This is a genomic window from Mesorhizobium sp. M0028 (assembly GCF_040323855.1).
GTDB lineage: Bacteria > Pseudomonadota > Alphaproteobacteria > Rhizobiales > Rhizobiaceae > Mesorhizobium.
In genome coordinates, this window is record NZ_JAMYVG010000004.1 from 54,820 (window position 1) to 280,892 (window position 226,073).

217 protein-coding genes and 6 pseudogenes (2 of these 223 only partly in view) are annotated in these 226,073 nt (G+C 62.4%); 144 read left to right on the forward strand and 79 right to left on the reverse strand.

Annotation, left to right across the window (positions count from 1 at the left end; all coding sequences use genetic code 11):
- A protein-coding gene (locus NKJ93_RS10675; protein ID WP_352588959.1) for a LysR family transcriptional regulator crosses the window boundary here: on the reverse strand, positions 1–607 show its 5' portion. It extends 284 nt beyond the left edge of the window; only the first 607 of its 891 coding nucleotides appear in the window; the start codon lies at positions 605–607; its stop codon lies off the left edge, out of view.
- Between the two features lie 152 nt (positions 608–759).
- On the opposite strand from NKJ93_RS10675, the gene NKJ93_RS10680 reads away from it, so the two are divergent.
- The 3 genes and pseudogenes from NKJ93_RS10680 to NKJ93_RS10690 all read left to right on the forward strand — a co-directional run bounded on the left by NKJ93_RS10680 (position 760) and on the right by NKJ93_RS10690 (position 2,910).
- Positions 760–1,143 carry a DUF1330 domain-containing protein gene (locus NKJ93_RS10680; RefSeq protein ID WP_352484075.1) on the forward strand — a complete coding sequence of 128 codons (384 nt, stop codon included), beginning with the start codon at positions 760–762 and terminating at the stop codon, positions 1,141–1,143.
- A gap of 102 nt (positions 1,144–1,245) precedes the next feature.
- The gene (locus NKJ93_RS10685; RefSeq protein ID WP_352548684.1) at positions 1,246–2,088 is read left to right on the forward strand and encodes an SDR family oxidoreductase; all 843 of its coding nucleotides are present in this window, start codon (positions 1,246–1,248) and stop codon (positions 2,086–2,088) included.
- A gap of 190 nt (positions 2,089–2,278) precedes the next feature.
- Positions 2,279–2,910: pseudogene (locus tag NKJ93_RS10690) on the forward strand (IS5 family transposase).
- Here NKJ93_RS10690 and NKJ93_RS10695 read toward each other — a convergent pair.
- A complete protein-coding gene (locus NKJ93_RS10695; protein WP_352496673.1) occupies positions 2,907–3,821 on the reverse strand; it encodes a LysR substrate-binding domain-containing protein in 915 nt (304 codons plus the stop codon). The pseudogene NKJ93_RS10690 and the gene NKJ93_RS10695 sit on opposite strands and share 4 nt — an antisense overlap.
- A gap of 97 nt (positions 3,822–3,918) precedes the next feature.
- Here NKJ93_RS10695 and NKJ93_RS10700 point away from each other — a divergent pair, with 97 nt between their 5' ends.
- From NKJ93_RS10700 to sbmA, 3 genes are all read left to right on the forward strand, one after another.
- On the forward strand, positions 3,919–4,128 hold the full coding sequence (locus tag NKJ93_RS10700) for a hypothetical protein (protein ID WP_352496674.1): 210 nt from the start codon (positions 3,919–3,921) through the stop codon (positions 4,126–4,128).
- Between the two features lie 112 nt (positions 4,129–4,240).
- Complete coding sequence (locus NKJ93_RS10705) at positions 4,241–5,395, forward strand: YbfB/YjiJ family MFS transporter (protein ID WP_352588963.1); 1,155 nt, start codon at positions 4,241–4,243, stop codon at positions 5,393–5,395.
- A 119-nt stretch (positions 5,396–5,514) separates the two neighbouring features.
- On the forward strand, positions 5,515–6,792 hold the full coding sequence (sbmA, locus tag NKJ93_RS10710; RefSeq protein WP_352588966.1) for a peptide antibiotic transporter SbmA: 1,278 nt from the start codon (positions 5,515–5,517) through the stop codon (positions 6,790–6,792).
- Between the two features lie 26 nt (positions 6,793–6,818).
- Here the strand turns inward: sbmA and NKJ93_RS10715 are convergent, their stop codons facing one another.
- Positions 6,819–7,805: a polysaccharide deacetylase family protein gene (locus NKJ93_RS10715; protein WP_352589242.1), complete on the reverse strand. Its 987-nt coding sequence runs from the start codon at positions 7,803–7,805 to the stop codon at positions 6,819–6,821.
- Positions 7,806–8,008: 203 nt separating this feature from the next.
- On the opposite strand from NKJ93_RS10715, the gene NKJ93_RS10720 reads away from it, so the two are divergent.
- On the forward strand, positions 8,009–8,674 hold the full coding sequence (locus NKJ93_RS10720; protein WP_352484127.1) for a tetratricopeptide repeat protein: 666 nt from the start codon (positions 8,009–8,011) through the stop codon (positions 8,672–8,674).
- A gap of 6 nt (positions 8,675–8,680) precedes the next feature.
- A complete protein-coding gene (der, locus tag NKJ93_RS10725) occupies positions 8,681–10,114 on the forward strand; it encodes a ribosome biogenesis GTPase Der (RefSeq protein WP_352496677.1) in 1,434 nt (477 codons plus the stop codon).
- A 14-nt stretch (positions 10,115–10,128) separates the two neighbouring features.
- On the opposite strand, the gene NKJ93_RS10730 is transcribed toward der, so the two are convergent.
- The gene (locus tag NKJ93_RS10730; RefSeq protein WP_352515631.1) at positions 10,129–11,046 is read right to left on the reverse strand and encodes a LysR substrate-binding domain-containing protein; all 918 of its coding nucleotides are present in this window, start codon (positions 11,044–11,046) and stop codon (positions 10,129–10,131) included.
- 120 nt (positions 11,047–11,166) lie between these two features.
- Here NKJ93_RS10730 and NKJ93_RS10735 point away from each other — a divergent pair, with 120 nt between their 5' ends.
- The 7 genes from NKJ93_RS10735 (at position 11,167) to NKJ93_RS10765 (ending at position 16,718) form a co-directional block, all read left to right on the forward strand.
- Complete coding sequence (locus NKJ93_RS10735) at positions 11,167–12,486, forward strand: MFS transporter (protein WP_352588969.1); 1,320 nt, start codon at positions 11,167–11,169, stop codon at positions 12,484–12,486.
- 107 nt (positions 12,487–12,593) lie between these two features.
- Positions 12,594–13,778, forward strand: coding sequence for a cell wall hydrolase (locus NKJ93_RS10740; RefSeq protein WP_023716851.1), 1,185 nt, complete (start codon positions 12,594–12,596; stop codon positions 13,776–13,778).
- A 255-nt stretch (positions 13,779–14,033) separates the two neighbouring features.
- Positions 14,034–14,432: an AtpZ/AtpI family protein gene (locus NKJ93_RS10745; RefSeq protein ID WP_023716852.1), complete on the forward strand. Its 399-nt coding sequence runs from the start codon at positions 14,034–14,036 to the stop codon at positions 14,430–14,432.
- Positions 14,433–14,502: 70 nt separating this feature from the next.
- Positions 14,503–15,261: a F0F1 ATP synthase subunit A gene (locus NKJ93_RS10750; protein ID WP_023716853.1), complete on the forward strand. Its 759-nt coding sequence runs from the start codon at positions 14,503–14,505 to the stop codon at positions 15,259–15,261.
- A gap of 67 nt (positions 15,262–15,328) precedes the next feature.
- On the forward strand, positions 15,329–15,553 hold the full coding sequence (locus NKJ93_RS10755; protein ID WP_006206606.1) for a F0F1 ATP synthase subunit C: 225 nt from the start codon (positions 15,329–15,331) through the stop codon (positions 15,551–15,553).
- Positions 15,554–15,634: 81 nt separating this feature from the next.
- Positions 15,635–16,216 (forward strand): F0F1 ATP synthase subunit B, encoded by a 582-nt coding sequence (locus tag NKJ93_RS10760; protein WP_023716854.1) that lies wholly within the window; start codon positions 15,635–15,637, stop codon positions 16,214–16,216.
- Between the two features lie 10 nt (positions 16,217–16,226).
- On the forward strand, positions 16,227–16,718 hold the full coding sequence (locus NKJ93_RS10765; protein WP_352588971.1) for a F0F1 ATP synthase subunit B: 492 nt from the start codon (positions 16,227–16,229) through the stop codon (positions 16,716–16,718).
- 250 nt (positions 16,719–16,968) lie between these two features.
- Here NKJ93_RS10765 and rnhB read toward each other — a convergent pair whose 3' ends face one another.
- Entirely contained in the window at positions 16,969–17,664 is a 696-nt protein-coding gene (rnhB, locus tag NKJ93_RS10770; protein ID WP_352588973.1) for a ribonuclease HII, read from the reverse strand.
- 167 nt (positions 17,665–17,831) lie between these two features.
- Positions 17,832–18,986 (reverse strand): PA0069 family radical SAM protein, encoded by a 1,155-nt coding sequence (locus tag NKJ93_RS10775; RefSeq protein WP_352483734.1) that lies wholly within the window; start codon positions 18,984–18,986, stop codon positions 17,832–17,834.
- A gap of 151 nt (positions 18,987–19,137) precedes the next feature.
- Between NKJ93_RS10775 and NKJ93_RS10780 the strand changes: the two genes are divergently transcribed.
- Together NKJ93_RS10780 and NKJ93_RS10785 are read left to right on the forward strand one after the other, a co-directional pair.
- Complete coding sequence (locus NKJ93_RS10780) at positions 19,138–19,641, forward strand: glycosyltransferase (protein WP_023716858.1); 504 nt, start codon at positions 19,138–19,140, stop codon at positions 19,639–19,641.
- 189 nt (positions 19,642–19,830) lie between these two features.
- Entirely contained in the window at positions 19,831–20,805 is a 975-nt protein-coding gene (locus NKJ93_RS10785; protein ID WP_352588976.1) for a phytanoyl-CoA dioxygenase family protein, read from the forward strand.
- A gap of 33 nt (positions 20,806–20,838) precedes the next feature.
- Here the strand turns inward: NKJ93_RS10785 and moaB are convergent, their stop codons facing one another.
- From moaB to NKJ93_RS10815, 6 genes are all read right to left on the reverse strand, one after another.
- Positions 20,839–21,381, reverse strand: coding sequence for a molybdenum cofactor biosynthesis protein B (moaB, locus tag NKJ93_RS10790; RefSeq protein WP_352588979.1), 543 nt, complete (start codon positions 21,379–21,381; stop codon positions 20,839–20,841).
- Positions 21,368–22,270 (reverse strand): 4-(cytidine 5'-diphospho)-2-C-methyl-D-erythritol kinase, encoded by a 903-nt coding sequence (locus NKJ93_RS10795; protein WP_352589245.1) that lies wholly within the window; start codon positions 22,268–22,270, stop codon positions 21,368–21,370. Before NKJ93_RS10795 ends, moaB begins: the two co-directional genes overlap by 14 nt.
- A 26-nt stretch (positions 22,271–22,296) precedes the next feature.
- Positions 22,297–22,482: a membrane protein gene (locus tag NKJ93_RS10800; RefSeq protein WP_023674078.1), complete on the reverse strand. Its 186-nt coding sequence runs from the start codon at positions 22,480–22,482 to the stop codon at positions 22,297–22,299.
- 80 nt (positions 22,483–22,562) lie between these two features.
- Positions 22,563–23,420 (reverse strand): S49 family peptidase, encoded by an 858-nt coding sequence (locus tag NKJ93_RS10805; protein ID WP_023716862.1) that lies wholly within the window; start codon positions 23,418–23,420, stop codon positions 22,563–22,565.
- An 87-nt stretch (positions 23,421–23,507) separates the two neighbouring features.
- On the reverse strand, positions 23,508–24,308 hold the full coding sequence (locus NKJ93_RS10810; RefSeq protein ID WP_352588982.1) for a tRNA1(Val) (adenine(37)-N6)-methyltransferase: 801 nt from the start codon (positions 24,306–24,308) through the stop codon (positions 23,508–23,510).
- The gene (locus tag NKJ93_RS10815) at positions 24,308–24,532 is read right to left on the reverse strand and encodes a putative signal transducing protein (protein ID WP_023716864.1); all 225 of its coding nucleotides are present in this window, start codon (positions 24,530–24,532) and stop codon (positions 24,308–24,310) included. The genes NKJ93_RS10810 and NKJ93_RS10815 overlap by 1 nt, the downstream gene beginning before the upstream one ends.
- 160 nt (positions 24,533–24,692) lie before the next feature.
- Here NKJ93_RS10815 and NKJ93_RS10820 point away from each other — a divergent pair, with 160 nt between their 5' ends.
- A complete protein-coding gene (locus tag NKJ93_RS10820) occupies positions 24,693–25,709 on the forward strand; it encodes a polyprenyl synthetase family protein (protein ID WP_023716865.1) in 1,017 nt (338 codons plus the stop codon).
- Positions 25,710–25,734: 25 nt separating this feature from the next.
- Here the strand turns inward: NKJ93_RS10820 and NKJ93_RS10825 are convergent, their stop codons facing one another.
- A complete protein-coding gene (locus NKJ93_RS10825; RefSeq protein WP_198030447.1) occupies positions 25,735–27,171 on the reverse strand; it encodes an MFS transporter in 1,437 nt (478 codons plus the stop codon).
- A gap of 104 nt (positions 27,172–27,275) precedes the next feature.
- Here NKJ93_RS10825 and NKJ93_RS10830 point away from each other — a divergent pair, with 104 nt between their 5' ends.
- Positions 27,276–27,881: a TetR/AcrR family transcriptional regulator gene (locus NKJ93_RS10830; protein ID WP_023716867.1), complete on the forward strand. Its 606-nt coding sequence runs from the start codon at positions 27,276–27,278 to the stop codon at positions 27,879–27,881.
- 18 nt (positions 27,882–27,899) lie between these two features.
- Here NKJ93_RS10830 and NKJ93_RS10835 read toward each other — a convergent pair whose 3' ends face one another.
- Positions 27,900–28,022, reverse strand: coding sequence for a hypothetical protein (locus NKJ93_RS10835; protein WP_352483732.1), 123 nt, complete (start codon positions 28,020–28,022; stop codon positions 27,900–27,902).
- Between the two features lie 323 nt (positions 28,023–28,345).
- Between NKJ93_RS10835 and NKJ93_RS10840 the strand changes: the two genes are divergently transcribed.
- Entirely contained in the window at positions 28,346–30,121 is a 1,776-nt protein-coding gene (locus tag NKJ93_RS10840) for a tetratricopeptide repeat protein (protein WP_023716869.1), read from the forward strand.
- A 64-nt stretch (positions 30,122–30,185) separates the two neighbouring features.
- Positions 30,186–31,130, forward strand: coding sequence for a glycine--tRNA ligase subunit alpha (locus NKJ93_RS10845; protein WP_023716870.1), 945 nt, complete (start codon positions 30,186–30,188; stop codon positions 31,128–31,130).
- On the opposite strand, the gene NKJ93_RS10850 is transcribed toward NKJ93_RS10845, so the two are convergent.
- Complete coding sequence (locus NKJ93_RS10850; RefSeq protein WP_023716871.1) at positions 31,127–31,300, reverse strand: hypothetical protein; 174 nt, start codon at positions 31,298–31,300, stop codon at positions 31,127–31,129. The genes NKJ93_RS10845 and NKJ93_RS10850 overlap by 4 nt on opposite strands.
- 277 nt (positions 31,301–31,577) lie before the next feature.
- Between NKJ93_RS10850 and glyS the strand changes: the two genes are divergently transcribed.
- Positions 31,578–34,160, forward strand: a complete 2,583-nt coding sequence (glyS, locus tag NKJ93_RS10855; RefSeq protein ID WP_352483731.1) for a glycine--tRNA ligase subunit beta — start codon at positions 31,578–31,580, stop codon at positions 34,158–34,160.
- 29 nt (positions 34,161–34,189) lie between these two features.
- On the opposite strand, the gene NKJ93_RS10860 is transcribed toward glyS, so the two are convergent.
- Positions 34,190–34,633 (reverse strand): hypothetical protein, encoded by a 444-nt coding sequence (locus tag NKJ93_RS10860; protein WP_352548670.1) that lies wholly within the window; start codon positions 34,631–34,633, stop codon positions 34,190–34,192.
- Positions 34,634–34,792: 159 nt separating this feature from the next.
- On the opposite strand from NKJ93_RS10860, the gene NKJ93_RS10865 reads away from it, so the two are divergent.
- The 3 genes from NKJ93_RS10865 (at position 34,793) to NKJ93_RS10875 (ending at position 37,974) form a co-directional block, all read left to right on the forward strand.
- On the forward strand, positions 34,793–35,773 hold the full coding sequence (locus tag NKJ93_RS10865; protein ID WP_352548669.1) for an L-threonylcarbamoyladenylate synthase: 981 nt from the start codon (positions 34,793–34,795) through the stop codon (positions 35,771–35,773).
- Between the two features lie 18 nt (positions 35,774–35,791).
- Complete coding sequence (locus NKJ93_RS10870; protein WP_352548667.1) at positions 35,792–37,222, forward strand: FAD-binding oxidoreductase; 1,431 nt, start codon at positions 35,792–35,794, stop codon at positions 37,220–37,222.
- Between the two features lie 185 nt (positions 37,223–37,407).
- The gene (locus NKJ93_RS10875; protein WP_023674094.1) at positions 37,408–37,974 is read left to right on the forward strand and encodes a DUF6101 family protein; all 567 of its coding nucleotides are present in this window, start codon (positions 37,408–37,410) and stop codon (positions 37,972–37,974) included.
- A gap of 172 nt (positions 37,975–38,146) precedes the next feature.
- Here the strand turns inward: NKJ93_RS10875 and ubiA are convergent, their stop codons facing one another.
- Positions 38,147–39,130, reverse strand: a complete 984-nt coding sequence (ubiA, locus tag NKJ93_RS10880) for a 4-hydroxybenzoate octaprenyltransferase (protein WP_352588985.1) — start codon at positions 39,128–39,130, stop codon at positions 38,147–38,149.
- Positions 39,131–39,286: 156 nt separating this feature from the next.
- On the opposite strand from ubiA, the gene purD reads away from it, so the two are divergent.
- Positions 39,287–40,564, forward strand: coding sequence for a phosphoribosylamine--glycine ligase (gene purD, locus NKJ93_RS10885; RefSeq protein WP_352547529.1), 1,278 nt, complete (start codon positions 39,287–39,289; stop codon positions 40,562–40,564).
- A 21-nt stretch (positions 40,565–40,585) separates the two neighbouring features.
- Here the strand turns inward: purD and NKJ93_RS10890 are convergent, their stop codons facing one another.
- The gene (locus NKJ93_RS10890) at positions 40,586–41,746 is read right to left on the reverse strand and encodes a glycoside hydrolase family 25 protein (RefSeq protein ID WP_502898258.1); all 1,161 of its coding nucleotides are present in this window, start codon (positions 41,744–41,746) and stop codon (positions 40,586–40,588) included.
- A 554-nt stretch (positions 41,747–42,300) separates the two neighbouring features.
- Between NKJ93_RS10890 and NKJ93_RS10900 the strand changes: the two genes are divergently transcribed.
- Together NKJ93_RS10900 and NKJ93_RS10905 are read left to right on the forward strand one after the other, a co-directional pair.
- Entirely contained in the window at positions 42,301–44,064 is a 1,764-nt protein-coding gene (locus tag NKJ93_RS10900) for an acyl-CoA dehydrogenase family protein (RefSeq protein ID WP_352588988.1), read from the forward strand.
- Positions 44,065–44,100: 36 nt separating this feature from the next.
- Positions 44,101–44,853: a crotonase/enoyl-CoA hydratase family protein gene (locus NKJ93_RS10905; RefSeq protein WP_352483724.1), complete on the forward strand. Its 753-nt coding sequence runs from the start codon at positions 44,101–44,103 to the stop codon at positions 44,851–44,853.
- 72 nt (positions 44,854–44,925) lie between these two features.
- On the opposite strand, the gene NKJ93_RS10910 is transcribed toward NKJ93_RS10905, so the two are convergent.
- The 4 genes and pseudogenes from NKJ93_RS10910 to pdxH all read right to left on the reverse strand — a co-directional run bounded on the left by NKJ93_RS10910 (position 44,926) and on the right by pdxH (position 46,509).
- The gene (locus NKJ93_RS10910; RefSeq protein WP_023716881.1) at positions 44,926–45,225 is read right to left on the reverse strand and encodes a hypothetical protein; all 300 of its coding nucleotides are present in this window, start codon (positions 45,223–45,225) and stop codon (positions 44,926–44,928) included.
- Between the two features lie 71 nt (positions 45,226–45,296).
- A complete protein-coding gene (locus NKJ93_RS10915; RefSeq protein ID WP_352547692.1) occupies positions 45,297–45,659 on the reverse strand; it encodes a type II toxin-antitoxin system RelE/ParE family toxin in 363 nt (120 codons plus the stop codon).
- A 31-nt stretch (positions 45,660–45,690) separates the two neighbouring features.
- Positions 45,691–45,864: pseudogene (locus NKJ93_RS10920) on the reverse strand (CopG family ribbon-helix-helix protein); the annotation flags it as partial.
- Between the two features lie 27 nt (positions 45,865–45,891).
- Complete coding sequence (pdxH, locus tag NKJ93_RS10925; protein ID WP_352588991.1) at positions 45,892–46,509, reverse strand: pyridoxamine 5'-phosphate oxidase; 618 nt, start codon at positions 46,507–46,509, stop codon at positions 45,892–45,894.
- Positions 46,510–46,548: 39 nt separating this feature from the next.
- On the opposite strand from pdxH, the gene NKJ93_RS10930 reads away from it, so the two are divergent.
- Together NKJ93_RS10930 and NKJ93_RS10935 are read left to right on the forward strand one after the other, a co-directional pair.
- Positions 46,549–47,010 (forward strand): RT0821/Lpp0805 family surface protein, encoded by a 462-nt coding sequence (locus NKJ93_RS10930; RefSeq protein ID WP_352588994.1) that lies wholly within the window; start codon positions 46,549–46,551, stop codon positions 47,008–47,010.
- Between the two features lie 103 nt (positions 47,011–47,113).
- Positions 47,114–48,043, forward strand: a complete 930-nt coding sequence (locus NKJ93_RS10935) for a DnaJ C-terminal domain-containing protein (protein WP_352588997.1) — start codon at positions 47,114–47,116, stop codon at positions 48,041–48,043.
- Positions 48,044–48,333: 290 nt separating this feature from the next.
- Here NKJ93_RS10935 and NKJ93_RS10940 read toward each other — a convergent pair.
- Positions 48,334–48,510: pseudogene (locus NKJ93_RS10940) on the reverse strand (hypothetical protein); the annotation flags it as partial.
- Positions 48,511–48,644: 134 nt separating this feature from the next.
- On the opposite strand from NKJ93_RS10940, the gene NKJ93_RS10945 reads away from it, so the two are divergent.
- Entirely contained in the window at positions 48,645–48,974 is a 330-nt protein-coding gene (locus NKJ93_RS10945; RefSeq protein ID WP_023716887.1) for a hypothetical protein, read from the forward strand.
- On the opposite strand, the gene NKJ93_RS10950 is transcribed toward NKJ93_RS10945, so the two are convergent.
- From NKJ93_RS10950 to NKJ93_RS10970, 5 genes are all read right to left on the reverse strand, one after another.
- Positions 48,971–49,486, reverse strand: a complete 516-nt coding sequence (locus tag NKJ93_RS10950; RefSeq protein ID WP_051409559.1) for a hypothetical protein — start codon at positions 49,484–49,486, stop codon at positions 48,971–48,973. The genes NKJ93_RS10945 and NKJ93_RS10950 overlap by 4 nt on opposite strands.
- A 110-nt stretch (positions 49,487–49,596) precedes the next feature.
- Positions 49,597–50,793 carry a gluzincin family metallopeptidase gene (locus NKJ93_RS10955; RefSeq protein ID WP_023716889.1) on the reverse strand — a complete coding sequence of 399 codons (1,197 nt, stop codon included), beginning with the start codon at positions 50,791–50,793 and terminating at the stop codon, positions 49,597–49,599.
- A gap of 53 nt (positions 50,794–50,846) precedes the next feature.
- The gene (locus NKJ93_RS10960) at positions 50,847–51,635 is read right to left on the reverse strand and encodes a TfuA-like protein (protein WP_023716890.1); all 789 of its coding nucleotides are present in this window, start codon (positions 51,633–51,635) and stop codon (positions 50,847–50,849) included.
- 2 nt (positions 51,636–51,637) lie between these two features.
- Positions 51,638–52,870, reverse strand: a complete 1,233-nt coding sequence (locus tag NKJ93_RS10965; RefSeq protein WP_023716891.1) for a YcaO-like family protein — start codon at positions 52,868–52,870, stop codon at positions 51,638–51,640.
- Positions 52,867–55,893 (reverse strand): ATP-binding protein, encoded by a 3,027-nt coding sequence (locus tag NKJ93_RS10970; protein WP_031193359.1) that lies wholly within the window; start codon positions 55,891–55,893, stop codon positions 52,867–52,869. Before NKJ93_RS10970 ends, NKJ93_RS10965 begins: the two co-directional genes overlap by 4 nt.
- Positions 55,894–56,543: 650 nt before the next feature.
- Between NKJ93_RS10970 and fabI the strand changes: the two genes are divergently transcribed.
- Positions 56,544–57,362: an enoyl-ACP reductase FabI gene (fabI, locus tag NKJ93_RS10975; RefSeq protein WP_352589000.1), complete on the forward strand. Its 819-nt coding sequence runs from the start codon at positions 56,544–56,546 to the stop codon at positions 57,360–57,362.
- Positions 57,363–57,393: 31 nt separating this feature from the next.
- Positions 57,394–57,981: a histidine phosphatase family protein gene (locus NKJ93_RS10980; RefSeq protein ID WP_352483722.1), complete on the forward strand. Its 588-nt coding sequence runs from the start codon at positions 57,394–57,396 to the stop codon at positions 57,979–57,981.
- 76 nt (positions 57,982–58,057) lie between these two features.
- Here the strand turns inward: NKJ93_RS10980 and NKJ93_RS10985 are convergent, their stop codons facing one another.
- Complete coding sequence (locus tag NKJ93_RS10985) at positions 58,058–58,960, reverse strand: AfsR/SARP family transcriptional regulator (protein ID WP_023716895.1); 903 nt, start codon at positions 58,958–58,960, stop codon at positions 58,058–58,060.
- A 371-nt stretch (positions 58,961–59,331) separates the two neighbouring features.
- Between NKJ93_RS10985 and NKJ93_RS10990 the strand changes: the two genes are divergently transcribed.
- The 3 genes from NKJ93_RS10990 to NKJ93_RS11000 all read left to right on the forward strand — a co-directional run bounded on the left by NKJ93_RS10990 (position 59,332) and on the right by NKJ93_RS11000 (position 63,490).
- Entirely contained in the window at positions 59,332–60,042 is a 711-nt protein-coding gene (locus tag NKJ93_RS10990; protein ID WP_023716896.1) for an N-acetylmuramoyl-L-alanine amidase, read from the forward strand.
- A 169-nt stretch (positions 60,043–60,211) separates the two neighbouring features.
- Positions 60,212–61,423 carry a YcaO-like family protein gene (locus NKJ93_RS10995; protein WP_198030448.1) on the forward strand — a complete coding sequence of 404 codons (1,212 nt, stop codon included), beginning with the start codon at positions 60,212–60,214 and terminating at the stop codon, positions 61,421–61,423.
- A gap of 24 nt (positions 61,424–61,447) precedes the next feature.
- On the forward strand, positions 61,448–63,490 hold the full coding sequence (locus tag NKJ93_RS11000; RefSeq protein WP_084642385.1) for an AfsR/SARP family transcriptional regulator: 2,043 nt from the start codon (positions 61,448–61,450) through the stop codon (positions 63,488–63,490).
- A 22-nt stretch (positions 63,491–63,512) separates the two neighbouring features.
- On the opposite strand, the gene NKJ93_RS11005 is transcribed toward NKJ93_RS11000, so the two are convergent.
- On the reverse strand, positions 63,513–63,980 hold the full coding sequence (locus tag NKJ93_RS11005) for a hypothetical protein (protein WP_031193363.1): 468 nt from the start codon (positions 63,978–63,980) through the stop codon (positions 63,513–63,515).
- A 214-nt stretch (positions 63,981–64,194) separates the two neighbouring features.
- On the opposite strand from NKJ93_RS11005, the gene NKJ93_RS11010 reads away from it, so the two are divergent.
- The gene (locus tag NKJ93_RS11010) at positions 64,195–65,862 is read left to right on the forward strand and encodes a hypothetical protein (RefSeq protein ID WP_352589003.1); all 1,668 of its coding nucleotides are present in this window, start codon (positions 64,195–64,197) and stop codon (positions 65,860–65,862) included.
- An 86-nt stretch (positions 65,863–65,948) separates the two neighbouring features.
- On the opposite strand, the gene NKJ93_RS11015 is transcribed toward NKJ93_RS11010, so the two are convergent.
- Entirely contained in the window at positions 65,949–66,212 is a 264-nt protein-coding gene (locus NKJ93_RS11015; protein WP_023716902.1) for a DUF1344 domain-containing protein, read from the reverse strand.
- Positions 66,213–66,488: 276 nt separating this feature from the next.
- On the opposite strand from NKJ93_RS11015, the gene aroC reads away from it, so the two are divergent.
- Both aroC and ribB read left to right on the forward strand, forming a co-directional pair.
- Positions 66,489–67,604 carry a chorismate synthase gene (aroC, locus tag NKJ93_RS11020; RefSeq protein ID WP_352589006.1) on the forward strand — a complete coding sequence of 372 codons (1,116 nt, stop codon included), beginning with the start codon at positions 66,489–66,491 and terminating at the stop codon, positions 67,602–67,604.
- 154 nt (positions 67,605–67,758) lie between these two features.
- Positions 67,759–68,859, forward strand: a complete 1,101-nt coding sequence (ribB, locus tag NKJ93_RS11025; protein WP_023716904.1) for a 3,4-dihydroxy-2-butanone-4-phosphate synthase — start codon at positions 67,759–67,761, stop codon at positions 68,857–68,859.
- Positions 68,860–68,917: 58 nt separating this feature from the next.
- On the opposite strand, the gene NKJ93_RS11030 is transcribed toward ribB, so the two are convergent.
- Positions 68,918–70,141 carry an MFS transporter gene (locus NKJ93_RS11030; RefSeq protein ID WP_352483719.1) on the reverse strand — a complete coding sequence of 408 codons (1,224 nt, stop codon included), beginning with the start codon at positions 70,139–70,141 and terminating at the stop codon, positions 68,918–68,920.
- 118 nt (positions 70,142–70,259) lie between these two features.
- Here NKJ93_RS11030 and NKJ93_RS11035 point away from each other — a divergent pair, with 118 nt between their 5' ends.
- The 7 genes from NKJ93_RS11035 (at position 70,260) to NKJ93_RS11065 (ending at position 76,025) form a co-directional block, all read left to right on the forward strand.
- Positions 70,260–70,913, forward strand: a complete 654-nt coding sequence (locus NKJ93_RS11035; RefSeq protein ID WP_352483718.1) for a TetR/AcrR family transcriptional regulator — start codon at positions 70,260–70,262, stop codon at positions 70,911–70,913.
- Positions 70,914–71,044: 131 nt separating this feature from the next.
- Positions 71,045–71,971, forward strand: coding sequence for a histone deacetylase family protein (locus tag NKJ93_RS11040; protein ID WP_352483717.1), 927 nt, complete (start codon positions 71,045–71,047; stop codon positions 71,969–71,971).
- 3 nt (positions 71,972–71,974) lie between these two features.
- On the forward strand, positions 71,975–72,226 hold the full coding sequence (locus NKJ93_RS11045; RefSeq protein WP_023716907.1) for an exodeoxyribonuclease VII small subunit: 252 nt from the start codon (positions 71,975–71,977) through the stop codon (positions 72,224–72,226).
- A gap of 107 nt (positions 72,227–72,333) precedes the next feature.
- Positions 72,334–72,600, forward strand: coding sequence for a DUF2277 domain-containing protein (locus NKJ93_RS11050; protein WP_023716908.1), 267 nt, complete (start codon positions 72,334–72,336; stop codon positions 72,598–72,600).
- A 9-nt stretch (positions 72,601–72,609) separates the two neighbouring features.
- Positions 72,610–73,530: a pirin family protein gene (locus tag NKJ93_RS11055; protein WP_352483716.1), complete on the forward strand. Its 921-nt coding sequence runs from the start codon at positions 72,610–72,612 to the stop codon at positions 73,528–73,530.
- A gap of 81 nt (positions 73,531–73,611) precedes the next feature.
- A complete protein-coding gene (gene dxs / locus NKJ93_RS11060) occupies positions 73,612–75,525 on the forward strand; it encodes a 1-deoxy-D-xylulose-5-phosphate synthase (protein ID WP_023716910.1) in 1,914 nt (637 codons plus the stop codon).
- 206 nt (positions 75,526–75,731) lie between these two features.
- A complete protein-coding gene (locus tag NKJ93_RS11065; RefSeq protein ID WP_352589009.1) occupies positions 75,732–76,025 on the forward strand; it encodes a hypothetical protein in 294 nt (97 codons plus the stop codon).
- Between the two features lie 3 nt (positions 76,026–76,028).
- Here the strand turns inward: NKJ93_RS11065 and NKJ93_RS11070 are convergent, their stop codons facing one another.
- Positions 76,029–76,430: a GFA family protein gene (locus NKJ93_RS11070; RefSeq protein WP_352494381.1), complete on the reverse strand. Its 402-nt coding sequence runs from the start codon at positions 76,428–76,430 to the stop codon at positions 76,029–76,031.
- A gap of 174 nt (positions 76,431–76,604) precedes the next feature.
- Between NKJ93_RS11070 and NKJ93_RS11075 the strand changes: the two genes are divergently transcribed.
- The 4 genes from NKJ93_RS11075 (at position 76,605) to NKJ93_RS11090 (ending at position 79,598) form a co-directional block, all read left to right on the forward strand.
- A complete protein-coding gene (locus tag NKJ93_RS11075) occupies positions 76,605–77,414 on the forward strand; it encodes a TlyA family RNA methyltransferase (RefSeq protein WP_023716912.1) in 810 nt (269 codons plus the stop codon).
- Positions 77,411–78,652 carry a class I SAM-dependent RNA methyltransferase gene (locus NKJ93_RS11080; RefSeq protein WP_352589012.1) on the forward strand — a complete coding sequence of 414 codons (1,242 nt, stop codon included), beginning with the start codon at positions 77,411–77,413 and terminating at the stop codon, positions 78,650–78,652. The genes NKJ93_RS11075 and NKJ93_RS11080 overlap by 4 nt, the downstream gene beginning before the upstream one ends.
- Positions 78,653–78,727: 75 nt before the next feature.
- The gene (locus tag NKJ93_RS11085) at positions 78,728–79,099 is read left to right on the forward strand and encodes an antitoxin Xre/MbcA/ParS toxin-binding domain-containing protein (RefSeq protein WP_023716914.1); all 372 of its coding nucleotides are present in this window, start codon (positions 78,728–78,730) and stop codon (positions 79,097–79,099) included.
- On the forward strand, positions 79,065–79,598 hold the full coding sequence (locus NKJ93_RS11090) for an RES family NAD+ phosphorylase (protein WP_502895932.1): 534 nt from the start codon (positions 79,065–79,067) through the stop codon (positions 79,596–79,598). Before NKJ93_RS11085 ends, NKJ93_RS11090 begins: the two co-directional genes overlap by 35 nt.
- Positions 79,599–79,847: 249 nt before the next feature.
- On the opposite strand, the gene NKJ93_RS11095 is transcribed toward NKJ93_RS11090, so the two are convergent.
- The 3 genes from NKJ93_RS11095 to NKJ93_RS11105 form a co-directional block, all read right to left on the reverse strand.
- Positions 79,848–80,555 (reverse strand): NAD-dependent deacylase, encoded by a 708-nt coding sequence (locus NKJ93_RS11095; protein WP_023716916.1) that lies wholly within the window; start codon positions 80,553–80,555, stop codon positions 79,848–79,850.
- Positions 80,556–80,621: 66 nt separating this feature from the next.
- Positions 80,622–82,034, reverse strand: a complete 1,413-nt coding sequence (tldD, locus tag NKJ93_RS11100) for a metalloprotease TldD (RefSeq protein WP_023716917.1) — start codon at positions 82,032–82,034, stop codon at positions 80,622–80,624.
- Between the two features lie 128 nt (positions 82,035–82,162).
- Positions 82,163–82,687: an invasion associated locus B family protein gene (locus NKJ93_RS11105; RefSeq protein WP_023716918.1), complete on the reverse strand. Its 525-nt coding sequence runs from the start codon at positions 82,685–82,687 to the stop codon at positions 82,163–82,165.
- Between the two features lie 371 nt (positions 82,688–83,058).
- Here NKJ93_RS11105 and coxB point away from each other — a divergent pair, with 371 nt between their 5' ends.
- The 12 genes from coxB to NKJ93_RS11165 all read left to right on the forward strand — a co-directional run bounded on the left by coxB (position 83,059) and on the right by NKJ93_RS11165 (position 92,826).
- Positions 83,059–83,937: a cytochrome c oxidase subunit II gene (gene coxB / locus NKJ93_RS11110; RefSeq protein WP_023716919.1), complete on the forward strand. Its 879-nt coding sequence runs from the start codon at positions 83,059–83,061 to the stop codon at positions 83,935–83,937.
- Between the two features lie 38 nt (positions 83,938–83,975).
- Positions 83,976–85,628, forward strand: a complete 1,653-nt coding sequence (gene ctaD / locus NKJ93_RS11115) for a cytochrome c oxidase subunit I (RefSeq protein ID WP_023716920.1) — start codon at positions 83,976–83,978, stop codon at positions 85,626–85,628.
- A gap of 76 nt (positions 85,629–85,704) precedes the next feature.
- Entirely contained in the window at positions 85,705–86,649 is a 945-nt protein-coding gene (locus NKJ93_RS11120) for a heme o synthase (RefSeq protein WP_352483710.1), read from the forward strand.
- Complete coding sequence (locus NKJ93_RS11125; protein WP_023716922.1) at positions 86,646–86,813, forward strand: cytochrome c oxidase system small membrane protein; 168 nt, start codon at positions 86,646–86,648, stop codon at positions 86,811–86,813. Before NKJ93_RS11120 ends, NKJ93_RS11125 begins: the two co-directional genes overlap by 4 nt.
- A 7-nt stretch (positions 86,814–86,820) precedes the next feature.
- Complete coding sequence (locus tag NKJ93_RS11130) at positions 86,821–87,453, forward strand: cytochrome c oxidase assembly protein (protein ID WP_352589015.1); 633 nt, start codon at positions 86,821–86,823, stop codon at positions 87,451–87,453.
- A 1-nt stretch (position 87,454) separates the two neighbouring features.
- A complete protein-coding gene (locus tag NKJ93_RS11135) occupies positions 87,455–88,336 on the forward strand; it encodes a cytochrome c oxidase subunit 3 (RefSeq protein ID WP_023716924.1) in 882 nt (293 codons plus the stop codon).
- Between the two features lie 111 nt (positions 88,337–88,447).
- Entirely contained in the window at positions 88,448–88,834 is a 387-nt protein-coding gene (locus tag NKJ93_RS11140; RefSeq protein ID WP_023716925.1) for a DUF983 domain-containing protein, read from the forward strand.
- Positions 88,831–89,586, forward strand: coding sequence for an SURF1 family protein (locus tag NKJ93_RS11145; RefSeq protein WP_352589018.1), 756 nt, complete (start codon positions 88,831–88,833; stop codon positions 89,584–89,586). The genes NKJ93_RS11140 and NKJ93_RS11145 overlap by 4 nt, the downstream gene beginning before the upstream one ends.
- A gap of 107 nt (positions 89,587–89,693) precedes the next feature.
- Positions 89,694–90,698, forward strand: a complete 1,005-nt coding sequence (gene ispH / locus NKJ93_RS11150) for a 4-hydroxy-3-methylbut-2-enyl diphosphate reductase (protein ID WP_352589021.1) — start codon at positions 89,694–89,696, stop codon at positions 90,696–90,698.
- A 5-nt stretch (positions 90,699–90,703) separates the two neighbouring features.
- Entirely contained in the window at positions 90,704–91,666 is a 963-nt protein-coding gene (locus NKJ93_RS11155) for a homoserine kinase (RefSeq protein WP_023716928.1), read from the forward strand.
- Positions 91,663–92,190 (forward strand): ribonuclease HI, encoded by a 528-nt coding sequence (gene rnhA, locus NKJ93_RS11160; protein WP_023716929.1) that lies wholly within the window; start codon positions 91,663–91,665, stop codon positions 92,188–92,190. Before NKJ93_RS11155 ends, rnhA begins: the two co-directional genes overlap by 4 nt.
- A gap of 42 nt (positions 92,191–92,232) precedes the next feature.
- On the forward strand, positions 92,233–92,826 hold the full coding sequence (locus NKJ93_RS11165; RefSeq protein ID WP_352589024.1) for a histidine phosphatase family protein: 594 nt from the start codon (positions 92,233–92,235) through the stop codon (positions 92,824–92,826).
- Positions 92,827–92,831: 5 nt separating this feature from the next.
- On the opposite strand, the gene NKJ93_RS11170 is transcribed toward NKJ93_RS11165, so the two are convergent.
- From NKJ93_RS11170 to NKJ93_RS11180, 3 genes are all read right to left on the reverse strand, one after another.
- Positions 92,832–93,311, reverse strand: coding sequence for a DUF2938 domain-containing protein (locus tag NKJ93_RS11170; protein WP_023716931.1), 480 nt, complete (start codon positions 93,309–93,311; stop codon positions 92,832–92,834).
- A 146-nt stretch (positions 93,312–93,457) separates the two neighbouring features.
- The gene (locus NKJ93_RS11175) at positions 93,458–93,958 is read right to left on the reverse strand and encodes a peroxiredoxin (protein ID WP_352589027.1); all 501 of its coding nucleotides are present in this window, start codon (positions 93,956–93,958) and stop codon (positions 93,458–93,460) included.
- A gap of 83 nt (positions 93,959–94,041) precedes the next feature.
- On the reverse strand, positions 94,042–94,848 hold the full coding sequence (locus NKJ93_RS11180; protein ID WP_023716933.1) for a protein-disulfide reductase DsbD domain-containing protein: 807 nt from the start codon (positions 94,846–94,848) through the stop codon (positions 94,042–94,044).
- Positions 94,849–94,995: 147 nt separating this feature from the next.
- On the opposite strand from NKJ93_RS11180, the gene NKJ93_RS11185 reads away from it, so the two are divergent.
- Positions 94,996–95,604 carry a YqgE/AlgH family protein gene (locus tag NKJ93_RS11185; protein ID WP_023716934.1) on the forward strand — a complete coding sequence of 203 codons (609 nt, stop codon included), beginning with the start codon at positions 94,996–94,998 and terminating at the stop codon, positions 95,602–95,604.
- Between the two features lie 23 nt (positions 95,605–95,627).
- Here the strand turns inward: NKJ93_RS11185 and NKJ93_RS11190 are convergent, their stop codons facing one another.
- Genes NKJ93_RS11190 through thrC form a run of 4 tightly spaced genes read right to left on the reverse strand, consistent with a single transcriptional unit; the run spans position 95,628 to position 101,835 of the window.
- Positions 95,628–98,516 (reverse strand): EAL domain-containing protein, encoded by a 2,889-nt coding sequence (locus tag NKJ93_RS11190; RefSeq protein WP_023716935.1) that lies wholly within the window; start codon positions 98,514–98,516, stop codon positions 95,628–95,630.
- A 2-nt stretch (positions 98,517–98,518) separates the two neighbouring features.
- Complete coding sequence (locus tag NKJ93_RS11195; protein ID WP_023716936.1) at positions 98,519–99,115, reverse strand: GNAT family N-acetyltransferase; 597 nt, start codon at positions 99,113–99,115, stop codon at positions 98,519–98,521.
- Positions 99,116–99,130: 15 nt separating this feature from the next.
- Entirely contained in the window at positions 99,131–100,423 is a 1,293-nt protein-coding gene (locus tag NKJ93_RS11200) for a M16 family metallopeptidase (RefSeq protein ID WP_023716937.1), read from the reverse strand.
- 14 nt (positions 100,424–100,437) lie between these two features.
- Positions 100,438–101,835, reverse strand: a complete 1,398-nt coding sequence (thrC, locus tag NKJ93_RS11205; protein ID WP_352483705.1) for a threonine synthase — start codon at positions 101,833–101,835, stop codon at positions 100,438–100,440.
- A 127-nt stretch (positions 101,836–101,962) separates the two neighbouring features.
- Here thrC and NKJ93_RS11210 point away from each other — a divergent pair, with 127 nt between their 5' ends.
- Positions 101,963–102,667 (forward strand): hypothetical protein, encoded by a 705-nt coding sequence (locus NKJ93_RS11210; protein WP_352483704.1) that lies wholly within the window; start codon positions 101,963–101,965, stop codon positions 102,665–102,667.
- A 38-nt stretch (positions 102,668–102,705) separates the two neighbouring features.
- Here NKJ93_RS11210 and NKJ93_RS11215 read toward each other — a convergent pair whose 3' ends face one another.
- Positions 102,706–103,395 carry an HAD family hydrolase gene (locus NKJ93_RS11215; protein ID WP_023716940.1) on the reverse strand — a complete coding sequence of 230 codons (690 nt, stop codon included), beginning with the start codon at positions 103,393–103,395 and terminating at the stop codon, positions 102,706–102,708.
- A 180-nt stretch (positions 103,396–103,575) separates the two neighbouring features.
- On the opposite strand from NKJ93_RS11215, the gene NKJ93_RS11220 reads away from it, so the two are divergent.
- Positions 103,576–104,709, forward strand: a complete 1,134-nt coding sequence (locus NKJ93_RS11220) for a site-specific DNA-methyltransferase (RefSeq protein ID WP_023716941.1) — start codon at positions 103,576–103,578, stop codon at positions 104,707–104,709.
- A 65-nt stretch (positions 104,710–104,774) separates the two neighbouring features.
- On the opposite strand, the gene NKJ93_RS11225 is transcribed toward NKJ93_RS11220, so the two are convergent.
- Positions 104,775–105,386 carry an HAD family hydrolase gene (locus tag NKJ93_RS11225; RefSeq protein ID WP_023716942.1) on the reverse strand — a complete coding sequence of 204 codons (612 nt, stop codon included), beginning with the start codon at positions 105,384–105,386 and terminating at the stop codon, positions 104,775–104,777.
- A gap of 11 nt (positions 105,387–105,397) precedes the next feature.
- Complete coding sequence (gene mutY, locus NKJ93_RS11230) at positions 105,398–106,510, reverse strand: A/G-specific adenine glycosylase (protein WP_023716943.1); 1,113 nt, start codon at positions 106,508–106,510, stop codon at positions 105,398–105,400.
- A gap of 56 nt (positions 106,511–106,566) precedes the next feature.
- On the opposite strand from mutY, the gene NKJ93_RS11235 reads away from it, so the two are divergent.
- From NKJ93_RS11235 to nadE, 8 genes are all read left to right on the forward strand, one after another.
- The gene (locus tag NKJ93_RS11235) at positions 106,567–107,067 is read left to right on the forward strand and encodes a DUF721 domain-containing protein (RefSeq protein WP_023716944.1); all 501 of its coding nucleotides are present in this window, start codon (positions 106,567–106,569) and stop codon (positions 107,065–107,067) included.
- A gap of 129 nt (positions 107,068–107,196) precedes the next feature.
- On the forward strand, positions 107,197–107,925 hold the full coding sequence (locus NKJ93_RS11240; protein ID WP_023716945.1) for a DsbA family protein: 729 nt from the start codon (positions 107,197–107,199) through the stop codon (positions 107,923–107,925).
- A gap of 117 nt (positions 107,926–108,042) precedes the next feature.
- On the forward strand, positions 108,043–111,501 hold the full coding sequence (gene smc, locus NKJ93_RS11245; RefSeq protein ID WP_352547572.1) for a chromosome segregation protein SMC: 3,459 nt from the start codon (positions 108,043–108,045) through the stop codon (positions 111,499–111,501).
- Between the two features lie 109 nt (positions 111,502–111,610).
- Positions 111,611–112,582, forward strand: a complete 972-nt coding sequence (locus NKJ93_RS11250; protein WP_352589030.1) for an NAD-dependent epimerase/dehydratase family protein — start codon at positions 111,611–111,613, stop codon at positions 112,580–112,582.
- Positions 112,583–112,874: 292 nt separating this feature from the next.
- Positions 112,875–114,812, forward strand: coding sequence for an asparagine synthase (glutamine-hydrolyzing) (gene asnB, locus NKJ93_RS11255; RefSeq protein ID WP_352589032.1), 1,938 nt, complete (start codon positions 112,875–112,877; stop codon positions 114,810–114,812).
- Between the two features lie 19 nt (positions 114,813–114,831).
- Entirely contained in the window at positions 114,832–115,095 is a 264-nt protein-coding gene (locus tag NKJ93_RS11260) for an acyl carrier protein (protein ID WP_156948004.1), read from the forward strand.
- 22 nt (positions 115,096–115,117) lie between these two features.
- Positions 115,118–116,665, forward strand: a complete 1,548-nt coding sequence (locus tag NKJ93_RS11265; protein ID WP_352483697.1) for a class I adenylate-forming enzyme family protein — start codon at positions 115,118–115,120, stop codon at positions 116,663–116,665.
- The gene (gene nadE / locus NKJ93_RS11270; protein ID WP_352483696.1) at positions 116,662–117,669 is read left to right on the forward strand and encodes an NAD(+) synthase; all 1,008 of its coding nucleotides are present in this window, start codon (positions 116,662–116,664) and stop codon (positions 117,667–117,669) included. Before NKJ93_RS11265 ends, nadE begins: the two co-directional genes overlap by 4 nt.
- Before the next feature lie 54 nt (positions 117,670–117,723).
- On the opposite strand, the gene NKJ93_RS11275 is transcribed toward nadE, so the two are convergent.
- A complete protein-coding gene (locus tag NKJ93_RS11275) occupies positions 117,724–118,839 on the reverse strand; it encodes a hypothetical protein (protein WP_352483695.1) in 1,116 nt (371 codons plus the stop codon).
- A gap of 517 nt (positions 118,840–119,356) precedes the next feature.
- On the opposite strand from NKJ93_RS11275, the gene NKJ93_RS11280 reads away from it, so the two are divergent.
- The 13 genes from NKJ93_RS11280 (at position 119,357) to NKJ93_RS11340 (ending at position 133,332) form a co-directional block, all read left to right on the forward strand.
- A complete protein-coding gene (locus tag NKJ93_RS11280) occupies positions 119,357–120,484 on the forward strand; it encodes a transporter substrate-binding protein (protein ID WP_023716954.1) in 1,128 nt (375 codons plus the stop codon).
- On the forward strand, positions 120,481–121,083 hold the full coding sequence (locus NKJ93_RS11285; RefSeq protein ID WP_023716955.1) for an ANTAR domain-containing response regulator: 603 nt from the start codon (positions 120,481–120,483) through the stop codon (positions 121,081–121,083). Before NKJ93_RS11280 ends, NKJ93_RS11285 begins: the two co-directional genes overlap by 4 nt.
- A 19-nt stretch (positions 121,084–121,102) precedes the next feature.
- Positions 121,103–121,969: an ABC transporter permease gene (locus NKJ93_RS11290; RefSeq protein ID WP_352589251.1), complete on the forward strand. Its 867-nt coding sequence runs from the start codon at positions 121,103–121,105 to the stop codon at positions 121,967–121,969.
- Positions 121,966–122,886: an ABC transporter permease gene (locus NKJ93_RS11295; protein WP_352547582.1), complete on the forward strand. Its 921-nt coding sequence runs from the start codon at positions 121,966–121,968 to the stop codon at positions 122,884–122,886. The genes NKJ93_RS11290 and NKJ93_RS11295 overlap by 4 nt, the downstream gene beginning before the upstream one ends.
- Positions 122,887–122,918: 32 nt before the next feature.
- The gene (locus NKJ93_RS11300; RefSeq protein WP_352589034.1) at positions 122,919–124,562 is read left to right on the forward strand and encodes an ABC transporter substrate-binding protein; all 1,644 of its coding nucleotides are present in this window, start codon (positions 122,919–122,921) and stop codon (positions 124,560–124,562) included.
- Positions 124,552–125,496 (forward strand): acetamidase/formamidase family protein, encoded by a 945-nt coding sequence (locus tag NKJ93_RS11305; protein WP_023716959.1) that lies wholly within the window; start codon positions 124,552–124,554, stop codon positions 125,494–125,496. The genes NKJ93_RS11300 and NKJ93_RS11305 overlap by 11 nt, the downstream gene beginning before the upstream one ends.
- Positions 125,493–127,289 (forward strand): ABC transporter ATP-binding protein, encoded by a 1,797-nt coding sequence (locus NKJ93_RS11310; RefSeq protein ID WP_352589037.1) that lies wholly within the window; start codon positions 125,493–125,495, stop codon positions 127,287–127,289. The genes NKJ93_RS11305 and NKJ93_RS11310 overlap by 4 nt, the downstream gene beginning before the upstream one ends.
- A 202-nt stretch (positions 127,290–127,491) precedes the next feature.
- Positions 127,492–128,376, forward strand: coding sequence for a dihydrodipicolinate synthase family protein (locus tag NKJ93_RS11315; RefSeq protein ID WP_023716962.1), 885 nt, complete (start codon positions 127,492–127,494; stop codon positions 128,374–128,376).
- A gap of 39 nt (positions 128,377–128,415) precedes the next feature.
- A complete protein-coding gene (locus tag NKJ93_RS11320) occupies positions 128,416–129,075 on the forward strand; it encodes a GntR family transcriptional regulator (RefSeq protein WP_023716963.1) in 660 nt (219 codons plus the stop codon).
- 61 nt (positions 129,076–129,136) lie between these two features.
- Positions 129,137–130,474 (forward strand): extracellular solute-binding protein, encoded by a 1,338-nt coding sequence (locus tag NKJ93_RS11325; RefSeq protein WP_023716964.1) that lies wholly within the window; start codon positions 129,137–129,139, stop codon positions 130,472–130,474.
- Positions 130,475–130,509: 35 nt separating this feature from the next.
- Complete coding sequence (locus NKJ93_RS11330; protein WP_352494401.1) at positions 130,510–131,412, forward strand: carbohydrate ABC transporter permease; 903 nt, start codon at positions 130,510–130,512, stop codon at positions 131,410–131,412.
- Complete coding sequence (locus NKJ93_RS11335) at positions 131,413–132,234, forward strand: carbohydrate ABC transporter permease (protein ID WP_352483688.1); 822 nt, start codon at positions 131,413–131,415, stop codon at positions 132,232–132,234. It abuts the gene before it with no gap.
- Between the two features lie 39 nt (positions 132,235–132,273).
- Positions 132,274–133,332 carry an ABC transporter ATP-binding protein gene (locus NKJ93_RS11340; protein ID WP_352589040.1) on the forward strand — a complete coding sequence of 353 codons (1,059 nt, stop codon included), beginning with the start codon at positions 132,274–132,276 and terminating at the stop codon, positions 133,330–133,332.
- Positions 133,333–133,362: 30 nt separating this feature from the next.
- Here the strand turns inward: NKJ93_RS11340 and NKJ93_RS11345 are convergent, their stop codons facing one another.
- Positions 133,363–134,436: a Gfo/Idh/MocA family protein gene (locus NKJ93_RS11345; protein WP_502898288.1), complete on the reverse strand. Its 1,074-nt coding sequence runs from the start codon at positions 134,434–134,436 to the stop codon at positions 133,363–133,365.
- A gap of 60 nt (positions 134,437–134,496) precedes the next feature.
- Complete coding sequence (locus NKJ93_RS11350; RefSeq protein ID WP_352589045.1) at positions 134,497–135,153, reverse strand: GntR family transcriptional regulator; 657 nt, start codon at positions 135,151–135,153, stop codon at positions 134,497–134,499.
- Between the two features lie 224 nt (positions 135,154–135,377).
- Here NKJ93_RS11350 and NKJ93_RS11355 point away from each other — a divergent pair, with 224 nt between their 5' ends.
- Positions 135,378–136,535 carry an LLM class flavin-dependent oxidoreductase gene (locus NKJ93_RS11355; RefSeq protein WP_023716968.1) on the forward strand — a complete coding sequence of 386 codons (1,158 nt, stop codon included), beginning with the start codon at positions 135,378–135,380 and terminating at the stop codon, positions 136,533–136,535.
- Positions 136,535–137,017 (forward strand): flavin reductase family protein, encoded by a 483-nt coding sequence (locus NKJ93_RS11360; RefSeq protein WP_023716969.1) that lies wholly within the window; start codon positions 136,535–136,537, stop codon positions 137,015–137,017. Before NKJ93_RS11355 ends, NKJ93_RS11360 begins: the two co-directional genes overlap by 1 nt.
- Here NKJ93_RS11360 and NKJ93_RS11365 read toward each other — a convergent pair.
- Positions 137,002–138,069, reverse strand: coding sequence for a LacI family DNA-binding transcriptional regulator (locus NKJ93_RS11365; RefSeq protein ID WP_352494369.1), 1,068 nt, complete (start codon positions 138,067–138,069; stop codon positions 137,002–137,004). The genes NKJ93_RS11360 and NKJ93_RS11365 overlap by 16 nt on opposite strands.
- Before the next feature lie 110 nt (positions 138,070–138,179).
- Between NKJ93_RS11365 and bglB the strand changes: the two genes are divergently transcribed.
- From bglB to NKJ93_RS11450, 18 genes and pseudogenes are all read left to right on the forward strand, one after another.
- Positions 138,180–139,280 carry a beta-galactosidase BglB gene (gene bglB, locus NKJ93_RS11370; protein ID WP_352494368.1) on the forward strand — a complete coding sequence of 367 codons (1,101 nt, stop codon included), beginning with the start codon at positions 138,180–138,182 and terminating at the stop codon, positions 139,278–139,280.
- A complete protein-coding gene (gene kduI / locus NKJ93_RS11375) occupies positions 139,277–140,110 on the forward strand; it encodes a 5-dehydro-4-deoxy-D-glucuronate isomerase (RefSeq protein ID WP_051409560.1) in 834 nt (277 codons plus the stop codon). Before bglB ends, kduI begins: the two co-directional genes overlap by 4 nt.
- Positions 140,107–142,626, forward strand: coding sequence for a hypothetical protein (locus NKJ93_RS11380; RefSeq protein ID WP_352589048.1), 2,520 nt, complete (start codon positions 140,107–140,109; stop codon positions 142,624–142,626). The genes kduI and NKJ93_RS11380 overlap by 4 nt, the downstream gene beginning before the upstream one ends.
- A gap of 87 nt (positions 142,627–142,713) precedes the next feature.
- Entirely contained in the window at positions 142,714–143,982 is a 1,269-nt protein-coding gene (locus tag NKJ93_RS11385) for an ABC transporter substrate-binding protein (RefSeq protein WP_352494366.1), read from the forward strand.
- Positions 143,979–145,001, forward strand: coding sequence for a carbohydrate ABC transporter permease (locus NKJ93_RS11390; RefSeq protein ID WP_023716975.1), 1,023 nt, complete (start codon positions 143,979–143,981; stop codon positions 144,999–145,001). Before NKJ93_RS11385 ends, NKJ93_RS11390 begins: the two co-directional genes overlap by 4 nt.
- Positions 144,998–146,050: a carbohydrate ABC transporter permease gene (locus tag NKJ93_RS11395; protein WP_023716976.1), complete on the forward strand. Its 1,053-nt coding sequence runs from the start codon at positions 144,998–145,000 to the stop codon at positions 146,048–146,050. The genes NKJ93_RS11390 and NKJ93_RS11395 overlap by 4 nt, the downstream gene beginning before the upstream one ends.
- Before the next feature lie 7 nt (positions 146,051–146,057).
- Positions 146,058–147,146, forward strand: coding sequence for an ABC transporter ATP-binding protein (locus NKJ93_RS11400; protein ID WP_352483677.1), 1,089 nt, complete (start codon positions 146,058–146,060; stop codon positions 147,144–147,146).
- 507 nt (positions 147,147–147,653) lie between these two features.
- Positions 147,654–148,748: an HlyD family secretion protein gene (locus NKJ93_RS11405; protein WP_352483676.1), complete on the forward strand. Its 1,095-nt coding sequence runs from the start codon at positions 147,654–147,656 to the stop codon at positions 148,746–148,748.
- Complete coding sequence (locus tag NKJ93_RS11410) at positions 148,745–150,325, forward strand: MFS transporter (RefSeq protein WP_352483675.1); 1,581 nt, start codon at positions 148,745–148,747, stop codon at positions 150,323–150,325. The genes NKJ93_RS11405 and NKJ93_RS11410 overlap by 4 nt, the downstream gene beginning before the upstream one ends.
- Before the next feature lie 423 nt (positions 150,326–150,748).
- Positions 150,749–153,874 (forward strand): PAS domain-containing protein, encoded by a 3,126-nt coding sequence (locus NKJ93_RS11415; protein ID WP_352589051.1) that lies wholly within the window; start codon positions 150,749–150,751, stop codon positions 153,872–153,874.
- 404 nt (positions 153,875–154,278) lie between these two features.
- Positions 154,279–156,051: pseudogene (locus NKJ93_RS11420) on the forward strand (MASE1 domain-containing protein); the annotation flags it as partial.
- A gap of 30 nt (positions 156,052–156,081) precedes the next feature.
- Positions 156,082–156,741, forward strand: a pseudogene (locus NKJ93_RS33585) (sensor histidine kinase); the annotation flags it as partial.
- The gene (locus NKJ93_RS11425; protein ID WP_023716982.1) at positions 156,738–157,379 is read left to right on the forward strand and encodes a response regulator transcription factor; all 642 of its coding nucleotides are present in this window, start codon (positions 156,738–156,740) and stop codon (positions 157,377–157,379) included. The pseudogene NKJ93_RS33585 and the gene NKJ93_RS11425, both read left to right, overlap by 4 nt.
- Before the next feature lie 2 nt (positions 157,380–157,381).
- The gene (locus NKJ93_RS11430; protein WP_352483835.1) at positions 157,382–157,771 is read left to right on the forward strand and encodes a response regulator; all 390 of its coding nucleotides are present in this window, start codon (positions 157,382–157,384) and stop codon (positions 157,769–157,771) included.
- On the forward strand, positions 157,761–158,444 hold the full coding sequence (locus tag NKJ93_RS11435) for a response regulator transcription factor (protein WP_352483882.1): 684 nt from the start codon (positions 157,761–157,763) through the stop codon (positions 158,442–158,444). Before NKJ93_RS11430 ends, NKJ93_RS11435 begins: the two co-directional genes overlap by 11 nt.
- Positions 158,445–159,013: 569 nt before the next feature.
- Positions 159,014–159,994: an alpha/beta fold hydrolase gene (locus tag NKJ93_RS11440; RefSeq protein WP_502896349.1), complete on the forward strand. Its 981-nt coding sequence runs from the start codon at positions 159,014–159,016 to the stop codon at positions 159,992–159,994.
- Positions 159,995–160,043: 49 nt separating this feature from the next.
- Positions 160,044–160,406, forward strand: coding sequence for a hypothetical protein (locus tag NKJ93_RS11445; protein WP_352483837.1), 363 nt, complete (start codon positions 160,044–160,046; stop codon positions 160,404–160,406).
- A 113-nt stretch (positions 160,407–160,519) separates the two neighbouring features.
- Positions 160,520–161,269, forward strand: coding sequence for a glucose 1-dehydrogenase (locus NKJ93_RS11450; RefSeq protein WP_352589056.1), 750 nt, complete (start codon positions 160,520–160,522; stop codon positions 161,267–161,269).
- Between the two features lie 258 nt (positions 161,270–161,527).
- On the opposite strand, the gene NKJ93_RS11455 is transcribed toward NKJ93_RS11450, so the two are convergent.
- On the reverse strand, positions 161,528–161,755 hold the full coding sequence (locus NKJ93_RS11455) for a DUF680 domain-containing protein (protein ID WP_352483839.1): 228 nt from the start codon (positions 161,753–161,755) through the stop codon (positions 161,528–161,530).
- Between the two features lie 470 nt (positions 161,756–162,225).
- On the opposite strand from NKJ93_RS11455, the gene NKJ93_RS11460 reads away from it, so the two are divergent.
- The 9 genes from NKJ93_RS11460 to NKJ93_RS11500 all read left to right on the forward strand — a co-directional run bounded on the left by NKJ93_RS11460 (position 162,226) and on the right by NKJ93_RS11500 (position 168,028).
- Complete coding sequence (locus NKJ93_RS11460; protein ID WP_023716991.1) at positions 162,226–163,017, forward strand: alpha/beta fold hydrolase; 792 nt, start codon at positions 162,226–162,228, stop codon at positions 163,015–163,017.
- Between the two features lie 66 nt (positions 163,018–163,083).
- Positions 163,084–163,842 (forward strand): SDR family oxidoreductase, encoded by a 759-nt coding sequence (locus tag NKJ93_RS11465; RefSeq protein ID WP_352483840.1) that lies wholly within the window; start codon positions 163,084–163,086, stop codon positions 163,840–163,842.
- 45 nt (positions 163,843–163,887) lie between these two features.
- Positions 163,888–164,289 carry a cupin domain-containing protein gene (locus NKJ93_RS11470; RefSeq protein WP_352483841.1) on the forward strand — a complete coding sequence of 134 codons (402 nt, stop codon included), beginning with the start codon at positions 163,888–163,890 and terminating at the stop codon, positions 164,287–164,289.
- A 51-nt stretch (positions 164,290–164,340) separates the two neighbouring features.
- A complete protein-coding gene (locus NKJ93_RS11475) occupies positions 164,341–164,988 on the forward strand; it encodes an HD domain-containing protein (protein WP_352589059.1) in 648 nt (215 codons plus the stop codon).
- 270 nt (positions 164,989–165,258) lie between these two features.
- Entirely contained in the window at positions 165,259–165,780 is a 522-nt protein-coding gene (locus tag NKJ93_RS11480) for a carboxymuconolactone decarboxylase family protein (protein ID WP_352483843.1), read from the forward strand.
- A 138-nt stretch (positions 165,781–165,918) separates the two neighbouring features.
- Entirely contained in the window at positions 165,919–166,356 is a 438-nt protein-coding gene (locus NKJ93_RS11485; protein WP_352483844.1) for a CBS domain-containing protein, read from the forward strand.
- Between the two features lie 128 nt (positions 166,357–166,484).
- Entirely contained in the window at positions 166,485–167,219 is a 735-nt protein-coding gene (locus NKJ93_RS11490; RefSeq protein WP_023716997.1) for a sensor histidine kinase, read from the forward strand.
- 54 nt (positions 167,220–167,273) lie between these two features.
- Positions 167,274–167,555, forward strand: a complete 282-nt coding sequence (locus NKJ93_RS11495) for a GNAT family N-acetyltransferase (RefSeq protein ID WP_352483845.1) — start codon at positions 167,274–167,276, stop codon at positions 167,553–167,555.
- Between the two features lie 41 nt (positions 167,556–167,596).
- Positions 167,597–168,028, forward strand: coding sequence for a DUF1810 domain-containing protein (locus NKJ93_RS11500; protein ID WP_023716999.1), 432 nt, complete (start codon positions 167,597–167,599; stop codon positions 168,026–168,028).
- A gap of 66 nt (positions 168,029–168,094) precedes the next feature.
- On the opposite strand, the gene NKJ93_RS11505 is transcribed toward NKJ93_RS11500, so the two are convergent.
- The 4 genes from NKJ93_RS11505 to petA are packed head-to-tail and all read right to left on the reverse strand — an operon-like array spanning position 168,095 to position 172,362.
- Positions 168,095–169,006 carry a pirin family protein gene (locus tag NKJ93_RS11505; protein WP_023717000.1) on the reverse strand — a complete coding sequence of 304 codons (912 nt, stop codon included), beginning with the start codon at positions 169,004–169,006 and terminating at the stop codon, positions 168,095–168,097.
- Between the two features lie 26 nt (positions 169,007–169,032).
- A complete protein-coding gene (locus NKJ93_RS11510) occupies positions 169,033–170,550 on the reverse strand; it encodes a mechanosensitive ion channel family protein (protein ID WP_023717001.1) in 1,518 nt (505 codons plus the stop codon).
- A gap of 23 nt (positions 170,551–170,573) precedes the next feature.
- Entirely contained in the window at positions 170,574–171,869 is a 1,296-nt protein-coding gene (locus tag NKJ93_RS11515) for a cytochrome b (protein WP_352483846.1), read from the reverse strand.
- A 16-nt stretch (positions 171,870–171,885) separates the two neighbouring features.
- Positions 171,886–172,362, reverse strand: a complete 477-nt coding sequence (gene petA / locus NKJ93_RS11520) for a ubiquinol-cytochrome c reductase iron-sulfur subunit (RefSeq protein ID WP_031193388.1) — start codon at positions 172,360–172,362, stop codon at positions 171,886–171,888.
- Positions 172,363–172,821: 459 nt separating this feature from the next.
- On the opposite strand from petA, the gene NKJ93_RS11525 reads away from it, so the two are divergent.
- The 10 genes from NKJ93_RS11525 to NKJ93_RS11570 all read left to right on the forward strand — a co-directional run bounded on the left by NKJ93_RS11525 (position 172,822) and on the right by NKJ93_RS11570 (position 182,935).
- A complete protein-coding gene (locus tag NKJ93_RS11525; protein WP_023717005.1) occupies positions 172,822–173,406 on the forward strand; it encodes a glutathione binding-like protein in 585 nt (194 codons plus the stop codon).
- A 339-nt stretch (positions 173,407–173,745) separates the two neighbouring features.
- On the forward strand, positions 173,746–174,801 hold the full coding sequence (locus tag NKJ93_RS11530; RefSeq protein WP_352589062.1) for an alpha/beta fold hydrolase: 1,056 nt from the start codon (positions 173,746–173,748) through the stop codon (positions 174,799–174,801).
- A gap of 187 nt (positions 174,802–174,988) precedes the next feature.
- A complete protein-coding gene (gene dgoD / locus NKJ93_RS11535) occupies positions 174,989–176,161 on the forward strand; it encodes a galactonate dehydratase (RefSeq protein ID WP_023717007.1) in 1,173 nt (390 codons plus the stop codon).
- Between the two features lie 5 nt (positions 176,162–176,166).
- Positions 176,167–176,943, forward strand: coding sequence for an SDR family oxidoreductase (locus NKJ93_RS11540; RefSeq protein ID WP_352589065.1), 777 nt, complete (start codon positions 176,167–176,169; stop codon positions 176,941–176,943).
- 32 nt (positions 176,944–176,975) lie between these two features.
- On the forward strand, positions 176,976–177,959 hold the full coding sequence (locus NKJ93_RS11545) for a substrate-binding domain-containing protein (RefSeq protein ID WP_023717009.1): 984 nt from the start codon (positions 176,976–176,978) through the stop codon (positions 177,957–177,959).
- Between the two features lie 94 nt (positions 177,960–178,053).
- The gene (locus tag NKJ93_RS11550) at positions 178,054–179,574 is read left to right on the forward strand and encodes a sugar ABC transporter ATP-binding protein (protein WP_352483848.1); all 1,521 of its coding nucleotides are present in this window, start codon (positions 178,054–178,056) and stop codon (positions 179,572–179,574) included.
- A complete protein-coding gene (locus tag NKJ93_RS11555) occupies positions 179,571–180,572 on the forward strand; it encodes an ABC transporter permease (protein WP_023717011.1) in 1,002 nt (333 codons plus the stop codon). The genes NKJ93_RS11550 and NKJ93_RS11555 overlap by 4 nt, the downstream gene beginning before the upstream one ends.
- Before the next feature lie 2 nt (positions 180,573–180,574).
- A complete protein-coding gene (locus NKJ93_RS11560) occupies positions 180,575–181,375 on the forward strand; it encodes a FadR/GntR family transcriptional regulator (protein WP_352589068.1) in 801 nt (266 codons plus the stop codon).
- A gap of 5 nt (positions 181,376–181,380) precedes the next feature.
- Positions 181,381–182,256: an aldose 1-epimerase gene (locus tag NKJ93_RS11565; protein WP_023717013.1), complete on the forward strand. Its 876-nt coding sequence runs from the start codon at positions 181,381–181,383 to the stop codon at positions 182,254–182,256.
- Between the two features lie 214 nt (positions 182,257–182,470).
- Positions 182,471–182,935 carry a cupin domain-containing protein gene (locus NKJ93_RS11570; RefSeq protein ID WP_352589071.1) on the forward strand — a complete coding sequence of 155 codons (465 nt, stop codon included), beginning with the start codon at positions 182,471–182,473 and terminating at the stop codon, positions 182,933–182,935.
- Between the two features lie 66 nt (positions 182,936–183,001).
- On the opposite strand, the gene NKJ93_RS11575 is transcribed toward NKJ93_RS11570, so the two are convergent.
- The 6 genes from NKJ93_RS11575 to NKJ93_RS11600 all read right to left on the reverse strand — a co-directional run bounded on the left by NKJ93_RS11575 (position 183,002) and on the right by NKJ93_RS11600 (position 190,424).
- The gene (locus tag NKJ93_RS11575; RefSeq protein ID WP_023717015.1) at positions 183,002–183,505 is read right to left on the reverse strand and encodes a sarcosine oxidase subunit gamma family protein; all 504 of its coding nucleotides are present in this window, start codon (positions 183,503–183,505) and stop codon (positions 183,002–183,004) included.
- Positions 183,498–186,452, reverse strand: coding sequence for a sarcosine oxidase subunit alpha family protein (locus NKJ93_RS11580; protein WP_352589074.1), 2,955 nt, complete (start codon positions 186,450–186,452; stop codon positions 183,498–183,500). Before NKJ93_RS11580 ends, NKJ93_RS11575 begins: the two co-directional genes overlap by 8 nt.
- Entirely contained in the window at positions 186,449–186,730 is a 282-nt protein-coding gene (locus tag NKJ93_RS11585) for a sarcosine oxidase subunit delta (protein ID WP_023717017.1), read from the reverse strand. Before NKJ93_RS11585 ends, NKJ93_RS11580 begins: the two co-directional genes overlap by 4 nt.
- Before the next feature lie 13 nt (positions 186,731–186,743).
- Complete coding sequence (locus NKJ93_RS11590) at positions 186,744–188,000, reverse strand: sarcosine oxidase subunit beta family protein (RefSeq protein WP_023717018.1); 1,257 nt, start codon at positions 187,998–188,000, stop codon at positions 186,744–186,746.
- Positions 188,001–188,010: 10 nt separating this feature from the next.
- The gene (locus NKJ93_RS11595; RefSeq protein WP_023717019.1) at positions 188,011–189,159 is read right to left on the reverse strand and encodes a M24 family metallopeptidase; all 1,149 of its coding nucleotides are present in this window, start codon (positions 189,157–189,159) and stop codon (positions 188,011–188,013) included.
- 74 nt (positions 189,160–189,233) lie between these two features.
- Positions 189,234–190,424 carry a M24 family metallopeptidase gene (locus NKJ93_RS11600; RefSeq protein WP_352483850.1) on the reverse strand — a complete coding sequence of 397 codons (1,191 nt, stop codon included), beginning with the start codon at positions 190,422–190,424 and terminating at the stop codon, positions 189,234–189,236.
- A 240-nt stretch (positions 190,425–190,664) separates the two neighbouring features.
- Between NKJ93_RS11600 and ehuB the strand changes: the two genes are divergently transcribed.
- From ehuB to NKJ93_RS11625, 5 genes are read left to right on the forward strand one after another with little or no spacing between them, the layout of a single operon-like run.
- Entirely contained in the window at positions 190,665–191,534 is an 870-nt protein-coding gene (gene ehuB, locus NKJ93_RS11605) for an ectoine/hydroxyectoine ABC transporter substrate-binding protein EhuB (RefSeq protein WP_023717021.1), read from the forward strand.
- A 53-nt stretch (positions 191,535–191,587) separates the two neighbouring features.
- Positions 191,588–192,316 (forward strand): ectoine/hydroxyectoine ABC transporter permease subunit EhuC, encoded by a 729-nt coding sequence (gene ehuC, locus NKJ93_RS11610; RefSeq protein ID WP_352483851.1) that lies wholly within the window; start codon positions 191,588–191,590, stop codon positions 192,314–192,316.
- Entirely contained in the window at positions 192,313–192,972 is a 660-nt protein-coding gene (ehuD, locus tag NKJ93_RS11615; RefSeq protein WP_352547624.1) for an ectoine/hydroxyectoine ABC transporter permease subunit EhuD, read from the forward strand. The genes ehuC and ehuD overlap by 4 nt, the downstream gene beginning before the upstream one ends.
- Positions 192,969–193,748 carry an ectoine/hydroxyectoine ABC transporter ATP-binding protein EhuA gene (gene ehuA / locus NKJ93_RS11620; protein WP_023717024.1) on the forward strand — a complete coding sequence of 260 codons (780 nt, stop codon included), beginning with the start codon at positions 192,969–192,971 and terminating at the stop codon, positions 193,746–193,748. The genes ehuD and ehuA overlap by 4 nt, the downstream gene beginning before the upstream one ends.
- Positions 193,745–194,488: a GntR family transcriptional regulator gene (locus NKJ93_RS11625; RefSeq protein ID WP_023717025.1), complete on the forward strand. Its 744-nt coding sequence runs from the start codon at positions 193,745–193,747 to the stop codon at positions 194,486–194,488. Before ehuA ends, NKJ93_RS11625 begins: the two co-directional genes overlap by 4 nt.
- A 127-nt stretch (positions 194,489–194,615) precedes the next feature.
- Here NKJ93_RS11625 and NKJ93_RS11630 read toward each other — a convergent pair.
- Both NKJ93_RS11630 and NKJ93_RS11635 read right to left on the reverse strand, forming a co-directional pair.
- Positions 194,616–195,046: pseudogene (locus NKJ93_RS11630) on the reverse strand (VOC family protein).
- Positions 195,047–195,154: 108 nt separating this feature from the next.
- Entirely contained in the window at positions 195,155–195,925 is a 771-nt protein-coding gene (locus tag NKJ93_RS11635; RefSeq protein WP_352589077.1) for an AraC family transcriptional regulator, read from the reverse strand.
- Positions 195,926–196,216: 291 nt separating this feature from the next.
- Between NKJ93_RS11635 and NKJ93_RS11640 the strand changes: the two genes are divergently transcribed.
- Positions 196,217–196,579: a VOC family protein gene (locus tag NKJ93_RS11640; RefSeq protein ID WP_352547628.1), complete on the forward strand. Its 363-nt coding sequence runs from the start codon at positions 196,217–196,219 to the stop codon at positions 196,577–196,579.
- Positions 196,576–196,941 carry a DoxX family protein gene (locus tag NKJ93_RS11645; RefSeq protein ID WP_352589080.1) on the forward strand — a complete coding sequence of 122 codons (366 nt, stop codon included), beginning with the start codon at positions 196,576–196,578 and terminating at the stop codon, positions 196,939–196,941. The genes NKJ93_RS11640 and NKJ93_RS11645 overlap by 4 nt, the downstream gene beginning before the upstream one ends.
- A 74-nt stretch (positions 196,942–197,015) precedes the next feature.
- Here the strand turns inward: NKJ93_RS11645 and NKJ93_RS11650 are convergent, their stop codons facing one another.
- Positions 197,016–197,258: a DUF1127 domain-containing protein gene (locus tag NKJ93_RS11650; protein WP_352589083.1), complete on the reverse strand. Its 243-nt coding sequence runs from the start codon at positions 197,256–197,258 to the stop codon at positions 197,016–197,018.
- A gap of 148 nt (positions 197,259–197,406) precedes the next feature.
- Between NKJ93_RS11650 and NKJ93_RS11655 the strand changes: the two genes are divergently transcribed.
- Positions 197,407–198,915: a winged helix-turn-helix domain-containing tetratricopeptide repeat protein gene (locus tag NKJ93_RS11655; RefSeq protein WP_352589257.1), complete on the forward strand. Its 1,509-nt coding sequence runs from the start codon at positions 197,407–197,409 to the stop codon at positions 198,913–198,915.
- 31 nt (positions 198,916–198,946) lie between these two features.
- Here NKJ93_RS11655 and NKJ93_RS11660 read toward each other — a convergent pair whose 3' ends face one another.
- Together NKJ93_RS11660 and NKJ93_RS11665 are read right to left on the reverse strand one after the other, a co-directional pair.
- Positions 198,947–199,339: a GFA family protein gene (locus NKJ93_RS11660; protein ID WP_352589085.1), complete on the reverse strand. Its 393-nt coding sequence runs from the start codon at positions 199,337–199,339 to the stop codon at positions 198,947–198,949.
- Positions 199,340–199,506: 167 nt separating this feature from the next.
- Entirely contained in the window at positions 199,507–200,355 is an 849-nt protein-coding gene (locus tag NKJ93_RS11665) for a beta-keto acid cleavage family enzyme (protein ID WP_352589088.1), read from the reverse strand.
- Between the two features lie 96 nt (positions 200,356–200,451).
- Here NKJ93_RS11665 and NKJ93_RS11670 point away from each other — a divergent pair, with 96 nt between their 5' ends.
- The 10 genes from NKJ93_RS11670 to NKJ93_RS11715 all read left to right on the forward strand — a co-directional run bounded on the left by NKJ93_RS11670 (position 200,452) and on the right by NKJ93_RS11715 (position 212,450).
- Positions 200,452–201,357 (forward strand): MurR/RpiR family transcriptional regulator, encoded by a 906-nt coding sequence (locus tag NKJ93_RS11670; RefSeq protein ID WP_352589091.1) that lies wholly within the window; start codon positions 200,452–200,454, stop codon positions 201,355–201,357.
- Entirely contained in the window at positions 201,354–202,685 is a 1,332-nt protein-coding gene (locus tag NKJ93_RS11675) for an aspartate aminotransferase family protein (RefSeq protein ID WP_352589094.1), read from the forward strand. The genes NKJ93_RS11670 and NKJ93_RS11675 overlap by 4 nt, the downstream gene beginning before the upstream one ends.
- Before the next feature lie 94 nt (positions 202,686–202,779).
- Positions 202,780–203,733, forward strand: coding sequence for a TAXI family TRAP transporter solute-binding subunit (locus tag NKJ93_RS11680; protein WP_051409598.1), 954 nt, complete (start codon positions 202,780–202,782; stop codon positions 203,731–203,733).
- Positions 203,734–203,789: 56 nt separating this feature from the next.
- Positions 203,790–206,390, forward strand: a complete 2,601-nt coding sequence (locus tag NKJ93_RS11685; RefSeq protein ID WP_352589096.1) for a TRAP transporter permease — start codon at positions 203,790–203,792, stop codon at positions 206,388–206,390.
- 31 nt (positions 206,391–206,421) lie between these two features.
- Positions 206,422–207,384 carry a DMT family transporter gene (locus tag NKJ93_RS11690; protein WP_023717038.1) on the forward strand — a complete coding sequence of 321 codons (963 nt, stop codon included), beginning with the start codon at positions 206,422–206,424 and terminating at the stop codon, positions 207,382–207,384.
- Between the two features lie 148 nt (positions 207,385–207,532).
- A complete protein-coding gene (locus NKJ93_RS11695; RefSeq protein WP_031193403.1) occupies positions 207,533–208,252 on the forward strand; it encodes a FadR/GntR family transcriptional regulator in 720 nt (239 codons plus the stop codon).
- Positions 208,253–208,303: 51 nt separating this feature from the next.
- Positions 208,304–209,278, forward strand: coding sequence for a sialic acid TRAP transporter substrate-binding protein SiaP (locus NKJ93_RS11700; RefSeq protein ID WP_023717039.1), 975 nt, complete (start codon positions 208,304–208,306; stop codon positions 209,276–209,278).
- A 143-nt stretch (positions 209,279–209,421) separates the two neighbouring features.
- Positions 209,422–209,994, forward strand: coding sequence for a TRAP transporter small permease (locus NKJ93_RS11705; protein ID WP_023717040.1), 573 nt, complete (start codon positions 209,422–209,424; stop codon positions 209,992–209,994).
- Positions 209,995–209,997: 3 nt separating this feature from the next.
- Positions 209,998–211,404, forward strand: coding sequence for a TRAP transporter large permease (locus tag NKJ93_RS11710; protein ID WP_352589098.1), 1,407 nt, complete (start codon positions 209,998–210,000; stop codon positions 211,402–211,404).
- Positions 211,401–212,450, forward strand: a complete 1,050-nt coding sequence (locus tag NKJ93_RS11715) for an L-idonate 5-dehydrogenase (RefSeq protein ID WP_352483861.1) — start codon at positions 211,401–211,403, stop codon at positions 212,448–212,450. The genes NKJ93_RS11710 and NKJ93_RS11715 overlap by 4 nt, the downstream gene beginning before the upstream one ends.
- Positions 212,451–212,578: 128 nt before the next feature.
- On the opposite strand, the gene NKJ93_RS11720 is transcribed toward NKJ93_RS11715, so the two are convergent.
- The 9 genes from NKJ93_RS11720 to NKJ93_RS11760 form a co-directional block, all read right to left on the reverse strand.
- Positions 212,579–214,321, reverse strand: coding sequence for a relaxase/mobilization nuclease domain-containing protein (locus NKJ93_RS11720; RefSeq protein WP_023717043.1), 1,743 nt, complete (start codon positions 214,319–214,321; stop codon positions 212,579–212,581).
- Positions 214,322–214,565: 244 nt separating this feature from the next.
- Positions 214,566–215,354 carry a lytic transglycosylase domain-containing protein gene (locus NKJ93_RS11725; protein WP_023717044.1) on the reverse strand — a complete coding sequence of 263 codons (789 nt, stop codon included), beginning with the start codon at positions 215,352–215,354 and terminating at the stop codon, positions 214,566–214,568.
- A 262-nt stretch (positions 215,355–215,616) separates the two neighbouring features.
- Positions 215,617–215,943: a DUF736 domain-containing protein gene (locus NKJ93_RS11730; RefSeq protein ID WP_023717045.1), complete on the reverse strand. Its 327-nt coding sequence runs from the start codon at positions 215,941–215,943 to the stop codon at positions 215,617–215,619.
- Positions 215,944–215,988: 45 nt separating this feature from the next.
- Positions 215,989–216,549 (reverse strand): S26 family signal peptidase, encoded by a 561-nt coding sequence (locus NKJ93_RS11735; RefSeq protein WP_023717046.1) that lies wholly within the window; start codon positions 216,547–216,549, stop codon positions 215,989–215,991.
- Complete coding sequence (locus NKJ93_RS11740; RefSeq protein WP_023717047.1) at positions 216,546–216,977, reverse strand: replication initiator protein A; 432 nt, start codon at positions 216,975–216,977, stop codon at positions 216,546–216,548. Before NKJ93_RS11740 ends, NKJ93_RS11735 begins: the two co-directional genes overlap by 4 nt.
- 16 nt (positions 216,978–216,993) lie before the next feature.
- Positions 216,994–217,284, reverse strand: a complete 291-nt coding sequence (locus NKJ93_RS11745) for a helix-turn-helix transcriptional regulator (protein WP_023717048.1) — start codon at positions 217,282–217,284, stop codon at positions 216,994–216,996.
- 114 nt (positions 217,285–217,398) lie between these two features.
- The gene (locus NKJ93_RS11750; RefSeq protein ID WP_352483885.1) at positions 217,399–217,923 is read right to left on the reverse strand and encodes a DUF2285 domain-containing protein; all 525 of its coding nucleotides are present in this window, start codon (positions 217,921–217,923) and stop codon (positions 217,399–217,401) included.
- Positions 217,924–217,969: 46 nt separating this feature from the next.
- Entirely contained in the window at positions 217,970–218,155 is a 186-nt protein-coding gene (locus tag NKJ93_RS11755; RefSeq protein WP_352483886.1) for a transcriptional regulator domain-containing protein, read from the reverse strand.
- 167 nt (positions 218,156–218,322) lie between these two features.
- On the reverse strand, positions 218,323–218,601 hold the full coding sequence (locus NKJ93_RS11760; RefSeq protein WP_023717050.1) for a DNA -binding domain-containing protein: 279 nt from the start codon (positions 218,599–218,601) through the stop codon (positions 218,323–218,325).
- Between the two features lie 126 nt (positions 218,602–218,727).
- Here NKJ93_RS11760 and NKJ93_RS11765 point away from each other — a divergent pair, with 126 nt between their 5' ends.
- Complete coding sequence (locus NKJ93_RS11765) at positions 218,728–218,943, forward strand: helix-turn-helix domain-containing protein (protein WP_023717051.1); 216 nt, start codon at positions 218,728–218,730, stop codon at positions 218,941–218,943.
- Between the two features lie 194 nt (positions 218,944–219,137).
- On the opposite strand, the gene NKJ93_RS11770 is transcribed toward NKJ93_RS11765, so the two are convergent.
- The 4 genes from NKJ93_RS11770 to NKJ93_RS11785 form a co-directional block, all read right to left on the reverse strand.
- Positions 219,138–219,467: a DUF736 domain-containing protein gene (locus NKJ93_RS11770; RefSeq protein WP_023717052.1), complete on the reverse strand. Its 330-nt coding sequence runs from the start codon at positions 219,465–219,467 to the stop codon at positions 219,138–219,140.
- Positions 219,468–220,252: 785 nt separating this feature from the next.
- Positions 220,253–221,188 carry a DUF2493 domain-containing protein gene (locus tag NKJ93_RS11775; protein WP_023717055.1) on the reverse strand — a complete coding sequence of 312 codons (936 nt, stop codon included), beginning with the start codon at positions 221,186–221,188 and terminating at the stop codon, positions 220,253–220,255.
- A 312-nt stretch (positions 221,189–221,500) separates the two neighbouring features.
- Positions 221,501–222,547, reverse strand: coding sequence for a DUF7146 domain-containing protein (locus tag NKJ93_RS11780; RefSeq protein WP_352589102.1), 1,047 nt, complete (start codon positions 222,545–222,547; stop codon positions 221,501–221,503).
- A protein-coding gene (locus NKJ93_RS11785; RefSeq protein ID WP_352589105.1) for a strawberry notch-like NTP hydrolase domain-containing protein crosses the window boundary here: on the reverse strand, positions 222,547–226,073 show its 3' portion. It continues 832 nt past the right edge of the window; only the last 3,527 of its 4,359 coding nucleotides appear in the window; its start codon lies off the right edge, out of view; it ends in the stop codon at positions 222,547–222,549. Before NKJ93_RS11785 ends, NKJ93_RS11780 begins: the two co-directional genes overlap by 1 nt.

The window sequence follows — 226,073 nt, forward strand, 5'->3', positions numbered from 1 at the left end:
CACAGCCGCCTGTGGGCAGTCGCAGGGGTATGCACGCATGATCGGCAAGGTCTTCAGGCGTGACCGGACGGGAGCGGCTTGCGAAGTATGAAGGCGCTACCACAACCGCCATGCGGAAGTCTGGCCCAACGCGCGCCGAGATCATGTCCTTGTCCACCTGTTCGCCAAGCCGTACACCCGCATCGAAGCGATCGGCCGCAATGTCTGCCAAGCCGTAGTCGTGGATAATCTCGACCCTGATGTCGGGATAGTCGCGCATGAGCCCGACCATGGCGGGCCAGATGATGGTCTCGCCGGCATGCTCCACGGTGGTGATCCGGACTGTGCCGGCCGGCTTGTCGCGCAGGGCGCTGAGGGCGGCAATCTCGCTTGCGATCTCATCTAACTTGGGAGCGATGCTTCGAAACAGGCGATCCCCCGCTTCGGTTAGCGAGACGCTGCGGGTCGTGCGGGTCAGCAGCCTAACGCCGAGGCGCTCTTCCATCGTCCGGATCGAATAGCTCAGAGCCGACTGCGACACGCCGAGCATGGCGGCCGCCTTGGTGAAGCTGCGCTCGCGGGCGACGGCGATGAAGGTCAGGAAGTCATCCAGGCTGTCGCGACGCATTCATCAATCCCCCTTCTAAGCTCATGCAAATTATACCATCTAATTGCATGCCGCTAAAGGAGCTAACTTCCTGACATCAAGGCCAGACGGTCAACCGGAGCAACTCTCCGCGCAATGCCTACCGTCCAACTGGCCCACTGAAGGAGAACAAAATGAAGAAGGTAATCGTGGGCGCGCTCACCGCTCTCACCATGATCGTGAGCCCGGCCGCCTTTGCTCAGGAAGCGACGGGCGCCGTCCCCCGCGCCTACATGATCGGCAGCTATGACATCAAGGATCAGGCGGTGTTTCAGCAGTACATCGAAGCCGCCTCGCCGCTCGTCACCCAGTATGGCGGCCGCGTGATCGTCTACAATCCTAATGTCACTGCCATCGAAGGAAGCTCGAGATCGGTGATCGCCATCGCCGAGTTCCCGAGCCTTGCTGACGCCAAGCGCTACTACAACTCGCCGGGATACACGGCGGCCCGGCAGTTTTTTACCAAGTCGACCGAAGGATTTCGCATCATCACCGAAGGCGCCGGCCTTCCGCAGTGATGCAGTCCGCTAGCGGATGGATACCAGCATGGGACGTCAGCCCATGCTGGCCATCCGTCCGAATTCGAGGCCGAGCTGCGGCCTAGACAACAGGAGCCCAATATGAGTGTTTGGTTCATCACCGGCGCAGGCCGGGGCCTCGGTCTGGATATCGCCAAGGCCGCGTTGGCGGCGGGCCACAAGGTGGTGGCAACCGGCCGCAACACGGAAAAGGTCGCAAGGGCCGTCGGAAAGTCCGAGAACCTCCTTATCGTCAAGCTGGACGTGACGAGCGCGGCCGACGCCGAAGCCGCTGCCCAGGCAACGCTTGACCGGTTTGGCCGCATCGACGTGCTGGTCAACAATGCGGCGAGTTTCTTTGCCGGGTACTTCGAAGAGTTGACCGCCGAACAGATGCAACTGCAGCTCAGCACCAGCCTCGTCGGTCCCATGAAGGTGACGCGGGCCTTTCTGCCAGCGATGCGCAACCAGCGGTCCGGCAGGGTCATTTCGATCTCCTCGACGGCCGGGCTGATGGGTTTCGAGTTCTGCTCGGCCTATTCAGCCTCGAAGTTCGGCCTCGACGGCTGGATGGAGGCGCTGCAGACCGAAGTCGTGCCGTTCGGCATCGAGACGATGATCGTGAACCCCGGCTTCTTCCGCACCGAGCTTCTCACGGAAGAGTCGACCAACTATGCCGCGCCTTCCGTCGAGGACTACCATGAGCGGCGGACGGCGCAGATCGCTTTCTGGCGTTCTCAAAACGGCAAGCAAGGGGGTGACCCCGCCAAGCTTGCGCGCGCCCTGATCACGCTCGCGGCTGGGGACGTGCTGCCCCACCGTTTCCTTGCCGGTGCCGATGCCATTGCCACGGCAGAGCAGAAGATTGCCATTCTGCAGCAGCAGATCGATACCTATCGCGAGCTGTCGAGTTCCCTCGCCATCGACGACAACGGCCGCAACTAACGACCCCTGCGGAACGTCCGGACTTGCCGTGCTGGTGGCTGAACACCATTGGCACTGCAATTCCGAGGTCAAGACTTCGTGGCTGCGGCACTCCCAAGACCACCTGTGAATTGATCAAATACGTCCGCTAAGAGGTCGATTGTCGACTGGCGGCTTTCCTATTGCAGAGGAATCTGATTCCAGACTCTGCATGAGCCGATATGACCTGACCGACTTCGAATGGCACGTGATCAAGCCACTTTTGCCCAAAAGGCCACGAGGTGTGCCGCGTGTCGATGATCGGCGCGTGCTATCACCAAAGTCCATGACGGCAAGGTGCAGATGATCGACACCTCTATTGTTCGCGTCCATCAGCAGGGCGCGACGGCAAAAAAGGGGGATCGAGATCATTGTCTCGGTCGTTCCCGAGGCGGGCTGACAACCAAAATCCATGCTCTTGTCGACGCCAAAGGCATGCCGATCAAACTGATGCTCACGGCAGGTCAGATGAGTGACATTACCTCGGCCGCGGACCTGATCACGGATTTGCCGGAGGGTGCCATGCTACTCGCCGACAAGGGCTATGATGCCGACGCCTTGCGCAATGCGGTCAGCGAGCGAAAAGCATGGGCCAACATCCCGCCCAAGGCCAACCGCAAGGACCCGATCTGCTTCAGCCCCTTCTTGTATAAGGCCCGCAACTTAGTTGAGCGCTTCTTCAACAAAGCGAAGCAATTCCGCCGCATCGCAACCCGCTACGACAAGCTGGCTGAGAACTATCTTACCGCGCTCAAACTCGTCGCAATCCGCATCTGGCTACGCGGTAATGAGTCTACGTCCTAGCTGGCCCTCTCGAGCGATCTGAACTGCGCCATCGTCGCCTCGATCTCTTCGCGCATCCAGGTCTTGAAATCCCTGACCTTGCGGCTTTCGCCCTTGCTGGCCGAAGTCACCAGCCAATAGCCGAGGCCGCTCTGCGCGCGTACGCCGAACGGCGCGACGAGCCGGCCGTCGGCCAGTGCGTCGGCGGCCAGCAACTGCCAGCCGAGCATGACGCCGTGACCGGCAATCGCCGATTCCAGGCACAGCATCGGATCGGTGAAGCGCGCGCCCTTCATGAAGGTGACCGGCTCCACCCCCGCCGCTTCGAACCAGCTCCCCCAGCTGATCATCGATCTTTCGTCGGTGATCGCACAGGTCAAAGCAAGGTCCTCGATCGATTTCAGCTTGCTGGCGATCACCGGTGCACAGACCGGAAACACCTCCTGCGCCAGCAGCAATTCTGCCCGCCCGCCCGGCCATTTGCCGTCGCCGAGCCGGATGGCGACGTCGATGTCCGAGCGATCGAGATCGGCAAGCCGCACCGAGGCATCGATGCGCAGGAGCACGTTCGGATGGCGGGCGAAATGCCGCGACAGCCGCGGCAGCAGCCATTTCGAGGCGAAAGCCGGCGCCACCGAAACCACCAGCGTGCACTCCGAGCTTTCATCGGCAAGCGCTACCGCCTGTGCGAGCTCGCGGAAGCCTGCGCTGAGCCGCGCGGTAAAGACGGTGCCGAATTCCGTCGCCACCAGGCCAGCTGGCGTTCGTTCGAACAGCGCCCGGCCGAGCTGCTTTTCGGTCCGGTTGATCTGCTGGCTGACGGCGCTGACCGAGACGTTGAGCTCGCCGGCCGCCGCCGCGAGCGAGCCCAGGCGGGCGACGGCTTCGACGGCGCGCAAGCCGTTGAGATGGACACGGTTCAGCATAGCCATACAGTTTTTCTAAACTCGTACGGCTTAAATCTCAATTGCCAGGCGCTGCCGAATGCCGGATTTTAGGTGGGTTACTCAGAGTGAGGAGGCAAATCCGATGAAGATTTTATCATGGCTCGGCGCCTTTTCCCCAATCGGAATGCAGCCACACCGGCATGACAGCGAGGCCACCAACTGGGTGACCGATCCGCTGTCGCATCCGGTGCTCGACACCATGTCGGAGCGCGAACTCGCCGACATGCCGTTCAGGCTGACTGCGGGTCGTACTCACTTTGAGACGGCCCCGCCAAGGACCTGCTGCGGCTAAACAAGGACTTGCTGGCACTTCAGGCGAGCCAGCCGCCGACGCGGCCGCGAACACTTCTGGCCCAATAAAAGGCGGATTGTCTCACTGGCAGGCGCACCTATGGTGCACCGCGATGAACATCGCTTCGCCCTTGCGTCTGGCAATCGCCGGCATGATCGCCCTGGCCGTCGCCATGGGCATCGGCCGCTTCGTCTATACGCCGATCCTGCCCGGAATGATGGAAGAGCTCGGCCTGTCGCCGGCCGATGCCGGCTGGATCGCATCGGCCAATTATCTCGGCTACCTCGTCGGCGCGCTTGCCGCCACCGGCGGCTGGGCGCAAGGCCGCGAGCGCCAGCTGATGCTGGCCGGCCTCGCCGCCACTGCGATCCTCGCCGGCCTGATGGGCCTGACCGGCACGATGCCCGTCTTTCTCCTCATCCGCTTTCTTGCCGGCCTCGCCAGCGCCTTCGTATTGGTCTTCATGACCAGCATCGTTTTTGGTCATCTCGCCGCAGCCGGGCGAAACGACCTGCAGGCGCTGTATTTCGGCGGAGTCGGCCTCGGCATCGCGGCGTCTTCGGCGCTGTTGGCAGTCCTCGTCACCGAACATGCCGGCTGGGCTGCGGGCTGGCTGTGGTCGGCGGTGATTTCAGCCTGCGGCTTTGCCGCCGTCGCCTTGCTGGCCGGCGGCACCTCGGCCGCGAACAGCACCACCGGGAGCGAGCCGGCATTGCCGACACACCAGTCGCTGGTGAAGATCATCGTCGCCTACGGCCTGTTCGGCTTCGGCTACATCGTCACGGCAACGTTCTTGGTCGCCATCGTCCGCCAGGGCGGCGGCGGCCGCCTCTTCGAGGCTGTGGTCTGGATGGTCACCGGACTTGCCGGTTTTCCCTCGGTCTGGCTGTGGCAGAAGCTCGCGGCTAAAATCGGGCTTTATGCCACCTACGCCCTTGGGTGCCTGGTCGAGGTGGTCGGCGTCAGCGCCAGTGTCATCATGGGCGGGCACACAGGGCCGCTGCTCGGCGGCCTTCTTGTCGGCGGCACCTTCATCGCCATCACCGCGCTTGGACTGCAGACCGGCAGGCAGCTTGCTCCGCAAGCACCACGCCGGATGCTGGCGGTAATGACGGCCGCCTTCGGCCTCGGCCAGATCATCGGCCCGATCGTCGCCGGGATGCTTGCGCAGGCATCGGGTAACTTTTTCCTTGCCTCGATCGTGGCCGCCGCCGTCCTGCTCGCCTCCGGCGCGATCGCCTGGTCGGCTGCGCCAAAATCGCCATGATTATGGTCTTGCTCGGCACCGGGCGTCGGGTAGCGGGCATTTTCTTTCCCACTAATGTGTGACTTTATGCCCGCTGAACAACGCCGCTGATTTGCGCATCGAGCGAGGATTTCCCCACAGTGTTTGTATCCTTCTTCCCGCAGCCGAAGCTGTTCTTCAGTTCGCTGGCCGTCTGGAGCCTTGCCGCTATCCTGTTCTGGTTTTTCGGTGGCGGACAGCTGGGCGCTGTGTTCGGCTTGCCGCCAGCTGCGGCTGATGCACCGCCCATTATCGGTATCGCCGTACTCTGGTCGAAGCCGTTTCTGTGGTTCTATCTCTATTTCGCTTTTTGCGTCGCCGTCTTCTATGCATTCTGGAGCTGGTATGCACCGCATCCGTGGCAAAACTGGTCGATATTGATCAGCGCGGTCATCCTGTTCCTCATCTACTTCAATGTGCAGGTCAGTGTCGCGGTCAACGCCTGGTATGGGCCTTTCTTCGACTATATCCAGGGATTGATGTCGGGGACTATTAAATCCACCGACGCAGAGTTTTATGCCGGATTGGCCAGCTTTTCATGGCTCGCGCTGATAGGAATGAATGTGCAGGTCGTCAATGCCTTCATCGTAAGTCACTGGATATTCCGCTGGCGCACCGCGATGAACAATTACTTTGTAGAGAACTGGAGCAGGCTCCGCCACATCGAGGGCGCCTCACAACGCATTCAGGAGGATACGATGCGGTTCTCGCAGATCATGGAAGATCTGGGTTCCAGCTTTGTCCAGTCGATCATGACCTTGATCGCATTCCTGCCGGTGATGATCCAGTTGCAGAGCCATATCAGCGAACTGCCAATCGTCGGTGCGATTCCGCAGCCACTGGTCGTTGCCGCGCTTGCCTGGTGCCTGTTCGGAACGATTTCGGTTATGGTTGCGGGTTTGAAGCTGCCTGGGCTGCAATTTCGCAACCAACGTGTCGAGGCTGCTTATCGCAAGGAACTCGTCTACGGCGAGGATCATGCGGACAGGGCTCAGCCTGCAACCACTGCCGAGCTGTTTTCCAAGGTCCGTCACAACTATTTCCGGCTGTACTTTCATTATATTTATTTCAATGTGGTGCGTTACACCTACCTGCAGGCCGACAATATCTTCGCCATGCTGATCCTTGGGCCATCCTTCGTGGCTCACAGGATAACTTTCGGACCCTTCCAGCAGATTTCCAATGCGTTCGGCCGAGTAACAGGATCGCTCCAGTTCCTGCTCACATCCTGGTCGACCATCGTTGAATTGCAGTCGGTGCACAAACGCCTACGCGCCTTCGAGGCGACGCTGGAAGGGGAACCGCTGCCTGAAATCGACCAGCGCTATCTGGAACGTGAGCAAGCCGGCTTGCGCCCTGAGGATCAACCGGTAAGCTGATGATGGCGGGCGGCGATCACTTGGGCTCAGCCGCCCACCGCCGCCTGCCTTTCGCCACGCCGTGAAACATAATCGCGAAAACTAACGCACTCGACGTCCGCTTTGACGCAGACCTCGCCGGCAAAGCGTTCCAGCGCGTTCCAGTAGGCGCCGTCATTCATTAGCGTGAAGTGGAAGCCGAGCTCAAGCGGAATGCGCTTGCCCTGGTATTGCGCATCGAAGGCGGCGCGGAACGCGTGATAGGTCCGGTCAGCGAACTCTTCTGCCATGCTCGGCCGCTCGAAGCCGCCGGAATGTCTGACATAGAGATTGTAGTCCATGGCGATCACCCGCCTTGAGCTCGGCCCTTCCGGGATCTGCGGCAGCGAAAAGCGCGTGATGCCGTTGACGGTCGGCGGCTCGACCGGCCCGCGCGAAACGCCGCTTGCGTCGAGCAGGAAACCGGCCGCGGGCAGCGCCTCGTAAAGCGCCTTGTTTGCCGACAGATAAGGCGCGCGAAACCCGACCACCGATTTGCGGGCGAAATCGCGCCAGCCCTTCGGTTCAGCAGCAATGCCGTTGATCGAATAGGCGTTTTCGAGAACATGCCTGAAGGCGCCAAATTCGCTCAGCCAGTCGGCCTTGCTCCAGTCCTTGCCGTCGAAATGGCCGCAGCCATGGCTGCCGATGTCGTGGCCTTCCGAGGCCGCAAGGTTGATCTGCTCGAGCCGCTCGGCAACTTCCTGTTTGGAGGCGGCAAAGCCGATATTCGATTTGCCTTCTGTCTTGCCGGGTGCGGTGTATTCCTTGCGTGTCTCGGGCGACAGCAGGAACACGCAGGAGACAAAATAGGTGAAATGCGCACCCGTGCGCGCGGCCAGCGCCCGGCTGCGCTGCCACTGCGAAATGTCGCGGGCGCTGTCGAATGAGATGATGACGATCTGCTTCGGTTTTGCCGGCGGCGCCGGCGGGTCGGCAAAAGCCGCGCTGGCAGCAAATGCGGAAAACGCAACAACGCGGGACAAACGGGGCAAAGGCATCTGACCGGGTCAAGGAATGTAGAAGCGACGCCTACCGGTGAAATATGGCACGGGTACGATCGACCTGTCGGCCGCCGTTGGCGGCGACTGCCTCGTGAATAGGCGATTTTCCTGCCGAACCCCTTCCATGCCGGCAAAATTTCGCTAAAACGCGGGCTCATCAACCGCCCCGCCCGGGGGCATGAATGGTTTTGATCATGTCGGACGACAGTTTTATCCGCGAAGTCAACGAAGAGATTCGTCGCGATCAGGCGCATGCGCTGTGGGACCGTTTCGGTCCCGCCTTGCTCGTGCTGGCCGTGCTGGTGGTGCTCGGCACTGCTGCCGTCGTCGGCTACCGCTATTGGGACGAGACCCGCGCCAACCGCTCGGGCGATGCTTTTTCGCAGGCGCTCAAGCTCGCCAATGACGGCAAGAACGACGAGGCGCTTGCCGCGCTGGAGGGGCTGGAGAAGGACGGCTACGGCGCCTATCCGCTGCTCGCCCGCATGCGTGCGGCAACCGTCAAGGCGGACAAGGGCGACGTCGATGCCGCCGTCAAGGATTTCGACGAGGTCGCCGCCGACACCAAGATTCCCTCCGGCATTCGCGACATGGCGCGCCTCAGGGCAGCGCTGCTTCTGGTCGACCATGGCTCTTTCGCCGATGTCTCCAGCCGCGTCGAGGCGCTTACCGCCGACACCAACACGCTGCGCCATACGGCGCGCGAAGCACTTGGCCTTGCCGCCTGGAAGGAAGGCAAGGCGGCGGATGCATTGAAGCTGTTCGACCAGATCGCCGCCGATGACGGCGCCCCGCGCAACACGCGCGAGCGGGCGACGTTGATGTCGGAGCTGATCCGCGGCTCGGGCGGTGTATCGTAACAACGGATGACTTTCAAAGTCGCCATCATCGGCCGGCCTAACGTCGGCAAATCGACCCTTTTCAACCGGCTGGTGGGAAGGAAGCTGGCGCTTGTCGACGATACGCCGGGCGTCACCCGCGATCGACGCGTCCATGCCGCAAAACTCTACGATCTGCATTTCGACGTCATCGATACCGCCGGCTTCGAGGATGCGGCCGCCTCGACGCTGCCCGGCCGCATGCGCGCGCAGACCGAGATCGCCATCCGCGAGGCCGACCTGATCTTTTTCACGATCGATGCCAAGTCCGGGCTGATGCCCGACGACAAGACCTTCGCCGAGATCGTGCGCAAATCCGGCAAGCCGGTTGTCGTCGTCGCCAACAAGGCCGAGGCGCGCGGCGCCCAGGGCGGCATGCTGGAGGCCTGGGAGCTCGGCCTTGGCGAGCCGATCCCGGTCTCGGCCGAACACGGCCAGGGCCTGCCCGATCTGCGCGATGCGGTGATCGCGGCACTGGGCGAGGCGCGCGCCTTCGGTGAGGACGAAGAGGCCGGTGAGGAGGAGGTCGCCGCCAGCGAGGTGCTGATCGGCGAAGACATCACCGACCCGGACGCAGAGCCGAGCTATGACGACACCAAGCCGATGCGCATCGCCGTCGTCGGCCGTCCCAACGCCGGCAAGTCGACGCTGATCAACGCGCTGATCGGCGAGGAACGGCTGTTGACCGGCCCCGAGGCCGGCATCACCCGCGATTCCATCTCGGTCGACTGGGACTGGCATGGCCGCCGCTTAAAACTGTTCGACACCGCCGGCATGCGCCGCAAGGCCAGGATCCACGAAAAGCTCGAAGTGATGTCGGTGCAGGACGGCTTGCGCGCCATCCGCTTTGCCGAGATCGTCATCATCGTGCTCGACGCGACTATTCCCTTCGAGAAGCAGGATCTGCAGATCGCCGACCTGATCATCCGCGAGGGCCGTGCCCCGGTGATCGCCTTCAACAAATGGGACCTTATCGACCATCCCCAGGAGTTGCTGGCCGAGCTGCGCGAAAAAACCGAGCGGCTGTTGCCGCAGGCGCGCGGCATGCAGGCGGTGCCGGTCTCGGCCGAGACCGGGCGTGGCCTCGACAAGCTGATGGATGCTGTCATCAGGACGCATCGCGTTTGGAACAGCCGCGTGTCGACCGGCAAGCTCAACCGCTGGCTGGAAGGCATCCTGGCGCATCACCCGCCGCCCGCCGTCGCCGGACGCCGGCTGAAGATCAAATATGTCACGCAGGCCAAGACGCGGCCGCCGGGCTTCGTCGTCTCCTGCTCACGGCCCGACGCGATGCCGCAATCCTATGTCCGCTATCTCTCGAACAGCCTGCGCGAGGCTTTCGACATGCCCGGCGTGCCGATCCGCATCGCCTTGCGCACCTCGGACAACCCATTCGCCAGCAAGGCAAAGAAGCGCCGCTGAGCGCCACTTCTCCTCTACGCCACGTTGCGCAGGACAGGCGCTGTTTGCGTCTGCGGCAACGCTTCCAGCGCCGCCTGCAGCAGGATGTCGCCAAGCCGCGCCGCCACCGGGTCGGGCTCGGCCTCCTTGCGATGCAGGAACAGCGCCATCTTGGGCAAAGCGGGCAGCCCGGCGATCCCCGGCGTCATCGCCCTGACGGTGGCCGGCAGGCCGATATCGGTGCGGATCGTCAGTCCGAGCCCGGCGGCGACGGCTGCCCAGATACCGCCAAGGCTCGGGCTGGAGAAGGCCATCCGCCATGCCAGACCAGCGCGGTCCAGGGTTTCGGTCGCCACGCTGCGGAGCAGGCACGGCGCTTCGAGCGCCACCAGCGGCAAAGGCTCGCCATCGCGCAGGCTGGTCTCGATCTGTTTTGCCGGGCCGATCCAGCGCATCTGGACGTCGGCGACATGCCGGCTGTAGGGCAGCGTCGCGCCATTGTGCCAGGCAAGCGCGATATCGAGGCTGCCCGAAATGATCCGTTCGGCAAGCTCGTGGCTGCGTGCGATCCTGGCTTCGATCTTGACCTTGGGATGGGCGCGGGCGAAGCGCCCGAGCACCTCCGGCAGGACCGCCTCGCCGAAATCCTCCTGCAATCCAAGCCGCACCCAGCCCTCCAGCTCGACGTCGTGGATGGCGGACGCGGCCTCGTCGTTGAGCTCGATCAGCCTGCGCGCATAGCCCAGCATGGTCTCGCCTGCCTCGGTCAGCGCCAGGCTGCGCCCCGACTTGCGGAAGATCGGCGTCGCCGCCTGCTCCTCCAGTTTCTTCAATTGTGCGCTGATTGCCGAGGTCGAGCGGCCGAGCCGGTCGGCGGCCTTGGCGAAGCTGCCCAACTCCATACCGGTGACGAAGCTGCGCAGGACGTCGAGATCGAATGTCACGCGTCGCATGGCAATAATCCTGATATTTGGGACATTACGTCAAAAACTTCCTGATATTCAGGACGAAGCTATGGCGATAGAGACAGCGCGTCAAGACCGAACGCAACCAGCCCATGCAGGAGCTGAACCATGTCTGCTGTCGCCACAGGACCAGATTGCAAACCGCTTCGCCCAGGCGCCGTTGCCGCCCCGTCGGAAGCGGCGGCACTTCGAGCCAATCATCGCTGGAAGGTGCTGGGCATCGGCGTCGCCGCCAATGCCTGCTTTTCCGCGACCTTCTCCGGCATTCCGGCGACGGCGGTGTTCCTGCGCTCGGGCTATCATCTCTCCAATGGCGAACTCGGCATGGCGCTTGGTCTTCTCGGCCTGGGCGTAGCGCTGAGCGAATTGCCGTGGGGACTGCTGACCGATCGCTGGGGCGACCGCCGCGTGCTGCTGACCGGGCTCGGCGCAACCGCGGTTTGGCTGCTTGTCATGGCCGCGCTGATCGTGCCGTCACCGGCCCACATTCCTGGCATCGCGCTTCTCGCCGCTGCCCTGCTGGTCACCGGATTGCTCGGCGGCAGCGTCAACGGCTCCAGCGGCCGTGCCATCATGGCCTGGTTCGGCGAAGGCGAGCGCGGCTTTGCCATGAGCATCAGGCAGACAGCGGTGCCGCTTGGCGGCGGGCTTGGCGCGCTCGTGCTGCCGTCGCTCGCTTCGGCCCATGGCTTCACGGCGGTCTTCGGACTTCTGGCGGCTGCATCCGCCGTCTCGACCTCTCTCGCCTGGCGCTGGCTGCATCAGCCACCGGTGCATGACGATACCAATTCGAGCAGCACGGCATTGCCGGCCGGCCCGGCGCCGCTGCGCAACCCGGCCGTCTGGCGCATCGCAACAGCCATCGGCCTGCTGTGCTTTCCGCAGGTGGCGGTGCTCACCTTTGCTTCCGTCTTCCTGCATGATTTCGCCGGCATGGGAACAGCCGTGATCAGCGCCAGCCTCGCCACCGTGCAGGTCGGCGCCATGGTCATGCGCGTCTGGAGCGGCCGCTACACCGACCGTCACGGCAACCGCCGGTCGTTTCTGCGTCTGTGCAGCCTGTTGAGCCTGATCGCCTTCACCGTGCTTGCGGCGCTCGTCTTGTTGGCGGCCCAATTCTTGTCAGGCCAGGTGCCGATGCTGTCGCCGGCGATCGTCGCGATGCTGGTCATGGCCGGCATTTGCGTCTCCTCCTGGCATGGCGTCGCCTACACCGAGCTTGCGACGCTGGCCGGCGCGAGCCAGGCCGGAACGGCGCTCGGCCTCGCCAACAGCCTGGTCTTTATTGCCTTCTTCCTGGTGCCGATCGCCATTCCCGGACTTCTCGTGCTCTGCTCGTGGGCAGGCGTCTGGCTGGGTGCGGCTATTTGCGCACTGATCGCCTGGCCGATCTTTCTTCCGTCAAGCGATGGCCGCAAAAGCGCCTGACTTCGACATGAGATGGGAAAACAACGTTCTAAGCTGTTAACGCCCCATCAAGGTTAATGCATCATTGTAGCTCTCCAGTGGGGTCCGTTGCGTTTCTGGAGAGTTCCGTGCATCGACGTGTTTTGACGCGGCTTGTCGCCGCCGCCGGTGACAAAAAACGTTCCTTCCTGTCTCCGTTTATTATTGGCCTTGGCATCTGGATCGGCTTTCCGACGGTCGCTGCCTATCAGGACATGACAAGCCTGGTCTCCGGCCTTGAGGCGCCGAGCGTCCGCTGGAACGCCTATGTCGAGAAGTCCGTCGCCGGCTCCGTTCACGCCGCCGAAATGCCCTTCCTCGATTCCAGCAGCACCGGCTCGCTCTCCGGCTCCGGCGTCCAACTGCCCGGCATCGGCTCCGTCTCGTTTCGCGGCAAGGGCGGCATCGCCGGCACGACGCCGGACGAGAACCGTATCACGCGTGCCGACAAGAAGGGCCGCATCATCCAGGTCTCGCCCGTCTCGCCGCCGAAGAACTTCAACGCCGGCTCGATCTTCGAGCGCACCTCCTCACTGCTCCGCCCAAGCATGGACAGCGGCCTGAGGATGGCTTTCGCCAAGCCCGAGATCAAAGGCAAGGAAATCCAGATCGCCGCCGCCTTCCACACGCGCGTCGACAAGAAGCCGGATCCCGGCGTGCCGGCGATGCTTGCCGCGCTGGTCAACAACGATCATCCCGACGTGCTGGCGACCGCCTATGCCTCGTCGGCTCCCGACTATGCCAAGGCATCGCCTTTCGAGGCCTTGCTGCAGGACGAGGACCCGAACGATGGCCGCTTCATTCCACCGCTGAGCAAGGGCGATCATTCTTGGATGCAGACGCCGCTGCCGGCGAGCGTCTTTTCCAAACCGGAGCAGGCCTGTCTCGCCAACGGCATCTATTTCGAGGCGCGCGGCGAATCCGTGCGCGGCCAGGCCGCCGTCGCCCAGGTCATCCTCAACCGCGTCCGCAACCCGGCCTATCCGAACTCGATCTGCGGCGTCGTCTACCAGAACGACAACTGGTTCAACCGCTGCCAGTTTTCCTTCGCCTGCGACGGCAGGAAGAAGCGCATCGACAATCCCGCCGCCTACAAGACCGCCCAGGATGTCGCCATGGCCGTCACAGCCGGCAAGATATTCATTCCGGAAGTCGGCTCGTCGACCCATTATTACGCCAACTACGTCCATCCGGGCTGGGCGAGGACGATGAAGAAAATGACCAGGATCGGCCTGCATATCTTCTACCGCACCTATGGGGGCGGCTGGAGCTGAGTGCTCGGGCAGCCCTTGCATCTTTCGCGGGAGAGCGGCCGATCGAAGACCCGTCGTCGTGGGGATTCGGCCGCAGCCCGCCAGAGACCGCGTCGGGCACGATGTCGCACCCAAGCAAGTAGCTGATTTATAACGAAAAAATACTTGAGCTTGAACGTCCGCTCGTGGCTTGACGGGCGCGGACCCTCTAACTATGTTGCCGGCGACTTTAAGAAGCGGACGGACGGTGACGGTCTGACCGGGCAGGGGGGTTGCGTGGCCGACAAGAATGGGCCAGACGGAACCGGAAAAACCGGCCGCGGCAAGCAGCATGAAGCCGACATCCGCGACGACGATCTTGAGCGCCGTCGGCGCGACCTTGAAGCATCGCTTGCGACAAGGCGGCCGGACCGGCTCGAGGGGAAAGACGACGCGAAAGCGGGCAGTGTGGCCGGGTACGGCCAGGCGCTCAAGCTGTCCAGCGAGTTCATCGCCGGGATAGTGGTCGGCGCGGCTCTCGGCTGGTTTATCGATCGCGTGGCGGGGACATCGCCATGGGGTCTGATAGTCGGGCTGTTGCTGGGTTTTGGCGCCGGCGTGCTCAATGTCCTGCGTTCAGCCGGGCTTGTGTCGGAATTCGGAACGGGCGACAAACCGCGCGATCCGAAAGAATGAATTGAGGCGCCGCATGCCGGCGCATTGAACAGGATACTGAAGCCGTCTGCGGCTTCGATGGGGATTTAAAGTGGCTGCTGACAAGGTCGATCCGATCCACCAGTTCCAGATTCAGCCGATCATTCCGATTCACATCGGCGGCTACGACCTGTCTTTCACCAATTCGGCTCTGTTTATGCTTGCGACGGTTGCTGTTGCATCGGCGTTTCTCTACCTCAGCACGTCGAGCCGCAGCCTCGTTCCCGGCCGCCTTCAGTCGGTCTCGGAAATGGCCTATGAATTTGTCGGCAATATGCTGAGGGACGCCGCGGGCACGCAAGGCATGAAGTTCTTCCCCTTCGTGTTCTCGCTGTTCATGTTCGTGCTTGTCGCCAACCTGCTTGGCCTGTTCCCATATTTCTTCACCATCACCAGCCACATCATCGTCACCTTCGGCCTCGCTGCGCTGGTGATCGGAACGGTCGTCGTCTACGGCTTCACCAAGCACGGCTTTGGCTTCCTGAAGCTGTTCGTCCCGCATGGCGTGCCGGTCTACCTGCTGCCGCTGGTGGTGCTGATCGAGGTGATTTCCTTCGTCTCGCGTCCGGTCAGCCTCTCGGTTCGTCTGTTCGCCAACATGCTTGCCGGTCACATCACGCTGAAAGTGTTCTCGGGCTTTGTCGTCAGCCTGAGCGCGCTCGGCGCGGTCGGCGTGGCGGGCTCGGTTCTGCCGCTGGCGATGGCCGTGGCGCTGACGGCGCTGGAGCTGCTGGTCGCGTTCCTGCAGGCCTACGTCTTTGCCGTGCTGACTTGCATGTATCTCAACGACGCCCTGCATCCCGGGCACTAACAAGGTTTCCGGCATTGCCGCCGGATCGAATTTGCAACGGAATTTTAGATCCAAAGGAGTTGAACAAATGGACGCAGAAGCAGCAAAGTACATCGGCGCCGGCATCGCATGCCTCGGCATGGGCGGCGCGGGCATTGGCCTCGGCAACATCTTCGGCAGCTATCTGGCGGGCGCGCTGCGCAACCCGTCGGCCGCCGACGGCCAGTTCGGCCGCCTGATTTTCGGCTTCGCCGTGACCGAAGCGCTGGGTATTTTCTCGCTTCTCATCGCGCTTCTCGCCCTGTTCGGCTGAATACTTGTTCGGCTGAACATTGGGAAGAATTGAACAGGCCGGCCGCGATCCTGCGGCGGGTCTGAATTTCGGGGATAGTCCATGTTCGTGACATCTGCCTTTGCGCAAGAGTCCGCGCCCGCCGCAACGGAAGGCGAAACGCACGCCGCCACCGGCGTGCCTGCCGAGGCGCACGGCACGTTCCCGCCATTCAATCCGGCGACGTACCCGTCACAGCTGCTGTGGCTGGCAATCACTTTCGGGCTGTTCTACCTCTTCTTGAAGCGGGTAGTGATGCCGCGCGTCGGCGGCATCATCGACGTGCGCAACGACCGCATCACGCAGGATCTCGATCATGCTGCCCGGCTGAAAGGCGAGGCCGATGCCGCCGTTGCCGCCTATGAGCAGGAATTGGCGGAAGCCAAGGGCAAGGCCAATGCGATCGGTCAGCAGGCCAACGATGCGGCCAAGGCGGAAGCCGAGGCTGCCCGCAAGACGATCGAAGCCGCCCTCGACCAGAAGCTTGGCGAGGCCGAGGCGCGCATATCTTCCATCAAGGCCAATGCCATGAAGGAAGTCGGCACGATCGCCGAGGACACCGCTTCGGCCATCGTCGAGGCGCTGGTCGGCGGCAAGGCCAGCAAGGCCGAGATCGCGGCCGCGGTCAAATCCGTGGCCGGGTGAGGAGCGCATCATGGACGCCACATCTCTCGCGACGCTTTGGGCAACCGTTGCCCTCATAATCTTCCTCGGCATTGCCATCTACATCAAGGTGCCGGGCATGATCGCCAAGGCGCTCGATGCCCGTGCCGACAAGATCAGCAGCGAACTCGAGGAAGCGCGCCGGTTGCGCGAAGAGGCCCAGCAGTTGCTCGGCCAATATCAGCGCAAGCGCAAGGAAGCCGAGCAGGAGGCCGCGGCCATCGTCGCCGCCGCCAAGCGCGAAGCCGACATGCTCGCCGCCGAGGCGCACAAGAAGACCGAGGATTATGTCGCCCGGCGTACCGCCTTGGCAGAGCAGAAGATCGGCCAGGCCGAGCGCGAGGCGATCGGCGAAGTGCGCGCCAGCGCCGTCGACATCGCGGTGGAAGCCGCGCGCGCGCTGCTGGCCGGCAAGATCGACGCCAAGGCCGCCGCCGACCTTTTCAACGCCTCGCTGCAGGATTTGAAGTCGAAGCTGAATTAAGCGACGTCGTCGAGAAATTCATCGAAGGCCGCCTGGGAAACCTGGCGGCTTTTTTGTTAGCGAAAGCGGCTGAGCGCAAATCTCCCCCCTCGAGGGGGAGATGTCGCCGAAGGCGACAGAGGGGGTCAGTACGTCCTGGCGCGACGCCATGTGGGACGAAAGAGAAGGTTGGCGCTTCACGCGAGGCGACCCCCTCTGGCCTGCCGGCCATCTCCCCTCGAGGGGGGAGATTACGCCTAGCCGCTTTCGCTCAATCCAGGCCCGAAAGGCCCTCTTCCTCCAGCACCTCGGTGCCGCCGAACCGGAACGGCGCGAAGGAGGCGCGGTGCAGCCGTGCCACTGGCCCGTGCAGATCGATCGCCGTGCGATGGCGCACTGTGGCGTAGCCCATATGCAACTCGAAGCCGTAATGCGCATGATGGCTGCCGCAGCCGCACATCATGCGGTCGCGCATCACCTTGGCGACGATCGAGGCTGCGGCGATCGACTGCGAGCGCTGGTCGCCCTTGATCAGCGCTCGGCCCTCGCAGGGCAGGCCGGGCGGCACGTCGCGGCCGTCGGCCAGCGCCAGCTTCGGCCGGATTGACAGGCCTGCTACGGCACGGCGCATCGCCTCCAGGCTGGCCTTGAGGATGTTGGAGGCATCGATGCCTTCGGCGCTGACCGAGGCCATCGATACGGCAAGTGCGGAGCCGAGGATTTTCAGGAACAGCGCCTCACGCTGCAAATGCGTCAGCCGCTTGGAATCATCGAGGCCGTCGGGGATGTTGGCGGGATCGAGCACCACCGCTGCAGCCACCACCGGCCCGGCGAGCGGGCCGCGGCCGGCCTCATCCATCCCCGCCACCGGCCACAGGCCTTCGGCCATCGCCTTCGTCTCGAACGAGAAGTCGGGTTTCTCGACGATTTCGAAGAGAAGCGGAGAATCGGAACGCGGGCGAGCCATGGTGCGGCGAGGTTCGCATCGGCTCCGATTCTCCGCAAGTCCCTCCGGGTCGGGCGGGGCACCGGACCAGGAGGGGGCTACCGTCTGCAAGCCCGGGGACAGGACAGGCCGGACGGGATTTTTCGCCTGTTGCCGGCCGCTTCAAGCGGCTGGCACGAGACGCTTTGTCACAGCAGCATCAGCTGCTCGGTTGCCTTGGCGGCGGGGACGAACCGGTCGGTCCTCAGCGAGCGCCGCTCGGCATTGAGGCCGAGCCGTTTGGCGGCGATCTCGAAACGGCGGCCGATCTGCCAGGCATAAGGGCCGGAGCCTTTCATGCGCTTGCCCCATTCCGAATCGTAGTCCTTGCCGTCGCGCATCGAACGGATCAGCGACATGACGTGGCGATAGCGGTCGGGATAGTGGCGCAGCAGCCAGTCCTTGAAGATCGGCGCGACCTCCAGCGGCAGGCGCAGCAGCACATAGCCCGCTTCACGCGCGCCCGCTGCCTGCGCCGAATCGAGGATGCGCTCCATTTCCGAGTCGGTCAGTCCGGGGATGATCGGCGCGACCATCACCGAGGCCGGAATGCCGGCATCCGAAAGCTGCCTGATCGCCTCCAGCCGCTTGGTCGGCGTCGACGCGCGCGGCTCCATCGTTCTGGCCAGCATCCTGTCCAATGTCGTCACCGACAGTGCCACCTTGGCCAGCCCGCGTTCGGCCATGCGTGACAGAATGTCGATGTCGCGTGTCACCAGCGCTGACTTGGTGACGATGCCGACCGGATGCCCGCGCGCCTCCAGCACTTCGAGGATCTCGCGCATGATCCGGTATTGCTTCTCGATCGGCTGGTAGGGATCGGTGTTGGTGCCGATGGCGATGGTGCGCGGCTGGTAATTATCCCTGGACAATTCCTTGTCGAGCAGCCGCGCCGCATCCGGCTTGGCAAACAGCTTCGATTCGAAATCCAGCCCCGGCGACAGGCCCATGAAGCTGTGCGTCGGCCTCGCGAAGCAATAGACGCAGCCATGTTCGCAGCCGCGATAGGGATTGATCGAGCGGTCGAAGGAGATGTCGGGCGATTCGTTGCGGGTGATGATGGTGCGCGGCTTCTCGACCTGTACCTCGGTCTTGAAGGGCGGCAGCTCCTCCAGCGAATTCCAGCCGTCGTCGAACACATGCCGGCTGACCGGCTCGAAACGGCCGGACGGATTGATGCCCGCCGACCTGCCGCGATTGCGGTCTGGGCGGACGCGCATGCCGCTCTGCTCGATCATCGCATTCGCCATCTCGGCCCTGCCAGCGCCGAAGGCGGCAATGTCGGCACGCACGATCTGTTCCATTTTGGCCCTTTCCCAGGGACTGTCCGCCCGCTGTCGAATCGCTCTGCTCATGAATGTATTCCTATCGCACCGAGTGGAACAAAGCAAGAACTTTCTCGCGGCGTGCCGCAAAAACTGGCGCTGCCCACCGCTTTCCGCTATTCGGCTAAACATGCTCAGCGTCCTGATCGAAACCCTGAATGACGAGGAGGGCCTCGCCCGCACGCTCGCCTCGCTGATCGGCGGCGCGGTCGAAGGCGTGGTGCGCGACGTTCTCGTCTGCGACACCGGCTCGACCGATCAGACGCACCGCGTCGCCGAACATGCCGGCTGCCACTATGTCAGCGGCGGCATCGCCGCCGGCATCAGGCAGGCCAAGGGCGACTGGCTGCTTTTGCTGGAACCGGGAGCGCGGCTGGGGGAGGGCTGGATCGACGAGGTCGTCGCCCATACGGCCAGGCAAACCATGGCGGCGCGATTTTCACGGGCACGCGGCAGCCGCGCGCCGTTCCTGTCGCGGGTCTTTGCCGGAAATCGCGCTCTCGCCGAAGGCTTGGTGATCAGCAAGCGTCAGGCCGCCGCGCTGTCTAAGAGCGCCCGCAGCGCCGAAGCGATCGCCCGCGGCCTGGCGACAAGAAGGCTCCACGCCGAGATCTGGGTGGCGCCGCGGAAGTGACGGCTTACCATCCCGGCCTAGGGAACGCCGCCCAAGCAAATTTTCTGGCGGGTTGTCGTTTATTGTGCATTGCACAAAATCTGGCCGGGGGTTACCATTCCCAGCGATACGGGCGAATGGGTTTGGGGTGTGCCGGAGCGGCGACGACGACTATCGTCGATGCTGTTCCCTCGACATTTGAGGACCCCGATGACCCGTTCAAGCCCTGACAAGTCCGGCGCTGCAAGCCTCGAGGCGATCGCACGCAACGGCGGTACGCTGCGCCGCATCGCCGCCCGCATTCCGACCTATCTTTCCGACCTTCGCGAGAATCCGGCATGGCTGCCGATGTTCATGCTGGCCCGCACCATGCCGGCGCGGCGGCTGCACTGGCGCGGTGCGAAGCCGGTTCGGCCGGCGCGCAATGTCAGTGAAACGATGTTCGCCGGCGTCGATCGCGATGCCGTCGTCGGCGCGCTGCGGACGGAGGGGCTCTATTCGGGCCTGATGCTGCCGGCCGCCATCCATGAGGAGATCGCCCGCTTCGCCGAGCACACGCCATGCTTCGGCAATTTCGACCGCCGGCTGGAATTCCTGCCCGAAAAACACGCCGATGCAGAAAAGCATTTCGGCCGCCCGCTGCTCAGCGGCCACTATTTCGAGCGGGTCCTCGACTGCAACGCTGCGGTCGCCGTGCAGCGCGATCCGCTACTCCTCGACATCGCAGCGCACTATCTCGGCAGCCAGGCCAAGCTGATCACCACCCGCGTCTGGTGGAGCTTTCCGACCGGTGGCGTCTCGGACGCCGACAAGAACATGGCTTCGCTCGGCAAATACCATTTCGACCTAGACGACTGGCGCATGCTGAAGTTCTTTTTCTACCTGGTGCCGGTCGACAACGACACCGGGCCGCATGTCTATGTCCGCGGCTCCCACAACCGCCGCATCCTGAAGCATCAGCTGACGCTTCTGGTCGGCCATTCGGCGGAAGAGGTGCTGGGCGTCTATGGCGAGCAGAGCCCGGTCACGCTGACCGGGCAGGCCGGTCTCGGCTTTGTCGAGGATCCGTTCGGCTTCCATATGGGTACCGTGCCGACGCGCACGCCACGACTGATGATGGAAGTCGGCTTCGGCGTCTCGCCGCCGTCGCGCCGGCGGTTTCACGGCGAGCCGGTCATTCGCTGAGGCGGGATCGCCCGGCTGATACCTCGCTCCGTCTCAGCCGCGCCGCAAATGCTCGTCCAGGCGCGGCATGATCTCGACGAAGTTGCAGGGCATGTGCCGATAGTCGAGCTGCGGCTTCAAAATGCCGTCCCAGGCGTCCTGGCAGGCGCCGGGCGAGCCCGGCAACACGAAGACGAAGGTGGCGTTGACGACGCCGCCGGTTGCCCGGCTCTGGATCGTCGAAGTGCCGATCTTGTCGTAGGAGATGCGGTGGAACACTTCGGAAAAGCCGTCCATGCGCTTTTCGAAGATCGGCTCCAGCGCCTCCGGCGTCACGTCGCGGCCGGTGAAGCCGGTGCCGCCGGTGGTGATGACGACATCGATCGCATCGTCCTTCGACCAGCCCAAAACCTTGTCGCGGATCTTGTCGCGGTCGTCGGTGACGATGTCACGAGCGGCGAGGATGTGGCCGGCCTCGGTGATGCGGTCGGCCAGGGTCTGCCCGGATTTGTCGTCGGCGAGGCTGCGCGTATCTGAAACGGTCAGTACCGCGATGCGTACGGGAACGAAGGGGCGGCTCTCGTCAATCCTGGCCATGCGCCTCAGCCTCCGATGTCATGCTTCGCGTCGCGGCGACAAACCAGTCGGGATGGCGGCTGCGGATATCGACGGCCGCGCGCTTGGCCACATTGCCGGTCTCGAACAGCCCGAAACAGGTGGCGCCGGAACCAGACATTCTGGCAAAACCGGCTCCAGCCTTGTTCAGCACAGAAAGCGCCTTGCCGATGGCGGGCTGGATTGCACGCGCCGCAGGCTCGAGATCGTTGCGGGTGATCTCCAGCCAGTTGCGGATGCTGTGGAAGTCGAGGCTGCGCGGCAGCGGCGGCAGTCCCGCATTGTCGCGGCGGCCAAGCGCCTCGAACACGTCGGCCGTCGAGACGGCAGTTCCTGGATTGACGAGCACCAGACCCAGCGCCGGGAAACCCGGCACGAGCGTCAGCTCGTCGCCGATGCCGCGGGCTATCAGCGGCCTGGCTGCGAGGCACATCGGCACGTCGGCGCCAAGCGACAGGCCGATCCGCGCCAGTTCGGCATCGCCGATGTCGAGCCTCCAGGCCTGGACCAGAGCACGCAGCACAGCCGCCGCGTCGCTTGACCCGCCGCCGACGCCGGACGCGACCGGCAGGTTCTTTTCGAGCCTGATGGCGACAGCCGGCGCATGCTGGGGACCGGCCTCGCGACGCAGCGCGTCGCGCGCTTTCGCCACCAGATTATTGTCGTCGGCCGGTACCGCGGAGGCGTATTTGCCGGACACGGAAAACCCGTCGCTGTCGGCAAGTTCCGTCTCGATGCGGTCGCCGAAGCGCGTGAACACAGCCAGGCTTTCGATCGTGTGATAACCGTCGGCGCGCCGGCCGGTGACGTGCAGCGCGAGATTTATCTTGGCGTGCGCATGCGATGCCCGGATGCTGGTCTCGGAATCCACTGGCTCGGCCGCGAGGGAGACGACGGTCAATCCTTGGCCAGACGGTATTCGCCGGTCTTCGGATCCTTGACCAGCGTTCCCATCGTACCGTTGGCGGCTTGCTTTTCGGTACGCCGCACCTTGGCGGTCACCCGCTCGGCTTCCCTGACGAAGGAGCGGTAGCCGAAATAGGCGGCAATGCCGACGACGGCGAAGAAAATGATCTGCGGCATGTCAAACTCTCCCTCGCAAGGCCGGCAAGACGGCCGGTCGGGTCGGTTGATGATTTATGCTAGACGCTTTCACCGGCGTTTCAAAGCCCGAAGCGCGCCCACAGCGCGCGCTCTTCCGCCGCATCGATGACGCCGCTTGCCGCGGCGGCGGCAATATCGGGCGCCGAAAAACTCGAGCCGAACAGGCCGAAGCGGCCGAACAGGCCGCGCGGCGCGGTGATCAGCTTGAGCTGGGTCTTCGGCCCGAAACGGCTTTTCAGCACGCTGCGCATGTCGCCGAGGGCATCGACCAGCCCGAGCTCGAGCCCCTTCTTGGCCGTCCAGAACAGGCCGGTGAACAGGTCGGGATCGTCCTTGAGCTTGCTGCCGCGCCTATCCTTGACGAGATCGATGAAGGTCTCGTGGACCTCGAGCTGCAGCGCCTTCAGGCGCTCGACGTCTTCCTTCTTTTCCGGTTTGAACGGGTCGAGCACCGCCTTGTTCTGGCCGGCGGTGTGGACGCGGCGCTCGACGCCGATCTTCTTCAACAGCTCCGGAAAGCCGAACGAGGCCGACACCACGCCGATCGAGCCGACGATGGAGGACGGGTCGGCAAAGATCTCGTCGCCGGCGACCGCGATCATGTAGCCGCCCGATGCCGCCACGTCCTCGACGAAGACCAGGACCTTCTTGTTTTTCTCCGTTGCCAGGTCGCGGATGCGCCTGAAAATCAGCCGCGACTGCACCGGCGAGCCGCCTGGCGAATTGATCGAGATGGCGACCGCCGGCGCGTCGAAGGAAAACAGCTTTTCGAGAAGGCCGGCAGTCGACGCCAGCGACAGGCTCGGTCGGAACTGGCCGCCGCCGGGCATGATGGTGCCGTGCAGCCGGATGACCGGAATGGTGACGACGTTCGAGCGCCAGGATTTCGGCAGCAGGCGATTGAAAAGACGTTTCACGAGGGGGCTGTCTCCGGTCGATTTGCTTGAGGCATGTAGGAATTCGCCGGCCAACGGCAATGCCGTCACCCCGGCAATCAAAATGGATCAGTCTCCGAACAGCGACGCCAGCCCGTTATTGATCAGCTCTGCCCGTTCCGAGGGGCCATTGCCTGAATAGGCATGCAGCATCAGCGGCGGCCGGATCGACAGCTTGCCGCGTGCGCCGAGTGCTGCCCGGACGACGATGCGGATCGCTGCCGCTTCGGGGCGAGGGTGGACGGCCAGCATCTCGGCATCGCCGAAGCGGCCGGCGATGGCATAGAGGATGGCGCCGAGCTGTTCCGGCCGGGCGATGACGGCTAGCCCGCCGCCCGGCCTGACCACCGCGGCCGCGCTGCGGATCCAGCTGTCGAACAGCCCGTCCTCCGAGACATGCGCGGCCTTTCTCAGCGGATCGGGCGTCGCGCGATCCTCGGCGGCATTGAACGGCGGGTTCATGATGACGAAATCGAAGCTGTTATCCTCGAGGCCGGCGGCCGTTCGCGCCCGGCCCGACAGCGCGACATCGGCGACGAGCACCGAGGCGCGGTCGCTGAGATGCGCGTTGCCGGGATGGGCAAGCGTGGTTGTGGCGAAGGCCGCCATTTCCGGAGAACGCTCGACGAGCACTGCCTCGGCACCGGGGCAGCGCGACAGTACCGCCAGGCCGGCCGCACCGGCACCCGCGCCAAAGTCTGCAAGCCGCCCGGCGAACGAGGACGGCACGGCAGCCGCCAGCATCATCGCATCCATGCCGGCGCGGTGGCCTGCTTTTCTGGGCTGCACCAGCCAGAAGCGACCGCGATGGAAGGCGTCGACCGTATGAGCCGGCATGTCCGGGACAAGGGCAGCGGGCGACGCGGACATTATTTTTGGCGGATCTCGTTGGCGATGCCGGCATCCGTCAGGATGCGCCGCGCCGCATCGGCCTTGTCGGCATCCACCATGACACGGCGGGGCAGGATGCCGATCGAGCCGTCGAGCACGCTCATGTTCTGGTCGGCGACGAAAAAGCCGATGCCGGCATCGCGCATCAGCGATTCGACAAAGGAAATGATGACGGCGTCGTTGGTGCGGATGAGCTCTATCATCGGATGAAACTCGCAGTTTGCGGCGTTGATGTAAACGTGGACGTGATTATGTACCAGAGCCGCCGCGCCAATTCGCCTCTTGCCGCACCGGTGGCTGCCGCCCTAGAGTCTGTCCAGGGACCATGTTGCCGTCGTGCATATCGAGGTTGGGAGTTTTGCCGTGGGTGTCGTTCTCAACATTGAAAACGGGAAGCGGGAAGCCGCCTCGATCAAGGACCTTATCGACCTGACCGCCGCCGACATGGGGCGCGTCAATGAACTGATCCTGTCGAAGGCCGGCTCCGACGTCGAGATGATCCCGGAGATTGCCAACCACTTGATCTCGTCCGGCGGCAAACGGCTGCGGCCGATGCTGACGCTCGCCGCCGCCCAGATGTTCGGCTATTCCGGTGACGGCCACGTCAAGCTCGCCACCTCGGTCGAATTCATGCACACCGCGACACTTCTCCACGACGACGTTGTCGACGAAAGCGGCATGCGGCGCGGCAAGAAGACGGCGCGCATGATCTGGGGTAACCAGGCCAGTGTTTTGGTCGGCGATTTCCTGCTCGGCCAGGCCTTTCGCATGATGGTCGATGTCGGCTCGCTGGAAGCGCTCGACATCCTGTCGAGTGCGGCTTCGGTCATCGCCGAAGGCGAGGTGATGCAGCTCGCCGCCGCCAAAAACCTCGAGACCACCGAGGATGAGCATTTCGCCGTGATCAAGGCCAAGACCGCGGCGCTGTTTTCGGCCGCCGCCGAGGTCGGCCCGGTCATCGCCCAGGCGACGCGCAATGATCGCGCAGCACTCCGCTCCTACGGCATGAATCTCGGCCTTGCCTTCCAACTGATCGATGATGCGCTGGATTACGGCGGCACCAGCAAGGACCTCGGCAAGAATGTCGGCGACGATTTCCGCGAGGGCAAGGTGACGCTGCCGGTGATCCTCGCCTATCGGCGCGGCACAAAGGCCGAGCGCAGCTTCTGGAAACGCGCCATCGAGGACAATGCCGCCGACGATGCCGGACTGGAGAAGGCCGTCGGCCTGATGCTCCGCCACGGCGCAATTGCCGACACCATCGGACGCGCCCGCCACTTCGGCGAGATCGCCCGCGACGCACTGGCGCCGCTCGAGGCGACGCCGCAGAAATCGGCGCTGATCGACGTCATCGATTTCTGCATCAGCCGGGTGAACTGAGAGGCGTCGGCGCCCGCGCCTGTTCTCATCGCGCCTTTGCCGGAAGAACCATTGCTGCGAGCAGGCTGACGACGATGCCCGCCGCCGCGAGCCAGAAGGCGACCTGGATGCCGTCGGCGACGGCAATTTTCAAGGCATTGCCGGACAATTCGCCGATTTGGCTGTTCGCAATCGCAATCAGCACGGCCATGCCGACGGCATTGCCGACATTGAGTGTCGTCGAAGCCATCCCCGAGGCGACGCCTTGCTGATCATGCGCAACGCCGGAAGCGGCGGCAATCCACATTGCTGTCCAGACGATGCCTTGTCCGACGCCGGAGACGATCAGGCCGGGTACGAGGGACAGATAGCTGCTCTCCGCGGTCGCGCCTGATACCATCAATGCTGTGCCTACCGCGCCGACGATCATGCCGCCGACCAGCGTGCTGCGCGTCGAAAAGCGCGTCGCCAGACGCTCGCCGGCTTGCGTGCCGGTGGCGATGGCGACCGACGGCACGAGAAAGGCGAGGCCCGTCTGCAAGGCGGTGAAGCCGTGCACGTTCTGCAACAGCACGGTGAGGAAGTAGGGCAGCGCTCCGAAAGTGGCCATGTAGAGGAAGGTGATCGTCATGCCGGCGACGAGGCTGCGGTTGTGGAACAGGCGCAGCGGCATCAGCGGATCGGCGCTCTTCGCCTCGATCATCGTGAAAGCGATCAGGAAGAATGCCGCCAGTGCTGCACTGACGATGATTGCGGTCGATCCCCAGCCATATTCGGGCCCCTGAACCAGTGTGAAGACAAGCAAGGTCGCGCCGGCGGTGACGGTCAGCGCGCCCGGCAGATCGAAGCTGCGGTGCTCGTGCGGCTTCGGATCGCGCGGAATGATGGCGAAAGCCGCGATGATGGCGATCCCGGCCAAAAGCACGTTGACGTAGAAGACCGACGGCCAGCCGAAGGCGCTGGTCAGAAACCCGCCGGCAAGCGAACCGAGCGTCAGGCCGCTGGCGCCTGCGCCACCCCAGACGGCGAGCGCCCGGTTGCGTTCCGGTCCTTCGGCGAACAGACGGTTGATCAGCGACAGCGTCGCCGGAAACAGGAAGGCGCCGCCGATGCCTTGCACGGCGCGGGCCGCAATGATGATTTGCGGCGACCATGCGAGGCCGCCGACCAGGGACGAGAGCGCGTAGAGCCAGAGCGCGAAGATGAAGACGCGGCGCTGGCCGATCAGGTCGGCGGCCCGGCCGCCGAACAGTAGGAAGCCGCCGGTGAACACGGTATAGGCGCTGACCACCCATTGCAGGGTCTGGCCTGAAAATCCGAGGCCGGCGCCGATCTCCGGCAACGCCACGAAGACGATGTTGAGGTCGAGCGCGATGATGAGCTGCGCGAAGGCGAGCAGCGCCAGCGTTGCGCCGCGCTTCGCGCTGGTTGTTCCTTGCGCTGCCATCGCCCCGAGCGGCGCGCCTTGATCGAGTGAACTCATGCCGGTCTCCTTGTCGACAATTATTTAATGATCGACAAAGAATTGAGATTTGCAATCCGAAGTCAAGCGGATTATTTGTTGATCGACAAAAATTGGAGACCGCCATGGCAGGCAGGCCAAGGGAATTCGACCGCGACCAGGCGCTTGAGAAAGCCCGCGACGCCTTTTGGAGACGCGGCTACGAGGGCACCTCGATGGCCGATCTCGTATCGGCGCTTGGCCTCGCATCGGCGCGCATCTATGCCGCCTTCGGCTCGAAGGAGGACCTGTTTCGCGAAGCGGTGGCGCTTTACGAAGCCAATGAGGGCGGCTTCGCCACGCGCGCGCTGCAGGAAGAACCAAACGTCCGGCGCGTCATCGAGCGCATGCTTCGCGACGCCGTCGAAATCTATACGCGGCCGGGGCGGCCGCAGGGCTGCATGGTGGTGACGGCCGCGACCAATTGCGCCGTCGAAAATGACGCCGTGCTGCAATGGCTGGCGGAGCACCGGCTGGCACGTACCGCATCGATCGTCGAGCGATTGAAAAAGGCCGTGCGCGATGGCGAATTGAAGCCGGCCACCGACGCCGCGGCGTTGGGCGATTATTATGCCACGCTGATGCACGGCCTTTCGGTGCAGGCACGCGACGGCATTCCGAAAAAACGGCTGCACGATCTTGTCACCGTCGCCATGCAGGCGCTCGACGCAAGGCTTTCGCAAACGTCCTGAGTTCCGGGCCGTGACGCCTCACTTACCGGCTTGTTCGGCGGCCCTTCTGGGATTGACCTCCGGCGTCGGCGGCGGCGAACGCTGCTTCGTAGATACGATCGAGATGGCGAAGGCTTCTTCGTCGCGCGGCACTTCCAGCATCGGCGCCCCCATGGCTGGCGAAGCAAGAATTGAAATCTCATCCTGCCACGCAAAGTTGCATGGCGGAAGCTTTCAACCGATGGCGCTTATGGATCGCTTACGGCATCGGGCAAATAGCGACGCGCAGGCAGCGCCAAAGCGGACGCCACGCGGTCAAGGGTCGCAGTTCAGGCCCTTTCGGCATGGTTTATTAATTGCTTGACCCGATTGTGAATTCGGGCCGGGTTGAAGCACGACCCCAAAAAGGCCATGCTTTACCTGTAAAGATCGAGTCTACGGCGATCCCGCTGACGCGGAGATGGCGTTTGGCTGAAAGGGATATGATGCGGCAAGGATATGCGCGCTGGCTGACGGGGCTGGCAATCGCGACGGGCATGGCGATCTCGGCTCTGCCGGTCCATGCCAAACAGACCGCAGAGCCGGTCAGGATCACATCCTTCTCGGGGGCCTATCTCGCCGCCCGGATTGCCGAAGGCGACAACGACCTCGACAGCGCCGTCTCCTACTACAAGCAGGCGCTTGCCTTCGATCCGAACGATACGGGACTGCAGCAGAGCCTGATGCTGTCGCTGATCGCACAGGGGCGCTTCGATGAGTCCCTGGTCTACGCCGACAAGCTCAAGGCGGTTCCCGATGTCGAGCGCTTCTCGCGCCTGGCGCTGGCCATCGATTCCTTCCACAAGAAGGATTTCTCCAAGGCCGAATACTGGCTCAAGCTGTCGCTCGAATCCGATCTCGACCGGCTGATTTCCGGCGTCATGACCGGCTGGGCCAAGCAGGGTGCGGGTGACGCCGGCGAGGCCATGGCTTCCATCGACAAGCTGCAGGGCCCCGACTGGTTCGGCCTGTTCAAGTCCTTCCACCGTGCCTTGATTGCCGACGCCTCCGGCCTGCCCGACAGGGCGGATGCGCTCTACACCGCCACCCTGCAGGACACGGCCGCCGGCGGTGCCGCCCCCGAAACATGGATGCGCAACGCGCAGGCCTACGCCTCTTTCCTCGCCCGTAAGGGCGACAAGGCCAAGGCGCTGTCGGTGCTCGACCAGGCCGAGACATTTGCGCCCGGCAAGGTCGAGATTGCAGCCCTTCGCGACAAGATCAACAAGGGCGAAAGGATCCAACCCTTCGCTGCCGGCCCGTCGGACGGCGCCTCGGAAATCCTGCTCGATCTCGCCACCGCGCTCAACCGCGGCGGCGGCGAGCCGTTCGTGCGGCTTTATCTGCAATATGCGCTGGCGCTGCGGCCCGACAATGACGCGGCGCTCGTTCAGCTTGCCGCCGTTGCCGAGCAGTTGAAGGACGGCGAGGGCGCCATCGCGCTCTATCGCCGCATTCCCGCCGGTTCGCCGCTGAAGGAGCTTTCGGACCTGCAGCTCGGCCTCAACCTTGCCGATCTCGACCGCAACGACGAGGCGATCACCCACCTCAAGGCCATCGTCGATGCGCATCCCGACGACATGCGCGCCTATCTGGCGCTCGGCGGGGTCTATTCCTCGAAGGAGGATTTCCGCTCCGCCGCCAATCTTTATGACAAGGCGGTCGAGGTGCTGAAGACGCCGACCGCCGTCAACTGGAACATCTTCTACCAGCGCGGCATCGCCTATGAGCGGCTGAAGGAATGGCCGAAGGCCGAGCCGAATTTCCGCAAGGCGCTGGAGCTCTACCCCGACCAGCCGCAGGTTTTGAACTATCTCGGCTATTCCTGGGTCGACAAGGACATGAACCTCAAGGAAGGCCTCGCGATGATCCAGAAGGCCGTCGACCTGAGGCCGAGCGACGGCTACATCGTCGATTCGCTGGGCTGGGCCTATTATCGCCTTGGCCAGTTCGACGACGCTGTGCGCGAAATGGAACGCGCCGTTTCGTTGAAGCCGGAGGATCCGGTGCTCAACGATCACCTCGGCGACGCCTACTGGCGCGTTGGCCGCAAGCTGGAAGCCACCTTCCAGTGGAACCAGGCCCGCGACCTGAAGCCGGACCCGGACGTGCTTGCCGCCTTGCAGCAAAAGCTGATGAAGGGCCTGCCGCCGATCGAATCCAACACGGCGCAGGAAACCCCGAACGTAAAGCCCGAGCCGGCGCCCGCCCCGAAGGGGTGACCCCATCGCCTTGACGGTCGCGGAGCGGCACTCTACGAGGTGCCGCATCCCGCCGGAGGCCGCCGTGACCGTTGACATCCCTGCCCACACGCATCCCAGCCGCTCGTTCCAGGGGCTGATCCTGACCTTGCATAATTATTGGGCGGACTATGGCTGCGTCGTCCTCCAGCCTTACGACATGGAAGTCGGCGCCGGTACCTTTCATCCGGCAACGACATTGCGCGCGCTCGGCCCAAAACGCTGGAACGCGGCCTATGTCCAGCCCTCGCGCCGCCCCAAGGACGGCCGCTATGGCGAAAATCCGAACCGGCTGCAGCATTATTACCAATACCAGGTGATCCTGAAGCCCAATCCGCCCAATTTGCAGGAGCTTTACCTCGGCTCGCTGGCCGCGATCGGCATCGATCCGCTGCTGCACGACATCCGCTTCGTCGAGGACGACTGGGAAAGCCCGACACTGGGCGCCTGGGGACTGGGCTGGGAGTGCTGGTGCGACGGCATGGAGGTGTCGCAGTTCACCTATTTCCAGCAGGTCTGCGGCATCGAATGCGCGCCGGTGGCGGGTGAGCTCACTTACGGGCTGGAACGGCTGGCCATGTATGTGCAGGGCGTCGACAATGTCTACGACCTCAACTTCAACGGCCGCGAAGGCGCCGACAAGGTGACCTATGGCGACGTCTTCCTGCAGGCCGAGCAGGAATATTCGCGCCACAATTTCGAATTCGCCAACACGGTGATGCTGCTCAGGCATTTCGAAGACGCCGAGGCCGAGTGCAAGGCGCTGCTACAAGCCGGCGCGCCGGCGTCGAACGACAATCTGGCGATGCACAGGATGGTATTCCCCGCCTACGACCAGTGCATCAAGGCCAGCCATGTCTTCAACCTGCTCGACGCACGCGGCGTCATTTCCGTCACCGAGCGCCAGAGCTACATCTTGCGGGTGCGCAATCTGGCCAAAGCCTGCGGCGAGGCGTTTCTGCTGACGCAGGCGGGTGGAATGGCGGCTTAGCTCCAGGCGATTTCGACAGGGGCGCTGATTGGCAACGTGCCTTGGCCGCTTGCACCGGCTATTGTCCGCAGCGCCTGCCGGACGCCGGGCATCGAGAAGGCACCGTGCACCTGCGCTGTAAAACAGGCGCTGAGCGCGAGGATCTGCAGGAATGTCGATGCCGTTTTCATGGTCGTTCAGCCAATAGCTCTCTGCCTGAGCGTTGGTCGCTTCAGCGCTGCGTTCGGTTCATGGAAATCTTTGATCCAAGGACGGGCGGACCGGCGCGTGTCCGACAGGAGGCTGAATTTTTTCGGAAATCGCCGCTGGACGCCTTGATCGTGCTGGCCCGATCTTGCTGGGAAGGGTGACAGCAGCCGACCGAGTTGCTATGCCCCGCTTACCTCCGCCTCGATGGGGGAGGACGCCGCGAAGCGGCGGCTGTTTTTTGTCGCGTGAGCTCTTTCAATGCCTGACCTGCTTCTAGAACTTCGTTCCGAAGAAATCCCCGCTCGCATGCAGCGCAAGGCGGCCGGCGATCTCAGGAAGCTTTTGACCGACGGTCTGGTCGAAGCCGGGCTGACCTATGAGGCGGCGCGCGAATATTGGACGCCGCGTCGGTTGGCGCTCGACATCCGCGGCCTGACCGCCCGCTCGAAGGACATCAGCGAGGAGATCAAGGGCCCCTCGACCAAGGCGCCCGAGCAGGCGGTGCAAGGTTTTCTGCGCAAGGCCGGCCTTGCCTCGATTGCCGAGGCGCATGTCCATTCCGATCCGAAGAAGGGCGACTTCTATGTCGCCCATATTTCCAGGCCGGGCAGGTCGGCGGAGCAGATCATCGCCGAGCTGGTGCCGGGCATCATCCGCAACTTCCCCTGGCCGAAATCGATGCGCTGGGGGCCGGCGTCGGCCAAGCCCGGGTCGCTGCGCTGGGTGCGGCCGCTGCAATCGATCCTGTGCACCTTCGGCCCGGAAACCGAGGAGCCGGTGGTGGTCGATTTCGAGATCGACGGTATCCGCTCAGGCAACGTCACCTACGGCCACCGTTTTCATGCGCCGGGCGCCATCACGGTGCGCCGCTTTGACGATTACGTCGCCAAGCTTGAAGCGGCCAAGGTCGTGCTCGATGCCGACCGACGCAAGGAGATCATTCTTGCCGATGCCAGGAACCTCGCCTTCGCCAGCGGGCTCGACCTCGTCGAGGACGAGGGGCTGCTGGAGGAAGTGTCGGGCCTGGTCGAATGGCCCGTCGTGCTGATGGGCGAATTCGAGCAGGATTTTCTGGCCATTCCGGCCGAGGTGATCCGGCTCACCATCCGCGCCAACCAGAAGTGTTTTGTGACGCGGCCGCATGGCGCGGGCGAAGAGCTCTCCAACCGCTTCATCCTGACCGCCAATGTCGAGGCCAAGGATGGCGGCAAGGAGATCGCCCATGGCAACGGCAAGGTGGTGCGCGCCCGCCTGTCCGACGCGCTCTATTTCTGGAAGACCGACCAGGGCGACCTGCCGGATCTCGACCAGTTGCAGGCATCGGCGGAAAAGTTCGGGCTTGACCTCAACAAGCCGCTCGACCAGCGCATGGCCCGCCTCGACCATCTCAATGTGACGTTTCATGCCAAGCTCGGCACGCAGGGCGAGCGGGTGGAGCGGATTGCGCGCTTGGCCGAAGAACTGGCACCAATCGTGGTGCGCGCAATCTCCCCCCTTGAGGGGGAGATGGCCGGCAGGCCAGAGGGGGTCGCTTCGCGTGAAGCGCCGGCATCCTCGGTCCACAAGAGAGAGTCGCGTCAGGATGCACCGATCCCCTCTGTCGCCTTCGGCGACATCTCCCCCTCAAGGGGGGAGATTACCGCGCTGGCGCGTCGCGCTGCCGTCCTCGCCAAGGCCGATCTCACCACCGAGGTGGTTGGCGAATTCCCGGAACTGCAGGGCGCCATGGGTCGCAAATACGCCCTGCTGCAACGCGAGCATCCGTCGGTCGCCGCTGCGATCGAGGAGCACTACAAGCCGCAGGGGCCGTCAGATCGCGTGCCGACTGATCCGGTATCGATCGCCGTGGCGCTCGCCGACAAGCTCGATACGCTGGTCGGGTTCTGGGCGATCGACGAAAAACCGACCGGATCGAAGGACCCCTATGCGCTGCGGAGAGCGGCGCTGGGGGTAACGAGGATACTGATTGAGAACGGGATTAGGTTGTCCCTGAAATCTGTGGCCAATATCGCGTCCGAAGATATTGCAGGTCACATACGCGATCCCAAACTCGACCGACAGTTCGAAATTGCTGCGGAGCTAGAGCAGCAACTCGGAGGAGATTCGCTTACCGATCTCGTCATCGAACGCGATTCCGCAATCTCAAACAACACCTTTGAGCGTTCCGGAGAAAGGCAGCAGCAAGAGATCAACAATCTCCTCTCCTTCTTCCACGATCGCCTCAAAGTCTATCTCCGCGATCAGGGTGCGCGGCACGACCTGATCGACGCGGTGCTGGCGAGTGGCGCTGCCCCCTCATCCGGCCCTTCGGGCCACCTTCTCCCCGCTGGGGAGAAGAGGCTGGCACCGGCGTTGGCGACCTCTTCTCCCCTCGGGGAGAAGGTGGCCGCGAAGCGGCCGGATGAGGGGGCTTCGCAAAACGACGACCTTCTGCAAATCGTCCGCCGGGTCGAAGCCCTTGGCTCGTTCCTCGACACCGAGGACGGCAAGAACCTGCTTGCCGGCACCAAGCGCGCGGCCAACATCGTGGCTGCCGAAGAGAAGAAGGCGACAGCGATCGCAAGCAGCGTTGAGCCGGCTCTGTTCCGGGAGGGCGCCGAAAAAACCCTGTTCGCGGCGGTGAATCAGGCCGAGAGGCAAGCCGGCGAAGGAATTCAAAACGAAGACTTTTCCGCCGCCATGCTGGCGCTTAGCGTGTTGCGCGAGCCGGTTGATTCATTCTTTGAGAAAGTCCTGGTAAACGACGAGGACCAGGCGGTGCGCGCCAATCGCCTGGCATTGCTCGCCCGCATCCGCGCGGCGACCGACCGGGTCGCGGATTTCTCCAAGATAGCCGGCTGACGTCTGGGAAAAAATCATCGCTTGTGGCGCTATTTGGGCTGGTCGGGAGCTGCTAGCGGCGCAGGCTGCGGCGCTGCCGGCTCAGGGGTTTTGCTGGCGACCTTTGGATCGGCCTTGCTGTTCGCGGCGGGCGCGGCGGCGGTGGCCGGCGCGGCTCTGGGCGCGGGCGTTGCAAAGGCATCGCCGACGATACCGCCGCGAATGATCATCGGGCTTCCGGTGAAGCCATGGCTCGGCTGGCTCGGGATTGCCGCGACCTTTTCATCGGTGACGTTTCCATTGACGTTGGCCAGCTTCTCGCCAAGCGCGACGATCGACGGTGTTTTCGTCCGCTCGACCGAGCCGGGACTGGCCACCGTACCGACCACCGAAGGCGTCGCCGTCGTCTGCCCGAGAAAAACCAGCGACGAGGCCTGTGCCGTGCCGGCCATAACCGCCAGACCAAGCGCACCAAGGATACGCATCGAAAGCATGATAGTTCCCCTTGCCCAAGAAGACGGCACCCTAGCCGAGGGCAGTTGATGCCGGCTTGCGGGGAAACATAGCATTTTAGCGATTTGCGATTCGCCAACGCCTGGGCTTGCTCGCCCGGCGTCGCCGTATTAGGCACCCGCATCCGTGAGGTGACGACAGTGGCTGAAATTCGTACCGTCGGCGAGGCGATGGAAAGGGCGTTGGCGCTGCTCGAAAGCGGCGACGTCGTCGCCATACCGACCGAGACCGTCTATGGGCTGGCCGGCGACGCGACCAATGGCGTTGCCGTGGCTCGTATCTTCGAAGCCAAGGGTCGCCCGCGCTTCAACCCGCTGATCGCCCATATAGCCGATCCGACGATGGCCGAGCGCATCGCGCTGTTCGATCCGCTGTCGGAAAGATTGGCGCAGGCATTCTGGCCGGGACCGCTGACGCTGGTTCTCCCGCAGCGGCCCGGCAACGGCATTCATCCGCTGGTCACCGCCGGTCTGGACACCATCGCGCTGCGCATGCCGAAAGGCTTTGGCGGCGAGCTGATCGCCAGGTTCGGCCGCGCGCTTGCGGCGCCCAGCGCCAATTCCTCGGGCAGGATCAGCGCCACCACGGCCGAGGCCGTGGCCGCCGACCTCGGTCCCCGGATCAAGCTCATCGTCGATGGCGGCGCGACGCGGGTCGGGCTGGAATCGACGATCCTCAAGGTCGAAGCCGGAAAGCTGCGGCTGCTGCGACCGGGCGGCATTGCCGCCGAAGAGATCGAAGCAGTGGCCGGGACAAAGTTGCTGCGCGGCGCTTCGGACATCGAGGCGCCCGGCATGCTCGCCTCGCATTACGCTCCGGGTGCGGCGGTGCGGCTCAATGCCGGCAAGGTCGCCACAGGCGAAGCCTTGCTGGCCTTCGGCCGCCGCCGTGCCGAGGGCTGGCGCGATGCAGCCGCACTGCGCAATTTGTCGGAGACCGGCGACCTGCGCGAGGCAGCAAGCAATCTCTTCGCTCATCTGCAGGATCTCGATGGCAGCGGCGCCAAAACCATCGCCGTCGAGCCGATCCCGTTCGAAGGGCTGGGCGAGGCGATCAACGACAGGCTTTCGCGCGCCGCCGCCCCGCGTGACAAGATCGCCCCTCGTGACAAGATGGATTGAGCACCATAGTTTCCACCCATGAACGACATTTCCCCCGACCTCGATCCTGCCGTCATCGCGCGCTTTGTGACAATCGTCGGCGACAAATATGCGCTGCGCGACCAGCAGGACATCACGCCTTACCTCGCCGAGCGGCGCGGACTTTGGCACGGCAGGACGGCGCTGGTGCTGAGGCCGGGGACCGTCGAGGAGGTCAGCCGCATCATGCGGCTGGCGAGCGAAACGGGCACGCCGATTGTACCGCAAAGCGGCAACACCGGGCTGGTCGGCGCCCAGGTGCCGGACGCGTCCGGCCGCGAGATCGTGCTGTCGCTGTCGCGGCTAAACCGCATCCGTGAGATCGATACCCTGTCCAACACGGTGACGGTCGAAACCGGCGTCATCCTGCAGACGCTGCAGGAAGCGGCCGATGCCGCCGACCGGCTGTTTCCGCTGTCGCTTGCCGCGCAAGGCTCCTGCCAGATCGGCGGCAATCTCTCTTCCAACGCCGGTGGCACCGGCGTGCTTGCCTACGGCAATGCGCGCGAACTCTGCCTCGGCGTCGAAGTGGTGCTGCCGACCGGCGAAGTGTTCGACGATCTGCGCAAGCTGAAGAAGGACAATACCGGTTATGATCTGAAGGACCTGTTCGTCGGCGCCGAGGGTACGCTCGGCATCATCACCGCCGCCGTGCTCAAGCTTTTCCCCAAGCCCAAGGGGCGCGAGGTGGCGTTTGCCGGCCTGTCATCGCCGGAGGCGGCACTGTCGCTGTTCAGCCTCGCGATGGACCGTGCAGGGGCAGCGCTCACCGCCTTCGAGCTGATCGGCCAGAGGCCTTACGACTTCACGCTTGCCCACGCACAAGGCGTAGTGCGGCCGCTGGCCGGCGATTGGCCGTGGTATGTGCTGATGCAGATCTCGTCGGGCCGCTCGGCCGAGGATGCACGGGCGCTGATCGAAGAGGTGCTGGAGGCAGGCCTCGAGCAAGGGATCGTCGGCGATGCGGTGATCGCGTCAAGCATCGCCCAGGGCGATGCGTTCTGGAATTTCCGCGAAGTGCTGCCCGAGGCGCAGAGACCCGAAGGTGCCTCGATCAAGCACGACATCTCGGTACCGGTGGCGTCGATCCCGCCCTTCATCGAAAAGGCCGCCGGCGCCGTGCAATCGGTCAGTCCCGGCGCACGCGTCGTCTGCTTCGGCCACATGGGCGACGGCAATCTGCACTACAACATTTCCCGGCCGGTCGACGGTGACGACGAGGCGTTTCTCGGCCTTTACCACGTCATGAACAAGGCCGTGCACGACGTCGTGCGCTCGTTTCATGGCTCGATCTCGGCCGAGCACGGCATCGGCCAGTTGAAGCGGGACGAATTGATCGCGACGGCGCCGCCGATCGCGATCGAGCTGATGCGCAGGGTGAAGGCCGCTTTCGATCCCGCCGGCATCATGAATCCCGGTAAGGTTATCTGATCCTTTCGCCGGCCCGCGCCGGTTCGTATTCCGATAACCATCCGCCTCGGATCAGCAAAATTTAACCGACTTTCTTAAGCGCGAGGATAAGAAGCTCGCGCTAATGTTTCTCCACAACGAGGCTGGGAAAACCGGCCCGGAGATCCGGAAACACCGGCTCTCAGGAGAAACAGGAAAGGCACGATATGAACACTGGACTGAAGCCAGTCTGGGCCGGGCGCAATATGCGCCTCGACCCATTCCGCCTGCCGCAGGTGGTGAGCTACGCCACGCGCGACGACTATGGCGACGTTACCTTCACCATCGATCAGCGCGGCGCGGTTATCCGCCGCACGCTGGAGATGAGTGGCGTGCCGGCGATCATCGCTCTGCCCGCCAACGCGTTTCGCGGCGTCGCCGCCCGCGCCATGGAGGATCCGGATGGCAATGTCACAGTGACGCTTGAGCTTCTGCACAACGACCCGATGCTGTCGGTGCCGCTGCTGGTCGCCGACGATCTCGACGACGTCGCCGCCGACTGGCGCGCCTGGGCCGACGCCTACCGCCTGCCGATGCTTCTGATCGAGGCCGACGGCATTGCTCGCACGCTGGAAGAATCACTCGGCGCCGCCATCAAGGCGCTCCCGGCGCAGGACCGTCGCAAAGGTCGCGTCTCGACCATGCGCCGCCCGCGCTTCCTCGCCCGCCGCCGCGCCGGCGACCTCGGCCTCAGGCTGGTCATCGGCGGCGAGGAGCTTATTTCGCGGGAATAGGCCTGAGCGCCTCTTCCTTCTCCCCCTGTGGGAGAAGGTGGCCGAGCGGAGCTCGGTCGGATGAGGGGTGTTCCAGGGACCGCCAACGCCTCATTTCTTCCAACATCCCTCAACCGTCTTGGCGCTACGCGCCAATCCACCTTCTCCCACAGGGGGAGAAGGGAAAAGGCTCCTAAACCAGCGGCTTCAGCGCCACCCAAACCGCGCCGCCGATCAGGCCGAGGAAGATCAGCCAGCCGACCTGGTTGTTCGATCTGAACAGCCTCAGGCACTGGTCCGGATCGTCGATGTCGAGCACGCCGATCTGCCGCGCCAGATGGGCGCCGGCGGCAATCAGCCCGGCGAGCGCCGGCACCGGTGCCTGCGCCGAGGCGAAAGCAATGGCGAAGCAGACCAGCGCTCCGCCATAAAGTCCGGCAAGCCAGGCCTTGGTGTTGTCGCCGAACAGGCGCGCCGTCGAGCGCACGCCGACGATGGCGTCGTCCTCCTTGTCCTGATGCGCATAGATCGTGTCATAGCCGATCACCCACAGGATCGAGCCGATATAGAGCATGATTGCCGGCCCATCGAGATCGCCGAACTCGACCGCCCATCCCATCAGCGCCCCCCAGGAAAAGGCAAGACCGAGAACCAGTTGCGGCCAATTGGTGTACCGCTTCATGAACGGGTAGATGGCGACGATGACCAGCGAGCCGATGCCGAGCAAGATGGCCAAGCTGTTGAACTGCAAAAGCACGGCGAGGCCGACCAGTGCCTGCAAGACAACAAACATCCAGGCCTGCCGGCGCGTAACCTTGCCGGCCGGCAGCGGCCGCGAGCGTGTGCGTTCCACCTGGTTGTCGATGTCCTCGTCGACCAGGTCGTTGTAGGTGCAGCCGGCGCCACGCATGGCGAACGCGCCAAGAAAAAACAGCAGCAGATACCACGGCGACGGCAGCAGCGAGAGCAGCGGGTCCGTCGGACGCGGATAGGCGCTCGCGGCAAGTGCAGCCGACCACCAGCATGGCCACAGCAGCAATTGCCAGCCGATCGGCCGGTCCCATCGGGCAAGCTGCGCATAGGGCCACAACCCCCGCGGCAGCGCGCGATAGACCCAGTGGCCGCTCGGCGCATCGGCGACGCGGCCCTGGGCCGCTTTCGACTGGACGGTTTCCATTTTGCTGGAGTGGCAGCAGAGGCGAATGCCGTCAAGCGTCAAGCAGGCCGGATCCGCTCGCGGCGCGGAATCGCCGCCGCGGACAGCCAAATGTCTTGACCCGCCGCCCGGGGCGCAATAGCGCAGTCCTGATCGGAACGGGCAAGGAATCCAGGCATGCGTGTTTTGCTGATCGGCTCCGGCGGACGAGAACATGCGTTGGCCTGGAAGATGGCGGCGTCGCCGCTGCTGACCAAACTCTACGCGGCGCCCGGCAATCCGGGCATCGGCGGCGAAGCCGAGTTGGTGAGGCTCGATGTTTCGGATCATGCAGCGGTGGTCCGGTTTTGCCGCGAGAAAGAAATAGACCTCGTCGTGGTCGGCCCGGAAGGGCCGCTGGTCGCCGGCATTGCCGACGACCTTCGCGCCGAGGGCATCCGCGTCTTCGGCCCGTCAAAGGCAGCGGCACGGCTGGAAGGCTCGAAGGGGTTCACCAAGGACCTCTGCGCCAAATACGGCATCCCGACCGCCGCCTATGGCCGCTTCGGCGATCTGGCTTCGGCCAAGGCCTATGTCGAGAGAATGGGTGCGCCGATCGTCATCAAGGCCGACGGCCTCGCTGCCGGCAAGGGCGTCACCGTCGCCATGACGCTTGACGAGGCGCTGGCCGCGCTCGACGCCTGTTTCGACGGCTCCTTCGGCCAGGCCGGCGCCGAAGTGGTGGTCGAGGAGTTTCTCAGCGGCGAAGAGGCAAGCTTCTTCTGCCTTTGCGACGGCATCACCGCGCTGCCCTTCGGCACCGCGCAGGATCATAAGCGCCTCAGTGACGGCGACACCGGCCCCAACACCGGCGGCATGGGCGCCTATTCGCCGGCGCCGGTGATGACGCCGGAGATGATCGACCGCACCATGCGCGAGATCGTCGAGCCGACCATGCGCGGCATGGCTGAAACAGGCGCGCCGTTTTCCGGCGTGCTGTTCGCCGGGCTGATGATATCAGACAGCGGGCCGAAGCTGATCGAATACAACACCCGTTTCGGCGACCCGGAATGCCAGGTGCTGATGATGCGGCTGAAGGACGATCTCCTGGTCCTACTCAACGCCGCCGCCGACGGCCAGCTGGCGCACACCTCGGTGCGCTGGCGCGACGAGGCGGCGCTCACCGTGGTGATGGCAGCCAGGGGTTATCCCGGCACGCCGGAAAAGGGCTCGGTCATTCGCGGCGTCGAGGCAGCGGCAGGCGACGGCGTCGAGATTTTTCACGCCGGCACCGCCATCAACGGCGGCGCACTCGTCGCCAATGGCGGTCGCGTGCTCAACGTCACGGCGACCGGCCGCACCGTCGGCGAGGCGCAGAAGAAGGCTTACGCCGCGCTCGACCGGATCGACTGGCCGCAAGGCTTTTGCCGCCGCGACATTGGCTGGCTGGCGGTGGCGCGCGAGCAGGCGAACTGACGCTTCAGGCGGCCCTCAGCCTCAGCGCAGGCCGCGGCCGAATACGGTCGAGACGCTGCTGACCGCATCGGCGGTGGGGGCAATTCCAGACACCGATGCCAGGCGCTCTTCGTTTCGCGTCCAGGCAACATATTCGGCAATCCCGCGCGGAAGGCTCGGCGCCGCCTTCGCCGCAGGCATTTGAAAGCCGCTGCTGAACCTGGCCAAGCGCGTCCTGAATACCGCGACCAGTTGCTCGAGGCTCGCGGGTGCTGCCACTGTGGCATAGGTCATGGCAGTGCCGGCGAGCCCCGCCTCGCGTGAGAGCGGCACCGGTATCGAGGCGAGATAATCCGGCTGCACGTCGATCAGGCCGCCGAACGGCCACTGTGCGCGCAATTCCGTCGCGTTCATCGGCGCGACGCTGACATCGATATCGTTGGGCGTGCCCGCAACCCTGTAGGGACAGCGGAACCGGCCGCAATTTGCTCGCGCCGAAAACTGCCAGAGCGCATAGCCCTGCCAGTTGCCCATCGGAAAATGCACATCGATGTCTGGCTTATAACGCGCGTACCACAGCGGCAACCGGGACAGGAGCGGGTATTTATACTTATTGTCGGCGATATGCCTGGCGGTCGTGCCGTTGGTGTAGAGCACCGGAAAGCGGCCAACCCGACGATGCACATGGCGCACGAATTCCTCGGCATCCTCGAGCGACATCCATTGGGTGGGATCATCGTCCTCGATGTCGAGGGCAAGCAGGTCATCCGGCCCGGGTTTCACGAAATTGATGAAATTATTGGCCTGTCCCACGGGGTTGCCAGGGCGGGCGAGATGATAGGCACCCCATTTCAGGCCCAGCGCCTTGGCCACCACCTTGCGCGTCTGGAACAGTTCCTGTGCCATCGCATGGCGCTTCCAAAGCGTCTTGCACAGACGCATCTCGGTCTCGTCGCCGAAACAGAAATAGGGTGGCGGCATTCCGTCGGATGCCTTGTTGATGAAGCCGACAAGACGCTTGTCGGCAGCTAGCCGGGTCCAGTCAATGGAATTGTATTCGTAGGCGTCGACGACCAGCGCCCGGTCCGCATCCTTCCACGGTTCGGAGAAATCCGAGGCCCTTGCCGGCGTCAGCGCCAGGGTTATCGCGGCCGCGACAAGGAGAAGCGCTGAGCGGACAAGGGGGTGCGCCGGCGTTTTCAAACAGCAGGTCCTTGCTGGCCAAAGCCAGATCCTGAACCGCCATGGTTAAGGAAATGCTTTCGATCGCGGCCCGCGGATGCCACGGCTCGGACAGCTTCTCCGTCGATGGTCTTGATGGTTGTCACTGGCGAGAGGGGATATGAAACGGATTGAGCGCCGGCACTTGCGACAGCGTTCCCTCGGCCTCGCGTTTGCGATGAGGGGTCAGCGAGCATGGTGGTGAGCACAATGTGCCGCGATCCGACCAATAGGCTGCGCCGTTCTCGACCTTACCTTCATGATAGCAAAAACCGGCCGCCCGCCAAAGCAGGCGCATTCGATGCAGCGATGGGCGTCAAGTCTGCGAGCACGAGGCAATCCTATTTCGGTATTCTGCTCTATCTTGGCGAATTTAGCCTGCGTCGTGGCAATTGCAAAATCCACGTGACAAAGTTTGACGTTTACGTAAAAAGAAGATGGACAGGGAACTCCGAAAGCAGATGATTTTGCGCCGGCACGGGTCTTAACTTGGCCTGCCGGACTGAGGAGAGCCAGGCTGAGGAGAAGCGAGCGCCATGTATCGGGCACCGGTCGAGGAAATCGCCTTCACCCTGAAGCATGTCGCCGGCTTGAAGGCGGCGCTCGATGCCGGCACCTTTGGCGAACTCGGCGAAGACCTCGTCGACGCCATTCTGGCCGAGGCCGGCCGTTTCGCCAGTGAGGAGGTGGCGCCGCTCTATGAGATCGGCGACCGGCAAGGCGCGGTGCTCAACGGCGCTGCCGTCACCACGCCAACCGGCTGGAAGGAACTTTATCGCCGCTGGATAGATGGCGGCTGGAACGCGCTGTCCGCGCCGGAAGCGTATGGCGGCCAGGCGCTGCCGGCCATGCTCGGCGCCGCCGCGCTCGAAATGTGGAACTCCGCCTCAATGGCGTTCGGCATCGCTCCGACGCTGACCATGGGTGCGGTCGAAGCACTCGACAAGCACGGCTCGCAAGCGCTCAAGGCCAAATATCTGGAAAAGCTGGTCTCTGGCGAATGGATGGGCACTATGAACCTGACCGAGCCGCAGGCCGGCTCGGACCTGAATGCCTTGCGAACCCGTGCCGAGCCGGCCGGCGACGGCACCTACCGCATCTTCGGGCAAAAGATCTTCATTACCTATGGCGAGCACGATTTCACCGACAACATCATCCATCTGGTGCTGGCGCGGCTGCCGGACGCGCCGGCCGGCACGCGTGGCCTTTCGCTGTTCCTGGTGCCGAAATTCCTGGTTGGCGACGATGGCGCGCTGGGCGGGCGCAATGACGTCTTCTGCTCCGCGCTGGAGCACAAATTGGGCATCCACGCTTCGCCGACCTGCACCATGATCTATGGCGATGGCTTCGAAGGCAGCACGCCCGGCGCGATTGGCTGGCTGGTCGGCGAGGAGAACAAAGGCCTCGCCTGCATGTTCACCATGATGAACAATGCGCGTCTTGCCGTCGGCATCCAGGGCGTCGCGGTCGCCGAGGCGGCGACGCAGAAGGCGCTGGCCTACGCCAATGATCGCCGGCAAGGCAAGGCGGCAAGCTATCGCGGTGCCGGCATGGCGCCGATCGTGCATCACCCCGACATCCAGCGCAGTCTTCTGACTATGAAGGCGCTGACCCAGATTGCCCGCGCCATCTGCTATTCCTGCGCCCACGCCATCGATCTCGCGTCCGCGAGCGAGGATGCAAAGCACTGGCAGGAACGCGCCAATCTTTTGACGCCGCTGGCTAAGGCGTTTTCCACCGATGTCGGCGTCGAGGTCGCCTCGCTTGGGCTTCAGGTGCATGGCGGCATGGGGTTCATCGAGGAGACGGGGGCTGCAGCGCTTTATCGCGACGCACGCATTGCGCCCATTTACGAAGGCACCAATGGCATCCAGGCAATCGATCTGGTGACGCGCAAACTGCCGCTCGGCGGCGGCCAGCATGTGCATGGCTACATCGCCGAGCTCAAGGCCGTCGCCGATGCGGTGCGAGCGTCGAACCTTGAAGGCTTCGGCCGCACCGCCGATCGGCTCGACCAGGCGCTCGACGACCTCTCCCAGGCAACCCGTTTCCTGCAAGACCTGCAGGCCGAAGGCCGTTCGGACGAGGCGCTGGCCGGCGCCACACCTTATCTCAGGCTGATCTCGCTTGCCGCTGGCAGCGCCTATCTGGCGCGCGGTGCGCTTGCCGACCAAAACCGCATCGCGCTTTGCCGGTTCTTCGCCGAGAACCTGCTGGGCGAGGTGGGCGCGCTGAAGGAGCGCGTCATCGGCGGCGCCGACAGCCTTGGCGTTGCCGGCAAGTCGCTGATTTCAGCCTGACGTTCGCAAACGCCCGAAATTCACAAAGGACAATCCGTGACAGACCACATCCTCGTCGAACGCCAGGGCGCCATCCAGATCATCCGCATCAACCGTCCGGACAAGAAGAACGCCCTGACCCGCGCCATGTATGCGACAATGTCGGCGGCTCTTACCGGCGGCGACGCCGATCCGGCGATCCGCGTCCATGTCTTTCTCGGCGTGCCCGGTGCCTTCTCGTCCGGCAACGACCTTGCCGATTTCATGGTCATCGCCTCGGGCGGCGAAGGCGGTACCGAAGTCTGGGATTTCCTGATGGCGTTGGCCAAAGTGGAAAAGCCCATGGTTTCCGGCGTCGACGGGATTGCGGTCGGCATCGGCACCACGCTCAACCTGCATTGCGACCTGACGTTCGCCACGCCGCGCACAATATTCCGGACGCCCTTCGTCGATCTCGGCCTTGTGCCGGAGGCCGGTTCGAGCCTGCTCGCACCGCAGATCCTCGGCCGGCAGGGCGCTTTCGCGCTGCTTGGCCTTGGCGAGGGCTTTTCGGCCGAGCGGGCGAAGGCCGCCGGGCTGATCTACGAGGTGGTCGAGGAAGACGCACTCGAAGCATCGGTATTGGCGGCGGCGGGCCAGATCGCGGCCAAGCCGCCGCAAGCGCTGAGGATCGCGCGAGACCTGATGCGCGGCTCGCGCGAAGACCTTGTCGAGCGCATCGGCCAGGAAAGCCAGCATTTCCGCGAGCGGCTCAAATCCGATGAAGCCCGCGCCGCCTTGACCGCCTTCTTGACCAGGAAAAAGGCCTAGACCTTCTGGCCTTGTCTCGCATCGTGGACCCGCCGGCAGCAACCGGCGGGTTTTCTCGCCATGCTCTCTTTGTCACATCGCCATTTTTTTACATTCGGCCTGGGCCTTTGCCGAAGACGTGTCGATCATGAATGTCTTGCCTTTGGCGTCGGTCATCAACATCATGCAATGCTTGATCGGTTTCGCCATTTTCATCATTTCGGCGCTCATCTTCGCGTCGGGCATCATGGTGCCCATATGCCCATCGGGCATGATCGCCATGACCTCGCCACCCTTCATCACCGTCATTGTCCCCATCGCGTCCTCCGCAAAGGCTTGCGAAGCGAAAAGGCCGGCAAGACCGGCTATCGTGACCAACCTGAGTGAATGCATTGCGTCCTCCTGAATTTGCGCCAGCGGCGCGTTGAGCCCTTCCCTGGTTCGTCCCCGCAAGCTGGAACGTTTCACGCACACGAGATCGTGAAGTGAGATCGGAAGCGCCAGGTCTCTGGAGCCCGGGAGTTCCGGGTGGTTCGGCGCAGGCGGTATGGCCTGACCTGGGTGCCGAGCGACTTACAAGGCCTAAGCCACCGCTGGGCGGCGTGCATGACGGTGAGGATTTCGACAGTCTCGCCGTCGACGCGATGAGGGATGATATACGGCTTCGACCAAGACGAGTTCCCGTGTCCCCTTGATGCGCCCGACACGCCCCATCGCGGTTGTTCGGCGAGATGTCCCGCCGCCGTTACGATGCGCGCAATGACTCTCGCGGCGGCCTCGGGATTGTCTTTCTCGCCATGCGCGCCGATTTCATCAAGCCGCCGCAGCGCCCGCTCGGTTTAGCGGATTGACTGTGGCTTATGCCTGGCGGGTCGACTTGACGTATTTCCCGACAACAGCCTCTACCTCGCCGGCACTGGCAAAATCGCCGCGCGAGGCTTCAGCCAATCCTGCCTCTATTTCGGCGAGTTGCCATTCCTCACGGGCTACAAAATCCTCGATGGCCTGCGCAGCCACATAGGAGTCACTCCTGCGATTGAAACAGCGCGGCATCGTCCCCTACGGATAAAGCCTCACCTTGTCCCAGCCGCCCTCGGCGTTGCGCGAAAAGACGACACGGTCGTGCAGCCGGAACGGACGGTCGTGCCAGAACTCGATGCTCTGCGGCACGATGCGAAAGCCTGACCAGTGTTTTGGCCGCGGGATCTCGCCGATCGCATGGCGCGCCGTGTATTCGGCGACCGCCTTTTCCAGCGCGAAGCGGCTCTCCAGCGGCCGCGACTGTTTGGAGGCCCAGGCGCCGATGCGGCTGCCGCGCGGGCGGGTCGCGTAATAGGCATCGGCGTCGGCGTCGGTGACGATCTCCACCGGGCCGCGCGCCCGCACCTGCCGGCGCAGCGATTTCCAGTGGAAGCACATTGCCGCTTTCATGCTGCCCAGGATCTCACGGCCCTTGGCGCTCTCGAAGTTCGTGTAGAAGACGAAGCCGCCCTCATCGAAGCCCTTGAGCAGCACCATGCGCACATTCGGCATGCCCTCGGCATCGACCGTCGCCAGAGCCACGCTGTTGGGGTCGTTGATCTCGCTCTTCGTCGCATCGTCGAGCCACGCCGCAAAAAGCCGGAACGGCTCCGCCGCCTCGGTAAAGTCACCGCTTGTTAACCCGGTTTCGCTCATAGTTTTCCCAAATTTGTCGCCGGCTGGGGAGATTGCCGATTGTCGCGTATCGCGCAAGCTTTTGACAGTGGGCAATGGAACGTTATCGCTTCGGCCAGCGCCAAAGCCATGATCGTGATAATCGTCCTGCCGCTTGCCGCGTGTGGCGGCGGCGGCTTCAGCCTCGAGCAGGCGGAGGTCGACCGCTCGGTGCTGACCTCGAGCACGCCGGCCCCAGTCACGTCGCTCGATCAGGACCGCGCCTCCGACCAGGCCACGATCCGCAACGCCGTGTCCTCCGCCGACGTCGAGCAACTGGCCGGGCAGGCCGTTCCCTGGGCGAATGCCGACACCGGCTCGCGCGGCTCCATCACCGAACTGGCGGAATTCAGGGCTAACGGCGAGACATGCCGTCGCTTCACCGCGTCACGCGAAAGCTTCGACGGCGTCGTGCTGTTCAAGGGCGAAGTATGCCTGGCCGGCGGCAGCGCCTGGCGAATGCAGGACTTCAAGGCGCTCTGATTTTCCGCCAGCCATATGGTGGCAAGCCACTGGAATTTCTTCCTATGCGAGCGCATATAGGGGTAGCAAATCGTGGACTCACTCCTTCTCCAGGGCAGTAAGCATGCGCGACCCCTATGAGGTGCTGGGCGTTGCCAAGAACGCATCGGCCAAGGATATAAAATCGGCGTACCGGAAGCTCGCCAAGAAGTATCATCCAGACCAGAATCCGGATGATCCCAAGGCGAAGGACCGTTTTGCCGCCGCCAACCAGGCGTACGAGATTGTCGGCGACGAGAAGAACCGGGCGGCTTTCGATCGCGGCGAGATCGACGCCGACGGCAAACCGCGTTTCCAGGGTTTCGAAGGCGCGGCCGGCGGCGCCGATCCTTTCGCCGGTTTCCGCCGGCAGCAAGGGCCGGGCGGCGCGCATTTCGAATTCCGCACGGGCCGTCCCGGCGGCGATCCGTTCGACGGCAACAGCGACATCTTCAGCCAGATCTTCGGCGATGCTTTCACCCAGCAGCGCGGCGCCGGCGCGGGCGGCCGCCGTCAGGCCCCGACCGCCGCCGATCTCAACGTGACGCTGGACGTCACCATCGAGGAAGCCGCCACCGCGGAGAAGGTGACGGCGATGTTCCCCGACGGCCGCAAGATGGCGGTCAAGTTGCCGGCCTATGTCGAGGACGGCCAGACCATCCGCCTGAAAGGCCAGGGCGAGCAAGGGCCGGGGCAGCCGGGCGATGCACTGGTCAAGATCCGCTTTCGCCGGCACCCGCGCTACCGCGTCGAGGGCCGCGACCTGCATGTCGACCTGCCGGTGGAACTGGCCGATGCGGTGCATGGCGCCAAGGTGGCGGTCGAAACTCCGACCGGCAGGATTGCGGTCAATGTTCCCCCTTGGTCAAGCTCGGACAAGGTTCTGCGGCTGAAGGGCAGGGGCCTGCCGGAAAAGGCCGGCGGTCACGGCGACCTCTACGCGCACGTGCGGCTGATGCTGCCGGAAGGCGGCGACGCCGAGCTCGAGGCGCTGATGCGCCGGCGAAAGGGCTGACGATCGAAAAGGCCGGCGCTTGATGCCGTGTGGAAAAGCGGACTTGCGGACGCTTCTGCTATACACCGAACGTCTTGATTGGGCCAGGAGCGTTGTCGCCGAACTACTGCTCAGACGTCGCGTTTGGAGCCGCGAGCGGAAGGGCAGCTTATGGAGCTTCATAGATGAGAGCGACGTTCAAGCCACGAAGCGCCGTGAGCGTAGATCGGAGCGCTCGCGACTGCAGAACGGGAATCCCAATTTCCGTCGCAAATCTCTGGAGCTTTGTCGGCTCCTGCAACAGGGGTAGGTTAGCTTATCTCGTAAGGAATAAAGCCACCGGTTTGGTGTTTCCACAGACGGGCAAACAGGCCATCCTGTCCCACCAGTTCGTCCGGCCCGCCTTCTTCCACGATGCGTCCCTGATCGAGCACAACTATCCGCTCCATCCTGGCAATCGTGGAGAGGCGACCTGCGATGGCGATCACCGGGGTCGAGTTTGTCCGTGTGGGTTCTGTGCCCGAAAGGTAAGGCCGTAGTCACTGCCTTTACAACGAGCCGAACTGGTTGCACTGTACTGCTTCGCACCGAATTTGAGCACGGCCTTCTGCAGGAGGGATCAATGGCAGGCGTGGAATCGATATATTTCACCGTGACGGTTAGTGATAAATTTTTGAGAATAACAGACAAACTACCATTTCCCGAGCCGCCGCCGACGGAGTTTTTCCTGAAAGTCCGTGATGCCAAACGTGAGGTGGCCGTTACGACCCAAGGCAATAACGTCGGCAGTGTCGATGTCTATGTGAGCAAGAACGAGAAAGATTGGCTTGTACACGAAGAGAATATGGAGGTCGAGGCTGACAGCACATACAATATTGATGACAAAGCTTTCCCGCCACCGCCACCCTCGAAGTCGAAGCAAGAAGCCGCCAAGGAAGATACCAAGAACTAACTTTGGCTCCCCCCTCCGCGGCTTAGCCGGCCGCCGCGATGTGCCAGCATGAAGCTGTTCCCGTAAGTGTTTGGGCTGCGGTTGCCGGGAAGGTTTGCATTCAAGATGATTTCTTCGGCGAAGTCAGTACTTGTGGCAAGTTCCATGATCGGGGTTTTCTTTGTAACTCCCCACATGACGTATCCCAGGTCATCAAATCCGCATCCTGTCGCGGCGGTTTCTCGTGACGTTGGATGAAAAATGAGTAGTTTTGGTTTGTCATTGCGGTAGCATTGACCTTCAAAGGCATATCCATAGACGACAGCAATCACCTCCTTGGTTGGAATTATAGGCTCGAGGTCATCGCGTTTCTTGACAATGGACATGCGAAGTAAGTTTTCATTCAACGGCAAAGTCGCTGTTCTGTGACTAACTTTGCCCACATTATCGAAATTCAACCTGACGCCATAGAGCGTAATCTGATCCGGCGAATAGTTTTGCGCGCTGGGTGGCGCAGGAATATCGGACGACATAATGCTTCTCCCTCCAGTATTGTTTGGCGATCGACCTGGCCCACCGCCCGGGCCAGACGGTTTAAGTGGGTTGCCTGTCGGCGTTGGTGACTTTGGCATCCCTTTCTCCTTCAAAAAATCTCGCGCCAGGCGAAGTTGTCGACAAGGCTGTCAGCGAAGCGGCGCGCACGCCCGCTTTCGCAGGCAACAACCATCGCCTCGGCTGCTTCGCGATAGTCCAGTGCATGCGGATCAAGCTCTTCCCACGACCGCACCAGGATCTCGCCCACTAGGTCGCGGGCTTCTTCCAATGCCGATTTCAATGCGAAGAGGCGGCCGTCATTGGCGGCGAGTGAAACCGAAAGCAGGTCTTCGACCTCTTCTTCGGAAAGCTCACTCCTGAGATCACGAAAGTCACGCGGATCCAGATCGGACAGCCCGCGTTCGAACAGCAGCACCTGGTAGATCTCGATAAGGATGTCGAAGAGTGCGCCCGCGAAGGGCTTGGAAAGGTCATGCACTTCCGTGCTGACGTCGCTCATCCGCAGCGAGTGGCTGAACCGTCGGACCTGCTTTTCGTCGGAGAGCTCGCCGAAGCGGTCCAGTTCGTTGTTGATCAGGAGGTTGCCGCGCGTGCGCCGCAAAAGCAAATCCAGCGCAGTATCGAAGTGCAGGAGCGAGATCAGCGCGATGAAATCGGCCACTGCCTCGTGGTAGGCGAAGTATTCATGCGGCGGATCGAAACGGGGAACTCCCATGACGCCGAAAATCACCAGATGCCCGATCTCGTGTGCAACAGCATCGAAGTTGAGCGCGAAGGGCTGCGTGGTTCCGCGGGCCTCATCGATCCCCATCTCCAGAAAGCCGTAACCCGACTGGGCGTTGTCCCAGTTCAGCCGCGGCACAATCTCGAGACGCGGATAGGTCGGTTCGAAGAACCAGGGAATCTCGCGCCCCACATAGCTCTCGCAGATGTCGAGCACCCGCCGCACGCAAGCGTAGGCATGCGCCGCCTCGAACTCCGGTGTGCCCAGCGGAATGTTGTCGAAGTGCCCGTCTGGGCCGGCTACCGCAGGCGGCCTGAGGGCACCGGCGTAAGGAGGCAGGTAAGGAAACTGGTATGGCTGCTTTTCAAGCAACGGGTCGATCACATACATCCGTCGGTCGGCTGGCCCGGGGCCGATCGCGTCAGGCGGCGTGGAGACCCAAATCATCTCGGGCCGTTCGTAACCCTGAATGAAAGGAGGTTGGGGAAAAACAAGAAAGCGTGTTCCAAGGCGCGAAGCCGCGGATCCAATACCCGACTGCCATCTTGCACTGGCGCCCATGCAGGCAGTCCCACCCCTCTCCTGAAAGGACAGTCTGAAGTATTCCTGTTAGATCAAAATCCATCCCGTTCCGCAAGAACAGACCCAATGTCGTCGTCCCACAGCCCGGCCGCGCCGAGGTCATAGGCCCAAGCTTCGGTCAGGGTGAAAGGCGGGGTCATCGGCGCATGCGCCAGAAGTTCAGGGCAGCATGCAAGTTTCGCCAGCAAGCCGGTTGCGTCTTCGCGTTTGCGGTCGATCGCCGATCGGGGGAGCCAGTCAGCAAGCCGATCCAGGGCCGTTGCGGATTTGCTGGGCAGAGAAGATCGCGCCTCCGCGAGCAGCCTCGGATAGCTGCGATCGACGAAGTGCGTGTCCCGCGCCAGCACTTCCAGAGATCGCCTTTCCACGGCGTTGATGATGCCTGCTCGCAATGCCCGCTTTAGCGTAAGGCGTATGTTGATAAGCGCTTCGCTCAGGGCCGCCGCGCCGAGTTCAGTAGGACACATCGCTACCGCGACTTCATCGTCGTCGGCGAGCGGCGTCAACGCGTACCATCGGTAGATGAAGCCATGGCCCTGCATGCCGAACGCCGCCAGTTCAGCGGCGCGGAGCGCGCCCATGCTTGCCGCCCCGAACACCGGAATTCCGTTTCCCAACGCCCACAGGATTTCCTTGTGACGAACTGCCGGTACCTTCCCGAACGAACCGTCGATGAGGATTATCGCTTTCGGTTGATAGGCTCTCATTGCGCGGACGATCGAACCCTGTTCGGCGGGCGGTAGATAAACGGCGTCGAGGATGGCTGCCGCTTGGGCACGCGGCAGTGTCGGTCCGAGGAAAATGACCGGCTTGTCCGCCATCCCTATCCTCTGATGAGGTCTTTGAGCGGAGGGGCGACGAGACGGACAATCTCGATATCGGGATCCGTGCTGCTATGGAGCGGCACGACAAGGGCCGCCTGCGCTCCGGCGCGCCTTAGCGATTTGAGAACGGCGTCGAGCTTGCTGGCGCCTGAGGTCGGTCCGACGCTATCGGCGGGAAGCGTGGTGGCGTTCCCTGGCACCCGGAACGAGCGTCGACGCGTGTCCAGGTCCACTCGGTCGTACCACTCGGGATAAGCGGCACGTGTAATATCTTCACGGGCACCGGCGAGCGCGGTTACCCGGGCCTGTGCCGCCTCCATCAGTGCCTTGGCCAAGGCGCCATCATGGGTAAAGTCGCACGCAAACCCCTCGCCCGGCAGCGGCGCAATCTCCTGATGCGCTTCCGATTCCATTACGGCGCAGCGAAAGACCGGCAAATCATGATCGCCTGGGACGAGCCATATTCCGGCAACGAGATCCGCGGCTGCGAGGCTTGCCAGAATTCGCGACGAACGCGGACCGCCAATACGGGCGGGGTCGATACGAATTTCCGGAAAGGAACGTGGATACCGCTTGGCTCCTGCGATGCTCGCGCGCTCGATGATTTCTAGCGCTGCATGGGTGATCGCGGAAACTAGCGTTTGCCCGGCGGCGAGTCCGCGCGTGGATCGGGGAAACGCCACGGGATGCGGGGACGGAAGCGTGTAGATGGTATCGACCAGGGGGAGAGGAACTGGCAGCACCCGGCCGGTGAAAATATCATAACCGTCGGTCCACTGGAGTTGCAGTTGATCCCAGCCGGCGTCGAAGTCATGGACTCGGCAGCCGGCATAGAGGGCCCGAATCTCTTCTCCCAGAACGCGCGCGCTTGCGATCCTGATGCGCTCATGCGAGACCTGCTCCGCTGCCCATCCTTCGAGCGCTTCCATCAGTGCCCCGGCCGCTGCCTCTATGAGGGTTTCACCCTTGCCCTGGGAGACAGCGTTGGAGAGCGACAATGGCCGCACGGCTTGAGCAACCGCCACGCCGGCGCGATCAAGGCGGGTCAACGATCCGATCCGCGTTATGCCAAAACGTCTCCGGACGGAGAAAAGCCCGCGGGCGAGCTTCTCGGTGGCTGCGGAGTCTGTGCACTGGGCATCGCCAAGGGCGGAGAGTTCGCGGTCGAGCCTAAGACCGATCTCATTCGCAGGAATGGCAAGCGCCTGCGCAAAGCCGGTGTCGGACTTCACAGCCGGAGCCGATCGAGGTCCAGCCGCACGCGTGACGCCAGGGGTGCGGCCCGCTGTTCGGTGCTGACTTCGAGCGCTCGACGAAGGTCGGCCATCACCGCCTCCTGCGATTCGCCAAGGGTATGACGGAGCACACCGCGCTGCCGTAGCAACTCAGCAAGCCAGAACACTTGCCCACTGCTGGTCGAAGCCGCGATGATGCTATCCAGTATCGACAAGGCCTCGTCGTTGCGTCCAGCGCGTTCTAACAACTCCGAACGCATGCCCTCAAAAACGGGGGCACCCTCGTAGGTCGCGATCTCGCGCCAGCGTGTCAGCTCGGTTTCGAATGCCACTACGCCAGCTGCCGCGTCCCCGCTCATACCCTGCGCCCAGGCACGGAACAGCGCCGCCTTGGCGAGTACACCCGGCGTTGCCCGCCCGAGTTCTCCGATCCTTTCGGAGACCGCAATCACACCGGGATGGTCGTTTCGATATCGTTTCAGCTCGATCTCGAACTCCAGTGCATGCAACATGCTGTTCGGATGATTGATGTGCTCGGCCCATCGTTTGGCAGCGATTATACTTTCGGAAGCCCCATTGTCGTCGCCTACGAACCACAGGGAGAACGCACGTTCGCCCAGGCCGCAGACCTTGGCGTCATGACCTCCGTAACGGCCGCGGTTGAAACATGCGCGATCCTCGTCGTAAAGAACGAGACCCTGCTCGACGCATTTTAGGCAGTGCGAATGCAGCCCGGCATCAATGTTGGTCGCCCATGCGCAATGCAGCGACTGAAGCCGGACCTCAGGATCTGCAGAGCCTTCAAGGTCCTGCACGAGGATGTCGGATCTTGCGCGCTGTGTCTGGTAGTCGGGCGCAGTGAACCACCAACCCCAGTAAAGCGGGAACCATTCTGCACGATCCCGATCCTTAACCGTGGCGCACAGCGATACGCCGCGCTCATAGATCGCACGCGCTTGCTTGCTGCCTCTACCGAAAAGCGCTGCAACGACCGGCCCGCGAACTGTGAGGAGGCGAAGCAGCTGCTCATTCGACTCGGCATTCCTGCCGGCCTGAGCGAGTTGTTTCTCAGCGAAATCCAGCAGGTTTTCTGCCTCCTGCATTGCTGACCGAACATCGCAAGCCTCTGCCGCCTGAATAGCGTGGCGCGCCGCCTGCACAGGCTGTCCGGCCTGCCCGAAATGCCATGCCATCGTCTCGTCGGAGAGCGGCGGAACAACACCTGATTGAATGAGATTTACAACGCTTGTGTGGATTTCCTGCCGCTCGGATTTCAGGAGGCTTTCGTAGGCCGCTTCCTGGATCAGCACGTGGCGGAAGCGAATTTCCATACCGCCAGACTTCCGACGGACAATCCCGGCTTGGACAAGACCTTCGATTGCTTCGTCCAGAGGTATGGCAAGAGGCCCAAGTTCAAGCACACAAGCCAGCAGTTTCCGTCGGAACTGTCGCCCTAGGACGCTTGCGATTTGGGCGACACGTCTCAATGGCCCCAAGCTGGCGAGGCGGGCTGCGAGAAGATCCCGGAGATCCAGAATGCTATCCGCACGAAGCAACGCCTCCAATCCGGCCCGATCTGGCAAGCCAGCCTTCGCTCGTTCACGGATCCAAAGCGCCAGCTGTTCGGCAAACAGGGGCACGCCATCGCTCTTCTCGTAGATAAAGGCGACCAGTTCATCTGGTGGCGAATAATCCTCCCAGATCGTGCTGAGCAGCTCCGCGGTAGCTTGAGCAGTCAGGCCAGACAAGGCGACGGCAAGCACGTTTGGATCGCCGAAACCGTCCGGCGCGATAGCCTCGCGCGACGTTACTGCGGCAAGAATCGGCCGTGTTTCGATCCACCGGCTCAGCTTGGCGACAAGTGCTTTGGTGAGCGTGTCTGCCCAGTGAACGTCCTCGATTATCAGGAGGAGCGGTCCAAGAACGGACGGCGACGTCAGAAGTGACAGCATGGCCTCGACAACACGCGCCCTGATCTCCTCGTTCGAGAGATCGACCTGCCAGGCTTGGCCAGCGCCCCCCTCCGTCTCGCCCGCGACAAGGAATGTGATGATCTCGGCATTCAACGCGCCAAGTTCCGAGCCATGTGACCGCAGGTAGCGCGTGACCGCATCCCGATCCGGGTCGGCGTTGCCGGTCGCGTCTGCGATTGCCTTTCTGAGAGGTTCTAGAAACGGGTGCAGCGGTTCCGAATTGCCGCGCGGCTGACATTGAAACACCAGGGTCCGCACACCCTTAGCGGCAAGATCACGGCGGAACTCGGCGATCAGCCGGGATTTTCCGATCCCGGGGTCGCCATGGAGAAGAATGAACTGGCCATTGCCGTTTGCGGCTCTAACCCAACGCCGGCCACACAATTCAAGCTCGTCTTCGCGACCGATTAGCGGCGCGGAAACGCGCCGATACGCTGTGAAGCGGTCGAACTGCTGCCGGCGAGTTAATGGCCGCCACAAAAGTACCGGTTCGCCAAATCCTTTCAGGTGCCTTGGACCGATCTCCTCGAATTCGAACGCGCCCATGGTAAGCCGATAGGTGGCTTCTGCGACAGCAACACTGTTCGGCGCTGCTTCGGACTGGATGCGCGCAGCCAGTGCCGGCGCGACGCCAATAATCTCGGTGGCGCCCGGAAGGTTCGTTTTCGAAGCGTCAGCGATGACGACCACACCTGTGGTGATGCCGACCCTTACCTTGAGGCTGGATTCGGACTGTCTCGCCAGTTTCTCGCACCACTCGACAATTTCGATTGCCGACGCGACCGCACATTCGGCGGCATCTTCCCTGGACTCGGGAAAGCCGAAATAGGCGCAGCCGCCGTCGCCATGAACCCGCTCGAGGTAGCCATTGTAGTCGCTGATCAATGCAGCCGCTCCATTGTGGAGCGAACGTTGCATAGCGCCGAATTCTTCGGGGTCCAGCTGATTTAGCAGAGTGGTCGAACCAACAATGTCATAGTACAGCGCGGTCACATGCCTGCGCTCCCCTGCAAGCGACCCGGTCTGAACTCGTTCCCTGGTGGTCATCGGACGTCCTGCAACACGCTGAGAGAGCCACGCGGCTTTCTCGGATGTTATCGAAGCTCCATCGTGAGCACTAAGGCTTAGAATAGTCCCATTGGCAACGGCATAATGGGTTCCTAGCCCACCCGTCTGCTATCCGTTCGCAATCCAGTCGTGATCATCAACGCGGGCTTTCAGTTCGCTGCAACGACAGGAATGGGGTGCCTCTAGCCTAACAGGAGTGTCGGCTGGAGGAGCGCGCGTGCGGTCCACGTTTGGCGCAATCACGTCTCCAGCGCGCTCACTGGCAACGTCCGCTTCCGGGATAGGGCCGCGTCTCCGGAATGTCTTAGATTAGGCGCAAACCGGTCGTCCACAGCTCAAATCATGAAGTCGGCTTGGGGTCATGAGCGTGACTTCGGCCGCTGGCCAACGAAACTTCCGCCAAAGGGTCATCTTCCGCCGTGCCACACGGACACCAAGTGTCGTATTTTTTCACTGGCCCACGACCGCAAGGTCAAAGCGCTACAGCGTCCTTTGCACGTCCAAAGGACGCGCGGCACTGCTGAGCAACCGCTTTGTCCCCCGAACTGTCCGCTTTGAACGCTTGAAGGGGCACTGTGGCTGTGCGATAGGCACTCCACAAAGTAGAGAACCTTGCGGAGAGCGCTGACATGGCGGGTGGACGGGGCCTTATGGCCGGCAAGCGCGGCCTTATCCTTGGCATCGCCAACAATCGCTCGATCGCTTACGGCATCGCCAAGGCCTGTGTCGACCATGGCGCCGAGATCGCGCTGACCTATCAGGGCGAGGCGTTCAAGAAACGCGTCGAGCCGCTTGCGGCGGAACTGGGCGCGCATGTCGCCGGCCATTGCGACGTGACCGACCCGGCCAGCCTCGATGCGGTGTTCGCCGATATCGCCAGTCATTGGGGCAAGCTCGATTTCCTCGTCCACGCCATCGCCTTCTCCGACAAGGACGAGCTGACCGGCCGCTATGTCGAGACGACGCGCGACAATTTCCTGCGCACCATGGATATTTCGGTCTATTCCTTCACCACCATCGCCAAACGTGCCGAGCCTTTGATGACCGATGGCGGCTCGCTGCTGACGCTGACCTATTACGGCGCGGAAAAGGTGATGCCGCACTACAACGTCATGGGTGTCGCCAAGGCGGCACTCGAGGCCAGCGTGCGCTATCTGGCCGTCGACCTCGGCGCCAAGAAGATCCGCGTCAACGCGATCTCCGCCGGCCCGATCAAGACGCTTGCCGCATCCGGCATCGGCGACTTCCGCTACATCCTGAAGTGGAACGAATACAATTCGCCGTTGAAGCAGACGGTCACGCAGGAGGAGGTTGGCGATTCCGGCGTCTATTTCCTGTCCGACCTTTCGCGCGGCGTCACCGGCGAGATCCATCATGTCGATTCCGGCTATCATGTTGTCGGCATGAAGGCGGTCGACGCGCCGGATATTTCGACGGTCAAGGACTGACGCCACCGCCTGACCTCTTCCGGAAGACCTGATGTACCCGCTCGTCTATATCGTGCGCCACGGCCAGACGGCGTGGAACGCCGAGGCCCGGCTGCAGGGGCAGGCCGATACCGACCTCAACGAGCTTGGCCGCGAGCAGGCTAGCCGCAACGGGCGTAGGCTGGCCGACCTCATCGACAGGCCCGAAGATTTCGACTTTGTCGCCAGCCCGATGCGGCGCACGCGCGAGACGATGGAGCGCCTGCGCGCGGCGATGAAGCTCGATCCGCACGCCTATCGTACCGAGCCGCTACTCGTAGAATTGAGCTTTGGCGACTGGCAGGGTTTCACCTTTGCCGAACTCGAGGCGAACAATCCCGGTTCGACCAGGCAACGCCGCCTCGATAAATGGAATTTCCAGCCGCCCGGCGAGGGCGCCGAAAGCTATCAGATGCTGCTCGAACGGGTGAAGCCGTGGTTCGACGCGCTCGATCGCCAGACGGTCTGCGTGACCCATGGTGGCGTCATGCGCGCGCTGTTCCGCTTCGTGCTGGGGATGTCCGAACAAGATGCGGTCAGCATGGAAGTGCCGCAGGACCGCCTGCTCAGGCTGGACGGCTGGCGCCTGGAGTGGCTTTAGTCGTGAGCTTTCGAGAGATTGAAGCAGAATGCGATCTCGCGCTGAATCGGCGACAGAGGCGCGTAGGCGAAGTTGATCACGCCGGGATCGTCGCTGGCCTGAGAACCGGGACAAACCGTTCTCGACCGGCCCTGACATATTGCCCAACAGGTCCGGTCTCACGCGCAAGGCGCGCGAAGAGCAACTGGATGAGGGCACGCAGCTCAGGCGAAGGTGTGCTACCGCATGATGCGCGAAGTGTCCGCTCGTAGCAGGAGTAATCCTCGATCGCGCCAGCAACATCGTCTTGGGCGATGTCGCCCTGAATGAGCGCCTTGTAGATTCTCACAGAGTCGGGGTAAAAATCGAGCGCCCGCAAATAGATAGTCCGGGCTTTCCCAGGATCGTTGCGAGCCTCGCAGTGCTTGCCGATGCGGATCGCGAGTTCGATCACGTCGCGGCGCACGCGTTCAGCGGCCGGCAAGCACCAGGCGGCAATACGCTCGTGCAGAAAGAGAGGCCCCGGGAACAGGAGGAAGAGCCGCTCCAGCTCCGGTTCAGTCACGGCATTCGAGGCCAGAGCCCGTTTGAGGCGCGCCTCCCAATCGGCCAAATCCACCCAAACCCTGTCTGCGGCGAGGCGCAGCTTGCCCTCCCTCTGAATCACCAGGTCCGTCTGGCCGAGCAATTTGCGCAGACGGTGGAGCGCCTGATCGCAGGCAGCCTTCGCCTGGTCGCCGTCAAGGTCGGGCCAGAGCCAGTCCTGCAGGCCTTCGAGCGGGCAGACTTGGCCCTGGGAGATGGCCAAGGCACGAAGAATGTCGAGGGCCCGCGTCGGTGGCTTGGCGCCAAGGTCCAGTGCCGAACCGTCACGTTCAAGCCGGAACCCGCCGAGAACATACACCTTGATCGGCCAAGACAAGCTTGCCGGACGCCGCAGGGACGCAGCCAGCTGGTGGTTGCGGGTCATGGACCGGCAAAACTCGAACTGAGCATTCATCTGCTATCTCCCCACTGGCGTGCCGGATTCGCGAGCGTTCCAATCCGGACGCAGCACGATCGTCTGGGTCGGCGAGACATGCCGGATCCTCGGGTGTTGCGGCGGTTCCGGTAGCCAAAAGTGACGGTTGGCCACAACACGATGATGTTTACGAGTTCATCCACGGCATCGCTCCTCACCAAGGGATCGGGAGAACATCGGGTTCGCCTCCAGATCGGGATATGCACCGATTTGAACCGGGTCGTCGTAAGTTGCTCGTGAGCAGCACGTGATTGGCAGTCGACGCGCGGCAGACGGCTGCGAGCGGGGGAATCACGCTGCCTTCACGCGTGGCGCAGACAAAGGTGGTCTCGACCCTGGGATAACGGACGATGAACGATCCGAGATTTTTTCTCTTTGATTTGCCAAGGTCGGGACGACCTGCACCATTCAGAATTCCGGAGGAATATTATCCCGGCGTACGGGATCACTGGTATAATGCGACGTCCCGTCGAGCGGTCGATCCGATCGAAGGAATCAGGGCGCTGGTCATCCACGCGGCGGCAGGGCTAAGTTCGGCGGGCGCCATGTCCGTCATGAAAGCGCACAGGGCCAGTTGGCATTGGCTGATTCCTGGCACGGACGAAGAGCCGCATGGCAAGTTCGCATGGGCCTGTGTGCCGGAGGCAAGCGCCGCCCTCCACGTGCGAGACCATCGGTCGTATCCTGCGGTGAACGCTGGCCAGGCCAAAGTCGATGACTGGAGCCTCGCAATCCAGATAGTCAATTCGCGGAGCCGCGATGTCGTGGAGCCATTCTCGGACTGGCAGGTGGAGATTGCCGCTGAAATCGTGCGCTACTGTTGGGCGAAGTACCCAAATTTGAAACACATCGCATCGCATGCCTTGCTGGACCCTGATCGATGCAGCGATCCAGGTGCCCACTTTCCGTGGAAACGGTTCCGCGATCTCGTGCTCGACGGTGCCGGCGACACCTACCCAGCTCTGCGTACCCCCGCTGGGGTGCCGATGGAATTGCTGCCCGCCCTGCACGATGTCGCCACCTGCTGCGCGGGCTGGGATTTGCTGCCTGTGGACGACTAATCGGGCCGCACCGCCCACCGATCGCCCGTGTTGCGCATTAGACCTGCACGCGCGAAGATGCCACATCGTCTGTCGAGGCAAGCAGCCGGTTATCCGGCGCCCGGTTGGCCGATATGGTTGGCAAGCCTGCAACGGGCATTCTGCTGGGGCGCTCAGCGATGGAGGGCACGTGGCCACGGTTGCTTCGGGTTCGCTTGAAACTCCACACGAGCTCGATCCGATATCACGAGAAAATCGGATAGCGATCGCGCGGTTGGCGACGAAGCTTCGTCTTATTACTCGACTGCCTCATCCGGACGCACCTGGTGCCGCGATATATGTGGCGCAAGCGCATCCCCATGAACACGGCGAGGAGTTCCGCGACTTTCAGCCTGTCGGAGTCGCGGGCTGCGATTGGCGTTCCGAGCGGGCATTCGAAGCCTGCATCGGCGAAGCAGCCGAATATCTTTCCCAGCTCGAGTACCCGGAGGACCGAAATCCTGGGGCCGAAACGGCCGGTCGGCGCATTGATGCCTTCGATCACTATCTTGCCGGCGTCACCGAAACCGGAGGCGAGCGCCTGTGGCTAGCCGGGCATCAGGTCGGCTCATCGGAACCGGTGGCTTTGCCGGGCGAACTTTGCGTCCGCCGCGCAAGCGGCAATGGTGTTTTGCCGTACAGGCTCGGTAACGGCGTCGCGGCGGGAAGAACCCTTATAGAGGCGGCAAACCGTGCAATATGGGAACTAGTCGAGCGCGATGCCGTCGCGAGATGGTGGCACGGCGACCAGGTGGCGCATGCGATTGGCGAAGATGTATTGCGGGATAGCGGACTCCCGGACCTGCTCTCCCGATACCGGTCGGGAAAGACGACCCGGACGTGTGGCTGGGTCGATATCCGCGCAGCTGTTGACATTCCGGTCATCGCTGCCTTTTCGTTTTCTCGTGACGGGAGCGATTTCGCTTGCGGTTTCGCAGCACGGCCAAACATGGCCGATGCTGTCCACGCCGCAACGAAAGAGATGGTGCAGATGGAAATCGGACATCATCTGGTACGAGCCAAGCAACAGGTGCACGGTTTCGAGAAGCTCAATCAGGATGACCTCGCCTATATTGCGCGAAGCCAGCGGGTCACCCCCGATCATCCAAAGCTTAAAGCTGCTCCCGTCGGCTCGAAGAGTTCGTCCTTAGAAGGCAGCGACGAATTACTCCTCCTCGACTATACGCGCCAGGCACTCCTCCGTGCTGACTGTACGGCCTTTATCGTGGACCTGACGCGCGATCGCATTGGCATTCCGGTCGCCCGCGCTCTTGCCACAGGCCTGCAGCAGATTCCCCCAGGCGACGTGTTGCAATTCGACTCCGTGGGTAGGTGCATCAACTTCAACATTCCGGTACTGTAAGGCGTTTGCTGTAATCAGAGTCCCATGGACCAATATAGCCGGGCAGCATCGCGGAGCAGTGAAACGCCAAGCTTCCGTATTGAGACGCTTGGCATCTTCCGTATGTCTCATGGCGCCGTGAATTGCACCTTCAAGAGCCGTAAGGCACAGGCGCTCTTTGCCTACCTCGCATTTTGCAAGAACATGATTGAAAGCCGGGAGCGCCTCGCCGGCCTTTTGTGGGGCGAAAACAGTGAGGAAGCCGCGCGCACCTCCCTGCGTCAGCTAATCAGTGGGATAAAGAAGGACACGAAGCAGTTTCCAATACAGATATTCGACTGCGATCGGAACAATGTTTGGTTGCAGCCGATCCATGTATCAAGCGACGCGGCGACCCACATCGCCGATCTCGAACAGAATATCGTGCCCGAAGTGATGATCACGCAGAAGCGGCTGTTCGGGGGCTTTCTCGTCAATTTGAGGGACATTGATCCCAGCTTCGATATGTGGCTCTCGGTCCAGCGCGAATATCTCCACGACAGGGCCGTTAAGCTCCTCCAGGACCAGGCCCGGCGCGAGCAGAACGATGCCAAGCGGGAGAGGTTCGCCACCGCCATCCACAATCTGGACCCGACGCATGAGGAAGCCTGCCGTATCCTCATGCAGTGCCGTGCCTCACGTGGCGACACGGCGGGAGCGCTTCGCATCTACAACGACCTGTGGGAATTGCTCGGCACCGACTATGACATGGAGCCGTCACCGCAAACCCAGGCGCTGGTTGCGGAGATAAAGACGGCGGAACCTCTTCCCGCGCCTCCCAGCCACGTCCCGCAACTCGCCCCCGCTGTTCCGGCAGCAGCGCAGCTGTTCGACGGTGTAGGAATCGCCGCTCAGGCGCGCGCTGAACCCCCACTGATCCTGGTTCATCCATTCTTGCACGAGGCGGTTCATGCCATCCGTATCAATGGCTTCCGCCACGAATTGATCGCAGCCATGACACGGTTCCGGGACTGGTCGGTGAGGGAGCATTCGGCCTCCGACGATGCTCTCCCGCCAAGCGGCCGCAAGGTCTATGACTTGCTTGCCACTGCAACCGGCGAGGACGGTGAATTGCACATCGCCGTGCTGCTGCGTCGCAGGTCTGACGGCCACTACATGTGGAGCGAGAACTCGGAGATCGAGATCGGCAACTGGCATCGCGCCAGACTGCAGATCGTCCGGCACCTGGCCGCAGCGCTCGATGTTCAGATCTCGGCAGAGCGTTTGAGCACGACGGCGGGCCTCGCCGATATGGATCTCGACATCTACGACCGCTGGCTACGTGGTAATGAGCTTCTTTCGCGGTGGCGTCCGGCCGACGAGAGCCGGTCCGAGGGGATATTCCGGTCGATCATACGGAATGCTCCCGATTTCGCGCCCGCTCATGCCAGTCTGGCGCAGATCCTCAACAGCAGACATCTCATCTTCCCCGGCCTCATGCGGGATAGAAAGCGGGAACAGGAGGCCCTCAAACTTGCAAACATGGCTTCCAAGCTCGCGCCGATGGATAGCCGGACCAAGCTCACTCTGGCCTGGTCCTATCTTATGAACGAAAAGTACGAGCAAGCGATCTATTGCTATGGGCTGACGCTCAAAATGAACGACAACGATCCTTGGACGCTGATCTCATGTGCGCAGGGCCTTGCCTATTGCGGCGAGAAGGCGCTCGCAGACGAGATCGCACAAAGGGCGCTGCGGGTAGGATATGGCGCCGAACCCGTTCATTGGGCCTACCACGCCTGTATTCGCTTTCTCTTCGGCAACAGCGAGGGCGCGGTGGAAGCAGCCGATCTTGCCGAGGATGCGACCTTCTTTGTCGGCGGCTTGAAAGCGGCGGCGCTGGCCGAGCTTGGCTTGAAAGAGGCGGCTCTTGAAGAGGCGGCAGCGTTCTTCCGCCGTACCGCGGACAACTGGCATGGCGACGGTCCTGCTTCGCCGAAAGCCACGCTCGAATGGTTCTGGCAATGCCTCCCGATCCGCCTGATGGCGGACCGGGAGAGGCTACATTCAGGAATTCTGGCGACCGGGTTGCTCGACCTGGCTGGTTAGCGTTCCACCCACCGTTTTTCGCTCACCGGCAGCCACGCATCGTATAGTCGGCAACCCGCGCATAGAAAAAGCGCAACTGAGTGATCACGCGCTTGTCCTCGTCGCGTCCGCCCGGCTCGAAATCCTTGTAAAGCGCCGGAAGCGGATAGACGTCGTCTTCAACATTAGCTTTGACGATCTGCTCCGACTCCGTTACCTGGCCCTTCGGTGGCAACCGCAGGAGAAACTCGTAGTTACCTTCGATATGGTCGTCGCCCCGTACCACCGTGAGCGTCTTGAAGACGTCCGGTATCGTCAGGAGGTCCTTAAACGCCTCCCGCAACTCATCGATGGTTGTAGGCCAAGAGTCTCTGTCTTGCTGCGCCCATTCGACCAACTTCTTCCCGACAGCCTCGTAATCCTTGAAGATGGCACCTGTCTCGTCGCCATGTCTACCGAACTGAATCGGCGGGTATTTTCGATCTGGTGAACCGATATCTGGTCCCGGCATGCTTCCCTCCTTTGGTAGCGTCTTCACGCACGGGCAGTAGACCGCTAACGTCAAATACCCGCAAGGGCGATTAACTCACATCGTCAGCGTGAAAGCTTCGTGAAAATTTCACGTGACACCGCCAGAAGACAAAATCGGCTTCACGTTTTAACATATCTCCTTTCCGCTAATCGGGGCTCAAGACGGTATTAAGCTTTTTGAGGGGATGGTCGGCATGAACGATATTGGTCGTCTGGGTTTTGCTTGGAGACGACTTTCTCGCCAACTGTGGTCAGTCCGGCTCGCGCCGGTTCGTGGAGTGCTGGTCGGGCTTGCGGTGTTGTTGTCTTCCGCAGGTGCGCCCGATGCCGGCGAAGGTAAGGCGCCGCTTCAAGACCATCCGGAGCGGCGTGGCTTGGGTGTCAAGTTGGCGGGAAAAAGCTCGACGAATACTGAAGCGACACCTGGGCGCGACGCTGGCGCCGCTCCCACCATCGAGTGGGGACGGTCGCTTTTCGTGCGAAAGGCGGCCCTTCTGAACAAAATTTCCTTCACCGCCGTGATGGACCAACTCGTGGCGTCGAGCGGGGGCAAGATCGCCGACCGAAACGAGCTGTTCCGGAACTGGTGGAAAACGGCTGCTGGCGACGAATGCGAAGAACTGCGGCCGAAGCAGCCGAATGGTGGCCCGCCGTTTTCCTACGACTGTTCGCGAGCCGAAGGGATGCTCAAGGACAAGGATCCCTACAAGGAGTTCGGCGTTGGCAAAACTCCATTCATCATCATTGCCGCCGTGAATCGGGTCGATCTGCTGCGTGATTCGCTTGGCGGCGATTGCGGCGAGTTTCGCATCATAGCGGGAAAGCATCCGGATTGGGAAAATCCGGCTGCTCCCGATCGAATCCACGGCGAGATGCTGATCGCCTTCGAGGCAGTCATGCCCAATGGGGGGAAGCCGGAGCGCTGCATGGCAATCCAGAAGTTCTGGCTATCCCTTTCGGAAAAGCGGTTCTCGGACGAGGAAGTCGCGATTTGGCTGCGCAGGTTTTTCCTGGAGGGAATAACGCTCGCGGAGGACGGCAGCGTTGTTGACGGCGATGCGGTCGGTCCGACGACGTTTCAGCTGCCTCCGGCCATGCATGTCGACCATCTCGGCGCGTCGGAATCAAGCACCGGTCAGATCCGGACGAACTCGAAGCTACATGGGGGACAATGGGGGCTCCGTGAGTACCGTTTCGACAAGCCTTCGATGCGCCTGCTTCCCACGCGTACAACAGGTTCCCCTGAGCCCACTCTTTTTTCCAAAAATTCCCCGGACCCCGAAGCAACGAACAAGCTCGTTGAGCTAGTGGCAAAGTCTATTCGCACCGATGGTTCTGCGCCTGGTCCTCTGCTTGATCCCAACATTAACAGCTTCCATTTGTTGCCAAGCCTGCCCGAGCACCTGCTCGCGGCGGAAATGAACGCTGAAGATCGTTCACTCGGCGACTACGCGAAAATACTCGACGCTGAAGGACATCCCGACCTCATTGGTGAGATCGAAGGTGGTGCTACGAGAACTCTGACAGCGGAACAAATCCGAAAGCGGATTCAGTCCCTCTCCTGCGCGGGTTGCCATCAGTTTTCCAGAACGGGCAACGGCGGCTTCACCGACGACTTCAAACGCGAGGTCTGTTGGCAAATTTCCTTCGAGAACAAACACGTCACCACCGAATCAACGGATGGTGAGTACGAAATATCGGATGCTTTGAAGTTCGTCTTTCTACCGCATCGGGAATTTGTAATGCGGAAGTACCTGGCGGGAAAATATATAAAAGGAGTGTACTGGCCGGGAAACGATCCGAAGAAGGAAGACATGAGCAACGATGCGCAAGCAGCCTCGATCGGTCTGCCCCACTGCTAGAAAACCATCTGCTATCACGCGGAATGAATCCCGTTGGATATCTGTGCGGCTCCCCACGCATCGCGTAAGAAGCTTCGCAAAAGACTCTACTCGGTCGATCCGGTGTCCGGCAGTTCCATGTCGGTGACGACGTTCTCGCCATTCGTCACGTCATACGCGAGGACGATGTCCATGCCCGGTTTCAGCGCATCGAGATCGGTTTCGGCGTTCAGCTTGTAGGACTTGCCGTCGTCCAGCGTCAGCGTCAGCGCGTCCTTGTCGACCTTCTTGATCAGGCCTTCGGTCTGGCCGGCGAAGGCGGCGGTGGAAATCAACAGCGTGGCGGCAACAGCGCCAATCAGGATACGCATCATCGTCCTCTTTAATCATTGCCGGTACAGCGGCTCGGTCCAACGGAACGGAACTGAGCAGAAACCAATCGAATGTGTCAAAACTAAATCCGCCGGATCACAGTTTGACCACTGTGGAAAACGCCAATAGAAGGCAAGCTGCAGCGCCGCGTCCTCCTGGGCGCGCAACGAACGCTGTAGCACTTTTGATTTTTTTGCGCATGATCCTTTCCGAAAATCGCGCCGATTTTCGAGGTCATGCGCTAGGCCGGCTCCGACGCCGGCAGGGCTGGTTCCATGTCGCACAACACGTTCGGCCATCTCTTCCGCGTCACCACCTGGGGCGAAAGCCACGGGCCGGCGCTGGGCTGCGTCGTCGATGGCTGTCCGCCCGGCATCCGCTTCACTCGCGACGAGATCCAGGCCGAACTCGACAAGCGTCGCCCCGGCCAGTCACGTTTTGTGACCCAGCGTCGCGAACCTGACGAGGTCAAGGTCCTGTCCGGCTTTATTGTCGATGAGGACGGGGAGACGATGATCACCACCGGCACGCCGGTGTCGATGCTGATCGAGAATGTCGACCAGCGCTCCAAGGACTATGGCGACATCGCCCGCCAGTTCCGGCCGGGCCATGCCGACTACACTTACGAGGTCAAATACGGCCTGCGCGATTACCGCGGCGGCGGCCGCTCCTCGGCGCGTGAGACTGCGGCGCGAGTGGCGGCCGGGGCGCTTGCCCGCAAAATCGTGCCAGGCATGGTGGTGCGCGGCGCGCTGGTGTCGATGGGCGAAAGATCGATCGATCGCGCCAACTGGAACTGGAATTTCGTCGGTGACGCCGAAAACCCGTTCTTCACTCCCGATCCGGCGTCGGTCGCCGTCTTCACCAAATATCTGGACGGTATCCGCAAGGCGGGCTCCTCGGTCGGTGCGGTCATCGAGATCGTCGCCGACGGCGTGCCGGCGGGGCTTGGCGCGCCGATCTATGCCAAGCTCGACCAGGACATCGCCTCCGGCCTGATGTCTATCAACGCCGTCAAGGGCGTCGAGATCGGCAACGGTTTCGAGGCCGCCCGCATCACCGGCGAGGAGAATGCCGACGAGATGCGCATGGGCAATGACGGCAAACCGGTCTTCCTGTCCAACAATGCCGGCGGCATCCTCGGTGGCATCTCGACCGGCCAGGCGATCGTCGCGCGTTTCGCCGTCAAGCCGACCTCGTCGATCCTGACGCCGCGAAAGTCGATCGACAAGGACGGCAACGACGTCGAGATCATGACCAAGGGCCGGCACGATCCATGCGTCGGCATCCGCGCCGTGCCGATCGGCGAGGCGATGGTTGCCTGCGCCATTGCCGATCATTATCTGCGGCATCGGGGACAGACAGGGAGGGGAGTAGGGAGTAGGGAGTAGGGGGGTAGGGGAGTAGGGGAGTAGGGGAGTAGGGGAGTAGGGGAGTAGGGGAGTAGGTTATGCAGCTCCCGCGACAGCAATTTTTTCCTTTTCCCTACTCCCGTACTGCCCTACTCCCTTACTCCCCTATTCCCTGCGAGTGAAACGAGCGTCCATGCCTTACGACCAGAAGAAGATCGTTGAAGCCCTGCGCGCCTTCGAGCGCGGCGAGATCGTCGTCGTCATGGACGATGACGGGCGCGAGAACGAGGGCGACCTGATCGTCGCCGCCGTCCATTGCACGCCGGAAAAGATGGCGTTCATCGTCCGCAACACGTCAGGCATCGTCTGCACGCCGATGCCGCGCGAGGAAGCCAAGCGGCTCAACCTGTCGCCGATGGTGGCCGACAATGATTCTGCCCACACCACTGCCTTTACCGTCAGCGTCGACTTCAAGCACGGCACCACGACTGGCATTTCGGCGGACGACCGCACGCTGACGGTGCGCAATCTCGCCAATGGCAATGTCGGCGCGTCCGATTTCGTGCGCCCCGGCCACATCTTTCCGCTGATCGCGCGCGAGGGCGGCGTACTGATGCGTTCGGGCCATACCGAAGCCGCTGTCGACCTTTGCAAGCTCGCCGGCCTGCCGCCGGTCGGCGTCATTTCCGAGCTGGTCAACGATGACGGCACCGTGATGCGCGGCCCGCAGGTGCAGGCCTTCGCCGAAAAGCACGGGTTGAAGCAGATCTCGGTTGCCGACCTCATCGCCTACCGGCAACGCAAGGAAACGCTGGTCGAACGCGTCGCCTGTTCCGACATCGAGACGCCCGGCGGCAAGGCGCAGGTCTTTACCTATACGCTGCCCTGGGATTCCATGCATCACGTGGCGGTCGTCTTCGGCGATATCCGCGACGGCGTCGAGGTGCCGGTGCGCCTTCATTCCGAGGACGTGGTGAGTGACGTCTTCGGCACCAGCCACAGGCTGGACGCCATCATGAAGGCGATGGGTGAGCGCAAGCGCGGCGTCATCGTCTATCTGCGCGAAGGGTCGGTCGGCGTCGCCCATCAGGAGCGCAAGCGGCCGGCTGCCGGCGACCGCGAGGACCATGAAGAGGCGCGCCGGCGCGAGAACGAATGGCGCGAGATCGGCCTCGGCGCGCAAATCCTCAAGGATCTCGGCATTTCCTCGATCAATCTGATCGCCTCGCGCGAGCGCCATTATGTCGGCCTCGAAGGTTTTGGCATCCACATCGCCAAGACCGAGATTCTTTGACCGTTCTCACGATGCTGGTATGCGTCCGGCCCCCGCCTCGGGCCGGACGCACCGGAAGCTATTCCGCAGCGACCGCAGCAGCGTCGCAGGCTGCAATGTCGCAATCCGGCGCGGCAAGGCTGCGCTGGCCGGCAAGCACGATGACCAATGCGATTGTGCCCGACGCCACCGATACCCAGAACCCGTTCTGCGCGCCGAAAGCGTCCACCACCCAGCCGGCGGCGAATGAGCCGAGCGCCATGCCGATGCCAATACCGGTCATCACCCAGGTCACGCCTTCGGTCAGCACCGCCTCGGGCACGCGCCGCTCGATCAGACCGAATGCCGTGATGAAGGTCGGCGAGATCGCCACGCCGCTGACGAAGACGGCCAGTGCCAGCAGCGGCACGGTGTCGGCGACGAGCAGCGGCAGCGTGGTAAGCGCAATGATGGCGATTGCGATGGCAAGTTGAATTTGCAGCGGCACTTTCAGGTTCAGGGCGCCGATAATGATGCCGACGACGAACGATCCGAGCGCGTAGACGCCGATAACGAAGCTGGCGGCGCCCGGCTGGCCAAGCTCCTTGGTGATCGCCACTGTGCTCACCTCCGTGGTTGCAAAGGTCGCGCCAATGAAGATCAGCGCCAAGGTGAGGATCTGGACAGGCCGCAGGCGGATTGCCGAACCGCCCGAACCATGTTCCACCGGTCTGGCTCGCGGTTCGGTCGAACGCTGCAGGATGAAAGCCGTCGAACCGAGGGCGAGGAACAATGTGCTCGCGAGCACTCCCGCTTCCGGGAAAAGCGCGACGCTCAGCCCCACCGACAGCGATGCCCCGGCGATGTAGACCAGTTCGTCCGCCGCCGATTCAAAGGCGAACGCGGTGTTCAGCTCGGGACGGTTGCGGAAGATCTCAGTCCAGCGCGCGCGCACCATTGCCGGGATGCTGGGCATGACAGCAGCCAGCAGCGATGACACGAACAGCGTCCATATCGGCCAATGCTGATTGGCCGCCGCAATCAGGATCGCGAAAGCGAGCGTGGAAATCACGGTGGTCGGCACCACAATCCGCGTCTGGCCGAGGCGATCCACCAGTCGCGATACCTGTGGCGCGACGAAAGCGTTGGCAAGCGCATATGTCGCGGAGACAGCGCCGGCCAGCCAGTATTCGCCATCAGTCTGTGACAGCATCGCAACGATCCCGATCGGAGCCATGGCCATCGGCAGCCGGGCAACGAACCCGGCTGCGGCGAAGCCTATGGCGCCAGGCGCGCGAAAGATCTGGGTATAGGGATTTTGCATGGTCTGGCTCCTCGACAACGGACGGTCCGACGATTACATACGTAACGTATGAGTTTAAATAGATCATACGCCGCGTATGTCAATTGGCATACGAAGCGTATGTTAATAGGGCCAGAGCATGCACAGACCACGCAAGGAGATGATTGCCGAGACCCGCGCCAAGCTGATTGCCGCGGCACGCCAGGCCTTCGGGACGCTCGGCTATGCCGAAGCCTCGATGGATGATTTCACGGCATCGGCCGGGCTGACGCGCGGTGCGCTCTATCATCACTTCGGCGACAAGAAGGGCCTTCTCCAGGCGGTCATCGCCGAGATCGACGCCGAAATGTCGGCCCGGCTGAAGGTCGTTTCGGCCAAGCCGGACAATCTCTGGCAGGGCTTCGTCGACGAATGCACCGCCTATATTGAGATGGCGCTGGAGCCGGAGATCCAGCGTATTGTGCTTCGCGACGGCCCGGCGGTGCTCGGCGATCCATCGCAATGGCCAAGCCAGAGCACATGCATCCGCTCGATGACGGAGAGCCTGCAAAGACTGAGCGACGAGGGGACCATTCTTGCCATCGATCCCGAAGCCGCGGCAAGGCTGGTCAGCGGCGCCTCGTTGCATGCGGCGCAGTGGATCGCAAATTCGAACGATCCCGAAGCGACGTCGAAGAAGGCAGTGAAGGCGTTCAAGGTTCTTCTGGAAGGGCTGCTCAATCTCACCGGCAGGCTGCACCAGCCTGATCGACTATCGTCGATGCACCCCGAGATTGACCAGTCACCGGCCTGAGGTTGTTCTTTCCAGCAATCTGGCGGCTCGCGCTGGAACCAGCCGGCCCCGCCCGCTTAAACCCTGTTGAACATCACACCAGCGAGACGCTAAAACATGGCCAAAGCGTCGAGGCGCGCCTATATCGGGGCATGGTCACGAGACTTTACACCCATCCGATTTTCCTCGAGCACATAACCCCGCCCGGTCACCCGGAGCGGCCGGACCGTTTGCGCGCCATAGAGCGTGTGCTTGACGACGAGGCCTTCGCGGCGCTCGATCGCGTCCAGGCGCCGGAAGGCGACGAGGCAACCATCCTTTACGCGCATCCGCCCGAATTCGTCGAACGTGTCCGCACAGCGATACCGGACACCGGCATCGCCCGTATCGACGCCGATACCACCGCCAGCCCAAAGAGCTGGCAGGCGGCCGTGACTGCGATCGGGGCTGCCAACGCTGCTGTTGACGACGTCTTCACCGGCCGTGCCGACAATGTCTTCGTCGCCGCACGGCCGCCTGGCCATCATGCCGAAAAGACCACCTCCATGGGTTTTTGCCTGTTCAACACCGCGGCGATCGCGGCACGCTACGCGCAGAAGAACCATGGCGCCGACCGCGTTGCCGTCGTCGACTGGGATGTGCATCATGGCAACGGCACGCAGGACATCTTCTGGGACGATCCGTCCGTGCTCTATTGCTCGACGCACCAGATGCCGCTTTACCCCGGCACCGGGGCCGTGAGCGAAACCGGCGCCGGCAACATCGTCAACGCGCCGCTGGCGCCGCAGAGCGGCAGCGATGTTTTCCGCGACGCCTTTCTGTCGCGCATCCTGCCGGCGCTCGACAATTTTGTGCCCGATCTTATCATCATCTCCGCCGGTTTCGACGCCCACCACCGCGATCCGCTGGCCGAGATCAACCTGACCGAGGATGATTTCGACTGGGCGACCGGTCAGTTGCTCGAACGCGCCGGGCGCCTTAGCGGCAATCGGGTCGTCAGCCTGCTCGAGGGCGGCTACGATCTGCAGGGATTGGCATTTTCAGTCGCCGCCCATGTCGGGCGGCTGATGAAGGGATAGACGATGGCTGGTGAGATCAACGAGGACGTCAAGGCGATGAGCTTCGAGCAGGCGCTCGACGCGCTAGAGAGGATCGTCGACGATCTGGAGCGCGGCGACGTGCCGCTCGACCAGTCGATCCGCATCTACGAGCGCGGCGAGGCGCTGAAGGCCCATTGCGACCGGCTGTTGAAGGCGGCCGAGGACAAGGTCGAGAAAATCAGGCTGTCGCGTGACGGCAAGCCGGTGGGGACAGAGCCGTTGGACGCGGATTGAGGCGGCCTCGAACGACGATTGTGCTTGCCGGCTTTGGACATCACCATGATTGAGGATAAAACTCATCCCGTTTGAAACGGCTCCAGGACGAGAGGAGATTGCGAACGATGTGCAGAAACATCAAAACCCTGTTCAATTTCGATCCGCCGGCAACCAATGACGAGGTCCGCGATGCCGCACTTCAGTTTGTCCGCAAGCTGAGCGGAACGACGCGACCGTCAAAACAGAACCAGCATGCGTTCGACCATGCCGTCGAGGCCATTGCCGCCTCGGCGCGCGAATTGCTCGACAGCCTCGAGACGACGCAGCATCCGCGCAATCGCGAAGAGGTGGCGGCCAAGGCGAAGGCCAAATCTGCACTTCGCTTCGCCTGAGGGGACCGCGTGAGCTTCTTTCCCGGAAACGATCCGCAGATGGGCGATGCCTTCGCCAGCGATCAGATCGAGCTGATGGTCATTCCGAACGCCAAGGATATTGGCGGATTTCAGGTTCGCCGCGCCTTGCCGACGGCCAGGCGCCGGCTGGTCGGACCTTTCATCTTCTTCGATCGTATGGGTCCGGCAGTTCTTCGGGCCGGCCAGGCGCTCGACGTCCGTCCACATCCGCATATCGGACTGTCGACGGTGACTTACCTGTTCGACGGCAAGATCAGGCACCGTGATTCGCTCGGCACCGAGATGGTGATCCAGCCCGGCGACGTGAATCTGATGACCGCCGGCCGCGGCATCGTCCATTCGGAGCGCACGCCAGAAGAACTGCGCGGCGCGCCGATGTCGGTTTCCGGCCTGCAGACATGGTTGGCGCTGCCGGACGGCAAGGAGGAGGTCGCGCCGATCTTCGAAAACACCGCGGCGCTGCGCCTGCCCGAAATCGATGCCGAGGGGGTCAGCGGCCATATCGTCATCGGTGCGTTTTCCGGAATGCGCTCCCCGGTTGCGACCGCTTCGGACACACTGTACGCCGATCTCAGGCTGGCGCCGGGTGCCAGCGTGAAGATCCCGGCCGATGCCGAGGAGCGCGCCATCTATACGCTGGAAGGCGAGGTTTCGATATCCGGTGACCGCTTCCCGGCCGAGCGGCTGCTGGTTTTCCGGCCCGGCGATGAGATCGTTGTTTTATCGGAGAGCGGCGCCCATTTCATGCTGTTTGGCGGCGCTTCGCTCGGTTCGAAACGTTATATCTGGTGGAATTTCGTATCGTCCTCAAAGGAACGCATCGAACAGGCGAAAGAAGAATGGAAGACGGGCCGCTTCGATATCGTTCCCGGAGACGAGCAAGAGTTCATCCCGCTGCCCGAAAGCTGATGCGCGTTACCGCCACATTTACATTCGCCGGCCAGCGGCATATTTCACGATGAACAGAAAATCTGACCAGGCTCGCAAACAGTGAACGCAAAGCCCGATACGCCGCTTCTCGACAAGGTCCGCGTCCCGGCCGATTTGCGCACGCTTGCCGAAGGCGACCTGCCGCAGCTGGCTTCCGAGCTTCGCGCCGAACTGATCGACGTCGTCTCCCACACCGGCGGGCATCTCGGCGCCGGCCTTGGCGTGGTCGAGTTGACCGTCGCGCTGCACTACGTCTTCAACACGCCGGACGATCGGCTGATCTGGGACGTCGGCCACCAGGCCTATCCGCACAAGATCCTGACCGGCCGCCGCGACCGCATCCGCACGCTGCGGCAGGAGGGGGGGCTGTCCGGTTTCACCCGTCGCGTCGAGAGCGAATACGATCCGTTCGGCGCAGCCCACTCCTCGACCTCGATTTCAGCCGGCCTCGGCATGGCGATGGCGCGCGATCTGTCCGATGGCCGCAACAATGTCATTGCCGTCATCGGCGACGGCGCCATGTCGGCCGGCATGGCTTATGAGGCGATGAACAATGCCGGCGCACTCGATGCCCGGCTAATCGTCATCTTGAACGACAACGATATGTCGATCGCTCCACCGACCGGCGCAATGAGCGCCTATCTGGCCCGTCTGGCGTCTGGCAAGACCTATCTGGGGTTGCGCGATTTCGGCAAGAAGCTGACGTCCTATCTCGGCGAGCGCGCCGATCGCGCCATCAAGCGGGCGGTCGAGCACGCGCGCGGCTACGTCACCGGCGGCACGCTGTTCGAGGAAATGGGTTTCTACCACATCGGCCCAATCGACGGCCACAACCTCGAGCACCTGATCCCGGTGCTGAAGAACGTCCGCGACAATGCCGACGGCCCGGTGCTGATCCACGTCGTGACCCAGAAGGGCAAGGGCTACGCCCCGGCCGAGGCGGCCGCCGACAAATATCACGGCGTCAACAAATTCGACGTCATTACCGGCGCCCAGGCCAAGGCGCCCGCCAACGCGCCGAGCTACACCAAGGTGTTTGCCGACAGTCTGATCCAGGAGGCCCGAGAGGACGACCGCATCGTCGCCATCACCGCCGCCATGCCGAACGGCACCGGGCTTGACCTCTTCGGCGAAGCGTTTCCGGCGAGGACCTTCGATGTCGGCATTGCCGAGCAGCATGCGGTGACCTTCGCCGCCGGCCTTGCCACGGAAGGCTTCAAGCCTTTCGCGGCGATCTACTCGACCTTCCTGCAGCGCGCCTACGACCAGGTCGTCCACGACGTGGCGATCCAGAAATTGCCGGTGCGCTTTCCGATCGACCGCGCCGGCTTCGTCGGCGCCGATGGTGCCACCCATTGCGGCGCTTTCGACACCACCTTCCTGGCGACGCTGCCCGGTTTCGTCGTCATGGCGGCGGCCGATGAGGCCGAGCTGCGCCACATGGTACGCACCGCTGCAAGCTACGATGACGGCCCGATCGCCTTCCGCTATCCGCGCGGCAACGGCGTTGGCGTCGAGATGCCGCAGCGCGGCTCGGTATTGGAGATCGGCAAGGGCCGGATCGTCAGGGAAGGCACCAAGGTTGCGCTGCTTTCCTTCGGCACCAGGCTGCAGGATTGCCTGGCCGCGGCCGAGGAGCTTGGCGCGGCGGGGCTTTCGACCACGGTCGCCGATGCCCGTTTTGCCAAGCCGCTCGACGAGGATCTGATCCGGCGGCTGGCCCGTTCGCACGAGATACTGGTGACGGTGGAAGAGGGCGCGGTCGGCGGCTTCGCCAGCCATGTGCTGCAGTTCCTGGCCCACGAAGGGCTGCTGGAGAGCGGCCTGAAGGTGCGCCCGCTGGTGCTGCCCGACACTTTCGTCGACCATGCCAAGCCGGAAAAGATGTATGCCGATGCCGGGCTGGACAGCGCCGGCATCGTGCGCACAGTGTTCGTGGCGTTGGGGCATACCGCGCAGGCCCAGCGCGCCTAGTTGTTTCCGCGTTTCTGCAACGCCAAAAGATTCTGCTTGGCTGCAAATGCCAGTCTGAATCAAAATCTCAACTGCTTGAATCAAATTACCGGCGAACAGTCGTAAGATACTGTTTACGCTGCCATTTGGCGATTTGCTTGCCGTGTCCTTTGGCCGTTTTTCAACGCCGCCCTGCTAGAAAGCGACCGGCAGGGGAAAGAAGACCAATGAGATCGCTTTTGGGCGGCATCGCGCTAACGGCCATCTTCGCCGCGTCGGCCGTGGCCGAAACGCGCTACGACCGCAAACTCGAAGAGGCGGTGATGGGCGTCGTCGCCGGCAAGATCGGCCAAATCCGTGGCGGCTTCTCCTACAAGGAGGCGCCGCAATTCGTCGTCGTGCCAGATACCTTGCCGAAGGCGTCCATTTCCGTTGACCGGCCGCGCCCGCAGGTGTCCGGCGACAGCAGCGACGGTCTGACGCCGGCCGTTGAACGGCGGGTTTCGCGGACCATATTCTAGAAACTAGAACCACATATCCCGCACACAGCGACCATCCCTCGGCAAATCCTCGAATGTGTCGAGACCGTCGAAATGATCGATCGGGAGGTCGGCGACAGCCTCCGGCGGCGCAAGCCTCATATTGACGGCGATGCGGTGGCGACCGGCGGTATCGGCACGCAATCCGCGCCAGGCCAGGACGCAAGCGCACGTTGGACAGAAGAGAATCTCAAGCGAAGGGTGAGCCCTTCCAACGCGCGTATAGGCACTCACGGGCCCCGCAAGGCGGATGCGTTCGTCGACATAGTCATACGCCCAGAGCGTGCCGTAGCGACGGCAAAGCGTACAGTTGCAGGCAGTGATCGAACCGGGATCGCCCTCCAGGGTCCAGTGGGCTGCGCCGCAGTGGCAGGTTCCCGTCAGCATGTTCCTCCTCCACGTTTCGACGGCTAAACGGCATCTCTTCTTAGCATTGCGTCGGGTGTCGTGCGAGGTTCGACAAACAGCGGAGCGGCTGATGAGTTCACCCGCTTTTCCAACTATGCCTTGTCTCATCGCCAATATCCTTGCCATCATCGTTGGCATTCGCCATGAAGGCCGATGACTTCCCTTCCGCCAGCCAGCATTCGCCAGCGGCTCGACGAATTACTCGTCCAGCGCGGCCTGTTTGCCAGCCGCTCGCGTGCTCGCGATGCGGTGGCGCGCGGCACCGTGACGGTCGACGGCATCGTCGCCCACAAGCCGGGCCAGGCCGTTCTGCCTGAGTGCAACATCGTCGTTGACGATCCGGCGCAAGGTTACGTCTCGCGCGCCGCACTGAAGCTGAAGGCTGGTCTCGACCATTTCGGCCTCAACCCCACCGGTAGCGAAGCGCTCGATGTCGGCGCCTCGACCGGCGGCTTCACGCAGGTACTTCTCGAACGCGGCGCGGCGCATGTCACGGCGATCGATGTCGGGCACGGCCAGATCCACTCCGACATTGCCGGCGATCCGCGCGTGACGGTGATTGAAGGCCTGAATGCGCGCGAACTGTCGGCCGCCGATCTCGGCGGCCGTGTGCCGGATTTCATCGTCTCGGATGTCAGCTTCATATCGCTGAAACTGGCGCTGCCGCCGGCGCTTGCCTTGGCCAGGAACGGCGCAAAAGCCGTGTTTCTGGTCAAGCCGCAATTCGAGGCCGGCCGCGAGGCGATCGGCAAGGGCGGCCTGCTGAAGGACCCCTATGATGCGGCGCGCATTGCCGGCCTGATGCAGGACTGGCTCGATGCCATTCCCGGCTGGCGCTCGTTGGGACTTCATCTGTCGCCGATAGAGGGCGGCGACGGCAACCGCGAGTTCCTGCTCGGCGGCATCAAGGCCGTCGCGACCAAGCCTGCCAAGATCGGGCGGGCCGGGATTGAGAAGCGATGACCACGCGTTTCACAATCGCAAAATTGGGCTCGCAGGGCGACGGCATCGCCGAGACCGAGACCGGCGAGGTTTTCATTCCGTTTACGCTGCCGGGAGAGGTCGTCACCGCCGGGCGGGAGAAAGATCGCGCTACCTTGATGTCGGTGCTTGAGGCCTCGCCGCTGCGAGTCGATCCGCCGTGCCGCCATTTCGGCGAATGCGGCGGCTGCGCCGTCCAGCATCTCGAGACTGAAGCCTATCACCAATGGAAGCGCGAAAGGGTCGTGCAAGCGCTGAAGAGCAAGGGCATCGCCTGCGATGTCGGCCCGCTGGTGCCGTGCGCGCCGCACACGCGCCGCCGCGTCGTCTTCACTGCCCGGCGGAGCGAGGCGGGAATGCAGTTCGGCTTCGTTCGCGCGCTGTCGTCCGAAATCATCTCCATCGAGGAATGCCCGATCTCGCTGCCGCAGATCGTCGCTGCGCTCGACCGTTTGAGGATGCTTGCCGGACTGATCTGCACCACGACCAAATCGTTCCACATGGCGGTGACGGTGACCGGTTCCGGCCTCGATGTCGCGGTTCACGATTCCGGTAAGCTCGGCGAGAACCAGCGCCGCGTCGCCTCGAACTTTGTCATTGCCGAGAGGCTAGCCAGGCTGTCGGTCGACGGCGAGATCATTATCGAACCAAAGAAACCGGTCGTCCTGTTTGGTGGCGTCGCTGTCGCAGTGCCGCCGGGCGCTTTCCTGCAGGCGACCGAGGCCGCCGAAGAAGCGATGGCCGACATTGTCGGCCAGCATCTCGCGCGCGCCAAAAAGGTCGCCGATCTCTTCGCCGGCTGCGGAAGCTTCGCACTGCGTCTGGCCTCAAGATCGGAGGTTCATGCGGTGGAAGGCGATGCGGCAGCACTCTCGGCGCTTGACCGGGCCTTCCGTTTCGCCAGCGGCCTGAAGCGGGTGACCGGCGAACGTCGCGACCTGTTCCGGCGGCCGCTCACATTCAAGGAGTTGAATGCCTTTGACGGCGTAGTCTTCGACCCGCCCCGCGCCGGCGCCGAGGACCAGTCGAAGCAGATCGCGCGCTCCGACGTGCCGCTCGTCGCCGCGGTGTCCTGCAATCCGGTGACGCTGGCGCGGGATCTTCGCATCCTCCTCGATGGCGGTTACGCCTTGAAGAGCGTAATCCCGATCGACCAGTTCCTGTGGTCGCCGCATGTCGAGGCCGTCGCGCTGTTGGAGAAGCCGAGACGAAGGCGCTAGCAGCTAGGGCTTGAAATGCGCACCAAAAAAGCACATTTTGAGTGTACGTCGTTCAAACTGGGCTAGGAAATTGCCATGAGCACCGCAGCCTTTGAAAATTCGGCATCGCGCTTCGGCGAGGAGCGGGCGCCGTTTCTCTCGCCGAGGCGGGTAGCCGCACTGCTAGGGGTCAATATGACTGAACTGGCCGGCCTGACCGGTCTCGCGCGCAACACGCTTGCCGCCAAGTCCGGTGCGCGCAAGGTCGACGCCGCATTGAGTCCCATCGTCCGCATCCTGGCGATGGCCGGCGAGATGGCCGGTGATGAACAGCGTGCCGCGATCTGGTTCAAACATCAGCCGATCCCCGGCTGGGCGGGAAAGACCGCCTACGATCTCGTTCGCGAAGGCAAGACTGACAAGGTGCTTGCCTATCTGGAGGCAGTCCGCTCCGGCATCTATGCCTGAACCCAGGCTGACTCTATGGCGCGCTTTTGTGCCGCGCTGGGCCCATCTGCCGCTTTCCGGTGAGGGCGCGGCCCGCTTCGGCGGCCGCTGGAATCCGATTGGCACGCCGGCGATCTACGCCGCCCGGGAACTGTCCACGGCTTGGGCCGAGTACAATCAGGGTTTTGTCCAGCACCCGGCGCTGATTGCACAATTGAAACTGTCAGGCGCCCGGCTGGCCGACCTGACAGAGGCTGATACGCTGTCGAAGCTCGGTGTAACGGCCGACATTCACCGGTGCGAATGGCGTGACATCGTGGATGGAGGCTTTGTGCCCGAGACGCACCAACTGAGAGACCGCTTGCTTGGCGACGGGCTGCACGGCGTGATCTACCCGTCCTTCATGTCGCCTGGCGGCACATGCGTCGCGCTGTGGCGCTGGAACGAAAACGATGCTCCGGATCTTGAAATCATCGATCCCGACCATCGCCTGCCGAAAACAGCGGCATCATGGCTTTAGGGCAGTTCGAGCTGCGGCGGGCACACCCGCCTCCATCTCTTCCAACGTCTTCGGCTTGCCTATGTGGAGCAGGGATCCAAATACGTCCTATGGCCGTGTTAAAGGCAAGACTGGAACAGGCAGTGCGACTTGATCGTCGGTCGAACTGGTGACTTCTAGCTTTTCTCCGGCAGCGATCACAGTTTCCTCTCCCGACATAACAAAGATGCTGATCGCGCGCTGAATTCAAGGCTGCATAGCCAGACGGTGCTAGCCTGCGCCTGAAAGGACGCGCTCGACGAAGGCGGGCACCACTTGTGTCGCCGGCCCTTCCATCTGCTCGTCGAAACGGGAGGCCCAGCCGGCGCATTTCAGATTGAGTTCGGCTGTTACGGCTCCGGCCGCGCGTGCCTCCTCCACGAAACCTGCTGCCGGGTAGACACTCCCGCTGGTGCCGATGGCCACGAATAGGTCGCAGCGCGTCAGCGCCTCGCCGACCTCCTCCATGCGGTAAGGCATTTCGCCGAACCAGACCACGTCAGGCCTCAATTGACCTTTTGCGCCACACGCTGGACAGGCCGAATGGGCAGCGATGTCGTCGGCCCAGGTGCTGCTTTGCCCGCAGCTCAGGCAAAGGGCATGGCCCAGTTCTCCATGCATATGGATCAGTTTGCGCGAACCGGCGCGCTCATGCAGGTCGTCGATATTCTGCGTGACGACGAGGACGTCGCCTGGGAATTTCTGCTCGAGCTTGGCCAGCGCGGCGTGCGCCGCATTCGGCTCGACGCTGCCCATCTGCCGCCGGCGCATATTGTAGAAATCCTGCACCTTTACGGGGTCGCGCGCAAAACCTTGCGGCGTGGCCACGTCCTGCAGGTCGTATTTCGCCCAGACCCCGTCGGGATCCCGGAACGTGGCGACGCCCGATTCCGCCGAAATGCCGGCGCCTGTCAGGATGACGATTTTGGCTTTGGACATGGTCGAAGACACCGGCATCCGGAAACATCATTTGGAAGGCGATGTTACCGGAAGGCGGCAGCCGCATCAAACCCTGGTGCCGCCGACCGTCATCTGGTTCATCCTGAGATGCGGCTGGCCGACGCCGACCGGCACGCCCTGTCCGGCCTTGCCGCACATGCCGATGCCGGTGTCGAGCTTCATGTCGTTGCCGACCATCGAAACCCGATGCATGGCATCCGGCCCATTGCCGATCAGCATGGCGCCCTTGATCGGTTGCGTCACCTTGCCGTTCTCGATCATGTAGGCCTCGGTGCAGCCGAACACGAACTTGCCCGAAGTGATGTCGACCTGGCCGCCACCGAACGACACGGCATAGATGCCGTTCTTGACCGAGGCTATGATTTCCTCCGGCTCCATGTCGCCTGCCGTCATGTAGGTGTTGGTCATGCGCGGCATCGGCTCATGCGCGTAACCTTGGCGCCGCCCGTTGCCGGTGGCCTTCATGCCCATCAGCCGTGCATTCTGGCGGTCCTGCATGTAGCCGACCAGCTTGCCATCATCGATCAGCACGTTATGGGCCGAAGGCGTGCCTTCGTCGTCGACGGTCAGCGAACCTCGCCGCTCGGGCATGGTGCCGTCGTCAACGACGGTGACGCCTTTCGCCGCCACCTGCTGGCCAAGCAGGCCGGCAAAGGCCGACGTCTTTTTGCGGTTGAAATCGCCTTCCAGCCCGTGGCCGACGGCCTCGTGCAACATGACGCCGGGCCAGCCGCTCGACAGCACGATGTCGAAAGTGCCGGCAGGTGCTGGAACCGCTTCGAGATTGACGAGCGCCTGCCGCAGTGCCTCCTTGGCCGCGTGCCGCCAGCTGTCCTCGACCAGGAATTCGCCAAAATCCTTGCGGCCTCCCATGCCGTAGGAGCCGCTCTCCTGGCGGTCGCCGTCGCCGACCACCACCGATACGTTGATCCTGACCAGCGGGCGGATGTCGCGGACCATCTGGCCATCGGCGCGCACGATCTCGACATGCTGCCAGGAGGCGGCGAGCGACGCCGTCACCTGCCTGACGCGCGGATCTTCGGCCCGCAGCCATGCATCGATTTCCTGAAGCAACTTGGCCTTGGTCTCGAAGGAAGGCGAGGGGATCGGGTTTCCGTCGCCGTAGAGATGGCGGTTGGTGCGGACGGGCGCTGCGGCAAGCGTGCCGGAATAGCCGCTCTTCACCGTCGAAACGGCATCGGCGGCGCGCCGCAGCGAGGCTTCGGAGAGATCACTGGAATGGGCGTAGCCGCTGGCCTCGCCAGCGACGGCGCGCAGGCCGAAACCCTGGTCGGTGTTGAAATTCGCGGTCTTCAGCTTGCCATTGTCGAACATCAGCGCTTCGCTTTCGCTGTATTCGAGAAACAGTTCGCCGTCGTCGGCGCCGTTGATGGTCTCGGCGACGATCTGCTTGATGCGATCGTCGGAAATGTCGAATTGGCCGATCAGGCTGTTCATGGCAGGTCCATTCGCAGGAGGATTGTTTCCCACGATGTAGGCGCGAAGGCCTGCACAGACAATCTGAAATGAGATTTGCCGTGACCGCGGCCGGTCAACAATCACTGGATCGTGCTACAAGACCGCGTTCAAGGCAGGGCGGCGAAGCCGTCGGCAAAACCCTTGAGGTCGACGGGAATGCCGATGCCTTCTTCGGGCGTCTGGAAGACGATAAAGGTCGCCGACGTACCGGTCTTCAGCGTGTCGAGCAGCGGCTTTTCCAGGATGACCTCGGCATAGCAGCCGTCCTGGAAACAGCGCACGAAATAGGCGCGGCCGATATCCTTGCCGTCGACATTGAGGCCGAGGCCGTTGGGCAACAGCACGCCGAGCGGCGCCAGCACACGAAGGATTTCGGCCTTGTTGTCGGCTGTACGCAGCACGACAACGGAAAGACCCATTTCCGGGCGGTCCTCGGCGACGACGTTCTGCATCATCACGCATTGTTCGGACGTAGCACCGGCCGGCGTATCGCAGATGATCGACCACGCCCCATGCGTCGACTTCACCGTGCCGCTTGGCTGCGCGGCATTGGCCAGGCCGCCGCCTGACAAGGCTATTGCGGCGGCAACAAGGATGACCTCCGCCAAGGTTCTCGAAAGCCACGCGTTCATGACGGCTCCATTGCGAATCACGGCACTTTAAGCCGCACTAAACCCAAGTAAAGGACGAGACCCCCGCGGTCTGCCCCGACATAGGCGACAATGCGCTTTTCCGTGCCAATTTCGCCCTAATTGCGACGGTTTCGCGCGCCGCGCGGCTCATTCTGCCGGGATGCCGCTCCGGTGATTCGCGACGAGCGGTCACCGCACGAAGCTACAGCCGCGCTTGCGCGCAAAAATGCCGCACGGGTTCCGCCGCTCCTTTCTTGCGGAGGCAAATAGAGTATGGTTTGAACCAGCCTTGAATTGTCCGGGATTCCCGTCCCGGCATTATTCGGCATTCTTGCGGTCCGATCGCGAGGAACTGGGAGATGACGAGGGCGATGAGAAAATTCCTGGCAACCGCCAAAATCGTAGCTAGTGCCGCCGCCACGTTGTTTGCCGCTGCATCCGCTCATGCAGCCCAGCCTCAACCCTGGGAAACCAGTTTTCAGCCTCCGGCGACCGATATTATGAGGCAGATCGAGTGGTTCGGAAACTATTCGTTCGCGTTCATCATTGTGATCACCGCCTTGGTGCTTTTTCTGATCGCCTACTGCATTTTGAAATTCCGGGCGAGCGTCAACCCGACCCCGTCGCGCACCAGCCACAACACGCTGATCGAGGTCATCTGGACTGTCGGTCCCGTCGTCATCCTGCTCTGTCTCGCCATTCCTTCGTTCCAGCTGCTGACCGCGCAATACACGCCGCCGGAAGAAGCCAAGCTGACCGTCAAGGCGACGGGCAATCAGTGGAACTGGGATTACGAATACCAGGTCGACAACACGCTTTCCTTCAATTCCGCGATCCTTCAGGATGCCGACAGGGCTGCTGCCGGCAAGGAAGATCGCGCCGCCTATCCGCGCCTGCTCGCCGTCGACAATGAGATGGTGGTGCCTGTCAACACCATGACCCGCGTGCTGGTGACGGCGACCGACGTGATTCACGCCTTTGCCATGCCGTCCTTCGGCATCAAGACCGACGCGGTGCCGGGCCGCATCAACGAGGTGTGGTTCAAGGCCGACAAGGAAGGCCTCTATTACGGCCAGTGCTCGGAACTCTGCGGCAAGGACCACGCCTTCATGCCGATCGCCATTCGCGTCGTCTCCGATGCGCAATACAAGACCTGGCTGGCGGCAGCCAAGACCGATCTTCCCGGCGCCAACAAGGCGCTGATGGCCGAGGTCGATGGCACGAACAAGGTAGCGGCCGCCGGCAACTGATGCCGCGACCAGAAAAGATTCAGGGAACGGAGCCGACCATGGCAGACGCTGCAGCTCACGACGACCACGACCACAAGCCGTATCATGGCTGGGTCCGGTGGGTGTATTCGACCAACCACAAGGACATCGGTACGCTTTATCTGATCTTCGCGATCATGGCGGGCTGCATCGGTGGCGCCTTATCGGTCGTCATGCGCATGGAATTGCAGGAGCCGGGCATCCAGATATTCACTGGCCTGGCACAGATGGTCTACGGCATGAACGGTGACGCCGCCATCGACGGCGGCAAGAGCATGTACAATGCCTTCACCACCGCGCATGCGCTGATCATGATCTTCTTCATGGTGATGCCGGCGCTGATCGGCGGCTTTGCCAACTGGATGGTGCCGATCATGATCGGCGCGCCGGACATGGCGTTCCCGCGCATGAACAACGTCTCGTTCTGGCTGCTGCCGCCGGCTTTCATCCTGCTGATTATCTCGGCCTTCGTCCCGAGTGCGCCGGGCGCCTATGGCGTCGGTGGCGGCTGGACGCTTTATCCGCCGCTCTCGACATCGGGCCAGCCTGGACCGGCCATGGACCTGGCGATCCTTTCAATCCACATCGCCGGCGCCTCCTCGATTCTTGGCGCCATCAACTTCATCACCACCATCTTCAACATGCGCGCGCCCGGCATGACCATGCACAAGATGCCGCTGTTCGCGTGGTCGGTGTTGATCACCGCCTTCCTGCTGCTGCTGTCGTTGCCGGTGCTGGCCGGCGGCATCACCATGCTTTTGACCGACCGCAATTTCGGCACCACCTTCTTCGCCCCGGACGGCGGCGGCGACCCGATCCTGTTCCAGCACCTGTTCTGGTTCTTCGGCCATCCAGAAGTCTATATCCTGATCCTGCCGGGCTTCGGCATCATCAGCCATATCATCTCGACCTTTTCGAGGAAGCCGGTGTTCGGCTATCTCGGCATGGCCTATGCGATGGTTGCCATCGGCGCGGTGGGCTTCATCGTCTGGGCCCACCACATGTACACGACGGGCCTGTCGCTCGACACCCAGCGCTATTTCGTCTTCGCCACCATGGTCATCGCGGTGCCGACGGGCGTGAAGATCTTCTCGTGGATCGCCACTATGTGGGGCGGGTCGATTTCGCTTAAGACCCCGATGCTGTGGGCGATCGGCTTCATCTTCCTGTTCACAGTTGGTGGCGTCACCGGCGTGCAATTGGCCAATGCCGGCCTCGACCGCCCGCTGCACGACACCTATTTCGTGGTTGCGCACTTCCACTACGTGCTGTCACTGGGCGCGGTCTTCGCCATCTTCGCCGGCTGGTACTACTGGTTCCCGAAGATGACCGGCTACATGTATTCGCCGGTGATCGCCAACACCCACTTCTGGGTCACTTTCGTCGGCGTCAACCTGGTCTTTTTCCCGCAGCATTTCCTCGGTCTCTCCGGAATGCCGCGTCGCTATATCGACTATCCCGATGCCTTCGCCGGCTGGAATATGGTGTCGTCCTACGGCTCGTACATCTCGGCTGTCGGCGTCGTCATCTTCCTGTTCGGCGTCTTCGAGGCGTTCCAGAAGAAGCGGGTCGCCGGCGCCAATCCTTGGGGTGAGGGTGCGACCACGCTGGAATGGCAGCTGCCTTCGCCGCCGCCGTTCCACCAATGGGAACAGCTGCCGAAGATCAAGTAGGCGGTTGCCTCCTTTAATACGGAACCGCCGGCCGTCCGGCGGTTTTGGCCAACGGAATGATGGACTCTAAGTACGCATGGCCCTTGCCGAAGACAGACTGATTGACGAGCCGGGCTTCCGCATGTCGGAAGCGACGGCGGGCGATTTCTTCGCCCTGCTGAAGCCGCGCGTCATGTCGCTGGTGGTGTTCACAGCGTTTGTCGGCATGGTCGCCGCCCCGGTGACCATCAATCCGCTGCTGGCGGTGATCGCGATCCTGGCTATTGCCATTGGTGCCGGCGCGTCCGGTGCGCTCAACATGTGGTATGACGCAGACATCGATGCGGTGATGACGCGCACCGCCGGCCGTCCCGTGCCGGCCGGCCGCATACGGCCTGGCGAGGCATTGAGCTTCGGGCTGGTGCTGTCGGTTCTGTCGGTGATGACGCTCGGCGTGCTGGTCAACTGGTTGGCCGCATCGCTTCTGGCCTTCACCATCTTTTTCTATGCCGTCATCTACACGATGTGGCTGAAGCGCTGGACGCCACAGAACATTGTCATCGGCGGTGCTGCCGGTGCCATTCCGCCGGTCATCGGCTGGGCGGCGGTAACCGGATCGGTCAGCCTCGAAAGCTTGGTGCTGTTCCTGATCATCTTCCTGTGGACGCCGCCGCATTTCTGGGCGCTCGCGCTCTTCAAGTCGGAGGACTATGCCAAGGCAGGCATTCCGATGATGCCGAATGTCGCCGGCCAGGCTTCGACCAGACGCCAGATCTTTGCCTATGCGCTGGTCCTCGCACCGGTTGGCGTGCTGCCATGGGTTCTCGGCTTCACCACGCCAGCCTATGGCGTCGTTGCATTGCTGCTCGGCGCCGGCTTCGTCTGGTATGCGTGGAAGGTGCTGCAAATGGCCGATGACGACCGGGCGATGAAGCCGGCCAAGGCCCTGTTCGGCTATTCGCTGCTCTATCTCTTCGCCATCTTCGCCGCCTACCTTGGCGATTGCGTCGTCGCGCGCGCGCTGACCATCGGTGGAGCATGAGCATGGCCGAAAAGAAGCTTGAACTGGTCACGCTGACCGACCGTCAGCAGAAGGCCCGCCGCAATCGCTCGGCCGCAATCGGCTTCGCGCTGGCGGCGCTGGTGGTCATATTCTACGTCGCGACCATCGTGAAATTTGGTCACAGCGTCACCGGTTCGATGTGAGCTGAACATGACCAGGCAAACAGTCACCGATCCTACGAAGAAGAATACGAACCGCGTCGTCGCCGGCGTCTGCATCGCGTTCTTCGGCGGCATGATCGGCATGGCCTATGCCGCAGTGCCGCTCTACGCGATGTTCTGCCAGGCGACAGGCTACGGCGGCACCGTTAAACGGGCGACCCAGCAATATGCCGATCGGGTGCTCGACCGTGACATCACCATCCGCTTCGATGCCAACACCGTCGGCATTCCCTGGCAATTCCAGCCGGTCGCCCGCTCGATCACCATCAAGATCGGCGAAACAGCCGAGGCGCATTTCAGCGCGACCAACAAATTCAGCCGGCCCATCACCGGACGCGCCACCTTCAATGTACAGCCTGAACTGGCCGGACCTTACTTCAACAAGGTCGAGTGTTTCTGCTTCACCGACACGACGCTGAAGCCGGGCGAGACGTTGGACATGCCGGTCGTGTTCTATGTCGATCCCGAGATCGTCAACGCGCCGGAACTGAAGGATTTGAGGACGATTACCCTGTCCTATACGATGTTCCCGGTCGAAAAAACCAAGCCGGTCGCATCATCGGTGCCGGCCGACGGCCGCCGCAACAAGAGTTCAGATACCGAAGCAAGCCTCGGGGGTTGATATGGCAGACGCACACGCAAAACCACAACATGACTACCACCTCGTCGACCCGAGCCCATGGCCTTTCCTGGGCTCCGTCGGGGCGCTGGTGACCGCGATCGGCGGCGTCTGTTACATGCAATATCTCAAGGGCGGCGATTTCCCCATCTTCGGTTTCAACATCGCCAATCCATGGTTGTTCTTCATCGGCCTGCTGATCGTCATCTACACGATGTTCGCCTGGTGGTCTGATACGATCAAGGAAGCGCATGAGGGACACCACACTCGTGTCGTGTCGCTGCATCTGCGCTACGGCATGATCATGTTCATCGCCTCCGAGGTGATGTTCTTCGTCGCCTGGTTCTGGGCCTTCTTCGACGCCAGCCTGTTCCCCGGCGAGGTCCATCAGTATGCCCGTACCGCCTTCACCGGCGGCGTCTGGCCGCCCAAGGGCCTCGAAGTTCTCGACCCTTTCCATCTGCCGCTTTACAACACCGTCATCTTGCTCCTGTCGGGCACCACGGTGACCTGGGCGCACCACTCGCTCATCCACGGCGACCGCAAAGGGCTGATCAATGGCTTGGTGCTGACCGTCGGCCTCGGCATGCTGTTCACCATGGTGCAGGCCTACGAGTACATGCATGCGCCGTTCGGCTTCAGGGATTCGATCTACGGCGCCACCTTCTTCATGGCGACCGGCTTCCATGGTTTCCACGTCATCATCGGCACTATCTTCCTGCTGGTCTGCCTGATCCGCGCCATGAAGGGCGACTTCACGCCCAAGCAGCATTTCGGCTTCGAGGCCGCCGCCTGGTACTGGCATTTCGTCGACGTGGTGTGGCTATTCCTGTTTGCCTCGATCTATGTCTGGGCATCGAACGGCGCAATGATCGAACCGCACTGACATTGGCCCGAGGAAATGGGCCCGAGGAAAATGGGGCCGAGGAAATAGACAAGGCGGCTGCGGCGACGTGGCCGCCTTATCTTTTGCGGCAAATGCTCCTAGGATGACCCCATGAGCGACGACAAGGCGATCTGGCCACCAATCGATCCGATCTCGGCCGGCCTGCATGGCCGCTGCCCCCGCTGTGGCGAGGGCAAGCTGTTCTCCGGGTTCCTCACAGTCGGCGATCGCTGTACCAATTGCGGCCTCGATTATTCCTTCGCCGATGCCGGCGACGGGCCGGCGGTGTTCGTTATTCTGATCATCGGCTTCATCGTCGTCGGCCTGGCGCTGTGGATGGAGGTGACGCTCAATCCGCCGCTCTGGCTGCATCTGTTGCTGTGGATTCCGCTGACGCTGGTGCTGTGCCTGGCGGCGCTCAGGCTGATCAAGGGCGTGCTGCTGACGCTGCAATACCGCAACAAGGCGGCCGAGGGCCGGCTGGACCGCGGCGAATGAGCGAGGCATCAGGTTTGGTGGCCGGCCGGTCGCGGCCGAAACGCGCATTGGCGCTCGGCCTGGGTATCGTCGTGTCTTTGATCCTGCTGGCGCTCGGCACCTGGCAGGTTCAGCGCCTGCACTGGAAAGAGGGCCTTCTCCAGACGATCGACCAGCGCACGCATTCGGCGCCTGTGCCATTGGCCGAGGTCGAAAAGCGGTTTGCTGCCACCAGCGACGTGGACTACACGCCGGTGATAGTGACCGGCACTTTCCTGCATCAAGGCGAACGGCATTTCCTCGCCACCTGGGAAGGCCAGTCCGGCTTCGATGTCTTCACGCCGCTGCAACTCGAGGATGGCCGTTTCGTGCTGATCAACCGCGGCTTCGTGCCCTACGATTTCAAGGACCCCGCCAAGCGGCCGCAGGGGCAGGTGACGGGCAAAGTGACGGTGACGGGGCTCGCCCGCAACCCGCTGCCGGCCAAGCCCTCGATGATGCTTCCCGACAATGATCCGCAGAAGAACATCTTCTACTGGAAAGATCGTGACGCGATGGCCTCGAGCGCCGGCCTGCCGGCAGGTGCGGCGCTGGTGCCGATCTTCATCGATGCGAACGCCGCCGCCAACCCCGGCGGGCTGCCCGTCGGCGGCGTCACCGTCATCGACCTGCCGAACAGCCATCTGCAATATGCGATAACCTGGTACGGCCTTGCCGTCGCCCTTGCCGGTGTCCTGATCTCCTGGCTCCGCCGCCCGGCGAAAGACCAATGATCGCCGCCACTACCCTTGACAGGGCAGGGCCGCACACCTCATTTCGCGCCTTGAGCTCAGAAGTCATAGTCCGATCAACCGGCCTACAATCAGCGTAAGATGCAATCATGCTTCAGACAAAGCCACCGCTGACCATCCGGCTCTGCCAGCCGCGCGGTTTCTGTGCGGGCGTTGACCGTGCCATCCAGATCGTCGTGCTGGCGCTCAAGAAATATGGCGCGCCGGTTTATGTCCGCCACGAGATCGTGCACAACCGCTACGTCGTCGAAGGGCTGCAAAGCCTCGGCGCGGTGTTCATCGAGGAGCTCTCCGAGATCCCGCCCGAGCATCGCCAGAGCCCGGTCGTCTTTTCGGCGCATGGCGTGCCGAAATCGGTGCCGGCCGACGCCCGGTCCCGCAACCTGTTCTATCTCGACGCGACGTGCCCGCTGGTCTCGAAAGTCCACAAGCAGGCAATGCGCCATCAGCGGCTTGGCCGCCACGTGCTTTTGATCGGCCATGCCGGGCATCCTGAGGTGATCGGCACAATGGGCCAGTTGCCGGATGGCGCGGTCACTCTGATCGAGACCGAAGCCGACGCCGCAAGCTTCGTGCCCGCAGACCCGCGAGCGCTCGGTTTCGTCACCCAGACGACGCTGTCGGTCGAGGACACCGCCGGCATCATCCGCGCCCTGCAGCAACGTTTTCCCGAGTTGCACGCGCCGGCGGCGGAATCGATCTGCTATGCCACCACCAATCGCCAGGAGGCGGTCAAGGAAACAGCGGCCGGCGCCGATCTCTTCCTGGTCGTCGGTGCGCCTAACTCCTCCAACTCACGGCGGCTTGTCGAAGTGGCCGAACGCGCCGGCGCCTCGACGTCGCTTCTCGTGCAGCGCGCCTCCGAAATTCCGTGGAATGACATTGCCGGCATCTCGACACTCGGCCTGTCGGCGGGCGCCTCGGCGCCGGAGATCATCGTCGACGAGATTGTCGATGCCTTCCGGCAGCGCTTCGACGTAACCATCGAGTTGGCCGTGACGGCGACGGAGACGGAGGATTTTCCGGTGATGCGGGTGTTGCGCGATGTCGAACTGACGGCAGCCGACATGGCCTTCGTCAACGGGGCTGCGTAGCAACGATGGCGGTCTACACCGACGTCAATGAGGGCGAGCTCGGCGCGTTCCTCAGGAACTATCCGGTCGGCGATCTCTTGTCCTACAAGGGCATCGCCGAAGGCACCGAAAATTCGAATTTTCTGCTGCACACCAGCAGCGGCTCCTACATACTGACGCTTTACGAGAAGCGCGTCGACAAGGCTGACCTGCCGTTCTTTCTGGGCCTCATGGCCCACCTCGCCAGAAAGGGCATTTCGTGCCCGCTCCCGGTCACCGCGCAGGATGGCGGTGTGATCGGAACGCTTGCCGGCCGGCCGGCGGTCATCATCACCTTCCTTGAGGGTCTATCGCTGCGGCGGCCGACAGCTGGGCATTGCGGCGAGGTCGGCAAGGCTCTGGCGGCACTGCATCTCGCCGGCGCGGATTTCCCGATGACCCGCCCCAACGCCCTTGCCATCGATGGCTGGCGCAAGCTGTGGAACGCCGCCCACGCCCGCGCCGATGAGGTCGAGCCGGGATTGGCGGCTGAGGTCGATGCCGATTTCGCCGATTTCGAGCGGAACTGGCCGAACGGTCTGCCGCAGGGCATCATCCATGCCGATCTTTTCCCGGACAATGTATTCTTCCTCGGCGAGAAACTGTCCGGGCTGATCGACTTCTATTTCGCCTGCAACGACCTCTACGCTTATGATGTTGCCACGTGCCTCAACGCCTGGTGCTTCGAGAAGGATTTTTCCTTCAATCTGACCAAGGGCACGGCGTTGCTTGCCGGCTACCAAAGCGTGCGGCCGCTGAGCAGCGACGAGAAAGCGGCGCTGCCGATGCTGGCGCGCGGTTCGGCGCTGCGCTTCATGCTGACCCGGCTCTACGACTGGCTGACGGTCCCGGACGGCGGGCTTGTGATGAAACGCGACCCGACCGAATATATCCGCCGGATGCGCTTCCATCGGGCGATCAACTCTCCTTCCGAATATGGACTAACATGACCAAGCGCGTTGAAATCTTCACCGATGGTGCCTGTTCGGGCAATCCCGGGCCTGGCGGCTGGGGCGCGATCTTGCGCTTCAACGGTGTGACGAAAGAACTGTCGGGCGGCGAGGCTGCCACCACCAACAACCGTATGGAACTGTTGGCGGCCATCTCGGCGCTTAATGCGCTCAAGGAGCCCTGCGCCGTCGATCTTTATACCGACAGCAACTATGTCAAGGACGGTATTTTCAGCTGGATCGACGGCTGGAAGCGCAACGGCTGGAAGACGGCCGCCAGGCAGCCGGTGAAGAATGCCGAGCTGTGGCAGCAGCTCGATGCAGCGCGTAACCGCCATCAGGTCACCTGGCATTGGGTCAAGGGCCATGCCGGCCATCCCGAGAACGAGCGCGCCGACGAACTGGCGCGGCTCGGCATGGCGCCATTCAAGAAAGGGCTCGTCAAGACTGTGGCACCAGTACCAGGTTCGCAGTCAAAGCAGCCGACGACCACAAAGGCGCGGCGCTCGACCCAAAGCTATTGAATTCCGGCTGCGGGTCCGCTCTCTGGCAGGAAGAGCTCTATCATGCCGATCGCATACTACATCACGCATCCCCAGGTTCAGGTCGATGCCAACGTTCCAGTGGCGGAATGGGGACTATCCGACCTCGGGCGAGCGAGAACATCGGCAATGCTCGATCAGCCGTGGGTTGGGTCGATTCGGCGGATCGTGTCATCGGGTGAACGCAAGGCGATAGAAACCGCCGAGATACTCGGAAGGCATCTCCGCCTTGCGATCGAGGTGAGGGAAGGGATGCATGAGAATGACCGATCGGCAACCGGTTTCCTGCCGCCTTCCGAGTTCGAAGCGGTCGCCGACCAATTCTTCGCCAATCCAAACAGCAGCATTCGTGGATGGGAGCGAGCTATCGATGCCCAGCGTCGTATTCTAAGCGAGGTAGACACTGTGCTAGGCACCGACGCCGCTGTCGACGTCGCATTCATAGGTCACGGAGGTGTCGGAACGCTCCTGCTGCTCTCTTTGAGCGGTCGGGAAATCAGCCGCGAGGCGGATCAGCCAGCGAGCGGCGGGAACTACTTCGCATACGATACCGGTGCGCGTCGCGTTATCCATGGATGGCAGCCGATCGACAGGCCGGCGCAGCGCCGCGACGGCTGACTTGGCTATCGGATGAGCAGGGCGGTGCCGAACAGTCCGAGCGCGAACACCGTGTGCGACACCAGATTGAGGGCGCGGACCTGCATTGGATTGGGGCGCTTCGAAGCGGCCCAGCCGGCACCCATGCCGGGCGCCAGCAGAAACCAACCGGCGCCGACGGTGACGATGCCGAGGATAAAGGCCGGCAGGAAGGTCGGCGCGGTGAGCCAGCCCGTTCCGGCCAGCACGACCAGTATGATGCCGTAGACGATGCCGACAGCATAATGAAAGGCCCAGCCAAGTGCAGATTCATGCGCATAGGGCGAGGCCTCGCCAATGTCGTCATGGAAGACCTTGCCTTCCCTGAGATGCCAGACCCAGCGGCCGACCAGCCCCCAGTTCGGCCGCGGCTGAGCAAACGCCTTGTTCAGGAAAATCGCCCAGATATCCATAAGCGCGGTTGCGCCGATACCGATCGCGACAGCGCGCCAAAAGATGTCAGACATAACCGAGGTCCCAAAAAGCAAGCAGTCCCGAAGCGCCGACGCATGGCCCTGAAAACCGGGTCGGCTTTCGGAAGGATCATGCGCCGATGAAAAGGCGGCATCCTTTGAACGCGTAGCGCTCGAAGGCGCCCTTTGTCATCCCTGGCCTAGGCTGTCGCCAAGACGGAAAGCTGTCCGAGAATGTGAGCCGCACCGGACTCGTCGACGCCGGGCTTTGTCTCGACATTGAGTGCGGTGACCTTGCCGTCATCGACGATCATCGAAAAACGCCTCGAGCGCAGCCCCATGCCGCCGCTGGAGAGGTCGGCGTCGAGGCCGACCGATTTGGCGAAATCGCCATTGCCATCGGCAAGATAAAGTATTTTGCCTTCACCGCCGCTGAAGCGAGCCCAGGCTCCCATGACGTGAACATCGTTGACCGAGACGACGGCGATAGTGTCGACGCCGCGCGCCAGGATGGCGTCGTAATTATCCAGGTAGCCCGGCAGGTGATTATTGCTGCAGGTCGGCGTGAAAGCGCCTGGAACGCCAAACAGCACGACCGTCTTTCCTGAGAATATCTCGCCCGTCGTGATCGGCTTTGCACCGTCGGCGGTCATTGTTTTGAAGGTCGCATCCGGCAGTTTGTCGCCAACGGAGATCGTCATGATGGTCCTCGCTTGAGAATGGAAAGGGAGTGTCCTTGCGATAGCGAACTAAGGCGCGCCCGGCAACCGTCCAGACGTTGGCATCACGGAAAAGGCAGCAGGCCTTCGACCGCGCCAGCGGCACTTGTCAGTGTGTAGTGAAGGCCGCCGTCGGTTGGCGTTGTCGACGGCCTGTCGAGGATCGGCACCGTAAAGATCAGCTTGCCATCCTTTTCGCTGCGGGTCGGGGCACCGAACATGTAGTCGCGTTCGCCGGCAACGAAGAAGTCGGCGGCCTCGGGAGTGCCCGGAAAGCTCGCTTCGACAATCAGGGTTTCGTGATCGCCCGGCAGGACGTTTATTCCGAAATCGGGCGTTGCCGTGGCGGGCAGAGTTGCAAGGCCTGCCTTGACCAGTGCCGCATCCTCGGCGTTGTCGGGATCGGCGCCGGGATCGATGGTCAGCCTTGTCTGCACCGGGATGCAGATGGTTTCGCAAATGCCGAGGAAGATGTCCGCATCGATGACGGCCGGCTGGCCGGGTGCAGCAAGCGTGAACGTCACCGGCAATGAAACCGGGTGGTCGTAGCCGGCCCATTTGCCATAGCCGTCATCGTGGCGCTGCGGCGGCGGAAACGAAAGCGTCGCGTCGGCAATGTTGGTGCTGGCCGAGATGTCGATCTGTGGCGGCACGCCCGCATCGCCCGGATCGCGCCAATAGGTCTTCCAGCCTGGCTTCAGCGCAATGTCGAGGACACCTTGGAGACGCCCGGCCTCGTCGGCTTTGCCGCTCGTCACCAGCCGCACCCGGCCGCCTTCGCTATTGTACCAGGCCGACGAGGAGGCTGAGGCGGGGAGGCAGGTCGCCGACCCAATGGCCACGCCAAGCAGCAGGATTTTCAAGCTTTGCATGGCAATTATTTGATCGTCTGTTGATGGCCGCACAATGATTTCATGACGCCGCCGGCATCATATTTGCGTGACCTTTGACTTATGAGCCTGATCAAATCGGGCGCCGCCCATCTTTTCGGCGCCCTGGAAACGCGTTACCCTGTGGTCATGGATTTGTTGCGTCATAAAAAGACGGCCGCAGGACCCGGCTTTCTCGACGACCAGTTCCTGATTGCCATGCCCGGCATGAAGGACGACCGCTTCACGCGCTCCGTCATCTACATTTGCGCGCACAGCGACGAAGGCGCGATGGGGTTGATCATCAACCAGACGCAGCAGATGCTGTTTCCGGACCTGCTCGTGCAACTCGGGATCATGAACGAACTGGAGGCAATTCGCCTGCCGCCGCCGGCGCGCGACTTCGTCGTGCGCAATGGCGGACCGGTGGATCGCAGCCGCGGCTTCGTCCTGCATTCGGGCGACTACCGGGTGGAATCCTCGCTCGCCGTGTCCGACGACGTCTGCCTGACTGCGACCGTCGACATATTGCGCGCCATCTCCTCCGGCCGCGGACCCCGGCGGGCTCTGATGGCGCTCGGCTATGCCGGCTGGGGTGCGGGTCAGCTTGAAAACGAGATCGTCGAGAATGGCTGGCTGACTTGCCCGGCTAGTGCCGAGCTTCTGTTCGACGCCGACATCGACCGCAAATACGACCGGATCCTTGCCTCGATCGGCATCGATCTCGCGCATCTCAGCCTGGCTGCCGGTCACGCCTGAACCTCATTACGTCCCGAAATTTGTCACGCCTGAGTGAGCGGATACTGTTCCTTCAGCGTCTTCAGCACCTGGTCGCCCGGCATCGGCGCTCCGAACATGAAACTCTGCACGTATTCGCAGCCCATCTGCCGCAACTCCAGCGCATCGCTCTCGTCCGAAATGCCTTCGGCGACAACCGACAGGCCGAGTTCATGCGCCATGTTGACCATGGATTTGAGCAGCACCGCGCGTTTCGGCGTCGCGTCGTCGACGAAGCTCTTGTCGATCTTGATGGTGTCGAACGGAAAGCGCGTCAGATAGGCCAGCGATGAATAGCCGGTGCCGAAATCGTCCAGCGACAGGCCGATGCCAAGCTGCTTCAGCTTGGTCAGCACATGGGCGGTCTGCTCGGGATTGTCCATCACCAGCGATTCGGTGAGTTCGAGCCGGAAGCAGCGCGGTTTCAGATTGGCCCGCGCGATCACCGAGCGGACGTCGCTGACCAGGTCGCGGCGGATGAGCTGACGGCTGGACAGATTGACCGAGACCGACAGCGGCGCATCGCCGATCTGCTTTTGCCATCCTGCTAGGTCTTCGGCAGCCTGTTGCATGGCAAACAGGCCAAGCTGCACGATCAGGCCGCAGTTTTCGGCGACCGGGATGAAATCCGCCGGCGGAATCATGCCGCGACGCGGATGGTCCCAGCGCAGCAGCGCTTCGAAGCCGGCAACGCTGCCGTCCTCCAGCCGCACGATTGGCTGGTAGGCAAGCGTGAATTCGCGTCGTTCGATAGCGCGGCGCAGATCGGACTCGAACTGCAGCCGGTCGGTGCCGACGGTGCGGAAGGCTGGCCGGAACGGCTCGATCCTGTCGCCGCCGAAGCGCTTGGCTTGATGCATGGCAAGCTCGGCGTCCTTGACCATGTCCTCAGCCGAGGTCTGCGTGGAGGTCCAGGTGATCAGCCCGATCGAGGCGGTCAGCACGATCTCGCGCTTGGCGAAGGTGATCGGGTTGTTGATGGCGTGCTTGATGGCATCGGCAATGGCCGCGATGCGAGCCGGATCCTGCTCCGACAAAAGCATCAGCGCGAACTGGTCGCCGGCAAATCGCGACAGCGAATCCTTCGGCTTGAGCAGCCGGTGCAGCCGCCGCGCGATGGTCAAAAGGATGGTGTCGCCGGCCGAGATGCCGAGCCCGTCATTGACCTGCTTGAAGCGGTCGATGTCGATGACGAAGACGGTCGGGCGCACCTTCTCTTCGGTGCGGGCGATCGAGATGATCGCCTCCAGCCGGTTCATGAACAGCTCGCGGTTGGGCAGGCCGGTCAGATTGTCATGTACGGCGTCATGCAGCAGCCGTTCCTCGGACTTTTTCTGCTCCGTCACGTCGACCATGGTGCCGACGCAGCGGATGACCTCGCCGTCCGAGCCGATCACCGGCCGGGCGCGCAGCGAAAACCAGTGATAGTGCCCGTCGGCGCCGCGCAGGCGGAAGTTTTGCGACACCCGGCCGCGCCGGTGCTCGAGCACCACGTCGAGTGTCGTACGAAACGTGTCGCGGTCGTCGGCATGCAGCACCGGCAGCCAGTTGCGGGCAGGGCCGCCGAGGCTGTTGGGCGCAAGGCCGAGCTGAATGCTGACGTCGGGACGAGTGACGACACGGTCGCGCAGCACGTCCCAGTCCCACACGGTATCGCCCGATCCGGCAACCGCCAACGCCTGCCGCTCGAGGTCGGAGAACAGGCCCTGATGCAGGGCGCCGCCGGCAAAAGCGTGCTGCATCACGGTGAAGCCGATCAGCAGGATGATGAGGATCAGCCCACCGCCCAGCGCCGGCTGGGCGATATCGTTGTCCAGCATGCCGGTGATTGCCATCCACGATCCGCATAGCCACAGCAGAACCATCACCCAACTGGGCACCAGCATGATGGCGCGGTCGTAACCGCGTATACCGAGGAAGATGATCAGGCCGAGCCCGGTCAGCGCGGTGGCTGCGAAGGACAGCCTGGCAATGCCGGCGGCAACCGCCGGATCGACGATGGCAACGCCGGCGATCAGCACCAGCCCGAGGATCCAGACCAGTGCGCCGTAGCTGAAATGGCCGTGCCATCGGTTGAGGTTGAGATAGGCAAACAGGAACACCACGAAGGTCGCCGCAAGCGCCACCTCCGTTCCGGCGCGCCACATCTGCTCATTGCCCGGGGATATTTCTATGATCTTGTTGAGAAAGCCGAAATCGACGCAGATATAGGCAAGCACCGCCCAGGCTAGGGCCGCCGTCGCCGGGAACATCGAGGTCCCCTTGACGACGAAAAGAATGGTCAGGAACAGCGCCAGCAGGCCGGCGATGCCGATGACGATGCCACGAAACAGCGTGTAGGAATTGACCGAGTCCTTGTAGGATTCGGGGTCCCACAGATAGACCTGCGGCAGCTTGGGCGAGGCGAGCTCGGCGATGAAGGTAATCACCGTTCCGGGGTTCAGCGTCACCCGGAACACGTCGGCGTCGGGGCTGGTCTGGCGGTCGAGCGCAAAGCCTTCGCTGGGCGTGATCGCGGCGATACGGGTCGAGCCGAGATCCGGCCAGAACAGGCCGGAATTCACCAGCCGGAAATGCGGTGCGACAATCAGCCTGTCGAGCTGCTGATCGGTGGTATTGGCGAGCGCGAACACCGCCCAGTCGCCGGTCGAGCGCGCGTCATTGGCCTCGACCTCGATTCGCCGCACGATGCCGTCCGGGCCGGGTGCCGTTGAGACTTGGAAATTCTCGCCCTGGTTGCGGTAGATTTCAACGGCACCCGAAAGGTCGAGCGCCACGTCGTCGCGGGCAATCTTGATCGGTTCGACCGCAAACGCCGAGGATGCCGCGCAGAGCGTGACGATTGCCGCCAGCATAAGGGCAAGCAGCGACCCGTTCCGCAGAAAATTCGTCAAAATCAGCCCTTTGTTCCAACGCCCGGCGGATCGTCCGCGATTCGGGCGTATAGGTAATGGTCCTGCCAGATGCCGTTGATCCTGAGATAGGATCGTAGCAGTCCTTCGCGCCGGAATCCGGCTTTTTCAAGCACGCGGATCGACCGGGCGTTATCGGGGATACAGGCAGCTTCGATCCGGTGCAACCGCAGCGTTTCGAAGGCGAAACGCGTCACCACCTTGACGGCATCGGTCATCAGGCCGCGTCCGCTGAAGCGCTCGCCGATCCAGTAGCCGATATGGCCGCTTTGGGCGACCCCGTGGCGGATATTGCCGAGGGTGATACCGCCGGCAAGCTTGCCGCTGCTTTTCTCGAAGATGAAGAAGGCGATCGCCGTCCCCTGCGCATAGTCCTCGCGGTAGCGGCCGATACGATGCCGCCATGCGGTGCGGTCGAGCTCGTCAGGGGTCCATCGCGGCTCCCACGGCTCAAGGAAGGCGCGGCTTTCGCCGCGCAGCACCGACCACTCGCGATAGTCGTTGGTCAGCGGCACACGCAGCGTGACAAGGTCGCCCTTCAGTGCCGGCAGGTCGCGGCGAAAGAAAGGGAGCGCGAACACGACGCTCGAATAAGCTTAGACGGCAAGCTTACGGGCAGTGGTCTGCGAGCCCGAAAGCGAATCGAGGATCGCTTCATAGGGCGCGAGCGTACCCACCGGCCCGACGGCTGTAAGCGTCGGCTTCGTCGAAAAAAGCCGCGACGACAGATCCGTCAGCCGCTTGACCGTCAGCGCCGACAGCCGCTCCATCAGCTCTTCCTTGGCGATCGGCCTGCCGAACAGAAGCAACTGCCTGGCGATCTGCGAGGCGCGGCTGGCCGGGCTCTCGGCCGACATGATCAGCCCGGCGCGGTATTGGGCACGCGCCCGGTCGAGCTCCTCCTGCAGGATGTTTTCGCCGGCCTTTTGCAGCTCGTCGATGATCACAGGCACCAGCTCGGCGATATCGCTTTGTCCGGTTGCCGCATGGACCCCGAAGACGCCGGTGTCGGAAAAACCCCAATGGAAGGCATAGACCGAATAGCACAGGCCGCGTTTTTCGCGGACTTCCTGGAAAAGCCGCGACGACATGCCGCCGCCGAGGATCATCGACAGGACCTGAGAGGCATAGAAATCGCGGACGTGATAGGCACGGCCCTCGAAACCCAGCACGATCTGGGCGTCCATCAGGTCGCGGTCTTCGCGAAAATCGCCGCCGACATATTGCGCATATTGCGGGATGGTGCCGTCGGCCTTGCCGCGGAAGCCGCCGAGACGCTTTTCGACCTCGCGCACGAAATCGTCGTGCTTGATGTCGCCGGCTGCCACCATCACCATGTTCTCGGCGCCGTATTGCCGTTCGATGAAGTCGTGCAGTTGCTTCGAAGTGAAGGATTTGACGGTTTCCGGCGTGCCGAGAATCGAGCGGCCGATGGTCTGGTGGCGGAAGGCGGTCTCGGTAAAGTGATCGAAAACGACATCGTCGGGCGTATCGTGCGCGGCGCCGATCTCCTGCAGAATCACATGCTGTTCGCGCTCCAGCTCCTGCGGATCGAATTCGGAGTCCTGCAGGATGTCGGAAAGGATATCGACCGCCAGCGGCACATCGTCGCTCAGAACCCTTGCATAATAGGAGGTCGTCTCGACGCTGGTCGCGGCATTGATCTCGCCGCCGACGTCCTCGATCTCCGAGGCGATCTCGAAGGCGCTTCGCCGCCTGGTGCCCTTGAAAGCCATGTGCTCGAGCAAATGCGCCATTCCGTGCTCTTCGTCACGCTCGTTGCGTGCGCCCGACTTGACCCAGGCACCAAGGGCAACAGATTCGAGGCTTGGAAGGGTTTCGGTGGCGACTGTCAGGCCGTTCGACAGACGGCTTACCTCAACACCCATATGGCAATTACTCCCTAACGCGCCGCCCGCGTGTGGCGGCCGACATAATCTTCCACCATTTTCAGGTCGGATGGAAGTACCGTGTATTTTTCCTCGGCGCTCATCAACCCGCCCAGCCATGCGGGGAGGGCAGGCGACACGCCGCTGGCGGCTTCGACGGCCGCCGGAAACTTTGCCGGGTGCGCAGTGCCCAGCACCACCATTGGCACCTCACCGGCGGCTTTGCCAGTGGCCACATGCACGGCTGCGGCGGTATGCGGGTCGAGCAGATAGCCACTCGCCGCAAGTGTGGTGCGGATTGTGGCGGCGACCTCGCCCATGGTGGCGCGGCCGGCGTCGAATTCGGAGCGGATCTTGGCGATTTCGCCGGCCTCGATGGTGAAGGCGCCGGACTGCTTGAGCCCGTCCATGTAGCGCCGCACGGTCGAGGCATCGCGGCCGGACGCCTCGAACAGCAAGCGTTCGAAGTTCGAAGACACCTGGATGTCCATCGAGGGCGACGTGGTCGAAAAGACCCCTTTCATGCGGTATTCGCCGGTCGCCAGCGTGCGCGCCAGAATATCGTTGTCGTTCGTGGCGATGATCAGCCGCTCGATCGGCAATCCCATCTTCTTGGCGGCGTAGCCGGCGAAAATGTCGCCGAAATTGCCGGTCGGCACCGTGAAGGAAACCGGCCTGTCGGGCGCGCCAAGCGACAGCGCGGAGGAGAAATAATAGACGATCTGGGCCATGATGCGGGCCCAATTGATCGAATTGACGCCGGATAGCGACACCCGGTCGCGAAAACCGTGGTCGTTGAACATGTCCTTCACCAGGCCTTGGCAGTCGTCGAAATTGCCTTCGATCGCCAATGCTTGGACGTTTGCGGCGGTCGACGTCGTCATCTGCCGCTGCTGCACCGGCGAGACGCGGCCGTGCGGGAAAAGCACGAAGATGTCGGTGCGGTTGCGCCCGGCAAAGGCATCGATGGCGGCCCCTCCGGTGTCGCCGGAAGTGGCGCCGACAATGGTGGCGCGCTGGTCGCGCTCGGCCAGCACATGGTCCATCAGCCGCGCAAGAAGCTGCATCGCCACGTCCTTGAACGCGAGCGTCGGGCCGTGGAACAACTCGAGCACGAAGCTGTTCGGCCCGCTCTGCACCAGCGGGCAGACGGCCTCATGGCGGAAGGTCGCATAGGCTTCGCGCACCAGCCGTTCGAACACCGGCGCCGCGATCTCGCCACCGAGGAACGGCGACAGCACGCGGATTGCAAGATCGGGATAGGCAAGGCCGCGCATGGCGCGGACCTCTGCTGCGGAAAAATGCGGCCAGGCGCTCGGCAGATAGAGCCCGCCGTCGCGGGCCAGCCCGGCCAGCACCGCGTCGGAGAATCCAAGCGCGGGCGCTTCCCCGCGGGTACTCACATATTGCATCGTCACGTTTCCATTGCTGCGGGAATCTTCGCCCGCCGTAAGGTGGTGGATTTCTGCGCTGGCTCAGTCGCATTTTTGCCGCGCGGTTGATATACGTCACCGGCTTTGCGAGAGGGAAGTGCAGTTCATGGCGTTTCATTCATTCAACGGTCGTTTTGTCGCGGGTCTGGCGCTCACCGGCTTTATGCTTGCTGCCGCAGGCTGCCAATCGAGCGACAATAGCATTCTCGGCTTCGGCAAGAAGGATACGACGCCACCACCGCCACCCGACCCCAAGGTGCTTTCCAGCCAGCTGCAGGCCTATTGCCCGAAAGTGACGTTGCGTGACGGCACCGCCTTCTTCAATATCTACGCCAAGAGCGGTCCGAAGCCGAAGAAAAAAACCGATGTTGCCGCCGAGGATGCCCAAGCCGCCCAGCCGGCAGCGGACGCGGCAGGCGTCGATCAGCCGGACGATTCCGCCAAGATCATCTATCAGGCTTCGATCACCGATGTGACCCGCGACTGCAGCCGCGCCAACGGCTCCTTGTCGATGAAGATAGCCGTTGCCGGCAAGGTCGTGCCTGGTCCGATGTTCGCCCCCGGTACCATCACCATGCCGATCCGTATCGCGGTGATGCACGGCACCGAAGTTCTCTATTCGCAGCTTCACTCCTATCAGGTCCAGGTTACCGATCCCTCGAGTGCCACGCAGTTCGTCTTCACCGATTCCAACGTCGTCGTTCCGGAGCCGACGGCGCGGGACTACCAGGCATTTGCCGGGTATGACGAGGGCGCTCCGAAAGGGGCGTCGGACAAGCCGAAGAAGAAGAAAGCCGCCGCGACCAACTGAGCCGGTGCATTCGCGCCACGGCGGTTGGAGGCGGCCTCTCAGGCGTCCGCCGACCATTCCGACAGCGCGGCGATCACGCTTTTCAGTTCCGCCCAGCGGCGGATGACCGTTTCGGCACCGGCTTCGGTCAGCGCATCGGCGTGGCCGGGATAGCTGTGCGCCGCGCCGGTGAAGCCGATGACGCGCATTCCCGCCGTCTTGGCGCCGGTGACGCCATGCACGGAATCCTCGATGACGAAGGTGTTCGCAGGATCGGCCTTGAGCTTTTCCGCGGCGAACCGGAACACGTCCGGCGCCGGCTTGGTTTTCCCGGTCGGCGTTTCCAGCGACGAAAAGATACGGCCGGCAAAGAACGGCAAAAGCTGCACCTTCTCCAGCATGAATTCGATCCGCTCCGAACGCGAATTCGAACAGACGCAGCGCGGCACCATTACCGCGGCGACAGCCTCGTGCGCCCCGTCGATGGCACGCACGTCGCTGCGCAGCCGGCGATCGACCAGCTGTTCCTCCTTGTCGATCAGGGAGGCCTGGAACGGGATCCGGGACTTTTCCTCGACCCGCATCATGATGTCCTTGAAAGTCAGCCCGGCATAGACCTCGGAAATCTCCTCCGCCGATATCTCATAGCCGGCCGAGGTCAAAAGCTCGGCATCGATGCGTGCGGCGATGATTTCGGAATCGACGAGCACGCCGTCGCAATCGAAGATGACAAGGTCTGGCTGGGGCATGGTGATCCGGAAAGCGGGATGAAGGGAATGCCAAGAGGCCTTTGGTCCAAACGGCTCAGGCGGCGCGGCATACACCAACAGGCCGGGCTTCGCAAATTCGGCAGTATGCTTCACTGAATATTTACGCTGATCGGTAACCATAACGGACAGTAAACAGTAACGCGTGCCTTGGGTGTCATAATGTCTGCCGTGCGTCTTCTCGACGAGCTTTCCGATGCTCCCCAGCAATCCGAGTGGCTGGATACGATCCTGAAGGGCGACTGCGTCGCCGCGCTGGAACGGCTGCCGGAAAAATCGATCGACGTGATCTTTGCCGATCCGCCTTACAATCTGCAGCTCGATGGCGATCTGCACCGGCCCGACCAATCCAAGGTCGATGCCGTCGACGACCATTGGGACCAGTTCGACAGTTTTGAGGCCTACGACGCCTTCACCCGCGCCTGGCTGCTGGCGGCGCGCCGCGTGTTGAAGCCCAACGGCACGATCTGGGTCATCGGCTCCTACCACAATATTTTCAGGGTCGGCGCCAAGATGCAGGACCTGGGCTTCTGGATCCTCAATGACGTCGTCTGGCGCAAGACCAATCCAATGCCCAATTTCCGTGGCCGTCGCTTCCAGAACGCGCATGAGACGATGATCTGGGCATCGCGCGACCAGAAGGGCAAAGGTTACACCTTCAACTACGAGGCGCTGAAGGCATCGAACGACGACATTCAGATGCGCTCCGACTGGCTGTTTCCGATCTGCACCGGCGGCGAGCGCCTGAAGAACGACAATGGCGACAAATTGCATCCGACGCAGAAGCCGGAAGCGTTGCTTGCCCGCGTCATGACGGCATCGACCAGGCCCGGCGACATCGTGCTCGATCCCTTCTTCGGTTCAGGAACCACCGGTGCGGTGGCCAAACGGCTTGGCCGCCACTTCGTCGGCATCGAGCGTGAGCAAGCCTATATCGATGCCGCCATGGAACGCATCGATGCGGTCCGGCCGCTGGACGGCGCCAATTTGACAGTGCTGACCGGCAAGCGCGCCGAGCCGCGCGTTGCCTTCGTCACGCTGCTCGACAATGGCCTGGTGGCACCCGGCGCTACGCTCTACGACGCCAAGAAGCGTTGGGCGGCCAAGGTGCGTGCCGACGGCACGCTGGCGATCGGCGACAGTGCCGGGTCGATCCACAAGATCGGCGCTGAGGTACAGGGGCTGGACGCCTGCAACGGATGGACCTTCTGGCATTATGAGCGCAGCGGAGGCCTGACCCCGATTGACGAGCTTCGCCGCATTGCGCGGCTAGGCATGGAACGGGCAGGGGCCTGACGGTTTCTGAGTTGCGACAGATCAGTTAATGCGAAGGCTCAGCCAGTCCCTGGAAGCGATTCAAATCACACCTTGATCCCAAGACGCGCAAGGTCCGCCCTGAGCGTCTTTGCATCGGTGAACAGCACCGACTGCCAGCCGGCCGCCTTGGCGCCGTCGACATTTTTCTGGCTGTCGTCGATGAATAGCGTGGCTGACGGTTCGAGGCCGAACGCGGTGACGTGGTGATCATAGATGGCGCGATCCGGCTTGATTAGCCCGATCTCGGCTGACACGGTGATGCCGCGCGGGCGCTCCAGGAACGGAAAGCGGTCGCGCGCTTCGCGGAACGTATCGTCAGCCCAGTTGGTCAGCAGCGTCACGTCATGGCCAGTGTCGATCAGGCGCTCCATGATGGCTACGCTGTCATTATAGGCATGCGGTGCCATTTCGTGCCAATGGCGGCGGAAATTGCGGATATTCTGTTCGTGATCCGGGTACTGGGCGATCAGGAGCGTCTCTGCCTCTTCCCAGGTCCGGCCGCGATCCTGCTCGATGTTCCAATCATGCGTGCAGACATTGTCGAAGAACCATTTCCGTTCGTCTGGATCGGGGATCAAGCGGCTGAAGGGCAGGTTCGGATCATAGTGGATCAGCACTTTGCCGATGTCGAAAACGATGTGGCGGATTTCGGACATTCTTCTCTCTTTCAATGCGGCCGCTGCTTCTTCGTCGCGCCCGGTATCGCCGCTTCGATTACCTTTTTCATGACGCTCGGCAGCGCTTCCCCGGAAATTTCATGGGCCAGCGACCAGAAATGCCCGGGCGGGGCGGCGCTGTCGGTCTCCGCCTTGAACACGTCGAGTTCGAGCGCAAAATGGGTAAAGACATGGCCGATGCGTCCGGCCTGCCGCCAGTCGCCGGGGAACGGGGCTGCCGCTTCCGTTGTGGCGCCGTCGATGCGCGCGGTCCAGCCGGTCGTCGGCACTTCGGTCATGCCGCCCAGCAGGCCTTTTTCGACGCGCTTGCGCAAAAGCACGGCGCCGTCGCCCCTGACGGCGACGAAAGCGGCGCCGCGGCGCAAGGGTTTCTCGGCCTTGGGCAGGCGGACCGGAAAGCGCTCGGGATCGCCCGAGATTGTGGCGCTGCAATCCTGCCTGACGGGGCAAAGCACGCAGCGGGGCCGGCGCGGTGTGCAGATCGTCGCGCCCAGGTCCATCATCGCCTGCGCGAAGTCGCCGGGCCTTGTCCCGGGAACCATGTGCTCGACATGGCTGCGTATCTCGCTCTTGGCTTCGCCCAGCGGCGTGGCGATCGAAAACAGCCGTGAGACGACCCGTTCGACATTGCCGTCGACGACCGCGGCTGGTCGGTCGAAGGCGATCGCCGCGATCGCCGCTGCCGTATAGGCGCCGATACCGGGCAGTTCCTTCAAGCCGGTCTCACTGTCCGGAAAGCGGCCGCCTAGCCGCGCGACGAGATCGGCGCAAGCCTTGAGGTTGCGGGCGCGAGAATAATAGCCGAGCCCGGCCCAGGCCTTCATGACGTCTTCGATCGGTGCCGCCGCCAGTGCCTCGACAGTTGGCCACTTCTGCACGAACGCCCGGAAATAGGATTTTACCGCCTCGACCGTGGTTTGCTGCAGCATCACCTCGGAAAGCCAGACCAGATAGGGATCGGGCTGCGCGCCGCCTGCCAGCGGGCGCGGCGGAACGCGCCAGGGCAGGTCGCGGTGATGCGCGTCGTACCAGCCAAGCAGCCGGAACGCGATCTCGCCATTGTCTCCGGATACGGCCTTGCGGGTCTGGTCGTGCAGTGCCATTGATCGAGGGTCGGCCCTAATCCACTGGTGCTGAAGCTGGTGACTGGAGAACGCACATGGCAGGGAAAAGGCCCTTCGGCAATCCCGTTCCGGTGAGCGATCTCGCAACCGAGATCCTCGACCCGGTGCTGCGCAAGCGGGCCGGCATGTCGATCGGGCTGGTTCAGTCGTGGGAAGAGATTGCCGGGCCGCGGCTTGCCGGCCGCTCGCGCCCGGAAAAGATCCAGTGGCCACGCCGCATGCACGAGGACGATCCGTTCGAGCCGGCGGTGCTGGTGATTGCCTGCGAGGGTGTGGCGGCACTGCATCTGCAGCACGAGACCGGCGAGATCATCAACCGGGTCAATGCGTTTCTCGGCTTCAATGCGATCGGCCGGATCAGGATCGTGCAGAAACCGGTAATGACTGGCAAGGAAAAGCCGAAACCCATTTTGCGGCCGCTGACCGTGGCCGAGAAGGCGAAGCTGTCGGGCACTGTCGGTTTGATCGAGGACGACGGGCTGCGCGCCTCGCTGGAGCGGCTTGGCGCCACCATTCTAGGCCAAAGGAAGCCGTAATCTCGCGCTATCGTGATGGCATGCTCGAATTTGCCGATTGGAATAGGGGTGGCAATGCCTTAATTCGCGCCAACTCTCGCTTTTTGTAGCCTTTGCATTGCAAAATCCAACTATTGCCAGGTGATTCGTATGATCCGTTCCTTGTCCCGCAGAAATCTCTTGTCGTCGCTCGCCGCCATACCAGCGGTGGCGCTGCTTGCCGCCTGCAGCGATTCCGGCGAGAAAGCCGAGGCGCAGGATGTGAAGCCTGCGGCTCCGGCGGAACCTGCGAAGCCGGCCGCTCCAGCCGCCGCCAAAGCGCCTGAAGCTCAGGGCACGGTGGATATGGCAGCCTTGTTGAAGCCCGGCGCGCTGCCCGACATGCAGCTCGGCAAGGACGACGCAAAGGTCACCATCGTTGAATATGCATCGATGACCTGCCCGCATTGCGCGCATTTCGCCGAGACCACTTTTCCGGAGCTGAAGACGAAATATATCGACACCGGCAAGGCCCGTTACATCCTGCGCGAATTTCCGTTCGACCCCAGCGCCGAGGCCGGTTTCATGCTGGCGCGCTGCTCCAAGGACAACTATTTCCCGATGGTCGACGTGCTGTTCAGGCAGCAGGCGAACTGGGTTGGTGTGAACAATACCAAGGACGCACTGCTGCAAATCGCCAAGCTTGCCGGTTTTACACAGGAGTCCTTCGAGGCCTGCTTGACGGACCAGAAGCTTCTGGACGATGTGAGATCCGTCCAGAAGCGCGGCGCCGACGAATTCAAGGTCGATTCCACACCGACCTTTTTCATCAACGGAAAGACCTACAAAGGGGCGATGTCGATTGCGGAAATGTCGGCCATCATCGACCCTCTGCTCTGACGTTTCGGCAGCGCCGAAGCGGCTGCGCTTCGGCGTGCGCACTTCTTTGTCTTGCCGCTGGTTCTCCTTGCAAAACCGCGGAACAGTTTTGCGAAACTTGGCTATGGGTCGGCGCGAATGAAGTTCTCGCGCCTTCGCCTCCTCGGCTTCAAATCCTTCGTCGAACCCGGCGAGTTCGTCATCGAACGCGGCCTGACCGGCATCGTCGGGCCGAACGGCTGCGGCAAGTCGAACCTGGTCGAGGCGCTACGCTGGGTTATGGGCGAAAGCTCTTACAAGAACATGCGTGCGTCCGGCATGGACGACGTCATCTTTTCCGGCTCGGGAACGCGTCCGGCCCGCAACACCGCCGAAGTCACGCTGTTCCTCGACAATAGCGACCGGACTGCGCCGTCTGCCTTCAACGACGCCGATGAGTTGCAGGTCTCGCGCCGCATCGAGCGCGAGGCCGGCTCGCTCTACCGCATCAATGGCAAGGAAGCCCGTGCCAAGGATGTCCAGCTGCTGTTCGCCGACCAGTCGACCGGCGCCCGCTCGCCCTCGATGGTTGGCCAGGGCCGCATCGGCGAGCTGATCCAGGCAAAGCCGCAGGCGCGCCGCGCACTGCTGGAAGAGGCGGCCGGCATTTCCGGCCTGCACACACGGCGCCACGAAGCCGAGCTGCGGCTGAAGGCGGCCGAACAGAACCTCGAACGGCTGGATGACGTCGTCGGCGAGCTGGAAAGCCAGATCGAAAGCCTGAAACGCCAGGCCCGCCAGGCCTCGCGCTTCAAGAACCTGTCGGCCGACATCCGCAAGGCCGAAGCGACGCTGCTGCATCTGCGTTGGACGCTGGCCAAGACGCAGGAAGGCGAAGCGCGTTCGGCGCTGGCGATTGCCACCGCGCTGGTCGGCGACCGTGCTGCCGCCCAGATGGCTGCCGCAAGGGAACAAGGTATCAACGCCCACCGGCTGCCGGACCTGCGCGATGCGGAAGCCGCCGCCGCCGCCGCCTTCCAGCGTCTGTCGATCGCCAAGGCACAGATCGAGGAAGAGGCAGGCCGCATCCGCGCCCGCCAGGCTGAGCTCGACCGCCGACTGCAACAGCTCGATGGCGACCTTGCCCGCGAGGAGCGCATGGTCCGCGACAATGCGGATATCCTCGAACGCCTCGCCGCCGAAGAAGCCGCGCTCAATGTCGAAAACGCCGGCGCCGCCGAGCGCGAGGCCAGCACCCGCGCGGCTTTCGAGCAGGCGGCATCGACGCTTGCTTCGAGCGAGGCCAAGCTGGCCTCGCTGACCGCCGAACGGGCGGAGGCGGCCGCCTCGCGCAACCAGATTGAACGGACGCTGCGCGATACCGCTGAGCGCCGCGACCGCTTTGCCCGCCAGCTTGCTGATGTCGACCGCGAACTGTCGGAGATCGTCTCCAGGGTCGCCGGCCTGCCCGACCCCGCCGAGAAGCGGCTGCTCGTCGAACAGGCGCAGGCGCTGCTCGAAGGGGCCGAACGAGCCGCGATTGCCACGGAACAGGCGGTCGCCGAGGCACGCGCAAGCGAAAGTGCCGCCCGCCCACCGGTTCAGGACGCAAAGGCCGAACTGGCGCGGATCGAAACCGAGGCCCGCACGCTCGCCAAGATCCTGAACGCCGCGAGCGGCGATTTGTTTCCCTCGGTGCTGGAGCAGATCAGCGTCGAGCGTGGCTACGAGACGGCGCTGGGTGCCGCGCTTGGCGAAGATCTCGACGTGCCGCTTGATCGTAGCGCGCCTGTGCATTGGGGCCAGAGCGAAATCCAGCCCGGCGATGTCGCTTTGCCGGAACGCATAAAGAGCCTCGCTAGCGTGGTGCGCGCGCCGGCGCAACTGGCCCGCCGGCTGGCCCAGATCGGCATTGTCGATGCCGCCGACGGAAGAAAGTTGCAGACGCTGCTTGCTCCCGGTCAACGATTGGTCAGCCGCGAAGGCGCGCTCTGGCGTTGGGATGGCTTCACCGCCAGCGCCGATGCGCCGACCGCCGCCGCGCAGCGGCTGGCGCAGAAAAACCGGCTGGCCGAACTCGATGCCGAAGCGGTTCATGCCACGCGCATCCTGCGCGAAGCCGAACAGGCGCTTGCGCAGGCCGAACAGGCGCTTGCCCAGGCGAGCGAGGCCGAACGCAATGCCCGACAGGCCGGGCGCGACGCCCAGCATGGGCTGGATGCTGCCCGCAATACGCTGGCTGAGGCCGAAAAAGCCGGCGGCGAACTGTCGAGCCGGCGTGCAGCACTTGACGAGGCGCGCGCGCGTATCGTCGACAGCCATGAGGAGACGGCGGCGGCATTCGTCGAGGCGGAAATGCTGCTGCAAGACGCTCCCGATCTCGGCGATCTGCAACTGCAGCTCGAGCAGTCGGCGGCCAACGTCGCCCGCGACCGCGCCGCCCTTGCCGATGCGCGTGCCGTTCACGAGGGCCTGAGGCGAGAAGCCGAGGCACGTGCGCGCCGGCTCGACGCGATCGGCGCGGAACGGCGCAATTGGGTGGAGCGCGCCGAAAACGCCTCGACGCAGATCGCGGCACTCGGCGAACGCAAGGCAGAGGCTGAGGCCGAGCGCGAGCAACTGGCCGACGCACCCGACGAGATCGACGGCAAACGGCGCGCCCTGCTGTCGCAACTCGCCGAGGCCGAAAGCCTGCGAAAAGCTGCAGGTGACCGCTTGCAGGAAGCGGAGAACCGGCAGTCCGAGCTGGACAAGGCTGCGACCGCTGCCATTCAGTCGCTCGCCGAAGCGCGCGAAACGCGTGTTCGCGCCGAAGAGCGGCTGACCGCCGCCGACGAGCGTCGGCTGGAAGTCGAGGCGCGCATCCAGGAAACGCTGAACACGCCGCCGCATCTGGTGATCCGCCACACTGGCCTCGAACCCGACAGCCCGATGCCCGAAATGGCCGAGATCGAGCGTCAGCTCGACCGGCTGAAGGTTGAGCGCGAACGGTTGGGCGCCGTCAATTTGCGCGCCGAGGAAGAGCAGAAGGAACTATCGGACCGGCTGGAGACCATCGTCTCCGAGCGCGACGACATCATCGAGGCGATCCGCAAGCTGCGGCAGGCGATCCACAGCCTGAACCGCGAAGGCCGCGAGCGGCTGCTCGCCGCCTTCGCGGTGGTCAACGGCCATTTTCAGCGGCTGTTTTCGCATTTGTTCGGCGGCGGCACCGCCGAGCTGCAACTGATCGAGTCCGACGATCCGCTCGAAGCCGGGCTCGAGATCCTGGCGCGCCCGCCCGGCAAGAAACCGCAGACGATGACGCTGCTGTCCGGCGGTGAGCAGGCATTGACGGCGATGTCGCTGATCTTCGCCGTGTTCCTGACCAACCCGGCGCCGATCTGCGTGCTCGACGAAGTCGACGCCCCGCTCGACGACCACAATGTCGAACGCTTCTGCAATCTGATGGACGAAATGGCCGCAACCACCGAAACGCGCTTCGTCATCATCACACACAACCCGATCACCATGGCGCGCATGGACCGGCTGTTCGGGGTAACCATGGCCGAGCAAGGCGTCAGCCAACTGGTGTCGGTCGACCTGCAGGCTGCCGAAGCCATGCGCGAGGCAAGCTGAAGCATCAGCTTAGTGGTGGTCTCCACCTCGGCTTTCGACTATAGCACGACGAAATGGGCTGGATCTGCCTCTCCAGATACCCGCCCGGCTGTGCGCGTGGAGAAGCTTGTTGCCTATACTTGTCACCGGAGCCGCGGGGTTCATTGGCAGTCATGTTTGCCACCATCTGCTCAACCGGGGAGAAGCGGTCGTCGGCGTCGACAACATGAACGACTATTACGACCTGGCGCTCAAAAAGGGGCGGCTTGCCCGCCTTCTGCCCCGTAAGGATTTTTCGTTCCACCAGATCGATATTGCCGAACAGGGCGCGCTTGCGGCCGCTTTGGCCGGGAAAGGCATCGTCAGGATCGTGCATCTCGCAGCGCAGGCCGGCGTGCGTCACTCACTCGACAATCCACGGCTCTATATCCGTTCCAATGTCATAGGCCACCTCGAAGTGCTCGAATTCTGTCGCGCCGAACCGGCATTCGAGCATCTGGTCTATGCCTCGTCGAGCTCGGTCTATGGCGGCAACCGCAGCGTGCCGTTCAGCGAGGCCGATCAGGTCGACAAGCCCGTCTCGCTTTACGCCGCCACCAAGAAAACCGATGAACTGATGAGCCACACCTACGCCCATCTGTTCGGCATACCGCAGACCGGCCTGCGGTTTTTCACGGTCTATGGTCCCTGGGGCCGCCCCGACATGGCCTATTGGATGTTCAGCAAGGCGATGCTCGAGGGCAATCCGATCCGGGTCTTCAACAATGGCGAAATGTGGCGCGATTTCACCTACATAGACGATGTTGTGAAGGCGGTTGTCGCTGTGCTCGACAAGCCGCCGGCGGCTGACGTTCCGCCGAACAGGCTTTACAATGTCGGCAACAACCGGCCGGTGCGGCTGGGCGACTTCATCGACATTCTGGAAAGATTGCTCGAGGTCAAGGCAATCCGCCACAACGAGCCGATGCAGGCGAGCGACGTCGAGAAGACTTATGCCGACATGACCGCGCTGGAGCGGGATTTCGGCTTCAGGCCTAGCGTTTCGATAGGGGACGGGCTGAAGAAGTTTGTCGATTGGTACCGGCCGTACTCGAAGCAGTAATTTGCACTGCTCGCCGTGACATCGCTATCTCGATGCGAACCGGTATCACTGGCATTCGGCCCAATCCGCAACTGATCCGGCGCGAAGCTTTGAAGAACCTGGCCCATGGTGCTCGTGCGACAGTAGCTCACCGTCAAGCGTGACCTGGAGTGGGTACAAGTCGGACTGCAAAAAGCATCATACTGTCCTAACATCCTGTTAACCACATGCTCGCTGAAAAGTATCCGATTAACCTTTGAGGCGCTTATGAACGCTATGTTCTGTGGCTTGCTGTTCAGTATGAGCTGTGTAGATGTGCGGATTCGGGGGCTATTTCGGTTCAGTCCGGGATGCGGAAGCTTTGCTTGCGCGCATGACGTCTGCGATCGCCCATCGCGGGCCGGATGAACGAGGGAAATTCGTAGCGCCCGAAGCTGGACTTGGGCATGCGCGGCTGTCGGTGATCGGGATTGGTGATGGCCAGCAACCGATGTCCGACGAGACCGGCAATTTGACGATTGCGTTCAACGGCGAGATTTTCAATTACGTGGAATTGCGCGAAGGACTGCTGGCCAAGGGCCGACGCTTCCGCACGTCGAGCGACACAGAAGTTCTCCTGCAGCTGTATGACGAGATGGGCGAAGACTGCCTGTCGCTCCTGAACGGTGATTTCGCCTTCGCGATATGGGATAATCGGCGTCGGCGGATGGTGCTTGCAAGAGACCGCATGGGTGTTCGGCCGCTGTTCTACACCAGCAGGGACGGGGTGCTCTACTTTGCGTCGGAGATAAAAGCCCTGCTGAAGGTGCCCGGCGTCTCGGCCGAAATCGATCCGATCGCACTCGACCAGATCTTTACGCTGTGGGCGCCGATCGCTCCACGCACGGCTTTCCGCAACATCCACGAGCTGGAGCCGGGAAGCGTGATGATCGCGACACAGGGGCAAGTCACGGTCAAACCATATTGGCACCTAGACTACCCGTATCTCGACGCGCCATCAAAAATCAGCAATGAGGACGATGCGGCCGAAGAACTGCAGGCCCTTTTGACCGACGCGGTGAGGCTTCGCATGCGCGCCGACGTTCCGGTCGGTTCTTACCTTTCGGGCGGGCTCGATTCATCCCTCGTTTCGGCAATCGCGGCCGGCATGACTCCTCTTAAGCTGCAGACATTTTCCGTGACGTTCGACAGCGCCGAGCATGACGAAAGCGCCTTCCAGACCGAAATGGCGTTGGCGCTTGGCACCTATCATCGAACCATCGCCTGCCGTGCGGGCGATATCGCCGGTGTGTTTCCCGAAGTCATCCGCTTTGCCGAACGGCCGATCATCCGTACCGCCCCCGCCCCCCTCTATCAACTGTCCGGCCTCGTTCGCCAGGCCGGTTTGAAAGTGGTGCTGACAGGCGAAGGCGCCGACGAGGTCTTTGCCGGCTATGATGTCTTCAAGGAAGCGCGGGTTCGCCGTTTCTGCGGACGACAGCCGGCATCGCGCATCAGGCCACAGCTGTTCCGCAAGCTTTATCCCTATCTGCCGGGGCTGCAACAGCAGTCCGTGGAGTACCTGGCTGCGTTCTTCGGCACCGGCAGCGCTGCCCTGGACGATCCCCTATTCTCGCATCGGCCGCGTTTCAAGACCACATCAGCGGCGAAGATGTTCTTTTCCGGTGACCTGCGCGCGACATTGAAGGGCTATGACGCAGCCGAGGAACTGGCCAGCCGGTTGCCTGAGGCGTTTTCCCGGTGGCATCCGCTACATCAGGGGCAATATCTCGAAACCCGCTTTCTCCTGCCGGGCTACATCCTCTCGAGCCAGGGCGACCGGATGGCCATGGCGCACGGTATTGAAGGGCGTTTCCCCTTCCTCGATCATCGTTTGGTGGAGTTTGCAGCAAGACTTCCGCCGGAAATGAAGCTGAAGGGGCTGGTGGAAAAACACATACTGCGCAAAGTTGCCAAGCACTTGCTCCCGACGGCCATCGGGGAGCGCACCAAACAGCCTTACCGGGCGCCGGAAGCCCGCTCCTTCGTTGGAGCCGGAGAACTGGACTACGTGCGCGACTCGCTCAGCGAGGCGAGCATCGCCGCCGGAGGACTATTCAACGCCAAGGCGGTGGCGAACCTGCACGAGAAATGCCGCTTGCAGCCAGCGTCCGGGTTCCGCGACAATGCTGCCTTCGTCGGCATTTTGTCGACCCAACTGTGGCAGAAGATTTTCACCGGCCAAAAGGTCGGTACAGCACGAGCGGCCTGAGAAATCGAGGGAAGAAAACATCATGGTAACAATCAAGGACAAGGTCAAAACCTTTATAGTCGACAACTTCCTGTTCGGCGACTCGTCCTACGAGCTTGCAGACACGGCATCACTGATCGAGAACGACATCATCGACTCGACGGCCGTGCTGGAACTCGTAGCTTTCATTGAGGATGATTTCGGCATCGCGATGGTCGATACCGATATCGTACCGGCCAATCTGGATTCGATTGACCGTATCTCCGCCTTCATCAAGGCGAAAGCAGAAGCGCTGGCAGCGTAGGCGCAATTGGCGAGGAGCGTCCGTGCGGATCGAACATTTTCTGGCTGCCAAGGCCGCTGCCCATCCAGCCAAAACGGCATTGATCACCGAGCACAAAAGGCTGTGTTACGAAGAGCTGGACGATCTCTCAAGCCGCCTGGCCGCCGCCCTTTTCACGAATGGCGTCAGGCGCGACGACCGCGTCCTGATCTTCATGGACAATTGCTGGGAGGCTGCGGTTTCGATTTTCGCAGTTCTTAAGGCAGGCGCGACTTTCAGTCCGATCAACGCATCTACCAAGGCCGAAAAGCTTGCCTACATCATCGCCGATTGCGACGCAGCTGCGATCCTTACGCAAGCAAAACTGATGCCCTTGGTCGCCGAGGCGTCCGGATCCTCCGGCAAGACCGGCATCTTCGTGGCTTCCACCCTTGGTGCGGATAACCAATGCCCGGCAGGCGCCACATCCCTGGCGGATTGCTTGACGTTCCAAGCCAGGGAGATTGACCACCGCGGCATTGACGTCGATCTTGCGATGTTGATCTACACCTCGGGCTCGACCGGCCGGCCCAAGGGCGTGATGATGACGCACCGCAATTGCGACGCGGCGGCCGACTCAATCACCACCTATCTGCGCAATTCGCCGGACGACATCATCTTGAATGTTCTGCCCCTGGCTTTCGACTACGGGCTCTATCAGTTGCTGATGGCTGTCAGGCTCGGCGCCACGCTCGTGCTCGAGAAGTCCTTCGCTTTTCCCCAGGCGGTCTTTGAACGTATCCGCCAGGAAGGCGTCACCGGTCTTCCGCTCGTGCCCACGATGGCAGCGATGATCCTGCAGATGCGTGACCTGGCGCCGGGCTTCCTGCCCAGCCTTCGCTATATTTCCAACACGGCGGCTGCCTTGCCGCCGGCTCACATAGAACGCCTGCGGTTTCTTTTCCCCGATGTCAGGCTCTATTCGATGTATGGCCTGACGGAATGCAAGCGCTGCACCTATCTGCCACCCGAGGAACTCGACCACCGGCCGGGGTCGGTCGGGATAGCCATTCCGAACACCGAGGCCTTTGTCGTCGACGACTACGGGCAACGAGTGCCGCCGGGCGTAGCAGGTGAGTTGGTCATTCGCGGGCCGCACGTCATGCAGGGTTATTGGCGAAACGAAGCTGCGACGGCACAAGCCCTTCGCCCAGGTCCGAATCCTTGGGAGATGGTTCTCTACACCGGCGATCTGTTCCGGGCCGATGAGGAAGGCTTTCTTTATTTCGTCGGCCGCAAGGACGACATCATAAAGTCGCGGGGGGAGAAAGTCGCGCCCAAGGAAGTGGAAGCCGTGCTTCACGCGCATCCGGGCATCGCGGAAGCAGTGGTTGTCGGTGTGCCGGATCCCGTGCTCGGGCATGCGATCGGTGCACTCATCGTACGGTCCGACCCGGCGCTTAGCGAAAAGGATATCATTCGTCATTGTGCACGCCACCTTGAGGACTTTATGGTCCCCAGGGTCATCGAGTTCCGCCGGGAACTGCCGAAGACCGATACCGGCAAGGTCAGTCGTCGGCTTGCGGCAGAAACCATGGAGGCCGCTCAATGAATGTTCGCCCCGCCAAGGACGCGCGGACCTTTCTGGCGCAGGCTCTGGCGATCGACCTGGCCGCCGAAACGGACCGTGTCGTAACGGCTTTGCGCCAGCAGTTGCGCGGGTTTCGCAAGCGGGGCCTTGTGCTCGGTCTTTCGGGCGGGATCGATTCGAGCGTGTCGGTCGCGTTGGCCGCGCGAGCCGTCGGACCGCGGAATGTGCTTTGCCTGTTCATGCCGGAAAGCGATTCCGATCCCGAAAGTCTGCGGCTCGGCCGCCTCGTCGCCGAAACTTTTGGCGTCGAGGCTATCGTAGAGGATATCGGGCCGACCCTGAGCGCGATGGGCTGCTACCAGCGTCGCGACGCCTTTATCCGCGAATTGGTCCCGGAATACGCCGAAGGCTGGGCCTCGAAGATCGTGATCGCGAACGCCCTCGAGGGCAAGGGCTACAATATCTCATCCCTGGTGGTGCAGGATCCGGAAGGCAAGCAGACGAAACTGAGAATGCCGTTGCCTGTCTATCTTGGTATCGTCGCCGCCACCAACATGAAACAGCGCACCCGCAAGCAGATCGAATACTATCACGCCGACCGCTTGAACTTCGCCGTCCTTGGAACGCCGAACCGGCTGGAATACGATCAGGGTTTCTTCGTGAAGAACGGTGACGGCGCAGCGGACGTCAAGCCGATCGCGCACCTCTATAAAACGCAGGTCTATGCGCTGGCGGCCCATCTCGGTGTTCCGGAGGAAATCCGGAACCGGCCGCCGACCACCGATACCTACTCGCTGGCGCAGACCCAGGAGGAGTTCTACTTCTCGCTTCCTTATGACCGTATGGATATTTGCCTTTACGGCCTCAACAACGGCGTGGCGGCTGAGCTGGTGGGGCAGGCGGCGGGGTTGGCCGCCTCACAAGTGGAACGCGTCTGGGCCGATATCATCGCCAAACGCAAGGCGACGCGTTATCTGCACCAGCGTCCGCAACTCGTTGATGAAGTCGAGGAAATCGGCACCTGAACCGCCTCGAAACCGGGCCACGGATGGACGGTTCGATTTGAACGTGTCCCGACTCTAGCTGAAACGGCTCCCGATCAGCCGGCTCCACTGCTCGCCCGCAAGACCGTTCAGGAAGACTTGCGAGTTCTTCATGGCGTCCAACAGCTCTGGATCACGTGAATGCACCACCGTTGAGGCAACGGTCAGGAAAGCGATGCGTCGTCCAAGCATCGCCTCCAGAAGTGCAGGTTGAACACGTCCGCGCAGGCCGCTGACGCCGCGCGCGGCGGCATGATCGATAAGGCAGTCTATCACCGAGCCCGCCTGGCCGGGGAGGGCGAGGATCTGCAGCACGCGACCAATTTGATACTTCCGTGCGTAATAGGCGAAAGCGCCGACATTGTTGCCGACTGGCGATGTCACGCAACCGAAGACAAGCTCGCCTAAATCCGGCTTCTGTGCCGCATCGGTCAGGATGTGGTCGAGTTGGCCTTCCGTCCAATCCGGGCGCAGGGCGAATTGAGCGGTAAACGGCTCGATGAGCTTGGCAAATGTGTGGCTGTCGATTTCGGATATCCGAAATGCTCCGTGGCCTGCCCCTTCCACCGCCACACCTGACCAGCGTCGTTCGCTGGGCGTCATCCTCCTGCAATAAAATCGGTCGACGGCACGCGCCAACGGATTGAGCATTCGGGCAAGCGTCAGGCGATTGGCGGAAAGGCTGAGCATGAAGGCCGCGGGGCGCATCACGCGGACCCAGTCAAGGCTGTATTGCGGCAGGACCGCGCCGCGCAGCCGGGTCCACAATTTCACGGAGATATCGTTGGCCGTCTCGCTGAAGGAGATGTCCTGCGGACCATCAAGGTATGCTTTCAGCAAGCGGGCGCCGGCCAGCGGATCGTGCTCATGGTCCTCGACCATGAGCGAGCTACAGATGGCGGCGCGTAGTTGTCGGCCGTTGAACGTCATCGGCAGCACGTGGACACCGACAAATCCGGAGACGCGACCGGCGTCGTTGACATGGACAAGCGACCGGAGGTCGCCGCCGCAACCGGGCGCATCCAGATAAAACCGTCTCATGTATTCGACGAGAGAGGCCGGCGCTTTCGTCCCTTCCTTCAGCAGCACGCGCTGAAACATGTCCGCGACTGCCGGGAGGTCGGCGCCTTGCAAGGCGCGAATGATGCTCAAGCCCGGCTCCCGGCACCGAAGTCCCGTCCGCCGAGCTTCCGGGCCAAGGCGACACGAGGCACGAGAACATCGGACGCGAGTTCCAACTCGACGCCCATGAAGCCGTGCAACCTCGACCAGTTGCGGTCGCCCCGGTGACTGAACGGAGTGCTGAATTGCTGCGGCAAGGTGGACCCTTTGCTTGACCGACGAAAACCGGCGTCATTGCTGCTAGCAGATTCAGGTAAACCGATATTAAAGTCGTTGCTTTGAATGGTAGCGAACCAGGTTGTCCGGCCTCATACCTGGACATCAGTAATTTTGGTTCCCGGCGGACTCTACACGACCAGCGGCATGAGTTGCGTGCTCCGCGTCGAACCGTTTCGGCTGGCCAAAGTTTCGTGCGGCGGCTCTTGACTGGGGGCGCGGGCGTAATACGGTGAGACAAATACCGGCTCTGGCCGCCGGGCGGCAAGAATGCCTCGTATGCCTCGCCTTGCGGCGGTGGCTGCGGGGCATTGTCATTTTGAGGCTTTGCTTGAAACGGCATATCGAGATCGGCATTCTCTATTCGCGGTCCGGCAACTACCGGCTGGTGTCCGAATCCTGCCGTGCGGGCGCGATGAACGCCATCGCCGACGTCAACGCCGATCCCGTTGTCCCCTTCGAATTCATCCCGGTCGAGCGCGACCCGCAGGGCAACATCGATCGGTATGCAAGCGGCTGCGCGGACATTCTCGCCAACAGCGGCGCGCGTCACATCATTGGCTGCGTCACCTCGTGGAGCCGCAAGGAGGTCATTCCAATCCTGGAAAGGGCAGGCGGCACGCTGTGGTATGCCTGCCCGTACGAGGGCTTCGAAGCCAATGAGCATGTCGTCTACACCCACGCCTGCCCCAATCAGCATCTGGTACCGCTACTTGCCTATGTCGTGCCTCGTTTCGGCGCCGACGGCTTCCTGCTCGGTTCCAACTACATCTGGGGTTGGGAGACCAACCGTGTGGCGCGCGACCTGATTGCGGACGCCGGCGGCAAGGTGCTGGGCGAACGCTATCTGCCGCTTGGCGAGGTCGATGTTGCGAGGCTGATCGCGGAGGTACAGGCGACGAGACCTGATTTCATTCTGAACAATCTCATCGGCCCTTCTTCCTATGCGTTTATCGCCGCCTATGCCGAGCTTGGCCGGCGCGACCCGCATTTCAGGCCGGAGCGTTGCCCGATCCTGTCCTGCAATCTCACGGAATGCGAATTGCCGGCGCTCAACGGGGCAGGGGATGGTCATCTTTCCGTTGGGCCCTATTTTCACGACACCTCGGGGGCGGATCGCGGAGCGGCTTCAGTGTCTTCCGTCATGCCTGCCTCATCCTTCGAGGCGGCGGCTTATGCCTCGGTGCGCACGCTCGCCGAGATCCTCACCCGCAACCCCGGTGCACAATGGACGGACCTGCCCAAGGTCTTTGCCGGAACATCATTTCGAACACCGCTGGGCGACATCGCCATCGATCCGCAAACCCAGCACGCTACCTTGCCGGTGCAGATCGGACGTATCGATGGGACATCGTTCAAAACGGTCACGCTGACGAAGGGCGTGGCACCCGATCCCTACCTTTCCCGCTATGACCGGACGGAGACGTTCGGGCGGCCACGCCTGCGGGTGGTGTCGTGAGCAAGATGGCGCGTATCCCGAACCTTGGAGGCGCCAGGGCTTTTGTCCTGCATCGTCCACATCCGACCGTGCAGGCGATCACAAGGCAATTGTCGGCCATCGGCCTTGAGGCGATTGGCTTCTGGCCGGAACTGCCGGCCGAAGCCTTGGCGGCGGACTTCGTTTTCTTCGACGTAGACCTCGGCTTTGACGAGCAATTTCCGTGGAAGCCGGGCGAGGCACCGATGCCGCTGATAGCGCTGATCGGCTCCGAGGCGCCGGGGCGTGTCGAATGGGCACTGTCGCACAAGGCCGATGCCCAATTGCTGAAACCGGTCGGCAACGCCGGCGTCTATAGCGCGCTTTTGATCGCAAGGCAGAGTTTCGAGGCGCGCAAGCTTCTGGCCAGCGAGATCGCCTCGCTTCGTCAGCGGGTCGCGGAGCGCCAGACCATCGTACGCGCGGTGGAGGTCTTGTCGAAGGGCGCCGAGGACGGCCGTGCCTATGCGCAGCTTCGCTCGCTGGCGATGAGCTGGCAAATCAGCGTCGAGGACGCCGCGCGCAGGATCGTGGCGATGACACAAGAAGAAGGCGACGATGACCAATCCGATCGCGCCTGAGCTTTCAGCCGCGGGGCGTATGCCAGCCAAGCCTCGCGCCGGCGTCTGGCGACGTCTGCTAAAACGGCCTCTCGCATTGCTCGGCCTCGGGATTATTGCCCTTGTCTTGGCCGGCGCCATTCTTGCACCGTGGCTGACAGGCTACGATCCGAACGAGCAGATGTTTGACGGGCTCACGCTTGAAGGCGCGCCACTGCCGCCGGGAGCCCAATTCTGGCTAGGCACCGACCTGCTTGGCCGCGACCTGCTGACCCGTCTTCTCTTCGGCGCGCGCACGTCGCTGATCATCGGCATCGTCGCCAATGGCGTGGCGCTTCTGATCGGCACGCTGGTCGGCATCACGGCCGGCTATTTCCGCGGCTGGATCGGCAGCGCGCTTATGCGCTTCACCGATTTGATGATGGCTTTCCCGGCGCTGCTGCTCGCCATCTGCCTGGCGGCGGTGCTCCAGCCGAGCCTGTGGATCGTCGCTATGGTGATCGCATTGGTGAACTGGGTGCAGACCGCCCGCGTCATCTACACCGAGACAAGTTCGCTCTCCGAGCGCGAGTTCATCGATGCTGAGCGCACCATCGGCGCAAGCGCTCCACGCATCCTGTTTCGTCATATCCTGCCGCACCTTTTGCCGACGATCATCGTCTGGGGCACGCTCGGCATCTCGACCACGGTGCTTCTGGAAGCGACGCTCAGCTATCTCGGCATCGGCGTGCAACCGCCGACTGCTTCCTGGGGCAACATCATCTTCGAAAACCAAACCTATTTTCAGGCAGCGCCCTGGCTGGTTTTCTTTCCGGGTGCGGCGATCCTGGCGCTAGCGCTAGCCTTTAACCTAGTCGGCGATGCGTTGCGCGACATTCTCGATCCGACGCAAAGGGGGCGAAGATGATCGCCTATCTCGGCCGCCGCGTTGTCCAGTCCGTGCTCATCTTGCTCGGCGTCTCTCTGATCACCTTTGCGCTGCTCTATCTGCTGCCCGCCGATCCCGTCCGCCAGATCGCCGGCCGCAGCGCCACGCCCGAGACGGTCGAGAACATCCGCCGGCAGCTCGGCCTCGACCAGCCCTTTGTCGTCCAGTATTGGCACTATCTGATCAGCCTGCTCAGCGGCGATCTGGGGCGCTCCTACATTCAGCGCTCGGAGGTCACGGAGCTGATCGTCTCGCGGCTGCCGGCAAGCCTGCTGCTGATGGTCGGCGCCATTACTTGCGAAGTCGTGATCGGGCTTACGATGGGCCTCATCGCCGCCGTCAAGCGCGGCACCGCCACCGACCAGTCGCTGATGGTCGCCTCCTTCGTCGGCGTCTCGGCGCCGCAATTCGTTGTCGGCCTGCTGCTGCTTTATGTGTTCGCGGTGCGGCTCGGTTGGTTCCCGATCGGCGGTTACGGCACTTGGCGCCATCTGGTGCTGCCGTCGCTGACCATGGGAATTCTCGGCGCAGGCTGGTACGCCCGCATGATGCGCTCGTCGATGATCGACGTGCTGCGCCAGGATTACGTGCGTACCGCGCGTGCCAAGGGTCTTGCACGCAGCGCCATTATCTTCCGGCACGCGCTGCCCAACGCCATCCTGCCGGTCATTGCCATGATCGGCATCGACATCGGCATCTTCATGGGCGGCATCGTGGTTGTCGAAAGCGTGTTCGGCTGGCCAGGCATCGGCCAGCTAGCCTGGCAGGCCATTCAGCGCATCGACATTCCGATCATCATGGGGGTCACCCTGGTTTCGGCCTTTGCCATCGTGCTCGGCAATCTCCTGGCCGACACTGTCGCACCGTTCATCGATCCACGCATCAAGCTCAGATGAAAACCAAGAACACCAGAGATAGGGAACATGACATGAGAAAATATCTGATATCGACCGTGGCGGCATCGGCGCTTGCGCTGGTGCTTGGCATGACGAGCGTACGCGCCGAAGACGCCGTCGATCCGAATGCCAAGCAGGGCGGCGCGATCACCATTACCTACAAGGACGACGTCGCTACGCTCGATCCGGCCATCGGCTATGACTGGCAGAACTGGTCGATGATCAAGAGCCTGTTCGACGGGCTGATGGACTACGAGCCGGGCACCACCAACCTGCGGCCCGACCTTGCCGAGAGCTACGAGATTGCGCCCGACGGCAAGACCTTCACCTTCAAGCTGCGCCAAGGAGTGAAGTTCCACAATGGCCGTGAGATGACCGCCGACGACGTGAAATATTCGCTCGACCGGGTCACCAATCCAAAGACACAGAGCCCTGGTGCCGGCTTCTTCGGGTCGATCAAAGGCTATGACGATGTCGCTGCCGGCAAGGCGGAAAGCCTGGCCGGCATAACCGTCGTCGATCCCTACACGATCAAGTTCGAGCTGACCCGGCCCGACGCCACCTTCCTGCATGTCATGGCGATCAACTTCTCGCATGTCGTGCCGAAGGAAGAGGTCGAAAAATACGGCGCGGACTTCGGCAAACATCCGGTCGGCACCGGCGCCTTCAAGCTCGCGGAATGGACGCTCGGCCAGCGCGTGGTCTTCGAGCGTAACCCGGATTACTGGCACAAGGGCCTGCCGCATCTCGACAAGATCACCTTTGAGATCGGTCAGGAGCCGATCGTGGCGCTGCTGCGGCTCCAGAAAGGCGAGATCGACGTTCCCGGCGACGGCATTCCGCCGGCGAAATTCCAGGAGGTGATGGCCGATCCCGAGCAGAAGGCCCGTGTCGTCGAGGGCGGCCAGTTGCACACCGGCTATATCACCATGAATACCACCATGGCGCCGTTCGACAATGTGAAGGTGCGGCAGGCGGTCAACATGGCGATCAACAAGGACCGCATCGTCCAACTGATCAACAACCGTGCGGTGCCGGCCAATCAGCCATTGCCGCCGTCGATGCCTGGCTACGACAAAGAATTCAAGGGCTATTCCTATGACGTAGCCAAGGCCAAGGCCTTGCTTGCCGAGGCGGGGCATCCCGGTGGTTTTGACACGCAGCTGTTTGCCATGAATACCGATCCCAACCCGCGTATCGCGCAGGCCATCCAGCAGGATCTGGCGGCGGTCGGCATTAAGGCCAGCATCCAGTCGCTCGCCCAGGCCAACGTCATCGCCGCCGGCGGCGACAAGGCCGGTGCGCCGATGATCTGGTCCGGCGGCATGGCCTGGATCGCCGACTTCCCCGATCCGTCGAACTTCTACGGCCCGATCCTTGGCTGCGCTGGTGCCGTCCCGGGCGGCTGGAACTGGTCGTGGTATTGCAACAAGGAGCTCGACGCCAAGGCGGCCGAAGCCGACTCCATCGTCGACCCGGCCAAGGCTGGCGAACGCGCCAAGATGTGGAGCGAGATCTACGGCAAGATCATGGAAGACGCGCCCTGGGCACCGGTGTTCAACGAGCAGCGTTTCACCATGAAATCAACCCGCATGGGTGGCGCGGACAACCTCTATGTCGACCCGGTCCACATCCCGATCAACTACGACAATGTGTATGTGACCGATGTGCAATAACTGCGACTACACCATCCACGGGCGCCACCATCATTTCGGCTGGGACAATTCCTTTGTCCCGGCCGAACGGGTGGCGCCAGGGTCGACGATCGAGTTCCAGTGCCTGGACTCGTCCGGCGGGCAGCTGACGATGGAGAGCACCGTTGACGACGTTGCTTTGCTCGATTTTGCCAAGGTGAACCCGGTCACTGGGCCAATCTATGTCGACGGGGCAGAGCCGGGCGATGCCCTGAAAATCACCATCGAGGCGTTCAAGCCGTCCGGCTTCGGTTGGACAGCGAATATCCCGGGATTCGGTCTGTTGGCGGATGACTTCACTCAACCGGCACTGAATATCTGGAAGTACGACGCCGCCTCGCTCGAACCCGCGCTGTTCGGCAAGAGCGGCCGGGTGCCGCTCAAGCCCTTCGCCGGCACCATCGGCAATGCCCCGGCTGAGCCGGGTCTGCATTCGGTGGTCCCGCCGCGGCGCGTGGGCGGCAATATGGACATCCGTGATCTCGCTGCCGGCACGGTGCTCTACCTGCCCGTAGAGGTCGCGGGAGCGTTGTTCTCGGTCGGTGACACGCACGCCGCGCAAGGCGACGGCGAGGTCTGCGGCACGGCGATCGAGAGCCCCATGGACGCCGTGCTGACGCTCGATCTGGTCAAGGATGCCCGGCTGCGGACGCCGCGTTTCACGACGCCCGGTCCGGTGTCGCGACATCTCGACGCCAAGGGCTATGAGGTGACAACCGGTATCGGGCCGGATCTGATGGACGGCGCCAGGAGCGCCGTCTCGCAGATGATCGACCTGCTCTCCGGCCGCTACCGCATGGATCCGGTAGACGCCTATATGCTCGTGTCGGTTTGCGGCGACCTGCGCATCAGCGAGATCGTCGACATGCCCAACTGGGTGGTTTCTTTCTACTTCCCCCGCTGCGTCTTTGAATGAAGGTGGAGGACATCAAACGATCCGGGCAGGGCGCCGCGGAGAGTGGCTCTGTCAGGCCGGTACTCAGCGTCTCAGGTCTGAGCGTCGCCGTGCGCGGCGAAGAGGGCGACCGCGACGTCGTTTCCGACCTGACATTCGACCTGATGCGCGGCGAAACGCTTTGCATCGCCGGCGAGTCCGGTTCCGGCAAGTCGATGACGGCGCTGGCCATCATGGGCTTGCTGCCGCAGCCGGCGGCACGCATCAGATCAGGCTCCATCCGGCTCGGCGATCAGGATCTCGCGGCTCTTAGCGAGAGTGGTATGCGCCGCATCCGCGGCGACCGCATTGCCATGATCTTTCAGGAACCGATGACATCGCTCAATCCGGTTCTTTCCATCGGCCGGCAGCTCACGGAGGCGATCGAGGCACACGCCTCGCTGTCGCGCTCCAACTCGCGGCTGAGGGCGCTCGAGGCGCTGAAGGCAGTCCGAATTCCGGATGCCGAACGGCGGCTCGAGCACTATCCGCACGAACTCTCAGGCGGCATGCGCCAGCGTATGATGATTGCCATGGCTCTGGCCCTGAACCCGGATGTGCTGATCGCCGATGAACCGACGACCGCCCTCGACGTCACCGTTCAGGGCGAGGTGCTGGAGTTGCTGCGTGACCTGCAGCGCGAGCACGGCACCAGCGTTATCCTGATCACGCACGACATGGGTGTCGTCGCCGAGATGGCGGACCGCGTTATCATCATGCGCGATGGCCGGATGGTCGAGCAGGGCAGCGCGACCGACATCTTCACCCGCCCGCAGGCAGATTATACGCGCGAGCTTCTGGCCGCCGTGCCACGCATCGGCGGTGGACGGCCGGCCGAAGACCGACAAGACGCCGCCCACATGCCGGCCGAGCTTGTATCCGTCAGCGATCTTCACGTCCGCTTCGACCTGCGCGGCGGCTTCTTCGGTCGCGTTGACCGCAGGGTGCACGCGGTCGAGGGCGTCAGTTTCTCGATCGCGCCGCACGAAACGCTGTCGCTGGTCGGCGAATCGGGCTGCGGCAAGTCGACGACGGCCAAGGCGATCGCCGGGCTGGTGCCCTACACCGGCAGCATTTCAATCGGCAGCCACGACTTGTCGGCGCTCAGCCGCAAGGAGCGCAAGGCTGTACGCCGCAATGTGCAGATGATCTTTCAGGATCCCTTCGCGTCCCTCGACCCGCGCATGCGAGTAGGCGATCTCGTCGCCGAGCCTCTGCTGATCCACGGCCTCGGCGACAAAGAGCAACGGCACGCCCAGATCGCCGCACTGTTCGAACGCGTCGGCCTCTCCGCTGACCAGATGGAGCGCTATCCCCACGAATTCTCCGGCGGGCAGCGCCAGCGAATCTGCGTTGCACGGGCGCTGGCGCTGCGACCAAAGCTGATCATTGCCGACGAGAGCGTCTCTGCTCTCGATGTGTCGGTGCAGGCGCGCGTGTTAAGATTGCTGAAGGAACTGCAGCGCGAATTCGGCGTCGCATATCTCTTCATCTCGCACGACATGGCGGTGGTAGAGAACATCTCCGATCGCGTGGCGGTAATGTATCTGGGGCAGATCGTCGAGATGGGCACCCGCGACCAGATCTTCTCCAACCCGCGCCATCCTTACACAAAGCGGCTGATCGAAGCCGTTCCGGTTCCCGATCCAGGCCGGCGCCGCGCCCGGTTCGCCCGTTTGGACAGCGAAATTCCAAGCGCTGTGCGGCGCATCGGTGACGAGCCCCGGAAACTCAAGCTTGAAGATGTTGGCGACGGCCACCTCGTCGCCACTTGATCAGCTTAGGCCGCCTCGTCCAGCCAATCCGCAGACGCTCGGGGACAGCAGCATATGTGATGCTCGGGCGGCAGGATGTGATCGGTGATGGCGCTGCCGCGGCAGCGCCAATCGGCGATGCCGAGTTGGCAAGATCGCCAGTTTACATCTGACATGTTAGCGTGCTAACGCTACGTGCACATTGATTTCAACGGAGATCGCATTGGCTTCCCGCTTTGGTCTTTCGGTTGCCTTAGCCACACCCTTCGACCCGTCGGGGCAGATAGCGCTCGCGCCGATGATCGCGCACGCCCGAGCCTGCCTTGGCGCCGGCTGCAGCAGCGCGACGCTGTTCGGCACCACCGGGGAAGGAGCCTCGGTGGGCACCGACGAGCGGCGGATCGTCACCGAAGCCATGTTGGCGGCCGGTATACCGGCACATCAGCTCGTCGCCGGCGTGCTGGTCGATGCAATCGAAGATGCCGCCGATCAGGCTCGGCACGCTTTGCAGCGCGGCGTTCGCAACATTCTGCTCGCTCCGCCGAGCTACTTCAAGAATGTCGGCGAGAACGGGCTGTTCGGATGGTTTTCCGCCGTCTTCGCCGCACTCGGCCCGCTGGCGCGTGATGTGCTCCTCTATAACATCCCCTCTGTCACCATGGTGCCGCTCCCGCTTGGGCTGATCGGCCGGTTGCGCGCCGCCTTTCCCGCTGTGGTGGCCGGGGTGAAGGATTCCGGCGGGGACTGGAGCTACAGTGAGGCGCTGCTTGAAGCGCATGGCGATCTGGTGATCCTGATCGGCGACGAACGGCATCTGGCGAGAAGCGTGCGCCGCGGCGGACAGGGTGCGATTTCCGGCATGGCTAATTTTGTTACCGGCGAAATCCTCGCAATGGTCGAAGACGGCCGCGACGACCCACGCGTCGAGGACTTCGTGCTCGAATTGCTCAAATACCCGGTCACACCGGCGGTGAAGGTCATGGTCGCGCGCACGACCGGCGACGAGCGCTGGCTGGCGGTCCGCCCGCCCCTGGAGGCGATCGGCCCACAAGGACGGCGGCAGCTTGCCGCGGCCTACGACAGGCTGTTTGCGACAGAGGCGGCCTGACCGACAAGGCCGGGCTGGCCGACAAGGAAGCGAGCTGAAGTGGAAGACGGCAGCGAACCGATCACTCTCCGGGAGAAAGCCTATGCCAGCTTCACGCGGCATTTGCTGGCCCGTGATCTGCGGCCGGGGCAGTTCGTGTCACAGCGCGAACTGGTCGCTTTCACCGGGCTGCCGCTGGGCGCTATTCGCGAGATCGTCCCGCGTCTCGAGGCCGAGGGATTGCTGACCACCATCCCGCAGCGCGGCATGCAAATCGCGCACATCGACATCAATCTGATCCGCGAGGCCTTTCAGTTTCGGCTATTCATGGAACGCGAGGCGGTGGCGCTATTCACGGCCAGCGCTTCAGATGCCGAACTTGCCCGCATGCGGCGCGAACACGAGGAGATGCTGGCTCAAGCTCTGGGGCAGGCGCCGACGCCGGAAATGGAAGCCAAGGCCCAGACCATCGACTGGGCCATGCACGATACCTTTATCAATGCGCTGGGCAACGAGATCATCGCCAAGGCCTATCTGGTCAACTCGGTGAAAATCCGGCTGATCCACCAGGAGCGTTTCCGCATCGACGGTCGCGTGGTGCCGGTGATGCGCGAACATTTGGCGGTCATCGAAGCCATGGAGAGCCGCAATTCGCAAAAGGCGGTTGAAGCGATCAGTCTGCATATCGACAATGCGCGCCGGCTGGCGCTCCAGATCTGAGGAAATATAGCCGCGCCGCGGTTCGCGGCGCATCCACAACGACAGCAACCGGGAGGAAGAAATGTCGTCCAATCTGTTCAACCCAACCAGGAGGCAACTCCTTGCCGGAACCGCGGCGCTCACCGCCGCCGGCCTTGTGGGGCTCCGCCCTAGCTTTGCCGCAGGCGTCGACTGGAAACGCTTTGCCGGGACGACGCTTGACGTCAATCTGGTGAAAAGCCCGCGCAGCGACACCATCCTGAAATATCTCGCCGAGTTCGAGGAACTGACCGGCATCAAGGTCAATGCCGAGGCCACGCCCGAGCAGCAGCAGCGCCAGAAGACGGTGATCGAATTGAGCTCGGGCAAGCCCAGCTTCGACGTCGTGCATCTGAGCTACCACGTGCAAAAGCGCCAGTTCGAGAAAGGTGGCTGGCTGGCTGACATCGCCGGCTACCTCGCCGACCCGTCGCTCACCGACCCGGGGTTGGTCGAAAGCGACTTCGCCGAGGCCGGCATGCTGTTTGCCAAGGACGGCCAGGGCGTGCTGCGCTCGCTACCCTTCTCGGTGGACTACTGGATACTCTATTGGAACAAGGAGCTGTTCGAGGCCAAGGGCCTCAAATACCCCGAGACCTTCGAGCAACTGGTGGCCGCCGCCGAAGCGCTGACCGACCCGTCGACCAATACATACGGCTTCGTCGCCCGCGGGCTCAAGAACGCAAATACGCCGGTGTGGACATCGCTGATGCTCGGCTACGACATGACGCCGCTCGACGACAAGGGCAAGCTGCGCACCGAGGCTCCCGAGGCGATCGAGGCTGCCGCGCTCTATCAAAGATTGATGACCAAGTCCGCCCCTCCGGGCGTCACCGGGTTCAATTGGGCCGAAGCACAGTCTGCCTTCCTGCAAGGCAAGATCGGCATGTGGCTCGACGGCGTGGGTTTTGCCCCGCCGATGGAAAACCCGGAAAAATCGAGGGTGGTCGGCAAGGTCGGCTACGGCGTCATGCCCAAGGGTCCCAAGGCGCATGCCTCGGGCACCTTTGGCGACGGGATTGGCGTTACCGCCGCCAGCGAGAAGAAGGAGGCCGCCTATCTGTTCTGCCAGTGGGCGGTATCGCCAGCCATGGGCGCGAGGCTGTTGCAGGCCGGCGCCGGCGTTCCGTTCCGCAAATCCGTGCTGGAGGATCCCAAGGTGCGCGAAGGCGTCACTATGCCGGCAAGCTGGCTTGATGCCGTGATCGGCTCAGGCAATATCAGCCGGCTGGCGCTGCCGGTCATCATTCCCGTCACCGAATTCCGCGACATCTATGGCGTGGCGCTGACCAACATGATTGCCGGCGCCGATCCCGCCGCCGAGCTGAAGAAGGCCACCGAGCAGTTCCAGCCGGTTCTCGACAGGAGCGAGCAGGGCTGATGTCGGCCACCACCCCAGAACAGACCGGGGTGACGATGCCGGTTATCGACGGGAGCCAGACGATCCGGCTGGCTCCCAACTACTGGCCTTTCGTTGTCCCCGCACTCGTCGTCGTTGGCGCCGTCATCGTTTTTCCTTGGGCTTTCACGCTGTGGATGAGCGTCAACCGCTGGACGCTCGGCCAGTCGCGGAGCTTTGCCGGGATGGAAAACTACCTCCGCCTGGCAAGCGACCCACGTTTCTGGGAATCCCTTGTTCATACGTTGACCTACACCTTCCTCTCGGTTGCAGCGCCGATGCTCCTGGGCACCGTGGCCGCCCTGATCTTCGACGCCAGGTTTCCGCTGCGCGGTCTGCTGCGCGGCGTCTTCGTCATGCCGATGATGGCGACGCCCGTTGCTGTGGCACTGGTTTGGACCATGATGTTCCATCCTCAGCTCGGCGTACTCAACTACTTGCTGTCGCTGGTCGGCATCCCGGCTCAGGAATGGATATTCAATGCCAACACGGTCATCCCGTCGCTGGTTGCGGTCGAGACCTGGCAGTGGACGCCGCTGGTCATGCTGATTGTGCTGGGTGGGCTGGCTTCGGTGCCGCGCGAGCCCTTCGAAAGCGCCGAGATCGACGGCGCCAATGCCTGGCAGCAATTCCGCTATCTCACTTTGCCGATGATCGCACCGTTCCTGATGATCGCGGTCATCATCCGCACCATCGATGCGCTGAAGAGCTTCGACATCATCTACGCGATGACCCAGGGCGGGCCGGGCACGGCCTCGGAAACCATCAACATCTATCTCTACAACACCGCCTTCTCCTACTACGATATCGGCTACGGCTCGGCCATGGCCGTGGTGTTCTTCATTGTCATCGTGGCCCTGTCTTTTGTCCTCCTAATGCTGCGTCAACGCTCGCAGTGGATCGATACGGAGGGCAAATAGATGAGTTCGCGGCTGCTCAACCAGATCGGTCTGTTTTTCGCTGCCCTGGTTTTCGTCTCGCCGGCGATCCTGTTCTTCCTCTGGATGATCTCGCTGTCGCTGAAGTTCGAAATCGACAACGGTGCCTATCCGCCGATCCTGATCCCCGAACGTTTCGCCTGGTCGAACTATGTAAAGGTGTTCGAGGAGAACAATTTCCTGCTCTATCTCTGGAACTCGGTTCTGGTGACCGGCACGGCGACCTTGCTGGCGCTGCTGATCGGCGTACCGGCCGGCTATGGCATCGCACGGCTCAAGGCTGAACGGTCGGCGGTCGTCATCATGATCGCCCGCATGACGCCTGGGCTATCCTATCTCATCCCGCTGTTTCTGCTGTTCCAATGGATCGGGATCCTCGGCACGCTCTGGCCGCAGATCATCATCCATCTGGTGGTGACGGTGCCGATCGTGGTCTGGGTGATGATCGGCTATTTCGAGACCACGCCGATGGAACTGGAAGAGGCGGCCAACATCGACGGCGCCAACTCCTGGCAGGTTTTCCGGCTGGTTGCCCTGCCCATCGCCAAGCCGGGCATCGTCGTCGCCTTCATCCTGTCCGTGATCTTCTCGTGGAACAATTTCGTCTTCGGCGTGGTGCTCGCCAGCCGGGAGACGCGCACATTGCCGGTCGCCGTCTACAACATGCTGTCCTACGAGCAGGTCAGCTGGGGGCCGCTCGCCGCGGCGGCGCTGGTGGTGACGTTGCCGGTGCTGATCCTGACCATGTTCGCGCAAAGGCAGATCGTCGCGGGGTTGACCGCCGGCGCCGTCAAGGGCGGCTGAGGCGCGTCCGGACATCACTTTTTTTCCAGGAAAGATCCAATGGCATCGGTAACGATCAACAACGTGCAGAAGGCCTTCGGGGCCACCAAGATTATTCACGACGTCAGTGTCGATATCGCCGACGGCGAGTTCGTCATCCTGGTCGGCCCGTCGGGATGCGGAAAGTCGACGCTGCTGCGCATGATTGCCGGACTTGAAACGATCTCGGGCGGGAGGATCGCAATCGGCGAGCGCATGGTCAACAATCTGCGGGCGCGAGACCGGAACATCGCGATGGTGTTCCAGAACTATGCGCTCTATCCGCATATGACTGTGGCCGACAATATGGGCTTTGCCCTCAAGATCAAGAAAGCCGACCCGACCGATACCGCTGGGCGGGTCAGGAAGGCAGCCGGCATTCTTGGCCTCGAAAAGCTGCTCGACCGCTATCCGCGCCAGCTTTCCGGCGGCCAGCGCCAGCGCGTCGCCATGGGCCGCGCGATCGTACGCGACCCGCAGGTCTTCCTGTTCGACGAGCCGCTCTCCAACCTCGACGCCAAGTTGCGCGTCCAGATGCGCGGCGAGATCAAGGCCCTGCACCAGCGGCTGGGTACCACGACCATCTATGTCACGCACGACCAGATCGAGGCCATGACTATGGCCGACAAGATCGTCGTACTGCATGACGGCCTGGTCGAGCAGATCGGCGCGCCGCTGGACCTCTACGACCATCCGGCCAATCTCTTCGTTGCCGGTTTCATCGGCTCGCCCGCCATGAACTTCATTGCCGGCCGCATCGAGGAGGGCGTGTTCCGCAGCGCCGGCGGGTTGATCCTGCCGTTGCCGGAAGGCGCCCAGCCGGCGGATGCCGCAGGACGCGAACTCGTCTACGGCATCCGCCCCGAACATATCCGCGCAACTGCCGGGGGAGTGCCAGGCACGGTCACGCTTCTGGAAGCCACAGGTTCGGAAATCTTCGCCAAGGTCGACTGCGCCGGCGAGGAAATTTCCTGCCTTTTCCGCGAACGGCTTCCGCTCAAGCAGGGCGCGCCGGTGCGGATCGAGATCGACCGCGCATGTGCGCATCTGTTCGACGCAGCAACCGGTCGGCGCATCTGACCCTATGGTCTGGTGAATGCGTGGTCGGCCTCAGGTCGGCAACGCGAATTCAACGGCAAGTTCGATGGCGCGGCCTTCGCGGGCCGATCTCTGGGCGGCGAGACCCATGACGACGGCCCACCAGCCGTCTTGCAAGGTCACTTCCACTTTGCCTTGTCCGCGCACCGCAGCGGTGAAGCGGACATGCTCGAAATAGGTCGAACCGTTATGGTCGCCTGCCTCGAGCAGCCGGGGGTCGACGGGAATCTCCAGCAGGCGTGGTCCAGGCAGATTGCGCGGGCTGACGATCAACTGGGGCACTGGCGCAGGGCCAAGGTGGGTCGGCCAGAAGCGACCGGGACCCGGCACCAGACATTCGATCTTTCCGTCGCCGCCGACAGCGCAGAGTTCGTCCTGGTAGCGGCTGCCCTCGGCGAACATGCAGAGTTCCAGCATGGCGCGCGCACCGCTCGCGAAATCAACCAGCACATAGCCATGGTCAAGGATATCCGGCCTCTCACCGCCGTAGCGTTCGTCGAGATGGTTTACGGCCTGTCCAGCGCTCGCCATCACGCGGACGGGGTCGGATCCGAGGATCAGCCGCATCAGGTCGAAGAAGTGGCAGCACTTCTCGACGAACGTGCCGCCGGTGTTGCGGTTGAAGCGGTTCCAGTCGCCGACCTTGGTCAGAAACGGGAAACGGTGCTCGCGGACCGTCAGCATGCGGATGCCGCCGGTGGCGTGGCGCGCCTGCTCGATGAATGCGGCGACGGGCGGCATATAGCGGTATTCCATGGCCACCCACACGAGCGGAAGCCGAGCTTTCAGCGCCGCGATCCGCCCCTCGCCAGCGGCGTCGGTGAAGAGCGGCTTTTCCACCAGCACCGGCAGTGGTCGAAGTGCGGCGATCTGCTCCATCTGACCGAGGTGCTGGTGGTTGGGGCTGGCAATCAAGACGCAGTCTACCTCGTCCATGGCCAGCAGTTTGGCGATCGATGCCGCCGATCGCGCGCCCGACGCCGTCGCCAGCGACGCCGCCAACATGCCGGGGTCCGGCTCGAAGATCGCGGCCACATGCGCGTCGGGCAACAGAGCGATGTTGCGGATGTGCTCGCGGCCCATCATGCCGCAGCCGATGATGCCGTAGCCGATCGATGATCTGGTCACGCTGCGACTTCCTCCGGCCTATCTGAAACGCGTGACGTAGCGCGCCGCGCCCGGATCGAACCAGCTGCGGGAATATTCCGCGCTGGCGCCGTCGCCAGCCCAGGCGATACGTTCAATGAAACCCACGACCGTCCCCGGCGATGGCCTGAACTCGAGCGGGGCCCAGTCCGGCGCAGGCGCGACGGCGACGTGGTCTTCGGCGCGAACGATCGAAAAGCCGAGCGCGAGCCGGTAGTGGAGATAGAGGGATTCCGACAGGTCCTCGCGCTTGAGCCGCTCGGCGCGGCTGACGTCGAGCCAGATCTCCTCGACCGCGGCCGGCTCGCCGTCAAGCCGCCGCAGCCGGCGTATACGGTGGGCTTCGCCGGTGCTGCCGAATTGCGGCAGGTCGGCGGGCTTGGGCAGCCGCTCGACGGACAGCACGTCGGCGCTCGGCAGGCCGCCACCGCCGATGCGCTCCAGGCGAAAGAAGGCATAGATCCCGAGCAAGTCGCCGCGCGCTCGCACATAGTTACCCGAGCCCTGGATGCGATCGAGAAGGCCCTTTTCGGTCAAATCTGCCAGCGCGCGCCTGAGCGTGCCGACGGCAATCCCGAGGCTCGCGGCCATCTCGCGCTCGGGCGGCAGCCGCGCCCCGTCGGGCAGCCGTCCGGCCGCGATTTCGCGGATCAGCATTTCGCTGGTCTGCAAGTGCACAGGCAAGGGCCCGCGCATCTGGCTGGATCGGTGGCCTGGGTCCGCCCTTGTCAAATGCATCGGTGTTCCAATCGCATCTCGGTTTCGGGTTTGGCTCCAAAATTGATACAGTATTGATCTACACAGAAACGAATGCTACGCAAGCCCTATTCGCAGCTCCGGACGTCATTGAGTGGCCCGGACGTCTTTTCTGAAGAGTGGCAATGAGCATCGTCCCAATCACCTCGCCGGATCTCGATGCTGCCGAAGTCTCGTGGTTCGCCGCACTCTGCTCGGACGACTATCGATATCTCGGCGTGCCGGACGGCGCACTGCGCTCGGGCTGGGCGCATTGCTCCGAGATCGTGAAGACGTCCGAGGCACTCGGTTTCCGCAACATCTTGTGTCCGTCGTCCTATCAGGTCGGCCAGGACACGCTGAGCTTCGTTGCCGGCTGCGCGCCGATCACGTCGAAGATCAATCTGCTTGCCGCTGTGCGCTGCGGCGAGATGCAGCCGATCATGCTGGCGCGCACGATTGCGACGCTGGACCACATGCTGGAAGGCCGGCTGACGGTGAACGTCATTTCGTCGGACTTTCCGGGCGAGACAGCCGACAGCGCCTACCGCTATCAGCGTTCCCGCGAGGTGGTGCAGATCCTGCGCCAGGCCTGGACCAGGGACAGCATCGATTTCGAGGGCGAGGTCTATCGCTACAAAGGGCTCTCGACGGCGCCGGCGAAGCCCTATCAGCAGAATGGCGGCCCGCTGCTCTATTTCGGCGGTTATTCGCCCGACGCGCTCGAGCTTTGCGCCGAACAGTGCGACGTCTACCTGATGTGGCCGGAAACCAAGGAGGAGCTTGCCGGCCGCATGAGAGCAGTCCACGAGCGCGCCGAGCGTCATGGGCGGACGCTCGACTACGGCCTGCGCGTCCACATGATCGTGCGCGATACCGAGGCAGAGGCAAAGGAATATGCCCGGGAGCTGGTTTCGAGGCTGGACGACGAGCAGGGCAGGGCGATCCGCGAGCGCGCGCTCGACGCCCGATCGCTCGGCGTATCGCACCAGGCCAGGAACCGCCAGATCGCCGATGCCGAAGGCTATGTCGAGCCGCATCTGTGGACGGGGGTCGGGCGGGCGCGCTCTGGCTGCGGCGCGGCGCTGGTGGGCTCGACCGATCAGGTTCTGTCGGAAATCGAGGCGTATATGAAGATGGGGATCCGCGCCTTCATCTTTTCCGGCTACCCCCATCTCGACGAGGCGCGTCATTTCGGCACCAAGGTCCTGCCCCAGCTCAAGACATGCTCGCTCCCGCACGCCTATGGCCGGGTGCCCGAACGGATCCCGGCGACACCACTGGGAACGGGGGAGCGCCGCTGATGGAGCATGTCGTGTGCGATCCAGGCCTTTTGCGCAATGCCTTCGGGCGTTTCGCCACCGGCGTCACGGTCGTCACCACCGGCACGGCCGACGGCCCGGTCGCAATCACCGCCAACAGCTTCTCATCCGTGTCGCTCGACCCGCCGCTGGTGCTCTGGTCTATCGGCCGCCACTCGCGCCGGTTCGAAGCCTTCGCCAATTCCGCGCACTACGCCATTCACGTGCTGGCGGAAGATCAAATCGATCTGTGCTGGCGTTTTTCGAAGTCGGGGACGGACTTTGCCGATCTTGACCTGTCATGGAGCGAGCACGGCGTGCCATTGCTGCCGCGCGCGCTGGCGCGGTTCGAATGCAGCGTCGCCGACCGCTTTCCGGCTGGCGACCATATGATCCTGCTTGGACGTGTCCTTGAACTGGAGACGCAAGAGGGGTTGCCGTTGCTCTTTGCTGGCGGCAAGTCGCGCGCTCAAGAGGCCAGTTGATGACCGCCGGCGCCGCTCCGGGCTGGTGCCGTCGACTGGCGCACCACGAGATTGCAGGCAAGTTCGACGCGACGCGGCGGCGACCCCGAATGGGCCATGTCGTCGAGCAACAGGCTAAGCGCCGCCGATCCGATCTCGCGCATGGGAATGTGCATCGCCGTCAGCGGCGGATTGCAGAAGGCAGCGAGCGGCAAGTCGTCCATACCGACCACGGACACATCGCCAGGCACCGAATATCCGGCCTCCTGGACGCCGGCGATGGCACCAAACGCCAGGCTGTCGCCGGCCGTCAGCACGGCGGTGAAATCGAGGCCGCGGGCCGCGATGCGCTCGGTCACGGCCCTGCTCGCAAGTTCCGGCAGCCAGTCCTGCACCTCGACCACGAAGTCGTCGAAGCCGACAATGCCGGCCGTGATCAGCGCGTCGCGCCAACCTTCGTAGCGCCGCTCGATCGTGCGCCGCCCACGCCGCATCAGGAACAGGATGCGGCGGTGGCCGAGGCCGATCAGATGCTGCGCGGCAAGCATGGCGGCAGAGCGATTGCAGGGCGTCACGCTCGAATGGCGCATCGAGGGATCGTCGCCGTTGACGAGCACGATCGGCTTGGCGAATCCGGCTGTCAGCGTCAGCACATCGTCATCGTCCAGTGTCAGAAACAGGCAGCCGGCGACGGTGTCGTCGCGCTCGGATTCACGCAGCAGCGCGATTTCGTCCTCGGGCGCCGAAACCGGCCGGGTCACCAGTTCGACGCCCAGCAACCGGGCGCGCTCGTTGAGCCCATCAAGGACATGGTAGGTGAACTGATTGCGGGCACTGTCCACCATTGCCACGCTGCTTGCGGCCAGGATGACCTTGCGGCCGGCAACCGAGGCGGGAATGGCATAGTTCATCGACTTCGCCGTTTCGATGATCCTGGTGCGAAGCTCGTCCCTCACGCCGCCGACACCGCTCAGCGCACGGGAGGCGGTGCTGACCGACACGCCGCAACGCGCCGCGATCTCCTCAAGTCGAATGCGGCGGCTGGGGCGCCCGCGCTTGCCCTGGATATTCATCCGCTCCGTCATCTCCGCCAAGTCACCCGATTAATGCAAAAAATTTTCAGATTGCGCAAGAAAAATGGCTGTGAAACAGTTCCGATGAAGCGGGAGAAACGGGAGGAGTGATGCCGCTGTCGGCCGAACGCCTGAATTCCGTGCTTGCCAGCCTCGTGGCCGGCATGACCGGCTTGCGTCATGACGGGCGGTTCCATGAGCCGAATCTCGACGGCACGCCGGGCGACTATGTCAGCTTCGACAGCTGGGAATGGCCGCAGGGCGTCGGGCTCTACGGGCTGGTTCGGCTGTGGGCGCAGACCGGCGACGATCGGCTGCTGCAGACGATCGAGGCCTGGTACGACCGACGCATCGCTGCCGGTCTCCCTGCGATGAACGTCAACACCACGGCGCCTCTGCTGGCGCTAAGCGAATTGTGGCGGCGCCGGCGCCAGCCGCGCTTCGAGCCGGTCCTGCGCGAATGGGCCGAGCAGGTAGTCACCGCCTTGCCACGGACGCCCGAAGGCGGTTTCCAGCATGATGTTTCGGACCGGGTCAACGACGACGAATTGTGGGACGACACGCTGTTCATGGTGGCGCTGTTCCTCGCATCCTACGGCCAGGCTGCCGGTCAGCGTCGCTTCGTCGAGGAAGCAGAAAGGCAATTCCTGGTCCACGCCCGTTATCTCGCCGATCCGGCATCAGGGCTGTGGTTTCACGGCTGGACGTTCGCGGGACGGCACAATTTCGCCCGTGCGCGTTGGGCGAGAGGCAATGCCTGGATTACCGTCGGTATCCTCGAACTGGTGGAGTTCGCCGAAATTGCACCCTCGGTCCGGGCCTATCTGCTCGGCGTGCTGGAGACGCAGATCAACGCCCTGCTCGAGGTGCAGGCAGGTTCGGGCGCATGGCACACTCTGCTCGACGACCCGACGTCTTACGAGGAGATTTCCGCCACGGCCGGCTTCGGCTACGGGTTGATGAAGGCCGCGCGGCTCGGAATCGGCTCGACAGAGTGCCGTGCCGCCGGCCTCCGCGCCTTGGAAGCCGTGGTGGCCAACATCGATGACAAAGGTGTGGTGGCGAACGTGTCTTATGGCACACGCATGGGCGCCGACCTGCAGTTCTATCGCGATATACCCATCCATCCGACGGGCTACGGACAGGCGCTGGCCATTCTGTGCTTGACCGAAGGGACCCGGCATCTGCAGTCGAAGGTGGAGGCGGCATGATGCGGACGCTCTATGGCGTGTCGCCGGGCGATATTGCCGGCATGGACACGGACCGGCTGAGGGCCGAGTTCCTGGTCGACGGCTTGTTCCGGCCCGGCGCGATCGAATTCGTCTACACCCATGTCGACCGCATGATCGTCGGTGGCGCGGTGCCGCTGGCCAACCCGCTGACATTCGGCAACGGGGCCGAAGTCGGCACGCCGCTCTTCTTTGACGCGCGCGAGATGGGCATCGCCAATCTCGGCGGCAATGGCGCCGTCGCGGTGGACGGCAGGCGCTTTCCCGTGGCTAACCGCGACATCGTCTATATCGGACGCGGAGCGCGCGAGGTGACGCTGGAGAGCGACGATCCGGAGAGGCCGGCACGCTTCTATATGAACTCGGTGCCGGCCGGCGCCGCTATTGCGCACCGTCTCATCGTCAACAGCGAAGCCAAGCCGCTTGTGCTCGGCGAGGAGGCTCGCGCGAACAGGCGCACGCTGCGCATGTACATCCATCCCGAAGTGGCCCCGTCCTGCCTCTTGCTGATGGGGATCACCGACCTCGCGCCGGGCAGTGTGTGGAATACCATGCCGCCGCATCTGCATGAGCGGCGCATGGAAGCTTATTGCTACTTCGACCTCGCCGAGGCCGACCGTGTGGTCCATCTGATGGGCCGGCCTGACAAGACGCGCCACCTGATGGTTGCGGACGGTGACGTTGTCCTGTCGCCCGCCTGGTCTATCCATATGGGTGCCGGCACCGGCCCCTATGCTTTCGTCTGGGGCATGACCGGCGAGAACCAGGCCTACACCGATGTCGATCCAGTACCCGTGAAGGATTTGCGATGAGCGAGGCCGCGCAAAGCGTTCGGACGGACTTTACGCTGCGCCGGCCGCTCGTGGCGGGGCAGCCAATCGTCTATTGGCGGCTCGGGTCTATCGCCGAGCAACGCTACGACGTGGCCGACCAGCCCATGCAAGGCGAGATGGATCCCTTCTTCTTCCTTACCAAGCACAAGAATTTCATTCCCCATGAATATCCGTGCCGCACGCAGTTCGCAGCGGAACGACGCGGCAAGCGACCACAGGTCAGCGCCGAATTCGGCGCTGAGCGCATCTGGTTGCCCTTCGCCTCGCCACGCATCGACCTGTCGGGCTTCTGGTTCCGGCCGACGGTGCTTGGGACCTGGGCCGAGACCACCATCGAGGCGGCCTCGAGTGGCGAGGTGATGGTACGGCTGCGTACATGCGGCGGCGCCATACTCTTTGCCAATGGCGAGGAAGCCGGCTGGATGGCGCCCTACGGCCGCAATCTGGAAAGTGCCGAGCACTTCAAGATCGTGCTGAGGGTCGGCCGCAACGACATTCGCATATGGTTCGACGATCTCGCCGAGCGCGACGCCCGCTACTATTTCCAGCTCGATTATCTATCCGGTCCGGCTGCTTCGGTCGCACTGCCGATCGAAGTCGAGAGCGGCGTTGCCGATGCGATGGAAGCAGCCCTCGACGACATGCATTTCGACCGTCCCGCCTATGACGGCGGCGAGGTGGCGCTCGTCACCGGCGTGGCCCTGCCGCGCGACGCGCAAGTCGAGATCGAGATCGAAGGCGATTTCATGTCGATCGAGACGCCGGTGCGCTTCGCCTTCGATCTGCCAACGGGCCAGACGCGGCTGCCGATCGCCGATACCGAGCAGCTGCCGGCCGACTTTCGCCATTTCAAGGTGTCGCTGAGGGTCGCAGACCATGCCGTATCGCGTGTCTTCGGCGTCGAGATATGCCACGCGCACCGTCAGGGCGATGCGCCGGAAACGCTTACCGCGCGTATAGATGAGGCTTTGCGCGAGGTCGCCGATCACGCCGAGGCCGATACGGTGCGCGCGCTGGCGCGCCTGGCGATCGGGCAGCAGGGCGCCGAGACCGACGCCATGATCTCCGGCACGCTGCCGGCGATCGAGGATTGTCACGATTGCGCCGACTTCATCCTGGTGCCGCTGCTGTGGTGCCGCAAGGCCTATGGCGATCGGCTGGAAGTGAGCCTGCGCGCGCGCATCGACAACGCCATCCTCGGCTATCGCTACTGGATGGACGAGCCCGGCAATGATGTGCAGTGGTACTTCTCCGAGAACCACGCGCTGCTCTTCCACACCGCCGCCTATATTGCTGGGAGCCTGTTGCCTGATGTGCGGTTCGTGCGGTCGGGCCGCCTTGGCCGCGAACAGTCCGCGGTGGGAGCCGCGCGGGTACGCGCCTGGCTCGATCATTTCGAGGCATGGGAGATGGCCGAGTTCAACTCGGCGCCCTATTTTCCGATCGACCTCAAGGGCCTGTGCGCGCTCTGCGCGCTGGCCCCGGACAAGGACATCGCCGAACGTGCCGGCAACGCAGTCATACGCCTGCTTGAAATCGTCGCCCGCTCGGCGCATCGCGGCATCCTCACCGGGGCGCAGGGCCGCTCCTACGAGCACACGCTGCGCGCCGCGCGTTCCCTGGAATTGTCCGGCATCTGCCGCATGCTTTGGGGCAAGGGCAATTACGGCATGCGCTTTCACGCGCTGCCGCAGCTGGCATTGTGCCTGCGGGATCACGATTTGAGCGTTCCGGACGGGTTGGCAGCAATTGCTTCCCTCACCGACGATACGGCGTGGGAATGGACTTTCGCGCAGGGACAAGACCGCTTCGCGCGGCTCTACCACTACAAGACGCGCGGCCATGCGATGGGCAGCGCCGCTGGCTATCGCTGGAATCAATGGGGTTATCAGGAGACCGTCATTCACGCCCGGCTGGGCAAGAATCCGGATGCGCAGATCTGGATCAACCACCCCGGCGAAGTGCTGCAGTCGGGATATGGCAGACCATCATATTGGGGTGGCTCAGGCACGTTGCCCCGGCTTCACCAATACCGCGACCTCGCCATCGTCAGCTTCTCCTGCTCGGATGAACAGCCCGACTTCACGCACGCCTGGTTCCCCGCACGTGCCTTCGATGCCGTGCGAGTGGGTGGCGATCGGGCGTTCGCGCAATCCGGCGGCGCCTTCGTCATGCTGAAGACGGATGTTCCGCTCACGCAGGTAGAGGCCGGCCCGACGGCCGGCAACGAGTTGCGGGCGGCGGGACGCAGGACGACATGGATCGTTCGCCTCGGTGACAGGGATGCCAATCTGCCGGCGCTCGACGCCTGGGCGGGCGCCTTTGCCGGCCTGTCGGTGCGGTCGGGTCCCGACGGCGAGTTGATCGTCGAGGATCCGGAGTACGGCACGGTGCATTTCCTCGCCGACGCAAGGATCGTGGCCGAGGGACGTACACTCGATCCGGCCAACTGGACCGTGCGCGGTGAGGCGATGCGCATGAAGCACAGAGAGTAGGGAGGAATCGGCTGCGACGCTCAAGAGGAGAGGGCGTAGCGGCTTGAACTATCGGGGCGCCGCCCCGCTAAAGGAGGAGACGAAAGCATGAATAAGTCCCGCACTTTGCTGGCCGCGCTATCGGTCAGTCTGCTCGCATCGACCAGCGCGTTTGCCGGCGACGTGCGCATCATGTGGTATTCGGACGGTGTCGAAGGCGATGTCATTCAGGACATTCTGAACCGCTTCATGAAGGACAATCCCGACATCCACGTCACGCTCGACAACGTCGCCTACAAGGTGATCCAGGAGCAGCTGCCCATCCAGCTCGAAGCCGGCCAGGGCCCGGACATCGCCCGCGTCACGAACATCAAGGAGCTTGCCCAGCACTGGCTCGATCTCAGGCCACTGGTGGCCGATCCGAAATATTGGGAGGACAATTTCGCTGACACGCTGGACTGGATGCGCCCCGACGGCTCCAACGCCATCCCGGGTTTCATGACCCAGCTCACGCTCACCGGCGGCTTCGCCAACAAGACGTTGTTCGAACAGGCCGGCGTGCCGCTGCCCGGCGACAAGGCGACCTGGGACGACTGGATCAACGCCGCCGCCGAGGTGGCGAAGAGCCAACAGCTTCCGGCTGCCTTCGCCATCGACCGTTCCGGCCACCGCATTTCGGGTCCGAATGTCTCCTTCGGAGCGAACTATATCGGCCCCAATGGCATGCCGGCCAAAGTGGACGACGGCACCAAGGCGTTCGTCGGCAAGCTCGTCGACTGGACCGCCAAGGGCCTGATGCTGAAGGATACCTGGGTGTCGGCGGCAGGCTCGACCTACCGCGCGGCCGCCGACGACTTCATCAACGCCCAGATCCCGTTCTACTATTCGGGCAGCTGGCAGGTCGCCAATCTGTCGACCAAGATCGGCGACAGTTTCGACTGGGTGGCAACCGGCTCGCCCTGCGGTACTACAGGCTGTTCGGGCGTGAAAGGCGGCGCGGCGCTGGTCGCCATCAAATACACGAAGAATCCCAAGGATGTCGCCAAGGTCATGGATTATCTGGCCCGTGAAGACGTGGTGGAAGAGTTCAGCGAGCGCACGCTGTTTCTGCCCGCGCACAAGGGCGTCGTAGACAAGGGCGGGCTGAAATGGGTCTCGGCCGACAAGAATGTCGGTCCGGCGCTCGACAAATTCGTCAAGGCGGCGGGTGAAACCCTGCCGGCGGCCGATGCGCTGCCGCCGTGGAAGTGGGCCAATGCTTACTTCGCCGCGCTGGTGACGCGCGTCAGCCAGGTGATGGCCGGCGAGCTCAGCCTCGACGATGCCTGGGGCAGGATCGACCAGGATATCGCCGACAAGGTTGCCGAGGCGAAGTGACCGCCGCCGCGACACTGAAGGCATGGATTGGCGCCGCCCTCGCGGCGCCGGTCGTGTGGCTGGCATCGATCGTCAACGTGCCGCTGAAGTTCTGGCAGCGCGCGACGGGCACCGGCGGCATGGCCGCGTTCTTCCTGGCCCCAAACATGGCGATCTTCGGCATTTTCGTCCTGGTGCCGATGATCATCAACTTCTTCTATTCGGCCACGTCAGGAACGGCCTACTTCCTGCAGGACCGAACCTATGTCGGGCTCGAGCAATACCAGCGCCTGCTCGATTGCGGCAACTACCTGGACACTGCCACTTGCCACGAGGATCTCTTCTGGAAGGCCGTGCACAATACCGGCCTGTTCGTCGTCGTGCAGGTGGCGCTGATGACGGTCGTGTCGATGGCGACAGCGCTGATCCTCAACCGTGAGATCGTCGGGCGCAGCTTCTGGCGCGCGGTGTTCTTCTTTCCGGTGCTGCTGTCGCCTGTCGTCACCGGTCTGATCTGGCGCTGGATCCTGCAACGCCAGGGCTTGCTGAACCTGATCGTCCATGATCTGGGCGGCGAGCCGCACAACTGGCTGACCGACCGCTTCTGGGCTTTCACCGCCGCCGTCAGCGTTTCGGTCTGGGCCCATATGGGCTTTTATACGCTTATCCTGCTTGCCGGATTGCAGGCGATCCCGCGCGACCTTTACGAAGCGGCCGAGATGGACGGCACGAAGCCGGCGCGGGTGTTCTGGCGCATCACGCTGCCGCTGCTGATGCCTAACCTGCTTGTCGTCATCGTGCTGACGCTGATCCGCGCCGTGCAGATCTTCGACGAAGTCTATGTGCTGACGGGTGGAGGGCCGGGAACCTCGACCCTCTATATCACGCAGTACATCTATGAGATCGGCTTCGCCTCCCTGCTGCGCAATCCGGGGCTGGCTTCGGCGGCTTCGATCTTGATGGGGTTGGTGCTGGTCGTGCTCACCTTAGTTCAGCTGCAGGTCGGACGCCGGGGTGAGCGGAAAGGAGCCCGCGAATGAGCAGCGTCATGACATTCCTGACCCGCCGGCGCGGCGGTCGCGGCTGGCACTGGACGGATATCGTGAGCTGGCTGTGGCTGCTCGGCGGCGTTGTCATCATGTTCGGTCCGGCCGTTTGGCTGGTGGGTTCGTCATTCAAGACACCGGCACAGCTCGCCGAGTTCCCGCCGACCATAATGCCTTATGTCAGCCAACAGGCGAGGGTCGAAGGCTACGATAAGCCGCTGGCCCTCTACAGGGTGAAGCTTCCGGATGGTTCGACCAAGGTGCTGGCCGAGGTGCGGCGCATCGGCATCATGGCGCAAATGGTGGACCCGCAGGCGCCGAACGATATCGTCAAGGTCAACATCGCCGACCGGCAGCCGGTGCGCGAAATCGGCTTCGCAACGGAGAACTACACCGAGCCCTTCGTCCATTTCGACTTCCTGCGCTATCTGCGCAATTCGGTCTTTGTGACGGCAATGGCGACGCTGATCACGCTGCTCACCAATTCGATGGCCGCCTTCGCCTTGTCGAAATACAAGTTCCGCGGCCGCGATCTGACGATGCTTGTGATCGTCGGTACGCTGATGGTGCCGCTGTCGGTCATCCTGGTGCCGCTCTATTCGGTGGTGGGCGCCGTCGGACTGCTCGATTCGCTGTGGGGCGTGATCTTGCCGACCGTGGCGACGCCGACCGGCGTCTTCCTGCTGCGCCAATATATGCTGACCATCCCGGACGAGCTGCTCGATGCGGCGCGCATGGACAACGCTTCCGAATGGCAGATCTACTGGCGCATCGTATTGCCGCTTGCAGCACCGGCGCTCGCCGTGCTGGCGATCTTCTCGGTCGTCTGGCGCTGGAACGACTTTCTGTGGCCGCTGGTGGTGCTGTCGCGCAAGGAACTCTACACACTCCAGGTCGGCCTCAACACCTATGCCGGCCAGCTAAACGTGCAGTGGCACTACATCCTGGCGATGACCGTGGTGACGATGATCCCCGTCGTCCTCGTCTTCGTCTTCCTGCAGCGTTACATCACTTCCGGCATTGCCGGCACCGGACTGAAGTGAGGATGTCATGGGACGGATAACGCTGACCAACATCGATCGCGCTTACGGCAAGATGAAGATCTTGCACGGCATCAACCTCGACGTCGGGGACGGCGAGATGCTAGTCCTCGTCGGCCCGTCGGGTTGCGGCAAGTCCACGCTGCTGCGGCTGATTGCCGGGCTCGATCGGCCGACCGACGGCAAGATTGAGATCGACGGGGTCGACGTCACCAACGTTTCGGCCGCGCAGCGCGGTCTGGCGATGGTGTTCCAGTCTTACGCGCTCTACCCGCACATGAGCGTGCGCCAGAACCTCGCCTTCGGGCTCGAAAACATCCGTATGCCGAAAGCCGAGATCGACGCGCGGATCACGGAAGCGACGCGCATGCTGGAAATTGCTTCCTATCTAGACCGCCGGCCCGGTCAATTGTCGGGCGGCCAGAAGCAGCGCGTGGCGATCGGCCGTGCGGTGGTGCGCAATCCGACCGCCTTTCTACTCGACGAACCGCTGTCCAACCTCGATGCCGAACTGCGCATCACCATGCGCGCTGAACTGGCGGGCCTGCACCGGCGGCTGGCAACCACGATGATCTACGTCACCCATGACCAGATCGAGGCGATGACGCTGGCGGACCGCATCGTGGTCATGCGCTCGGGGCGGATCGAACAGGTCGGCCGGCCGCTCGATCTCTACAACGCGCCGGCCAACCTGTTCGTCGCCGGCTTCATCGGCGCGCCGCGGATGAACCTGCTGCCGGTGAAGGTGCGTTCGGCAAGCGGCGCCGAGGTGCGTGTCGAAGGTCCGGGCGGGCTGTCGGCCTCGGTCGCCGCCGACGGGGTCGCGCTGAAACCGGGAGACGACGCGACGCTTGGCATCCGACCACACGACATCCAACTTTCGGATGGCAGCAAGGGATCGGTGGAAGCGCGGATAACGCTGGCCGAGGCGCTGGGACCGGAAACCGTTGTCCACGCCACCATTGCCGGCGACAGCAAACTTATCGCCGTTCTCAAGCAGCAGGGCGTTGAATCGCAAGGGCCGCCGATCCACCTCGCTCTGCCGCCGGAGCGCATGCATCTCTTCGATGCCGCCGGGCTGCGTGTCGCACCGCGTTAGCCGGAGGCAAGATAGCGGGTTGTTTCATGAACTGTCGCAACTGCTGCACAGCGAACGCGTGTTGCGCGCTTGTCAAAACACAAAATAGGTGAACGTTAAGACAACCAAACTCTTCAAGAGGGCGCTCTCTGCGATCATTGCTGCCACGGGATGTCCGGAATTTACTTCAAAGTGGATTTTCTCGTGGACGGTCTTCGGCAATACGGAGATCCGCGCCGCCACGTTCGCGCGCCTGAATCCGGCCGACTGACAATACGACCTGTGCTGAGGTTCAGTACGAACTACCGATCAGGGCAAATGGGATGTTCGTCCGCATGATAGCGGCGAGGCCGTGAAATCCGCGATCGTTCTTCAGTTCTGCCTTGTTGCAGAGCCGCAGCTCGACGGAGACGTTCTCGTGAGACTCTATTGCGCACCGTGGGTTTGCAGCCTTGCCGAACGGCTCGCTCTTCGGCAGGCGGAGATCTCCTTCGATAGTGAGCGCGTCGACTTGGGGTCGAGGCAATCATGAGCCAACCCCGCAAGATCGCGATCGCCCTCGTTGCCCTTATGGTGCTGCCAATGGCAGCTATTTGGAGCTGGCAGTGGTTTACAAGGGGCCGGTTCGAGGAAACGACCGATAACGCCTATCTCCGCGGAGACATTACCAGCATCGCTCCGAAGCTCGCCGGTTACGTCGTCGAAGTCGACATAGACGACAATGCCAATGTGTCAAAAGGTGCTGTCCTGTTTCGCATCGACGACAGCGACTACAAGGCCAAGGCGGAGCAGGCGAAAGCCAACGTCGCCGCCCGGCAGGCGGAAATCGCCAACATCAAGGCGACCCGTGAACTGCAGGACGCATTGATCGCGCAGGCCGAGGCGCAGAAGCAATCTGCCGCAGCCGACCTGCAATTCGCCCGCGCCAACTTAAGCCGCTACGTCACGCTGCAGAAGAACGGAACCGCAAGCGATCAGAAGCTGCAGGATGCGCAGGCCGGCCATGACAAGGCAAGGGCATCGCTGGACGGCGCAGAGGCCAATCTGTTGGCTCAGAAGTTGAAGCTCGGCGTCCTGGATGCACAATTGTCCGGCGCGCAGGCAGCCCTGTCGCAGGCACAGGCAGCGCTCGACCTGGCAATGCTAGACCTGGCCAACACCGTCGTGAGGGCCCCGGTCGACGGCATCGTCGGCAATCGCCAGATCCGGGTCGGCCGCTATGTCACCCCAGGGACGGCAGCCCTGGACATCGTTCCGGTTAACGATGTCTGGATCGTCGCAAACTTCAAGGAAACGCAGCTGAAGCAGGTTGAGATCGGCCAACGGGTCCGCGTCATGGTTGATGAATATCCAGATCTGCAAATCGACGGCCTTGTCGACAGCTTCGCTCCTGGCAGCGGCGCAGCCTTCAGCCTGCTGCCGCCGGACAATGCCACCGGCAACTTCATCCGCGTCGTCCAACGCGTGCCGGTCAAGATCAGGATGACGCGCAATCCGTTGCCCGGCCGCCTGGTTCCGGGACTCTCGGCTCGTGTTGTCATCACCGTCGGCACCAGGGATGCTCCGGCAGTAGCGCAGGAAATGCAGACAGGCGGGACCGCGAACGGGCGCTCAGCGCAATGATGCACCTCGCCGAAACGGCGGCTGTGCAGCGCCATCCCGGTACCCTGCGCGCTTCCTTGATAGCAACCGGCGTCGTGCTGGCCGCCTTCATGGACGCGGTCGCATCCACCGCACTGTCCATCGGCCGGATCGACATGCTTGGCGACACCTACGCAACGTCGGACGAGCTGGCGATGGTCGACGTGGTTTTCATCGCGGCGAAGCTGACGGCGTTCCTTGTCGCTCCGCTTCTTGTAACGGCAGCCAGGCCGACCGTCTGCCTGCGCGCGGGGGTTGTCGCCCTTCTGCTGGCATCCGCGGCCTTGACGTTGTCGGTGGACCTCACCTGGATTTGCATCTGCCGCATTGTCCAGGGGCTGGCTGGCGGCACAATTCTCGTCGCCGGCCAGACGCTGCTGTTCTTTCGCTTCCCTCATCGGCATCAGCCGGTCGTTCAGGCGGTTTTTGCCGTAGGCGCCGTCATGGCTCCGACAACCGTCACGCCGGCCCTGCAGGGCTGGCTTGTCGACCATCTGACTTGGGAGTGGATATTCCTGAGCATCATTCCGCTCGGCATCGTCTCCCTTGTCCTGTTGGCGGCGGACGGCGATCGGACCTTTTGGCGGAAAACCAGGTTTCCTGCCGTCGGGATATCGTTGCTCGGCATCAGCGCCGCGCTTTTGACCTACGTCCTGCTGCAAGGCAGCAGGTTCAACTGGTTCGACGACACCGACATCACCTTCCTTGCCGCAACCGGTGTGACGGCTGCCGGCCTCCTGGCCGTCTGGAAGACCCGCCTTCGTTCAGAAGGCTCACTGCTGGCCATCTCGCCCCTTGGCAATCCGGACTTTCGCTTTGGCCTTCTCGTCAGCATCGTCGCCGGCTCTGCCCTTTCGGGCAGCGCCTATCTCATTCCGGCTTTTGCCCTCAACGTGCTCGATTTTACCGCCACGGGCGCGGGAGTGCTTCTGCTGCCAAGCGGAGCCATGCTCGCGCTTGGACTTTTGTTGTCCGGCTTCCTCATCCAAAAGACCGGGATGCGCCCGATCACGCTTGCTCCGTTTGGCATTCTGCTCTTCGCAGGCGCCATGTGGCTGCTGTCCGCTTCGACGAGCGGTAGCGGATCACCGGACCTGACCCTTGCTCTGCTGCTGCGGGGATTCGGCCTCGGCCTTCTGTTCGTGGCACTGACGCTGATTACACTGCAGGGCCTTGCCCCTGATGCGCTGCCGTTCGGCATCGGGCTGTTCAACTTCGGCAAGCAGGCGGGCGGTCTGACCGGCACAGCCCTCTTGCAAACGTATATTGATCACCAGAATGTCCACAACCGGACGATACTGACGTCCCACCTCGTCAATGGCGATCCAGCCGTGGACCAGCGCTTGAGAGCCACTGCGAACGTTCTGGCGAATAGTATCGACAGCGCCGCGGCGACCAAGGCCGCGCTGCCGCTGCTGCAGCGCGCGCTTGAGAAGCAGGTCGCCACTATCTCGTTCGACGAAGCTTTCTTCGCGCTCGTCCTGCTGTTCGCGGTCGCTGCGCCCTGTCTCATTGTCGCCAAACAATTGCTCGCCCGCCAAGCCGCTCCGCAGAACTAAAACCGCGTCCAGGCCCTATACTTTGGAACAGATGTTTTGGTCGGGCGAGGCTTCCAGATTATCTCATGAGCCGTGTTAACCGGACGAGACAGGGATGACGAATGCAGAGGTTTTTCCGGTTTCACTCTGCAGCCGACGAAGAGGCAGCCGAGCGTCTTACCTGTCCGGCTCGTATTTCCCAGTGGTGGGTGTTGACGCGTCGATCCGCGTCGCTTCTTGCCCGAGGCGATCGTTAGGCGCGCCGTAGCGGCCGGGCCGCCGCAGCGGCGATATCTCCGCGCAATGCATGGATTTCCATGAGATGCAGCCGGGGCATCGCGGGACTAGATTTAGGCGGTGAGTTCGCCTGTCCAGATATTGAAAACAAGTGCTATATAAAGCGCTGACCGTCCCCAGGCTTTCTTTGTCCGACAGGAGAAGCCAATGACAGCAGCGTCCGACTCACTTGGCGAAATCGACCCCGAAGCAACGCTCGCGCTGCAAATCATCGAGAGTATGCCCGGCCACGCGTGGGCAGCCGATGCCGCCGGACGATTCACCTTTGTGAGCCCAAACACCGTGGCGTTCCTCGGCAACACGCATGAGGATCTCAACACCTCCGAAGACGACGATGAGTTCGGCTGGCGTCGAGCCGTCCATCCCGACGATTATGATCGTGTCGCCGCCAGATGGCGGCATTGCCTCGAAACCGGCGATCACTATGACACCGAGCATCGTCTGCGGCGCGCCGATGGCGTCTATCGCTGGTTTCGAAGCTCAGGACGACCTTTTCGCGATAGTCAGGGCCGCATCATTCAATGGTACGGCACGACAATAGACATTGAGGACCAGAAGCGGGCGGAGTCAGCATTGCGCGACCGCGAGCGGGAGCTCTCGCAGCTCGTGGACATGGTACCGAGTCACATCTGGCGGCTCGATCCGGACGGCGAGCCGATTTTCTTCAATAAGCGCATGGTCGATTTTCTCGGCCTGGACGTAACGGATATGGACAGACCGGGCATGAGCCGGCTGGCGGCGATGATACAGGCCGGCGTCCATCCGGACGATGCAGCAGCATTCGGCGATGCACTCCGTGGTTGCTTCGCTACCGGTGCGAGCTTCGCCATGCGCTATCGCCTGCGCCGTGCCGATGGCGTCTATCGCTGGATGTCGAGCCGGGCGGAGCCGATGCGCGATGACGCCGGCCGCATCGTCCAGTGGTACGGCCTCTGTCACGACATAGACGATCAGATGCACGCCGAAGAGGCGTTGCGGCGAAGCGAGCGACAATTGCAGCACATGATCGACGCCGTGCCGGTCCGCATCTGGAGCGTGATGCCGACCGGCGGGCCGGTCTACTTCAACAAGCGATACCAGGACCATTTCCGCTCCGTTATCGCGAACTTTGATGCTCTCGGCGAGCCGGGCATCGAAACGCTGCTGCACGAGGTTATTCATTCCGAAGATGCTCCCGAGGTGCAGCGCACGTTATCGAATTGTTTCGAAACTGGCGGCGGCTCCGCGATGCGGTTTCGCTGGCGCGAAAAAGACGGCACCTATCGCTGGGCTGAGTGCAGGGTGGAGCCGCGGCGCGATGACAACGGAACGGTCGTGCAATGGTACGGGGTTTCTCTCGACATCGACGATGAGGTGCGCGCGCAGGCGGCGTTGCGCAAAAGTGAGCGGCGCCTTCAGCAGCTTATCGACACCGTGCCCGCTTTGATCTGGAGTACGACACGGGAGGGAAGGCCATCCTACGTCAACAAGCGGTTCACCGACGTAACCGGGGCCACGCTCGGTGACATCACCGCCCCGGACGGCTCGCCGTCCCTGAGCGTGATCCATCCAGACGATATCGACACCGCACGGCAGGCGATCCGCCATTCATTCGCAACGGGCGTGCCTTACGTTCAGAGATATCGCCAACGGAGGGCCGACGGCGGCTATCGCTGGACCGAGACTCGCGCCGAGCCGCTGCGCGACGAAGATGGCAGCATCCTCCAGTGGTACGGCGTGAGCGTCGACATCCATGATCTGGTGACCACGCAGGCCGCATTGCACGACCGCGAACGAGAGCTCTCGCAGCTCGTCAACATGGTTCCGAGCTACCTCTGGCGGCTGTCTTCGAACGGCGAGCCGACCTTTTTCAACAGGCGCCTGATAGATTTTCTCGGCCTGGACATAGCGGACGCGGAAAAGCCGGACACGAGCCGGCTGGCGGCCTTCATTGCCAACGTCGTCCATCCCGACGATGCCGCCAGCCTGAGGGAAGCACTCAACAGCTGCTTCGCCACCGGCGAGCGCTTCTTCATGAAGTATCGCCTGCGGCGTGCCGACGGCGTTTATCGCTGGATGGAGGGCCGCGCGGAGCCGCTGCGGGACCAAGGTGGACGCATCGTCCAATGGTACGGCCTTACGCACGACATCGACGACCAGCTGCGCGTCGAAGAGGCGCTGCGCGAGAGAGAACGTGCGCTCTGGCAGCTCGTTGAAACGCTGCCGGCAATGATCGATTGCGCCGCTCCGGATGGCGAACCGATATATCGCAGCCAGCAGCTCCGCGAATTCCTCGGATACAATCTTGAGGAATTGGACGAAGCGGGAAAGTCCCGGCTGGCTGGCACACTCGACGCCGGTGTTCATCCCGACGACCTGACAGGTGTCAAAGAGAGATATGCCCATTGTTTGTCCACCGGCGAGCCGTATGCGCGACGGCACCGTCTGCGGCGCTTCGATGGTGAATATCGCTGGGTCGAGACGCGCGCCGCGCCGATGCGCAACGCTGAAGGTGCCATCGTGCAGTGGAACGTTATCTGCCTCGACATCGAAAATGAGGTGCGAACACAAGAGGAGCTTCGACTGGCACAAGAGAGACTTGCGCGTGCGAGCCAGGCGGCGAGCCTTGCCGAACTCTCCGCATCCATCGCTCATGAGGTGAACCAGCCGTTGGCCGCCATCGTCGCCAACTCCAACGCATGCCACCGTTGGCTGTCCGCCGTGCCCCCGAACGTCGAGCGCGCGAAAATCACGGCCGAGCGCATCATCCGCGATGCCAACTCGGCGGCGGATGTCGTCAGCCGCATCCGTGCCTTGTTCAGACCTTCGCTTGAAATGAGAACCAGCACGCCGATCCCCAGCGTTATTGCCGAAGCGCGTGACCTCATGGCCGAGGAAGCCATACGGCGTCGCGTTCGCATGGACATCGATGTCGAAAGCAATCTTCCGCTCGTCGCCTTCGATCGCGTCCAGATCCAGCAGGTCCTGGTCAACCTCATTCGCAACGGCATGGAGGCGATGGACTCCACCACGGACAGGGTTCTCGGGCTGCGTGTGCGCCGGATAGAGGACACGATCCAGACCGAGGTCAGCGACCGCGGCCCGGGTATCGAACGTCCTAACAAGATATTCGAGCCGTTCTTTACGACGAAAGGGAATGGGATGGGCATGGGGCTGGCGATCTCCCGTTCGATCGTCGAGTCTCACGGCGGACGCCTATGGGCGGAGAACAGTGTGCCGCATGGAGCGACATTCATCTTCACTCTCCCGGTTGAAGCGAAAGCTGTGCAATGATGCCGGACGACGACAATCGTCCTCATCTTGGACGATGCTGAACGTATCCGGCGGCGCTCAGCAAACGCTTGGTTTATTCTCCTTTCGGTGAAGGGCGTCGCTGCCCCCGCGCAATGCATGGATTTCCATGAGGTGCGGTTGGGGCGTGGCGGGATTAGGGTGACGGTGTGAGTCCGTCAGCCCAGATCCAGCTACCAAGAGCAAGTGCTATACGAAGCGCCGACAATCTCCAGAGTTTGTTTGTCCGTCAGGGGCACCCGATGACGACAGCGCCCAACTCACTTGGCGAGACCGATTCCAACGCAACGGGCGCGTTAAAGCATGACTTCGACCGATCCGGACCGGGATTGCAAGGAAGTGGCCGATCTTTGGCGACGAGTGAACCAGGCCTGATTCGCGGCAACATGATCAGCGATCTTGAAAGAGGCAGGTTATCGCGCGTCTGGTCGCACCGTCCCCAATTCTTGCATCTGGGGCTTTTTATTACGGTCTATGTCCTGGGCTGCGGCTTCGCCCAGTCGCTCGCAATCATACCTGGAACAGGGATTTCCATTTGGCCTCCGAGCGGACTGTTCATCGCTACGCTTGTCTTCGCCTCCAGGTATAGCTGGCCGTGGTGGGTGCTGGGGGCCTGTCTGGCCGAACTGTTCAGCAACTTCTTGTGGTTCCACACTCCGCTGCCCGCGGCCTTCCTGATCTTTGCCGGCAACGCTCTTGAAGCGGTGGCCGGCGCATGGCTCGTGAACCAGACCTGCAAGCGCCCAGTTCGGCTGGAAACCTTGCGCGACGTTCTCGCATTCGTCGTACTGGCCGCTGGAATTGCGCCAGTCGCAAGCGCGACGGTGGGAAGTGCGGCGCTTGCGTGGTTTGGCATACAATCGCAAACCTTTGCGACGGCTTGGCCGCTGTGGTGGATCGGAGACGCGACGGGAGTCCTGATCGTAGCGCCACTGGCGCTGGTCGTGTTCCAGAACTGGCGCGGCAAGGCGCAGCTCTCAGCAGCGCGGTGGATGGAAGCTTGCGTCCTGGGGCTGATCTTTCTTGGTATCGCCGCCCTTTCCTTGAGCGGCTATCTGCCCTTCGCCTACATCATCATGCCGCCTCTTCTTTGGGCCGCAGTGCGCTTTGAGTTCAGAGGCGCCGCCGTAGCATTGACCGTTCTCGCTCTGATCACGGCGGTATTCACGATATCCGGCGCCAGCCAATTTGCCGGCGATCCCGAGTCCCAGAAGCACAACCAGATCATGCTGCAGCTTTTTCTGGCCATCTCGGCATTTTCGGCGCTCGTCGTGGCCGCCATATCCCGGCAGCATCAGGCGGCGGTGCTCACTTTGCGTGAAAGCCTTGAGGCATTGGGCGACCGGGAGCGGGAGCTCTCGCAGCTTGTCGACATGGTTCCGAGCCACGTTTGGCGCCTGAGGCCCGATGGCGATCCGACCTTTTTCAACAAGCGCATGGTCGACTTTCTCGGCCTGGACGTAACGGATTTGGACAAACCGGGCATCAGCCGGCTGGCGGCGATGATAAAGGCCGGCGTCCATCCGGACGGCGCAGCAGCATTCGGCGATACGCTCAGTCACTGCCTCGCCACCGGCGAGCGCTTCTCCATGAGGTATCGCTTGCGCCGCGCCGATGGCGTCTATCATTGGATGTCGAGCCGGGCGGAGCCGATGCGCGATCACACTGGCCGCATCGTCCAGTGGTACGGCCTCTGTCACGACATAGACGATCAAATGCAAGCTGAAGAGGCCCTGCGGCGGAGCGAATTGCAGCTTCAGCAGATGATCGACGCTGTGCCGGTCCGCATCTGGAGCGCGGTGCCGACCGGCGGGCCGGTCTACTTCAACAAGCGGTACCAGGACCATTTCCGCTCCGTGATCGCTGATTTCGAAGCACTCGGAGAGCCGCGCATCGAGGAATTGCTGCAAGAACTGGTTCATCCCGAAGATGCTCCCGAGGTGCTGAGCACGTTGCTGAATTGTTTCGAAACAGGCGGCGGTTCCGCGATGCGGTTTCGCTGGCGCGAAACAGATGGCTATCGCTGGGCGGAGTGCAGGGTGGAGCCGCGGCGTGATGAGGACGGGGCGGTTGTGCAATGGTACGGGGTTTCCCTCGACATCGACGAAGAGGTGCGCGCCCAGGAAGCGCTGCGACAAGCGTCCGACAAACTCGCGCAAGCGGCTCAGGCTGCAAGTCTCGCCGAGCTTTCGGCTTCGATCGCCCACGAGGTGAATCAGCCGCTGGCTGCGATCGTCGCCAACTCCCATGCATGCCACCGTTGGCTGTCCGCAGCACCGCCGAACGTCGAACGCGCGAAGATTACGGCCGAGCGCATTATCCGGGACGCCAACTCGGCGGCGGACGTCGTCGGCCGCATTCGCGCGCTGTTCAAGCAATCCACCGAGACGAGAACCAATGCGACGCTCAGCAGTGTCATCGCAGAGGCACGCGACCTCGTGACCGAGGAAGCGATGCGGCGGGGCGTTCGCATCAGCGTTGATATCGGAAGCGACATTCCGCTAGTCGCGTTCGATCGCGTCCAAATCCAGCAGGTTCTGGTCAATCTCATCCGCAACGGCATGGAGGCGATGGACTCTGGTGCGGACGACGGAGTTATCAAAATCCGCGTGCGCCATATCGGGGATGTTGTCCAGACCGAAGTCAGCGATCACGGCCGGGGCGTCGAGTTTCCCGACCGGATATTCGAACCGTTCTTTACCACGAAAGAGCAAGGGATGGGCATGGGACTGGCGATCTGCCGTTCGATCATCGAGTCGCACAGCGGGCGTTTATGGGTCGAGAAGAACGAACCACGTGGAGCGACGTTTATCTTCACGTTGCCGATTGAAGCGAAAGCGGCGTCATGACGACGGACGGCCAAATTGTCTTCATCGTAGATGACGATGAACGCATCCGGGAGGCGCTCAGTGAGCTGCTGGCTGCGCACGGCATGCGTGCCGTAGCGTTCGGATCGGCGGGCGATTATATCCGCGCTGACAAGCCGGACGTCCCTGCCTGCCTCATCCTCGATATCGAGTTGCCGGATATCAACGGCCTCGATCTGCAGCGGCAGATTGCCGAGGGCGATCATCCGCCGATCGTTTTCCTGACAGGACATGGCGATATCCCGTCCTCCGTGCGTGCGATCAAGCACGGCGCCGTGGATTTCCTGACTAAGCCCTTCAGCGATGCAGACCTCATGGCCGCAATCCATGCAGCGATTGCCCAGGATCGGGCACAGCGATCGGAGCGCGCCGAGCTGGGCGTGTTGAAGCAACGTTATCTCGAACTGACGCCGCGCGAACGTGAGGTGCTGCCGCTGGTGGTCAGCGGCCTGCTCAACAAGCAGGCGGCCGCTGAGCTGGGGATCAGCGAAGTTACGCTGGAAATTCATAGAAGGAACGTCATGCAGAAGATGGTCGCGGCGTCGCTCGCCGACCTCGTGCGCATCGCCGAGCGATTGGGAATACCGATCACGCACTCGCGCCGGGCAGGGGGGAGCTGAGGGTGAGCAAGCGGAGGCCTGTCGTGGCGATCGTCGACGATGACCCAAGACTGCTCGAGTCGCTGGAGGACCTCTTGGAGTCCGCCGGCTATGTGGCCCGCAGCTTCTCGTCGGCGAGGTCGTTGCTGGTCAGCGGCCTGTCTGGATTGGACATGCTTATCACCGACATCGGGATGCCCGGCATGGACGGCTTTGAACTTCGCGACTTGGTCAAGAAGGCGCGTCCGGATCTGCCCGTGTTCCTGATCACCGGCCGCCACGAGATAGTGGATCAGCACCGCGCCAAGGGCATTGGCAGGCTTTTCCGCAAGCCGTTCGATGGCCAGGCACTGCTTGCGGCGATCGGCGACGCCTTACGCAACCCAGAAACGGAGGCTAAACATGAGAGTTGACCAATTGCCCTTACGGAGATCGACGCCGTCATCACAGCAGCGGAGGGCTGAAGCCGAGCAGCCGCTGGTCATTATTGTCGATGATGATGCCTCTGTTCGGGAGGCGCTGTCTGAATTGATCCTGTCGGCGGGTTTTCTGCCGGTGTGCTTTACCTCGACCCGTGAATTGCTTGACGCCGACGTGTTGGAGAGCCCCGGCTGTTTGATCCTCGACGTGCGCATGCCAGGGACGAGCGGTCTCGATCTGCAGCACCATCTTGCGAAAAACGGCAACCCCAAACCAATCATCTTCCTGACCGGGCATGGCGACATCCCGATGACTGTCCAGGCGATGAAGGCCGGCGCCGTGGACTTTCTGACGAAACCGGTGCGGGATCAGACGCTGCTTGACGCCGTGATCGCGGGCATTGCGGTGGACGCCAAACGGCGGGCGGATGCCGTGATCGTCAAGCGCAACATCGAGCGCGTCGAGACGCTGACGCCGCGCGAGCGCGAGGTCCTGCGTGAAGTGGCGCGCGGGCGCCTCAACAAGCAGGTCGCCTTCGACCTCGGCATCAGTGAAGTGACCGTCAAGCTTCACCGCGGCAATGTCATGCGCAAGATGGAAGCCGCTTCCATCGGTGAACTGATCCGGGCGTGGGAAACGCTGCCCGCGCCGATGCGCGAGGTCTAGAATTGGCACAAGCCGATCCATGCCCCATCCAATAGGATTGCCCAGCGCGCCCGGCCATTTCAGGCTGTGGGAAATTTGCTTCTTCAGCGCGCGAAGGCCTTCCTGCCCGTCGGCACGCTCCTGCTGCTGCGGGTGGTCCTGATGTACATCGGTGGTCCTATTGGGTGTTTTGCGGCCAGGCCCGCGCCAACATCGCTACCTCTGAGCGGCGCTCTTTTGCGGCGCCGGTCTGACCGACAAACTCGCAACATTTCATGCACAGCAACTGACGCCGGCCATGCCGCGTCGGTCCCGCGCCGCTACCCAAGCCTAAATTGACGTATGTCTATAAGAGCTTGCCTCGGCCCGTCCCCAATCCTCGGCGTGCCTGCCCTGCACCTTGGCATCGTATGACAGATGCTTCCGTAGAATAGGTTCGCGGCCCGGATCGGTGCATCCTGTTCCTCGCAAGCCATCACGACCGTCGCGTTTCTACCGCTCCTCGCTCGTTCCTCCCCGACCGCGACCGCACGGGCCGATTCGACGGTCGTGATGGTGAGCAGGATGTTCAAAGCACATGGATGGACATGATGAACAACGACGGACTTTTCTCCGTCGGCGGATCTCGCCGCGATGTCTTGTTGGCCGGCCTGATCGCCACCGTTGCCGCCGGACTGCCCCGCGCTGCTTCGGCCGCGAGCCGAAAACAAAACCTTCCCTCTTCCCCCTCAACCAAAGGAACCAAGACGATGAGCACCATCACGACCAAGGACGGCACCGAAATCTACTACAAGGACTGGGGTAAGGGTCCTGTCGTCACATTTTCGCACGGATGGCCGCTGAATTCCGACGCCTGGGACAGCCAGATGCTCTTTCTTGCCCATAACGGCTTCCGCGTGGTTGCGCATGACCGGCGCGGCCATGGGCGATCGAGCCAGGCCACGTCCGGCAACGACATGAATGGCTATGCGGACGATCTTGCAGCCGTGATCGAGGCGCTGGATCTCCGGGACGCCACGCTGGTCGGACATTCCACCGGAGGAGGCGAGGTTGCTCGCTATATCGGACGGCACGGGACGAAGCGGGTGGCCAAGGCTGTTCTTATCGCCGCTGTTCCGCCGATCATGGTGAAGACGCCGGCCAATCCGGAAGGCCTGCCGATCGAGGTATTCGACGGCATAAGGGCTGGCCTCGTCAAGGATCGTTCGCAGTACTACCGGGACCTCGCACCGTTGTTTTACGGCGCGAACAGGCCAGGCGCCAAGGTTTCCCAGGGGATTCTGGATCAGTTCTGGCTCTGGAGCATGCAGGCGGGTCTCGTGAACGCGTACGAAAGCGTCAAGGCGTTCTCCGAGACCGACTTCACCGAGGATCTCAAGAAGTTCGATGTGCCAACCTTGGTCCTGCATGGCAAGGACGACCAGATCGTCCCCGTCAAGGACTCGGCAGTCAAGTCGGCCCGACTGATCAAAGGCGCAAAGGATATCTATTACCCCGGCGCACCCCACGGGATTACGGCCACGCACCAGGATCAGGTCAATGCTGACCTGCTCGCCTTCATCAAAGGATAGCAAGCCTCAGTCACGACCGCATGTTTTCCGCAATTCCTTGGAGCCGCCGATGACCACCTTTGGCAATATTTCGCGCGCCCTGAACCGCATTTCGGGTGGCGCGCCAGGTCAAACCTTGTGCGCTCGCATAGCCGAGCGGTGGCCTGAATGCTGGTTCTGCCGGCTCATGTCCCGGATTGTGGAACCGAACCACTGCGCCATCGAGCTGGAGCGCTGGCAAAGGCGCGAAACATGTGCTGCGACACGGCTGCCATTCGGGCAACCGCGCCTGTGCAGCGCGGAGGCGATCGCCGGTGTTCGACACTACGTCGCGCTGTCGGGGGTCGCCGCCGCGCGCTTGTTCTGCCTTGAAGGCCACTGCGCTCTCCAAGACGTCAAACTGGCTAAGCGCCGCGAGTTTATCAATCGGTAGCCGTTTGCGATTGCCGCTCATTTTGGCGGTCTCAATTCGGCGTGAAATTTTCTTGGCCAGCGGTTGCGACTATCGCAGCAGCACCGGCACAATTTTTCGAAGGCAGGAACGACATGGGCGCACTCTCAGGCAAGATCGCGGTGGTCACCGGCGGAAACAGCGGGATCGGACTATCGGCTGCAAAAATCTTTGCCGCCGAGGGCGCGCAAGTCGTCATTACCGGCCGCCGGCGGCAGGCGGTCGAGGAAGCGGTCGCGCAGATCGGGGCAGGCGCGCTGGGCATTCAGGGAAATGTGGCCGACGTGGCGCACCATGATGAGGTGGCGCAGCAGATCCTCCAGAGGTTCGGGGCGCTCGACATCTATATGGCGAACGCCGGCGTAAACACCATCACCCACTCGGCCGACGTCTCCGAGGCAGAATATGATGCGCAATTTGCCGTCAACACGCGAGGCGTCTTCTTCGGCGTCCAGAAGCTGATTCCGATCATGCGGAACGGCGGCGCAATCATCCTCACAGGCTCGCTGGCCAGCGAGAAGGTTCTGGACGGTCATGCTGTTTACGCGGGCTCCAAGGCGGCCATAAATGCCTTTGCGCGCGCTTGGGCGATCGAACTGAAGTCTCGCGGTATCCGGGTCAACGTGCTTAGCCCAGGTCCGGTGGATACGGCTATTCTCGATAAGCTAGGCATACCGTTTGAGCAGCGCGGGCTGTTTGAAAAGGCGATGGCTGAGGCAATACCCTTGGGCCGGATGGGGCAGCCGGAAGAGCTGGCAAAAGCCGCCCTGTTCCTTGCCTCGGACGCGAGCAGTTTCGTCACGGGCATCAATCTGCGGGTCGACGGCGGGATGGCAGTGCTCTGAGCCACGACTGCGAAGTCGTCGCGCCAATAGACGGCCGAATAATGCCTGAGCAATCGGTCTTCCTCACGACGATTTTCCGGGAAGCTGCCGCACGAATCCCTCCAAATAGGTCGGAGGCGAGACGTTTCGCCGACGTGGTGCAAATTGTAAGCGGCAAGTCGCATTGCAGGGATCGACGCGCAAGAGAGAAGTCGGCTCGCCGATAGGGCTGAAGGACCGAGGTCTCGCCCCGGTCCTTCAATTTTCTGTAGGTCGGGATCAGTGACCCCAGATGCCCTGGCCATATTCATCGTTGGGAACAGTCGGCTTGCGTACGGTTTTCGGCACCCCGGTATCGCTGTTCATTTTTCTGATCGAGGATGTATACATGTTGTCAGACGCAGTCGCAGGCTGCTGGGCTCCGTTTGATCCATAGTGGTCGCTTCCGGCAATGGCGCTTCCTGCTGTAATAACAAGCGCGACGGCAGCAAGGACTGTCATTTTCATTTCAGTAACTCCATTAATAGCTTGGATGGTATTCACCCATACAAATATAAATGTCGTGACCCAGCGACACGATCAGACGGTCCGGCGGTTTGACCCATACCAAGGCATTGGGCGATGCGGGCCGAAGGCCAGGAACTATGTCGTTGACGAGAGGAGGCTTTGCCGCCGTGTTCGATCCGGCCGGCTCACCAGCGCTCAACGGATCGACCGCGCCAGGTTCTCGCCACGGCGGCAGCGGCGTCTTGCAAACACTCTCCGGCCGCGCGCGCCCTCAGTGTCTGCTCAGACGGCTGCCGACAGTGCACACTCGGCATAGATACCTCAATCATGCTGCAAGGCACCTGATCTCCCTGGTGACCTACCCTGCACCTTGGCATTGTATGACAGACCCTTCCGCACAATAGGTTGGCGGGCCGCATCGGCGCATTCTCCTGAGCATTGGTCACCACAGGCCACACGGGAGAAAGCAAATGCGAAACATAACTCGAGTCCTGGCGCTCACTGCGGCGCTTGCCGCGTCGGGCGGCGGGATGGCGCAGGCCGCGAATTCTCAGCCCAAGCCGACGATCGTACTGGTGCACGGCGCCTTCGCGGAATCGTCGAGTTGGGACGCAGTCATCACGAAACTCAGCAAAGACGGTTATGTAGCGATAGCCGCAGCCAATCCGCTCCGCAGCGTTGCCAGCGATGCGAAAGCAGTCTCAGCCATCGTCCGGTCGGTTTCCGGGCCGGTCGTGCTGGTGGGGCATTCCTACGGCGGGCCTGTCATCACCGAGGCCGCCAATGGCAATCCCAATGTGAAGGCCTTGGTCTACGTGGCGGGATTCGCGCCGGATACCGGCGAATCGAGCCTTACATTGTCCAGCATGTTTCCCGGCAGCACCTTGGGTAGCGCGCTTGCTCCAGTCGCGTTGCCGGACGGCGGACAAGACCTCTTCATCCAGCCGGCCAAGTTCCGCGCCCAGTTCGCCGCCGACGTTCCGGAAGAGCAGACCTTGCTGATGGCTGCCACTCAACGCCCTGTTGCGCAGGCAGCTCTGGCTGAAGCCTCGGGCGTCGCCTCATGGAAGACGCTGCCGTCCTACATGATCTACGGCTCAGATGACCGGAACATCCCGGCAGCCGTCATGAGTTTCATGGCCAAGCGTGCGCACGCGGTAAAGACCGTCGTCATCGAGGGCGCGTCCCACGCGCTCATGGTCTCGCATCCCGACGAGGTCACGTCACTCATCGAGGATGCTGCTGCATCGGTCAGTCAGTAGCAGGCCGGAAACGCCCAGCATCCGATCGAGCAACGAAAATAGACACGCAACACCAGGAGACTAGACATGAAGATCGTCGTCATAGGCGGAACCGGGCTGATCGGTTCAAAGACCGTGGAGAGACTGCGAAACAAAGGACACGACGTGCTTGCGGCGTCGCCGAATTCGGGCGTCAACACCGTTACGGGAGAGGGTCTGGCCGCCGCGCTTTCCGGTGCGCAGGTCGTCGTCGACCTCGCGAACTCGCCGTCGTTCGAGGAAAAGGCTGCCCTGGAGTTCTTCGAGGCATCCGGGCGTAATCTTTTTGCCGCCGAAACGGCTGCCGGTGTCCGTCATCACGTGGCGCTGTCGGTCGTCGGTACCGACCGGCTGCAGGGCATGGGCTATTTCCGCGGCAAGTTGCTTCAGGAAAAGCTGATCAGGGAGTCCGGAATTCCCTACACGATCGTTCACGCCACGCAGTTCTTCGAATTCACCGCCGCCATCGCAAACACGGGCGCTGTCGGAGATACCATTCATATGTCACCGGCCTACTTCCAACCCATGGCGGCTGATAATGTTGCCGATGCGATGGCGGACGTCGCGCTTGCCGCGCCGTTGAACGGCATGATCGAAATTGCCGGCCCGGAGCGCGTTCGCATGAGCGAACTTGTCGAGCGCTTCCTGAAGGCCACCAACGACCCGCGCAAAGTCGTCCCGGATCCCGGCGCGCTCTACTACGGCCAGGTGGCAATCGACGATCGAACGCTGGTGCCCGGCGAGAACGCGCGCATCGGCGCCGTGCGTTTCGATGATTGGCTCAGCCGATACACACCACCGAAATAAGTAATCATCGGATAGTCCACCATTCGCACAACAAGGAGACCAGACATGATCAAAACACTTCTCTGCGCCGCGCTCACCGCCGCTTCCGTCACCGCAGCAATGGCCAATGACGCCGCCAGTGTGAAGCTTGTCTACGACCAGGCCCTTCCAAACGTGCCCGGCAAGAGCATGAAAGCCGTGCTCGTCGAGTACGCGCCGGGGGGTACGTCGCCGGCCCATACCCATCCCAAATCCGCGTTCATCTATGCCACGGTCCTGGAGGGAGCGATCCGAAGCCAGGTCAACGATGGGCCGGTGAAGACTTATAGCGCCGGCGAGAGTTTCTCGGAATTCCCGGGCGACCGTCATGCCGTCAGCGAAAACGCCAGCAAGACGGAAGGCGCTCGTCTGCTTGCTATTTTCGTCGTCGACACCAGCGAGACGGAACTGACGACGAACGCGAAATGAAATCGTGGCCCTCCGGACCATCGGGGCATATGCGAAGGGACGGTCAGTGACATGAATTCGATCGCCAGCCGCACACTTGCGGGGATTTCGGTCCCCGATACACCGCTTGTCGGCCGAGCGATCGAACATGCTCGCGAGCGATGTGAACCTTACTTGTTCAACCACGTGGTCCGATCCTGGCTTTTCGCGGCCCGGATCGGACAGATTCAGAATATCCAGCACGACGCGGAGGTTGTTGCCGTTGCAACTCTGTTGCATGACGTCACGCTCAATGAGGACTTCGCCGGGCCGCGCCGTTTCGAAGTGGAAGGCGCCGATCTCGCCCGCACCTTCGTTCGGGAAGGCGGCTTCGACGAGCGGCGCGCCCAATTGATCTGGGACAGCATCGCCCTCAACTCGACGCCGTCGATCGGCCTCTACAAGGAGGCTGAGGTGGCGCTTTGCACAGCCGGCATCTGCCTCGATGTCGTCGGCTTGCAATACAGCCTCGTTTCGTCAGCCGAGATTGCAAAGATCATCGGTGAGTTTCCACGCCTCCAAATGAAGCGACGGATGGCCCGATGCTTTTGCCATATCGCCGAGGTCAGGCCGGAAACCACCTACGACAACTTTGCCCGGGACTTCGGCGAGCGCTTTGTTTCCGGCTACAAGGCGACTTCGGCAGTTGATCTTGTGATGAACGCTCCCTTCGAAGAGTGAGCGCAGTTTCGATCCAGGTTCTATCGACACCGGTCGGTTCAGCCTCGCCCTTCAAGTGACCCAAACGCCGCGCACCTGTCGCATGCCTGCGGCAAAGCGAATTGCCGAGGGCAGCGTTCAGGGTGCCAATTTCCACCGCTTCCTATACTTCGGTTTAGGCGCCCCAAACCGATCGAATGGCAATACATATCATCGGCACGATAGCAACAGTTTGGCTCACCGGTCATCCTTACGCTGCAATGGATTGCAAACACCTCAAGGAGATAAGTAATGAATATTGCAGCGTCACCGGTCGCTCCGAAAGGAAAAGCCGTCGCCCAACGCGCGAGTTATGCGGAGCAGTCGCCGGAACTTCTGAAGAAATTTATTGAATTTCTTGGTGCGACGCGAGAGGGGTCGATCGAAGAACCGATCCGCGACCTTGTTGCCGTCCGAGCCGCGCAACTGAACGGGTGCACCTTCTGCCTTGATATGCACGTCAAACAGGCGAAGATTCATGGCGAGCGCGAACTGCGCCTTTACCACCTGGCAGCCTGGCGGGATTCGACCCTGTTCGTTCCTCGCGAGCGTGCAGCCTTGGCATGGACGGAAGTCTTGACCAAGCTGCCCGAGCAGGGTGTCCCGGACGAGGTCTACGATCGGGTCAGGTCGCAGCTTTCCGAGAAGGAAATCTCCGATCTGACCTTCGTCGTCATGGCGGTCAATTCTTGGAACCGTCTGAACATCGGCTTCAAACCGGTCCCGGGCTCGGGGGATGCGAAGTTTGGCCTGAGCAAAGCAGCGCTAAGCTAATCTTTGGAATGGGTCAGAATGGCGCTTGTTTTCGCGCCATTCTGACCGGCCAGGCAAAGGCGCCGACCTCGGCGACCAAACCCTGGAACCGATCCCAGCCTCCCGGCCGCGGCCGCGAGGCGCTCTCAGGAGGGCGTCATGCGCATTGACAGTCTGCATCCAGTAATATCGGCCCGTCTCATGGTGATCGACGTCGACGCTCCACTCCGCAGTGCAGCACTCTCACTTTCCAGGCCCGCAATAGGCCTGGTCGTGGTGTGCCACGGCAGTGGGGAGGCGGCAGGCGTGCTGAGCAAGTCCGACCTTGTCCGCCATCTAGCGAATTCAGGGCCAACAGAAGCGCCGATTGCGGCATTGATGAGCCGGTCCATCGTGTCTTGTGGTCCCGATGATGATCTTCATTCAGTCTGGCAGACCATGGCCGCGCAAGGCCTGCAGAATGTGCCGGTGCTCGGGGCTGACTCGAAACCGCTAGGCGTCCTCGATATCCGTGATGCGATGAAGGCGCTCTTCAAACAAGAGGAACTGCAGGAACGGCTGCTTGCCAACTACATCAGCGGGATCGGCTATCAATAGATCATGGTCTCGCGTTTGGATATACAGAAGTATGTATCGGAGTCTTCTTAGACATAATGGATAATAAATACCATAAATTATAGTGTATTGAAGCAAATAGGTGTCGGCTGAGCCAACGGGGTAATGAAATGTTTCGTCCGGACATAAAAGAAGATGTCTTCGACAGCCCATCCGATGGTCCTGGAAGTGGTATGTCCGTGCAAATGTCGACGGCCGGCATCGTCCATGACCTGGGCAATCTCATTCAGGTCGCCTCGTCGGCGTTGAACCACCTGGCCCGCGATCCGAGCATCCAAGCGGCTCCGGCGCTTGGGCCTGTAGTTGCCGGCGCCAAAACGGCTTTGGAACGGGCTGGTGGCCTTGTCCGGCAAACCATCAGCCTGGCCCGAGAGAGCCCCGCGGAAATCGAATACACAAACGTAGGTGCTTGCCTGGCTGAGATCGAAACCCTCGTGCGGAGCGCCTTGGATGCCAATTTCGGTCTTGAGCTTCGGGTTGGATCGGACCTGCCTTTGGTGAGATGCGATCGCCTTGGATTGCAAAATGCGGTTCTGAATCTTCTGTTCAACGCGCGCGATGCAATGCCTGACGGCGGCTTCATCTCGATCGATGCCGGCTTGGCCTCTGAAAGCTCTACCGCCGGTCAGGTAGATATCCGTGTCGCGGACAGCGGTATCGGGATGACCAGCGAGACGATGGTCTGCGCCTTCGATCCGTTCTTCACCACCAAAAGCGAAGGCCTCGGCGGCGTCGGTTTGCCGATGGTGAAGCGCTTTGCCGAGCAGTCAGGCGGAAGCATCGATATTCAGAGCACACTTGGGGCAGGCACGACCGTCACTCTGCGGTTGCCTGCGGTGCGATAGCGGCCGGCCAATCTCCCTCCGGTGACAAACGTGACATACAATCGAGAGATAAAGATGGATGCACAAGTCGTTGAAAACGTCGAACAGGACCGTTTCGAGCTGCCGATCGCCGGCGATATGTTTGCGGCGGCCTACTATCGGCTCGAGGGCGGGAAGGTCGCGCTGATACACACCGAAGTCCCGTCGGAATTTTCCGGACAAGGGATCGCGTCGCGATTGGCGCAGGGCACCTTCGAGCTGCTCCGCAAAACCGGCCGTAAAGCGATCTTGAAATGTCCCTTCATGAGCCGCTTTTTCGCCAAGCACCCGGACTATGCAGATGTCGTCGACGGCTAGTCAGGGCACGAATGTTGAGGGTTTCCCAGGGATCTATCCTAATGCACGACGAGTATGATTTGCAGAGGTTCGTCAGCGCACAGGATCCGGTCTACGACGACGCGCTGGCTATTCTCCGTCAAGGAATGATGTGCACTCCCTATATGGAGTTCATCTTCCCAAGGTTGGCCACCAGGCGAAGCGGTACTGCGCCTGAGCCATATTCAATCACATCGCTCGACGAAGCCAGCGCTTATCTCTCATTTCCGATCCTAGGAGGCCGTTATCGGGAATGTGTTGGCACACTGCAGCGGCTCTCCGGCCTAAGCGCTCGCGCTGTCTTCGGTGAGGTTGATGCGAAGAAGTTGCACGCGTCCCTCACGCTGTTTTCCGAAGCAAGCAACGACGAGTTCCTGCTCGAGACAATCTTCGACGTCTGGTTCGACGGTTTGCTCGACGAGGAAACGATGAACGATCTCTACTTGATATCGTAGTGGTCTGCCTACGCCACCGGCGTAAAGCTGTCGCGGCGCTGAGGTCACCATCCGCTGCCTTATCCCTCACACGCTGCGATCTGGCAGAGGCATGAACTCGTGGTCTCCCGGCACGCCGGAGAAGCGGCGTTCGCGCCAATCCGCCTTTGCCTGCTCGATCCGTTCGGCTGAAGAGGAGACGAAGTTCCAATAGATATGACGTGGCTCGGAAAAGGGCTCGCCTCCTATCAGCATCAGCCTCGCCGCATGGAAGGCAGGCGCCTGGAGCACAATCTCAGCGCCGGGCGCCAGAGCTATCAATTCGGCCTCATGAAACGTCCCGAACTGGCCGACAATTCCAACCTCACCGGCGACGATGTAGATTGCACGCTCACGGTGTTCGGGTTTCACCTGGTATCGCGCACCGCTCGTGAGCACAATTTCGGCATAGACCATGTCGGAGAACGTCCTTACCGGCGAGACCAACCCGTCAGACGCGCCGGCGATCAACGTAAGCTCGACGCCGTCGGCACAGATCCTGGGTATTTCGGGAGCGCCAAAATGTGCGACGTCGGCGGCAATTTCTTCATAGCGGGAGGGGAGGGCGATCCAAGCCTGAGCGCCGAAGAGATTGCTTCCCGACGCCCGGACTTCCGGTGGCGTGCGCTCGGAATGGACGATGCCCGACCCGGCCGTCATCCAGTTGACCTCGCCAGGACGGATGGTCTGCACTTTACCGAAATTGTCGCGGTGGACGATCTCGCCGTCGATCAGGTAGGTCACGGCCGCAACGCCGATATGCGGATGCGGTCCCATATCGAAACCGTGACCTGCGTCGAATATAGCGGGGCCGAAATGGTCGAACAGGATGAAGGGCCCGATCATCAGGCGATTCGAGGAGGGCAATACGCGCCTTATCTTCAGTCCGTCGGCAAAATCACGGATAGCCGGCTGGATGATTGTATCGATGCCTGTGATATCGCTTTGGCGGATGGTCATGGATCTCTGTCCTTCTGCATGCCTTGTCAGCCAGGTGCTCGAACGCGCTTGAACGGAGCGGCGCGAAAGACTGTCTGAATGGCTTTGAGGAGCGCGAATTTGGAGCTCGCGTGGTTCTGTCCGGCGATGCCGCTTTCATTAAGAGCCGACACCCTCTTCGACAGGATCGCCGCAAGATCTTCAGCCATTTCGGGCCTTTCGTGCAGCAGCGGCGCAAAGCTTTCCTGGTCTATCTCGTAAACCTCGACGGGGGTCATTGCCCGCAAACTCGACATCTCGCCAATGCCGGCGAGCAAGCCGGTCTCGCCGAAGAAATCGCCGGGTGCAAGCCGGCCGATCTCCTGCAGGTGAGCATCGTCCTCGCCAATTTGCCGGACGATAACTCCCGTCCGTACGATCATGAGCGACGGCAGCATCTCTCCCCGTCGTGCGATGATCTCGCCCTTATGGTAGGTGCGAACCGAGGCCGCTGCGGCGAGCGACTCCTGCTCGGTATCCGTTAGCGCCGAGAATACCGGTATGGACCTGATGAGTTCGATCGGGGTGAAGCTTTGGGAGGCTGCCTTCTCGTCGCTCAGCCGGTTGGTCATGGCAATCGAAGCCGAAAGTGGCTCCGCCAGCAGCATGCCGGTCGACTTTGAATGGCGATAAATGAGATCGAAGATTTCGTTCCGAGCGGCACTTCGCTGGTCAAGATTTGCGACGCGAAAAAACAACTCGATCTCGATAGCTGCCGCATCCAGGCTTCTGATTGTGACCAAAGGCGAAGGGTCCTGGAGGATTGAATTGCAGCTCAGCAAGACGGTGCGCATGAGGTCTACGATGATCGCCGGCGTCTTCGTTGGCGCCATCTTGACGGTTACGGCAAGTCCATGGCTCTCGTCCGGACCGCTTAGATTTGTTACCCCGATCTTGGCGAGAAGGCTGTTCGGAAGCGCGACGACATTGTGGGTCGGGGTCAGGAGTTGGGTCGACCGCCAGTTGGTCTCGACAACGCGGCCTTCGGTTCCGTCGCTCAGAATGATCCAGTTTCCAAGTACGTAAGGGCGGCCGAGGTTAAGCGCGATCCCCGAAAATACGTCACCGAGCGTATTCTGGAGCGCCAGTCCCAGGATGACGGCAAACACGCCGGACGTGGCAATGAGCGTTCCGACCGGCACCGCAAAGACGAACGCCAGGATCGACAGGAACATTCCAGCATAGACGATACCGACCACGACGTCCTGCAGGAGACGTGCCTCGCGCGGCTTTCGCTCAAAAACGAGATAGATACGGACAAATCCGATTAGCGCCCAGGCAAGGTGAACCCACCAGAGCAGCTTGACCGAGCCCATGAGGATCGCTCCTCCGGTTGTCTCGTTGTCCCCTGCGGCCTCGTATGGCACGACGCGCAGGTCGAGAACCATGGCCGACATCGCGAGGAAAAAGCTGAGTTGGACGACCAGCTTCGCATTGGCGAAGCGTCTGGGGATGAGGGTCCAAACGACGATCCCGGCGAGGCCGAGCAACACGATGTAGACCAGAGGAGAGTTCCACCAGTTCATGAACGATCACCGCCATTCACAGTTCAATGTTTGGCCTCCGGCCCGGCGATCGGGCCTCGGCCGCTGGCCTTGTCTTTTTCGAGAACTGCTTCGGTGATCGAATTCGGCAGCCGTCGCGGCTTTTCGATCAGCCCGAGCACCGGCATGGCGATGACGAAGAACGCAAAATAGTAAAGCGTCGCCAGTTGGGACATGACGACGTAGGCGCCTTCCGCCGGTCGGGAGCCGAGCCAGCCGAGAAAGAGGGCATTGGCAACGAACAGCCAGAAGAGCACCCTGTACCAGGGGCGGTAGACCGCCGAGCGCACCTTCGAGGTGTCGAGCCACGGCACCAGGAACAGCACCGCGATCGAGCCGAACATCGCGAGCACGCCGCCGAGCTTGGAATCGATCGGCCCGATATTGAAGGTGATGGCCCGCAGGATCGCGTAAAACGGCAAGAAATACCATTCCGGCACGATGTGGGCCGGCGTCTTCAGCGGATTGGCGATCGTGTTGTTGTCGGGATGGCCGAGATAGTTCGGCAGGTAGAAGACGAAATAGGCGAAGAAGAACAGGAACACGAGGATGCCGAAGGCATCTTTGACGGTGGCATAGGGCGTGAAGTCCACGACATCGGTTTTCGATTTGACCTCGATGCCGGTCGGATTGTTCTGGCCGACGACGTGAAGCGCCCAGATATGCAAGGTCACCACGCCCGCAAGCACAAATGGCAGCAGGTAATGCAGCGCAAAGAAGCGGTTCAGCGTCGGATTGTCGACCGCGAACCCGCCGAGCAAAAGCTGCTGGAGCCAGTCGCCGATCAGTGGGACGGCCGTGAAGAAGTTGGTGATGACAGTAGCGCCCCAGAACGACATCTGTCCCCAAGGCAGCACGTAGCCCATGAAGGCCGTCGCCATCATCAGCAGGAGATTGGTGCAACCGAGCACCCACAGCAGCTCACGCGGCGCCTTGTAGGAACCATAGTAGAGCCCGCGGCAGATGTGGATGTAGACGGCAATGAAGAAGAACGACGCGCCGTTGGAATGGAGATAGCGCAGCAACCAGCCCGAATTCACGTCGCGCATGATCTCCTCGACTGAATTGAAGGCCAGTCCCGTATCAGGAGCGTAATGCATGGCCAGCACGATGCCGGTCAGGATCTGTGAAACCAGCATGATCGTGAGAATGCCGCCGAACGTATAGGCATAGTTCAGGTTGCGCGGCACCGGATAGACGATGAAGCTGTCGTGCACCAGCCGCGGCAGCGGCAGGCGGGCATCGAACCAACGTGCGATTCTGGTTTTGGGCGTATAGGTCGAGTGTTTGTCGCCGCTCATCGAAATGCCCCCTGCCTCAACCAATGCGGATCTTGGTGTCGGAAACGAACTGGAACACCGGTACCGCCATGTTCTCGGGTGCCGGACCTTTGCGGATGCGGCCGGCGGTGTCGTATTGTGAACCGTGGCACGGACAGAACCAGCCATCGAAGTCGCCTTCCTGACCATGCGGGATGCAGCCGAGATGGGTGCAGACCTGGACCATCACCACCCAGGCTTCCTTGCCCGGCATAGTTCGGTTAGCGTCGGTTGCCGGCGCGTCGACCGGCAGGTTGGCGTTGCGGGCGATTGGATCCTTGAGCTCGGCGAGACTGACTGACTGGCCGTCCTTCATCTCTTGCTCAGTGCGGTTGCGCACGACCACCGGATTGCCGTGCCAGTCGACGATCAGCGACGTTCCTGGCCTCAGCGAGGAGACGTCGACCTCGATCGCGTCGGGCGCTTCGACGTGCAATGTGTGCTCGGCTGTGGAGGTTTCGGAAAGGTCGGCCATGATGGCGACTCCTATGTTGGAAGCTGCGTCATCGCGTTGGTGGCAATCGAGCAAAAGCAGGCCACAGCTTTCGCCTTCCAGTCTGCTCATGCCGCGCGGAATATGCCGGCCGTGGCCGGGTGTGAGCCATCGTGCCAACGGCGCGTGCGTCCAATACTTTCGTTTATGATTTCCTGAGCGAAGGACTGGCCGGGCTGGCGATGACGCCGTCATGGAAGGTTCTGAATTCCTCCAGGTAACCGTTGGCCACTGAGCTGAGATACCGTCCGGCATTGCGCACGGCGATCCCGAACTTCAGCCCGATCATACCTCGGCACAGGCATGCCTAGCTGTCGGTGTCGTAGTCGTCGTCCCCGCCAAGTGCGAGTTTTTGGAGCAGTTGTCTCGCGTGGCGCTGGGCAGGTTTTCGCCCGGCGACGACCAATTGCGGAACTCAATCGGGGTCAGAAAGGGAAAACGGTGAAACTCTACTACAGCCCTCTCGCCTGTAGCCTGGCGGATCACATCGCATTGGAAGAGGCCGGTGTTTCCTTCGAGCGCGAAAGCGTGAACCTCAAAACCAAACGAACGAGCTCCGGGGATGATTTCACCACCGTCACGCGCAAGGGCTATGTTCCAGCCCTCGTGCTGGATAGCGGCGAAGCGCTGACGGAAAATATCGCAGTCCTCGACTGGATTGCGTCACAATACCCGGCACTGGGAGTGGCGGGGCCGTTGGGCCGTACCCGCGTTCTCGAAGCGCTGGCCTACGTCTCAACTGAAATACACCGAAGCTTCAAGCCGATGTGGCACCAAAGCAGCGATGCCGAAAAGGCCAAGGCGAGCGCGGCGATTACGAGCCAACTCGAGTTCGTCGCTGACGGGCTCGAGACCGACTATCTGTTCGGCGACAAACCCAGCGTGGCGGATTTTTATCTTTTCGTGATGCTGCTTTGGGCGGCCCGCTTCCACGTCCCTGTTCCCGCGCCTTTGCAAGCGCTTCGCGCCCGAATGGCTGCGCGACCGGCCGTGCGCATCGCAATGGATCGTGAGGGCCTCGTCTAAAAGCCGAGGGTGGCTCCGAGCATAAGATCAGACGCAATATATCCTCTCACCCCAACAAAGATCAGGAGTCATTCTCATGCTGCCGTTTCTGCGGATGCTACATCCAGCCGCTTCCAAGCGCGGGGACGGCCTACGTCTCGAATTTCTCAGGAGGGAAATCGAGGAAACGCTGGACCTTACCGGCATCCGGTCAGAATTCGCCGCACTGCCTCCTGGCCGAGCGGTTACAATCCTGGATTCGTCGCAGTCACCGTCGGAATAGGCGCAATATTTCCTGTCGGCCGATACGGCGGCGGGTTCTGGTCGCTCCCGCTTGTTGGTCATCATAGAGGCTTCATCATGAATGCGAATAAAGCTCCCGAGACGGTCGATCATCGCCGCCGACGCATTGTTGGTGCAACGGCAATGACGTTCGCCGCCACCGAACTCGGCTTGAACGCACCGGCAGCCACTTGGACGGTCGAGGCGAAGGCATCCGCGATGCAACCCAAGCAGAAATCATTCGGCTCGCTCAGCCAGGTCAATGCCGGAAAGCTGAGCGTCGGATATGCGGAGCTAGGGCCCGCCGAAGGTGCCCCAGTGATCCTGCTTCATGGCTGGCCTTATGACATTCACACTTACACCGACGTCGCTCGCCTGCTTGCCGCAAAGGGGTACCGCGTGATTGTGCCCTACCTGCGCGGCTACGGCACTACGCGATTTTTGTCGGACGAGACGATGCGCAATGGCCAGCAGTCGGCGCTCGCCGCGGATGCGATCGCGCTGATGGATGCGCTGGGGATCGAAAAGGCCACGATCGCCGGCTGCGACTGGGGCGCCCGAACGGCCAATGTCGTTGCCGCGCTCTGGCCGGAGCGTTGCAAGGCGATCGTCTCGGTGAGCGGCTATCTAATCGGAAATCAGCAGGTCGGCGTGGTGCCGCTGCCACCGGAGGTGGAGCTTCAATGGTGGTATCAGTATTACTTCGCCACGGATCGCGGCCGCGCCGGCTACGAGAAATACACGCGCGATTTCGCCAAACTCATCTGGAAACTCGCTTCGCCGCAGTGGAATTTCGACGATGACACCTTCCAGCGCAGCGCCGCAGCCCTGGACAACCCGGATCACGTCAGCATCGTCATTCACAATTACCGCTGGAGGCTCGGCCTGGCACATGGCGAGCCGGAATATGACGTTCTGGAAAACCGGCTGGCCGAAGCTCCCGTGATCACAGTGCCGACCATTACCCTTGAGGGTGATGCCAATGGTGCACCCCATCCCGACAGCAGTTCCTACGCCAAGAAATTCTCGGGCAGATACACGCACCGGATCATCATCGGCGGTATCGGCCACAACTTGCCTCAAGAAGCCCCGCAAGCCTTTGCCCAGGCTGTCATCGACGTCAGCGAATACTGATCAGGCAAGCTGAGTGAGCTGCTGATGCCTGCGCTGGATGGGTGGCGAGGACATGATGGTTGCGCATTTGCGCTGAACGTCGAGGCGAGGCGCTGGTCCACATCGATGTTGCGCTTGACTCGTTCATATTATCCGTAATAAATCATACATATTGCCTCGAAAAAAGACGGCAGGTCTGGGAGGACCAATGAAAATCACGGCCATCAAGGCGCGCGTCTGCAATGCGGAAATGCGCAACTGGGTCTTCGTTCGCGTCGAAACCGACGAGCCCGGGCTGTTTGGCTGGGGTGAGGCAACGCTGGAATGGAAGACCCGAGCCGTCGTTGGGGCGCTTCAGGACCTTGAGGCCCTGCTCATCGGGCAAGATCCGCGCAATGTGGAGCAGTGCTACCAGATACTTACGCGGCACGGCTTTTGGCGTCTTGGCGTCGAGGGAATGTCCGCCGTCAGCGGCATCGAGATCGCGCTCTGGGACATATTGGGCAAGTCGTTGGGCGTCCCCGTCTGGCGCCTTTTGGGCGGTCGGGTCCGCGACTATCTGCGCACCTATACGCATCTCGGCCTCGGGGACATGAAGGCGGTCTATGAGACCGGATCCGCGGATGCCATCGTGGAACGCGGACGCATCGTGACGCAAGCAGGCTACGATGCGGTCAAGGTCGTCTGCATTCCCTACACCCACTACGTGTCTCCTGCGAAGGCAGTCGATTCTGTTGCCAACATGGTTGGCTCACTTCGCGAGGCGGTAGGCCCGGATATCGACATCATGGTTGATTTCCACGGACGCCCTGCATCGGTTAACGCGGCGATGGATTACCTCAAGGCAATCGAGCCGGCCCGCATCATGTTCGCGGAAGAGCCCGTGCCGCCCGAAGATGTTGCCGGACTGGCGCATATCACGGCGCGATCGGCCGTGCCGATCGCGTCCGGCGAACGGCTGATCGGGCGCCGCGAATTCACGCACTCGATCGCAGCCCGCGCCTTCAACATTGCCCAGCCGGATATTTGCCACACTGGCGGTCTGCTCGAGACAAAGAAGATCGCGGCCATGGCGGAAACCGCAGGCATCGGCCTTGCGCCGCACAACCCGCTCGGTCCGATCGCCGGTGTGGCTGCTCTTCATTTCGGCATATCGACCCCAAACGTTGTCATTCAGGAGGAGATGTCCGGTGCCGTCGCCTGGTACGACGATGTCGTTACCTGGCCAATTCGGCGCAAGCCAGGCCGCTGGGATCTGCCCGAACTGCCGGGCCTTGGCGTCACCGTCAAGGAGGACGTTATCGCGCGCCACCCCTTCAAGCAGGAAGTGCTGCATGCCCGCAACGCCGTCATGCCGGACGGCACCGTGGTCGACTGGTGAATGCAATGGCAGGCCGGCTGCAAGGAAAGATCGCAATCGTCACAGGCGCCGGCCAAGGCATCGGTGCCGCCACCGCCCGGGCTTTTGCGATGCATGGGGCAAAGACCGTCATTGCCGAACTGAATGCGGCAAGCGGCAAAGCGATCGCCGACGAACTGCGTGTCGGAGGCGCCGACGTATCGTTCGTCGAGACGGATGTCACGGACGCATCCGCGGTCGCGGACATGGTCGCCCGCACGATCACGAGCTATGGCGGCGTCGACGTTCTCGTCAACAATGCCGGTGCCAACGTCTTCTACGAACCACTGGCGATGCCGGATGAGGAATGGGACCGCTGTCTCAAGCTAGACCTCCAGGCCGCATGGTTCTGCGCCAAGGCAGTCTTGCCGACGATGCTGGCGAAGGGCTCGGGGTCTATCGTCAACATAGCGAGCTGTCACGCGTTCCAGATCATTCCCCGTACATTCCCGTATCCGGTCGCCAAGCATGCACTTTTGGGCCTGACCCGTTCGCTGGCCATCGAATATGCCGCGCGCGGTATCCGGGTGAACGCGATCGCCCCCGGCTATATCGAGACGCCGATCGCGGAAGCCTACTGGAACACATTCCCGAACCCCGCCGAGGAGAAGCGGCGAGCCTACGACCTTCATCCGCCCAAGCGCATTGGCCGGCCGGACGAGGTTGCAATGACGGCGGTTTTCCTCGCTTCGGACGAAGCGCCGTTCATAAATGCCGAGACGATCACCATCGATGGTGGGCGCTCGGTTCTCTACCACGACTAGCAACGACCATCGAGCTCTCAGGGAGGATCTTCATGAAAACCACAACAAAGGCTTTGGCGACATTTGCGGTACTGGCTGCCGGACTGATGAGTGGCGCAGCAAGCGCAGACGACATCAAGATCGGCTACATCAACAAGATGGGAGACCATCCATGGTTTGTCGCCGAAGTCGGCGGCGCCAAGAAAGCGGCCGAGGCGGCAGGGGCTGCGTTCGTGTCGCAGGACGTTCAGTTCGACGCCAATTTGACGATCACGACCTTCGATACGATGGTCGGCGATGGCGTAAAAGGCATCGCCATTGTCGTCCCCGACAAGGCGCTGGGACCGGTCATCGCCGAGAAAGCAAAGGCCGCAAAAATTCCCTTGGTGGCGGTCGACGACGACATCTACTACGAGGACGGCACTCAGGTCCCCTATGTCGGCATGAATGCCTACAACATCGGTGCGCGGGTGGGCGAAGAGCTTGCCAAGCTCTACAAGGCCGACGGCTGGGCGGGTAAAGAGGTGCGCATCGCGTCGATCGAGGACCGCAAAGCGGATACCTGCATGCAGCGCAACAAGGGCGCGGAAGAAGCATTCCTGAAGGCGGTGTCCGATTTCAAGCCGGGCAATATCGTTCGCGTCCCCTACGACAATACGATGGTCAACGCCATCGACGTGATGACCACCACATTGACGGCCAATCCCAGCGTCACGAACTGGATATTCTATTCATGCAACGATGATGGCGTGCTGGGTGGTGCGCGAGCCCTGGAAAACGCCGGCTATACCGCAGACCAGGGCATGGGGATCGGCATCGACGGGAGCCGCGCTTGTGACGCTTTCGGATCCGGAAAGCCCTCGGCGTTCCGTGGTACGATGTGGCTCAATTCGGAAAATCATGGCGCGCTGGCGGTGAAGATTCTCTTGGCCTCCATCAAGGACGGAACGAAGCTTCCCGTTCAGTCCTTCACGGACCCGGAATACATCACCGCCGAAAATTTTGCGTCGGACTACAAAGCCAAGCTCTGCCACTGAACCAGATATGCGTCATGCCGCAGGGCGCATGACGCTCTTTGGGCCGGCAGTTCGTCGGCAGGCACACGGGATCGATCCTCGGGAGTGAGCTTTGATGCAATCGGATTTCTTCTCGCTCGACAGGATATCGAAGCGCTTCGGCGTCGTGCAGGCGCTCGACAATGTCTCGATTGCCTTTCGGCCAGGAGAGGTGCTCGCTCTGGTTGGCGAGAATGGCGCCGGCAAATCGACAATGATGCGAATTCTCGAGGGCGTGTTCGCACCGGACACCGGCACCGTGCTGTATGGCTCCACGCCGATCGTTTTCAGCGAACCGCGCGACAGCCACAGAGCCGGAATACGCGTCATCCATCAGGAGCCGGAGATCGTTCCGAACCTGACCGTGGCCGAGAACATTTTCGTCGGCGAACTGCCACGGCTGGCAGGCGTCCTGCTCGACTGGCATAGGCTCGAGGAGCAGACCGACAAGGTGCTTGCGACCTTCGGCATGCAGCAGGATATGCGGGCGCGTCAACTCTGCAGCACGCTCGGCCCGGCACAGCGCCAGATGATCGAAATCATGCGCGCCATACGTGCTGGCGGCCAGCTGATCGCATTCGATGAGCCGACCTCGTCGCTGACCGACGACGAAGCGCGCCGTCTGTTTTCAGTAATTCGGCGGCTGCGCGAAGAGGGCACTTCGATCGTCTACATCTCTCATAGGCTGAACGAGGTCATCGACCTTGCGGATCGCATTGTCGTTTTGCGGGACGGCCGGCTGGTCGACGATTCCCGCGCGGACGGTGCCAGCGAGCAGACCATAGCCAAACTCATGGTCGGCCGTGACATCGCCGATCTGTTTACGCGCGAGACGTGGCAATCGGGGCTACCGTTGCTGGAGGTGGCGGGCTTGACCACCGACCACGTCACCGATGTGAGCCTCAAGGTCCGCCGCGGCGAGGTGCTCGGCATTGCCGGCCTTATGGGTGCGGGTCGATCCGAGCTGGCAAAGGCGATTGTCGGCTATGATCGGCGCCTCGACGGAACCATAACGATGAGCGGCGTGCCCGTTGGCCCCAACAGTCCGCATGCAGCGATCGTGGCAGGCATCGGCTTCGCCCCCGAAGACCGCAAGCACGAGGCCCTGCTGCTGTTCCGAAGCATTCTTGACAACGCCTCGCTTTGCGTGCCCGACAAGACGTCGACCTTCGGCTTCTTCAACCGGCGCAAGGCACTGGAGATCGTCTCACCGCTTGCAGCAAAGATGTCGATCAAGGCGCCCAACCTCGACGAACAGGTTTCGAAATTGTCGGGTGGCAATCAACAGAAGGTCGTTCTCGCGCGCTGGCTTGCCCGGCAGCCGATGCTTCTCATCCTCGACGAGCCGACCCGCGGCATCGACATCGGCGCCAAGGCGGAAATCTATCGCCTGATCGATGAACTCGCCGCAAGCGGTATCGGCATAATCCTGATTTCCTCGGAAATGCCCGAACTGATCGGGCTCGCCGACAGGGTGCTTGTCATGGCTGGAGGCCGGATCACGGCCGAACTTTCCCGCCCAGACATCGATGAGGCCACGATCCTGAAGCACGCCATGCCGCAATCTGTAGCATCGCTCGGAGGACAAATTCAGTGAACAGCCTTGAGCTCAGGACAGCAACAACACAAACCGGCAAAAGACGCCCTTCCTTGCGCATGGCAGAGCGCATCGGCATTCACAACATAAGCCTCCTGGTTGCTCTCGCCATTCTCGTGCTCATTTTCGGCACTCTGAGAGGCGACGTGTTCTTCTCGAGCCGAAACCTGCTGAACATCGGTCTGGGCATTACCATCCTGGGCGTCCTGGCGATGAGCCAGACCGTGGTCATCGTCGCCGGCGGGCTTGATATTGCCGTCGGCGCAATCGTCGGTCTGACCACAGTATCGACGGCAATGGCCATTCAGGCGACCGGATCGCCGGCAGCGGGCATTCTTGCCGGCCTGGTCCTGGGTGGTCTTGCCGGCCTCGTGAACGGCATCATCATCACCTACGGGCGGGTCAACGCTGTCATCGCGACTCTCGGTACGATGGCGATCTTCCGCGGCATCGCGTTCATCATATCCGATGGGCAATCGATCGCGATTTTCAGCGACACTTTCCGCTTCATTGGGATCGGACGAATCCTCGGCCTGCCTCTGCTGATCTGGATTCTTTTGCTGACCGCGATCGTGTTCCATCTCTTCCTTGCCCGCTCGATCGTTGGCCGCAACATCTATGCCCTGGGCGGCAATCCCGTTGTTGCACGCTTCTCCGGCATCAACATCAACCGCTACCGTGTCGGCATCTACATCATGAGTGGAGTGGCGGCCGGATTGGCCGGGATTCTGTTGGCTGCCCGTACCGGCTCGGGGCAGCCCGTATCCGGATCCCAAGGCCTGGAACTCGAGGCCATCACAGCGGCCGTTCTGGGTGGCTGCGCCTTGCAGGGCGGTAAGGGCACGATCGTCGGCGCACTACTGGGCGTCGCCATCATTGGTGTCCTCAACAACGGAATGATACTGACGTCCGTGCCAACCTTCTATCAGTTGCTTGCCAAGGGCTCGCTGCTGATACTTGCTGTGGTAATTGCCGAGTACCACTTGAACAGGACATGACGATGGACACGGCGATCGCTTCGACTGGCCAAGGCAAGCAGGACATTCCTGCCGCAGATGGCGCCACGTCATCGCTCAAGGATCGCATCGCACGCGATCTCGGACAGCGAATCCTCGCCGGCTCCTACGCGCAGCACTCCGTCTTGCCGACGGAAGCTGAACTTTGCGTTATCTACGGGGCGAGCCGCACGGCGCTTCGCGATGCTCTTCTGACGCTTTCGGCGAAAGGATTGATCGAGGCACGCAAGCGGGCCGGGACGCGTGTGCGCGTGTCGAGCGAATGGAACAGGCTGGATGCACAGGTTCTGGAATGGATGCGCGATATCGAGCCCGATCTCGATTTCGTCCGCGGATTGATCGAGGCGCGGCTGATCATTGAACCCGCGGCCGCCCACCTTGCGGCCAAGATGGCGACGTCAGGCGATCTCGCAGTCATCGAAGCCGCCTATGAGGCCATGCGCACTGCTCCGCAGGACGACCTTGCTGCGTGTCTCGATGCCGACGTCAGGTTTCATACCGCCATCCTTCGTGCCAGCCGCAACCCGGTGTTCGCCAATCTCGGCAATATGCTTGCTGCCGCCCTCAGCTTCTCCTTCCGATTGACCACATCGGCCACCGCTAATTACCAGCAGACGCTGAGCGCGCATGGCGACGTGCTGGAGGCAATCCGGATGCGCAGGGCCGACGACGCTCACGATCAGATGAAGGCGCTCATCGGGATCGCGTCGAACGACCTCCTTGCAGTGGCTCGCAAAGGCCGCCATCCACAGCCGATCGCCGCTGCCAAGGCCGATACCGTCTGAAACTGATGGTCCGAACGATCAAAATCGGAAGCGGAGACCTGTCCGCTGAAATCGTCCCGTCGCTTGGGGCAGGTCTTGCGAGACTGGACCATGGGCGCGTGCCGATCTTCAGGCCTTGGCCAAACGGCGGGAGCAGCAACCCATTCGACCTTGCCTGCAACCTGCTTTTGCCGTGGTCGAATCGCATCTCGGGCGGCGGATTCACATTCGACTCCAAATTCCACGAACTGCCTGCCAATGTTGCAGGCGAGCCATTTCCCGTTCACGGCAATGGATTTTCGAGCGAGTGGGACGTCGACAGCGTAGCGCAAGATAACGCAAAGCTGTCCCTTATCAGCAAAGGACCCGGCCCATACCGATATCGCGCCGATGTGAGCTACGCGCTAGCCAGACAAGGGCTCGAGCTGAAGCTTCGCATCGTCAATCGGGCCTCGGTCAGGCTGCCGTTCGGGCTTGGTATCCATCCATGGTTCCCGAGAACGGCACGGACCGCGCTTCATGCGCCGGCCTCGCAGGTTTGTCTCGAACTGCCCAGCCATCTCCCCGAACGGTTTGTGGATGTCAAAACCCGTCCCGATTGGGATTTCGGCGCCCCGGCCGTATTGCCGAGCGGATGGATAAACAATCTGTTTGCCGGCTGGGACGGCGTCGCTACCATATCGTGGCCGGAGCACAGTTGCAGCCTGCGGATTGAAGCTTCGTCGCCCTTGAACTTCTACCTGGTCTATTCGCCATCGGACGAGAGCGACTTCTTCTGTTTTGAACCGGTCAGTCATGCGGTCGATGCTCACAATCGTGGTTCGATCGACAAATGGAATGGACTGTCGGTGCTTGGCCCTGGCGAGAGTCTGGCAGCCCGTTGCAGCTTCGCCGTCAATTAGACGGACCTCTGCGGCGCCCTCGAGTTGGCGTATGTCGGTGTCGGCCAGCATGTCCGGTTAGCCGGCTTTTCGTCCAAAGTGAGCTTGGGAAGAGGGAACTCCGGCGACCGGGAACCCGTGAGCCCGTTCGACGTTTGCCGGATGTCGCTGCGCAGTTTGTCTGCTTGACGGCACGGTACGGGCCTACTCCGAATGTACCTGGCAGATTGGATCAATGACAGATGTTGACCCAAAGGAATTCGTGCTCGCAGGCATCGTCATGAAGCGACTGGTCTCCGGCGAACAGACGGGAGGCTTGTTGAGTCTCTTCGAAAACCGAAGCGACGGGCAGACGAAAACACCAATCCATGTTCACGCGAATGACGACGAGACAGTCTACGTCATCGAAGGGCAGTTGGCCGCAATTGTGGCCGGCGAGGTCCGAACGCTCTCGCCCGGTGAGAGCATGTTTCTGAAGCGCGGCATCCCGCACCAGCTCGTGAATCCCGGCAACCAGCCCGTTCGCTACATCCTGATAGACACGCCAAGTGTGTTCGAGCAGTTCCTCGCCGAAGGTGGCCATGAACTCGGCAAGGGAGAGGTGGTCGGGCCGCCGACGCCTGCCGATATCGAGCGGCTCAAAGCAGCCGCGCCGAAATTTGGGATTACGCTTCTGCAAGACTGGCCAGCAAGAGGGTAAACGGTTTCGTGATAGCGGCTTGGATCGGCCGCTAAAGCCGATCCTTGCCCGAGAAACCACCATTGGCTAGCCATCCGCAATCCAATCCGAGAGGCTGCGGGCAAAACTTCGCGGCACGATGAGTTCGCACGCGGCCTCGCCGGTGCGCAGGAAGAGCACGGAGACATGATGGAAGGATGTCTGCACGGCGCGGCCCGGAGCGGCGGCCGGCGCGTGCCAGTCGACGGTAATGCAGCCGGACAGAAGCCTTGCGATGTCAGGGCCGGCCATTTTCAAACGAACACGACCTTCGCCGAGGGGAACAGAACAGCCGAGATCGGGGTCGACGGAAAGCGCGGGCGCTTGCGTGCCTTCGTCGAGAACCAGCCAGAGGCGGCGAGGTGCAATGCGGATGATTAGAAGCCCCTTGTGGCGAACGGTCTCTCCGACCGAAGCGGGAAGTTTCGTGCCGAGCGACGCCGAGACGCTCTTTTCGAATTGTCTCAGTGTCCCGTCCCAGCCCTCGATCTGGATAAGCGGACAATCGGCCACGGATAGGCTGAAATCCCGAGAAGAGGTCAAGCTAGCCATGCAGCCGTTCTCCCTGTGGATCGAGGAATACTGGCGAGACAATGCGGGCGCGAACTGTTTCGGCCTTCATCGGATAGACCGCCACGACCTCGCTTCCTTCTGCCGCGACATCGCCGGCAAGCAGGGCCAGCCCGACATAATGGCCGCGCTCGGGGCTGAAAGTGACGGAGGTGATGCGACCGCGCCCATGGCCATAGGGTTTCTCATCCGGCAGGAACAGGATGGCGCCGCCGCGCAGGCGTTTTCCGTCCTCGATGCATTCCAGTCCGACCAGGCGCTGCCGGTTGGGCGCCCGGAGGGCAGGGCGCCGTCGCAGGACGTCGCCGACGAAGCCGCTGCGCTTGCCGGCCATGCGGCCGAGGCCGAGATCGTCGAGCGTCGTGCGTCCATCGATTTCAGGTCCGGCGACATGGCTCTTTTCGACGCGCAGCGCACCTAGCGCCTCGACGCCGTAAGGCTTCAGGTCGAATGGTCTGCCGGCTTCGAGCAGACGGCTCCAGAGCTGTTCACCGGCAGTGGCGCCGGTATAGACTTCGTAAGCGCGCTCGCCGGAATAACTGAGACGTAGGATGCGGAGCGCACGGCCCCCCCATCCGCTTTCGAGTAGTCCCATATGCGAAAGCGCCGCGTCGGAAACGTCGAGAGCGGGAAACGCTGCATTCAGGATCGCGCGGCTGTTAGGCCCGGCAACCGACATCGCCGCCCATTCGTCGCTGACCGAAGTGACGGCCACGCGCAAATCCGGCCAGGCCGTGTCGAGCAGGAATTCGAGACGCGACAGCACATCGGCGGCCTTGGCGGTCGAAGTGGTCATGAAGAACCGGTTTTCCGCCAGCCGCGTCGTGGTGCCGTCGTCGAAGACGATGCCGTCGTCGCGCAGCATGACGCCGTAGCGGGCGCGGCCGACCGCCAGCTTGGCAAAGCCGTTGGCGTAGACGCGGTCGAGGAAGATTGCCGCATCCGGGCCTTGGACGTCGATCTTGCCGAGCGTGGAGATGTCCATCAGCCCCGCGGCCTGACGTACATTCCGCATTTCGGCGACATAGGCTTCATTCACGTCATGTCCGGACTGCCGGTAGAAATAGGGCCGCATCCAGAGCCCCACCTCGAGCATCTCGGCGCCGTTGGCCATGTGCCAGTCGTGCATTGGCGTGCGGCGGATCGGCTTGAAATGATGGCCGATGGCGCGCCCGGCAAGCGCCCCGATGGCAACCGGCGTATAGGGCGGGCGGAAGGTCGTGACGCCGGTCTCGGGAATCGTTGCGTTGCGCAGCGCCGCCATCGCGGCAAGCGCCGGAAAATTGCTGGTCTTGCCTTGATCGGTACCCATGCCGAGCGTGGTGTAGCGCTTCAGATGCTCGACCGATTCATAGCCCTCGCGATGGGCGAGTTCGATATCCCTCGTCGTCACATCCATCTGAAAATCGACGAAGGCTTTTCCATGTCCGACGGAAGGCGCTTCGCGAAGTAGCGTCGTGGCGGTGTCGCCGAGATCGAGTTTGGCCGGAGCGGGAACCGGCGCCGACTTGCCGCCGGAGGCTGCCGCGTCGATGCCGGCGCGATGACCGTCCTCGATGGCATCGGCAGTTGCATAGGCCCCAATCATCGCGCCGGCACCTAGCCGGCCGGCCGGAAACGCGCCCGGCACGAAGCCGCCGATATCGTCGCGATAGACAGGTTTGACACCGAGGTGCGAGGTGAGATGCACGGTTGGCGACCAGCCGCCGGACACGCAGACCAGGTCGCAGGCGGCCGAGGACTGGCCCTCCGGCCCGTTGAGCGTTACGTGCCTGACGGCATGGCCGCCGTGCAGGTCGACGATCCGCGTCCCGGCCCGTATCATTACGCCGAGCCGTGCGGCTTCCGCGGCAAGTGCTGCGGGCGGGACTGCGCGCAGATCCGCAACCGTCACCTCCGCGCCGGCTGCGGCATAGTCGAAGGCGGTGCGCCAGGCACCGTCATTGGTGGTGGCGACAATGATTTTCTTGCCCGGCAGGACAGCGAAACGGTTGAGATAGGTCCGGGCGGCTGAGGCAAGCAGGACGCCGGGCCGGTCATTGTTCGAGAACACCATCGGTCGCTCGATGGCGCCAGTGGCGAAAACGATCGAGCGGGCGCCCAGCATGGTGACCGTTTGCCGCGCCTCGCCGTTCGGCTTCGGACCGGTTGGATCGCGCTGTTCGACCAGCCCGATGACATTGCCGTCATAGCTGCCGAAAGCGGTTGTCCGCTTCATCAGCACGACGGTTTCGAAGCCCTTCAACTCGGCCTCGGCCTGCCTCAACCATGCGGCCGCCGCGCTGTCGGACGGTTCCGCCAGAAGCTGGCCGCCAAGCAGGAAATCCTGCTCGATCAGCGCGACCCGCGCCCCGGCCGCGGCGGCTGCCCGCGCTGCTGACAATCCCGCCGGGCCGCCGCCGACAATTGCGACATCGGCGAAAGCATGACGAACCTCGTAGCGGTCGGGATCCGGGCCGGTGCCGGCTCTGCCCAGACCGGCCGCCTTGCGGATAAAGTGCTCGTAGAACATCCAGGCGCGGCGCGTCGGGCCCATGAAGGTCTTGTAGTAGAAGCCGGCGGACAGAAACGGCGCCAACAGCCCGTTGACGCTTTGTACGTCGAAGGCCAGCGATGGCCAGCGATTCTGGCTTTCCACGTCCATGCTGTTGGCGAGTTCCAGTGTCGTCGCCGGCAGGTTCGGCTCGCGCCTGCCTGCGATCCCGAGCGTAACCAGCGCATTCGGTTCCTCCGGCCCGGCGGAAAAGATGCCGCGCGGGCGATGATATTTGAAGCTGCGCCCGACGAGAGTGACGCCGTTGGCGAGCAGCGCGGAGGCAAGGGTGTCGCCGCGATATCCAATCAGCTTGCGGCCGTCGAAGGTGAAATCGAGCGGCACCTCGCGACTGATACGGCCACCCACCGGCAGGCGTTTGCGGTTCGAACTCATGCCGGTGATTTCCTGAGAGTTGATTTCCTGGCGAAGTCGACTGATGCGACGGCATGGTTGCGGGTGTCGCGTTCGACCACCAGCCATTGCCGGCAACCGGTCACGTGCTGCCAGTATTCACGGTGCGGGCCGGCCGGGTTTGTCCTGATATAGACGTAACGGTACCAGGCCTCCGGATCGGGATCGTCATGGGCCGGACGCGTGACCGAGGCATCGCCGCCGTAGCGGAACTCGTCATGGTCGCGCGGGCCGCAGCAGGGGCATTCGATGCGCAGCATTTTGTTCCGCCTCCTATTGCAGCCAAGCGGAAGGGCCGACGCCGGCCTCATCGAGCGTGTGGCCGGTGCGGAAACGATCGAGCCCGTAGGCCGCGATCAAGGGATGCGGCTTGCCGGTGGCGATCGTGTGGGCGAAGCACCAGCCGGAAGCTGGCGTTGCCTTGAAGCCGCCATAGCACCAGCCGCCGTTGAGATAGAGGCCGTCGATCGGCGTCGGGCAGATGATCGGGCTGGCATCGGGGGTCATGTCCATGACGCCGCCCCAGTGGCGCAGCAGGCGGACGCGCGAAATACACGGCATCAATGCAATCGCCGCCTCCGCCACCTCGCGCACGACGCCGAGATTGCCGCGCTGGGCGTAGGAATTGTAGCCGTCGAGATTGCCGCCGAAGACCAACCCGCCCTTGTCGGACTGGCTGACATAGAAGTGGTCGGCGCCATAGGCGACGACGTGATCTACCAGCGGCTTCAGCGGTTCGGTGACAAAGGCTTGCAGGACGTGGCTTTCGATCGGCAGTTCAAGGCCGGCCTTGGCACCGAGCACGGATGTATGCCCGGCAACAGCGAGGCCGACCTTGCCGGCGCCGATCCGGCCTTTCGTCGTTTCGACGCCGACGATACTGTCGCCGTCGCGGAGGAAGCCTGTCACCTCGCAGTTCTGGATGATGTCGACGCCATGGCTATCGGCGGCGCGCGCATAGCCCCAGGCGACGGCGTCGTGGCGTGCCGTGCCCGCCCGGCCCTGGAAGATGGCGCCATGGATCGGGAAGCGGGCAGTGTCGGAAAAATCGAGATAGGGCACCAGCCGGCGCACCTCTTCGCGGTCGAGGATATCGGCATCGATGCCGTTCAGCCGCATGACGTTGGCGCGGTGGCTGAAACCGTCGAGCTGATCGGCCGAATGCGCTGTGACGAGCTGGCCGCGCTGGGAGAACATGACGTTGAAATTCAGCACCCGCGACATGGTCTCCCAGAGCTTCATCGAGAATTCGTAGAACTGGGTGTTGCCGTCGAGCAGGTAGTTGGAGCGGATGACGGTGGTGTTGCGGCCGACATTGCCGCCGCCGACATAGCCCTTTTCGAGCACCGCGACGTTGCGGATACCGTGGTTATCGGCAAGGTAGAAGGCGGTGGCGAGGCCGTGTCCACCGCCGCCGATGACGATCACGTCATAGGACGGTTTTGGCTCCGCCGCCCGCCAGGCGCGCTGCCAATTCTTCTGGCCAGACAGCGCGTTGCGGAAAATCGAGAGTGCCGAGTAGCGCGCCATACGTGCGGGCCTATCGAACGATCGGGCCGGCCGGCGTGCGGGTGAGCACTTCAGCACCCGCGTCGGTCAAAAGCACCGTGTTGGAGACGAAGTCATCGCCGCGACCGGTTCCCATCAGCCACGACAGGATGTGGAAGCTCATCCCGGTCTCGATCTCAAGGTCGGAATCGTGCCTCAAGCCGGTCACCGAATTGCCGCCGGTCCATGATGGCGGCTGGCCAGCGCCAACCAGGTAACCGCAGTGATGGCGGCGATAGTGGGAAAGACCGGCCTCGTCGGCGACGGCCTGCCAGGCGGCGTAGACATCGCGCGCCTTGGCGCCCGGCCGCAGCGCCTCGACGACAGCGTTGAACGCCTTGGCGGTCACCGCCGCCATTGTGGCGTCTTCGTCGCTTATGTGGCCGATGCGAATGAGCCGGCCGAGCGGCGCGTGGTAGCGTGAGATGCAGCCGGACAGTTCGACGAAGACCGGCTCGCCCCTGCGGTAGATCCCGTCGCCCCAGGTCGTGTGCTCTTCACCCAGGCGCGCGGCCGGGCGGATGAACGGTCCGAAGCCCGGCGCATGACCGCCGGCGCGGATCATTGCCGCAACACATTGGGCGGCGACCTCCTGTTCGGAAGCGCCATCCGAGATCGCGGCGATCGCGGCACCGGCGGCGGCGTCCGTCACCTTTGCGGCGCGCCGCATCAGCACCTGTTCCTCGGCGCTCTTCACCCGCCGCATCTTGTCGATCAGACCGGAGACGTCGCTCCACTTGGCATCCGCTTGCATCTGGAGTGCTACGGCAAGTCCATGGCTAAGGCCGGCCGTCCAGTATTCGAGGCCGATCCGCTTGCTGGACAGGCCGAGCTCCGCAAGCACCCGCGCGGCAAGGTCGGCCGCCGTTTCGCTGTCGGAGTGGCCACGGAATTCCGCTGCCTTCACCCGCTTCTCGATGGTCACCTTTTCCATCGAGCGGGTGACCAGGACAGGTTTTCCCTGGAGCGGGACGATCAGCAGGTGAGGGGCAAAATACCCCCAGTGATCGAGCCCGGTGAGATAGAAGACGTTCTCCGGCGAGGCGAAGACCGCCGCGTCGAGCTCACGCTCGGCCAGTGTAGTACGGACCTTGGCAAGGCGGCCGGCGATTTCGGCTTCGGAAAAGGGATTACGGTCCATCGGGCGTCCTCGTGCTTGTTGCCGGCTTGGTGGCAGGCATGGTCTTTTCGGCAGCCGGCTTCCCGGCCGCCATGTCAATCGATAACGATGAGTTCGCGCGCCACATCGCAGAGGCGTTCGCCGCCGCGTTCCGTGACGACGAACGATTCCGAGATGGCGATGCCGAAATCGTCGAGCCAAACGCCGGCCATGAAATGGAAGCACATCCCAGGCTGCATCTCGGTGGTGTCGCCGGGACGAAGGCTTGCGGTGCGTTCACCCCAATCGGGCGGGTATGCGAGCCCGACCGGATAGCCGACGCGGCTTTCCTTCTTCAGTCCGTTCCTCCGCAGGACTGCCTGCCAGACGGCTTCCACCTCTTCGGCGGTGTTGCCGGGGCGCGCCTTCTCGAGGCCAGCGTCGACGCCCTCGACGATCGCCTTGGCCATGTCGAGGATGGCTTGCCGCGGCTTGCCGAAATGTACCGTCCGGGTCAGGGCTGCATGATAGCGGCGGCGCACGCCGGCGATCTCCAGAATGGCGAGGCCGCTGTCCGGCAGCGGCGCGTCGGACCACGTCAGATGCGGCGTGCTGGTGCCTTCGCCAACGGGCATCAGCGGACAGATCGCGGCATAGTCGCCGCCAGCTCCGGGCACGCCCATGATCTGTGCGTGATAGATTTCCGCAATGACATGGTTCTGAGGCACACCGGGTCGCATTTTCTCGATGGCGCGGTTCATTGCATGCGTGCAGATCGCACCCGCCTCGCGGATCAGCACCAGCTCGGCTTCGGATTTCACCAGCCGCGCCCAATTGACGAGATCGTGGTTGTTGGCGAAGTGCGCGTCGGGCAGCCCCTCGACAAGGTGGGCGTGGCAGCGCGCAGTGTAATAATGCGCGTCCATCTCGACGCCGATGCGGGCCTTTCCCCAGCCGCGCGACCGGATCAGTTGCGCGAGTTCGTCATAAGGGTGTTCGACCGGCTGCTGCACCAGCCGTTCCGAGAACGGCACGATGTTTGTCTCGGGCAGGCCGGTGGTTAGGCGTGCGCTCTTGGCATCCTGCGCCCTGCCGAACCAGATCGGCCGGTCCTCCTCCAGATGGACGAGCACGCACTGCGGAACGTAGAACGACCATCCGTCATAGCCGGTCAGCCAGCACATGTTGGCTGGATCCTGACAGACGACGAGATCGAAGCCGGCTTTTTGCATGCGTGTCTTCACGTCGGCCAGGCGCTGCCCATACTCCGCTTGCGTGAATGTCCCGAACTCGTTCGCGGTCGCCACCGAAGTCCTGCCTTCTGGGTACGCTGTTGCCCTCGTGTAAATGGGCAAACCAGGCGAAATTGTGCACAACTCGACGTCAAGTTTGTTGGATAACTACGAATTAGCGCCGAATTTACATGGTTTCTATATCTCTGCTTGCGAAATGTCTAGTGCAGTTGTATACGTCTGATCAAGCAGGCGTCGACCTCGAAGAAGGCCGCGCCCTGGGAACCATCCACAGTTGTTCAATGGGAGAAAAGCATGCTCAAATCATCGATATCGCGCCGCATGGTCGTGAAAGCGGCTGCCTGCATCGCGCTCGCCGCGACGTCATTGACGTCGCTGTCCGCTCACGCGGAAACCACCCTCGAACGGGCCAAGAAGGACGGCTACATCCGCGTCGGTTTCGCCAACGAGGCGCCGTTCGGTTACGCCACGCCAGACGGCAAGCTGACCGGCGAAGCGCCGGAAGTCGCCAAGGCGGTGCTCGCCAAGATGGGCATACCGCAGGTCGACGGTGTTTTGACCGAATTCGGCTCGCTCATTCCGGGTCTCAAGGCCGGCCGCTTCGACATCATCGCCGCCGGCATGTTCATCACTCCGAAGCGCTGCGCTGAGATCAACTACTCCGAGCCGTCCTACGGCATCGGCGAGGCTATGCTGGTGGCAAAAGGCAATCCGAAAGGCATCAAGGATTTTTCCAGCATCAAGGACAATCCGGATCTCAAGCTTGCCGTGATGGCCGGCGCCGTCGAAGGCGGCTTCGCCAAGGAAGCGGGCGTTGCCGGTGGGCAGATCGTCTCCTTGCCCGACCAGTCCAGCCTGGTCGCCGCCGTCCAGTCGGGCCGCGCCGACGCTGCCGCACTGACCGCTCTTTCGATCGCGGACATGGCCAAGAAAGCCGACGGCGTCGAATCGACCAAGCCCTTCGGCGAGGTCGCCGGCAAGTCGGTGAAAGGTCATGGCGGCTTCGGCTTCCGCAAGGAAGACACCGACCTGCAGGAGGCGTTCAACGCCGAGCTGAAGAAGTTCCTCGGTTCGCCGGAGCATATCGCGCTGGTCGAGCCACTCGGCTTCGGCAAGGACTATCTCCCCAACAAGACGACCGCAGAGCTCTGTGCTGGCAAATAGGTTCCCAACTGCTGGCGGCGCGAAAGCGCCGCCCTTTTTCCCCGGGGAATCGCATGGGTATCCGTACGCTCGTTGCCATGCTGGTCATCGCGCTCGTCGTGATCGGCGCCTTGGCAACACAGGAAAGCTACCGAGTGTTCATGCCGGGGCTGCTGCAAGGCGCGGTCCTGACAGTCGAGATCGCCGTCCTCGGCAGCCTGCTCGCAATTATCATGGGCGTGCTTGCAGCACTTGCAAGGATGTACGGTCCAACGCCGCTCAGATGGCTGGCCACGGTTTATGTCGAGATCTTTCGCGGAACGTCGGCGCTGGTGCAATTGTTCTGGCTGTTTTTCGTCCTCCCGCAATTCGGCGTCACGATCAACGCGTTCGTGGTGGCAGTGCTCGCACTCGGCCTGAATGTCGGCGCCTACGGATCGGAGTGCGTGCGCGGCGCGATCCAGTCCGTCGCCCGCGGGCAGTGGGAAGCGTGTACGGCATTGAACATGAGCCGCCCACAGATGTTGCGCCGGATCATCCTGCCGCAGGCCTTTGTCGCGATGATCCCGCCCTGGGGCAATCTGTTCATCGAGCTTCTGAAATCGACAGCGCTGGTTTCGCTGATCACGCTTTCGGACCTCGCCTTCAAGGCGCAGCAAATGAACCAGAACACGTTCAAGACTATTCCGATCTTCACCCTCGTCCTTTTGATGTACCTGGCAATGTCGCTGGTTGTGACCATCGGCATGCGGCTTCTCGAAAGGCGGGCGTCGCTCGGACTGGCGCGGGGGAAGGCGGCATGATCTGGGATTGGGGATTTGCCCTGGAAATCCTGCCGGTGCTCGCCCGCGCCGCCATCATTTCCATCGAGGCGACGCTGATCGGTTTTGCGCTTGCGGCCTCGCTCGGCCTGGTGCTGGCGGTCGTCCGCATCGCCGTGCCATGGACCAGCTGGACGATTTCGGTGCTGGTCGAGCTGATCCGCTCGACCCCGCTGCTCATCCAGATATTCTTTCTCTATTTCGTCTTTCCGAAATTCGGTGTCGTGCTCGACGCCTTCACCGCCGGGGTGCTGGCCATCGGTATCCACTACGCCGCCTATTGCTCCGAGGTTTATCGCGCCGGTTTCGACAACATCCATCGCGGCCAGTGGGAAGCCTCGATCGCGCTCAATCTCTCGTCCTGGACGACGTTTCGCGACATCATCATCCCGCAGGCGATCCCGCCGATCGTTCCGGCGCTCGGCAATTATCTGGTGGCCTTGTTCAAGGAGACGCCGTTGCTTTCCGCAATCGCCGTGATGGAACTGATGCAGACTGCCAAGATCATCGGCTCCGAAACGTTCCGCTACACCGAGCCGATCACGCTGGTCGGCCTGTTTTTCCTTGCCATGAGCCTGGTTTCGGCGGCGCTCATCCGCTCCCTCGAAGGGCTGCTCAACCGGAGGACCACGCGATGACGGAACAACCGATGGTCCGCTTCGACAATGTATCGAAACGCTACGGCACGTTAACCGTTCTCGACGGGCTCAATCTCGAAATAGCGCGCGGCGAAAAAGTCTCCGTCATCGGTCCGTCGGGTTCGGGCAAGACGACGGTGTTGCGCATGCTGATGACGCTGGAAACGATCAATGACGGTGTCATCTGGGTCGAAGGCGAGCCGCTGACCCATATGGAGAGGAACGGCAAGCTTGTTCCCGCCGATCTCGCCCATATCCGTAAGATCCGCGCCAAGATCGGCATGGTGTTCCAGTCGTTCAACCTGTTTCCGCATATGACGGCGATGCAGAACTGCATCGAGGCGCCGATAACGGTGCTCGGCATGAAGCGGGCGGACGCCGAGGCAAGAGCGGCGGAGCTGCTGGAGCTGGTCGGTCTGGCCCAGAAGAAGGACCACTATCCGTCACAGCTTTCCGGCGGCCAGCAGCAGCGTGTCGCCATCGCCAGGGCGCTTGCCATGCGGCCCAAGATCATGCTGTTCGACGAGGTGACGTCTGCGCTCGACCCGGAGCTTGTCGGCGAAGTGCTGCAGGTGATAAGGCAGATCGGCCGCGAGCATGATCTAACCATGCTGATGGTCACCCACCAGATGGGCTTCGCCAAGGAGTTTTCCGACCGCGTTTGCTTCTTCTATCAAGGCAAGATCTGCGAGCAGGGGCCGCCAAGCGAACTGTTTGGTGCTCCCAAGAACGAGCGGACACGGCAATTCCTGCACGCTGTCCTGGAGGCTGGGTGACGATCGAGACAAAGGCCAAGCCGCCCACGACGGTGACCGCCGCGCCGCCGCGCCCGCTCTCCGCGCGAGAGCGGTTCGAGCGCATCTACCGGATATTGCGCGACCGCATCTGTCTGCTCGTCTATGCGCCGGGAAGCCGTCTGTCCGAGGAAGAACTTGCCCAGGAATTCGAGATCAGCCGCACGCCGGTCCGGCGTGTCCTGGCGCGCCTTGAATCCGAGGGTCTGGTTCAATCCGTCCACGGCGTCGGCACGATCGTCACCGACGTCGATATCGAGGAATTGCAGCAGGTCTATCATTTGCGCCTGGAGCTGGCGCTCCTCGTCGGCAAGCTTTCACCGATCCCGCGCACGGCGGACGACCTCGACCGGATACGGGCGCTCATCGCGCGCTGCGATGCCGATATACTCAATCCCGACCAGCGCGCTTTCCTGCGCCTCAACATGGACTTCTTTTACGAGCTCACGGCGATGACCGGCAACCAGCCACTGCGCGAGATCAGCGAGCGCCTGTATTTTCAGGTTGCGCGCGTCGTCCTGAAGCTGATGCCGCAATTGGGCCTTGTCGAGGAATTCACCGCGTTCCGCCGCGAAATGGAAGAGGTCCTTGCCGCCGCCGAGATCGGCGACTGGGAGTCCATAGGGCACATAAGGCGGGCGCATATCTCAATGAGCTTCCGCCGCATGATGCGCCATGCAGGCGAGGCGAATCTGGATAAAGCTACACAATCAGCCCCTTAAGACTGGTGGACTGCCGTCGAGCTGGCTTCGTTTGCCAGGGAAAGCATGGCCGCCCGCCCCGATGCCGACAGAATTTGCCAGCACTGGGGATGACTAACGCCGTTCGATACTGCAGGTCCGCGCCGCCCTAAAGAGAATCCTCACTCGGTATGTTGGCGGGGTTCCAGACGACCTCCCACAGGTGTCCGTTCGGGTCGCGGAAGTATCCGGCATACCCGCCAAAGAACGTGTCCCGGGCAGGCCTGATGATCTCGGCTCCGGCACGGGCGGCCTCATCCATCACTTGATCGACTTCCTCGCGGCGCACAACGTGTGGCCGATTGTGAACGAGGTCGAACTGATCGGCGCTTTGGGCAGGCCGGTGTCGTAGGCGAGGTCGTCCTGAGCCCAGATCGCGAGCTTCAACCCGCCGGACAGCGTGAAGAACGCGACGGCGCCATGCTCGAATTCGCGGCCGATGATCCCTTCCGTCGGCAAGCCGAGGCCGTCGCGGTAGAACACGAGGCAACTCTCGAGGTTGGCGACAGCGATCGTCAAAACCGAAATGCGCGGTTTCATGGCAGTCTCCTCTGGTTGTCGGAGACACCAGGATAAAGTCGGGCGACAGTGAAGACTTGAACAAAACGGCCAAAAGCGTGCCGCCAAGTCGAAGAACGCGCCGAGGTTTCACTCGCCGTGCAGCAGGTGATGAATCTGTCGCGGGGTGCTTCCTGTCAGGCGTCGGCTCTCGCGAACAAGATGCGCCTGGTCGGAATAGCCCGCCTCGGCTGCCAGGATGGCCGTAGCGCTGTTCGATTGGTTCGAAAGCCGCAGAAAGCGCTGGTAGCGGAGGATACGTTCAAGCGTCTTGGGGCCATAGCCGAAGCTCTCGTTGAAGCGCCGGCGCAACGTCCTTTCGCTCATTTCGAGGGCGCGCATCAACCAAGGGACGAGAGGCGCGTCGGGTGGCGGACCGCGCTCGATCAAGCGATATGCCGCCTGCATGGGAACGTCTGGGGCGTCGGGGGCCATCTCCTCGGCGACGACCTGTTGGAGCGAGCAGGCCAGATCTTCGAGATTGTCGCTGGCGCGCACGCGGCTGGCGAGGCGCCGGGCTCGCGCTCCCCACAAAACGTCGAGCGACAGCCGCTGACCGACCAGCTCGATTTGCGGCACGCCGAGCCATGCCGCCGCCGTGGCAGGATGGAAGCGCAAGCCGATCACGACCTCGTCCGCCGCTAGAACCTCGGTCTGCGGCTCCTTGTCAGGTCCGGCAATTCGGAAGCTGCCTCCGATCCATTGCAGATCGATCGTTGCGTCGGGCATGACGGCGATTGGCGGTGAGCCCGCCGGGTCCATTCGATGCACCCACACCGAAGCGAAGGTCGCGCGAAGCCGCGCCGACACTGGACGTTGCTGAAATGTACCCGTTGCCTGCGCTGGGACGGGATCGCTCATCTCGCTCCCCTTCGGATTAGCGGCGGTGAACCTACGGCGCAGCGGCTGCGCCCGGCCGTCGCTCGAGACAACAATCTGCACGACCGACAACGTCTGCCAATCGAGAACGGTTGCAAGAATCGGTTGTTTTCTTCCGGCCGGAACGAAGAGGGCAGATGAGGGGTGATGTCACGTGCATCGCCATCGGCGGCGCCGTTTGCGGCTCATACGTCGATGGCCGTTTTGTTCAATCCGGCAAGCGAGATGCGTGCTTATCTTTCGGCGTCGTACATCACACGAGAGGTATGCGTCATGAGCAACAACAACGACCAACGGATCGACTACGTCGAATTCAACGTGAAAGACATTCAGCGGTCACGCGACTTCTACGGAAAGGCATTCGGCTGGACCTTCACCGACTACGGCCCGCAATATTGCGAGTTCAACGACGGGCGCTTGTCAGGTGGCTTCGCCGCTGGCCCAGCGAGATCGGGAGGAGGCCCGCTCGTCATTCTCTATGCCGATGATCTGCCGGCAACGGTCAAGCGTGTCGAGCAAGCGGGAGGCAAGATCGTCAGGCCGATCTATGGCTTCCCCGGCGGCCGGCGCTTCCATTTCGCTGACCCGGATGGTTACGAGCTTGCGGTTTACACCGAAGACGGCAGCAAGGAATGATCGCGGTCCTCCACCACCTCGGACTGGTTTTGCTCGGCGGCGTCTTTATCTGGGCAGGCGCCGAGCATTTCCTCAGATTCCGGGCGATTGCAGCGTCCCTGGCCGAACGGGGCTTTCCTGCTCCCAAGCCTCTTCTCGCGGCCGGATCGGTGCTTGAGATCGGCGGCGGCTTTTGCCTCGCAACGGGCCTTGGTGGACCCTTTCCCGCCGCGGCCTTGGCCGTGTTCACCATTGCGGCGTCTTTCATGGCGCTCAACTTCTGGCGCTACAGCGGCGATGAACGCGAAGTGCTTCGTACCGGCTTCACCATCAATGTTGCCGTCTTGGGCGGGTTGATTGTCGCCGCGACCACTAGCCTGTGATCATCGTTTCGAGGCGGCGGCTTCGTCTTCACCTGCCACTGCTCGTTGGTGATCCGGTGTCTTTGCAACTCGCCTTATCGTTGCCAGAAGGGCAGCTTGGCGATCTCTTCCTCGGCCTGCCTTTTCGTCAGGCCGATATCGTCGATCAGATGGGGATTGGTCTCCGCCAATCGCTTGAGGTCCCAGCGAAAGCGTGTCTGCTCGCGCCAGGTCGCGACAATGCTTTGCAGCGTCGCCAGGCTGTAGTGCCGACGCGACACTTCCGCCAGCCGAGCTGCCTTATGCTGGCCCGAGGCAAAGGTGGGAATATCGTTCATGGCAAACCTCCATATGGTTTGAGGTCCAATACGATTTGGGAGGACCCTCGACCTGAAAGAGGAGGAATTCTGCAGGATACGAACAGCGCCGTAATTAAGCTCTCCCAAATAGTTCTCAAAACTTCCAAACGGGCTATAGATGCGCCGTATGCAGGGATCGCGCTTTGCCTTTGGACCGTTCGCGCTTGATCCGGGCGCGGGAACGCTCCTCCGGAACGGTGTCCCCGTTGCCGTTGGCTACCGCGGGCTAAAGCTGCTTGCGGCGCTCGTCGGACGGTCCGGCGAAATCCTGAGCAAGGCTGAGTTGATGGACGCGGCGTGGCCGGGCACCGCCGTCGAGGAGGGCAACCTTACCGTCCAGATAGCGCTGCTGCGGAAGCTGCTTGGTCCGGCCGCCGACGGCGGTGAATGGATCGTCACGGTTCCGCGCATCGGCTACCGCTTCACGGGCGCCGTCGAACAGCTCGGCGGCGCCAAGCGAAGACCTTTGCCGCTACCCGGCAAACCATCGATAGCCGTTCTGCCTTTCGTTAATGTCAGCAGCGATCCCGAGCAGGAATCCTTCGCCGATGGGCTGACCGAAGACCTGATCACGGATCTGTCGAGGATCTCCGGCCTGTTCGTTATCGCACGCAACTCGGCCTTCGCCTACAAAGGAAAGGCGATGGACGTGCGCGGGATCGCTGGGGAGCTTGGCGTGCGCTACCTGCTGGAGGGAAGCGCAAGACGCGCCGCCGGGCAGGTGCGCATCAATGCACAACTGGTCGACGCGACGAGCGGCGATCATCTATGGGCGGAACGCTTCGATCGCAGCCTGGAAGATATTTTTGCCGTTCAGGACGAGGTCACCGGCAAGATCGTCGAGGCGCTGCTCGGCCGGCTACGCGCACCAGCGCCGCGCAATCGGCCCAAAAATCTCGAGGCCTACGATCTCTGCGTGCGGGCGCGCAAGCTGATGGATGATTCGCCGCAGACGGCGCGGGAAGCGCATCTGATGCTCACCCGCGCGGTTTCGCTCGATCCGGAATACGCCGAGGCCTATCGCTGGCTTGCCATGAACCACTGGATGGGATGGGTGCATTCCGGCGGACCAACCGAAACGTCCCGTAGCGTTGCTTTGGAGCTGGCGCGCAAAGCCGTGGCGATCGATCCCAACGATGCCGGCTGCCGCTGGGTCTTGGCTTACCTGCTTGCCTATGAGCGCAGCTTCGCCGAGGCGGATGCGGAATTCGCCAAGGCCATCGAGCTCGACCCGAACGAGGCCGATGCCTGGGCGGCACTGTCCGACATCGCGATCTTGGCGGGGCAGGTCGAGGAGGGCCTTGAGCACATCCGCAAGGCCTTCCGGCTGAACCCGTTTCCGGCAAGTTGGTATTATCTGACGCTCGGGCAGGCGCAATACGCGGCCCGCGAATACGAGGCTGCTGTCGAGACACTGCGCAGGGACGAGACTTATCGTACAAGCTCACGCCGTTTCCTGGCGGCAAGCCTTGCCCAACTCGGCCGGCTCGACGAGGCGCGTGCAGAGGTCGAACTGTTCCTCGTCGGCAACCCGCATTTCACAACCCGGCACTGGGCGACGACGGAGCCATTCCGCGACGCTGCGACGCTTGAGCATTTCGTTGACGGCTTCCGCAAGGCCGGCCTTCCGGAGTGACGCGCCGGCGCCGTCGCACCGTTCGTGCGACCTATTCCTCAAAGCGACCCGTGGCGTCACGATCGCGCTCGTATCGTCTGGTGAGCGGAAACGGCGGCAACCAGGACTCGCGACGGACGATCCAGCTTTCGTAGGTCGGCATCAGTTGGTCAGGCGCATCCAGGGATCCCAGGTTCACTTCGATTTCGTCGGCGGTGCGTCCGAAAATCGACGAGCCGCAGCGCGGACAGAAAAACCGCCCGGCATAGTCGCGTGTTTCGCCGTCGATCGTCACCGCATCCTCAGGAAATATCGCGGAAGCGTGAAAAAGGGCGCCATGATGCTTGCGGCAGTCGAGACAGTGGCAAAGGCCGACCCGGTATGGGCGCCCCGACGCGACAATTCGGACGTTGCCACACAGGCACCCGCCGGTGAATCGGTCCATGCTGCGTCTCCTCCAAAATCAAGCGGCCGGAATGGTTACAACGACCGGCACTGTTGTTGCAATCGCCGCGCCGTAGGCGGGGACACGTCGTTCTTCCGTGGCGATGACATTGCAGCCGCCTCTCTATGCCTTACGCGAGCTTGCCGCCGAAAATAGGCTTTGGTTTGTCATATGGAACGAAACGGCGCGTTCCATTGAGCCGCCAACTCGGCGGCCGAGGCGATCTTGACGCCGCAGTCGGCGAGTATGCGTGCGACCGTCGCTACCGGTTCGGCGTTGGACGAAGCTATTCTGCCGTCCGGAAGGAAGAGATTGTTTTCGAAGCCGACCCGGATATGGCCGCCAAGCAACGCGGCGGCGATCACGCACGCCGCTTCGTTGCGGCCGAAGGCGCAGACGCTCCAATGGTCGAAGCGCGGCGTGTTCGCCGCGAGGAATGGCAGGAGATCGGCAGGAACGGACGTCTGTCCCGGCGTGTAGCGGCCCAGCACGTAGAGAACCGGTATGCTTGCCCAGGGGATCAGTCCGCGCTGCTGCATGTCCGAAAGCCTGACGGCCTCCTCGGGCGAATAGAGGATGATCTGCGGCGCTACTCCCTCGGTGCGCAGCCAGGCCATGAAGCGCGCGAATGCGAGCTCCGATCCGGCATCAGGAACGATTTCGCGAAGCGCCAGGGAGACAGCTTGCGGCTTCACATCTTGTACGACGGCCATCTGCTGGGCCGGCGAATAGATACTGAGTGCTTCGGAAGTGATCTGAACTACCAAGCGGTCGCCGGCGGCACCGCGGATGGCGGCGATCGCCTGGCGGTAGGCGTCGGCGTCGAGCAGATGATTGCCGCTTCTGTCGCGGACATGGACGTGGATCATAGCCGCACCGGCATCGGCGCATTCCGCGGCCGTCCGCGCAAGTTCGGCTGGTGTCAGCGGAATCGCCGGATGGTCGGCCTTGCTGCGACGTCCCCCGTTCGGCGCGACAGCTATGGCGACGCGATCGAGACCATGGGCCGGCTTCATGGAGACGCTCTGTGAGTGACAAGATTCATATGAATCAATCTTTGACCACACTGAAACAGACGTTGCAATCGCTGGTCTGGCGAGCTAGCAATATCCATGGATCAGGGAGAGCTTGCTGGACAGATCGTCAGTGCCTTCGACGGCATGTCGGCGCAGCTTCGGTCCGCCGCGCGCTATGTCCTTGATAAGCCGTATGATGTCGCGTTGTTGTCCATGCGGGAGCAGGCCCGGCACGCGGGAGTGCAGCCGGCCACGATGACGCGGCTGGCCCAGCATCTCGGCCTTGATGGCTACGAGACCGTACGCGATATCTACGCCGCCGCGATCCGGGACGGCGAAATCGGTTTTGCCGGCAAGGCGGGCCTCCAGGTGGCCAGCCAAAAGCTCAAGGGCGACCACGCGCTGGCGGCCGATATTCTGGATTCAATTTCCAGCCAGCTTGCCCATCTCGCCGAAAGCAGGTCGATCGACCGTCTGGTCGGCACGGCCAGGGCGCTGAGTGCGGCAAGGCGCGTCTATTGCCTCGGCCTGCGCTCGAGCCACGCAGTGGCCTGGCATCTGCATTACATCCTGTCGCTGATCGGCGAGAAGTCGGTGCTGCTGCACGGCATCGGCGGAACCGACGGCGACGCTCTGGCCCACGCGACCAAGGACGACGTGCTTGTCGCCGCCAGCGTCCTGCCCTACACGCGCTTCACCATCGAGCTTGTCGAGTATGCTGCCGGCCGCGGCGTACCGGTCATTGCGATCACCGACAGCGGGGTAGCGCCCTTGGCGCTGCTTGCCGATCACCTGGTCATCGTGCCGACGGGCAGCCCGTCCTTTTTCCACACCATGACGCCAGCTTTCATCGTTGCGGAGGTCCTCGGTGCTCTTGTCGCAGGGCAGGCAGGCGAGGGCGCTGTTGAGTCGCTGCGACGTTTCGATGAGCAGGGCGCCGCCCTCAAGACCCATCTGAACCAACGTCCGCCGAAGAAAATGCCCATGAGGGACCGTCGATGACACACATTCTTCATCGAACCATCCACTCGACGCTGCCGATCGCCATTCGCGGCCAAGGCATCGAACTGTTCGATGCCGAGGGCAAGTCCTATATCGACGCGTCGGGCGGCGCCGCCGTGTCCTGTCTCGGCCACGGTCATCCCGACGTGATCGCTGCACTGCACACCCAGCTTGACCGCATCGCCTACGCTCACACCAGCTTCTTCACCACCGAGGTGGCGGAGCGCTTGGCAGATCGGCTGGTGGAGGACGCGCCGGAAGGGTTGGACCATGTCTATCTGGTCAGCGGCGGCTCGGAGGCGGTCGAGGCCGCGCTCAAGATGGCCAGGCAATATTTTGTCGAGAAAGGCGAACCGCAACGGCGCCATCTCATCGCACGCCGGCAGAGTTATCACGGCAATACGCTCGGTGCTCTCGCCACCGGCGGCAATGAATGGCGGCGCGCCCAATTCAGGCCGTTGCTGATCGAGACCCATCACATCGACCCCTGTTACGCCTATCGCTATCAAAAGCATGGCGAAAGCGACGAAGCCTATGCGGCGCGCGCCGCCCAGCAGCTCGAAGACAAGATCCTCGAACTCGGCCCGGACGAGGTCATCGCCTTTGTCGCCGAGCCGGTGGTGGGTGCCACACTCGGCGCCGTGCCGCCGGTTGCCAATTATTTCAAGCACATTCGCGCGATCTGCGACCGCTACGGCGTGCTGCTCATCCTCGACGAAGTGATGTGCGGCATGGGCCGTACCGGCACGCTGCATGCGTGCGAACAGGACGGCATCACTCCCGACCTGCTGACCGTCGCCAAGGGGCTCGGCGGCGGCTACCAGCCGATTGGCGCGGTGCTGCTTGGCAGGCATATCTTCGACGCCTTTGCCCAAGGCTCGGGCTTCTTCCAGCATGGGCATACCTATATGGGGCATCCAATGGCGGCCGCGGCCGGCCTTGCCGTGCAGGAGGTCATCCGACGTGACCGTCTGCTCGACAACGTCAGCGCAATGGGCGCGCAGCTGGACGAACGCCTGCACCAACGCTTCGATAACCACCATCACGTCGGCAACATTCGCGGGCGGGGTCTGTTTAGGGGAATCGAGCTGGTGGTTGATCGCGCCACCAAGGAGCCGTTCGACCAGAGGCTTGAACTCAACGCCCGCATCAAGCGCGAAGCAATGGCCCGCGGCCTGATGATTTACCCGATGGCCGGGACGATTGACGGTGTGCGCGGCGTTCATGTGCTTGTGGCGCCGCCTTTCATCATCTCCAAACAGGATATCGATCGGATAGTCGAACGGCTCGGTGAGGCGATCGACGCTGCGATCGCTTCAGCGGCCTGACCCGCACGACGCGGATCGTCTCAACCCAATTCCAACGCGTCATCGGCGACGGGCCGGGACAACCACCAGAGAGGTAGCAACCATGTATAGTTCGATGAAAACCCTGATCGGCGCGGCGGCCTGCATGCTGCTGGCGCTGCCATCCGTCGGAGCCGAGCAGCGCTTCGTCACGGTCGGCACCGGCGGGGTCACCGGCGTCTACTACGCTGTGGGCGGCGCCATTTGCCGACTGATGAACAAGGACCGGCAGAAAACCGGCATCCGATGCTCGACCGAGTCGACCGGCGGTTCCGTCTTCAACGTCAACTCCATCCAGACCGGCGACCTCGATTTCGGCTTGACCCAATCGGACGTCCAGTACCAGGCCTATGAGGGGACTGGAAATTTCGACGGCAAGCCGTTCAAGGATCTGCGGGCCGTGTTCTCCGTCCATCCCGAGCCGTTTACCGTGCTGGCGCGGCCGGACGCCCGCGTCACCAAATTCGAGGACTTCAAAGGCAAACGCTTCAACGTCGGCAATCCCGGATCAGGCACCCGCTCGTCGATGGAGGAATTGCTCAAGCAGATTGGCTGGACGCTCGGCGATTTCTCGCTTGCCGCTGAGCTGAAGGCGGACGAGCAGGGCAGCGCGCTGTGCGACAACAAGATCGATGGTTTCTTCTATGGCGTCGGTCATCCTTCCGCCGCGATCCAGGATCCGACCACGGCCTGTGGCGCCAAACTCATCCCACTGACCGGTCCGGCAGTGGACGCGCTGTTAGCAGCCCATCCCTACTTTTCAGTCGCCACCATCAAGGGCGGCATGTACGCCAACAATCCGGACGACGTGAAGACATTCGGCGTCCGCGCCACTGTCGTGGCGAACGCCAGCACGCCCGATGAGGTGGTCTACGAACTGGTGAAGTCGGTCTTCGAAAATTTCGACGACTTCAAGAAACTGCATCCGGCCTTCGCCAATCTCGATCCCAAGGAGATGATCAAGACCGGTCTGTCGGCGCCGGTACATCCGGGCGCGGAGCGCTACTACAAGGAAAAGGGCTGGCTCTGAGGCCTCCGATGCGAGGCGCAACGGGCACCTCGCATCGCAAATAATTGTGGGGAACGATGACAGATCAAAGCCAGCGGGCGGCAGCGCCTGACCAACCCGTTATCGACATTGACAAGCTCAGCGAGATCGTCGCCGAGGCCGACACCGGTGGGCGCAAGCCGACCGGCCGCACCGCGAAGCTGATCCTCGGCGTATCGCTGGCATGGTCGCTGTTCCAGCTCTGGTATGCCTCGCCCCTTCCGTTCATGCTCAATTTTGGAGTTGTCAGCGACGGCATCGCCCGCTCCATTCATCTGGCCTTCGCCCTGTTTCTGGCGATGCTGACGTTTCCGGCCTTCAAGACCTCGTCGCGCAGCCGGGTGCCGCCGCCCGACTGGGTGCTAGGCATCGCCGGGGCGGCGTCCGCCCTCTATCTGTTGGTTTTTTACAGCGATATCGCCCATCGGCCGGGTCTTCCGACTACGGCTGACCTGGTCGTCTCGATCGCCGGCGTCCTCATCCTGCTCGAGGCCGCGCGTCGCGCCGTCGGGCCTGCTATCACCGTCATCGCGGCGATCATGCTGATCTATATCTTCGCCGGGCCTCACCTACCTGGCCTGCTCGGCCACAAGGGCGCGACGTTATCGCGCGCAGCCTCGCAGATGTGGCTGACGTCGGAGGGGGTCTTCGGTGTTGCCCTCGGTGTGTCCACCAATGTCGTCTTCATGTTCGTTCTGTTCGGAACATTGCTGGAGCGCGCCGGCGCCGGCGGCTTTTTCATCCAGCTTGCCTTCTCGCTGCTCGGCAAATACCGCGGCGGTCCGGCCAAGGCCGGTGTCGTGGCTTCCGGCCTGACCGGCATGATTTCTGGGTCGTCGATCGCCAATGTCGTGACCACCGGAACCTTCACCATCCCGCTGATGCGCCGGGTCGGATATTCTGCGGTGAAGGCGGGCGCCATCGAATGCGCGGCCGGCGTCAATGGTCAGCTGATGCCTCCGGTGATGGGCGCCGCCGCGTTCCTGATCGCGGAATATGTCGGCATCTCCTATGCCGAGGTGGTCAAGCATGCCTTCTATCCAGCGCTGCTGACCTACGGCTCGTTGTTCTACATCGTCGATATCGAGGCGATGAAGACGGGGATGAAGGGCCTGCCGTCACGCAGCACGCACTCCGCATTTCAGGGTGCGCTGCGTGGGCTGATGGGCATATGCGGCTTCATCGTCCTCGCAGGGCTTGTCTATTACGGCATTGGCTGGACGAAGATCGTTTTCGGCGCGGCCGCGACCTGGATGATCACTGCCGCGCTGATCGCCGTCTACATCGGCCTTGTCGCCTACCGTGCGCGCTATCCCGACCTGCCGCTGGAGGATCTGGAGGGCGAGATCGTAAGGATTCCGCATTTCGGCGAGACGGCGCGCACCGGCCTGCATTTTCTGCTGCCGGTGATCCTGCTGATCTGGTGCCTGATGGTGGAGGAGCTGTCGCCCGGCCTGTCGGCATTCTGGGGCGCTGTCGCCCTGATGGCGCTGATCGTGACGCAACGGCCGCTCACCGCCTTTTTCCGCAAGGACCGTGCGCTGGCACGGCATTGGCTTCGCGGTTTCGACGATCTGGTCGGTGGCCTGTCCGCCGCTGCACGGAACATGACGACGGTCGGCATTGCCACTGCGACGGCCGGCATCATCGTCGGCACGGTTCTGCTCACGGGCATCGGGCTGGTGATGACCGAGCTGGTCGAATTCATCTCGGGCGGCAGCTTCATCGTCATGCTCTTGTTCACCGCGGTGATCTGCATCATTCTCGGCATGGGCATGCCGACCACTGCAAGCTATGTCGTCGTCGCCACCTTGATGGCGCCGGTCATCGTCGATTTGGCGGCGCAGAACGATCTTGCCGTGCCGCTGGTCGCCGTCCATATGTTCGTTTTCTATTTCGGGCTGATGGCAGACGTGACGCCGCCAGTGGGGCTGGCGGCTTATGCTGCTGCGGCAATTTCCGGCGCCGATCCGGTGAAGACCGGGATTCAGGGTTTCAAATGCGAGATCCGTACCGGCCTGCTGCCGTTCATCTTCATCTTCAACACCGGACTGCTGATGATCGATCTCGAAGGTCCGTTCGACTTCGTCGCGATGGTGGTGACGTCGACGCTGGCCATGGTCTCGTTTGTAGCAGCGACGCAGAATTGGATGCTCGTGCGCAACCGCTGGTACGAGACGATTGCGTTGCTGCTGGCCTGTTTCATCTTGTTCAGGCCGGGACTCTTGCTCGATCAGGTGAGCGAACCCTATCGGGCAGTGCCTGCCTCCGAACTCGGCCGTATCGTCGACGAGACAGCCGAGGGGGGCGCAGTTCGCTTGCGCCTGACGACACTGAACCTCAACGGCGATGAGATATCGAAGCTGGTGCGACTACAACTCGGGCCTGGAAATTCATCGGCCGAACGCCTGAAGGCCGCGGGCTTGGACGTCAGTGCGCTTGGCGATAACGTGACGGTCGGCGTGGTGCGACTGGGCAGCCAGGCGGCCAAATTCGGCCTGCAGCCGGGCGACGAAATCAATCAGGTGCTAGTCCCTGCGGAACGGCCGTCGCGCTATTGGTTCGCCATCCCGGCACTGCTGTTGCTCGGTCTCGTCGTCTGGGGTCAGAAGCGGCGAAGGCGGACGGTTGGTCTATAAGCGCCTTATGAGCGGAAGAGTCTTGGCCAGCATGTCGGTAACAAGAGAACCAAACGGCGCCCCGGAGCCGGCTACCGCGGAAAAGCGCACAACGACGCGCGACCGCCCCTTCGAACCCGTCGACTACGGGCTTTACGCGCTGACGGTCATCGCCTGGAGCGCATCGTGGTTCGCGATCGAACTTCAGGTCGGCAGCGGCGTATCGAACGAGGTCAATCTGGTCTGGCGCTTCGCCATCGCCACGCTGCTGATGTTTGCCTGGGCCGGTTTTTCCGGCGGGCGGCTCCGCTTTCCGATCACCGATCATCTGCGCTTTGCTGTGCTCGGCATCCTCATCTTCTCATCGAACTTCCTGTTTTTCTATTACGGCGCCGGCTATCTCGTCAGCGGATTGCTCTCGGTCGTCTTCTCGCTCGCCTCGGTCATCAACATGCTGCTCGGTGCCTTGGTCATCGGCGAGCGCCCGGCGCCGCGCATTCTCGCCGGCGGCGTTATTGGCTTCGCCGGCATAGCGCTGATGTTCTTTCCCGAAATTGCCGCGAACGGTCTTTCAGGCAGGACGTTGGTGGGCCTTCTGCTGTGCCTCTGTGGCACGCTGAGCTTCTGCGCCGGTAATCTCGTCTCCGTCGCAAACCAGCGCCGCGGCCTGCCGCTCGTTTCAACCAGCGCCTGGGGCATGCTCTACGGCACTCTGTGGTCGGCGTTCCTGGCCTTCCTGCTCGGTGAGCCGTTCGTGTTCGCGACGACCGCCTCTTATATCGGCTCGCTGGTCTTCCTCGCCGTCATATCGACGGTCATGGCTTTCGCCGCCTACCTGACGCTGCTCGGACGCATTGGCGGCGCCCGCGCCGGCTATGCGACCGTCATATTTCCCGTCTTTGCGCTTTTGATCTCCACGGCGCTGGAAGGCTATGCCTGGACCGCTTACGCGATCATCGGGCTCGTCCTCGTCGCCGCCGGGAACGTCCTGGTCATTCGCGGAGGACGGCGCTGACGCATGGAATGCCTGCCGAATGCCGCCGCCTTCCGGTGCGCGGGCCGCGGTTCTGTCGAGCTTGACTCTCTGCATGGTCTGTCTAAGCTTGCGGTCAATGGGTCAGACCAATGTACCAGGGGCGAGCCGGGGAGGGAACTAAACACGCATGCCGATCCAGGCCGTTGAACCACGCCGGCTATACCGACAGGTCGCCGATCAGCTCAGGCAACTGATCGATGCCGGCGAGTTTTCCGTCGGCGACCGTCTGCCGACCGAGCGGGATCTGGCCGACCAGCTCGGAATTTCCCGCCCGACGGTCCGTGAAGCGCTGATAGCGCTGGAGGTCGAAGGCCGCATACGCATCCGCGTCGGCTCGGGCATCTACGTCACCGATCCGCCGAGCGCCCCCGCCTCCGAACCCGAAATCGAGGAAGGCCCGTTCGAGCTGTTGCGCGCGCGCGAATTCGTCGAAGGCGCGATCGCCGCCGAAGCTGCTCTCCACGTCCGGCCTGCAGATATCGAACGGCTCGACGACGTGCTGCGCCGGATGGAGGCCATGCGTCACCCCAACAAGATGACCATTACGCTCGACCGGGAATTCCATACTGCAGTCGCCGGCATTCTCGAGAACGCGGTGCTGGTGCGCTTCATCGGCGAGCTCTTCGACCAGCGCATGAACCCGTACTTCGAACGCCTGTCGATCTATTTCGAGACCAACGATTCCTGGCAGATAGCGGCAAAGGAGCATCGTGCCGTGCGCGATGCGATTGCCGCGCGCGACCCCGAGCGGGCCAAGGCCGCCATGCAGCAGCATCTGCGCCAGTCGCAAATCAGATTCTCACGCAATTTCGATGAGAGAGCCGCAGCCAAGGAGGTTGCGGAATAGCAGTTGGCCGGGGGGAGATCCGGCCGTCAAATCCAACCAGGGAGGAATTAGATGCTGAGAAAATACGCAGTTCTGCTCGGTGCGATCGCCGCAATTGCCATACCCATGGCGTCGGCCTCGGCGGAAACGGTCCTGAAATGGGCACATGTCTACGAGACGACGGAGCCCTTCCACACCGAATCCGTGTGGGCGGCCGACGAGATCAAGAAGCGCACCCAGGGCCGCTACGCCATCGACGTCTATCCGGCCTCGCAGCTTGGCAAGGAAGCAGACATCAACCAGGGCCTGATGCTCGGCACCGTCGATATCATCATTTCCGGATCGAGCTTCGCAGCGCGCGAATATCCACCGATCGGCGTCACCTATTTCCCATACACTTTCCGCGATGCCGACCATCTGCTGAAATACACCAAGAGCGACGTCTACAAGGCCCTGACCAAGGGCTACGAGGACAAGACCGGCAATCACATCGCCGCCACCACCTATTATGGAACGCGGCAGACCACCTCGAACCGGCCGATCGCCAAGTGCTCCGACATGCAGGGCTTGAAGATGCGCGTCCCCGACGTGCCCGCCTATCTAGCCATGCCGCGTGCCTGCGGCGCCAACACCGCGCCGATTGCCTTCGCCGAGGTCTATCTCGCCCTGCAGAACGGCACGGTCGAGGCCCAGGAGAACCCGCTGACCACCATCGAGGCGAAGAAATTTTACGAGGTGCAGAAGAACATCGTGCTCACCGGCCATATCGTCGATCATCTCAACACCATCATATCGGCGTCGCGCTGGGCCTCGCTTTCCGACGAGGACAAGAAGATCTTCACCGAGGTGATGCAGGAGGCTGCCGCCCGCGCCACGGCGAAGATCGTCGCCCGCGAAAAGGAACTGGTGCAGGTATTCAAGGACCGCGGCATCAGCGTAACCGATGTCGACCGTGCCGACTTCGAGAAGAATGTGCTGGAGAAGGTCACCTTCGAGGAATTCGGCTACAACAAGGCCGATTGGGAAGCGATCCGCGCCATCAAATAGGGCATCGGGAAATCGGATGCTCAATCAAGAGGATAGGGCGGCAATCGGATTCGCCGCTTTAACCTGCCCATCCGTCCGGCTTGAAATTGTGCCGGACGGCCTTTCCAATCCTTGACGACCACCAGCTTCGGGAGCCCGCGCCAATGGCCGAGGAACACCACACCGAGATCACCGTCGAAGAGATCGCCCACGCCTTCGAGGAGGTGCCGGTACACGTCGACCTGTCGGACCACGGTATCGAGGACTGGATCACGCTTGCCGTGTTCTGGGGCATGGTCGTCTGTGTCTTCCTGCAGTTCTTCACCCGCTATGCGCTGAACAACAGCCTTGCCTGGACCGAGGAGATCGCCATCAACGCGCTCGTCGTCGTCGTTTTTCTCGGCGCCGCCATGTGCGTGCGCCTTTCGCGCCATATCCATGTCGATGTGCTTTACCACTATCTGCCGGAGCGCGTTGGCCGCTGGCTGGCGCTCGCCGTCGATATTATCCGCATTGCATTCTTCGCCTACGGAACATGGCTGATGTGGCGCTACGTCACGATCGTGGCGCATGAGCGCATGGTCACAGTCAACCTGCCGCGGCGCTGGTTCTTCTACGCCGTCTTGGCTGGCTTCGTGCTGATGCTTCTGCGCTCGATCCAGGTCTTCATCGGCAATTACAGGCGCGGCTATTCGGTGCTCGAGCGTCCCGGGGCGTTCGAGACGGCGGGGGTCTGAGCGATGCTGCTTCTGGTAGGGGGCTTTCTTGTCCTGATGCTCATCGGCGTGCCGGTCGCCGTTTCGATGGCGGCCGCCTCGATCCTTTACCTCGTCATCTACGGCGTGGCGCCCGATATCATTGCGGCCCAGCGCATGATCGCCGGGGTCGAGAGCTTTCCACTGCTCGCCGTTCCCTTCTTCATCCTGGCCGGCAACCTCATGAACATCGCCGGCGTCACCGGGCGCATCTATTCCTTTGCCCTTGCCCTGGTCGGCTGGATGAAGGGCGGCCTGGCGCAGGTCAACATCATCGGATCGGTGATCTTTTCCGGCATGTCGGGCACCGCGCTCGCCGACGCCGCCGGCATTGGCACGATCGAGATCAAGGCGATGAAGGACCACGGCTATCCTATCGACGCCGCGGTCGGCGTCACCGCCGCTTCCGCCACGCTCGGGCCGATCTTTCCGCCCTCGCTGCCCTTCGTCATCTACGGCATGATGGCCAATGTCTCGATCGGTGCGCTGTTCATGGCCGGCATCCTGCCCGGCGTGGTCATGACCGTGCTGATGATGATTACGGTTGCCATCTTTGCCTACAGTCGCGGCTGGGGTTCCGACACACCTTTCGAGCTTCGGCGGCTCGCCGAAGCAGCAGGCGAGGTGCTGGTGGTGGCTGCCTTTCCGATTGGCTGTTACGTGCTTGTGCAGCTTGGCCTGTCGATCAATATCGCGGTCGGCATCGCGCTGCTGGTGCTGGTCGCGGCGGACTGGTATTTCGACTTCTCCGCGGTCATGGCGCTGATGACGCCGGTCATCCTGATCGGCGGCATGACGATGGGCTGGTTCACGCCAACCGAAGCCGCGATGGCGGCTGTCATCTGGTCGCTTTTCCTCGGGCTGGTGCGCTACCGCACGATGACGCTGCGTTTGCTTGCCAAGGCCAGCTTCGACACGATCGAAACGACCGCCTCGGTGCTCTTCATCGTCACCGCCGCATCGATCTTCGCCTGGCTGCTCACCGTCAGCCAGGCAGCGCAGCTGTTTTCGAACTTCATTTTCGCGCTCACCGAAAACAAGTGGGTGTTCCTGATCCTGGTCAACATCCTGATGCTGGTGGTCGGCTGCTTCCTCGATACGATCGCCGCGATCACGATTCTGGTGCCGATCCTGCTGCCGGTTGCCGCCGTCTACGGCATCAACCCGGTGCATTTCGGGCTGATCATGACGCTCAACCTGATGATCGGGCTTTTGCACCCGCCGCTCGGCATGGTGCTGTTCGTGCTGTCACGTGTCGCCAAGCTTTCTGTCGAGCGCACCACCATGGCGATCCTGCCGTGGCTGGTGCCGCTTATCGTGGCGCTGCTTCTGATCACCTTCATACCCGCCGTCACGCTCTGGCTGCCGACCGAGATGGGCTTGATCCGGTGAGCGGCCAGGTGGTTGCCGCGACGCTGTTCGGCCCGCAGGACCTGCGCGTCGTGGAGCGTCCGCTCGAACCGCTGGCGCCAGGCATGGTGCGGGTGCGCTTCGAGGCCGGGGGCATCTGCGGCTCCGACCTGCATTATTTCCGCCATGCCCGTACCGGCGATTTCGTGGTGACCTCGCCGCTTGTCCTCGGCCACGAAATCTCAGGCGAAATCGTCGAGATCAATGGCGCGGCACCCGGCCTGGGCGTCGGCGACCACGTCGCGGTCAATCCGTCGCGCTGGTGCGGGCATTGCGCGCGATGCCTGGAAGGCCGCGCCAATCTCTGCGAGAACATCTATTTCATGGGCTCGGCATCGAAGACGCCGCATATGCAGGGCGGTTTCGCCAGTCTGTTCGACGCTAAGCCCGCGCAATGTTTCAAGGTTCCATCTGATGTGGCCTACCAGGCGGCGGCGCTTGCCGAGCCGTTGGCGGTCAGCCTGCACGCCGTCGCGCGGGCGGGCGACATCAGGGGCCGCAACGTCATCCTGTTCGGTGCCGGCCCCATCGGTCTCTTGACCATGCTCGCGGCCAGGCTTGCCGGCTGCGCTGAACTGACCGTCGCCGACATCGCCGCCGCGCCGCTCGCCTTCGCCGGCAGGTTGGGTGCCGACAGGACGATCGACATTGCCAGCGGCGACGGCGAGCTCCAGGCGCTCGCCGCCGGCGGTTCGCTTGACGTGGCGTTCGAGATTTCAGGCACTGCCGCAGGCCTTGCCGCGGCAATCGCCAGCGTCCGGCGCGGCGGCACGGTGGTCCAGGTCGGCAATCTTCCCGGTGGCCAGATCCCGCTGCCCGCCAATGCGGTGATGGCCAAGGAGATCGACCTCAAAGGCACCTTCCGCTTCGGCAGCGAGTTCGGTCGCGCAGTCGACCTCATTGTGTCGCGGGAGGTGGACGTCCTGAAGCTGGTGACGGCGGAGCGCACGCTTTCCTCCGCCCCCGATGCGTTCCGACTTGCCGCCGACCGCACTCAGAGTGTCAAGGTCGTGCTGACCGCGGACTGATTGAGGATTCGCAACGTCCCTGTTTTTTACGAGCCCATTTGGCGCTTCACCGTGCAGGTACAAACAGAGGATGTGCGACGGACCGTGCCGGCTTCCCAGCATCAGGATAGAGCATACGCGTGTAACCATCATAAGCCGATGCCGCGCTTCTTTCCCAGGCTCCAATCCACGCCCCCCGTATCTGAGCACACGACCCCGGTAACTTGATTACCCAATCGCTTTTCGAGCGACGGCGACCAGGGCACCAGCTTGAATTCGAGTCCATTATCGATCATCGCGAGCCGGCCTGAAGCCAGCAAAAAACGCCGCCGGTAAATCCCAGCCACATGATTGCCGTTGGGAGCCTTCGTGAATGACAGGCCCGTCTCGGCGGCGATGCGGGCACCAAGCGATTCCACCTCATGATCGTGTAGTGTATCGATCAGATTGCGGGCAAGAATGACGCGCTGTCCCTCGCGCCTGGCCAGATCGCGGCTGACAAGGTGATCTACCCGATCTTGCAGTGCCTGTCCTACGTCCTTGCCAAAGCCGCCGTCACCGAATTCGGCGGGCTCGCGTGCAACGAGTTGGCGATCGAGCCAAGTCGCGCCGGAAGCATGGACCTGCTGTTCGATTGAGAGGTCGGAGCGGACGGCGAGCGTGACCCGGCCACCGCCATTTGCACTCGCATCGCGACACAACTCCACGACCGAGCCCGGGTCGGAATCTCCCGCCGCATCAGGATCATGGAAGCGAATGTGGTGCGTGCGTCCATCGATGCCATCGACGATGGCATAGGCCGCGCCGCGCCGTTCGTCATCAAGGCCGCGTTCGAGCAGTCGGCCGATCACGGGCGCATCAATTTTTTCGGCGGCCAGCACGTAGTCGGCTGTCCCCTTTTCTAGCCCATGCACGGTGAGACTGCGGTGCATGCGCTTGATGATGTCGCCGCGTTCACCGAGGGCGCGCAAAGTGGCCTCGGCCTCTTCGACCACCATCCATTGGCCGGGACGGATCTCGTTCGCGAGACCCAGGCGTTCCAGTTGCCGCAGCCGGCCGACTTTGAGCCCCAGGAACTGGTCGGGATGGCGATCAGGGTGTGGCGCGAGATCAATGATACCATGACGGTCGGCGTCACGAGCAAGCTGGCGATCGAGCTGCGTCCAGCGCTCAGTGTCGACTTGGTGCTCGATGGCCTGGCGGATGTCGAGGTCGGTGCGGAGCCCAAGCGTCTGGGTGAGAATGTCGCTCGCCCGATCGCGCATGCCCTGGCGGATGTAGTCGCGCGAGATGACAAGACTCTCGCCATCGTCGGCAACGCCGCGAACGAGGATGTGAACGTGCGGATGTTTGGTGTTCCAGTGATCGACGGCTACCCAGTCAAGCCTCGTGCCGAGGTCGCGCTCGATGTCGACCATCAGGTCACGAGTGAAGTTCTTGAGCTCGCCGAGCTCCATTGCGTCGTCCGGTGAAACGATGAAACGGAAGTGATGCCGATCGTCCTTGCAGCGATCGCAGAAGGCGTCATGATCTGCCTCTTTGGTGTCAGGGCCGAACATCCTCGCCTTCTCACCATCCCGTGTAACACCTTCGCGGCGAAGATATTTGAGATGGGTGGCGAGTGGCGCAGACCCTCTGAACTGCCGCACCACACGGGTCTTGACGACGGCGCCGCGTGAGCGGTCAGAGATGAGGCGACTGGCGCGGATGCTCGCTGATCTGCCGCGGCCAAACGTTGAAGCTCGCGGGGAGGTGATCCGACCCTCGCGTGTAAGGTGACCGCCGGCGCGCTGTGTGGCCGCAAGAGCCTGGAAGATGAAGGGTCGTGCGCGCTGGCCGGCGCGGGAGCGGATACGACCCGGGCGGACGCGAAAGCTATCGTCACGCGTCATGCTAGGCGGCCACGAGGTGCGGTTTCCATTGAAAGACTGAAAAAATGGGAATAGCGCACATCGCTGATTGTGGCAGCACATCGCGAAATGAGTCGAAAATTGTAAGGAAAACAATCGGCCGATCCGAGCCGCACCTCGCGGCCCTTTATCCTGCCACTCTCTCTGTCCTCATCTGCGGACAACCCTTCCGCCGCAATTTCCGCGACGGAACAGGCCGGAATGGAATTGAGGAGGAACGTGGCGATCATCGCGATATGACTAAAGAGGGCTGAGCGAATAGGCCGGAAACAGCGTGGTTCGATTGGAAATCGGTTTCACCCGGCCGTGGCTCGATCGCAGTCAGGTCCGCAACAGGATGGCCCATTGGCGACCGCATCGCGGACGAATGAATCGCCGCAAAGATCGTCTCGGCATAACCATTGCCATCCGATGCAGCGGCGTTCCGAATGTCATGGGGATGCGCAAAGATCGTTGCACGGAGTGAGCTGGCTCTGCCCCTTCTTTGCCGCGCGCGCCGCGGACTGAGAACTGCACCATCGAGCAGCGGCGCGAGTTTCCTGACGTAGTCGACCGTCTCGCGTGGCAGCGGCCGGCCGGTTGAGAGATGTTCCCTGTACCGACCAGGACCGGCATTGTAAGCGGCAAGAAAGCCGCTGCGCCCGAAGCTGTCGAGCATTTCGCGAAGATATGCTGCACCTGCAAGAATGTTGTCACGCGGTTGATAGGGATCGTCACCGAGACGGTATTTGATGCGCAGTTCTTCCCAGGTCGCCGGCATGATCTGCATCAAGCCCATTGCGCCCTTGCTTGAAAGCGCACGAACATCGCCGACGCTCTCAACATGCATGACGCCGCGCAGCAACCGCTCTGGAATGGCGAAGCGTTTTGACGCTTCCCGGATATGCCGCGACCACGGGCCTGCCGACAAGATCGTCGACTCGGAGTGCGCCGGCCGTTCACCAGCAGAGGAAGCCGCTGCAACAGTTTCGGGCGCCACGAAGCCGAGCATGACACATGCGGCAAACGTCGTCATGCCTCTGTGGGCTGCATCCCGCAGACCGCAGAACCGATGCGCCGCCAGCCTGCGACGGTGTTCGCTTCCGTTAAGGGCAGGGGCTCGCCGATCGAACCGGCTTTGCCAAAACTGTGATGAAATCTGCGTCCGGAGCCACAAGCAAGTGTCCGGCCCTCTGTGGGCTGCCTCGCGGGCGGTCGGGTCGAAGGGTTTAACCGGCGCCCAATGGATCAAAAGGATTGGCGAGAAAGATTCGTCGAAGGGCTCCAGAAGCATTTGTTCAGCCTCGCCCGTCGCGCTTCGATGATCGGTTCCAGTGCATGCTCCAGACGCTGTTCTCTGCATCGGACCGGAACAGCTTGGCGCGGATCGGCTGCGTAAAGGACGGGTCGTCAATTGAGACGGAGAGGTAATCCCCAGCCTTGTCTCCGGCGCGGTCCCAAGCCGCACCGACCGCCGTCCCTTCGCAATAGATCAGATGGTCGGGCGCGTTTTCGGTTTTGGATTTCTCGGCAGGCAGAATGGCAATCTTCGCCTCGATCGTTAGCGTGGAGAGATTGCCGAAGAAGCCGTCATCGTTGCGCGTGAATGTTCCGATCTGAGTCATTGCAGTGCTCCTTTCATGGGTGTTAGTGCACGTCGAACCGAGCCGTCACGGCTCGCTAGCAAGGGGATCGTTGGTGAATTCCAGCACCGGAGTGGTGGGCTCCGTGGTCCAGACGGGAAGCGCGCGGCCAACGATTGATGAGAGCGGGAGCGGGCCGAAATAGCGGCTGTCAAAACTGTCGGCTGCACCCGGGTTCATAAGGAAGACGTCCGCCTCGGCAATGTCGCGGCAGCCCTGCCAGATGGGCAGGGGTCGACCGCGACTGTCACGCTCGCGCGCATGTCCATACGTCTTGCCGTTGACGATGATCGTTGTGCCTTGGCGACAGACGGTTGCGCCCCCCAGTGCCAAAATACGCTTCAGGAGCGGCACATTTTTCGGCAGATACCCGCGTCTTGCCATGAAGGCCGCCAATGGCTCGGGCGGCATGATGACGGCGATATTGGCAATACCGATTTTGTCGGCCGGCTGGACGCGGTAGAGCCCGACGGGGATGCTCGCCGATGCGTTCCAGATGGACAGCGGCGGATGGCTAATCCATGCCGGCGCCGCGGCGAGCACTACGCCGCCAACCATCGTGGCGATGATCTTTGTGCGCTTGCTCATGACTCGATCCCGGGGCGCAGCAGGCAAGTTTTACGACGCTTGGCCGTGTATGGACTCGGCTGCTCGCGTGCGGCTATCCGGCTGTGGACATGCCGCCGTTTACGCAGCGACATGAAGATCAGGGTTTGCTGCTGTTTCGCCGCTACCAGGCGGCGCGGTTGCAATCTCCTGGCTTGCGCGTGGATGGTTTGCGACGCAGCCCAGACCAGGATGGCGGCGTTCCAAATCGTTGCCATGCCGTGCACACTTGCCGCCTCAACGCAGGTCGATTCTTCGCCCGCATGAGAGTGGATCGGTGTCAGGCGGCCGGATTTCACCATCAAGACGAGCTGCCAGGCCACAACGTCCCGCGTGCCGGGTGGAGGGAAGCCGGATGAGGGGACATGAGGCAGCGCAAATTGCTGCTGAACGGTCTCGCGATACGGCATTTCGGTGCGCCACAGATCAGGAGCTGCGGTCGCGCCTGCCGACATAGGCGGGCGCGCGGGCTGCATGGGGTTTTGCCGGCGGAACATAGGTCGCGTTGGCATCGCTGGTGGAGGTGCGTGCGCCCAGGTCTATCCAGGCGTGCAGGTCGTTGATGTCGTAGAGAACGCGCCCGCCGACCTTTCGGTATTTTGGGCCGGTGCCGTAGGTCCGGTGCTTTTCGAGTGTGCGGGCGCAGAGCCCGACGATGGGTGCTGCCTCCTTCGTGCGCAAATACTTTTGGGGCGCGTCCGCGGGACCCTTCGACATCGCTCGATCTCCATTCGGTTCTGCTGTCGTCCTGGCCTGCCGGGACGCGCGAAGTGGACCATGATCGAAATGAGGAAAGGCGAGGGAGGGCAAAGATGGGGGGGTGCGTTTTTGCTACCCCGAAGAAGGACTTCGGCGGCCGGACCTTTCGCTGCGGTTGTGGGGGTAGAAGAGAAGATCGCGATAGCCGCCGGCGACAAAAAAAGCTGCACGGCGTAAGATAGCTCGGACCTTGTGGCGGAGATGATGATCACGCCAATCTCGCGGCACAATCGGCTCTTGCGAAAACAGCACCTCCGCGAGCTGACGATAGGTTGCACCCGTGCGTTGACCATCATGTGCGCGTAAATTGAGGATATGCCTGGTCTTGGTCTGTTGCGGCAGCGCGCCGTAAGATGGACTGGCTGCCCGGCCGTTCAGTGCGCGCCAGAACCGGCGCGCTGCATCGAGCCGCGTCTCGAATGCAGCGTCGAGCGGCAGAAGGATAGCGTTGAATTCACCGGCGCGGTCGTCAGCGACGAGATGACTTTTCCCAATTAAGGTAGACCAAATAATGTGAAGGCCTTCGTCCTGCGGCCAAACGCTGGCTCCGCCAAGGCTGGAAGGTTGAACTGTCTGGTGGGATGCAGGTACCCGCATGACCCGGAGCACGCGCGGCGAGGCCTGTTCCGTCCAGATGATATTGTCAGCTTTCGGAAGTCCGGCAGCGGCAGTTTTGAAATCGCGCGCCCCAACGGGCGGCGAGATCGGGCTGACCGGCAGGTTCTCCAGAACCAGCGGATTGCGATGCAAGCTGGCTGCACTCTGCCACGAATTCGTCATTCCGGATCAGATACTCGGCAGCGAACTCCGTAGCCTGGTAGCTGCACATATGTGCATACGCCGCCGGATCGGTCCAATCGCCTTGCACTGCTCCTGTCCTCTCCGCGTACCCGGATGTGAGGCGTCGGCGTCAACATTCAGGGGGATAAGGAAGTTGGATAGTTGGAGAATCGGCAAACCATTATGCCGATTCAGCAAGGTGGAGCGCCGGTCGCGTCAGTGCGGAGCGCCGCCAGCGAGAAGATATCGGTAGCCGCTGGTCGTCATCCATCGCGCGCGAGCAAGATGGGTCTCCCAGGACCGGAACGCTCGTTCCGGCTCCTGCTCCGGGTCTATATGCAAGACGATCCTGGCCACCTCCTGCCAATCGGCATCTTCCGCTGCCGCATCAAGCAGGCGAATGTAGGTGAGCAGACGCTCCTCGTCATAGCCGGTCAGGACCGGGGCATCCGGCGCAATGTCGGCGACATCAGGATCGAGCAGCGGTTTAAGCATGGTATTTGACCGTTCATATTTCGATCGCGATCTCGAAGGAGCCGTCCTTTAGATCGAGCACCAATCATAGCGAATAGGAACGATCATTCCTAGAACGATAGTTCCCTTTCTGGTCCCTAATCCGTCATGAATCTCAAGGAGATCATGGCGGCCAACATGCGTCGTCTGCGCCATGACCAGAACGTGACGCAGGAGGAACTGGCCGCCCGCTCTGGACTGAGCATGCGTTACGTGGGATCGATCGAGCGCGCTCGGGTCTCGGCCAGCATCAGTGTTCTTGGGAGGATCGCCACTGCGCTGAATGTGGAGCCTTGCGAGTTGATCAGAAAATCGGCACCGTGAGTTGACGCGGGAAGCACCGCGAATTTTCGATGATCGGCGAGGCAACATGCAAGAATGAAGTCGCCAGTCGCGAACACGACCGGTAGTCGCCCCACAGTCCGACGGAGCTCGTTGCGCAGCGACTGCGCTCAACTTGTCGGATGAAAGGAGATCGGCCCCGCCCTGTTCGTCCGGGCGGAGCCTTGGTCGGGCCCTTACTCGGCGTTGCGGCGCCCGTTGGGGCGGGACCAGATGAGGCTGAAGCCTTCGCCTTCCTCATCGTTGAAGAGGTTGGCGTAGATCGGAGCAGTGAAGCTCGGATCGTCCAGCTTCATGCCGAGATAGTCGCGGCCGTCATTGGAGCGCTTGGACCATGCGGCGCCGATCTCGACCTGCCCGACGAAGACACGGTGGCTGGGGGCGCTGTCGCCAGAGCGGTTGGTCTCGGGCACGACCCGGACGTTCTTGGTCTGGAGCGAGAGGGTCACGATTTCGCCGGTGAACTCGTTGTTGCCGGCCCTCTTGAAGGTTCCGATTATCGCCATGAGTTTTCTCCTTGAACTCTGTTTCGAGCCCGCACCGTTGCGGCCTCGATGGCGATCGGCGGGCCGGGGGCGATCGACGCCGCATCGCTTGCGACCGCAGCGCCAGCGGAGGATGGCAGCCAGGCGACTTTGTTGTTTGGCGAGGAATGACGGCGTAGCCGGCAGGGGAAGAAAGTCGATCGGCGCCATTGCGGCTTAGGCGATCGAGGCGCAGCCGATCTTCGGCCAGATCAGCCCATTAAAGAGGCCGTTTGGAGCGGCCCACCAGATAGAGACATCAACGGAGAACCTGGCGATACCGTCGCTGGCGAAATCCCGGCTACGACGATCAGCGGCGTCGATGCTCCTCTGTACAGGCATCGCGAGTCGCAAGCTGTTGTCAGCACCGCGCTTAAGACACGGTTCAAGTCACGGCTGACGTGCATCGCCGGATATCCGCGATCTTTGGAACGAGACGGCACGCCGTGGTGGATTCGAGCTGTGCGTCGCGCCATGCCGTGTCAGCGACAACGCTAACAATGCGACGGCCGGTCAGAAACAAGCATCCTGCCCACGCCGGTTGTTCGGTGAGTTCGCCCAGATCCAGCCCCTGTTCGGTTGAACAGGCGTCGTTATTCGCAGCTGTGATGCCAGCTGCGACGCAGCTGAAACGTTGACGGCAAGCGTGACGGCGTCGCGCGCCTTTGCTAGGGCGCGGACTTGAGTATCGCATAAGACGGGCGGCGCCGCGCTGCCCCATCGCGGCCGTATCGTACAATCGAAAAAAGGGTAGGGGCGGGCAGCGCTTACGCGCCGCCTCCCTTGGGGCGGAAGTCGAGGACTGGGATGCCGAGCTTTTTTGCCTTGTCAGCAAGATTGTCCTGAATTCCGGTCCCGGGAAAGACGATGACGCCTATCGGCAGCAACTCCAGCATTGCGTCATTGCGCTTGAACGGGGCGGCTTTGGCATGCTTTGTCCAATCAGGGGCAAAGCCGATTTGGGGTACCTTGCGATGGTCTGCCCAACAGGAGGCGATCTTTTCGCCACCCTTCGGCGATTTCCCGTGCATCAAGACCATGTCTGGATGCCGGGCGTGGACCTGGTCGAGCTTGGCCCAGATCAGCTGGTGGTCATTGAAGTCGAGCCCAGCGGTGAAGGCGATTTTCGGGCCAGGTGGCAGAAGGACTTCCTGCGAGGCGCGTTTCTTGGCGCTGAGAAAGTCGCGGCTGTCGATCAGCGCAGAGGTCAGGTTGCGGTGGTTGACCATCGATCCGCTGCGCGGTCGCCAACTTGATCCGGTGTGGCGCTCGTAGTGCTCCGCGGCCTGATCACGCATCAGTTCGAAGGCGCATTGGCGTTCGATCAGCGTCTGCCCTTCGGCTGTCAGGTGTTCCAGCTCGACGGATTTCACTTCGCTGCCGTCTTGCTCACGCTGGCTGCGGCGTTGCGCCTGCTCGTTGTGGTCGAGTTCGCGCTCGATTCGATCTGCGGCGCGGTGAAAGATGTTGACGGTCGACCACAGAAGATCGTCGAGATCGGGCTCGAGGCGACTGTCTTGCAGTGCCACGATGAGGGCGTCGAAGATGTCAGCGATCGCGCCGGCGACGCAGTGCCCCTCTGGAAGCGGTCGAGGATCAGGCTCATCTGCGAAGGGTCGGTAGCCATAGAGCTGGAGTTCGGTGAGGACTTGGTCGATGGGTGAAGACGAGTGCTGTGGTTCGTAGTCGTCATGCTCGCTCATTAGATGCTCCGCCGGTTGGACCGCGACCTCGCGGCCTTCATGGCGACGGAAGCCGGCGGACGGGACGGACCTGCACCCGCAGCGAAGCGAAGGGCCGGAGTGTCAGCGGAGGAGGGGGAAGGCCGGCTATTTTGCTTCGCGATGGAAAGCGCTCCCTTGGGAGCGCGCCGGAAAATAGTCGGCCGAAGACATTGCGGGTCCGGGTCGTTTGCTGGCCGATCGCCCTCTCGAAGGCCCGCAGGCGCGGTTCTCTCCGACTTCGGGGGGCATTCGAGCGATGCAAGCGACAGCGGACAGGTTGTTCGTTTCGAATTATCCCGCCACTGCCATGAAACGGGCGATGTCCTGCGGGGCGAGCTGGACACGCGCGCGTGCTCGAAGATCATCCACGCCAAGCGTACAGAGATCTTCGTTGAAGTCTCCAAGTGCCGGCGAGAGCACGATCGCCTCAATCCCGGCAGCATTCGCTCTTTTGATCAAGGTGTCACGCGCGCTGTCGCCGGCTGGATCGGCATCGCGCACGATGTAGAGCCGTCTCAGCGTGAGGGGGAACAGCATGGCAGCGAGATGGGCTGCCGAGAGTGCCGCTGCCATAGCCATATCGGGCAGGATGCACCGAAGCGACAAGACGGTCTCGATGCCTTCGCCGCCCGCCATGACGTCGCCCGGCAGGCCAAAGCGAACCGCGTGACCGAGAAGATCGCCCATCGCGCGCTTCGGCGTACCGACCGGTGCCTTGCCCCTGCCGGAAGGATCAAGCCAGGTGCGATGTGCGCCAGTCAAATGGCCGTCGAGATCGGTGACGGAAGCGATCATCGCCGGCCAGGTCTCAGTCGGCGCATGTTCGTGGGGCCGGTAGTAGCAGCGCGGGTGAAAACGCAGGCTTTCGGTCCCGTGCAAAGCGGCAATGCTGCGGTTGCGCAGATACGCCTCTACGACCGTACCCGCAATCGGCTGCGACATCGCAAACAGCCGACGCGCTGCTTCCGATGATCCGGATGGCGTGTCTACCGATTTCGGCCGGGGAGAAATCTGCTCTGGTTCGGGATGCGGCAAGCCGAGAAACGTCATTGCTTCATTCGCAACGTCCTTGAAGTTGCTGAAGCCGCGGCTTTCGCGAATGACGTCTAGAAGGTCGCCATGCTCGCCAGTCGCCGCATCGGCCCACTTGCCGGCGGCTGCTTTTCCGTTCGCTGACCCGACGAGCCGCACGAACATTGAGCGGCCCGGCGTGTTTTGCACATCGCCGACAAGCCAGTAGCGGCCCTCGCGATGCCCGTTCGAAAGATAGTAGCGACAAACCGCCTCAGCGTGCCGGCCGAGGCGGTGCGCCAGTTCTGACGCATCGTGGCGGGCCATCACGCATCCTCCCGCGTGTCGATGCGCTGGACTGGATAACCCTTCAGCAACTTGCCCAGAATTGCGGGTCCAGATGCGTCGGCGGGCACGAACATGCGCAGCTTCCAGGAGATGATCTCTCGGAAGAGGCCGTAAGCCGAAAGACGGTCACGCATTGTGTCGTTGAAGCCCGTCAGCTCGATTCGGCTGACGCCCATGAGGCGGCTGCGCCGAAGCTGCAGACCATCGACGAGGTCGAGGATCGTTCGACCGCCCAGAAGCGCAACGAAAGCATCACTGGCTGTGATCGAAGGCGAGCTTGTTGCCAGTGCGCCCGCGATCCATGCTGGCGGGACCTGACGACCGATGATGCGCTCGCCATCGTCAGTCTGGAGCCGGTACACACGTGAGAATTCCCTGGGCAGACGCTTCCAGATCGGCAGCAGCATGCCGGCAACGACATGGATAGTGCTGTCCGTGAATTCGGGCACGTCAGCCGTCTCGGCACTCCAGGCGTCAGCGAATGCAGCCTGCTCAGCCTCAACCCAGTGGCTCTCCGCCATCATCTTCAATGAGGCCTGATGGTGCTCCATCGGCCGGATCAGCCGGACTCGCCATTCGATCTCGCCGTTGTCGAGCATCAGCGCTGGCGCTGGCACCTGTACGGCGGCGCGGCCGGATCGGTTGTTGACCAGGAGCTTCGCGCGGGGATCGTGAAGCTGAGCAAGGGCATCGGCAAGTGAAACGGGTCGGTTGCGCTTGCGCTGGGCGATGGTCAGCAGTCGCGTTTCCGCACCGGTGGCGGCATGGACATGGATGACGCGTCGCTCGGTGACGACGAAGCTCTCCGCACGCAGTGTTTCCAAGCCGATGTCGTAGGCACCGGAGGCGATGGCGCCCTCGATTTTCGCATTCAGCAATTGCTCGAAGGCCGTAAACAGGGCGGTTTGAAGCGGGATGGTAAGCGCCAGCAGCCGATTGAGGAAGGTCGTGATCGGCGGCAGCTCGTCCTTGATGCCGGTGGAATCCGTCAGTGTTAGGCCGGTCGCTTCCTCGAACATCTGGAGTGAGCAGCCGTCCACCTTGCCGCGAACCAGCAGCAGGTAAAGCTGCCGCAGCGCGTCGCGGGCATAGTGCGACTCCAGATTGTTCTCAGGGCGAAATAGGCCCTGGCCGCCGGTCTGGCGCTGGCCGCGCGTAATGGCGCCCAATGTGTCGAGGCGCCGGGCTATCGTCGAGAGAAAGCGCTTCTCAGCCTTCACATCGGTCGCAACCGGCCGGAACAGCGGCGGCTGCGCCTGGTTCGTGCGGTTGGTGCGCCCCAAGCCCTGGATGGCGGCATCGGCCCTCCAGCCCGGCTCGAGCAGATAGTGAACTCGAAGGCGGCGGTTCTTCGCAGTGAGATCAGCGTGATAGCTGCGGCCAGTGCCACCGGCGTCGGAAAACACCAATATGCGCTTGCAGTCATCCATGAATGCCTGTGCCTCGGCGAGATTGGCCGATCCGGCGCGGTTTTCGACGACAAGGCGATCGATGCCTCGAGTGCTGGTCTTGCGCACGATGCGGCGCGACCGGCCTGTCACTTCCGCTACGAGGTCGGTGCCGAAGCGCTGTACGATCTGATCGAGTGCCCCCGGGACGGGGGCGAGTGAAGCGAGTTGCTCGATGAGGTGATCGCGGCGGGCGACCGCTTCGCGGCTCTCGACGGGCTGGCCGTCACGATAGACCGGACGTGACGACAAATTGCCTTCGCTGTCGGTGAACGGCTCGTAGAGTTGCACGGGGAAGGAATGCTGCAGATACGAGAGGACATATTCGCGCGGCGTGATGTCGACGCGAACGTCGTTCCATTCCTCGGTTGGAATTTCCGCGAGGCGCCGTTCCATCAGCGCCTCGCCGGTCGAGACGATCTGGATGACGGCGGCATGGCCTTGATGGAGATCGCGCTCGATCGAGCGTATCAGGGTCGGCGTCTTCATGCCGGTGAGCAAATGGCCGAAAAAGCGCTGTTTCGTGCTCTCGAAAGCCGAACGTGCAGCCGACTTTGCCTGACGGTTCAGTGTCCCGGTCTCGCCTGTGACGTTGGCGGCCCGCATCGCGGCGTCGAGATTGTTATGAATGACGCTAAACGCTCCGGCATAGGCGTCGTAGATGCGGGTCTGCTCGGAGGTAAGCTGGTGCTCGACCAGCTCGTATTCGACACCATCGTACGAGAGCGATCGGGCCGTATAGAGACCGATTGCGCGGAGGTCTCGGGCCAGCACTTCCATGGCGGCAACGCCGCCAGCCTCGATCGTCTCGACAAATTCGGCCCTGGTCGCAAAGGGCAAATCGTCGCCACCCCACAGGCCCAAACGCTGCGCGTAGGCGAGGTTGTGGACGGTGGTTGCTCCCGTCGCCGAGACATAGACGACGCGGGCGTTCGGCAGGGCGTTTTGGAGGCGGAGCCCGGCGCGTCCCTGCTGTGAGGCGGCGACGTCGCCGCGTTCTCCCTTCCCGCCTGCCGCGTTCTGCATAGCGTGGCTCTCGTCGAAAATGATCACTCCGTCGAAGTCGGTGCCCAACCATTCGACGATCTGCCGCACGCGCGAGATCTTCTCACCGCGTTCGTCGGAGCGCAGCGTGGCGTAGGTGGTGAATAGGACCCCTTGATCGAGGCGGATGGCCTTGCCCCGCGGGAACCGCAACAGCGGCGTGACCAGCAGGCGCTCCATGCCGAGAGCAGACCAGTCGCGCTGGGCGTCTTCGATCAGCTTGTCGGATTTGGAGATCCACATCGCCTTGCGGCGGCCCTGCATCCAACTGTCCAGGATGATGCCTGCTGACTGGCGGCCCTTGCCGGCGCCCGTCCCGTCGCCGAGCATGAAGCCCCGGCGGAATCGCACGGCGTGCGCGGCATCGTCGCGCGCGGCAGAGACAAGGTCGAAGGTGTCGTCCACCTTCCAGGAACCGGTGAGGAACTCCGAATGGGCCTCGCCGGCATAGATGACTGTTTCTAGCTGCGCGTCGGACAAGAGGCCGTCGCTGACAACCTTGGCAGGAAGAATCGGCCGGTAGCTCGGCTTCGGCGGGGCAACGGATGCCATTGCCGCCGATTGGACCAGCTTGGTCGGATGCGGATGGGCGCCCGGAATGCGGATCGCCTGCAACCCGTACTCCTCATAGATGCCATCGGTGATGCGCCTACTTTCGGCAGGCGTCCAGTCCAATGTCTCGTAAGCAAGCGCGGTGCCTTCCGGCTCGGCAAGGCTGCGCACCGGAGTGGGACCGGCGGATCTGGCGAGATAGCCGCGCACGCCGCGCGCGGTGGGCCCCGTCGCCTTGACGGCGGGCACGAAAGCCGAAGCGCTGACCGGCAGTCGCGCGGGAACATGCTTGTCAATCCAGGCGATCAGTGTGGCGACATCGGGCGCCATGCCGGCCGATGCTGGAAGGGTGCCTCGTTTGTCGGCCGGCAGTTTGTCGATGACGGTCAGCCGGGTCTCGACGGTGGTGCCATGCCTGGCGTAGACGGCGCCGTCGATCGCGGCGGTGAACACGACGCGAC

Excerpts from the sequence above, each read along its gene's own strand:
- NKJ93_RS11295 (WP_352547582.1), top strand. The coding sequence starts at position 121,966 with ATGATCGCCTATCTCGGCCGCCGCGTTGTCCAGTCCGTGCTCATCTTG.
- NKJ93_RS11175 (WP_352589027.1), bottom strand. The coding sequence starts at position 93,958 with ATGACGATCTCCGTTGGCGACAAACTGCCGGATGCGACCTTCAAAACA.
- NKJ93_RS11450 (WP_352589056.1), top strand. The coding sequence starts at position 160,520 with ATGGGCGCACTCTCAGGCAAGATCGCGGTGGTCACCGGCGGAAACAGC.
- NKJ93_RS10730 (WP_352515631.1), bottom strand. The coding sequence starts at position 11,046 with ATGCGACGCGTGACATTCGATCTCGACGTCCTGCGCAGCTTCGTCACC.
- NKJ93_RS10840 (WP_023716869.1), top strand. The coding sequence starts at position 28,346 with ATGCGGCAAGGATATGCGCGCTGGCTGACGGGGCTGGCAATCGCGACG.
- NKJ93_RS11220 (WP_023716941.1), top strand. The coding sequence starts at position 103,576 with ATGTCTGCCGTGCGTCTTCTCGACGAGCTTTCCGATGCTCCCCAGCAA.
- NKJ93_RS11665 (WP_352589088.1), bottom strand. The coding sequence starts at position 200,355 with ATGAAGCCGGCCCATGGTCTCGATCGCGTCGCCATAGCTGTCGCGCCG.
- NKJ93_RS11670 (WP_352589091.1), top strand. The coding sequence starts at position 200,452 with ATGGATCAGGGAGAGCTTGCTGGACAGATCGTCAGTGCCTTCGACGGC.
- NKJ93_RS11215 (WP_023716940.1), bottom strand. The coding sequence starts at position 103,395 with ATGCCCCAGCCAGACCTTGTCATCTTCGATTGCGACGGCGTGCTCGTC.
- NKJ93_RS11580 (WP_352589074.1), bottom strand. The coding sequence starts at position 186,452 with ATGAGTTCGAACCGCAAACGCCTGCCGGTGGGTGGCCGTATCAGTCGC.
- NKJ93_RS11120 (WP_352483710.1), top strand. The coding sequence starts at position 85,705 with ATGGCCCTTGCCGAAGACAGACTGATTGACGAGCCGGGCTTCCGCATG.
- petA (WP_031193388.1), bottom strand. The coding sequence starts at position 172,362 with ATGGCCGACCTTTCCGAAACCTCCACAGCCGAGCACACATTGCACGTC.
- NKJ93_RS11045 (WP_023716907.1), top strand. The coding sequence starts at position 71,975 with ATGGCTGGTGAGATCAACGAGGACGTCAAGGCGATGAGCTTCGAGCAG.
- NKJ93_RS10765 (WP_352588971.1), top strand. The coding sequence starts at position 16,227 with ATGGACGCCACATCTCTCGCGACGCTTTGGGCAACCGTTGCCCTCATA.
- NKJ93_RS11075 (WP_023716912.1), top strand. The coding sequence starts at position 76,605 with ATGACTTCCCTTCCGCCAGCCAGCATTCGCCAGCGGCTCGACGAATTA.
- der (WP_352496677.1), top strand. The coding sequence starts at position 8,681 with ATGACTTTCAAAGTCGCCATCATCGGCCGGCCTAACGTCGGCAAATCG.
- NKJ93_RS11680 (WP_051409598.1), top strand. The coding sequence starts at position 202,780 with ATGAAAACCCTGATCGGCGCGGCGGCCTGCATGCTGCTGGCGCTGCCA.
- NKJ93_RS11475 (WP_352589059.1), top strand. The coding sequence starts at position 164,341 with ATGAATTCGATCGCCAGCCGCACACTTGCGGGGATTTCGGTCCCCGAT.
- NKJ93_RS11180 (WP_023716933.1), bottom strand. The coding sequence starts at position 94,848 with ATGCAAAGCTTGAAAATCCTGCTGCTTGGCGTGGCCATTGGGTCGGCG.
- NKJ93_RS11510 (WP_023717001.1), bottom strand. The coding sequence starts at position 170,550 with ATGAACTGGTGGAACTCTCCTCTGGTCTACATCGTGTTGCTCGGCCTC.
- NKJ93_RS11725 (WP_023717044.1), bottom strand. The coding sequence starts at position 215,354 with ATGACGACGTTTGCCGCATGTGTCATGCTCGGCTTCGTGGCGCCCGAA.
- NKJ93_RS11460 (WP_023716991.1), top strand. The coding sequence starts at position 162,226 with ATGCGAAACATAACTCGAGTCCTGGCGCTCACTGCGGCGCTTGCCGCG.
- NKJ93_RS11490 (WP_023716997.1), top strand. The coding sequence starts at position 166,485 with ATGTTTCGTCCGGACATAAAAGAAGATGTCTTCGACAGCCCATCCGAT.
- NKJ93_RS11435 (WP_352483882.1), top strand. The coding sequence starts at position 157,761 with ATGAGAGTTGACCAATTGCCCTTACGGAGATCGACGCCGTCATCACAG.
- coxB (WP_023716919.1), top strand. The coding sequence starts at position 83,059 with ATGAGAAAATTCCTGGCAACCGCCAAAATCGTAGCTAGTGCCGCCGCC.
- NKJ93_RS11335 (WP_352483688.1), top strand. The coding sequence starts at position 131,413 with ATGAGTTCGCGGCTGCTCAACCAGATCGGTCTGTTTTTCGCTGCCCTG.
- NKJ93_RS10910 (WP_023716881.1), bottom strand. The coding sequence starts at position 45,225 with ATGCATTCACTCAGGTTGGTCACGATAGCCGGTCTTGCCGGCCTTTTC.
- mutY (WP_023716943.1), bottom strand. The coding sequence starts at position 106,510 with ATGGCACTGCACGACCAGACCCGCAAGGCCGTATCCGGAGACAATGGC.
- NKJ93_RS11415 (WP_352589051.1), top strand. The coding sequence starts at position 150,749 with ATGACAGCAGCGTCCGACTCACTTGGCGAAATCGACCCCGAAGCAACG.
- NKJ93_RS11065 (WP_352589009.1), top strand. The coding sequence starts at position 75,732 with ATGAGATCGCTTTTGGGCGGCATCGCGCTAACGGCCATCTTCGCCGCG.
- NKJ93_RS11155 (WP_023716928.1), top strand. The coding sequence starts at position 90,704 with ATGGCGGTCTACACCGACGTCAATGAGGGCGAGCTCGGCGCGTTCCTC.
- NKJ93_RS10685 (WP_352548684.1), top strand. The coding sequence starts at position 1,246 with ATGAGTGTTTGGTTCATCACCGGCGCAGGCCGGGGCCTCGGTCTGGAT.
- pdxH (WP_352588991.1), bottom strand. The coding sequence starts at position 46,509 with ATGAGCGAAACCGGGTTAACAAGCGGTGACTTTACCGAGGCGGCGGAG.
- NKJ93_RS11385 (WP_352494366.1), top strand. The coding sequence starts at position 142,714 with ATGAATAAGTCCCGCACTTTGCTGGCCGCGCTATCGGTCAGTCTGCTC.
- NKJ93_RS11015 (WP_023716902.1), bottom strand. The coding sequence starts at position 66,212 with ATGCGTATCCTGATTGGCGCTGTTGCCGCCACGCTGTTGATTTCCACC.
- kduI (WP_051409560.1), top strand. The coding sequence starts at position 139,277 with ATGATGCGGACGCTCTATGGCGTGTCGCCGGGCGATATTGCCGGCATG.
- NKJ93_RS11145 (WP_352589018.1), top strand. The coding sequence starts at position 88,831 with ATGAGCGAGGCATCAGGTTTGGTGGCCGGCCGGTCGCGGCCGAAACGC.
- NKJ93_RS10945 (WP_023716887.1), top strand. The coding sequence starts at position 48,645 with ATGGCAGGCGTGGAATCGATATATTTCACCGTGACGGTTAGTGATAAA.
- NKJ93_RS11505 (WP_023717000.1), bottom strand. The coding sequence starts at position 169,006 with ATGACCATCCGCCAAAGCGATATCACAGGCATCGATACAATCATCCAG.
- NKJ93_RS11170 (WP_023716931.1), bottom strand. The coding sequence starts at position 93,311 with ATGTCTGACATCTTTTGGCGCGCTGTCGCGATCGGTATCGGCGCAACC.
- NKJ93_RS11635 (WP_352589077.1), bottom strand. The coding sequence starts at position 195,925 with ATGAGCGATCCCGTCCCAGCGCAGGCAACGGGTACATTTCAGCAACGT.
- NKJ93_RS11210 (WP_352483704.1), top strand. The coding sequence starts at position 101,963 with ATGGCGTTTCATTCATTCAACGGTCGTTTTGTCGCGGGTCTGGCGCTC.
- NKJ93_RS11770 (WP_023717052.1), bottom strand. The coding sequence starts at position 219,467 with ATGGCGATAATCGGAACCTTCAAGAGGGCCGGCAACAACGAGTTCACC.
- ispH (WP_352589021.1), top strand. The coding sequence starts at position 89,694 with ATGCTTCAGACAAAGCCACCGCTGACCATCCGGCTCTGCCAGCCGCGC.
- NKJ93_RS11570 (WP_352589071.1), top strand. The coding sequence starts at position 182,471 with ATGACAGATGTTGACCCAAAGGAATTCGTGCTCGCAGGCATCGTCATG.
- NKJ93_RS11750 (WP_352483885.1), bottom strand. The coding sequence starts at position 217,923 with ATGCGGGTACCTGCATCCCACCAGACAGTTCAACCTTCCAGCCTTGGC.
- NKJ93_RS11700 (WP_023717039.1), top strand. The coding sequence starts at position 208,304 with ATGCTGAGAAAATACGCAGTTCTGCTCGGTGCGATCGCCGCAATTGCC.
- NKJ93_RS11340 (WP_352589040.1), top strand. The coding sequence starts at position 132,274 with ATGGCATCGGTAACGATCAACAACGTGCAGAAGGCCTTCGGGGCCACC.
- fabI (WP_352589000.1), top strand. The coding sequence starts at position 56,544 with ATGGCGGGTGGACGGGGCCTTATGGCCGGCAAGCGCGGCCTTATCCTT.
- NKJ93_RS11135 (WP_023716924.1), top strand. The coding sequence starts at position 87,455 with ATGGCAGACGCACACGCAAAACCACAACATGACTACCACCTCGTCGAC.
- NKJ93_RS11760 (WP_023717050.1), bottom strand. The coding sequence starts at position 218,601 with ATGCTTAAACCGCTGCTCGATCCTGATGTCGCCGACATTGCGCCGGAT.
- moaB (WP_352588979.1), bottom strand. The coding sequence starts at position 21,381 with ATGGCCAGGATTGACGAGAGCCGCCCCTTCGTTCCCGTACGCATCGCG.
- NKJ93_RS11185 (WP_023716934.1), top strand. The coding sequence starts at position 94,996 with ATGGATTTGTTGCGTCATAAAAAGACGGCCGCAGGACCCGGCTTTCTC.
- NKJ93_RS11380 (WP_352589048.1), top strand. The coding sequence starts at position 140,107 with ATGAGCGAGGCCGCGCAAAGCGTTCGGACGGACTTTACGCTGCGCCGG.
- NKJ93_RS11590 (WP_023717018.1), bottom strand. The coding sequence starts at position 188,000 with ATGGCGCGCTACTCGGCACTCTCGATTTTCCGCAACGCGCTGTCTGGC.
- NKJ93_RS11000 (WP_084642385.1), top strand. The coding sequence starts at position 61,448 with ATGGACCAATATAGCCGGGCAGCATCGCGGAGCAGTGAAACGCCAAGC.
- NKJ93_RS10720 (WP_352484127.1), top strand. The coding sequence starts at position 8,009 with ATGTCGGACGACAGTTTTATCCGCGAAGTCAACGAAGAGATTCGTCGC.
- ehuB (WP_023717021.1), top strand. The coding sequence starts at position 190,665 with ATGCTCAAATCATCGATATCGCGCCGCATGGTCGTGAAAGCGGCTGCC.
- NKJ93_RS11405 (WP_352483676.1), top strand. The coding sequence starts at position 147,654 with ATGAGCCAACCCCGCAAGATCGCGATCGCCCTCGTTGCCCTTATGGTG.
- NKJ93_RS11080 (WP_352589012.1), top strand. The coding sequence starts at position 77,411 with ATGACCACGCGTTTCACAATCGCAAAATTGGGCTCGCAGGGCGACGGC.
- NKJ93_RS10960 (WP_023716890.1), bottom strand. The coding sequence starts at position 51,635 with ATGGCGGACAAGCCGGTCATTTTCCTCGGACCGACACTGCCGCGTGCC.
- NKJ93_RS11685 (WP_352589096.1), top strand. The coding sequence starts at position 203,790 with ATGACAGATCAAAGCCAGCGGGCGGCAGCGCCTGACCAACCCGTTATC.
- NKJ93_RS11695 (WP_031193403.1), top strand. The coding sequence starts at position 207,533 with ATGCCGATCCAGGCCGTTGAACCACGCCGGCTATACCGACAGGTCGCC.
- NKJ93_RS11050 (WP_023716908.1), top strand. The coding sequence starts at position 72,334 with ATGTGCAGAAACATCAAAACCCTGTTCAATTTCGATCCGCCGGCAACC.
- NKJ93_RS10875 (WP_023674094.1), top strand. The coding sequence starts at position 37,408 with ATGAACACTGGACTGAAGCCAGTCTGGGCCGGGCGCAATATGCGCCTC.
- NKJ93_RS11690 (WP_023717038.1), top strand. The coding sequence starts at position 206,422 with ATGTCGGTAACAAGAGAACCAAACGGCGCCCCGGAGCCGGCTACCGCG.
- NKJ93_RS10785 (WP_352588976.1), top strand. The coding sequence starts at position 19,831 with ATGACCCGTTCAAGCCCTGACAAGTCCGGCGCTGCAAGCCTCGAGGCG.
- NKJ93_RS11595 (WP_023717019.1), bottom strand. The coding sequence starts at position 189,159 with ATGGACCGTAATCCCTTTTCCGAAGCCGAAATCGCCGGCCGCCTTGCC.
- NKJ93_RS11730 (WP_023717045.1), bottom strand. The coding sequence starts at position 215,943 with ATGACTCAGATCGGAACATTCACGCGCAACGATGACGGCTTCTTCGGC.
- ehuD (WP_352547624.1), top strand. The coding sequence starts at position 192,313 with ATGATCTGGGATTGGGGATTTGCCCTGGAAATCCTGCCGGTGCTCGCC.
- NKJ93_RS11125 (WP_023716922.1), top strand. The coding sequence starts at position 86,646 with ATGAGCATGGCCGAAAAGAAGCTTGAACTGGTCACGCTGACCGACCGT.
- NKJ93_RS11735 (WP_023717046.1), bottom strand. The coding sequence starts at position 216,549 with ATGAGCAAGCGCACAAAGATCATCGCCACGATGGTTGGCGGCGTAGTG.
- NKJ93_RS11660 (WP_352589085.1), bottom strand. The coding sequence starts at position 199,339 with ATGGACCGATTCACCGGCGGGTGCCTGTGTGGCAACGTCCGAATTGTC.
- NKJ93_RS10935 (WP_352588997.1), top strand. The coding sequence starts at position 47,114 with ATGCGCGACCCCTATGAGGTGCTGGGCGTTGCCAAGAACGCATCGGCC.
- NKJ93_RS11290 (WP_352589251.1), top strand. The coding sequence starts at position 121,103 with ATGCCAGCCAAGCCTCGCGCCGGCGTCTGGCGACGTCTGCTAAAACGG.
- rnhB (WP_352588973.1), bottom strand. The coding sequence starts at position 17,664 with ATGGCTCGCCCGCGTTCCGATTCTCCGCTTCTCTTCGAAATCGTCGAG.
- NKJ93_RS11655 (WP_352589257.1), top strand. The coding sequence starts at position 197,407 with ATGCAGGGATCGCGCTTTGCCTTTGGACCGTTCGCGCTTGATCCGGGC.
- NKJ93_RS11765 (WP_023717051.1), top strand. The coding sequence starts at position 218,728 with ATGAATCTCAAGGAGATCATGGCGGCCAACATGCGTCGTCTGCGCCAT.
- NKJ93_RS11200 (WP_023716937.1), bottom strand. The coding sequence starts at position 100,423 with ATGGGTGTTGAGGTAAGCCGTCTGTCGAACGGCCTGACAGTCGCCACC.
- NKJ93_RS10950 (WP_051409559.1), bottom strand. The coding sequence starts at position 49,486 with ATGTCGTCCGATATTCCTGCGCCACCCAGCGCGCAAAACTATTCGCCG.
- NKJ93_RS11775 (WP_023717055.1), bottom strand. The coding sequence starts at position 221,188 with ATGAGCGAGCATGACGACTACGAACCACAGCACTCGTCTTCACCCATC.
- NKJ93_RS11485 (WP_352483844.1), top strand. The coding sequence starts at position 165,919 with ATGCGCATTGACAGTCTGCATCCAGTAATATCGGCCCGTCTCATGGTG.
- NKJ93_RS10955 (WP_023716889.1), bottom strand. The coding sequence starts at position 50,793 with ATGGGCGCCAGTGCAAGATGGCAGTCGGGTATTGGATCCGCGGCTTCG.
- NKJ93_RS10780 (WP_023716858.1), top strand. The coding sequence starts at position 19,138 with ATGCTCAGCGTCCTGATCGAAACCCTGAATGACGAGGAGGGCCTCGCC.
- NKJ93_RS11710 (WP_352589098.1), top strand. The coding sequence starts at position 209,998 with ATGCTGCTTCTGGTAGGGGGCTTTCTTGTCCTGATGCTCATCGGCGTG.
- NKJ93_RS11560 (WP_352589068.1), top strand. The coding sequence starts at position 180,575 with ATGGACACGGCGATCGCTTCGACTGGCCAAGGCAAGCAGGACATTCCT.
- NKJ93_RS10700 (WP_352496674.1), top strand. The coding sequence starts at position 3,919 with ATGAAGATTTTATCATGGCTCGGCGCCTTTTCCCCAATCGGAATGCAG.
- NKJ93_RS11035 (WP_352483718.1), top strand. The coding sequence starts at position 70,260 with ATGCACAGACCACGCAAGGAGATGATTGCCGAGACCCGCGCCAAGCTG.
- NKJ93_RS11545 (WP_023717009.1), top strand. The coding sequence starts at position 176,976 with ATGAAAACCACAACAAAGGCTTTGGCGACATTTGCGGTACTGGCTGCC.
- NKJ93_RS11650 (WP_352589083.1), bottom strand. The coding sequence starts at position 197,258 with ATGAACGATATTCCCACCTTTGCCTCGGGCCAGCATAAGGCAGCTCGG.
- dgoD (WP_023717007.1), top strand. The coding sequence starts at position 174,989 with ATGAAAATCACGGCCATCAAGGCGCGCGTCTGCAATGCGGAAATGCGC.
- NKJ93_RS10990 (WP_023716896.1), top strand. The coding sequence starts at position 59,332 with ATGAACGATCCGAGATTTTTTCTCTTTGATTTGCCAAGGTCGGGACGA.
- NKJ93_RS11565 (WP_023717013.1), top strand. The coding sequence starts at position 181,381 with ATGGTCCGAACGATCAAAATCGGAAGCGGAGACCTGTCCGCTGAAATC.
- NKJ93_RS11515 (WP_352483846.1), bottom strand. The coding sequence starts at position 171,869 with ATGAGCGGCGACAAACACTCGACCTATACGCCCAAAACCAGAATCGCA.
- thrC (WP_352483705.1), bottom strand. The coding sequence starts at position 101,835 with ATGCAATATGTGAGTACCCGCGGGGAAGCGCCCGCGCTTGGATTCTCC.
- NKJ93_RS10860 (WP_352548670.1), bottom strand. The coding sequence starts at position 34,633 with ATGCTTTCGATGCGTATCCTTGGTGCGCTTGGTCTGGCGGTTATGGCC.
- NKJ93_RS11130 (WP_352589015.1), top strand. The coding sequence starts at position 86,821 with ATGACCAGGCAAACAGTCACCGATCCTACGAAGAAGAATACGAACCGC.
- NKJ93_RS11425 (WP_023716982.1), top strand. The coding sequence starts at position 156,738 with ATGACGACGGACGGCCAAATTGTCTTCATCGTAGATGACGATGAACGC.
- NKJ93_RS11455 (WP_352483839.1), bottom strand. The coding sequence starts at position 161,755 with ATGAAAATGACAGTCCTTGCTGCCGTCGCGCTTGTTATTACAGCAGGA.
- NKJ93_RS11235 (WP_023716944.1), top strand. The coding sequence starts at position 106,567 with ATGGCAGGGAAAAGGCCCTTCGGCAATCCCGTTCCGGTGAGCGATCTC.
- NKJ93_RS10810 (WP_352588982.1), bottom strand. The coding sequence starts at position 24,308 with ATGTCCGCGTCGCCCGCTGCCCTTGTCCCGGACATGCCGGCTCATACG.
- NKJ93_RS11780 (WP_352589102.1), bottom strand. The coding sequence starts at position 222,547 with ATGGCCCGCCACGATGCGTCAGAACTGGCGCACCGCCTCGGCCGGCAC.
- NKJ93_RS11740 (WP_023717047.1), bottom strand. The coding sequence starts at position 216,977 with ATGCCGTATCGCGAGACCGTTCAGCAGCAATTTGCGCTGCCTCATGTC.
- NKJ93_RS10680 (WP_352484075.1), top strand. The coding sequence starts at position 760 with ATGAAGAAGGTAATCGTGGGCGCGCTCACCGCTCTCACCATGATCGTG.
- NKJ93_RS10760 (WP_023716854.1), top strand. The coding sequence starts at position 15,635 with ATGTTCGTGACATCTGCCTTTGCGCAAGAGTCCGCGCCCGCCGCAACG.
- NKJ93_RS11675 (WP_352589094.1), top strand. The coding sequence starts at position 201,354 with ATGACACACATTCTTCATCGAACCATCCACTCGACGCTGCCGATCGCC.
- NKJ93_RS10985 (WP_023716895.1), bottom strand. The coding sequence starts at position 58,960 with ATGAATGCTCAGTTCGAGTTTTGCCGGTCCATGACCCGCAACCACCAG.
- NKJ93_RS11400 (WP_352483677.1), top strand. The coding sequence starts at position 146,058 with ATGGGACGGATAACGCTGACCAACATCGATCGCGCTTACGGCAAGATG.
- NKJ93_RS11225 (WP_023716942.1), bottom strand. The coding sequence starts at position 105,386 with ATGTCCGAAATCCGCCACATCGTTTTCGACATCGGCAAAGTGCTGATC.
- rnhA (WP_023716929.1), top strand. The coding sequence starts at position 91,663 with ATGACCAAGCGCGTTGAAATCTTCACCGATGGTGCCTGTTCGGGCAAT.
- NKJ93_RS11575 (WP_023717015.1), bottom strand. The coding sequence starts at position 183,505 with ATGGCTAGCTTGACCTCTTCTCGGGATTTCAGCCTATCCGTGGCCGAT.
- smc (WP_352547572.1), top strand. The coding sequence starts at position 108,043 with ATGAAGTTCTCGCGCCTTCGCCTCCTCGGCTTCAAATCCTTCGTCGAA.
- ctaD (WP_023716920.1), top strand. The coding sequence starts at position 83,976 with ATGGCAGACGCTGCAGCTCACGACGACCACGACCACAAGCCGTATCAT.
- NKJ93_RS11530 (WP_352589062.1), top strand. The coding sequence starts at position 173,746 with ATGAATGCGAATAAAGCTCCCGAGACGGTCGATCATCGCCGCCGACGC.
- NKJ93_RS11550 (WP_352483848.1), top strand. The coding sequence starts at position 178,054 with ATGCAATCGGATTTCTTCTCGCTCGACAGGATATCGAAGCGCTTCGGC.
- NKJ93_RS11095 (WP_023716916.1), bottom strand. The coding sequence starts at position 80,555 with ATGTCCAAAGCCAAAATCGTCATCCTGACAGGCGCCGGCATTTCGGCG.
- NKJ93_RS10970 (WP_031193359.1), bottom strand. The coding sequence starts at position 55,893 with ATGACCACCAGGGAACGAGTTCAGACCGGGTCGCTTGCAGGGGAGCGC.
- NKJ93_RS11325 (WP_023716964.1), top strand. The coding sequence starts at position 129,137 with ATGTCGTCCAATCTGTTCAACCCAACCAGGAGGCAACTCCTTGCCGGA.
- nadE (WP_352483696.1), top strand. The coding sequence starts at position 116,662 with ATGAATGTTCGCCCCGCCAAGGACGCGCGGACCTTTCTGGCGCAGGCT.
- tldD (WP_023716917.1), bottom strand. The coding sequence starts at position 82,034 with ATGAACAGCCTGATCGGCCAATTCGACATTTCCGACGATCGCATCAAG.
- NKJ93_RS10735 (WP_352588969.1), top strand. The coding sequence starts at position 11,167 with ATGTCTGCTGTCGCCACAGGACCAGATTGCAAACCGCTTCGCCCAGGC.
- NKJ93_RS11310 (WP_352589037.1), top strand. The coding sequence starts at position 125,493 with ATGAAGGTGGAGGACATCAAACGATCCGGGCAGGGCGCCGCGGAGAGT.
- NKJ93_RS11410 (WP_352483675.1), top strand. The coding sequence starts at position 148,745 with ATGATGCACCTCGCCGAAACGGCGGCTGTGCAGCGCCATCCCGGTACC.
- NKJ93_RS11645 (WP_352589080.1), top strand. The coding sequence starts at position 196,576 with ATGATCGCGGTCCTCCACCACCTCGGACTGGTTTTGCTCGGCGGCGTC.
- NKJ93_RS11040 (WP_352483717.1), top strand. The coding sequence starts at position 71,045 with ATGGTCACGAGACTTTACACCCATCCGATTTTCCTCGAGCACATAACC.
- NKJ93_RS11500 (WP_023716999.1), top strand. The coding sequence starts at position 167,597 with ATGCACGACGAGTATGATTTGCAGAGGTTCGTCAGCGCACAGGATCCG.
- NKJ93_RS11240 (WP_023716945.1), top strand. The coding sequence starts at position 107,197 with ATGATCCGTTCCTTGTCCCGCAGAAATCTCTTGTCGTCGCTCGCCGCC.
- NKJ93_RS10705 (WP_352588963.1), top strand. The coding sequence starts at position 4,241 with ATGAACATCGCTTCGCCCTTGCGTCTGGCAATCGCCGGCATGATCGCC.
- NKJ93_RS11305 (WP_023716959.1), top strand. The coding sequence starts at position 124,552 with ATGTGCAATAACTGCGACTACACCATCCACGGGCGCCACCATCATTTC.
- NKJ93_RS10980 (WP_352483722.1), top strand. The coding sequence starts at position 57,394 with ATGTACCCGCTCGTCTATATCGTGCGCCACGGCCAGACGGCGTGGAAC.
- NKJ93_RS11445 (WP_352483837.1), top strand. The coding sequence starts at position 160,044 with ATGACCACCTTTGGCAATATTTCGCGCGCCCTGAACCGCATTTCGGGT.
- NKJ93_RS10900 (WP_352588988.1), top strand. The coding sequence starts at position 42,301 with ATGTATCGGGCACCGGTCGAGGAAATCGCCTTCACCCTGAAGCATGTC.
- NKJ93_RS11755 (WP_352483886.1), bottom strand. The coding sequence starts at position 218,155 with ATGTGCAGCTACCAGGCTACGGAGTTCGCTGCCGAGTATCTGATCCGG.
- NKJ93_RS10775 (WP_352483734.1), bottom strand. The coding sequence starts at position 18,986 with ATGGAACAGATCGTGCGTGCCGACATTGCCGCCTTCGGCGCTGGCAGG.
- NKJ93_RS11745 (WP_023717048.1), bottom strand. The coding sequence starts at position 217,284 with ATGTCGAAGGGTCCCGCGGACGCGCCCCAAAAGTATTTGCGCACGAAG.
- asnB (WP_352589032.1), top strand. The coding sequence starts at position 112,875 with ATGTGCGGATTCGGGGGCTATTTCGGTTCAGTCCGGGATGCGGAAGCT.
- NKJ93_RS11005 (WP_031193363.1), bottom strand. The coding sequence starts at position 63,980 with ATGCCGGGACCAGATATCGGTTCACCAGATCGAAAATACCCGCCGATT.
- NKJ93_RS11720 (WP_023717043.1), bottom strand. The coding sequence starts at position 214,321 with ATGACGCGTGACGATAGCTTTCGCGTCCGCCCGGGTCGTATCCGCTCC.
- NKJ93_RS11330 (WP_352494401.1), top strand. The coding sequence starts at position 130,510 with ATGCCGGTTATCGACGGGAGCCAGACGATCCGGCTGGCTCCCAACTAC.
- NKJ93_RS11440 (WP_502896349.1), top strand. The coding sequence starts at position 159,014 with ATGAACAACGACGGACTTTTCTCCGTCGGCGGATCTCGCCGCGATGTC.
- NKJ93_RS11350 (WP_352589045.1), bottom strand. The coding sequence starts at position 135,153 with ATGCTGATCCGCGAAATCGCGGCCGGACGGCTGCCCGACGGGGCGCGG.
- bglB (WP_352494368.1), top strand. The coding sequence starts at position 138,180 with ATGCCGCTGTCGGCCGAACGCCTGAATTCCGTGCTTGCCAGCCTCGTG.
- NKJ93_RS11085 (WP_023716914.1), top strand. The coding sequence starts at position 78,728 with ATGAGCACCGCAGCCTTTGAAAATTCGGCATCGCGCTTCGGCGAGGAG.
- NKJ93_RS11640 (WP_352547628.1), top strand. The coding sequence starts at position 196,217 with ATGAGCAACAACAACGACCAACGGATCGACTACGTCGAATTCAACGTG.
- NKJ93_RS11355 (WP_023716968.1), top strand. The coding sequence starts at position 135,378 with ATGAGCATCGTCCCAATCACCTCGCCGGATCTCGATGCTGCCGAAGTC.
- NKJ93_RS10835 (WP_352483732.1), bottom strand. The coding sequence starts at position 28,022 with ATGCTGGAAGTGCCGCGCGACGAAGAAGCCTTCGCCATCTCGATCGTA.
- ehuA (WP_023717024.1), top strand. The coding sequence starts at position 192,969 with ATGACGGAACAACCGATGGTCCGCTTCGACAATGTATCGAAACGCTAC.
- NKJ93_RS11705 (WP_023717040.1), top strand. The coding sequence starts at position 209,422 with ATGGCCGAGGAACACCACACCGAGATCACCGTCGAAGAGATCGCCCAC.
- NKJ93_RS11165 (WP_352589024.1), top strand. The coding sequence starts at position 92,233 with ATGCCGATCGCATACTACATCACGCATCCCCAGGTTCAGGTCGATGCC.
- NKJ93_RS11365 (WP_352494369.1), bottom strand. The coding sequence starts at position 138,069 with ATGAATATCCAGGGCAAGCGCGGGCGCCCCAGCCGCCGCATTCGACTT.
- NKJ93_RS11395 (WP_023716976.1), top strand. The coding sequence starts at position 144,998 with ATGAGCAGCGTCATGACATTCCTGACCCGCCGGCGCGGCGGTCGCGGC.
- NKJ93_RS11495 (WP_352483845.1), top strand. The coding sequence starts at position 167,274 with ATGGATGCACAAGTCGTTGAAAACGTCGAACAGGACCGTTTCGAGCTG.
- NKJ93_RS11345 (WP_502898288.1), bottom strand. The coding sequence starts at position 134,436 with ATGATGGGCCGCGAGCACATCCGCAACATCGCTCTGTTGCCCGACGCG.
- NKJ93_RS11300 (WP_352589034.1), top strand. The coding sequence starts at position 122,919 with ATGAGAAAATATCTGATATCGACCGTGGCGGCATCGGCGCTTGCGCTG.
- NKJ93_RS11105 (WP_023716918.1), bottom strand. The coding sequence starts at position 82,687 with ATGAACGCGTGGCTTTCGAGAACCTTGGCGGAGGTCATCCTTGTTGCC.
- glyS (WP_352483731.1), top strand. The coding sequence starts at position 31,578 with ATGCCTGACCTGCTTCTAGAACTTCGTTCCGAAGAAATCCCCGCTCGC.
- NKJ93_RS11465 (WP_352483840.1), top strand. The coding sequence starts at position 163,084 with ATGAAGATCGTCGTCATAGGCGGAACCGGGCTGATCGGTTCAAAGACC.
- NKJ93_RS10755 (WP_006206606.1), top strand. The coding sequence starts at position 15,329 with ATGGACGCAGAAGCAGCAAAGTACATCGGCGCCGGCATCGCATGCCTC.
- NKJ93_RS10830 (WP_023716867.1), top strand. The coding sequence starts at position 27,276 with ATGGCAGGCAGGCCAAGGGAATTCGACCGCGACCAGGCGCTTGAGAAA.
- NKJ93_RS10825 (WP_198030447.1), bottom strand. The coding sequence starts at position 27,171 with ATGAGTTCACTCGATCAAGGCGCGCCGCTCGGGGCGATGGCAGCGCAA.
- aroC (WP_352589006.1), top strand. The coding sequence starts at position 66,489 with ATGTCGCACAACACGTTCGGCCATCTCTTCCGCGTCACCACCTGGGGC.
- NKJ93_RS11540 (WP_352589065.1), top strand. The coding sequence starts at position 176,167 with ATGGCAGGCCGGCTGCAAGGAAAGATCGCAATCGTCACAGGCGCCGGC.
- NKJ93_RS10800 (WP_023674078.1), bottom strand. The coding sequence starts at position 22,482 with ATGCCGCAGATCATTTTCTTCGCCGTCGTCGGCATTGCCGCCTATTTC.
- NKJ93_RS11030 (WP_352483719.1), bottom strand. The coding sequence starts at position 70,141 with ATGCAAAATCCCTATACCCAGATCTTTCGCGCGCCTGGCGCCATAGGC.
- NKJ93_RS11470 (WP_352483841.1), top strand. The coding sequence starts at position 163,888 with ATGATCAAAACACTTCTCTGCGCCGCGCTCACCGCCGCTTCCGTCACC.
- ehuC (WP_352483851.1), top strand. The coding sequence starts at position 191,588 with ATGGGTATCCGTACGCTCGTTGCCATGCTGGTCATCGCGCTCGTCGTG.
- NKJ93_RS10850 (WP_023716871.1), bottom strand. The coding sequence starts at position 31,300 with ATGAAAACGGCATCGACATTCCTGCAGATCCTCGCGCTCAGCGCCTGT.
- ribB (WP_023716904.1), top strand. The coding sequence starts at position 67,759 with ATGCCTTACGACCAGAAGAAGATCGTTGAAGCCCTGCGCGCCTTCGAG.
- NKJ93_RS10695 (WP_352496673.1), bottom strand. The coding sequence starts at position 3,821 with ATGGCTATGCTGAACCGTGTCCATCTCAACGGCTTGCGCGCCGTCGAA.
- NKJ93_RS11140 (WP_023716925.1), top strand. The coding sequence starts at position 88,448 with ATGAGCGACGACAAGGCGATCTGGCCACCAATCGATCCGATCTCGGCC.
- ubiA (WP_352588985.1), bottom strand. The coding sequence starts at position 39,130 with ATGGAAACCGTCCAGTCGAAAGCGGCCCAGGGCCGCGTCGCCGATGCG.
- NKJ93_RS10815 (WP_023716864.1), bottom strand. The coding sequence starts at position 24,532 with ATGATAGAGCTCATCCGCACCAACGACGCCGTCATCATTTCCTTTGTC.
- NKJ93_RS10870 (WP_352548667.1), top strand. The coding sequence starts at position 35,792 with ATGAACGACATTTCCCCCGACCTCGATCCTGCCGTCATCGCGCGCTTT.
- purD (WP_352547529.1), top strand. The coding sequence starts at position 39,287 with ATGCGTGTTTTGCTGATCGGCTCCGGCGGACGAGAACATGCGTTGGCC.
- NKJ93_RS11480 (WP_352483843.1), top strand. The coding sequence starts at position 165,259 with ATGAATATTGCAGCGTCACCGGTCGCTCCGAAAGGAAAAGCCGTCGCC.
- NKJ93_RS11360 (WP_023716969.1), top strand. The coding sequence starts at position 136,535 with ATGGAGCATGTCGTGTGCGATCCAGGCCTTTTGCGCAATGCCTTCGGG.
- NKJ93_RS11585 (WP_023717017.1), bottom strand. The coding sequence starts at position 186,730 with ATGCTGCGCATCGAATGCCCCTGCTGCGGCCCGCGCGACCATGACGAG.
- NKJ93_RS11070 (WP_352494381.1), bottom strand. The coding sequence starts at position 76,430 with ATGCTGACGGGAACCTGCCACTGCGGCGCAGCCCACTGGACCCTGGAG.
- NKJ93_RS11010 (WP_352589003.1), top strand. The coding sequence starts at position 64,195 with ATGAACGATATTGGTCGTCTGGGTTTTGCTTGGAGACGACTTTCTCGC.